Consider the following 227,298-nt stretch of genomic DNA (forward strand, 5'->3'; position numbering starts at 1 on the left):
TCCGGAGGCTCCTGTTCTCGTGTCCGGTTTCCATGTCCGGTTGCCTGTCCGCGGTCACCCGGCCGGTCACTCGGCCGGCCGGCCGGTCAGCCAGGCGCGGATCGCCGCGGCCGTGCCGTCGGCGTCGCGGTGCAGCGCGGAGTAGTGGTCGCCGGGGAGGTCCGCGCTGTCGTGGGGGAGCGGCCAGTGCGGCCGCCAGTCCGCGTCGGGATCGATCCGCCGCATCTGCGCGGTGGGGCGGCCGCGGAGCAGCAGGGCCGGGACCGGTGACGGCTCGGGCCGCCAGTTCTCCAGGACGCGGGCGTAGCCGCCCCCGGTGATCAGCACCGAGTCGTCCAGCAGGTCCACCAGTTCGTCCGGCAGATCGGCACCGGCCGACACCAGCGCCAGCCCGCGCGGGTCGTCGCGGCGCAGCAGTCCCGCGTGGGAGTCGATCAGGATCACACCGGCCGGCGGATGTCCCGCCCGCGCGAGCTCCCTGGCCACGGCATGGGCGACGGCGCCGCCCGCGCAGTAGCCGACGAGGACGGGGGCCGTGCCGAGGGGCAGGGACCGTACGGTGTCGGCGTGCGTGCGCGCCAGCGTGGCCATGCCGTCCGGGACGGCCCGGTGGGGCGCGCCGAAGCCGGGATGCTCCAGCAGGAACAGGTCGCGTTCGCCGTCGAACCGGTCGGCCAGCGCGGTGGGCACGCGGTGCGACGGGGTGAGGTAGTCGGGGATGTACACCAGCGGGGTGCCGCTGCCCCGCGCGAGCCGGACCGGCGGGACCGTGTGCCGGGCCCGTTCGGCCTCGGCGAACGCGGGCAGGGCGTACGACGCGAGGTAGCGCAGCCCCATCGCCTCCAACGGTCCCTTCTCGCACAGCACTTGGTGATACAGACGGCTGAAGCGGTACGACGTCCCGGCACCGGCGGAGGGGCCGACACCAGTCGCGGGGGATCCGGTGTCCGCCCGCGGCAGCCCGCCCGCCTCGGCCAGCGCGGCATGGACGTGCGCCGCCAGCTCGGCCGGGGTGGGATGCTCCAGCACGGCGGTCGGGGACAGCCGTACGCGGGTGAACGCACTGATCCGGTTGCGTAGTTGGACGGCGGTGAGGGAGTCGAAGCCCAGCTCGGTGAAGGCCCGGTCGGAGGGGAGCGCGGCCGGGTCCGGGAAGCCCAGGACCGCGGCGACCTCGACCCGGATCAACTGGGCCAACGCCGCCTCCCGTTCGCCCGCGGCGACGGCCGCGAGCCGCTCGCGCCACGCGCCCGGCGCCTGCGTCACGGCTCCGACGGCGGCCGGTACGCCGGTGGCCGCCTCCCCACTGCGGCTCGCCGGATGCGGCAGCAGGTCCGCGAGGACGGCCGGTGTGCCCGGGGCGCCGCCCGCCGCCGTGAGGTCCAGCGGGACCGGCACCAGCACCGGTTCCGCACGGCGCAGCGCACTGTCGAGAAGAGCGGTGCCCTCCTGCTCGGTGACGGGCAGGACGACGCCGTCGTCGAGGCGTTCGGGCGCGACACGGCCCGCCATGCCCGCGCCGCCCGCGACGGACCAGGGGCCCCAGGCGAGCGCCTGTGCGGGCAGTCCCCGGGCCACCCGGTGCCGGGCGAGGGCGTCGAGGAACCCGTTCGCCGCCGCGTAGTTGGACTGGCCCGGCCGGCCGAGCACACCGGCGGCCGACGAGTACAGCACGAACGCGGACAGGGCGAGGTCCCGCGTCGCCTCGTGCAGGTGCCAGGCACCGTCCGCCTTCGGCCCGAGCACGGCCGCGAGCCGCTCACCGGTCATGGCGTCGAGCACGCCGTCGTCCACCACCCCGGCCAGATGGAAGACCGCGGTCGGCGCCGGGCGGCAGGAGGCGACCAGTGCGGCGACGGCGGCACGGTCGCTCACGTCGCAGGCCGCCCCGCGCACCGTGGCCGCCAGGCCGTCCGCCCAGTCCGGGACCCGGCCGCCGCGGCTGACCAGCAGCAACTGACGGACACCACGTTCGGCGACCAGATACCGGGCCAGGCTCGCACCGAGCGCACCGGTGCCGCCGGTGACGAGCACGGTGCCCGCGGGATCCAGCGCGGGTGGCTCGGCGGCGGGCGGGTCCGCGAGGGCGAGCCGGGGCGCGCGCAGGACACCGTCGCGCAGGGCCACCTGGGGTTCACCGCACCGCAGCACCGCCTCGACCGTCGCCGGGGCGGGCGCAGTTCCCAGTCCGTCGGCCAGCACGATCCGGCCCGGGTGCTCGGACTGGGCGCTGCGCACGAGCCCGGCGACGGCGGCCTCGGCGAGGTCGGGATCGTCACCGGTCGCGTTGCGCGTGAGGACCAGCAGACAGCCCGGCCGGACGTCGCAGGCCCAGTCGCGCAGCCGTTCCAGTACGGCGGTGAGCAGGCCGCGCACCCGGTCCGGGACCGGCAGGTCGGCCGGCAGCGTCGCGGCCAGGGCCGGCACGTCCAGCACCTCGTGCCCGGGAACGGCGTCGTGGACCGGGGTCGTGGGCCGCCAGGCGAGTCGGTAGGTCCCGGCGGCGGCCCGGGGCGGCGCCGGGAGCGAGCGGGTGACCACGGACTCCACGGCGGCGACGGGGCGGCCGGCCGGGTCGGTCAGGGTGAGCCGGAACTCGTCCGGGCCCAGCCTCCGTACCGCGGCACGAGCGGTGTGGGCGCCGGGCACGTACACCGTCAGGCCGGTGCAGGCCATCGGCACCCGCGGCGCGCTCGGCCGCCCGCCCGGCTCCGCGGCCAGCAGCGCGGAGTGCAGCGCCGCGTCGAGGAGGGCGGGGTGCAGCGTGTACGCGCCGGCGGTCGCCGCTTCCCCGGGCGACAGGGACAGTTCGGCGAAGACCTCCTCGTCCCGGCGCCACAGCGCGGTCACCGCGCGGAACGCGGGTCCGTAGCGCAGGCCGTGCGAGGCGAGCCGCGGGTAGCCGACCGGGACCGGCACGGCGCCCGGGGGCGGCCAGGCCTCCGGCGCCGCACCGATGGGCGCCGCACCGATGGGAGTCGGACCGGTGGGCGCCGTACCCGCGGGCGTCGGATCCGCGGTGGTGAGCGTCGCGGTCGCGTGCCGGGTCCACGGCCCGGGCGTCTCGGCCGTACGGGCCCAGACGGTGACCGGGCGCCCGCCCGTCCCGTCCGCCGCCCCGGCCACCACCTGCACCTGCGTCGGCTCCGCCGGGGACAGCACGAGCGGCTCGTGGAGGGCCAGTTCGGCGAGCCGGACGGCGCCGGACGCACCGGCCGCCCGCGCGGCCAGCTCGGCGAAGAGCGTCGCAGGCGCCAGCACCCGGCCGCCGATCACGTGGTCGGCGAGCCAGGGGTGGCGGCTGGTGGACAGCGCGGCGGTGTGCCGGATGCCGGGTCCGTCGGCGTCGGGCTGCGGCCGCCCGAGCAGCGGATGCCCGGCCGGGGCCGGCTGCCGGACGGCGTTCAGCCAGTAACGCTGCCGCTGGAAGGGATAGGTGGGCAGCGGACGGCGCCGGGCACCGCTGTCCGCGTACACCGACGGCCAGTCGACCGCGACCCCGTGCACATGCAGGGCGGCCAGCGCCTCAAGTACCGTGCGCGGATCAGCACATGACGCGAACACCGCACCCGTGCCCGGTTCCACGCACTCCTCGGCCGCCGCGCTGAGCGCCGGGGAGGGTCCGGCCTCGACGAACGCGGTGACGCCGTCGTCCGCCAGCCGGCCGACCGCGTCGGCGAACCGGACCGTCTCACGCGCCTGCCGTACCCAGTACTCGGGGGTGGTGAGCGCGTCCGGCTCGGGACGGCCGGTGAGCGTGGACACCACCGGGACGGACGGGCGGTGGTACGTCACGGACTCGGCGACCGCGCGGAACGCGGCCAGCATCGGGTCCAGCAGCGGCGAGTGGAAGGCGTGGCTCACCGGCAGCCGTCGCGCCGGCCGGCCGAGGGCGGCGGCGAGCTCCGTCACCGCGTCCTCGTCGCCGGAGAGCACGACCGACGTCGGTCCGTTGACCGCCGAGACCGCGACCCGGCCGCCTGTCCGGCCGAGGAGGTGCGTCACCTCGGCGAGCGGCGCTCGCACCGCGACCATCGCGCCGCCGGGCGGCAGGGCGGCCATCAGCCGGCCGCGGGCGGCGACGAGGCGTACCGCGTCGGCGCGCGAGAACACACCGGCGAGGTGCGCGGCGGCCAGCTCGCCGACGGAGTGGCCGGCCAACCGGTCCGGTCGTACGCCGAAGTCGGCCAGCAGCGTGTGCAGGGCGACCTCGAAGGCGAACAGGGCGGGTTGCGCGTAGTCGGTGCGGTGCAGCAGGCCGTCGTCGGGTGCGTCGATCACCGCCGGCAGCGGCCGGTCGAGCAACGGCGTGAAGGCGTCGCAGAGTTCGCCGAACGCCGCGTCGAAGACGGGGAACGCGGCACACAATGCACGGCCCATTCCAGGGCGTTGAGCGCCCTGGCCCGCGCAGAGCAGCGCCACCTTCGGCCGGGTCCGCGCGGTGCCCCGCAGCAGCGGGGCACCGTCGGCGCCGTCCGCGAGATCCCGCAGCCCGGCGAGCAGGCCCTCGGGGCTGTCGGCGAGGACGGCCGCGCGGTGGGAGAGCGGGGCCCTGGTGGTCGCGAGCGAGTACGCCACGTCCAGCGCGGCGGACTCGCTCGTCACGTCGGCCGACGCGGCCGCCAGCCGGGCGGCATGGGCCCGCAGCCCGGCCTCGTCACCGCCGCCGACCAGCCAGGGCGTCACCGGCAGCCGCCCCCCGGGCGTCGGCGCGGAGGTCTGCGAACTCCCCTCCGCCGCCTCCTCGATGATGACGTGGGCGTTGGTCCCGCCGATGCCGAACGACGACACGGCCGCCCGGCGCGGCCGCTCACGGCGCGGCCAGGGGCGCGCCCGGTCGAGCAGCCGCACCGCCCCGGCCGACCAGTCGACGTGCGGGGACGGCCGCTCCGCGTACAGCGAGGCGGGCAGCACACCGTGGCGCATCGCCTCGATCATCTTGATCAGGCCCGCGATGCCCGCCGCGGCCTGGGTGTGTCCGAGGTTCGACTTGACCGAGCCCAGCCACAGCGGGTCGGCCGGATCACGGCCTTGGCCGTAGGTGGCCAGGAGCGCGCCGGCCTCGATCGGGTCGCCGAGGGCGGTCCCCGTGCCGTGCCCCTCGACGGCGTCGACGTCGGCGGCCCGCAGTCCCGCGTCGGCCAGGGCCAGCCGGATCAGCTCCCGCTGTGCCGCACCGCTCGGGGCGGTCAGGCCGTTGGACGCGCCGTCCGAGTTCACGGCCGATCCGCGCAGCACCGCCAGCACTGGATGACCGTTGCGCCGGGCGTCCGACAGCTTCTCCAGCAGCACCAGGCCGACGCCCTCGCCCCACGCCGTACCGTCGGCGCCCGCGGCGAACGACCGGCACCGCCCGTCCGGCGACAGCCCGCGCTGACGGCTGAACGCGATGAACGGCTGCGGGCTCGACAGCACTGTCACCCCGCCCGCCAGCGCGAGCGTGCACTCCCCGGCCCGCAGCGACGCGGCGGCCAGGTCCAGCGCGACCAGCGAGGACGAACAGGCGGTGTCCAGGGTGAGCACCGGCCCGTGCAGCCCGAGGGCATACGCGATCCGGCCGGAGGCCACACTGCCCGACGAACCGATGCCGATGTGCGACTCCAGCTCGTGCGGCGAGACGCCGGTGCCGTAGCCGACGTGCATCAGTCCGACGAAGACCCCGGTGCTGCTCCCGCGCAGCGCCGGCGCCGGAATGCCTGCCCGCTCCAGCGTCTCCCAGGCGACCTCCAGCAGCAGGCGCTGCTGTGGATCGGTGGCCAGGGCCTCGCGGGGCGACATGCCGAAGAAGAGCGGGTCGAAGTCCGCCACGTCGTCGAGGAACCCGCCCCGGCGGACGTACGTCGTCCCCAGCCGGTCGGGGTCGGGATGGTACAGCGAGGCGAGGTCCCAGCCCCGGTCGGCGGGGAAGTCGCCGGTGGCGTCGACGCCTTCGGCCGCCAGACGCCACAGGTCCTCGGGGGAGGACACCCCGCCCGGGAAGCGGCAGCCGACGGCCACGATCGCGACCGGCTCGGCCTGCGGACCGCGCCGCGCGACCGGGCCGGCGGACTCGGGCTCCGGCGCGCTGTGCAGCCGGGCGTCCAGGTGGGCCGCCACGGCGGCCGGGTTCGGATGGTCCCAGACCAGCGTCGCCGCCAGCCGCAGGCCGGTGCGCACGCTGAGGCGGTGCCACAGGGTCATCGCGTCCATCGAGGTCAGGCCGAGGTCGGCGAACGCGGTGCCGGGCGCGGCGGCCGCCCCCCGCATCGCCGCGATCTCCGCGCACACCAGGTCAATCAGGACGGCCCGCCGTTCGCCGGGCGTGCGACCGGCCAGCCGCGCGAGCGTCGGCTCGGCCGGCCGCCCGGCCAGCGCCTCACGCAGCAGGGCCCGGCGCGGCTTGCCCGCGGCGGTGCGCGGCACGGCCGGTGTGAACAGGACCTCCTCGGGCACCTTGTGCGCCGACAGCACCGCGGCGCAGGCCCGCAGGAGCGCCGCCGTGTCGAGGTCGGGCCGCGCGGGCACCACGAACGCCACCGGCACCTCGCCGAGCAGCGTATGGGCCCGCGCCACCACGGCCGCGTCCCGCACCCCGGGCAGAGCGCGCAGCACCTGCTCGACCTCGGCCGGGTCCACGTTCTCACCGCCGCGCACGATACGGTCGTTCACCCGGCCGGTGACGGTCAGCGCGCCGTGCTCGCCGAACCGGCCCAGATCGCCGGTGCGGTACCAGCCGTCGCGCAGGGCACGGGCGCTCTCCTCGGGCCGGCGGTGATAGCCGAGCATGACGCCGGGCCCGCGCACCCAGATCTCCCCCTCGCCGGTGTCCCGCCCGGTCCGCGGATCGACGATGCGGACGTCCGTCCCGGGCAGCGGCGCCCCGCTGCCGCCGGGCACCCTCGGCCCGTCCGGCGCCTCCATCGCGATCTTGCCGCAGGTCTCGGTGCTGCCGTAGCCGTCCAGGAGCGGCGCACCGAGGCCCGCCGCGACCTGCTCGCGCAGCTCCGGATCGCTCGGCGCACCGGCGGTGACGCACCACCGCAGCGAGGGCACCGTGCCCAGGCCCGCGTCCAGCAACTGCCGGTACGTGAGGGGCACACCGCCGAGGACGGTGGGCGCGAACTCACCCACCAGCCCGACCAGCGCGGCCGGTTCGGACACCGAGGTGATCCGCGCGCTCGCCCCGGCAGCGATGGTGCCGAGGACACAGAACGAGTGCGCGTAGGTGTGCGCGAGCGGCAGCGGCCACAGCACCCGGTCCGTCGCGGACAGGCCGAGCCGCGGCAGATAGCAGGCGACCGACGACCACAGCGCGGACCGCTGGCTGGACACCGCGGCCCTGGCGGAGCCGGAGGTGCCGGACGTGTAGAGCAGCCAGGCCGGCTCGTCGAGGCCGAGGTCGTCGCGCGGCGCGGGCGACCCCACGGCGGCCGGGTCCGCGCCGGGTGCCGTGGCCGGTACGCCGGCGGCCAGGCCCTCGAAGCCCACGGCCCCTTCCGGCAGCGGGCCCTCGCCGGTCACCACCAGCCGGATGGGGCGCCCGGCCGTCAGCGGGGCCAGCCGGGGCAGGTTCCGCCGGTCGGTGACCAGCACGGCCGGATCGCAGTCGGCCAGCAGCTCGGCGAGTTCGGCATCGGTGCCGCGCGGACCCAGCGGCACCCCCACCGCGGCGGCACGCACCGTCGCGAGCAGCCCCTCGACCAGCTCCACGCTGTTGTCGAGGCAGAACGCCACCCTCGCACCGCGGTCCACCCCAAGCCGGGCCGCCAACCCGGCGGTCCTGCACTCCAGTTCGGCCCAGCCCACCCGGCGCCGGTCGTCGGCGAACGCCAGCCTGCCGCCATGGCGCCGCGCGTTCTGCGCGAGCAACTCGGGGACGGGCCGCACCTCGAACGCCTCCGCCGTATCCACCTGGCTTCTCCCTCGCTCCAACACCCGCTCCGTGTCGGCCTGTTGATGAGCCTACGGCGCTCACCGGCAGGTCAGCGGCAGCGGCTCGCTGGGGCGCCGGCGGGAGAGATGAAAAGATGGCCGCTCAGGGACACCGGGGCGGATCTCCCCGGGAGGGGAGCGGACGGCATGCCGGAGCGGCGGACGGAAGAAGGACCCGGGAGCGGGCGGGCGACGGCACCGTGCCGGGTCGTCGTGTGCCGGGACTGCTGCTGCGGCACCCGCAAGGTGCCCGGCGTCGACCATGCCGCCCAGACCGCGAGGCTGCGCGCCGCGGTGCCCGTGCGTGTCTCCGACTGCCTCGACGCGTGCGACCAGGCCAACGTCATCGTCGTACAGCCCTCCGCCGCCGCCCGGGCCGGCGGCGCGCGGCCGGTCTGGCTGGGGCTGGTCAACGATCCGGACGCGACCGAGGACATCATCGACTGGGTCCGCGCGGGCGGCCCGGGCGTGGCCGCCCCGCCGGACATCCTCGACCTGTACGCCTTCACGCCCCCGGGGCGCCGCGCGGTGTGACCGGCCCGGCGCCGCTCGTGCCGTCGCCCGCTGCACGGGGGGTGCGGGAACCCCGGCGCGCACGGCCTTGAGAAGATCGTCCGAGACCAGCGGGTGCACCGGATTCGGGAAGGAACCAACGAGATCATGCGCGTCACCGTGGCCCATGACCTGACGGAGGTGTCCGGATGACCGGCGCCGCGGGAGCAGCCGTGCCGCACGGCGGCGAACCCGTCCTGTTCCACACCGCCGGCCGGGCCGCCCACATCACCCTGAACCGGCCGAAGGCCCTGAACGCCCTCGACCACGAGATGGTTCGCCGTATCGACGCCGCGCTGACCGCCTGGGAGCGCGACCCGGCGGTGCGGACCGTGGTCCTCACCGGCGCGGGGGAGCGCGGTCTGTGCGCGGGCGGCGACATCCGGGCCATCCACGACGACGCCCGGGACGGCGACGGCACCGCCTCGGCCGCGTTCTGGCGCGACGAGTACCGGCTCAACGCCCGCATCGCCCACTACCCCAAGCCGTACGTCGCCCTCATGGACGGCATCGTGATGGGCGGCGGGGTCGGCCTCTCCGCACACGGCGGCGTCCGGGTCGTCACCGAGCGGTCGCAGGTCGCCATGCCGGAGACCGGCATCGGCTTCGTCCCCGACGTCGGCGGCACCTACCTGCTCGGCCTGGCCCCCGGCGAGCTCGGCACCCACCTCGCCCTGACCGGGGACCGGATCGGCGCCGGTGACGCCCTGCTGTGCGGACTCGCCGACCACTACGTACCCTCCGCGGCACTCGGGGAGCTCGTGGCCGACCTCGCCACCGTGTCCGTGCACGACGCCCTCGCCCGTCACGCACGGCCCGCGCCCCAGGGGGAGTTGGCCGAGCGGCGGGAGTGGATCGACGCCTGCTACCGCGCCGGCACGGTCGAGGAGATCGTGGACCGGCTGCTCGCCCACGGCGACCCGGCGGCCAAGGAGGCGGCCGGAACCCTGCTCGCCAAGTCGCCCACCGCCCTGAAGGTCACCCTGGCCGCGGTGCGCCGCGCCCGGCGGCTCGGCCCGCTGGAGCGGGTGCTCGACCAGGAGTACCGCGTCTCCTGCGCCTGCCTGAGCACCCACGATCTGGTGGAGGGCGTGCGCGCCCAGGTGATCGACAAGGACCGCGACCCCCGCTGGTCCCCGGCGACCCTCGCGGAGGTCACCGACGCCGACGTGGACCGCTTCTTCGCCCCGCTCGGCCCGCGCGAGCTGGGCCTCGCCGGGCCCGGTGAGGCCCTGGAGACCTCGTAGGCGTCCGTTTCCAACGCCCGCTGTTCCGGCGCCGTTCCGTCACGGCCGCCGCCCCCGTCGGCGCGGTCCCGGGAGCGGACGCGGCGCGTCCGGGAACAATCCCGCTGTGTCGCGTGCTGCACCTGGTGACGATGGCCGGGGCCGGAACCGACCGGCGGAGGGAGTGTGGGACCGATGACGACGGCAGCGGACGAACGGCACGAGGGCATCGAGCGGAGCCCCGTGGCCGAGTCCCGTCTCGTGACCATGTGCGGCCGCCGGATCGAGGTACGGCGCCTCAGGCTCGGCCTCGCGGACCGGCCCGTCAGCCGGATCGCCCTGGACGTGGGGGAGGACCGCGGCGGAGTGCCCGGAGTGTGGGCGTCGCTCACCCCGGACGAGGCACGCGGTCTGGCCCGGCTGCTGCTGCGCCAGGCCGGCGCGACGGAACACCCCGCCGACGACCCGTTCAGCCACTGACGCCGGCCGCCGTCGTCGACAGGTCGACGGCCCGGTCGACGTCCTTCGGCTGGAGCACGCGCAGGATGCCCTCCAGCAGGTAGTAGTCGGCGTAGGGCAGCGAGATCTCGATCCCGTCCTCGGCCGGGCGGTTGCGGGTGCAGCGGGCGACCACGGCCTGCGCGCGCGTGGACCTCGTCGTCAGGCAGGTCTCGCAGAGGGCGGTGAGGATCCGCAGCGCGACGTCGCGGTACTCCGGCCTGCCGGTCGCCGTGGACAGGTCGAGCAGACCACAGGCCATGACGGCCCCGGCCGACGCGTCCTTGACGTCATGGGGCTGCTGCGGCGCGCGGTAGTCCCACACCGGCACGTGGTCGGGCGTCAGCGCTCGTGTCGCGAAGTCGGCCAGGCTGCGCGCCGTCGACAGGAACGGCCGGTGGCCGGTGCGGCGGTACATCGTGGTGAAGCCGTAGATCCCCCAGGCCTGCCCGCGCGACCAGCAGGACGAAGGGCTGTAGCCCTGGACCGTGTCCGGTCCGATCGGCGTGCCCGTGTCGGGGTCGAAGTCGAAGACGTGGGGCGTCGAGCCGTCCGGCCGGGGGAAGTACCGCTGCGTCGTTCCGGCGTGCTCCACGGCGACGTTCAGGTACTTCTCGTCCCCCGTCCGCCGGCTGGCGAAGGCCAGCAGGTCGAGGTTCATCAGGGTGTCCATGATCACCCGGCCCGCGTTCTGCGGGGTGTCGAGCGCTCCCCAGGCCCGGATGAAGCGGCCGCGCGGGTTGTAGCGCCGGATCAGCGAGTCGGCCGCCTGTACGGCGCCCGCACTCCAGCTCTCGTCGCCCGTCAGCCGCCACGCGGTGACCCAGGACGGGTAGAAGAGGAAGCCGAGATCGTGGGTCGTGGTGTCGTACCGGCGGGGAGCGAGTCTGCGGGCCCAGTCGAGCGCCAGCGTGCGGAACATGTCGTCCTGGGTGCGCAGGTACGCCATCCACAGCGTCCCCGGCCAGAAACCGCCGACCCAGTCGCCGTTCTGCGAGAAGACCCACTTCTCGAACTTCGTGCCGACCGGGAAGCCGCTCACCCCCGGCGCGACGGCCCGCAGCTTGTGCACCGCGTAGTCGGCGGCCTCGGCGAGCGTGCGGGCGACGGAGGCCGGGGCCGGTTCGGCGGACCTGGCCGCGGCAGCGGACGCGGATGTGGAGGCGGGCGTGGCCTGCGCCGCCGGAGCGACGGCGGCCACGGCGAGCACGGTACGCCGGGAAACGCTCATGACTGTCCTCCAACTCGGCCGACTGGCGGGGACGTTGGGCGAGTCTGGCACGGCGGCCTCGTCGACGTACACCCATGTATGTTCAGTTCATGTGTGTGAACACCCGGATGGGCTGTCACCGGCCTCCCGTAGACTCCCCGATGATCATGCGGGCGGCGACTCGGGGGAGTGCGCGATGGCGGGTGCGTGGCGGAACCGCACGGGAGACGGGCCGAGGCGGCGAAACTATCTGAAGGCCCATCACGCCGCCTGGGCGGTGTTCCATCCCGACTGGATACCCGAACCGCTCGACCCGTCCGTCGAGTGGCTCAAGCGGGTCCGGGTCGCCGCCGGAACCGTCGCCGCCGCCGGTGTCTACACCTTCGTCGAGGGCGGCTTCGCCTTCGAGGAGATGGCGCAGAACCTGCTGATCGCCTCGGGTGTCCTGCTGTTCATCACCCCGCTCACGGTCGGGGTCATGCTCTGGAGATGGCGGCGCGACGGCAGCCTGCGCCCCCTGCGTCCCGCGCTGCTGAGGGCGCTGGGCCTGCTGCTCACCTTCGTCGCGTCCGTCGTCGTGACCGCCCTGCTGCTCCAGAACGGCACCGCGCTGGGCGGCGGCCTGCTGATCATCCCGCTGGGCTTCGTGACGCTGTGGCTGGTCTGGTTCGTGGGCGCCGGTGCCCTGCGGATCACGGGGAACTTCTTCGGTACGGCCGCGGTGCACCGCTGTCTGCCGCCCCTGCTCGCCATCGTCACGACCTGGCTGATGGCCCTGCCCGACCTGTTCACCGGCGACCTGCACGGGCTCGGACTCAGGCTCGGGATCCTGTTCATCCTCGGCGCCCCGGTGACGGTCACCGCCATCGCGCTGTTCGAGATGGCCCGCCTCAAGCGGGACCACGGCATCCGGCTCACCGACCACCCGTCCCGGAGCCGCTACAACAACCCTTACACGTAGGACAGTTGGCACACAGGCCCACCCACGCGGCGCCACCCGGAGCGAGCGTGCCGGTTGGCTTCCGTTCCTCTAGCGTTCAACTGGCGTCCCCTGCCACCGTTGTGTGCCCTCCCTAGCCTCCTTGAGGCTTGTGAAGGAAGGGGCTCATGGACACACTCCTCGCGATCCGGGCGCGTGGCATCACGAAGTGTTTCGGTGAGGTCGTCGCACTCGACGGCGTCGACCTGGACGTGGCGCAAGGTCAGATCCACGGTCTGGTCGGGCCGAACGGGGCCGGCAAGACGACGTTGCTCGGGCTGCTGCTCGGCCTCGCCGTCGCCGACAGCGGCGGCCTCGACATCCTCGGCACACCGGTCGGACGGACCTTCGCGGCACCCGACGGTGTCGCCGGCTTCGTGGACGGGCCGGGCCTGTACCCCTCGCTCACCGCACGCCAGAACCTCGCCGCGCTGGCCGCACTGCGCGGCCAGGACCCGCGGGCGGCCGGCATCGACGACGTACTCGCCCAGGTCGGGCTCACCGATGTCGCCGACGACAAGGCCCGTGGCTTCTCCCTGGGCATGCGCCAGCGACTCGGACTCGCCGCCGCCCTCCTCACCAGGCCCCGGCTGCTCGTGCTGGACGAGCCGTCCAACGGCCTGGACCCGGCCGGAAAGAAGCACGTGCACGGCGTCCTCGACCGGCTCGCGGCGCAGGGGACCAGCGTCGTGCTCTCCAGCCACCGGATGGACGACCTGGAAGCGCTGTGCTCAGAGGTCACCATCCTCGCCACCGGACGGGTCGTCTTCTCCGGCCCGCTGAGCAAGCTGGCCGCCGAGAACCGCGCACTCGACTACCGGCTCGTCACCTCCGACCCGCAGGCCGCGCGCCGGCTCGCGGCGGACGCGCCCGGGATCCGCACCGTCGACGGCGTCGGCGCGCGCCAGGGCACCGAGACACTCGTCGTCCGCGCGCTCGTGCCCGACCTGGACGAGCTCGTGACACGGCTCGTACGGGCGGGCGTCGCGCTGCGCGAACTCGCCCCCGTGGTGTCCCCGCTGGAGGCCGCGTTCCTCGCCCTCACCGAGCAGCAGGAACCGGCCACGGGGCGGCGGGACACCGACACCGCACGGAACACCGCCGACGCCGACCGGCAGGAGGCCGACAGATGACCGCAACTGCCGTCGGCCGTACGCCCGTTGCCGCCGCCCGCGTCACCGTGGCCCGGGGCTACCGCTTCGAACTGGTCAAACTCGTCTCGCAGTGGCGCATCCGGCTGCTGGTCCTCGCCTGCTGGATCGCGCCCGGGCTCTTCGTCGCCGGAGTCGGCCAGCAGAGCACACTGCCCGCCGACACCCTCTTCGGCCGCTGGATGCTCGCCACCGGCTGGGCCGGACCCCTGGTGATCCTGGGCTTCTCGGGCACCTGGGCGCTGCCGCTGCTGACCTCCGTGGTCGCCGGTGACGTGTTCGCCTCCGAGGACCGGCTCGGCACCTGGCGGCATCTGCTGGTCGCCGTCCGCTCGCCCCGCCGGATCTTCGTGGCCAAGGCACTGGCGAGTCTGACCGTCATCGTGCTGCTCGTGGCCGGGCTGGCCGTTTCGAGCACGGTGGGCGGGCTTCTCGCCGTCGGCAACCATCCGCTGGTCGGGCTCGACGACCATCTGCTCGCCCCGGGGGACGCGGCCGGCAAGGTGCTGCTCGCCTGGCTGAGCGTGCTGGCCCCGACCCTGGCGCTGGCCGGCATCGGACTGCTCGGGTCGGTCGTGCTGGGCCGCTCCCCGATGGGACTGCTGCTGCCCGCGGTCGTCGCCCTCGTGATGCAGCTCGCCCAGATGCTGCCGCTGCCCGTCGCCGTCCGGCTCGCCTTGCCCAGCTGGGCGTTCATCTCCTGGAACGGCCTGTTCGCCGACCCGGGCCAGCTCGGCCCGCTGGCCATCGGCATCGCCGTCAGCCTGGTGTGGGCGGTGACGGCGACGGCGATCGCCTATCTGCTGTTCCTGCGGCGCGACTTCACCAACTCCGCCGACGACCGATCGGCGCGCCGCGCGGTCACCGCCGGGCTCCTGCCGATCGCCGGGCTCATCGCCGTCACCGTCGCGGTCGTCGCCGCGCTGACCGGCGCGACCACCGGCTCCGGGATCCGGCAGGACAAGGTGCAGCGCTCACTGGCCACGGCCTTCGCGCACCTCTACCGGATGCAGACCGCGCAGCTCAACCGGCCCGCCGTCACCGAGGCACAACTGGAGTCCTCGGCCGCCTGCACCAAGGGCGACGTCGCGGACGACGCACAAGGGGCCGGCAACGACTGGCGCTGCGTCGTCTCCTGGCACCTGCCCGGCACCCGGACCGTGGGGCAGGCCGTCTACCAGCTCGACATCACCGCCGACGGGCGGTTCGTGGCCGACGGCGACGGACCGAAGGAAGTGAACGGCTACTTCCTGGTGCGCACCTCGACCGGAGACGCGCCCAACCCGCTCTGGCAGTTCGACGGCAATGTCGACCTGCTCTCCACCTCCCCGAAGGGATGACGTCATGCAGATAACGCGCCGACGCCGGCAAGCCGAGAAGGAGTACTTCGTCCTGCTCGGCAGACAAGTCGGCCGCCGGGCGACGCTGCTCACGGCATGCATCACCACGGCGGCCCTGGCCACCGGCACCGCCGTGGCCTCGACACAGCAGTTCGGCAAGGAGCAGGTCGGCCAGGTCACCGACAAGGGCCAGGTCATCTCCAGCGACCAGTACCTCAACCCGTACGGCAGCCGCCTCGTCATCAACGACGGCAAGATCATGTCCTCGACGGTCAGCCCGGACGGCAGCCACCTCGCCGCCGCGGTCACCGACGGAGACGCGGCACTGGTCCTCGTGGACCTCAAGACCGGACAGGTGAAGCAGAAGGTCGGCACCAACGCGGCCGACGACCTGCGCATCAAGAGCGCCGCCGTCGGCCAGGAGGGCCCGGCGTACTCGCCCGACGGCAAGCAGCTGTGGCTGGGCCAGACGGACGGCTACACCAAGTTCACCGTGAACGCCGACGGCACCCTCGCCAACCCGGTGACCGTCTCGATCCCGGCCGACGGCGACAAGCACGCCCTGGCGAGCGCGGCGGTGTTCTCCGCCGACGGCTCCACCGTGTACTCCGCGGTCAACGGGCAGAACCGGGTGGTCGCCATCGACGCGGCGACCGGCGCCGTCAAGCAGAGCTGGTCCGTGGGCAACGCCCCGCGCGGCATGGTCCAGGTCGGCGACAAGCTCTACGTCAGCAACGAGGGCGGCCGCCCGGCGAAGGCCGGCGACACCACGATCAACTCCTACGGCACCCAGGTGCCCGCCAACCCCAGGACCGGTGCCACCACCACCGGCACGGTCAGCGTCATCGACCTGAAGAACGCCTCCGCCGCCGTCGGCACCATCGACGTCGGCCTGCACCCGACGGCCGTGTACGCCAAGAACGGCGCGGTGTTCGTCACCAACACCGCCGACAACAACGTGTCGGTCATCAGCACCAGGAACGACAAGGTCGTCCAGACCATCTCCACCCAGCCCTGGCCGGAGGCCTCGGTCGGCTACGAGCCCAACGCGGTCACCCTCACCGACGACGGGCACCTGCTCGTGACGCTCGGCCGCGCCAACGCGGTCGCCGTCTACCGCTACAACTCCGCGCAGGAGCCGGTTTCCTACGTCGGCCTGCTCCCGACGGACTACTTCCCCTCCGAGATCACCACCGTGGGCAAGACGGTGGTCGTCTCCAACACCCGTGGCATCGACGCCCGCCGCCCCGACAGCGCCGGCCACGCCACCCACGACACCACGTCCAGCCTGACGCGGTTCGCGCTGCCCAGCGACCGGACCATCCGCTCCGAGACCCGCAAGGTCTTCCAGCAGAACGGCTGGACCGCGGGCGCGGTGCGGACGGCGAACAAGCACAGCAAGGCCAGGGCGGTGCCGGTCCCGGCGCGCCTCGGCGACCCCTCGACGATCAAGCACGTCTTCCTCATCGTCAAGGAGAACCGGACCTACGACCAGGTCTACGGCGACATCGCGAAGGGCAACGGCGACCCGTCGCTGACCCAGTTCGGCGAGAACGTGACGCCCAACCAGCACGCGCTGGCCGAGCAGTTCGGGCTCTACGACAACACGTACGACATCGGCACGAACTCGGCCGAGGGCCACAACTGGCTGATGCAGGCCGACAACCCCGAGTACACCGAGTCCTCGGCCGGTGAGTACCAGCGCAGCTACGACACCGAGGACGACGCGCTCGGCCACCAGAAGTCGGGCTTCCTGTGGTCCGGTGCGCAGGCGGCCGGCAAGTCCGTGCGGGACTTCGGCGAGTTCCAGCAGTTCCTGACCAAGCCGTCGGGCGCGAGCTGGCAGAACCTGTACTGCGACGCCAAGAACATGGCCGCGACCGGGCAGGGCACCGCCTACCCGCTGAACTCGTCCTCGCCGATCCCCTCGCTCAACAGCGTCTCGGTGCCCGGCTTCCCGAAGTTCGACACCAGCGTCCCGGACGTGTACCGGCAGCAGATCTGGAAGCAGGACTTCGAGAAGAACGGTCCGGCGAACCTGAACATGTTCTGGCTCTCCAGCGACCACACCGGCGGTCCGGCGAGCCCCGCGGCCCAGGTCGCGGACAACGACCTCGCGACCGGCAAGATCGTCGACGAGATCTCGCACAGCAAGTACTGGAAGGACTCGGCGATCTTCGTCGTCGAGGACGACTCCCAGGCCGGCCTCGACCACGTCGACGGCCACCGCGCGCCCATCCAGATCATCAGCCCCTGGGCCCAGCACGACACGGTCGACAGCCGCTACTACTCGCAGATCACCGTGATCCGCACCATCGAGCAGATCCTCGGGATCCACCCGATGAACCAGAAGGACAGCGCGGCCACCCCGATGCGCGGTGCCTTCACCAGCCACCCGGACGACACGCCGTTCACGGCGCTGCCCAACCGGACCTCGCTGACCGACGGTCTGAGCACCCCGCCGTCCTGCGGCGTGGACACCCCGGCGAAGCAGAACACCAAGGCGGCGCTCGTCCCGGCGACGAAGGTCCCGGCTGACAAGAAGTCGCTCGTGTCCGAGTGGAACACCTGGACGTCGAAGCAGCGGCTGACCGGCCCGAACGCCGTGCCCGACTACGCCAACCCCGAGCAGATGAACCACCTCACCTGGTACGAGACCCACAACTGGAGCACGCCGTACCCCGGCGAGAAGAAGATCTTCGCTCCGAACGACGTACCGGGCGCGTACATCCCGTCCGCGGAGAACGACGGCTGACCCAGCCCCGGACCACGAAAACGTGCGGCGCATCTCTTGTGGGGGGAGAGGTGCGCCGCACGCGTGCAGGGGTGGTGGTCAGCTCAGGGTGAAGTCGTCGGCGTAGACGTCGGACTGGCCGTACCAGCCGTGGACGTAGACGGTGACGGTCGCGCTGCTGCCGGTGGTGAAGGTGACCGACTGCTGGTTCCACGTCGAGCTGTTCGACCACGTGCTGGCGGTGGCGCCGCCGCTGACGCCGATGTAGGCGTACGGGCCCTGGGTCCAACCGCTCAGCGTGTAGCTGTGGTCGGGGGACAGGGTGACGGTCTGGTCGCACTCGCCCGTGCTGCTCGCGCTCGGTGTGACCTGGAGCCCGTGGCTGCCGGAGTGGACCGGGGTCGAGACCACCGAACTGCCGCCCGTGCAGGTCCAGGGGCCGAGACCGCCGGACTCGAAGCCGGCGTTGGCCAGCGAGCCGCCACCGCCACCGCCCCCGCCGGAGGTGACGGTGAGCGTGTACGTCGCGCTGTGGCTGCCACTGGCGGCCGTACCGGTCACGGTGATGGCATAACTGCCCGCCGCCACAGATGAGTTGACCGCCGCCGTCAGGGTCGACGTGCTGCCGGAGCTGACCGACGCCGGGCTGAAGGAGACGCTGACGCCGGAGGGCGCGCCGGTGGCGGAGAGGCCGACGGACTCGGCGCTGCCGGAGGTGACGGCCGTGTTCACGGTGGCGGTGGCCGAACCGCCCTGGGCGGCCGAGGCGGAGCCGGGTGACAGGGAGAGCGAGAAGTCGCTGCCCGTGGTGCCGCCTCCACCGCCCGAAGTGCCCTCGTACGGTACGAAAGCGTCCGTGAAGGCGAGGCTGTTCTGGCTGATCTCGCTGCACGTGGGCAGGGAGTTGGCGCTTCCGCCGCACGGCTGGTCGCGGGTCACCGCCCAGAACGCGAGGCGTCCGACGCCGTTCTGCGCGGCGAAGTTCTCCACCGTCTGCGCGTCCGCCGGGGTGAACGTGGAGCCGTCGTCGTTCTTGCCGATCATCGGGGTGATGCCGAGGTTGGCGTACGTGTAGCCGGAGTCGACGGACTGCATCTGCGCCAGCGTGGCCTTGGCGGCGTCGACGGCGCCCTGGCCCATCTCGGTGCCGGTGCCCGCGTAGTAGTCCATGGCCATGATGTTGACCACGTCGATCTTGATGCCCGCGTTCTTGGCGGCCTTGAGGATGTTGACGCCGTCGCCCGTGAGCCCGCTGGTCAGCACCGGCAGGGTCATGGAGAACCGGAGGTTCGGGTTGGCCGCCTTGAGGTCCTTCATCGCCTGCATCTGCCGGGCCGCCGCCGCGGTGTCCGCGACCGCGGCGCCCTCGACGTCGAAGTCCAGCTGGGTGACGCCGTAGTCGTCGATGATGGCCTGGTATCCGGCGTCGATGCTGCTCTGTGTGGAGCAGGTCCAGGCGAGCGGCTCACCGCTCGCCCCGCCGGAGGAGATGATGACCGACGCGCCCTCGGACTTGGCCTTGGCGATCTCGGGGTCGGTGTAGGAGTCGTTGCCGATGGGGAGCGTGTCGCCCCAGATCTGGTTGCAGCCCGTGCCGAGCACGAAGGCCGCGGTGTAGGCCTTGAGGCCGTGTCCGGTGACGGCCGTGTCGAGCAGGCCCTCCTGACCGTTCGACATGTCGACATAGGGAGCCACGGAGTAGACGCTGCCCGCCGCGGACGCGGCACTGCCGGCGGGCGCCAGGGCCGTGGCCGCGCCGGTGGCCGCCAGTGCGAGCGCGCAGGCGGAAGCCGCGAATCTTGCCAGGTGCATGACATTGCCCCTTTCGGGGATGACCCTCGGGCGTTCGAGTGATGGGGAGTTGGTACATACCAAACCGCCCGAGAGTGCACCCGTCAAGAGGACTAGACCAAATCAAAACCATCCAGGGTTCTGATGCCCGTTCAGGCGGTGCTCCCCGATCGGCCTACGCGCCGGCCGGCAGCACGTGGTCGCCCGCCTTGTCCGTGCTCAGGCACAGCGAGCACACGACCGCGCCGTGCGCGGTGCACGCCGTCAGGTCCGGGCGCTCGTACGGCTGGTGGCACACGTGGCAGTCGAGGGTGACCGCACTCGGATTGCCGTCCGCGTCGAGCAGCGGCTCGGTGATGCCGTCGTCGGTGCGGCGCAGGTAGTACCTCCCCTTGGTGACGACGGCCGTCACGGGGGTGAGCACGAAGGCGAGCACGGCCGCGGCGACCGGGGAGTACGGCTGGAGGGTGTCGCCCAGCAGATGGAAGTACATCGCGATCGACAGGCCGGAGGCCGCGACGAAGGCCACGACCCCCACGGGGTTGACGGCGTACAGCATGCCGCGACGGAACTCGGGGGTCAGCGGGGACAGCTTCAGCACGTACTTGTTGACGCCGATGTCGGTGGCGACGGTGACCACCCAGGCGATCGCGCAGTTCGAGTAGAAGCCCAGGATGCTGTTGAGGAAGCTGAACATGTCCGCCTCCATCAGCGCCAGCGCGAAGCCCAGGTTGACCAGTACGAAGATCATCCGGCCGGGGTAGTGCCGGGTGACCCGGGTGAAGGAGTTCGTCCACGCCAGCGAACCGGAGTACGCGTTCGTCACGTTGATCTTGATCTGGCTGATCACCACCAGCGCCACGGCCAGCGGGACGACCATCCAGGACGGCATCATCGCGTCGAAGGCGCCGCGGAACTGCTGGATCGGCTCGGTCGCGGCGGCCGGGCCGACCTTCGCGAGGATGTAGACGGCGAGGAAGACGCCGATGGCCTGCTTCAGCGCACCCAGCACCACCCAGCCCGGGCCCGCCATGACGACGGCGGTCCACCACGTGCGCTTGTTCGCCTCGGTCCTCGGCGGCATGAAGCGCAGGTAGTCGATCTGCTCGCCGATCTGCGCGATCAGGGACAGACACACACCGGCGCCGAGCAGCACGGACGCGGTGTCGACCCCGCCGCCGCCGTCGGTGCCGGCGTAGGAGAGGAAGCGGTCGACCGTGCCGGGGTCGGTGGCGATCAGGTAGACCAGCGGGCCGACCATCAGCAGCAGCCAGATCGGGGTCGTCCACACCTGGAGCTTGCTGAGCGCCTTCATGCCGTAGATCACCAGCGGGATGACCATCAGCGTCGCGGCCAAGTAGCCCAGCCACAGCGGCAGTCCGAGGCCCAGCTTCAGGCCCTGGGCCATGATCGAGCCTTCGAGGGCGAAGAAGATGAAGGTGAAGCTGGCGAAGATGACGCTGGTGAGGACCGAGCCGTAGTAGCCGAAGCCGGAGCCGCGGGTGATCAGGTCGAGGTCGATGTTGTAGCGGGCGCCGTAGTAGGCGAGCGGGAGCCCGGTGACGAAGATGACGACGGCGGCCACCGCGATGGCCACGAGCGCGTTGCCGGTGCCGTGGGCCAGGCCGATGCCGGCGCCGATGGAGAAGTCGGCCATGTAGGCGATGCCGCCGAGCGCGGTCGTCGCCACGACCATGGGGGTCCAGCGCCGGTAACTGCGCGGTGCGAAACGGAGGGTGTAGTCCTCCAGTGTCTCCTGGGCGGCCTGCCCGGCGGCATCCTGCGGCGTGGCCGGCTCCGCCGTGGCCGCTGCCGGCGGCCGTGACTCCGTGGTGCTCATGTCGCGCCTCCCGGTGCTGCGTGCGTACGGTCGTGTATACGACCCTGGTCCCACGGCCGGTCACGCTAGAAAGCCGTTGTTACCCCCGCTCCCCGCCCTCGTGAACGCGGCGTTTCCGAGAACTCACCCGCCGCCCGGGGGACTTGCCGCCTGCCGCGCCGCCAGCAGCGGGTTCCGGTACGGGTGCGTCGCGTCGAGCCGGGACGTCAGGTACTCGCCGGCCACCTGGGGGGCGTAGCGGGGCTCGGCACCCGGGACGAGGCAGCTGGGAAGACACGCGATGCGGGCCCGGTAGGGCGGGGTGACGAACAGCGGGATCGAGTACCGGTCCGTGTCCGGCGGGTTGACCACCCGGTGCGGATTCGAGACCCAGCGGTCGTTGGTCCAGATGGCCATCAGATCACCGAGGTTCACCACCAACAGGCCTTCCGGCACCGCCACTTGGATCCAGGTGCCGTCGCGCCGCATGACCTCCAGTCCGCCCACCCCGTCGTCGGCCAGCAGGGTCACCGTGCCGTAGTCGGTGTGCTCCCCGCAGCCGAGCCGGCCGGGGGCGGGCCGCGTGTGCCGCCGCGGCGGATAGTGCAGCAGCCTGAGGTGGTACATCACCTCGCCGCCCTCCATCGTGAGCAGGTGCTCCGCCGGCAGCCCCAGGGCGCGGGCGAGGGTGCGCTGGACCCGTTCGGCGGCCTCGACCGCCTCGGCCCAGTAGGCGCTCCAGGCCTGTCGGAAGCCGGGCAGATCCGGCAGCTGGTTCGGGCCGAAGGTCGGGGTGCCCGCCAGGACTTCGGGGTGGTCGGGGCCGTGCTCGCCGCCGGTGTCCAACCCTTCTTTCAGATCGCCGGTGGTCCCTTCGTCCAGGGTCTCGGCGCCGATGCCGAAGTACCCGCGATGGCAGCTCGACCGGCTGATCGCGAGCGCGTTCTTCGCGGCGTCGGGCAGCGCGAAGAACTCCCGGGCGACCGCGAACATCGCCGCGCGGGTCTCGGGCCGCACCCCGTGACCGGCGGCGAGGAAGAACCCGGTCTCCCGGCAGATGCGGTCCACCTCGGCCGCCACCGCGTCCCGCCCGGGACCCGGCGCCGCCCCGGTGGCGAAACCGCTGATGTCGACAACTGGCAGGCCGGCCATGGGATCTCCAGGAAGTTGGGGGTGGGACGGAGTCACGGTCCGCGTGTCACTCGGGCAGGTGCGGGCGCCGCAGCACCCGGCGCAGGACCTTGCCCGTCGGGCCGCGCGGAAGGCTGCTGACGATCCACGCCTCATGGATCCGTTTGGGCGCGGACACCCGGGCCGCCACGAACGAGACGAGCTCCTGCGGGCTCACCGGCGCGCGCAGGGTGACGAAGGCGACCGGCACCTCACCGGCGCGGGCGTCCGGCCGTCCGACGACGGCGGCCTCGGCCACGGCGGGATGCCTGCCGAGCACCGCCTCCACCTCCGCCGGCGACACCTGGTGCCCCTTGCACTTGATGAGGTCCTTGAGCCGGTCGGTGATCCAGAGATAGCCCTCGTCGTCCACATGGCCGACGTCGCCGGTGCGCAGCCAGCCGTCCGCGCCGAGGACCCGCCGCGTGGCCTCCGGATCGCCGAGGTAGCCGGCCATCAGCCCCGGCCCGGCGATGTGCACCTCGCCCGACGAGCCGGCGGCCGCCTCCCGGCCGTCCCGCACGATCCGGATCCGCACACCGGGCAGGGGCAGTCCGGCCGAGCCGGGCCGGGCACGGCCGTCCACCGGGTTGACCGTGATCATCGGCCCGCCCTCCGTCATGCCGTACCCCTGCGCGACCACGCAGCCGAGCCGCTGCGCACAGGCGCGTTCGAGCTCGGTACCGGCGGCGGCACCGCCCACGTACACGACACGCAGCGCGCTCAGGTCGTACCGGTCCACCAGCGCACTGGTGGCGAGCAGGTCGACGAGCGGAGGCGGGACGATCGTCTGCGTCACCCGGTGGCGGCTGAGCGCGCCGAGGAACGCGGCGGGGGTGAAACGGTCCAGCGTGACCACGGTGGCCCCGGCCGCGAGACCTCGCAGCAGCACTCCGCAGACTCCCATCACATGCGCGAACGGGGCCAGCGCCAGCAGGACGTCGTCGGTGCCGAGCGGCAGTGGACCCGCCGCCTGACGCAGGTTGGCGACCAGGCCGCCATGGGTGAGCACGGCGCACTTCGGCAGGCCCGTCGTGCCGCTGGACAGGACGAGCAGCGCCGGATCACCGGCGCGGACCGTGACGGGTGCCGTGGCGGATTCCGTGGCCCGGCGGTCCGGCAGGTGGTCGAGCACCGGTCCGGCGCCCGCCCGTGCGGCCGCGGCGCGGGCCGACGCCCGCAGCGCGGGCGTCGTGACGACCACAGCGGCACGGCTGAGGGCGAGCTGGCCGGCGAGTTCGTCCTCGGTCGCCCGCGTGCCGCACAGCACCGCGGCGGCGCCCGCCCGCAGCACGGCGAACAGCGCGGGCGCGAAGTCCGGGACATTGGGCAGGTGCAGTGCGACCACGTCACCGCGCCCGACCCCCAGGGCGGAAAGCCCGGCCGCCCCGCGCCGAGCGCGGTCCGCGAGCGCGCGGCCGGTGAGCGGTCCGGTTCCGTCGGCGGCGACGATCGCGGTCCGCCCGTGCGGCGCGGCGCCGAGCACGTGCTGCGCCAGCCCGCCGTCGCCGCTCACGAGGGATCGGTGAAGTGCCTGGTGAGGAAGCGCCGCACCGCCGCCAGGAACGGCTCCCTCTCCTCGACGAAGGCGAAGTGACCGCTGTGTTCGCACACGACCAGTTCCGCCTGCGGCACACCGGCGGCGATCGCCTCCGCCGCCGCGACCGAGCAGACCCGGTCGTCCCGGCCGGCGAACAGCAGCATCGGGCCTTTGACCCGGTCGAGACGGTCCCGCACGTCGATGCCGCCGTAGCCGTTCGCCACGAAGTGCCGCAGTACGGCAGGTGCGTACCGGGTGTCCTTCGTGCGCTCCAGGTACTCCGCGATGCGCGGGTCGGCGGGGTCGGCGAACAGGAAGGGCAGCTGTGCGTCCAGGGCGTCCCGCGCCTCCGCGGGGGTGCGCACCTGGGTGGAGCGTTCCATCGCCGCGCCCACCCGGTCGCGCAGCTCGGCCGGCCGGAACCTCTCCAGCGCCGCGTCGGCGTGCGCGAAGTACGTGACGGACGGCACGGCGGCGCACAGGATGCTCGCGACGTCCGCGGTCGGCTCGTCGACGGCGTGCTGGAGCGCGACGAACGCCCCCAACGAGTGGCCGAGCACGGCGTACTCACCCAGGTCCAGGGCGCGCGCGACCGCGCCCACGTCCGCCGCCAGGCGTTCGAGCGTCCAGCTGTCCTCGGCGGACGAGACCGAACGGCCGTGGCCGCGCTGGTCGATGAACAGCAGGCGGTGGCTGTCGGCGAGCGGGTCCAGGTAGTCACCGAAGGACCCGTGGTCGAGGCCCGCCCCGTGCAGCACGAGTACCGCCGGTCCGCTGCCCCGTTCCACGACATGGAGTGCGGTGTCCCCGATGTCGACCATCGCACCGTCAACGGTCATGGTGTGCCTCCTGGTTCAGATGCGCTCGACGGTGAGCCACATGTGCTCCTTGGTACGGAAGGTGCTGTCCCAGGCGGCCCGGCCGACCTTCCGCAGCGCGTCGATGTCGGCGGCGACGACCCGGCCGAGCACCGGAGCGCGCAGCGTCTCGGTGGTGGACCCGTACTGGACGACGAGCTTGTTGCCGGTGGCCTGGGAGAAGCGCAGCCTGCCCACGGGGGCGTCGCGGATGCGTTCCGTCACCGGTGTCGGGGCCACACTCACCAGCGGTGTCCAGGCGTACATGGACTCACCGGTCACGACCGCGTGGTCCTGCAGCACCGTGAACGGCAGAGCGCCGAGGAAGTCGTCGCACAGGCGGTCGTTGAGGTCGCGGCAGACCTCCGCGACGACCTCGACGCCCAGGGGCTCCCAGCGGAGCCGGACCGGCGCGCGCACCGAGGAGCCCTCGTCGCACGCGGGCGGCGGCGCCTGCGGCACGGCGGCGGGCGAGGCGGCGTCGTAGCGGTACGCCTCGCCGACGTGCCACGGGAAGTAGTGATGGGACCAGGCCGTGAGGCGGTTGACGTACGCGACGAACGCGGACAGCGCCGCGACGAGCCGACGGTGGTCGCGGACACCGGACTCGACCATCAGCCGGGCGTGATCGGCCAGCCGCTCGAAACCGTTGTACCGCAGGAACTCGCCGTACATGGGAACCCAGCTGCGCAGTACCGCCAGCGCGCTGTCCACGCCGATCTCCCGGTGGGTCACCATGCGCAGCGCCTGGTACAGGTTCATGGAGTAGTCGCGCAGGATCCCGTTCGCCAGATCCCAGGTGGTGAAGTACTGGCCGTACGAACCCGGTCGGTGGGGGAGTGCGCCGGTGCGCAGGGTGTGGATCTCCTCGGGTTCCCGAGCCAGCAGGTGTGCGGTCAGGGACCGCAGTTCGGACCAGGCCCGGGCCTCGGTCGTCTCGGTCGGCGTGGTGGTCATGGAGCCCTTCCTGTGTCGTGCGTGACCGGTCGGCCCGCGCGGGTCCGTGGGGGCGGGGTGTAGCGGCCGGCGATGACGTCGTCCGGATCCAGAGCTCGCTTGAGCGCGGAGACGGTGCGCCAGAAGCCGTCGTCGGTGCGCTCGATGAACGGGCCCGCCGAGTCCACGTCCAGACGCATCGGGTAGATGCCGCGGGCTTCCAGCCGTCGGTGCAGTTCGTCTCGCAGGGCATGGGCGCGGGACACCGCGCCGGGGCTGCGCCGGTCGAAGTAGAAGGGGAAGAAGCCGGACAGGGCCGTGGGGCCGATCATGCCGAACAGACACGCGGCCGTGATGCCGGCCTCGTCGGCGGCGGCCCGGACCTCCGCGACGCAGGCGGCCACGTGGGCTCCGGAGAACGGCAGCGTCACGTTGGCGCACAGGAAGCCGGGCAGCTCGCGGTCGTGGTCCAGGCCGGCCGTCCCGGGCGGGAAGGACTTTCCGGCGGACCGGGCGATGTTCTCCAGCGAACGGTCCGAGGGGGCGCCGTGGGCGAGGCGCAGCCGGGCTTCCAGCAGGGTGCGGTCCTCGCCGTCACGGGCCCGGAGATCGTCGTGCTCGGTGTCGAAGCAGTCCGTGCGGTGCACCAGGGCGCTCGTGCGGCGTCGCATCTCCCGGCCGGCCTCGGCCCTCAGCGCGCTGGTGCCGTAGAGAGTGATCTGTGCCTTCCAGGTGGCCCCTGTGCCGCGTCGGAAGAACCGGATGTGGGGGTCCATGCCGTCGGTGAGGCGGACGTAGCCGTTGATGACACTGTCCTCGCGAGCCTGGCGCAGCGCGTCGACGACGGCGGGCAGCCTGGCCTCGGCGGCTTCGAGCGTCAGCTCCCGGAAGGGCCGGGCCGGGTGCAGACGCAGCACCATCTTCGTGACGATGCCGAAGCTGGACTGCACGAACAGGCCGCGCAGATCAGGTCCCAGCCCCGGCGGATAGTGCTGGATCATGTCGCCGGACTCCCGCAGGTGCCACAGTCCGGTGCGCACCACCTCGCCGTTTCCCAGGGCCACCTCGACGCCGAGCAGGTCGTCGAAGCGCGCGCCGAGATGGCCGCCGCCGTGGTCGAGGACGTTGCCCACGATGCTGGTCTCCCGGCCGGCTCCGGTCACATTGAGTTTCAGGGCGCAGCCCAGACCCGTGAGGTGGTCGGCGAGCTGTCCTTGGGTCGTGCCGGGTTCGAAGACGGCGTAGCGGTACTGCGTGTTGACCTCGATGACGCGATTCATCCGCCCGAGGTCGACCAGCGCCACCGGCCCGCGGGGCGGCAGCGCCGATCCGAATCCCCAGTTGCGGCCGGTGCTGAGGGGATAGAGCGGCACTCCGGTCGAGCGGGCCACGTCGATGATGTGCCGTACGTCATCCGGTGCCGAAGGACGCAGCAGAGCAATGAGCTCACGGGGACGGTACTCCGACGTATTCATCTGATAGGCGGCGAGGACCTGCGCATCGGTCGAGACCGCCGTGGTGCCGAGTACGGCCCGCCAGTCGGCCACCGCACGGTCGATTTGTTGCATGCTTTTCGTAATCGGCCCTGCCCCCCTTTATATGACGGATTCCATGATCCGGGACGGGGTGGCGACTTGTCAAAGAGGCGAAATGGGCCGCACATGATAACGAGAGATTTTTATATGATGAGAGGTGGTCGAAGGTGTGCGTCATGGCCGGTGTTCGGTGCTGCTATATTCGGCGCGTGATGCGCGCGCGACGGCTTCAATATTATTTACGGGCCGGTCGGTGATGTGTCCGACGCGGTGCCAGGAATTGCTTTCTCAATCTATTTCCATGGGCGCGACCGGATTTAATGTTCCGGGAAATCCGAGAGAATTCGGCAGGAGGCGACATGCCAATGAACCCGGTTTCGGCAACGCGTTTGAGGACAGTTCCGTTCCTCGACGTCACTGATCCCGAATTCGACTTCCGCGGCCCGGAGGTGGCCGCGGCGCAGGCGAGCGACTGGTGGGCCGAAAGCCCGATCGGGCTCGTGGTCCTGCGCTACGCCGCGGCGCAGGAACTGCTGCGCGACCCTCGCTTAACGCAGTCCGGTGAGGCCTATCTGGCGATGAACGGAGTGCTCGACGGGCCGCTGTACGACTGGTACCTGCCGATGATCATCAATCAGGACGGCGAGAACCACCGTCGCCTGCGCGGCCTGGTGGGCAAGGCCTTCACCCTTCGGATGATCAACAACCTGCGGCCCGGCGTACGGGCGGCCGCGGAGCGGCTGGCGGACCGGCTCGCGGCCGCCGGCGCCTGCGACTTCGTCGCGGAGTACGCCGACCGCCTCGCGCTCGCGGTGCTGTCCGAGCTGCTCGGGGTCCCCGCGCAGGACCACGAGATCTTCCGCCGCTGGAGCACCGACATCGGCCTGGTGTTCAGCCTCGCGCACGGCGGGGACATCCGCGCCAGGGTCGAGACCGCGGTGAGCGAACTGAACGCCTATGTCGACGGCCTGATGGCCGACAAGCGCGCGAATCCGGGCAGCGATCTCGTGTCCGCCCTGGTCGCGACGGAGCCGGACGACGAGCACCTGAGCGTGGCGGAGCTGCGCAACTTCATCGTCGCCCTGGTGTTCGCGGCCCACGACGCCACGCTCCGGCAACTCGCCCACGCCATGGTCGCCTTCGCCGGGCACCCCGAGCAGTGGACCGTGCTCGCGCAGCGGCCCCGGCTGACGGACAAGGCGATCGAGGAGGTGATGCGCTGGTCTCCGACGACCACGACGGTGCACCGGTTCGCCACGACGGACTTCGACTTCCGCTCCGTGCGCCTGACCGCCGGCACGGTCGTCACCGTCGCGGTCGTACCGGCCCAGCGCGATCCCGCCGTCTTCCGCGACGGGCATCTCTTCGACATCACCGCTCCGCGCGAGGCACCGCTGCTCCAGTTCGGCGCCGGACCGCACCACTGCCTCGGCGCGGTGCTGGCCCGCGCCGAACTCGGCGAAGCCCTGCGCGCGCTCACCGCCCGCTTCGGCCCGCCCGTCGTCACCGACCGCATCACCTGGCGGCCCCCCATGGGCATCACCGGCCCGGCCGTCCTGCCCCTCCGCTTCGACCCGCGCCGGTGACCCACGGCCGGCGACCCCGTCCGGCCGGGCGGGCAGCAACACGTGGACCTCACGCCCTCGCCCCCGGGAACACCACCCGCAGGCTGCGCACCCGTCGGCCACAACTCGGAGAATCTCCGGCGGCAGCGAGCCCCGTGCCCGCTCTCCTCGGCGAGGGCGTGCGGGTCGCCGTGGGTCTGCTCGGCGGTCGCCATGAGCACCTGGGCCGTCTTCGCCGGGGTATGGCTGAGCCGACCGCGCACGGTAGCACCAACCGCTGCTGCGGCGGCAGTTCCTCCACCGCGCCCCAGATCCGTCCTGCATCGCGTGCCGGTCGATCAGACGCCCGGGGAACGACCGCTCCTGCTCGCGCAGGCGCCGTTCGTCGAGTCCGTCCCGGCCGGGGGTCTCCCGGGCGCCGCGCAGGCGCATGCGCGCGGCGTCCTGGGCCGCGTCCTCTGCAGTGGACCCCGCGCGGCGCGCCGATGGACCGGACGCGGTCGTGCGCCGGCCCGGATGCCCTTCCTCTCCTCAGGCCATGAACGTGAACCCGGTGCCCCAGGCGCTGGTGTTGCGGTTGTCGACCCGGACGGACTCCGGCATGTCCCAGCGGCCGCGGAGTCGTCGCCCGTCAGGAGACCGCCTTCTCCCGCTGGTACGCGGCCAGCAGGAACAGCCAGATCTCGCTGACGGTCGGGAAGGGGGCGATCGCGTGCCGGAGCCGCTTGAGCGGGACCTCGCCCGCCACCGCGATCGTCGCGGAGTGCAGCAGCTCGCTGACGCCGGAGCCGACGAAGGTCACGCCCAGCAGCACCTCCCGGTCCCGGTCGACGACGAGCCGGGCATGGCCCTGGTAGCCGTCGGCGTACAGGTTGGCGCCCTGGGCGGCGTTGAAGTCCAGGTCGACGGTCTGGACGCGGTGGCCCGCGGCGGCGGCCTGCTCGGCGGTCAGGCCCACCGCGCCCGCTTCGGGGTCGGTGAAGAACACCTGGGCCACGGCGTGCTGGTCGGCGGTGGTCGCGTGGTCCCCCCACGCCCCGTCGTCCAGCGGCCGGCCGGCCGCGCGCGTACCGATCGCGTCCCCGGCGGTACGGCCCTGGTACTTGCCCTGGTGGGTGAGCAGAGCACGGTGGTTGACGTCACCGAGGGCGTACAGCCACTCGCCCTCGACGCCCTGGACCAGACAGGTCGTGTCCACGTCCAGCCAGGAGCCGGGGGTGAGGCCGACCGTGTCCAGCCCGATGTCGTGCGTGGCGGGGGTGCGCCCGGTGGCGAACAGCACCTCGTCCGCCTCCAGTTCGCCGCCGTCGTCCAAGGTGAGCGTGACGGGACCGGCGGGGTCCGGGCGGCGCAGGGCCGTCACCTGTGCTCCGATCCGCACGTCCACACCCGCCTTCCGCAGGCCGTCCGCGACCAGCTCTCCGGCGAACGGCTCCATCCTCGGCAGCAGCCGGCGCCGGACCAGCAGGGTGACCCGAGAGCCGAGGCCCTGCCACAGCGTGGCCATCTCCACACCGACGCCACCACCACCGACGACCACGAGCCGGGCCGGCACCGTGCTGGAGTCGGTGCCCTGCCGGTTCGTCCAGGGCCGGGACTCCTCGATGCCCGGCAGGTCCGGCACCACCGGCAGGCTGCCGGTGGCGACGGCCACCGCGTGCCGGGCCGTGAGGGTCTGCCGCGCGCCGTCGTCCCCGGTGACGGTGACACGGCGGGGCCCGTCGAGCCGGCCGTGCCCGCGGAACAGGTCGGCGCCGATGGACTTGACCCACCGGGCCTGTCCCGAGTCGTCCCAGTCGGCGACATAGCGGTCGCGGCGGGCGAAGATGCCGCCGGTGTCGAGTCGGCCGGTGACGGCCTGGCGTGCGCCGTCCACCCGGCGGGCGTCGGCGACCACGAGGACCGGCCGCAGCAGCGCCTTGCTGGGGACGCAGGCCCAGTACGAGCATTCACCGCCGACGAGCTCCCGCTCCACGACGGCCACGGAGAGACCGGCGGCGCGGGCGTGGTCGGCGACGTTCTGGCCGACCGGCCCGGCGCCCAGCACGATCACGTCGTGGACGGAGGCTTCCCGGGGTGCCTGCGGTTCGCTCATGGTCTTCCTCGCCTCGTGGCCGGTGCTGCGGGTGAGCCGTGGACGGGAACGCGTCCCCGCCCCGCACGGGTCATGTAACCCCGGGGCTCGCGTCGTTCATCGCCGCTCGGCCAGACGGCTCACGAAGAACGGCCATAAGGAGTGCCTCCAGCCGGGCCGGAATCGCCGGACGGCACCGGCGCTTGAGGATGCACGCCACGACGCACACCACGACACGAAGGACGTTGGCATGGGTTCTGTTGATCTGGCCGGGCGCGTGGCTCTGGTGACCGGAGCGACCAGCGGCATCGGCGCGGCGACGGCCGAACTGCTCGCCGAGCGCGGTGCGCATGTCCTGGTCGCCGGGCGCGACGCGGCCCGCGGCGAGGCCGTCGTCTCCGGTATCCGGGAGCGCGGCGGCAAGGCGGACTTCGTCGCCGCCGAGCTGGCGGACGCCGAGTCCGCCCGGCGGCTGGCGCGGAAGGCCACCGACCTGGGCGGAGGGCGCGTGGACATCCTGGTGAACAACGCCGGCATCTTCCCGTTCGGGCCGACGGCACAGACGTCGCCCGCCGACGTGGACGCCGTCTACGACGTGAACGTGAAGGTGCCGTTCCACCTGGTCGCGCGGATCGCCCCGGCGATGGCCGAGCGCGGGTCCGGCGCGATCGTGAACGTCAGCACCATGGTTGCCGAGTACGGCGTCGCGGGGGTGGCGCTGTACGGCTCCAGCAAGGCGGCGCTGAACCTGCTGACCAAGGCGTGGGCCGCCGAGTTCGGTCCGCACGGGGTGCGGGTCAACGCCGTGGCGCCCGGCCCCACCCGCACGGGCGGCACGGCAGCCATGGGTGAGGACCTCGACGCCCTGGCCGCCCAGGCGCCGGCCGGGCGGCCCGCCGAGGCCCGGGAGATCGCCGAGGCGATCGCCTACCTGGCGGGCGACGCGGCGAGCTTCGTGCAGGGCGCCGTCCTGCCGGTGGACGGCGGCCGTACGGCCGTCTGACCCGCGCTCACCCTCGCGGCCCGCCCCCTCCACCGTGCGCTCTTGTGTTCGGGACCCGTTCCGGCGGTGTGCCCCCGCGACGGCCGTGGAACGGAAACAGCGTGACGGGCCCGTGCGGTACCGGCGCGGGGAGTGCGGCGAGGGGCGGGACGATGGGCGCGCGGCGGAGTGCGAGGGCGGCCCTGGTGGGGCTGGGCCTGACGGTGGCTCTCGCGGGCTGCGGATCGGGGACCGGGGCGCGAGGCGACGGCTCGGGGGAGGGGAGCAAGTCGTCGCCCGCGCAGATGGTTTCCCCGCCCGCCGATGTCGCCGCCTGCTTCGAGGGGCACTGCCGGATCCGTCTGACGGAGCAGCCGACGCGCATTCCGGTCGACGCCCGGTTCGGGATCGGCTCGCTGGAGGAGCGCCCGCAGTCCGGCGGTGTCGATGACACGGGACGGGACGGGATCGCGTTGTCGGCGAGCACTTGGTCCAGGTGTGCGGCGTGGCCCTGGCCGGGGTCGCATCCCCGGGCGTACGCATCCTCGCTGTGCGCGGCGGTCCCCGGAACAGCGGCGCCTGCTGCTCGCCCGGCTTCCGCATCCGCCGTCGGACCCGGTCGGCAGGGTGGCTACGGCGCTGCGCGCGGCGGCACTGGACAGCGATACGCCCGGCACGGAGTCTCCGTGCCGGGCGCATCGGCAGGCCGCCGGGCCGGTCAGGGCCGGGCGTGACCGCTGTGCGTCAGGAACCGTTCGCCGACTTGGTCGCCGTCTTCGTGTAGGCGTCGTGCCAGGCGGCCTTCGCGCCGGAGTCGCCGATCCGGTAGACGTCGACGACCGCGCCCACCGCCACGGCCAGCGAGAGCACGCCCACCACGATCCGCACGGGCAGGGCCGACCAGCGCAGGGCGCCCCCGCCCCGGCCGGACTCCGCCGCGGTGCGCCGCCCGGCCCACCACACGAGCGTCGCCAGCACGAACAGGCCCAGAGCCCATGGCAGCAGCCCGTCGCCCAGCTCGGTGTGCCGGCGCACGAGGGGGTCGGAGTCCACGTGCCGTTCGAGCCACTCACCGGCATGCGTCGTCAGCGGCACGCTCACCAGGGCGACGAAGGCCGCCAGCGGCAGCACCAGCCCCAGCCGGCGGGCGGCGCGCGGCCACACCGCGGCCGTGACCAGGGCCAGCGCGGTGAGGGGGATCAGCACGACGACCACGTGCACGAACAGGACATGTGCGGGCAGACCGTTGATCAGAGTCATCCAGGGGCTCCTGAGGGGGGGATGAGCGCGTCAGCCTGCCACAGCAGACTCTCAGTCACCTCTGAGCCCGCTCAGCCGCACGCACGACGGTGCGCGCGGGTGTCATGCCCGCGCGCGCCGGTACGGATCGCCCTCGGGCAGCCAGGCGCCCGGGCCGTGGATGCCGAGGTCGCCCACGCCGTCGCGGAGGGCGTCGACCACGGCGAGCACCGCGGACCGGGCCTCGTCGGCGCGCCACACCACCGACCAGGTCCAGTGGACCTCCGGTCCCACCACGGGGCGCCGGACCAGGTCCGGCGGGAGCGGATTCATCTGGCCCTTGGGGCAGTTGACGACCGGACGGTCACTGCGGCGCACGTGGTCGAAGAAGGCGGGGCCGGTGACGCCGCCGTCGCCGATGCGCACAGCACGCGCGCCCGTGTCCCTGGCCAGCTGCTCGGCGTAGACGTTCCAGGACGACCAGGACGTCACGTCGGCGTCGATGAGGACGGCGGTGTCCCCGGCCGCGACATCACCGGTGTCGGCACCGGCGGCGACGGCGTAGAGCCGGTCGGCGCCGATGAGCGCGGCCCGCAGACCGCGCCTCTCCAGGTCCTCGGTGCGCACCCAGCACACGGCCACGTCCAGGCCCCCCTCGGCGACCCGGGCCGCCTGGGTGTGGGAAGGGGCGACCCAGGCGTCCACATGGACCTGGGCCACCGCCGACGTGCGGGCGGTCAGGTCCGCCGGCAGCCAGTTGACGTATCCGAGCCGTACCGGTTCCGAGCCGGCCAGGGCACCCGCGTGGCGCTCCAGGTCCGCGGCCCGGGCCAGTAGGTCGCGCACCTGGGGGAGCAGCGCGGAGCCCGCCGGAGTGAGGGAGACCGAGCGGCGGTCGCGGTCGAAGAGGCGTACGCCGAGGTCGCGTTCGAGAACCTTGATCTGCTGGGAGAGGGAAGGGCCGGCGATCAGGAGCCGTGCGGCGGCCCGGCCGAAGTTCAGCTCTTCGGCGACCGCCACGAAGTACCGCAGTTGGCGCAGCTCCACGACGCTCATGCTACGGCCGGTAGGAGGCTCTGCCTATCAGAAGGGAGGAACCCGGTCGTGGCGCCCGGCCGGCGGCGGACGGACGATGAGGGAACGACGGTCCGGTGCCGGAGACCCGCGCACCTGGGCGCCGCAGCACCCGTGGCGCACCGGTCCGTGCCGGACGCCCCAGTGAACGGAGGAGCCGGACCATGCGAGAGTTCCTGGTCGAGATCACCACGACCGTCCCCGAGGGCACGAGCCAGGACGAGGTCGACCGCCGGCGCGCGGCCGAGGCGGTCCGCGCCCGGGAACTGGCCGCCGCCGGCCGTCTGGCACGGCTGTGGCGCCCGGTCGGCGAGCTGCGCAGCATCGGCATCTGGCGCGCGGCCGACGAGGACGAGCTGCACGAGAAGGTGCTCGGCACCCTGCCGCTGCGTCCGTGGATGACCCTCGCCGTCACCGCGCTGGAGCCGCATCCCAACGACCCCGGCCGCGGAGTCGGCAGCGAGTGACGCGTACGACACCTACGACACGCACGCCTTCCGATTCCCGTGTGGCCCTCGCGGCCCCGTATCGCCGGACGAGGACCCCTTCATGACCGTACGTCCCCTGCGCGCGGCCTCGCACCGAGGAAGCGGCTCCCTCCCCTCGCCCTGGGGTCATGTCGCCCGGGTCGCGACGGCGCTCGCCGCGGGGATGGGGGTCGGCCGGTTCGTCTACACGCCGATCCTTCCCCTGATGCAGGCCCGGGCGGGGCTCTCCGCGGGCGCGGGAGCCGACCTGGCCACCGCCAACTACGCCGGCTATCTCGTGGGCGCGGTCGCGGGCATCCTGTGTCCCGCGCTGGTGCGCTCACCCGCCGTCCTGCGCGTCTGCCTGACCGCCTTGGCCGGCAGCCTGGCCGCCATGCCCGCCACCCACAGCACCGCGATGTGGACGGTGCTGCGGCTGTCGGCCGGGGTGGCGAGCGCGCTGATCTTCGTCATCGCGGTCAGCTCCCTCCTGGGCCACCTGCGCGAGTACCCGGCCCACCTGCCCGGCTGGGGCTTCGGCGGTGTCGGAGCCGGCATCGCGCTGTCCGGCCTGCTCGTCCTCGCGGTGCGCTCCGTCGCCGACTGGCGGGCCGCCTGGTACGCGGCGGCCGCGCTCGCCGCGCTGCTGGGCGCGGCGTCGTGGAACCTGCGCCCCGAGGCCCCCGCGCCGGCGGCCGCGCACCCGGGCGGGGACCCGGCCGGTGCGGCACGGATGCGCACCCACCGCTGGTTCACGGCGCTGTTCGTCTCGTACACCCTGGAAGGCGTCGGCTACATCGTGGCCGGCACCTTCCTGGTGTCCGCGATCGAGCAGAGCACGCCGGGCCGGGTCGGCAGCGGAGCCTGGGTCCTGGTCGGGCTGGCGGCCGTACCGTCCTCGGCGCTGTGGGCCTGGCTCGGCCGCCGCCGGTCCCGGCCCGGCCTGTTGCTGGCCGCGCTCGTCGTCCAGGCGGTCGGCATCGCCCTGCCCGCCCTGACGACCTCGGCGGCGGCCGCACTGGTCTGCGCCGCCCTGTTCGGCGGGACCTTCATCGGCATCAGCACCCTGGCCCTCGCCATCGGGTCCCACCTGCGCTTCCCGCGTTCCGTCGCCCTGCTGACCGCCGGATACTCCGTCGGCCAGATCCTCGGTCCACTGGCCGTGGCACCCCTGCTCCGGCACGGCTACCACCAGGCACTGATGCTGGCCGCGGCCGTGGTCCTGGCCGCGGCCGCGGCAGCCGCCGTCCTGCGCATCGGCTTCCCGCAGCAGGTGACGCCGGCCCGGCCCACCCCCGCGGTCCGGGCGGGTGACCCGGCGCGGTGACCCCGGTCGCCCGGCCGTTCCCCGTCGGTAGACGTCCCGCAGCAACTGCGGGGGCTGCCGCCGTCCTAGGGTGGAGGTATGGGCGGCGGCACGGTGACGCTGTTCCTGTGCGGTGACGTGATGCTCGGGCGCGGCGTCGACCAGATCCTCCCGCACCCCGGAGACCCGGAGCTGCGCGAGGACTACGTCACGGACGCCCGGTCGTACGTCGAGCTGGCCGAGGCCGTCGGCGGACCCATCCCCGCGCCGGTCGATCCCGCCTGGCCGTGGGGCGAGGCGCTGCCGCTGCTGGAGCGGGCCGCCCCGCACGTCCGGATCGTGAACCTGGAGACGGCCGTCACCCGCAGCGACGCGTTCGCCCCCGGCAAGGCGATCCACTACCGGATGCACCCGGACAACCTCCCCGCGCTGACCGTGGCCCGGCCCGACGTGTGCGTCCTGGCCAACAACCATGTGCTGGACTTCGGCCGGCCGGGGCTGGAGGAGACGCTGGACTCGCTGACCGGTGCGGGCCTGCGCGCCGCGGGCGCCGGGCGCGACGCCGAGGAGGCCCGCGCGCCCGCCGCGGTCCCCGCCGGGCCCGGCCGCCGCGTACTGGTCTTCGCCCTCGGCGCGCAGTCCAGCGGCATCCCGTCCGACTGGGCCGCGACCACCGACCGGCCGGGCGTCGCCCATGTCCGCGAGCTGTCGGCCGCGGCCGCCGGGACCCTCGTACAGCGGGTGCGGGCCGCGCGGCGACCGGGCGACATCGTCGTCGTGTCGGTGCACTGGGGCGCCAACTGGGGCTACCACGTCCCCCCTGAGCAGGAACGCTTCGCGCACGCCCTGATCGACGGCGGTGTCGACCTCGTCCACGGGCACTCCTCGCACCACCCCCGCCCGGTCGAGGTGTACCGGGACCGGCTGATCCTCTACGGCTGCGGCGACTTCATCGACGACTACGAGGGCATCTCCGGCTACGAGCGGTACCGCGACGACCTCCGACTCGGGCACCTCGTCTCGGTGGACGCGGACACCGGGGCCCTCGCCGGGGCGCGGATGATCCCCCTGCGGGCGCGGCGGATGCGGCTGGAGCACGCCGGACCCGAGGACCGCGCGTGGCTGCGCGCGACCCTCGCCCGGATCAGCCACGGCGTACAGGTCGACGAGCGGCGCGACGGCACGCTCGGCCTCGTACCCCGGCCGGCCGCCCGGTGACCCTCACTCCGGCGGCGCCGCGCGCAGGCGCTCCGCGCACCACTCCCGGACCGTGTCGGCGACCTGCTCCAGCGCGCCGGGTTCCTCGAACAGGTGGGTCGCGCCCGGGATGACGCGCACGGCGTACGGGACCCGGAGGCGGCGCGCGGCCTCCTCGTTGAGCCGCAGCACCTCGTGGTCCTGGCCGCCGACGACGAGCAGGACGGGCGCGCGTACGGCGGGCAGCGCGGCGCCCGCCAGATCGGGGCGCCCGCCCCGCGAGACGACGGTCAGGACGCCCGCGGGGCGCTCGGCCGCGGCCTGGAGGGCGGCGGCCGCGCCCGTGCTGGCGCCGAAGAGGACGACGGGCAGGTCACGGGTGCCGGGCCGGGCGCCGAGCCACTCCATCGCGGCCACCAGGCGACGCCCCAGCAGCGCGATGTCGAAGCGGTGCTCGCCGGTCACGACGTCCCGCTGTTCCTCCTCGGCGGTGAGCAGATCGATCAGCAAGGTGCCCAGCCCGGACTCGCGCAGCGCGGCGGCCACGGCCTGGTTGCGCGGACTGTGCCGCGAACTGCCGCTGCCGTGCGCGAACAGCACCACGGCCGGCGCGGCGTCCGGCACCACCAGATCACCAGGGAGCGCGGCGCCGTCGGCGGGCACCACGACCGTCTCGGACATCATGGTCATTGGTCATCGACTTCCCCAGGGGACTACGACGGTTCTCGGCCGTCTCCTGCGACTTCCTGCACCTCTCAGGTACCCCGGCGCACGTCCGGCTACCGATTGAAAGCCCAACAGGACATCGCGACGTACGCGGGTGCACGCTGGCTGGGGATGGAGGGAACAGCGATGACTACTGCGAAGGACATCATGCACCCGGGTGCCCAGTGGGTGCCCCGGTACGAGACGCTGGACCGCGCGGCACAGCTGATGCGGGACCACGGAGTGGGCGCGCTTCCGGTCAGCGACCCCGAGAACGGTGACCGCATGTGCGGCATCATCACCGACCGTGACATCGTGGTGAAGTGCGTGGCCGCGGGTCACGACCCCGCGAAGGTGACGTGCGCGGAGATCTGCGAGGGCACACCCCGCTGGATCGACGCCGCCGCCGACATCAAGGATGCCCTGCGGGAGATGGAAGGCCGCCAGATCAAGCGTCTGCCGGTGGTCGAGAACAAGCGTGTGGTCGGCATGATCAGCGAGGCCGACATCGCCCGGAACCTGAGCGAGGGACAGCGCGCGGAGTTCGTGCAGCGGGTGTACGCCTAGAGCGACCACGTGGTCGTCGATGGTGTCCGTGCCCGGCACCGACGGGTCGGTCCCGTCGTTGGGCCTGGTGACCGTGGTGTCACCGAGGAGGCCTGATGAGGGATCGTACGGAAGCCATCGAATCCATGGAGCAACTCGCGCTGGTCTGGCGCGCGATGGTGCTCGACCGGGACCCGCACGCCGATGTGCGGGACCTTCCGGGCATCGCCGTGCGCTGGGCCGACTCCCGGTTCGCGTTCTGGAACTGCGTCACGCTCACCGAGGTCGACGCGGACCCGGCGCTGCTCGGCCGACGCCTGGTCCAGGCGGCGGACATCATGCGCGCCAAGAAGCAGCCCGGGTTCCTGTGGCTGTTCGACGACCTCCTTGGCGACGAGGCGCGCGCGGGAGTGCGGTCGGCGGCCGAGAAGGCGGGCCTCGCCTACGGCTTCCCCGGTACGGGCATGGCCGGAGACCTCCTGCCCGTCCCCGAGCCGTCCCACCCCGACCTGACCTTCGCCCGCGTCACCACGGAGGAACAGCTCCGGGCGTACGCGGACCTGAACTCACGCGCCTACGGCTTCCCGCTGGAGCACGGCCGTGACGGGCTCCTCGGCTCCACGCTGTGGAAGAGCCGGGTGCACGCCTACCTCGGTCTGCGCGACGGCGTCCCGGTGACCTGCGCCGGCACCGTGGAGGCCGACGGCCGGCTCTTCGTCGCACTCGTCGCCACCGCCCCGGAATGGGAGCGGCGCGGCTACGGCGAGGCGGTGACGCGCAAGGCCCTGTACGAGGGCGCCAGGGCGACCGGGCTGACCCGGGCCACCTTGCACGCTACGGCGGCCGGTGCGCCCGTCTACCCCCGCATCGGCTTCCGGCCGAACTCGCCGATGGGCTTCTACGGCCTGAAGGTGTGACGACACCCCCTAACCCCCCTTGCCGGTGAGCACGGCCTCGGCCCGGTCGCCGCGCACCGTGTCGACGAACGCCCCGGGGTCGTCGGGAAGTTCGTCGCCGCGCCAGGCCACGTGGCCGTCCGGGCGGACCAGCACGAAGGACCGTTCGTAGAGCGTGGCGGCCGCTCCGCCCGCCCCGGCGTGGATCGTCAGCGGAACGCCCCGGCCGGCGAACGCACGCTCCACGTCCGGGAGCCGGCCCGCCCCGGCGAAGCACAGCAGGGCGAAGCCGCGCCCGAACAGGTCGAGCGTGGAGGTGGTGGCGTCCCACCAGGTGTGCGCGGCGCGGTAGCCGGGCTCGCTGCCGGGGCGCCAGTCCGGGCCCGGCTTTCCGTGGCGTACCGGCACCCGGGGGTCCTCGATGATGGCGGGCGAGCGGTAGCGCAGTCCGAAGTGGATCTCCGGGGCGTCGAACTCCCGCTGCGCGCCGCTGTCTTCCAGCACCCTGGCCGTACGGCTGCGGGCCAGCTCGCCCTCCGGCCCGTCCAGGTGGATCTCGGGCGGCACCTGCCTGCGCATGGTGCGCTGCAGATTGACGTTGGCCTCCTTGAGGCTCGCCACGGCGATCGGCCGGCGCTCGGCGTCGTAGGTGTCGAGGAGCGACTGTCCGGCCCAGCCGTTCAGGGCGGCGGCGAGTTTCCAGCCGAGGTCGGCGGCGTCGCCGATGCCGGTGTTGAGCCCGAAGCCGCCGGAGGGCGACAGCGTGTGCGCGGCGTCGCCGGCGAGGAAGACGCGCCCGGCCCGGTACCGGTCGGCGACGCGGTGGGTGAGGTGCCACTCGCCGTCGCTCAGCAGCTCCACCGGGGTGTCGAAGGCGAGGGCGTCGCGGATCAGCGTCACCGGGTCGCAGCGGTCGGCGGTGTCGCCCGCGGCCACCACCAGGTTGTACAGGTCACTGCCGTTGAGCGAGCGCATGGGGAAGCGCAGCGTGGACGACAGCATGAGGAAGTAGACGAGCGCAGCCCGGTCGCCGAGCCGCTTGTTGAGTTCGGGGGCGCGGAAGAGGATGTTGCGGAACACCTGGGTGCGGTGGCGCGCCGGCGCGTCGATGCCGCAGGCCTGGCGGATCGGGGAGGAGGCGCCGTCGCAGGCGACCAGATAGCGCGCCCGGACCGTGCCGGTCGTGCCGGTGGCGTGGTCGGTGACGTCGGCCGCGACGTGGTCCTCGGTCTGCCGGACCCGGTCGACCGTCGTCCGCAGCCGCAGGGGACCGTCCGGATGGACGCCCACGGCCCTGGTCAGCACCGGGTTCAGCCAGTGGGCCGGGCACATCTGGTCCGGCTCGGGGGTGTGCGTGAAGGCGGGCCGGTTCCCGGCGGTGCCCCGGCGGTAACGGTAGACCTCGTGGCCGCCGACCCGGGTGACCCAGGCGATGTCCAGGGGGTGGTCGGCCGGCCAGCCGGCGCCGCGGACGGCGTCCGCGACACCCCAGCGGCGGAACAGCTCCATCGAGCGCGGGCCGATCGTGCTCACCTTGGGGTGCCGGACCTGTCCGTCACCGGCGTCGATGACCAGGCAGTCGATCCCGCGGTACGCCAGGTCCAGCGCGAGCGCCATTCCGACGGGGCCGCCGCCCACGATCAGCACGTCGGTCCGCTCGTCGGAACGCGTCATGTCCTGCCTGCCTTTCGTGCGTGGGTCCGTTCCCGGTGGGGCGGGCGTGTCGGGCGGCCCGGGGCCGGCCGCCCGACACGCCGGATCAGGGTCGTTCCGCGCTGGCCAGCAGGCAGCCGAAGGTGTCGACGCCGGCCAGGTCGGCGGGGTGGAACGCGTCCTCGGAGAAGGCGAAGTTGCTCTCGACCATGGCCTCGGGACGCTCGTCGGGACGCGCCGTCTTCAGCAGTTCGTGGCCGGTGCGCAGGGTGGTCTGCTCCGTGACGTCGAGCACGGCGCGCGGCCGCAGGCCGGAACGGCGCAGCAGCCCGATGTAGTCGTCGAGGTCCGCCATGGTCGCCATGAGGTCGCGGCAGAACTTCTCGACGCCCGGGTGCCTGGCCTGCCCGCGCGGGCCGCGGTCGAACACGTCGGTCAGGACGAGCCGGCCGCCGGGGACCAGCACACGGCCGATCTCGGTGAGAACGCGCTGCCGGTCGGGCATGTGGCAGAGCGACTCCAGCGCCATCACGGCGTCGAACGACCGGTCCGGGAAGGGCAGTCGCATCGCGTCTCCGTGCCGGAACACGGCCCGGTCGGCCACCCCGGCCTCGGCCGCCAGCCGGTTGGCGGTCTTGATCTGCTCCTCGCTGATGCTGATGCCGGTCACCCGCGCACCCGTGCGGTCCACCACCCGCAGACCGGGACCGCCCACCCCGCAGCCCAGGTCGAGCACATGGGAGGTGGCGTCCACCTTCAGGTGCTCGATGAACACGTCGGTGAGCCGGTCCATCGCCTCCTCGATCGTGGCGTCGGAGTCCGGGGTGTCCCAGTAGCCGATGTGCACGTTGGTGTTGAAGGTGCCGTCCTTCATCGCGTTCAGCGTCAGCTGGTCGTACAGCTTGCCGACGGCTCCCGGCACCGGCAGGGTCTGGGCGGAATCGGTCATGGCTGTGGCCTTTCTGATCGGGGCTGGTCGGGATCCACGAGATCGGCGCTCCGCCAGCATCGGGCCGCGCGGGCGGCCGGGCGGCACGGCGGAGGAAAACCCGCTCATTCACGCGGGGGGCGCGGGCCGGCTCCACCACGACCGGGTGAGCCGGACCTCGCTCACCCCATGCGTGCCCGGGACGGTTGGGGGATGTGATCCGTGCGCGGGTGGGACCACGCGGCCTCGATCTGCGCGCACCGGGCGTGGTCCGGCAGCAGGCCCCGCTCGTGCGCCTCGGCGAGCGTGGGCGCCGCCCGGTCCCGGTCGGACAGGACCGGTTCGGCCACCCCGGTCAGGGGCAGCCCGAGGGCCGGGTCCAGCACGGACAGGGCGAGTTCGTGCTCCGGTACGTAGCTCTCGGAGAGCAGGTACGACATGACGGTGTCGTCCTCCAGCGCCACGAACGCGTGCCCCACCCCCACGGGCAGATACGAGGCGCGGTGGTCCCGCTGGTCCATCAGCACCGCGTCCCAGCGGCCGAACGTGGGCGAACCCACCCTGATGTCGACCACGATGTCCAGGGCCCGGCCGCGGGCGCAGTACACGTACTTCGCGGTGCCGGGCGGGGTCACGGTGTAGTGGATCCCGCGCACCACACCACGCCGGGACACACTGTGGTTGGACTGCGCGACGCGGAACAGCGGACCCCCGCGCGCCTCGGTGAACGCCTGCTGCTGGAACGGCGAGAGGAACAGGCCCCGGTCGTCGGGAAAGACCCGCGGGGTGAACTCGATGGCTCCCTGGACGGCGAGTACGCGTGCTTTCATGTGCGCTCTCTCGTGGCTCGGTGTACGTCTCGGTGTACGGCTCGGTGAACAGCTGGGCGGAGTACGGGAGTTCGGCGGGGCGTCACAGCGTGCTCAGCACCTCGCGCAGCGCGTGCACGACCTTGTCCTGGAGGTCCTGGGGGAGCGCCGGGTACATCGGCAGCGAGAAGATCTCGCCGGCCAGCGCCTCGGTGACCGGGAGCGAGCCGGTGGCGTAGCCGAGGTGGGCGAACCCGGTCATGGTGTGCACCGGCCACGGATAGCTGATGTTGAGGTGGATGTCGTACGCCTTGAGGCGTTCGACGATGTCGTCGCGCCGGGGGTGGCGCACGACGTACACGTAGTACACGTGGTCGTTGCCCGGGGTGGTGCGCGGCAGCCGCAGTCCGGTGCCGGCGAGGCCCTCGGCGTAGCGCCGGGCGACGGCCCGGCGGCCCGCGATGTAGGCGTCGAGCCGCCTCAGTTTGCGGCGCAGGATCTCCGCCTGGACCTCGTCCAGACGGCTGTTGTGGGCGGGCGTCTCCAGCGTGTAGTAGCGGTCCTCCATGCCGTAGTGGCGCAGCCGCCGCAGCCGGGCCGCCACGTCCTCGTCCGAGGTGAGCACCGCGCCGCCGTCGCCGTACGCGCCGAGGACCTTGGTCGGATAGAAGGAGAAGGCCGCCACGGCGCCCGTCGTGCCCGCCAGGGTGCCGCGCTGCCGGGCGCCGTGGGCCTGGGCGCAGTCCTCCAGCACGGCCAGCCCGTGCCGGTCGGCCAGCTCCGTCAGCGGTGCCAGGTCGGCGCACTGGCCGTACAGGTGCACCGGCAGCAGGCAGCGGGTGCGTTCGGTGATCGCGTCCGCCACCTGGGCGGTGTCCATGAGGAAGTCGTCCTCGCGGACGTCGACGAAGACGGGAGTGGCGCCCGTGGCGTCGATGGCGACGACGGTCGGTGCCGCCGTGTTCGAGACCGTGATCACCTCGTCGCCCGGTCCGACGCCCAGGGCCTGGAGCCCGAGCTTGATCGCGTTCGTGCCGTTGTCGACTCCGACGCAGTGACCCACCCCGTGGTAGGCGGCGTACTCCTCCTCGAAGCCGCGCACGCTCGCGCCGAGCACGAGCTGCCCGGAGGCGAAGACGGTCCGTACGGCGTCGAGGATGTCCGGATGCTCGCTCTCGTACTCCGTCAGGTAGTCCCAAACACGTGTGGTCATGTCCTGCCAGCCTTTCCGGAAACGGATGTCAGTGCTGCTCGTCCTGCTGCCGGGCCAGGGCGTCGACCGTGCGCCGCACCCCTTCGGGCAGGGAGATGCGCGGGTGCCAGCCGGTGGCCGCGCGGAACGGGGCGGAGTCGATCGTCACGCTGCGGAAGTCCGTCACGGGCGCGTGCGCGGGCGGCTCCACGCACTCCACCGCGACCGCGCGACGCCCGGTGCGCTCGGCCACGGTCCGCGCGATGAGCCGGAAGGCGTCGCCGAGCGCGTCGCCCCGGCCCGCGCCGATCAGATGGCGGCCGCCCACCAGCGCCTCCGGGCGGTCGAGCGCGGCCGTGAACGCGTCGGCGACATCCTCGACATGGACCAGATCGCGCCGGACCGTGCCGTCGTGCCACATGGTCAGCGGCCGGCCGGCGAGCGCCTGCCGCACCATGGCCGACACCACGCCGCGGTCCCCGGCACCGCCCGCTGCGCCCTCCCCGAACACCGTGGGCAGCCGCAGCCCGACACCGCGCACCCGGCCCTCGGCCGTCGCCTTCAGCAGGATCTGTTCCGCCGCCAGCTTCTGCCGGTCGTAGGCGGTCTGCGGACGGTCGGGCTCGCTGCCGTCGAGCGGCTCCCGCGGCGGCACGCCGACCTGCGATGCGGCACCGCCGTACAGCACCAGCGCGGGCGGCCCGCCGGCGTGCCCCGGGCCCCGTGCGCCGAGCACGTCGACGAGGTCCCGCATCACGCCCACGTTGACGCGTTCGGCCGCCGGATCCGACTCCGCCGCCCGCCAGCCGCCGTCCCCCAGCAGCAGATGCACCACCACGTCCGCACCCGCGACCGCCCGGGCGAGCTCCGCGCGGTCGGTGACGTCGGCGGTGACGACGGTGGTCTCGGCCGGGCCGGGGACGACGGGACTCGGCCTGCGCGCCACGGCCCGCAGCCGGACCGGGCGCGACGCCAGCGCGCGCAGGACGGCCGAACCCACGAAGCCCGAGGCACCGAGCACGCTGATCAGCGGGGCGGGGGCCGGTGCGGTGCCCGTCATGTCACGTCCCTTCCCGGCGGCCGCGCCGCGACCGCGTTGAGGCAGGCCAGCAGGGTGCGGGCCTGCACGTTGAGGTAGTGCCCGTGCCGGGTCAGCGCCCGGAGCTGGGCGGGGGTGGCCCAGAAGAAGCCGGGGGGAGGGTCGAGCGGGGCCTCGGCCGCGCCCGCGTCCACGGCGAGATAGCGGCTGCGGGCATGCAGGAAACGCCCGCCCTCCTCCGACTGGATCGCCTGGTAGCGGATGCGCGACGGGTCGGCGCCCAGGACCGTGTCGAGGAACGGCGGCCGGTCCGCCACCGGCAGATGGGCGTAGTTGCCCGGCGTGCACTGCACGGTCGGGGCCAGCTCGACCGTGTCCAGGAACCCGCCCTCCGCACGGGCGTTGACCAGCACGTGCGCCACCCCGCCGAACTCACGGACGAGGAACGCCGCGACCCCCGGACCCACGGGTTCGAGCAACGGCTGGGTCCAGTTGACGTTCTCGCGGTTGCTGCCCCGCACGGAGACGGCGACCACCCTGAAGTAGCGGCCGTGTTCGTGCTCGATCGCCTCCACCCCGTGCTTCCAGCCGCGCACGGCGGCGAGCGGAATGCGCTGCGCGCGCACGTCGTGCCGGGAGCGCTCCCCGGTGAACCAGGACAGCAACCGCCCGTCGGAGTGCAGCGCACCGGGCGCCGTGTCCGGGTACGGGACACAGGACAGCACGCTCCGCGCGTTCATGTTGATCAGGTCGTCCTCGTGCAGCAGAGCGGCGATCTGACCGAGGGTGAGCCAGCGGAAGTCGGCCGACGCGGCGACCTCGCCGGTGGTCTCCACGACCATGTTGCGGTTGCACTTGTGGAAGAACCACGAGCCCTGCTCCGACTGGAGGACGTCGACGACGACCCGGTCGGGATCGGGCCGCACGAAGTGGTCGAGGAGCCGGACGTCCGTACCCCGGTGCGCCCGGGTGTAGTTGCTGCGGGTGGCCTGCACGGTGGGGGACAGCTGGAGCAGATTGCGGTTGCCCGGCTCCATCTTGGCCTGCATCAGGAAGTGCAGCACCCCGTCGAACTCCTTGGCCAGGATGCCCAGGATGCCCACCTCGGGCTGTCTGATGACCGGCTGCTGCCACTCCCGGTGGGGCCCGTCGCCGTGCGGCCCGTCGTGCTCCACCACGTGCAGGCCCTCGACCGTGAAGAAGCGTCCGCTGCGATGCACGAGATTGCCCGTGCCCCGCTCGAACCGCCACTCGCCCAGCTCGCCGAACGGGATCCGCTCCACCCGGAACTCGCCCGCCGCCCGGCGCTCGGCGAGCCAGGCGTGCACCTCCTCGGTCCGCAGCTGCGCCCCGCGGTGGGTCGCCGCCGACACGGCGATACGGTCGATCAGCCCCGGGTCCTCGCGGGGACGTACGGCGGCCGGAGAGGCGGCAGGGGGGCCGAGACACGACGACATCGAAGAACTCCCTGTCTGCGGACGACGGAGGCGGGCAACAGAGGTGGGTAAAGGGGTGGGCAGCGGGTCAGCGCCGCTGCGCGGTGATCAGGAGGTAACCGGCGTGCGGGTGCTTCCCGAACGCCTCCAGCAGGTCCGCCGCGGCGCCGATCCGTGCGGCGGCGGGCTCGGCGAGCATCGCGGCGATGTCCCGGAAAGCGGCCGCACCGTGTCCGTAACTCGCCCGGACCTGTTCGCCGATGTCCGTCAGCTCCAGCAACTGCCATCCGGATTCGGCCAGTTGTGCCCGCTGCTCGTCGGGCGTGCTGATCCTGGCGATCTCGTACACGTCCAGCATGCCGTCCAGTACGGCCTGGTCGTCGCCGGTGAACGGCAGCCGCCGGCACAGGTCGGCGACCACGAGCCGGCCGCCGGGGCGGACGACCCGGTGGAGCTCCGTCAGGGCGGCCGTCTGGTCGGGCATGTGCAGCAGCGACTCGATCGCGAAGGCGCCGTCGAAGAAGGCGTCCTCGAACGGGAGCTTCATGGCGTCCGCGAGCTGGAAGGAGACCCGGCCGCAGGCCTCGGAACCCGCCGCCGACTCCGTCGCCTGGACGACCTGTTGGCTGCTGACGGTGACACCGGTCACCCGCACCTCGTGCGCCGACGCGATGCGCAGGGCCGGGACGCCGTTGCCGCAGCCCACGTCGAGAAGCCGCTGCCCCGGCCGCAGGGCGAGACGGCCTGCCACGAGGTCGGTGAGCTGGTGGGTGGCCTCGACGACGGAGATGTCCTGGCCGTCCTTCCAGTAGCCCACATGGATGTTGCCGCCCAGGGCGTTCGTGGTGCCCGCGTCGGCGAACGCGTCGTACGTCTCGCCCACGGACTCGGGGGTGGTGTCGGTCTGCTCGGGCACGGTTGCCTTCCTTTCGTCGGGTGTCGGTTCGGCGCCGCGGGTCACGCCAGGCTCAGGACCAGCCGCCTCGGGCCGTGGAAGACCATGTCGTCGGCGTAGTCGACCTGCTGACCGCCGCGGCTCAGCCCGGGCACGCCGTCCAGCAGCGTCCGCAGGCCGATCTCGGCCTCGGCGCGGGCCAGCGTCGCGCCGAGGCAGTAGTGGATGCCGAGCCCGAAGCCCACATGCCGGTCGGCGCTCCGGTGCACGTCCAGCACGTCGGGGTGCGCGAAGCGCGCCGGGTCCCGGTTCGCCGAGCCCAGCAGGGCCACCACCCGGCTGCCGCGCGGCACCTCGTGCTCCCCGAGCCGGGTGTCCTCGTACGCCCACCGGGTCACGGCCTGCACCGGCGAGTCGTAGCGCATCAGCTCCTCGACCGCCCCCGGCGTCAACTCGGGCCGGGCGCGCAGCTCGTCGAGCACCCGCGGATGCGCCCGGAGCGACAGCACCGCCTTCGCGAGGAAGTTGGTGGTGGTCTCGTGTCCGGCGGTGAGCAGGTGGACACACGTACCCACGATCCCGCCCACGCTCAGCGGGGCGCCGGACTCCCGGGCCCGCACGAGGAGCGTGAGCAGATCCCCGCGGTCCTCCCCGCTCCGCCGCTCCACCTCCCGCCGGAAGTAGCGGGCGAACTCCCGGGCGGCCGCCTGGGCCCGGACATAACCGTCCGCCCCGCCTCCCGCTCTGCTGCTGCTCGCCTCCTGGAGCGCCACGGCGTTGGCCCGCAGCCAGCTCTGGTGCTCCGGCGGGATGCCGAGCAGTTCGGAGATGACGAGGATGGGGAACGGCGCCGCGAAGGCCTCGACCAGATCGGTCGGCTGCCGCGACCCCAGCCGTTCCAGCAGATCCTGCGCGATCCGTGTGACGCGGGGCCGCAGACCGGCGACGACCGAGGGCGAGAACTCCGCGGTGAGCAGGGAGCGCAACCGGGTGTGGCGCGGCGGGTCGAGGAACACCAGCCAGTTCTCGACGAGCGTCCGCAGCACCCGGTACTCGGCGGGAATCGGGACGGACGCCGCGGACGCGTCGCCGGACGCCACCCGCGCGCTCCGGCCGAAGAGCCGGCTCGTCAGCACCCGGACGCAGTCGTCGTAGGAGAAGACGTAGAAGGTGTCCGGCCGGTCCGTGCCCGAGGGGCGCCGATGGACGGGCGCGCTCTCCCGGTAGCGCCGGTACACCGGGTACGGGTGGGCTATGTCCTTGCTGTCCCAGCCCTGGAGGTCGAACCGCGGCAGCGTGGGGGAGGGCATGCGGTCTCCTTCGGTCGGCGGTGCGGTCGCGTGTGGCGGCTAGGGGCGTGGCCGGAAGCGATCAGCCCAGAACGTGCTCAACTCGCCTATTTGTGAGGGAACTTGGGGGCACTTGCCGCATGCCACGGTGAGGTGGTCCAGGCGCAGCGCGATGCCGCGCCGTGCCACGTCCGGGCGGGACACCGGGGTCGGCTGCCCGTCCAGTTCGAACGACGGACCGGCGGTCCTGCCCCGGCGCCCCGACGGCAGCGTCACCAGCAGCTCCGCCAAGGGGCGCATCATGCCGGCCATCACGTCGATCGCCGCGTTCATCAGGTCGGACCGCCGCAGGCTCCCGTCCGGGCGCTCGCCGAAGTGCTGGGCCATGAGCTGCAAGGCCATGAAGTACGAGCGGTTGAACAGCCGCATGACCGACCGGGCGTCGGGGTCCGTGACGGTCTCCATGGCCGGGTTTCCCTCCGCGAGCGTCGGGTTCCGCACGACGGGATGGGCCGGGTCCCAGCGTCCGCCGCCCGGGTGGGCCGTGCCCGGAGCTGCGGACAGCAGATCGGCGATCCGCAGGAACGAGGCGTGGTGCGACTCCTCGCCCGCGTCGGTCCCGAGGCCGAGGACACCTCCCTCGCCCTGCTCGGTGATGATGTCGATCGCGAACAACGCGCTGGAGAGGTCGTCGACCTCCAACTGGTAGTCCGGGTGGTGCCGGTTGACGGATTCGCGCAGGAACAGGTGGTGCTCCCCGCCTCCCCTGCCCTTCGCCACGAGGAAGAGATCCGGAACGCGTTCCAGGCCCTCCCGGATGTCGGCGTACAGCTCGCTCAGCGAGGCGTAGGGGGTGGGGCGGTCGGCGTCGTACGGCGCGGGAGCCGGCGCCGTGTCGCCGCGCCGCACCTCGCCGACGAGGCCGTCGGGGCGCTCGATCAGCGCGAACCGCTCGACGCTGCCCGGGGTCAGGCGTTCGAGACAGAGGTCGAGCGGGACCGGGAGTTCGTGGTTGAGGGTGGCGAAGTCGATCCGGGGCACGTGGAACGGCTCGCCCAGCGCGGTGATGATGTTGTTGACGAGGAGGAAGTGGATCATCTCCTCGCGGGCGACGGTCACGAGCATGCCCCGGACGCCCTCGTCGGTGGTCCGGCCGCCGTCGCCGCAGGCGAGCCGGAGCTGCTCGTCCGTCCACCGGCCCCGCCGCACGTACTCCAGACCGGTGCCGTGCGTGGGTACCGAGTAGGCGGCGTACAAGTACTGGAGCATGACGGCCAGTTCGAGCGTGGCGGCCTCGCGGAGCAGGTGGAGGAGCCGGCCCCGGGTGGTGACGCCCGCCCTGGCGCGGCGGACCACGGGCACGGTGAGAGGGACCGCGTCCGGCACCTGCCGGGCCCGCAGGTACGTCAGCAGAAGCCGTGCCTTGGGCTCGGACAGGTCCCGGGTCGGCGGCATGTAGTAGGTCTTCGCCTTGTTGCGCGGGTCGCACATCTGCCAGATCAGCTTCGCGTACGTCTCCACCCGGCACCGGTCCGCGAGGCTGAAGACCTCCGCCTTCATGAACGAGTAGAGGTGTTCGTAGAACGCGAAGACCTCCTGGTACACCAGCTCGAAGGTCGCCTCGTCCTCGCTGGTGCCGGCCAGCCGCCAGTCGTCGGGGAGCACGCGTACGGACATATGGCCTGCGCCGGACCAGTAGCCGAGCGCGTCGTCCGCGTCGTGACCGAGGGCCGCCGATCCGGGCAGGTCCGGGTCGCACGGCAGGTCCTCGGCGCCGGCCGACAGCAGGACCCGGGCGGTGCCGGCCGCCGCGCCCCGCAGGGTGAACCAGCCGTGGCCCGTGTGGTCGGTGTCCAGGACGCACATGCTCGACCAGGGGCCGGACTCGTCCCGCCGGCCCGCGCGCAGCCGGACGATGTCGAGGTCGCGGCAGCGTGCCTCGGGGGAGCGGGCGACCGGATGGCGGGGCAGGGCCCGGGGGTTGAAGAACTGCCGTACCCCGATCCCGCCGACCGCGTGCGGCCGGCCGCGCACGAAGGACCGCACGAGCACCTCGACGTCGTGCTCCGCGTCGTCCGGATTCCGGGGGTGCTCCAGGAAGAGGCAGGCGTCGTCGACCTGGATGTTGACCTCCTTCTCGCGCAGGTGCACCACCGGAGCGCCGGCGCCGGTGCCGACCAGGCACAGCGCCTCGTCGGCCGCGGCGTGTGCCGGTATCTCGCCGGGCACCGTCACCAGGCCGCCGGCCAGCGCGTACCGCGCACCGAGGTAGGCCCGCCGGGGCACCCGCGCCACCAGCCGGTCGCTGTCCGCCGTGCGCAGCTCCAGGTCGCCGACGTCGAGCGGCGCGGGTGCGGCGGAGGGCGCCGCGGCGCGGGCGGGCAGCGCGGTGATCATGTTGAGGGTGACCTGCCGGTCCGTCAGCTCGACCGTCAGGTTGTGCAGGGGACTCGGGGCCCGGCCGGGTGCGCGGCGGGCCGGGACGAGCAGGCGGCCGGCCGGATAGGTGCGCGGCTCGTACGGGCGCCAGGGCGCCACCGTCCCCCGCAGCAGCCACCGGCTCGGCTGGTCGGGAGCCTCGGGCGGGGACAGATGGCTGAGCGCGAACTGCACCACCAGCCCGCCGGCCTCCTCGGCGGTCACGACCGCGCGCAGCCGCCGTACGGCCGGGGACACGGTCGCCTCGTCGAGCCAGATCAGCTCCTCGTCCTCGGGCACCACGAACTGGTGGACCACGGACCGGCGCAGCCGGCCGGCCAGGACGTGCTCGCCGACGCCGCTGACATGCCCGGCGTTGTGCCATCTCGGGGGTTGGAAACCGCGGACGGCGCCGGTGACCATGGAGCCGACGTCGTGGGAGCGGCCGTCGCGCCCGAAGCAGAACCGGCCGACCATGAGCGTCGTCGTCCGGTCGGACGCCGGATCGACGTCGAAGACACGGGCTCGGTTGACCGTGGTGGCGAGGTACTCGTTGTAGTGGCCCCACATGTCGACCGTGCGCCCGACCACCGGGTCGGTGGTGTCGAGGTCGCCCGCGACGGTCTCGACAGCGGCGACGCGGGCGTCGATCGAGAAGTGCCCGTTGCCCGCGAAGTCCACGCCCTTCGCCGCGCTGAACGGCCCGGCCGGGTTCGGGCGGCCCGTGGCGTCGAACCGCGGCCCCAGCCGGTCCAGATGGGCGTGGTACTCGGCGGGCGGATGGTGCGCCGGGAAGGGCCGCCCGTCGCCGGTGAGAGCGGTGTTCGTCGCCAGATCGACGAGACCGCTCCCGGCGCCGGTGGGCAGGCGGGTCGTCGCCACTCCGCGGAAGTGCAGCCGTGGCAGGTCGAAGACGCTCATGCGCGCACCCTCCCTTCCGCATCGTGAACGGGCCTGTGAGCAAGGCGGCTTGGGACGTTCACGCCGACTCCTCCGAGCGGCTCGGCCGAGAGGCGGCGAACACACGGCTGGCCCGCGGCTCGTACCACTCGATCTCGTGGGCGGCGTCGATCGCCGACTCGATGGCGCCCTCGATCCAGGCGGGCTTGGACGAGCAGTGCTCGCCGGCGAAGAAGAGCCCCTTCTGCGGCCGGGCGGCCTCACGGCGCTCCGCCTCGCGGACGGCGGCCGCCTGGCCCCAGCGGACCGTCGCCGCTCCCCTGGACCAGTGGTGTGTGCCCCAGGCCCGGGCGGCCACGCCCAGCACCATGCCCGGTTCGCGCAACTCGGGGTGCATCACGCCCAGTTCGCGGGCGACGACCGCGTTGCGCTCCGCCTCGCCCAGCCGGGCGAGCGCCGCGGCGTCCGGGCCGATGGTGTAGCTCGCGAGCAGCACCGCGCCGAGCGCCGGATCGCCGTCGACGGGTGGGTAGTAGGTCTGCCGCACATGCCCGCCGGTGAAGGAGGCTCCCCCGCTGATCCCGTCCTTCTCCCAGAAGGCCTCCCGGCAGTGGAAGGCTATCTTCGTCCCCGCCCAGTACTTGGTCTGCCGGATGATGTCGAGCTTCTCCCGGTCGAAGCCGCTCAGTTGCATCCCCCGCAGCACCGTGAACGGAATGGTGCACACCACGTAGTCGCAGATCCTGGTGAGGGTGCCGGTGCCCTGGCGGATGCGCAGAATCACCGCGTCGTCGCGGACGTCGATGCCGGTGACCTCCAGGCCGGTCGAGATCCGGCCCCGGACGCGCGCGGCGAGCCGGCGGGGGAGTACGTCCATGCCACTCCGCAGCCGCACGATGGTGGAGCTCGTCTCGTCCAGCACGTCGTCGAGAAAACGCTCCAGGTGCGGCGGGCAGAACGTACGCACCTCGGGATGGTCGGCGAAGAAGGCGTGCAGGTCGACGCGGTTCCTCGTGCTGCCGCACCGATAGGGCGTGAGGTCGATGTGGTCGACGCGGTTCAGCAGTTCCACACCCATTTCGGTGCCCAGCGCACGGTAGAACGCGCGCGGGGCCACGGCCCGCAGACTCGCGTCCAGCCAGGCGCCGAACAGCAGGGTGTTCTCCCGGTAATCACGGCTCGGCAGCCCGGCGGCGAACTCGTCGACCAGCGACTCACGCGCGTCCCGCACCCGAAGATATCCGGCAGAGACAGGCAGATATGCGGCCTCGTCGGAGAACAGTGTCTGGAACTCGGAAACCTGCTTCTGCAAACCCAGTTCGGCGATGTAGTGCATGGTCAGCCGGTGCCCGGCCGGGATCCGCATCGCACCCAGCTCGGCGAACGGCCCGCCCGGACCGCCGGCGGAAATCCGGCCGCCGCCCGGGACCTGGGCGTCGCCGGAAAAGCGATGGGTGTGAATACGGCCGCCGATCTCCTCACTGCCCTCGATGATCTGGACGCGATGTCCGAGTCGCTCCAATTCATAGGCCGCCACCAGACCGGAGATGCCGGCGCCGATGACAGTGATGTTCTTCGGCCCGCCGATGGCACCGTCCGGTCCGGCAACCTCCTGCAAGGGTCTCGTCACAGGTTTCCTCTCCAGTGCGCGATGTCCTGGCCCGGAAGCATGTCCTGGATGAATCCGGTGCCTTTCCCTGTTCCGGAACGGCCATGCCGGGAATTTCTCAACGGCCATTGTTTGCGGGGTGGTAGCGCTCCCATATCCCCCAACGGGCCCCGCACCCGGATGGTTTGACAGGGCCGCGCCCACCCACTCGGGGCGGCGGGGCACCCGTCACCCCGCGCGATCGCGCGGGGTTTGCCCCGCACCGCAGTAGAGCGCGCGAGGCGGGGGAAAACTGGCGGGCGTCGCCGGACGGCCGGACCCACGGGAGGCCCGGCCGTCCGGCGGGCACGGTGACACACCCCCCACGGAGGCGACGTCGATGCGCGTGTTGATCGCTACCACCCCGGCACCAGGACACGTCGTCGGCATTCTTGAGGTCGCCCGCGAACTGGCCCGGCGCGGCCACGAGGTGCGCTGGTACACCGGGCGGACCTTCCAAGGACAGGTCGAGCAGGCCGGGGCCCGCTTCGAACCCATGAGAGCGGAGCTGGACTTCAGCGGAAAGAGCCGGGAGGAGGCCTACCCCGGGCACGCCGGACTGACCGGCACGGCCAGCTTCAAGACCGGCGTCCGGGACATCTTCTACCGGACCGCGCCGGCCCAGATGGACGACCTGCTGGCGGTCCTCGAACGGTTCCCGGCCGACTGCCTGCTCTCCGACGACATGTGCTACGGCGCCTGCTTCGCCAGTGAGCACACCGGGATCCCGCTGGCCTGGCTGAGCAACTCCGTCTACATCCTGGGCAGTCGGGACACCGCCCCGCTCGGCCGCGGACTGCTGCCGAGCGCGTCACCGGTCGGCCGGGCGCGCAACGCACTGCTCAGGTTCGTCGGCGACCACGTGGTGATGCGGGACATGCGCAAGGAGGCCGACCGGACCCGGGACCGGGTGAAGCTGCCCCGGCTGCGCACCGGTGCCATGGAGAACATCGCCCGCCCGCCGGCCCTCTATCTCCTCGGCACCGTACGGTCCTTCGAGTTCCCCCGCAGCGACCTGCACCCCGGCACCCATTTCGTGGGCGGCCTGCTCGGACTGCCCCCGGAGCACTTCGACCCGCCCGGCTGGTGGGCGGAACTGCACGACAAGCGGCCGGTGGTGCTGGTCACCCAGGGCACCACGGCCAACGACGTCGACCGGCTGCTCGTGCCCACCCTGCGCGCACTGGCCGGCCAGGACCTCCTGGTCGTGGTCACCACCGGCAGCACCGTGGACCGCGGCCGGCTCGGTCCGCTGCCGGACAACGTCCGCCTGGAACGCTTCGTGCCCTACCACCACCTGCTCCCGCACGTGGACGTGATGGTCAGCAACGGCGGCTACAACGGCATCAACGCGGCCCTCGCCGACGGCGTCCCGCTCGTCGTCGTGCCGGGCTCGGAGGAGAAGCCCGACGTCGCGGCGCGGGTCAAGTGGGCCGGGGCCGGGGTGGTGCTCGGCCGGCGGGCCGTTTCCGAAGCCGGCCTGCGCGAGGCCGTGACCACCGTACTGAACGACGACCGCTACCGGCGCCGGGCCCGTGAACTGGCCGAGGAGTACCGCGGCTGCGACGCCCCGCGCGGGGCCGCCGACCTTGTCGAGTCCCTGGCCGGTTCCGCGGGCCAGGTTCCCACCGGAGGAGTCACACGTTGAACACCACGACGAAAGCGGGCCTGAAAGAGGCCCCCGAGACCAACATGCCCGTGGACCCGGGCCCCTTCGACTGCATGCCGGAGCTGCTGGCCGCCGCGAAGGTGGCACCGGTCGTCCGCATCCCCTACCTCGGCAGGCACGCCTGGGTGGTGTGCGACCCGGAACTGGTGAAGGTCGCGCTGACCCACCCCCAGATGGGCAAGGACGTCACCCTGGTCCCCGACTTCATGCGCCGGCCCGGCCTGATGGTGGGATCCCAGCCGGACCCGGACTACGCCCGCGCCATGATCATGAGCGACGGCGAGAACCACGCCCGGATCCGGCGGATGCACGCACCGGTGCTGAGCCCGCGCAACACCGAGAGGTGGGGCGAGCGGGTCGCCGTCAAGGTCGACGGCTTCCTCGACGAACTGGAGCGGTCCGCCCCCGGGACCGACGCCGAGATCAACGTCGTCACGGACTACACGCACCGGATCCCGCTGGCCTTCATCTCCGAGATGCTCGGCCTGCCGCCACAGGCCCAGCGTCAGCTGCGCGGCATCACCGACATCATGCTCTACTCCTCGGACTACCCGGCACGCAAAGAGGCGGTCGGGGCGCTGTACGGGGCGGTCGAGGGCTGGGTGCGCGACCCGGAGCCGCTGGACGAGGGCGTCATCACCGGCCTGCTGGCCTCCTCCGGCGGCACGGACGCGGCGGTCACCGAGGGCGAGGTCATCGTCTGGACGCTGGGAATGATCATCACCGGCTACGAGACGACCGGGAGCCTCATCTCGGCCTCGCTGTACGAGGCGCTGCGCCGGCCTCCCGAGGAGCGGCCCCGTACCGAGGACGAGATCAGGGCGTGGGTCGAGGAGACCCTCCGGGTGCACCCGCCGTTCCCGCACCCCACCTGGCGCTTCCCCCTCACCGACATCGACCTCGGCGGCTATCTGATCCCCAAGGGCGCGCCCGTGCAGGTCAGCATCGCGGCGGCCAACCGCGAACCGGACGAGGGGGCCGACTGCTTCGAGCGGGACCGGCAGGGCAAGGGGCACCTCAGCTTCGGCCTCGGCATGCACTACTGCATCGGCGCTCCGCTGGTCCGCCTGGAGGCGAAGATCGCGGTGGGCGGCTTCCTGCGGCGCTTCCCGCGGGCGCGGCTGAGCACCACCACGGCCGTCGAGTGGGAGTCGGAGTGGATGATCCGCCGGCTGAGCGTCCTGCCCGCGACGCTGTTGTGAGGAAGCTGCTCCGAAGACGACGGGATGCCCACAGGTGACGGGATGTCGATGAAAGCGCTCGTGCTCGCCGGCGGGTCCGGCCGCCGGCTCCGGCCGATCACACACACCTCGGCCAAACAGCTCGTACCGGTCGCGAACAAACCGGTCCTCTTCTACGGTCTCGAATCGATCGCCGCGACGGGGATCCGGGACGTCGGCATCGTCGTCGGCGACACGGCCGCCGAGATCGAGTCCGCGGTCGGCGACGGCTCGCGCTTCGGCCTCGACGTCACCTACCTGCCGCAGGAGGCACCGCTGGGCCTGGCCCACGCGGTGCGCACCGCCCGGGACTATCTCGGCGACGACGACTTCGTGATGTACCTCGGCGACAACTTCATCGTCGGCGGCATCAGCGCGATCGTGGACCGCTTCCGGGCGAGCCGCCCGGACGCCCAGATCATGCTGACCCGGGTGTCGGACCCACGCGCCTTCGGCGTGGTCGAACTGGACGGGCACGGCCGGGCCGTCCGGCTGGAGGAGAAGCCGGAGCAGCCGAGGAGCGACCTCGCGCTGGTCGGCGTCTACCTGTTCACACCCCGCGTGCACGACGCGGTGTCCGTGCTCAAGCCGTCGTGGCGGGGCGAGCTGGAGATCACCGACGCCCTCCAGGAGCTGATCGACTCGGGCTGCCGGGTGGACTCCACCGTCGTCTCCGGATACTGGAAGGACACCGGCAACGTCGACGACATGCTGGAGGTCAACCGCCTCGTCCTCGACGGCGTCACGGCCGACTGCGCCGGTGAGGTCCACTCCAGCGAACTGATCGGCCGGGTGGTGATCGAGCGGGGCGCGACCGTCACCGGGTCACGGATCGTCGGCCCGGCGGTCGTCGGGGCCGGAGCGCGGATACGTGACTCCTACGTCGGGCCGTTCACCTCCATCGACCGGGACTGCGCGGTGGTCGACAGCGAGGTCGAGTACTCCATCGTGCTGCGCGGGGCGTCCATCGTCGGGGTGCGGCGCGTCGAACGCTCGCTGATCGGACGCGAGGTCGAGGTCACCTCGACACCCCGGATCCTCAGGGCCCACCGCCTCGTCCTCGGTGACCACAGCACGGTGCGGGTCGCGTCATGAGGATCCTCGTGACCGGCGGCGCCGGCTTCATCGGCTCGCACTTCGTGCGCAGCCACGCCGACGAGGCCGAGCTGACCGTGCTCGACAAGCTGACGTACGCCGGGAACCCGGCGAACCTGGCGCCGGTCCGCGGCCGTTGCACCTTCGTCCACGGCGACATCTGCGACCCCGAACTGCTCTCCGAGGTGGTGCCCGGCCACGACCTCGTCGTCAACTTCGCCGCCGAGTCGCACGTCGACCGCTCCATCGCCGACGCCGACGCCTTCGTCCGCAGCAACGTCCTGGGCGTCCAGACCCTCATGCGGGCCTGCCTCGACGCGGGCACCCCGAGGATCGTCCAGGTCTCCACCGACGAGGTGTACGGCAGCATCGAGACCGGCTCCTGGGACGAGACGGCCCCGCTCGGCCCCAACTCCCCGTACGCCGCCGCCAAAGCGGGCGGTGACCTGATAGCGCTCGCCTACGCACGCACCCACGGACTGCCGGTCAGCATCACCCGCTGCGGCAACAACTACGGCCCCTACCAGTACCCCGAGAAGGTCGTCCCGCTGTTCGTCACCCGCCTGCTCGACGGCCTGGACGTCCCGCTGTACGGCGACGGCGGCAACGTCCGTGACTGGCTCCACGTCGACGACCACTGCCGGGCCGTACGGCTGGTCGCCGAGCGCGGCGAGCCCGGCGAGGTCTACCACATCGCCGGGACCGCCGAGCTGACCAACCTCGAACTGACCGCCCGGCTGCTCGACGCGCTCGACGCCGACTGGCCGCGCGTCGCGCGGGTGCCGGACCGCAAGGGCCATGACCGCCGCTACTCCCTGGCCGACGGCAAGCTGCGGGCCCTCGGCTACGCACCCCGGATCGAGTTCGAGCGGGGCCTGGCCGAGACCGTCGACTGGTACGCCACGCACCGCGCGTGGTGGGAACCGCTCAGGGAGCCCTGACCGGGCGCGCTACTCCTTGAACTGGACCAGGGCCGTACGGGAGCGGATCCCCAACTTGCGGTAGATCTGCCGGAGATGGAAGCCCACCGTGTGCGGGGAGACGAACAGGTGGCGCGCGGCCTGCCGGTTGGTGAGGCCGCCGGCCACCAGTTCCGCCACCTTCCGTTCCGTGTCGGTGAGGCTCTCCCAGCCGGACACCGGGCGCTTCGCCTGGGTCCAGTGGCGGCGCCGGACCCCGAGCCGGCGCAGCCCGGCCCGCACCCGCGCGGCGTCCCGCTCGCCGCCGAGGCCGCCGTACGCGCCCATCGCCCGGTTCAGCTCGCCGATCGCACGCTCGTGGTCACCGCGATCGAGCAGCACGCCCGCGTGGTCCTCGGCCGCCGCGGCGCGCGCCCACGGATTGCGGTGCAGCCGAGCCGCCCGGGCCAGGGCCTCCGCGTCACCTTCGGCGAGAGCGCGCGCATGGGTGGCCGCGGCGACCACCGAGGGCACCCGCGGATTGTGGGCGCGCAGGTACTCCGTCGTCTCGACCACCGTCCGCGCCAGCTCCGGCAGGTCCGCCGCCAGCGCACAGCGCACGCACCACGCCGCGGCACCCGAGTCCTCCAGCACGAGTTCGCGGAACGCGCCGGGATGCGTCCCGATCTCGGCCAGGACGTCCGCGGCCACCGTGGAGTCCGCCTGCGCCTCGGCCACCTGCGCGTTCAACAGCAGGCGTGCGGCCCACCAGGGGCTGTGCGGATGCTGCGGGAAGTCCTTCTCCAGCGTCGCGATGTGCCCCTGGGCCTGGGCGAGTTCCCCGCGGCGCAGCGCGGCGTCCGCCAGCACCAGCCAGGCCTGCGGGGCGAGCATCGGCACACTCGGGCCGTCCAGGCTCACACCGGCCTTCGCCGCCGCCTCGGCCTCGTCCAGCCGGCCCTGGGCGAGGTGCAACGGCGCCCGGAGCACCGCCGGGAGGGTGGCGGCCAGCGTCCGCGCGCCCGGGACGACCGTCCGGGCGAAGGACTCGACGACGGCCGTGGCCTCCTCGTACTCGTCGATCCTGGTGAGGGTGAAGGCGAGGAACCAGCGCGGATCGAGGAACGGTACGTCCTCGCCTCCCTGGTCGAGCGCGGCGGCCTGGCGCAGTATCGCCACCGCGTCGGCCACATGGCCCTCACGCCACTGTGTGAAGGCCTGGAAGGTCATCGCACCGATCTGCACGGCCCACGCGTGCCGGTCGGGCGCGCTGAGGATGTTCCGGGCCCGTTGGGCCGCGCTGCTGTCGCCGTTCAGATAGGAGGCGGCGAGATGGGTGAGCACGGCGTCCCGGAGCTGGAGGCCGCCCCGCTGCACCGCGAGCGCGTCGCGGGCGGCCTGGTACGCCAGCGGTGCGTTGCCCAGCAGAAGCAGCGCGGCGGACATGGACGCCCGCAACGAGGCGATGTCGGCGGCGAGTTCGGCCGGCAGCGGAACGGCGAGGCGGGCCGCCTCGTCGATCGTGTCCTTGGCCAGGGCGATGGCCCGGTCCAGGCTGCCCGCCCTGGTGAACGCGTCGACCGCGGTCTTCGCGAGGCGGACGCGCCCGGCCTGGCCGGGAGGCAGCAGCTCCATGCCGCGGGTCGCGAGCGAGGCGGCGAGCGAGGGATCGGTGGCCAGCAGCCGCTGGGATCCCTCGGCGATGATGCGCAGCGCCTCCGCGTTGCCGGGCTGGGCGACGTGCACCAACTGGAGCGCGGCGCGCTCGATGCCGCCCGGTCGCGACAGCAGCATCTCCGCCGCCTGCCGGCGCAGCAGCGCGCACAGGGGCGGCGGCACGGAGTCGAGCAGGACCCGCCAGACGGGCTCGCTGCGGAACGCCAGATCGCGCTCGCCGCAGACGAGGAGCCCCCGGTCGACCGCTTCGTCCACCGCCGCCAGCAGGCCCACCGGCGCCTCGCCGAGCAGGGCCGACAGATCCTCCGGAGCGAACGGCGAACCGAGCACGGCCGCCAGTCTGAGCGCTCTCGTCGTGACCTCGGAGAGCGACCTGAGATCCTTCTGGACCAGGGCGGAGAAGCGCTTGGGCACCGGTGCCGGCAGACACACGTCGGACCCGCCGCGGGCGCCGCCCGTCGCCGCGGGTTGCAATCGTGAAGTGCCGTCGACCACACATAAGTCACCGTCCTCCACGAGGCCGCGCACCAGCTCGATCACCGCCCGGGGAGTGTCGTTGACACTCTCCGCCAGGGCGAGGAGCCCCGCGTCGGGGGCGGCTCCTGCGCAGTCGGCGACCAGCAGGCTCAGCGCGTCGCCCGAGAGCGGGCCCAGCTGCCGCAGGTGCTCCATCGGGAGCCTGCCGCGCAGCCTGCCGAGGCAGCCCGGCGCCGACTCGTAGGGCGTGGCGCGGCTGTCCGGGGTGAAGGCGAGCAGCCAGAGGATCGGCCGGCCGCCGAGGCCCGCGACGAGGTCGCACAGCACCGCCAGGTCGGGGAGGTTCGCCAGATGCAGATCGTCGAGCGTGACGACGGTGCGGACCGGCTCCGTCCTGTTGCGCAGCAGCGCCTGTGCGGCCTCGATGGCGATGGAGGCCCGCTGGGTGTGGAACCCGTCCTCGACCGTGCGGGACAGGGGCGGCGGGTGCGGAGCCGCCCTGGAGACGGTGTCGGAAGCGCGGGGGACGCCGTCGACGACCGAGAAGCCCATCGCACCGGCGAGCGCGGCGGCCTCGACGAGCAGCCGGGTCTTGCCCGCGCCCGGTGCCCCTTCCACCAGCAGGATCCTGCTCCGCCGGGTGTCCGTCACGGTGTGCAGACGGGCACCGATCTGTGCCAGCTGTGCTTCCCGCCCGCGCACCTGCGGCAGTGGTTGTGCAGTGGGCCCCATGACGCTCCATGTCCGATTTTGAAGGGACGCAGACTAGTACGTACCCGGCTGCCCGCGCGGTGCACACGGGCGCGAGGACCGGAGGGGAGGTGCGGAGGGCTCACTGGTACACAGGTGGTGAACGCGTGGCGCGCGGTCGCTCCGTCAGCGCCGCCCCGGGAGGACGTCCCGCGCGGCCGAGTGCCCACAAGGTGACGAATCATCAGATAGGGCGCGGCGCCCGGATAGCATGGCCGCCTGCCGGACACCTCACAACGCCGAAGGAGCGAGCGGCATGGAGTTCGCGTCGTCGCAGAAGATCACCACGTTCTTGATGTTCGAGGGTGACGCCGAGGAGGCGATGACCTTCTACGTCTCGCTCTTCGACGACGCCGAGGTCGTGCACCTCACCCGCTACGGTTCCGGCGGTCCCGGCAAGGAGGGGAGCGTGCGGCACGCGACGTTCTCGCTCGCCGGTCAGCAGTTCATGTGCATCGACAGCCCCGCACGGCACGACTTCACCTTCACCCCCTCGGTGTCGCTCTTCGTGCAGTGCGACAACGACGCCGAGATCGACCGTCTCTTCACGGCCCTCGCTGAGAACGGCACCGAGCTGATGCCGCTGGGTGAGTACGGCTTCAGCCCCAAGTTCGGCTGGGTGAACGACCGGTTCGGCGTCTCCTGGCAGCTCAACCTGCCCGCCTGAACCGGGGGGCAGTCCTGTTCCAGGCAGGCGGACGTCGAACGCCCCGCGGATTCCCGCCCCTTGACGACCGTCTGGTCCGTACCTATGGTCGTCGGTCAGCGCAAAGTTCAAGCTGCCGCCTGCTGTTCACATATGAGGACGGGTCTCGTGCAGGACACCCCCATACCCGCTCGACGTCGCCGCGCGTCCAGGCGCCCCACCCTCGCACTCGCCGCAGCCGCCGCCCTGCTGACCGCCGGACTGCTCTCCTGGCCCGGCGCCCAGCGGGCACAGGCCGCCCCCACCGCCTTCGCGCACCCCGGCGTCACCGTCTCGCGCGCCCAACTCGACTTCGCGCGCGCCAAGGTGCTCGCCGGCGCCCAGCCCTGGAAGGGCGCGTACGACCAGATGACGGCGAGCCCGTACGCGAGCCTCAGCCGCACGGCCAAGCCCCGCGCCGTCGTCGAGTGCGGTCCCTACTCCAACCCCGACTACGGCTGCACGGACGAGCGCGAGGACGCCATCGCCGCGTACACCGACGCGCTCGCCTGGTACGTCACCCGGGACGACCGGTACGCGAAGAAGGCGATCGAGCTGATGGACGCCTGGTCCGCCACGCTCACGGACCACACCAACAGCAACGCGCCCCTGCAGACGGCCTGGGCCGGCGCCTCCTGGGCCAAGGCCGCCGAGCTGATCAAGTACACGTACACCGGGACCTGGGCCGACTCCGGCCGCTTCGCCGCCCTGCTGCGCACCGTCTACCTACCCAAGATCATCAACGGCTCCAATTCCAACGGCAATTGGGAGCTGACGATGATGGAGGCCGCCGTCGGCATCTCGGTCTTCCTGGAGGACAAGGCGTCCTACGACTCGGCCATGGCCCGGTTCCGCACCCGCACCGCGGCCTATGTGTACCTCTCCTCCGACGGTGCCCTGCCGAAGACCGTGCCGAGCCAGAACCTGAACACCCGTGACAAGATCGTCTCGTACTGGCAGGGCCAGTCCACCTTCGTGACCGGACTGACCCAGGAGACCTGCCGCGACTTCACCCACACCGGATACGGCATCTCGGCCATCTCGCACGTCGCCGAGACCAGCCGCATCCAGGGGCAGGACCTCTACGGCACCGACGTCGGCGAACGGCTGCGGCAGGCGCTCGGCTTCCAGTCCAGGTACGAGCTCGGCGCCGCCGTCCCGAGCTGGCTGTGCGGCGGATCCCTCAAGCTCGGCCTCGGTCCCGTCACCGAGGTCGGCTACAACGCCCTGCACAACCGCCTGGGCATCGCCATGACCAACACCCGGACGCTGACCGAGCGGAACCGCCCCGCCGGCACCGACAACCTCTTCGTGGCCTGGGAGACCCTCACCGACGGCGACAACCCCAACTGATGTGACAGGACGGCCGGTTCGGAAACACGCGGCGTCGACGCATCACGCCACGGCGGCCAGCTCGACCAGATGGCGGGCCGTGCCGGCGGGATCGACGATCTGGTGCAGGTGCGCGCCGGGCAGGCGGGCCACGCGCCAGCCACGGGCGCCCGCCTCGGCGGCGAGATCGTCGTACGGAGGGCCGAACAGCAGATAGGAACAGGGGTGGTCGTCCCAGCCGGCAGGGACCGGGATCCGCTGTTCGTAGTAGGACAGCGGCAGGGTGGGCTGCTCCTCGACGACGGTCCGCCGCACCGCCGGATCGGCGAACATGGGCGCGACGTCCGCCTCCTCCCACCAGTCGGTCCAGCGCGGCAGCCTGCCGTCCACGGCCAGGGGACGCAGGAAGTCCAGCAGTTCCGGTGCGGCGACCGGGGTCGCTCCGGTGCGGGCCGGCAGCGCCGCGTCCACGAAGACCGACGCGGCCACCGGACGGTCGAGCGCCGCGCGGATCGCCGGGAGGAACAGGCCCGCGTTGCTGTGCGCCACCAGCACGAGCGGGCTGGCGGCCGGCACGTGCCGTACGTCGTCCAGGACCGCCTCGGCGACGCGTGGCCAGAACGGCGGCTCACCGGTGCCGATGTGCAGCAGGGACGGTACGTGTACCCGGTGTCCCGCGGCCAGCAGGTGCTCGGCCACGGGACGCCAGGTCGACGGGCCCACGGACGGGCTGTGCACGAGAACGAAGGTCGTCTGCATGGGACGATCCTGCCGCCGGTGGAGGTGAGGAGGCGAGCGTCTCGGCCCACGGCAGAACACGGCGCCGTACCTGCGCGCCCCGCACGCCTGCGCGCCGGCCCGAAGTCATCGGCCGACGGTGCTGGTCAGCGGTCCGCCGTGACGAGCCAGGCGGTGCTGCGCAGGCGGACCGTGCCGTCGGCGGCCTCGTGGGTGCGCAGCTGGGCGACGAGCGTGTCGCGGGCGCGGGCCCGGGTCGGCGTGTCGGCCTGGGACGTCAGGTGACGGCCGGGGCCGGTGCCGAGGAGGAAGTCCGCCGCGTCCTCGGCTCCTTGTCCCCAGTCGCCGTACGCCTGGGCCTGGTTGACGGTGACGGCGGTGAACCCGGCGGCGGTGAGCACGGCGCGGATGTGGTCGGGGTCGGCCAGGGAGAACATGCCGGGCAGCCCCGGCCGGCCGAAGTCACCGACCGGCAGGATGCCCCGGAGCGCGGCCACGGCCACCACCCAGTCGTTGCGTGCGGCGTCGGCCGGGCAGACGAACGCCAGCCTGCCACCGGGGGCCAGGGCCCGGGCGATGTTGGTGAACGCGGCCACCGGGTCGGCGAAGAACATCACCCCGTAGCGGCTGATCGCCACGTCGAAAGAGCCCGCCTCGAAGGCCTGGACCTGCGCGTCGCCCTGGACGAAGGAGACGTTGGCGACGCCCTCCCGCTCAGCGCGGGCCCGCGCCTCGGCCAGCATGGGGCCGGACAGGTCGACGCCCGTCGCATGCCCCTGCGGTGCCCTGAGCGCGGCGAGGCGTGTGGTCCGCCCGGCGCCGCAGCCGATGTCCAGGACGCGGTGGGACGCGGTGGGGGCCGCGGCGTCGAGGAGGGGGTCGTCGAAGCCGCCGTTCACGGCGTTCCAACGGTCCTGGTTGCGGGCCCAGTGGGTGCCTTCCGGGCCGTTCCATGCCTGTGCCTGCTCCGTGTTGACGATGTCGGACACGGGTCCCTCCTACGGTGGACGGCGGAGAATGGGCGTACGCCCAAACAGTATGGGCATACGCCCAAACCCGCAATGTCCGTTACCATCAAGGCGGTTGCGTGTCGCGTGAGCGGCGGATTCCGGACGGAAGAGAGGCCCATGGCACCGCGGGGAGTGGCGACGCCGGACGTGCGCGAGCAGTTGTTCGCCGCCGCCGAGCGCGTCGTGGAGAGGGACGGCCCCGGGGCCCTCACCAGCCGGGCCGTCACCACCGAGGCCGGCTGTGCCAAGGGGCTGCTGCACACGCATTTCGCGGGCATGGACGAGTTCGTCGCCGAGCTGTGCGTCGACCGCTTCGCCCGTACGGCCGCCAAGGCGCGGTCGCTGTCGGACCGGGTGGGGCAGGGCGCCGTGGCCCAAAACCTCGAAGCCGTCGCCCTCGCCCTGTTCGACTCCGGAGGCCCGGCGATCTCCGGCCTCGCCATGACCCGGTCCGGGGCAGCGCTGCGCATCCGTGAGGCGCTGGAGGGCGGGGCGCCCGGCTTCGACGCGATCCAGAAGGCGGTCACCGGCTATCTGGAGGCCGAACGGCGGCTCGGCCGCGTGGCACGGACCGTCGACCCCGACTCGGCCGCCCTCGCCCTCGTCGGCGCCGCCCACCACCTGCTGATGACCAGCCGGCCGGGCGCGCCCGACCCCCGTCCGGCCATGACGCGCCTGGTCGGCGCGCTGGTGGGCGGCTAGGCGGTGTCCTTCCCCTAGAGGGTGTCGTCGCCCCGTGGCGCGATGTGGAAGTCGAATGCCAGCGTGCCCGGATCCAGGGCCGTCGTGCCGCCGTCCACCGTGAGCACCGAGCCGTTGACGTACGACGCCGCCGGGGACAGCAGCCAGTCGATCGCCTCCGCGACTTCCCGCGGCTCACCCGGTCGCCCGAGCGGCATCAGCCGGGTCGCCTCCGTGTAGGCGGCCTCCGCTCCCGCGTCCCCCAGGCCCGCCTCCTGCGCGAACCGGGCCATGCGGCGGTCGGCCATCTCGGTACGGACCCAGCTGGGGCACACGATGTTGGCGCGCACCCCCGCACGCCCGTAGTCCACGGCCACGGAGCGGCACAGCTGGAGCAGGGCCGCCTTGGACGTGGCGTAGGCGGCGTTGCGGGTGCCGTTGCGCAGGGCGGACACCGAAGCGACGGCGACCACCGCCCCCTTGGACTCCAGCAGGTGCGGAATCGCGGCGCGCAGCAGGAGCATGGGCCCGGTGACGTTGGTGCGCATCACCTCGTCCCAGTCGCCGAGGTCCAGGTCGCCCACGGCTCCGCCGCGCCCGATCCCCGCGTTCAGGACCACCCCGTCGAGCCGTCCATGTGCCTCCAGGGCCGCCCGGACGAGACCGTCGGCCGTGTCGGGCGCCCCGATGTCGGACGGGTACGCCAGCGCGCCGGTCTCCCGCGCCAGGCGGTGCAGGGGCTCGGCGCGGCGGCCCGAGACGACCACCTGGTGCCCGCTCTCGCACAGCAGCCGGGCCGTGGCCTCCCCGATGCCCGAGCCCCCGCCGGTCACGATGACAACTTGCTTGTCCGCCACTGTAGTCAGGCCCTTCCGACGAGATCACCCGGACACCGTCCGACTCTAGGCCCGACGGCGGCACGGCTGATGACTTCCGGCCAGAGCGCGGCTGTCGGGCGCTGCTCAGGCGCCGACGGGCCGCGTGCGCAGGCCCGCCATGACCAGGTCGAGGAGGCGGGCAGCCCGGGGCGCCCAGTCGTCGTGCGGGTCGAGTTGCCACAGGCCCGCGATGGCGAGGAGGAAGTCGTCCGCGGTGATGCCGGGGCGGACGGTGCCGGCGTCCTGCCCGGCGCGGAGCAGGAGGCCCGCCGCCCTCGCCACCGGGGTGGGCGGCGGCTTCACCGGTCCTCCCGGGGTGCTGGTCGCCTGGCGGATCGCGTCGGCCAGCCCGGCCTTGGTCATGGCGAACTCGGCGAGCCGGTCCATCCACGCGCGCAGGGCCTCGTCGGGCGGCCGGGTCTCCAGCAGCTGGATCGCGCTGTCGGCGACCTGCTGCATCTCGTGGCGGTAGATCTCCAGCACGAGCGACTCGCGGTTGGGGAAGTTGCGGTAGAACGTGCCCTGCCCGACGCCGGCCTTCTTGGCGATCACGCTCAGCGGTGCGTCCGCGCACCGCGACAGTTCGACGAGTGCGACTTCGAGTATGCGCTCGCGGTTGCGCTGCGCGTCCGAGCGCCGGGGTGAGCCCTGCTGCTGCGGCACTCGTCCTCCTCATGGGTTCGTGGCGCGAACCCACCCTTGCTAAGCGGACAACTGTCCGGTACGTTCTCAGGTAACGGACAGTTGTCCGGTTGTGTCCACCATAGCGGCGGACGCGCCCCAGCGGCAGTCGACGGCTGCCCCTGTCCGGCCCCAGCACTCTGCACCTTCGTTTCGCCCCGCGGCACAGGCCCGCACGGCGCGCTCCCCGCGCCGCACGTATCCCGGCTGCCGGACCCTTCGTACGCACTGTCCATGCGAAAGAAGCAGCTCATGACCTCATCGACGTCCAGTGTCATCACCCTGAGGATCAACGGCGAGAAACACACACTGCCCGTCGACCACCGCACCACCCTGCTCGACGCACTCCGCGAGCGCCTCGACCTCACCGGCACCAAGAAGGGCTGCGACCAGGGGCAGTGCGGGGCCTGTACCGTCCTGCTGGACGGGCGCCGGGCGGTCGCCTGTCTGCAACTGGCCGTGGCGGCCGAGAACCGCGAGATCACCACCATCGAGGGCGTGGCCGACGGCGACCGCCTGCACCCCGTGCAGCAGGCCTTCCTCGACCTGGACGGATTCCAGTGCGGCTACTGCACCCCGGGCCAGATCTGCTCGGCGATCGGGGTGATCGAGGAACACGCGGCGGGCTGGCCGAGCGCCGCCACCGCCGACGTACGGCCCGAGGCGGGGCCGCCGTCCCTGAGCGCCGAGGAGATCCGGGAGCGGATGAGCGGCAACCTGTGCCGCTGCGGCGCGTACGTGTCGATCGTCGAGGCGGTGGCCCGCGCGGCCCAGGTCCGGGTGGACGAGCGCCGTGACGAGGACGTCCCGGCGGGCAAGGGGGCGGCGGCATGAGGGAGTTCGACTACCAGCGGGCGTCCGACGTCGCCGGCGCCGTCGCGCTGCTCGGCGCCGATCCGGACACCCGCTTCCTCGGCGGCGGCACCAACCTCGTCGACCTGATGAAGTCCGGGGTCGAGCGCCCCGCCCGGCTCGTCGACATCCGTGAACTCCCGCTCGACGAGATCGAGTCGACGCCCGACGGCGGACTGCGCATCGGTGCCACGGTCACCAACGGCGACCTCGCCGCCCATCCCGAGATCCGGCGCCGCTACCCGGCCCTCGCGCAGGCGGTGCTGGCGGGCGCGTCCGGGCAGCTGCGCAACATGGCCACGGTCGGCGGGAACCTGCTCCAGCGCACCCGCTGCGGATACTTCACCGACGTCACCAAACCCTGCAACAAGCGGGTGCCCGGCAGCGGTTGCCCCGCGGTCGAGGGCGAACACCACAACCACGCGATCCTCGCCGCCTCCGGTCACTGCGTAGCCGTGCACCCCTCGGACATGGCCGTGGCCCTCGCCGCCTTCGACGCCGTCGTCCACCTCCACACGGCGGACGGGCCGGGGGAGTTGCCGCTCGCCGACTTCTACCTGCCCGTCGGCGACACCCCGCACCGTGAGACGGCCCTGCCGCCGGGCGCGCTGATCACCCACGTCACGCTCCCGCCCGCCCCGGTCGCCGCCCGCTCCCGCTACCGCAAGGTGCGCGAGCGTGCCTCGTACGCCTTCGCCATCGGCTCGCTCGCCGCCGCGCTCGACGTCCGCGACGGCGTCGTACGGGACGCCCGCCTGGCCTTCGGCGCCGTCGCCTCCCGGCCGTGGCGGGCCCGCGCGGCCGAGCGGATCCTCATCGGCGCGCCGGCCGACCCCGGGACCTACGCCGCCGCGGCGGACGCCGAGCTGGCGGCGGCCCGGCCGCTGCCGCACAACAGCTACAAGGTGGAGCTGATCCGCAACCTCGTGGTGGCCGTCCTGTCCGAACTCGCCGAGGAGGCCGCCCGATGACCACCCTCACCACCGCGACCACCCTGCACACACCCGCCGTCGGCACCGCGCACACCCGGGTCGAGGGCCGGGACAAGGTCACCGGAGCCGCCCGCTACGCCGGGGAGGTGCCCTTCGCGGACCTCGCGTACGGCTGGCTGGTGCTGTCCACGGTCGCCCGCGGCCGCATCCGTGACCTCGACACCGAGTCCGTCCTCGCCATGCCCGGTGTCCTCGCCGTCCTGGAGCACCGCAACGCCCCGCGCCTCACCACCGACTACACCGGCCTGATGGGCATGCGGCCGGACCCGACCTGTGCCGTCTTCCAGCACGACCGGGTGCCCCATCTGGGCTGGCCGGTGGCGCTGGTCGTGGCCGAGACGTCGGAGCAGGCCAGAGAGGCCGCCGAGGCGCTCGTGGTGCACTACGAACAGGAGCCGCACGACGTCGCGTTCAGCGCCGGGCACCCCGACGCCCACCCGGTGGAAGGCCACATGCCGGCGGTGACGGAGAAGGGCGACCTCGACGCCGAACTGGCCGCGGCCCTCGTCGTCGTGGACGCCGAGTACACCACTCCCGAAGAGCATCACCACCCGATGGAACCCCATGCCGCGACCGCCCGCTGGGACGGTGCCCGGCTGGAGGTGACCGACTCCAACCAGGGCGCCACCTGGGTCGTCGGCGAGCTGGCGAACCTCTTCTCGCTCGACCCGGCCGCGGTGCGCGTACGCTCCGAGCACGTCGGCGGCGGCTTCGGCAGCAAGGGCGTGCGCGCCCACCAGGTGGCCGCCGTGATGGCCGCTACCGTCCTCCAGCGCCCGGTGCGCGTCGTCCTGACCCGACGTCAGATGTTCTCGCTGGCCGGCTACCGCAGCCCCACCGTGCAGCACGTCCGGCTCGGCGCCGACGCCGACGGACGTCTGCGTGCCCTGGCGCACCGCTCCCTCAGCCAGACCGCCACCGGGTACGAGTTCGTGGAACCGAGCGCCGGGGTGGCCCGGGTGATGTACGACGCCGACGCCCACCACACCGCCAACCGCGTCGTACGGCTCGACGTGCCGTCCCCGACGTTCATGCGTGCCCCGGGCGAGGCGCCGGGCTCGTTCGCGCTGGAGGCCGCCCTCGACGAACTCGCCGAGAAGTGCGGGATCGACCCGGTCGAACTGCGCCTGCGCAACGAACCCGACAGGGGGCCGGTGTCCGGCCTGCCGTTCGCCGGCCGCAATCTGGCCGTCTGCCTCCGGGAAGGCGCCCGCAGGTTCGGCTGGGCCGAGCGGGACCCGCGCCCCGGGCTGCGCCGGGAGGGCCGCCTGCTGCTCGGCACGGGTATGGCGGCCGCCTCCTTCCCGGCGGGCGCGATGCCGTCCACCGCGAGCGCGACGGCGCACCCGGACGGCACCTTCACCGTCCGGATCTCGGCGGCCGACATCGGCACCGGGGCCCGTACCGCACTCACCCTGGTCGCCGCCGACGCGCTGCGGACGTCTCCCGAGCGCGTCCACGTGCGCATCGGCGACAGCGACTTCGGCCCGGCGATGATCGCCGGCGGCTCCATGGGCACCCGCTCCTGGTCCTGGGCGATCCGGGTGGCGGCCGGGGAACTGCGCGAGCGGCTGGCCCTCGGCACCGGCATCCCGCCCGAGGGGATCACCGTACGGTCGGACACCACCGCGGCCGTCGGCGCCCTCGCCGCCGCCGAACGGCACTCCTACGGCGCGCAGTTCGCGGAGGTCGCCGTGGACGCCGGCACCGGCGAGGTGCGGGTGCGGCGCATGCTCGGCATCTTCGCGGCGGGCCGGATCATCAACCCGCTCACCGCACGCAACCAGTTGCGGGGCGGCATGATCTGGGGCATCTCCATGGCCCTGCACGAAGAGGCCGTCCGCGACCGCGTCTCGGGCGGGCACGTCGGCGCCGACCTCGCGGGTTACCACGTCGCGACCCACGCCGACGTGCCCCGCATCGAGGCCGACTGGATCGAGGACACCGATCCCGACGACCCGGTCGGCATCAAGGGCATCGGTGAGATCGGCATCGTCGGCGCCGCGGCCGCCGTCGCCAACGCGGTCTGGCACGCGACCGGCGTACGCCACCGCAGCCTGCCCATCCGCCCGGACCGGATCCTCGCCGCCGCCGCGGAGGCGCCGGATGCTTGACCTGGCCGGGGAACTGCACCAATGGGCCGAGGAGGGGAGGGAGTTCGCCGTCGCGACCGTGGTCGCGGTCGGCGGCAGCGCGCCGCGCGGCCCCGGCGCCGCCCTCGCCGTCGACAGCGCGGGCACCGTCATCGGCTCGGTCTCCGGCGGCTGCGTGGAGGGCGCGGTGTACGACCTGTGCCGCGAGGCGCTGCGGACCGGCGAGAGCGTGCTCGAACGGTTCGGCTACAGCGACGAGGACGCCTTCGCCGTGGGGCTGACCTGCGGCGGGACGATCGAGGTGCTGGTCACCCCGGTGACCGGCCGGGCCGGGACGCTGCCGGCCGCGGCCCTGTCGGCCGCCGTCCGCCGCGAACCCGTGGCCCTCGTCCGGGTCGCCCGCGGCCCGGACGGACTGCGCGGACGCGCCCTGCTGGTCCGGCCCGACGGCACCGGTGAGGGCGGCCTCGGCGGTCACCCGGACCTGGACCGGGTGGCGGCGGCCGAGGCCCGGGCCCTGCTGGAGGCGGGCCGCACCGGCACGGTGGAACTGTCCGCGGAAGGGTCCCACTGCCCCGGCGGTCTCACGCTGCTGGTCGAGTCGAACGTGCCGCCCCCGCGCATGATCGTGTTCGGTGCGATCGACTTCGCGGCGGCGCTGGCGAGGGCCGGAAAGTTCCTCGGGTACCACGTGACCGTCTGCGACGCCCGCCCGGTCTTCGCCACCCGGGCCCGCTTCCCGGAGGCCGACGAGGTCGTCGTGGACTGGCCCCACCGGTATCTGCGGCGCACCGGCACCGACGCCCGCACGGTGCTGTGCGTGCTCACCCACGACGCCAAGTTCGACGTGCCCCTGCTGACGGCCGCCCTGCGGATGCCGGCGGCGTTCATCGGCGCGCTGGGCTCACGCCGTACCCACGAGGACCGCGACCGGCGGCTGCGCGCGGAGGGCGTGAGCGCGGCGGAACTGGCCCGGCTGCGCTCGCCGATCGGCCTCGACCTGGGCGCCCGGACGCCCGAGGAGACCGCGCTGTCGATCGCGGCGGAGATCGTCGCCGTCCGGCGGGGCGGGACGGGTGCCCCGCTGACCGGTTCGACGACGCCGATCCACCACGACGACGAAGAACACGGTAGGCGGGCGGCCGCCTGAAGGAGTAGAATATTCATCGTCCGATGAATTAATGCTGCTGAATCAGCGCTGCCCGATCTGCTGCTGAATCACTGGTCTCCCGAAGGGCAGGACTGCCATGGAACAGACCACGTGCTGCGTCGTGGGCGGCGGCCCCGCGGGCATGGTGCTCGCCCTGCTGCTGGCCCGCTCCGGCGTCGACGTGACGGTGCTGGAGAAGCACGGCGACTTCCTGCGCGACTTCCGCGGCGACACCGTCCACCCCTCCACCCTGGCGCTGCTGGACGACCTCGGCCTGGCCGAGCGCTTCGCCCGGCTGCCGCAGCGCCGGGTGCGCACCGTCCAGCTGCCGGTCGGCCCCGGCCGCGCGAACGTCACGGTCGGCGACCTCTCCGTACTGCCCGGCCCGTACAACTACGTCGCGATGGTGCCGCAGTGGGACCTGCTGGACCTGCTCGCGGACGAGGCCGGCCGCGAGCCGTCCTTCCACCTGCGGATGAACACGGAGGTGACCTCCTTCCTGGTCGAGTCCGGCCGCGTGCGGGGCGTGCGCTACCGCACCGCCGACGGCCGCACCGGCGAACTGCGCGCCCACCTCACCGTCGCCTGCGACGGCCGCGGCTCTCTGGCCCGCATCCGGCCGGAGCTGGGACTGCGCGAGTTCACCTGCCCGATGGACGCGTGGTGGTTCCGGCTGCCGCGCCGCGAAGGCGACCCGCAGGGACTCGTCGGCGCCGCCGGTGACCGCTTCCTGGCCGCGTTGATCGACCGCGGCGACTACTGGCAGTGCGCCGGACTCATCCCCAAGGGCACGGACGCACAGCGCCGGGCCGCCGGACTCGACCGCTTCCGGGCCCAGTTCGCGGCCGCCGCCCCCTGGATGGCCGACCGGGTGCACGCCCTGCGCTCGTGGGACGAGGTCAAACTGCTCGACGTACGCATGGACCGGCTGCGCCGCTGGCACCGCCCCGGGCTGCTGTGCATCGGCGACGCCGCGCACGCGATGTCCCCGGTCTTCGGCATCGGGATCAACCTCGCCGTGCAGGACGCGGTGGCCGCGGCCCGGTATCTCACCGAGCCGCTGCGCCGAGGGACCGTGGGCCTGCCCGACGTACGCCGCGTGCAGCGCCGCCGCCGGCCCACCACGGTCGTCACACAGGCCCTCCAGCGGACCGCGCACGCCCGCTTCGTCGCCCCCGTCCTCCAGGGCCGGCCCCCGCTCGGCAGCGCGGACCGGGCCAAGGCCGTGGCGCATGTGCTCGCCGGATCGCGCTGGGTCCGCCGGCTCCCCGCGTACTTCGTCGCGTACGGCGCCCTGCGGGAACGGCCACCGGCCTCGGCGGTCCGCAGGCCGCCCGCGGACACCCTCCCTCCGCCCGGCGCGACGAACCGTACGGCCAAGGCATCTCCCTGAAACCGTCCGGGCGCTGACGCCTGCGGCGGCGGGCGGACGTACACCGGAGGCGGGGCCGGTGCCGGGCCCCGTCGGGGGGCACGCTATTGTGATCCGCGGCTGTGACCTCCGGTCATGGCGCGGCGGTGGGGCTCGCCGTACCCGAACCGCGGCATCGGTGCCGCCAACAGTCCCTACTTGCGGTGGAGTGTGCCCGCGTGCGTGCGATGTGTGCGGGTCCCGGCGAGTAGGAGACGTACGTTCATGACAGCCCCGAACCCCCAGGTGGACGAGTCCACGGACCCCGGCGTCGATCTGCGTGCGCCCGCCCGGCCGCGCGAGCCGGACTGGCGGGGGCAGGCGCCGGTGGTGGCGGTGGTGGCATTCGGCGGGGCGATCGGTGCCTCGGCGCGCTACGGTGCGGGGCTGCTGTGGCCGGCGGCGGGTGTCTTCCCGTGGACGACCCTGTGGGTCAACACGGTCGGCTGTGCGGTCATCGGCGTGTTCATGGTGCTGATCACCGAGGTGTGGGAGGTGCACCGACTGGTGCGGCCGTTCTTCGGGACCGGTGTCCTGGGCGGTTTCACGACGTTCTCGACCTATGCGGTGGACATCCGGAAGCTGGTCGACGGCGGGCATCCCCGCACGGCGCTGGCGTATCTGGCCGTGACGCTGTGCGCGGCGCTGGCGGCGGTGTGGCTCGCGGCGACGGCGACGCGCCGCGTGGTGACGAGGGCCGGCCGGGAGGAGAAGGCGTGAACTGGCTGTTGGTGGTGGCCGGGGCGGTGGTCGGGGCGCCCTTGCGGTATCTGACGGACCGCGCGGTGCAGAAGCGGCACGACACCGTGTTCCCGTGGGGGACGTTCACCGTGAACGTGATCGGCTGTCTGATCCTGGGCCTGCTCTCCGGCGCGGCGGCGGCCGGTGCCGCCTCGCCCCACGTCCAGTTGCTGGTCGGCACCGGGCTGTGCGGGGCGCTGACGACGTACTCGACCTTCTCGTACGAGACGCTGCGGCTGGCGGAGAGCGGGGCCCGGTTCCACGCCGTCGCCAACGTCGTCGCCAGTGTGGTGGCCGGCCTCGGGGCGGTGTTCGTCGGGGTGTCGTTCGCGGACGCGCTGTGGGCGTGATGCCGCCGGCCGGCGGCATCACGGCCTTCGGCCAATGAGGCGTGGCACTCAGGCAGTTGCTCCCACGCGCGCATGAGCGAGAGCCGCGCCGGCGCCTTCAGGTTCCGGTCTGCGGGAAGGTCGGCCGGCGGCGGAAGAGCTCGGCGACGGCCGTGTTCGCGGTCACGACCACGGCCATGGCGACGGCGCCGACGGGATGCCCGACGCCGTACAGGGCCGCCGCTCCGCCGCCCAGCACGAGAGCCTTCACCGCGAGCACGAGAGGGAGCCCCGGCCGCAGCCGGGCCCTCGGTGCGGCGAACAGCGCCCACAGCGCCACCGCCGCCACAGGTGTGCCCAGGCCGAGCAGGACATGAAGGAGCGCGTCGTCGCCGACGGTGAACCCCCACCAGCTCAGGCAGGCGAGCGCGGCGAGTTCGAGCAGGAACGCCAGGAGTTCGTTGGCGGCGTACCAGTGCCGTTCGTCCGGAACGGCCGTGGCGCCAGGGCCTGTTGGCATGGAGTCCTCTCGGTGCACCGCGGGAGCCCAGCATGACAGGGCGGCGCCGTGCGGAGAATCCCCCTGACGGACGCCGTGGACACCGGGCTGCGGCGCTCGGACTCAGCGCCGGGTCTGGCCGAAGCGCGCCGCGATCCACGCGGCGCCGCGCTCGGCCATGGCCCGCCTGCGCCCCCACCGGGACCGACGCCGGGCGACGGGCAGGGACGGGCGCTCCGGCGGGGTGGCCGCCAGTGCGGCGAGCCGGCCGGCGGCGCGTGCGAGGTCCGCCTGTAAGCCCCGGCGCCGCTCCGAGGTCCCGGCACGCAGGAGCGCCGAATAGAGCCCCTCGACCTCGGCCACAGCAGCGCCCAGCCGCAGATTCGCGTCGCGTACTCGTCGCATGTCCCCGCGTGGCATGAACGCCCTGCCTTCCCCCGATGCCGGTACGGACCTCCGTTGACTTCAATTATTGCGCAAGGCGGCAAGTTCTTGTTGCTCTGCTGCCCCACCCCGCCGCAACCGTGCCCTCCCTCAGCCCTGTTACAAGACAGGGACATAGCGTCAGTGAACGCCCGCCTTCCCCGTGTCGTCACTTCTAATGACCGCGCCAATCGCCATGTAACCGGCCTTTGGCGCGAAAAACTCTTCTATCCACGGAAAAGGACATATCAGTGATGGTCTCGAAGCGTCGCTCCCTGCGCATAGCCGTCGTCGGTACCCTCGGCGCGGCCTCCCTCGCTCTCGCCGGCACCGCGATGGCGGCCACCCCCGCCACGCACACCGCCTCGGCCGTCGCCTCCGCGCAGAAGGCGCAGCCCGCCAAGGCGAGCATCACCGCCAAGCCGTCGGTGTCCTCGGTCCGCGCCTGGCAGCTGTTCCGGGTCACGGGCAAGACCACCGGCATCAAGGCGGGCGGAAAGGTGACCCTGCAGCAGAAGCAGCACGGCAAGTGGGTCAGCCTGCCCGCCTCTGCGCCGGTCCTGCGCAACGGCTCCTACTCGCTCGGCGTCAAGCTCGGCCTGAAGGGCAAGAACGACCTGCGCATCGTCAACGGCACCACGGCCTCGCCGGTCTTCGACGTGACCGTCCGCTGAGCCCGTCCGACCCGGCCGCAGGGTCCCGTTCACCGTCTGCGACCGCCGCCCCCGGCCGCGCCGCCCTGCAACTGGGCCGCATGGTCGGGGACGTAGGTCCGCAGATCGCGCGGGGGGCGTTCGTAGCCGGTGGACGGGGGCCGCTTCGGCAGGTTCAGCACCGGCGGCGGGACCTCGTGGTACGGGACGGACGCCAGCAGGTGGGCCATCATGTTCAGCCGGGCGCGCCGCTTGTCGTCGCTCTCGACGATGTACCAGGGCGCTTCGGTGATGTCGGTGTGCACCATCATCTCGTCCTTCGCCCGGGAGAACGCCTCCCAGTGGGTGATCGACTCCAGATCCATCGGTGACAGCTTCCAGCGCCGCAGCGGATCCTCCAGCCGGCGCCGGAACCGCTCCTGCTGGGCCGTGTCGCTCACCGAGAACCAGTACTTGCGCAGCAGGATCCCGTCCTCGACCAGCATCCGCTCGAAGGTCGGGCACTGGCGCAGGAACCGTTCGTGTTCCTCCGGGGTGCAGAACCCCATGACGTGCTCGACCCCGGCCCGGTTGTACCAGGACCGGTCGAAGAGCACGATCTCTCCGGCGGCCGGCAGATGCTCGACGTACCGCTGGAAGTACCACTGGGTGCGCTCGCGCTCCGTCGGCCTGGGCAACGCGGCGATCCGGGCCCCGCGAGGGTTGAGGTACTCGGTGACCCGCCGGATGGCGCCGCCCTTGCCGGCCGCGTCCCGCCCCTCGAACACGACCACCAGCCGCGCGCCCTCGGCTCGCACCCACTCCTGGAGCTTGACCAACTCGGTCTGGAGGCGCAGCAGTTCGGCTTCGTAGACCTTGCGGGAGAGCGTCGGCGCTCTGTTGCCCTTCATGTGTGTATTTTCCCCTCGTTCCCGCTGTCCGGCCCGGAGGGTGAGCCGATGCCCGAGGGGCGCTCCTCCGGCTCCCTTCGATGGCGGTCGTACCATGGCCTGACCGTACCGAAGCCGCCCCGAGGAGTCACCGTGGCCCGCCCTCGCACCGCCCGGACAGTGGAGCACCCCGAACTGTCGGAGGTCTCCCTTCAGCAGGTGCTGGAGGCGCTGGTGGATCCTGTGCGGCGGCTCGTGGTGACCCAGCTGGCCGCGGCGGACGAGGACATGAGCTGCGGCACGTTCGAGGCGCCGGTGTCGGTGTCGACGCTGACCCACCACTTCAACGTGCTGCGCGAGGCAGGCGTGATCCGGCAGTACTACGTGGGAACGGCGAAGCTGAACGCGCTCCGCGCGGACGAGATGGAGCAGCGCTTTCCCGGTCTGCTCACCGCCGTGCTGGCGGCCGCAGCGGCGGAGGGCGCGGCGGAGCCGGCCTGAGGCGGACGGGCGGGGGCGAGACGCTTATTTCGATGGTACTCAAAATTTGACGACCATCGAACCTTGGTGCAGGGTGGATGTCGGCACCGCCGCTGCGGTGCGTTCCCCCATCCCTGCTCCCAGGACGGATGTGTCATGGCACGTCACGTACAGTTCGACCGGATCGGCGGCCCCGAGGTTCTCACTCTGCGCGAGGTGGAGGTGGGTGCTCCGGGAGTCGGAGAGGTGCGGCTCCGCGTCGAAGCGATCGGCCTGAACCGGGCCGAGATCATGTACCGCGAGGGCGCCTACTTCTACCAGCCGGCCTTCCCGTCCACGCTCGGTTACGAGGCCGCGGGTGTGGTCGAGGCCGTCGGCGAGGGCGTGACCGGCCTCGCCGAGGGCGACCCGGTGGCGGTGGTGCCGTCGTTCCACCAGACCGAGTACGGCACCTACGGCGACCATGTCCTCCTCCCGGCCTCGGCGGTCGTGCCGCGCCCCGCGAACGTCGACCCGGTCCGGGCGGCGGCGGTGTGGATGGCCTACGTCACCGCCTACGGCCCCCTCGCCGAGAGCGGCCGTGTCCGGCCCGGCGACCATGTGCTGATCACCGCGGCCTCCAGCAGCGTGGGGCTGGCCGCCATCCAGATCGCCCGCCACATCGGTGCGATCCCGATCGCCACGACGCGCGGCGCGAGCAAGAAGCAGCGCCTCCTGGACGCCGGCGCGGCCCACGTCATCGTCACCGGCGAGGAGGACCTGCCCGCCCGGATCAAGGAGATCACCGGCGGCGAAGGCGTCCGCCTGGCCTTCGATCCGGTAGCCGGTCCCGGAGTCGAGACCCTCGCCCGGGGCATCGCACCCGGTGGCTTCCTGGTGGTCTACGGCGCCCTCGACCCGCGCCCCACCCCGCTGCCCAACGCGGGTTCCTACCCGGCGCTGAACAGCAGCACCTACACCCTCTTCGAGATCACGTCGGACCCCGAACGGCTGCGCCGCGCCGTGGCGTTCGTCAACGCCGGCCTCGCGTCGGGGGCCTTCGCGCCGGTCGTCGACCGCACCTTCGCCCTGGAGGACATCGCCGAGGCGCACCGCTACATGGCGGCCAACGGCCAGGTCGGCAAGATCGTCGTCACCGTCGAACCGCAGGCCTCGCGGGACCCGCAGACCCGGCAGGACTGACGCGGTCGTCACGCCCCGGACGAGGGCACCTGTGCGGCGGTGTGTTCCAGCAGCATCTCCAGCGCGGCCGGATAGGCGCTGTGCGGCATGCGCCGGGCGAGCAGTCCGGCCGTGGCGGCGATGTGGGGATGCGAGTCGGCGGGCAGCCGCGCATAGGCGGTGTGCCACATCTCCTCGTCCCGGGCGCGCGTCTCGTCCGCCAGGGCGAGGGAACCGGCGTCGAGCGCGGCGAAGGCGAGGCTCTGGTCGATGAACGCGTGATACACGCGCACCGCCACCGGGTCGGGCAGCCCGGCACCGCGCAGGATGCCGAGGATGGCCTCGTCCACCGCGATCTCGCGGGGCCGTCCGGTGACGCGGCTGGCGGTGAGCAGGGCGGCCTGCGGGTGGGCGAGGTAGGCGCCGTAGATCGACCGGCCGAGAGCGCGCAGATCGGCGCGCCAGTCACCGGTCGCCGTCCAGCTGTCGAGGGCCCGCCCCATCAGCTCGTCCCCGATGGCCCGGGTCAGCTCGTCCATCCCGGCGAAGTAGCGGTACAGGGTGCTGGGATCGGCGCCCAGCGCCGCGCCCAGACGCCGGGCCGTCAGCCCAGTGCTGCCGTGCTCGCGCAGCACGCGCAGGGCGGTGTCGACGATGATCTCCTCGGACAGCACCGTGCCCGTGCGCGTGGGCCGTCGTCGCCGCCGCGCCGCCTCCGGCACCACTTGTTTCGCCACGCCGCCCGCCTCCGCCATCCATCCTTATGCCAACAGGGTTGACCTTATCTTCCTCCGTCCCGTTCCATCGGTCCCCTCCGGAAGAAAGGTGTGTGTCATGCGCGTACTCCTCGTGGGCGCGGGTGGAGTCGGAACGGCCGTCACCCGGATCGCGGCCCGTCGTGACTTCCTCACCCGCATGGTCGTCGCCGACTACGACCTCTCCCGTGCCGAGGCCGCCGTCGCGGCGCTGGGGGAGCGGGGCGCGCGGTTCGCCGCGCGGCGGCTGGACGCCTCGGACCAGGACGCGGTGCGCCGGCTGCTCATCGAGGAGCGCTGCGACGTCCTGCTCAACGCCACCGACCCCAGGTTCGTGATGCCGCTCTTCCGAGCCGCCCTGGAGGCCGGTGCGCACTACCTGGACATGGCGATGTCTCTGTCCGCGCCGCACGGCTCGCGCCCGTACGAGGAGTGCGGCGTGAAGCTCGGCGACGAGCAGTTCGCGCTGGCCGCGCGCTGGGCGGAGGCGGGACGGCTGGCGCTGGTGGGCATGGGCGTCGAGCCCGGTCTGTCGGACGTCTTCGCCCGCTACGCGGCCGACGAACTCTTCGACGACGTCGAGGAGATCGGCGTCCGGGACGGAGCGAACCTGACCGTCGAGGGCTACGACTTCGCACCGTCCTTCAGCATCTGGACGACCATCGAGGAGTGCCTGAACCCGCCGGTGGTCTACGAGAAGGACCGCGGCTGGTTCACCACCGTCCCGTTCAGCGAGCCCGAGGTCTTCGACTTCCCCGCGGGCATCGGTCCCGTCGAGTGCGTCAACGTCGAGCACGAAGAGGTGCTGCTGATCCCGCGATGGGTGGACGCGCGCCGGGTCACCTTCAAGTACGGGCTCGGCGCCGACTTCATCGCCAAGCTGAAGACCCTGCACGAGCTGAGCCTGGACGCCACGGCCAAGGTGACCGTGCGCGGGGACGACGGACCGGTGCGGGTGTCCCCGCGGGACGTCGCCGCCGCCTGCCTGCCCGACCCGGCCGGCCTGGGCGACCGTATGACGGGCAAGACCTGCGCCGGCACCTGGGTGAAGGGCACCAGGGGCGGGGCGCCGCGTGAGGTGTACCTGTACCACGTGGTCGACAACGAGTGGTCGATGCGCGAGTACGGCTCCCAGGCCGTCGTCTGGCAGACGGCGGTCAACCCGGTCGTCGCCCTGGAGCTGCTGGCCACCGGTGCCTGGTCCGGCAAGGGCGTCCTCGGCCCGGAAGCCCTGCCCCCACGCCCGTTCCTGGACCTGCTCACCGAGTACGGCTCCCCCTGGGGCCTGCGCGAGGAGAACTGACCGGCCCAGCCGGCGGACAGCTGATGCGGAGCCCTGCCGCCGCGTCCGAGGGGTGATCCCGGGGGCCGAACGCGTCGGGTGCGTGCTCGCCGCGTTCGCGGGCGCGATCGAGCATGGACTGCAGTTGCCGGGTGCGTTCGGCGAGGAGGTCGTCACGCGCCTGTAGGCCCTGTCGACCGTTGCTCGACAGGGCGACGGCCAGGCGCACCAACGCCAGACCGTCGGGTCCGGTGATCTCGCGGGCCACGTTGGCCGCGTAAGTGCGCAGGTCGCCGGCCAGGCTCCCGGTGTCGGGCATCGGCGACCGCGCGTTGAGGCGGGTGAGCGCCACGTCGGTGAGCAGGGTTTCCGGGCCGCCCCGACGCGACGTTCCACCGATCCAGGTGCGGTCACCACCTCGAACGAGGCATCCGCGCACAGCCGTTGACGGCGACTCCGACGCGGGAACAACTGCAGGCAGAGGCGGTTCCGGGCGAGACTGTCGGCCCGGGCTCAGCGGCCGAGGGCGTTCTTCAGCTCCTGCTTGGTCATCGAGGAGCGTCCGTGCACGTCGCGCTTCCTGGCCTCCTCGTACAGCTGGTCCTTGGTCGGGCCCGCCGCTCCGCTGTGTGAGCGCTGCCCGCCCCGCTCGTACGCCGACTTCGGATCGCGGGTGGACGTCCTGCTCGCCCTCTCGGACTCGCCCGACCTGGCCCGTTCCTTGTTCACGGTGCGCGCCGCGATCTCCTTGGCGCGCTTCGTGGACTCGCCGCGCTGTTCGGCGCTCTTCTTGATGTGCTCGTACTGGCGCTCACGCCTGGCGCTCGATCCGGCAGGCATGACGGCTCCTTCCTCTTCGGATTCGGACCACTTCGGATTCGGACGCACGGGTACCCCTGAAGCGGACGCGTCACGCCGGCGTCAGGCCCGCGTACCACCGATCGAGGGGCCGGCCGTGGTCCTGCCGTGCCTGCGGTGCGTACCCGTGCCGCGCCGGTGGTGTGCCGCGCCGCCGAAGGTCATGGCCATGCCCAGGCAGAAGATCAGGGCCAGGGCCAGGCCCGAGCAGAAGAGGGCGAGCGGGCCGAGGCTGGCGATGTCGTGACCGAGCACCGACACCGTGTGGTCCGGACCGCCGGACAAGTTGTCGCTGATCGCCAGTGCCGTGAAGGCGCCGGCTCCCACGATGAGGAGCAGTCCGAGGAACAGCATCCGATTCATCTCCTCTCGTCTCCTTGCGGAGTCGTCGTCGCGAAATTCTCGTCGCGGACTCGTAGTTGCGGAGTCGTGGTTGCGGAGTCGTCGCTCCCTTCCTAGGCGACCCGGTACTTCTCCGCCGTGTCCCTGCGCAGGGTCAGACCGAGCCCGTGGCCCTGCTCCGGCCGGACCGTCCCGCCGGTGGGGTCGAGCGCGCCGTCGAAGAACATCGACTCGATCCGCACATGGTCGTGGAACCACTCAAGGTGGCGGAAGTTGGGGATCGAGGCGGCCGCCGCGGCATGGACGTGCGGGGCACGGTGCGCGGAGACCTCCAGTCCGTGGGCCTGGGCGAGCGCGGCGGCCCGGAGGAACTCGGTGATGCCGCCGCAGCGGGTCGCGTCGACCTGGAGGCAGTCCACCGCGTTCGCCGCGATCAGCCGGGCGAAGTAGGGCAGGTCGTAGCCGTACTCACCGGCCGTCACCTCGCACGGCAGGGTGTCGCGCAGCAGCCGCAGACCGGTCAGGTCGTCCGCGGACACGGGCTCCTCGAACCAGGTCACGCCGTACTCGGCGAGCCCGTCTCCGACACGCAGCGCCTGCTTGCGGGTGTAGGCGCCGCCGGCGTCGACGTACAGGTCGGCCTCGGGGCCGACGGCCCGGCGGGCCGTACGGACACGGGCGAGGTCCCACCGGGGCGCGCGGCCCCAGTCCTCACCGATCCTGATCTTGACGCGCGGGATGTGCTGCGCGTGCACCCAGTCCCCGAGCTGCTCGGCGAGACGCCGGTCGTCATACGTCGTGAACCCGCCGCTGCCGTACACCGGGACGTGTGTGCGGGCCGCGCCGAGGAGGCTGACCAGAGGGAGGCCCAGCAGGCGCGCCTTGAGGTCCCACAGGGCGATGTCGAGGGCCGAGATGGCGCACGCGGTCACCCCGGGCCGGCCGGCGTTCCGGACCGATCGGCACATCGCGTCGTGCAGGGCCGGTATGTCGAGCGGGTCGTGCCCCTCGACCAGGGGAGCGAGGTGCTCGCCGAGCATCAGCCCGACCGCCGCCGGACCGTACGTCCAGCCCGTGCCGGTCACGTCCCCGGCCGAGGCCTCGGCGATCACCATGGTCGTGGAGGCCCAGGCCAGCGTGCCGTCGGCTTCGGGGGCGTCGGTCGGCACCGTGTAGACGGACACCTCGGGTCGGCGGAGTTTCATCGTTTTCCTGCCGGGGTCGACATCTTGAAGCCTCCCGATCGGCCGGTGTCACCACCGGTACCAGCGAGCCCTGCCGCCGCCCGCCGCGCCCCGGACGAGGAAGCCCAGCAGCCATACGACAAGAACCGCCAAGGCGATCCACCAGAGAACCTTCACGGCGAAACCGAGGCCGAAGAGAACGACTGCCAGAAGCAGTACGAGAAGGATGGGAATCATGACGTGAACCTCCTGACCGCCTGCGAGTTCCCCGGGATGCGGAGATCACGCGCCGGCCGGCACAACGGGTGCCTCGCGCGGGACGGCGAGGGGCGTGCCGTGTCGCCGCCGTGGATCGGGTTTGGCCACCCGCTTCGGGGGAAGGGGGCAAACAGAGTGTTTCGGACAGGAGGCACATCCGTGGGAGCGACGTCCCCGTCGCCCGGATGCGGCCGTTCCGGAACGCGGTCGCTCGTCCACGGTGATCGTTCATCCCTCGCGCACGAGAGGTGCGATGCACCATGCGAACCCGAACGAGCGCGCAACACCATCCGCACGACGACGCCCCGGACACCGACCGGGCGTTCCGGCGGCTCGCCGCACTGCCCCCGGGGCACGAACGCGACACACTCCGTGAGCAACTGGTCGAGGCCTGGCTGCCGATGGCCGAGAGAATCGCGAGCCGGTACCGCAGCCGTGGCGAGAACTACGAGGACCTGTGCCAGGTCGCGGCCCTCGGGCTGGTCAAGGCGGTCGACCGTTACGACCCGGGGCGCGGCCACGCCTTCGAGAGCTACGCCGTTCCGACGGTGACGGGAGAGATCAAGCGGCACTTCCGCGACCACATGTGGACGCTGCACGTGCCACGCCGGGTCCAGGACCTGCGCAACCGGGTGCGGACCGCCTGCCAGGACCTGTCGCAGAACGTCTCGGACCGCTGGCCCAGCGTCAGCGAGATCGCCGAGTACACCGAGCTCAGCGAGCACGAGGTCCAGGTCGGGCTGGAGGCGCTGGAGAGCTTCAGCACGCTGTCCCTCGACGCCGAGACCCCGGGCAGTGACGACGGCTACTCGCTCGGCGACGCGCTGGGCGCGTGCGACCCGGCCCTCGACGTCGTCGTGGACCGCGAGGCCGTCAAGCCACGCCTGGAGGCCCTGCCCGAGCGCGAACGCACCATCCTGTACATGAGGTTCTTCAAGGACATGACCCAGAGCCGGATCGCCGAACAGCTCGGCATCTCGCAGATGCACGTCTCACGCCTGATCAACCGCTGCTGTCACCAACTGCGCGACGAGGTGCTGCACGACGTCGCGTAGCGACGTGCTCGGAAGCCCTCAGCGGGTTGGTGGCGTCCGGGAGGGATCGTCCACCTGGGCGAACGCCGACGCCACGCGGCGGGGCGGTGTCCGACGCCGCGCAAGGGTGGCACAGCTCTTCCGGGAAGCGCAGGATGGATGGGCCGGGAGAGTACGTGAGAGGCGCACTGCGCGTCGGACTCCGGAGGGGTTGATGACCACGGACGGCGGCCCGGCCGGGGCCGACGGTGAGCGCATCCATGAGCTGGAGGAAGAGGTCGACCAGCTGAGGCAGGCCGTCAGCTCGCACGCGGTCGTCGACCAGGCGATCGGGATGATGGTCGCGCTGGGCCGGGTCGGACCGGACCAGGGGTGGGCCGTGCTGAAGGACGTGTCCCAGCACACGAACATCAAACTGCGCCACGTCGCCGAGATGATCCTCATCTGGGGACGGCAGGGGGACATCTCCCCGGAGATCCGGGTCGAACTCGAAGAGGCCCTCGACCGGCACGGCCCCGCGCAGATTCCGGGCGCTCCGCTGACGGACTGAGCCGGCGCGGACCGCCTCGGCGACGCGTCTCGCGCGGTTTCCGGCGTATCTCCATCCTCGGTCTGACTCCGTGCCGCCGCGTTCTCTGCCACGCTGTCGCTGCGACGACATGACCGGGCCGGTTCGTGTCGACGGGGGAGTGCACCACGACGGGGGAAGTGCGGAGGGGGAGCATGGCCATGGCACGGCGCATCCCGAGGTTCTCGCTCGACGGCGTGCCGGACGCTGAGTCGGCGCATCATCCGTTCACCACCGAGGACGGCCTGGGCCTGGGCCTGACGCGGTTCCGCCGGGGCGAGGGCGCCGATCCGGTGCTGCTGGTGCACGGACTGACCTCCGGCAGCGACCTCTTCACCATGCCCGAGCACCGCAATCTCACGAGTTACCTGCTCGACCACGGCTTCACCGACGTCTGGGTGCTGGACTCCCGGATGAGCAACCGCTTCCCGTACAACACCGAGCCGAGCCGCCGTACGCTCGACGACCTCGCCCGGTTCGACTACCCGGCGGCGCTCGCCGAACTCCGCCGGCACACGGGCCAGCGGCCCGTGCACGTCGTCGCGCACTGTCTCGGCTCGGTGGCCTTCGCCATGAGCCTGTCCGCGGGCACCGTGGACGGCATCGCCGCACTCGTGGCGAACAGCGTGGCCCTGACCCCACGGCTGACGTCCTGGTCCCGCTGGAAACTGGAGTACGGGCCCGAGCTGCTGCAACACGCTCTGGGAGTCTCCGTCCTGGATCCCCGCGCGCGCAGCGCACACCCGTTCACTCCCGGCTGGGCGCTGTCCCGGCTGGTCTCGCTGGCGCACCGGGAATGCGACAACCCCGCCTGCCACATGATCAGCTTCATGTGGGGGAGCGGCTGGCCCGCCCTCTACAGCCACGAGAACCTCCACCCGGTCACCCACGACCGCATCGCCGACCTGCTGGGCCCCAGCGGACTGGACTACCTGCGGCACGTGCGGAAGATGGTCCGGGCCGGGCACGCGGTGAAGTACGACCCCCGCGATCCGCGCCACGCCACGCTGCCCGACGACTACCTGACGGACGCCGCCGGGATCGACACACCGATCCTCTTCCTGGCCGGTGACCGCAACCATGTCTTCGGCGACTCCAACGTGATCTGCCACCGTGAGCTGTCCCGGCACGCCCCCGACCGGCACGAACTGGCCGTTCTGCCCGGCTACGGACACCTCGACCCGATCATCGGCAAGGACGCCGACCGCGACGTCTTCCCGCAGATCCTCGACTTCCTGCGGCGCCGGGCGGCGGCATGAGCGCCGGCACGCGGCCCGGCCGGCCGGTGCGAGGGGCGGGTCCGGGCACCGAGCATGTGGACGTCGTGGTGGTCGGTTCCGGATTCGGCGGCTCGGTGGCGGCCTGCCGGCTGGCCGAGGCCGGGCTGTCGGTGGTCGTGCTGGAGCGCGGCCGCGCCTGGCCGCCGGGCAGCTTCGCCCGGACGCCCGCCGAGTTCGGCCGCGCCTTCTGGGACCCGGACGCGGGCCTGCACGGGCTGTTCGACGTCTGGTCGTTCCGCGGCTGTGACGCGGTGGTGGCCAGCGGCCTCGGCGGTGGCTCGCTGATCTTCGCCAACGTGCTGCTGCGCAAGGACGAGCGCTGGTTCGTCCAGGAACAGCCGCTGCCCGGCGGCGGCCACGAGTCCTGGCCGGTCGGCCGCGCCGATCTGGACCCGCACTACGACGCCGTGGAACGGATGATGGGCGCCGTACCGTACCCACTGCACCGCCCCGGCTACGCGGACACCCCCAAGACCCGGGCGATGCGGGACGCCGCGGCCGCGCTGGGGCTGGAGTTCCAACTCCCGCCGCTCGCCGTCCGGTTCGCCCCCGCACCCGGTGCCGTACCGCAGCCGGGACTGCCGCTCGCCGACCGGGCGCACGCCAATCTGCACGGCGCCGCCCGCCGTACCTGCCGGCTGTGCGGCGAGTGCAACATCGGCTGCAACGACGGCGCGAAGAACAGCCTCGACTTCACGTATCTCTCGGCCGCCCGGATCCATGGCGCCGACCTGCGCACCGGGCACGACGTCCAGGCCGTCCGCCCCGGCCCGCGCGGCGGATACCAGGTCGACTACGTCCGGTACGACGGGCACGACGACACCGCGCCGCAGGCCGGCGAGCCGGGTCGCCCGCCGACGACGGGGACGCTCGCCTGCGACCGGCTGGTCCTGGCCGCCGGGACACTGGGCACCACACAACTCCTGCTGCGCTCGCGCAACCGGCTGCCCGGACTCGGCCCGGCGCTCGGCACCCGCTTCTCCAGCAACGGCGACATGCTGTCCTTCCTGATCAGGGCCAAGGACGGACACCCGGGCAGGGGCAGGCTGCTGAACCCGAGCAAGGGACCGGTGATCACCGCGGCCGTCCGCCTGCCCGACGAACTGGACGGCACACCCGGTGCCGGGCGCGGCGGCTACATCGAGGACGGCGGCTACCCCCAGTTCGTCCAGTGGCTGGCCGAGGGCGCCCGGGGTCCCCAGCACCTCTCCCGCACGGCCCGGTTCCTCACCCGCCAACTGGCCCGTCGGATCGGCCTCTTCCAGGAGCGCCGCCTCTCCCGGGACCTCGCGGAACTGCTGGGCGACGGCCTGCTCACCAGCACCTCCCTGCCTCTCCTCGGCATGGGCCGGGACATCCCCGACGGCGAGCTGAGGCTGCGCGGCGGCCGGCTCCACGTCACCTGGGCGACGGGCCACAGCGCGGCCACGCTCCGGCGGATCCGCTCGACGATGCGGCAGCTGGCGGACGCGCTCGACGCCGGTTACGCCGACAACCCGCTGTGGCACCTCGGGCGGACCGTCACCGTCCATCCGCTGGGCGGCGCCCCGATGGGCCGGCGGCCGGAGACGGGGGTGTGCGACGCGTTCGGCGAGGTGTACGGGCACCGGGGCCTGTACATCGCGGACGGCTCGGCGCTCCCCGGCCCGGTGGGCACCAATCCGGCCCTCACGATCGCCGCGCTCTCCGACCGCATGTGCACCCGGCTGCTGGAGAACCCCGCCGGCGGGGGAGCGGCGGCCGCGCCCCGGCCGGCCTACACCCGGCGCACCTCGCTGCTCTTCACCGAGACGATGCGCGGTCACTACGTCCCCGGGGCGCCCGGTGCGAAGGCCACCGGGCGGAACGGCGACGGGCGTGAACCCTTCGCCTTCCGGCTCACCATCACGGCCGACGACCTGGACGCCTTCCTGGACGACCCCGGCCATGAGGCCCGCGCCGACGGCTGGGTGGAGTCCCCCGCCTGCGGAGGCCGACGGCCGGTCCTGCACGGCAGGTTCAACCTCTTCGCACCGGCCGAGGGCAGCGGCGACGCACAGGCCCGGGACGGGGACATCCGCCGCGTGCTGCGCTACCGCCTCCACTTCACCGACGCACAGGAACGCCCCCGCACCTTCGCCGGACACAAGCAGATCACGCACGGCACCCCGTTGCGCCTGTGGCCGGACACCACCGCGCTGCCCTTCCATCTCCTCGCGGGACACCTCACCGACGAGGCAGCGGACACCGGGGCCCTGCTCCTCGGCACCGGCCGCCTCCACCTGGGGCTGCGCGACCTGGCCCAGCAGCTCACCACCTTCCGCACCACGGGCCCGGGCGGACCGGCCGCGCTGGCCCGCTTCGGGGAGTTCTTCCTCGGCCGACTGTGGGAGAGCTACGGTCCGTGAGGACACTGATACGTGACCGGTGTGCCGTGCTGCGCCGATACGGACGGCACTCACGGCGTCGAAGATAGGACGCTGGCAAAATATTTCGGTGGCCGATGTAATCTGGATGCATGGCCACCGACATGAAGCCCCCCGCGTCCAGGCGACGCTGGCCTGCCCTGCTCACCGTCGAGCGCGCCCGGCCGGAGGGGATAAGGGCGCGGCCGGGCGGCTGGTGGCTGGCTGTGGGCGCGGTGTGCTTCGGCGCGTTCATGGGCCAGCTGGACGCCAGCATCGTGACGCTGACCTACGGCAGCCTGCGCGACGAGTTCCGCACGTCGCTGGCGGCGGTGGAGTGGGTGTCGCTGGCCTATCTGCTGACCCTGGTGGCGCTCCTGGTGCCGGCCGGGCGGCTGGCGGACGCGCACGGCCGCAAGCTCCTGTACCTGTACGGGTTCGCCGTCTTCACCCTGGCCTCCGCCGCCTGCGGCTTCGCCCCCTGCCTGCTCGCGCTCGTCGCGTTCCGGGTGGTCCAGGCGGCCGGAGCGGCCATGATGCAGGCCAACAGCGTGGCCCTGGTGACGACCAGCGCACCGCGCGAGCGGATGCGCAGCGCCCTCGGCGTCCAGGCCGCTGCCCAGGCGCTGGGGCTGGCGCTGGGCCCCACGGTGGGCGGGGCACTGGTGTCGACGCTGGGCTGGCGCTGGGTGTTCTGGGTCAACGTCCCCGTCGGCGTGATCGCGCTGGTCGGGGGCCACTATCTGCTGCCCCGCACACGGGCGCGTACCCGTGTCGCACGCTTCGACTGGCGGGGGCTCGTCCTGCTGGCCTCGGCGACCACCGGCGCGCTGATGGGTGTCTCGGCGGCCTCCGGGCTGCCGGTGCCCGGCTGGGGCGTGGCCGCGCTGTTCGCGGTGGCGGCCGTGACGGGCCGGGGATTCGTCCGCCGCCAGCGAGGGACGGCCGCGCCCTTGCTCGACCTGGCCCTGCTCCGGGTGCGGGCGGTGACGTTCGGGCTGCTGGGCGCGTTCAGCGGCTATCTCGTGCTGTTCGGCCCGCTGGTGCTGGTGCCCGTGGTGCTCACCGCGCGGGGCACCTCGGAGCTGACCGCCGGGCTGGTGCTGACGGCCCTGCCGACCGGGTTCGCGCTGGCCGCGACCGGCGGTGACCGGCTGCTGCCGCACGGCCTTCCGGACCGCGGTCGCTGCCTGGCCGGGGCCGCGCTGTTCCTGGCCGCGACGGCCGCCCTGCTGGTCGTCCCCGTGACGGCTGCCTGGCTGGTGCCCGTGCTGGCGCTGACGGGTCTGGGCCTCGGGACGTTCACCCCGGCCAACAACGCCATGGTCATGGGCGCGATACCGGCCGGTTCCTCCGGCACGGGCGGCGGTCTCGTCAACATGACCCGTGGCCTGGGCACGGCACTCGGCGTCGCCCTGGTGACCCTCGCCCTGCACCTGGCGGGCGGCGCGGGCACGCAGACCGGAGCGCGCTGGGCGGCCGTCGTCCTCGTCGCGGCCTCGGCGACCGCGGTCGCCTCGGCGTGGCTGAGCCCTCGTACGGGACGGAAGGCGTGATCAGGGGAGCGGGAACCCCGCGCGGCTGCCCCCGGGGCCGGCGCCCCGGGCGGGAGTGACGGTCCGGGCCGCTCGCTGTCGCCGCGCGGTCCCGCGCTTCGCCGTCAGGCCTGCTTCCGGCCCGGCGTACCGGTCTCGGTCGTCCGCGTGCTGTCCGCGTCGTCGCCGGGCGGGTACGGGGCGTCGTCGTCGCCGTGCGGGCGGCGGCTCACGATCAGGTAGACCAGCGCGCCGGTGAACAGGACGATCGAGACGTAGTCGTTCAGGCGCAGGCCGAGGAAGTGGTTGGCGTGGTCGATGCGCAGGGCCTCGATCCAGGCCCGGCCGGTGGTGTAGGCGAGCACGTAGCAGGCGAACAGCCGCCCCCGGCGCAGCCGCCCGTGGTGCCGGCGGTCCAGCCACAGCAGCAGCGCCATGACGCCGAGGTCCCACAGCGACTCGTAGAGGAACGTCGGGTGGTACAGGGCCACGTTCGGGCTGTCGACGGGCCGGTGCGCCGGGTCGATGTACAGCGCCCACGGCAGGTGGGTGGGGCGGCCGTACAGCTCCTGGTTGAAGTAGTTGCCCCAGCGGCCGATCGCCTGGGCCAGCACCAGCCCGGGCGCGACCGCGTCGGCGAAGTCGGACAGCTTGATGCCGCGGCGCCGGCAGCCGAGCCACGCGCCGACCGCGCCGAGGGCCACCGCGCCCGGGATGCCCAGGCCGCCGTCCCAGATGTAGAGGGCGCGGACGGGCTGCTGCCCGGCGGTGAAGTACAGCTCCGGGTCGGTGATCACGTGGTAGAGCCGGCCGCCGAGGACGCCGAACGGCACGGCCCAGATGGCGATGTCGGCGATGTCCTCGCGGCGCCCGCCCCTGGCCTCCCAGCGGCGGCCGGTGAGCCATACGGCGGTGAAGATACCGGCCAGGATGCACAGTGCGTACGCGCGGATCGGCAGCGGTCCGAGGTGCCAGACCCCCTGCGAGGGGCTGGGGAGGTACGCCAGGTTCAAGAGATCGACCGTTTCTCGCACGTACGGAACCCGGCTCACGTGCCGGGGGCGGATCCCATCGACGATACATCGGACACCGAAGCTTTCGGTAAGGACAAATGGGGACAGCGGCGGCGGACCGGGTGTCCGGCCGGGCGTCCGGCCGCCGGACGGCTGAACCGCACCTGTGTGCCGCCCCGTTACCCTTGCCCCATGCCCGCGCAGCCCCGTACCGAGGTCTCCTCACCTCCCACCGGCCCCCTCGGCCGGGAGCCGGAGGCCCGCCAGCTCACCGAGGCCGTCACCCGGCTCCGGCGCGCGCTGCGCTCCTCGATCCGCACCGACTACCCGTGGGAGACGCTTCCCATGGCGCAGGTCGAGCTGTTGCAGGTGCTCGGCGAGCACTCGCCCGCGCGGATCAGCGACCTCGCCGCCCGCCGCAGGCTGGCGCCGAGCACGGTCAGCGGACTGATCGGGCAGATGATCACCGCCGGGCTGGTCACCCGCGACGTCGACGCCGCCGACCGCCGCGCCTCCGTCGTCGCCCTCACCGACGCCGGCCGCGAGAAGCTCGCCGCCTGGACCACCGCCCACGAACGCCGCATCGACGCCGCCCTCGCCGCCCTCGACGACAGCGCCCGGGCGGCCATCAAGGACGCGCTGCCCGCCCTGTTCCAGCTGGCCGAGCACCTCGGCGAACCGGCCGACGGCGCGGCGGAGGACTGACGGAAGCCGGGAGACACGCGTCCGCCCCCTCGCCGCGTACGGGCGAGGGGGCGGACGGGCTCAGACCTGCACGTCGTCCGCGCGCGGACGCGGCAGGTGCGGGAGCCGCTTGTCGTAGAGCCAGGCGCGCAGCAGGGGCTCCAGCTCCGCGGGCCGGGACCGTCCGGCGTGGGCGATGAAGGCGGCGGTCCCGGCGCTCCTGCCGCGGTGCGTCTCGTGCCAGCCGCGCAGCATCGCGAAGAACCGCTCGTCACCCAGCGTCAGGCGCAGCGCGTGCAGTGCGCACGCGCCCCGGTTGTAGACGCGTTCGTCGAAGATGCGGTGCGGTCCCGGATCGGCCGTCCGCAGGTTCTGCACGCCCTTCGCCATCGTGTGCCAGGCCTGCCGGGCGATGTCGTCCGCGGAGTCCTCGCCGATGTGCTCCGACCACAGCCACTCGCCGTACGTGGCGAAGCCCTCGTTGAGCCAGATGTCGCGCCAGTCCCGCAGGCTCACGCTGTTGCCGTACCACTGGTGGACGAGTTCGTGGGCCACGAGGGTCTCCCAGGTCCGGTGGCCGTCGACGTGGTTGCGCCCGAAGACGGAGACCGTCTGGTTCTCCACGGGCTCGTCCAGCTCCGCGTCCACGACGACCGCGCCGTACGTCTCGAACGGATACGGCCCGAACCAGTCGGTGAACGCGCTGAGCATGGCGGGCTGGCGGCCCAGATCGTGCCGGGCAGCGGCTGCCAGCCGGGCGGGGAAGGCGTTGCGTCCGGCGATCCGGCGGCCGGTCGAGGAGTCGCGCGCCTCCCAGGTGTCGTAGGCGAAGCGGCCCGTGTACAGCGAGGCGAGATAGGGGGCCATCGGACCCGGGTGGTGGTAGGTCCAGCACGCGGTCGACTCCGACTCGCTCCGCTCCAGCAGCGTCCCGTTGGCGACCACCTGGTGACCGCGCGGCACGGTCACCCGGAAGGTGAACTCGGCCTTGTCGTCCGGGCGGTCGTTGCACGGGAACCACGACGGGGCGCCGAGCGGCTGCGAGGCGACCAGCGTCCCGTCGTGCGCGTCGCCGGTGCGGTCCCAGCCGATCTGCCCGAACGGCGTGCGCAGCGGACCCGGCCGGCCGCCGTAGCCGATCTCCACGCTGAAGGGGGTACCGGCGCGGAGCGTGCGCGGGGCCGGCAGGACCAGCTTGTCCCGCCGCCTGCCGGGGCGTACGGCGGTCCCGTCGATCCGCGCGTCGTACACGGCCAGCCGGGCGAGGTCGAGCTCGACCTGCGGCAGTGTACGGTCCGCCACCGCCCGGATGTGCGCCCGTCCGTCGAGCCTGCCGGCGGCCGGGTCGTACGCCAGGTGCAGGTCGTAGGAGAGGGTGCGGTGACCGTACGAGCCATGGCTCGCGAAGTAGCGTTCGGCCTGGCGCGGCAGCTGGTCCGCGGCCGTCGCCGCGAGCGGGGCGAGCGCCGCGCCGCGCAGCAGCGCCCGCCGGGTGCACCACCTCATGCCGCCTCCCCACCGGCGAGCGGGGCGGCGGGCGCGGTCGCGTCGGCGCCCGCGATGGGGTTGCCCGCCCAGCGGGTGCCCTCCGGCACGGTCTCGCCGCGCATCACGAGCGAGGCGGCGGCGATGGAGGCACCGGCGCCGATCGTGGTGCCGGGCAGGGCGATGCTGTGCGGGCCCAGGGAGGCGCCGGCCGCCAGCTCCACGGTGTCCATCCGCATGATGCGGTCGTGGAAGAGATGGGTCTGGAGCACACATCCGCGGTTGACGCTGGCGCCGTCGCCGAGGGTGACCAGATCGGTCTCCGGCAGCCAGTAGGTGTCGCACCACACACCGCGTCCGATGCGTGCGCCGAGGCTGCGCAGCCACCAGTTCAGCACCGGGGTGCCCACGTGTGCGCCCGCCGCCCATGGCACGGCCAGTACCTCGACGAACGTGTCGAACAGCTCGTTGCGCCACACGAACGGTGACCACAGCGGGCGCTCGCCGACCCGGAACCGGCCCACCAGCAGCCACTTGGCGCCGGTCGTGACGAGACAGGCCGCCAGGCCCGCGGCCATGAGCAGCGGGGCGGCGGTGAGCGCGGCCAGGGGCAGCCCGCCGAGGTCGAAGAACCGCTGCTCGCCGAGGAACAGGGTCTCCGCCAGCACCGTGCCGAGGACCATCGGCAGCAGGCGGCACAGCTCCACGGCCGCGCGGGCCGCCACCAGCCGCCGGGGCGGGGCGAACGTGCGCGCCGGGTCGCCGGTCTCCGGCAGCCGGGGCAGCGGCATCGCGGGCCGGCCGATCCAGGACATGCCGGGCTCGCCCTGCTGCGGCGCGTCGGACAGCACGCCGACCAGCGCGTGGTCGGCGACCTCGCGGCCCGGTCCGACGATGCCGGAGTTGCCGACGAACGCGCGCTCGCCGACCCGTACCTCCCCCAACTTCAGCCAGCCGCCGCGCAGTTCGTACGGCGCGACCAGCGTGTCGTCGGCGAGGAACGCCCCGTCCTCCACCGTGAGCAGCGACGGCAGCGGCAGCACCGTGGAGATCTCGGTGCCGCGGCCGACGCGGGCGCCGAGCAGCCGCAGCCAGGACGGCGTCGCCAGGCTCGCGTACAGCGGGAAGTAGCCGGCCCGGGCACCGTCGAGGATCCGTGTCACGAGCCAGGCGCGCCAGGCCACGCCGCCGTCCGCACGGTGCATGCCGGGCCTGATCGACCGGTTCAGCAGCCGCACGGTCGCCGCGGTGAGCAGCAGCCCGAACACCATCGTCATGACGGCGAACAGCGGGGCCGCGGCGAGCAGGTGCCCCGCCGCGCCGGACAGCGTCGGCGTGGAGCGGACCAGCAGCCAGGTGAGGAACAGGGCGGGGGCCGCCGCCAGCAGCGAGGTCAGGGGCAGTACGGTCAGGGAGAGCGCGTAGGCCACGTGCCAGCGGCGCCGACGGTCCGCCGGGGGTGCCGGCCACCCGACACCCGCGAGACGCTCGGCGGGCTCGGCCGGCCGGGCCGGCGAGCCGGTCCACACCATGCCGTCCGGGATCCGCTCGCTCAGACAGCTGCCGGCGGTCAGTTCCGCGCCACGGCCCACCACGGCACCAGGCAGCAGCGTGCTGCGGTGACCGACCCGCGCGCCCGCCCCGACCGAGATCCGGCCGACGTGCAGCGTGTCACCGTCCAGCCACCAGCCCGCGATGTCCGCCTCGGGTTCGATGCTGCACCCGTCGCCCAGCTCGGCGAGGCCCGTCACCGGGGGCATCGTGTGCAGCTGGACGTCGCGCCCGGTGCGGCAGCCCAGGATGCGGGCGTACAGGACCGCCCACGGGGTGCCGAGCAGGGACGGCACGCCGAACGTGGCGACCGCCCGTTCCGCGGTCCACAGCCGCAGATGCGTGCTGCCCCCGCGCGGGTGGGCGCCCGGAGTGATCGAGCCGGCCAGGGTGCGGGCGAGGACCGCGCCGGTCAGACAGCGCACCGGCGAGCTGAACAGCACCACCCAGCCGGCCAGGACCAGCCACCACGACGTGTGCGGCGCCCACTGGTGCGGCGCGACCCAGCCGAGCACGTTGTCGGCCGCCGCCAGCCCGACCAGTCCGCGCAGGCCCGTGACGGCGTAACCGGCCAGCTGCACGAAGAACTGCACGACGGCGGTCGTCCGGGGGATCGGCCGGACCTCGCGCACCTCCCGCGTGGTCCCGGCGAGGGAGTCGAGGTGGTCGGCCATGCGGTGCAGCACCGAGTGCCGGTAGAGGTCGGCGACGGACAGGCCCGGATACTCCTCGCGGAGCATCGAGGCCATCCGGGCGGCCGTCAGGCTGGTGCCGCCGAGCGCGACGAAGTCGCTGTCCGGGCCGGGCCGCAGCCCGAGCAACTGCTCCCAGACGTCCGCCAGCCGCACCGCCGTACCCTCCAGCGGCTGGTCCCCGCCACCGCCGTCGCTCTCGCCGCCCGCCAGGGGAACCGGCCAGGGCAGGGCCGTGCGGTCGACCTTCCCGGAGGCGCGCGTGGGCAGCGTCGGCACCTCGGCCAGCACCGGCACGAGCGCCGCGGGCAGTTGCTCGGCGAGCAGTGCTCTGGCCTTGCCCGCCTCGAACGCGGACCGCCCCTCCACGTCCTGTTCCGGTACGACGTACCCGACCAGGATCGAGGCACCGGCGGCCGTCGGCTGCACGGCAGCGGCCGCGCCGCGCACCCCCGGCAGGGCGAGCAGGGCCGCGTCGATCTCGCCCAGCTCCACGCGCCGTCCGCCGAGCTTGACCTGGTCGTCGACGCGGCCGAGGAACACCAGCCCCGCGGCGTCGGCGCGCACGAGGTCGCCCGAGCGGTAGGCGCGGAGAGAGTCCAGCGCGGGGCACGGCCGGAAGCGCTCCGCGTCCTTGACGGGGTCGAGGTAGCGCGCGGTACCGGCACCGGCGATGACCAGCTCGCCCTGCTCCCCGTACGCCACCGGTTCCCCGGCCTCGTCGACCACGGCAAGGTCCCAGCCCGCCAGCGGCAGGCCGATGCGCACGGTGCGGCCGCGCCGCAGCGGGGCGGCGCAGGCCACGACGGTGGTCTCCGTGGGGCCGTAGGTGTTCCACATCTCCCGCTCGGGACCGGCGAACCGCTCGACCAGGCCGGGCGGGCAGGCCTCGCCGCCCAGGATCAGCAACCGCACGCGGCGCAGGGCCTGTTCGGGCCACATGGCCAGCAGGGTCGGCACGGTGGAGACGACGGTGATGCCCCGTTCGTCGAGCCACGGCCCGAGTTCGTGGCCCGCCCGGACCAGGGCGCGTTCGGCCGGTACCAGGCAGGCACCGGAACCCCAGGCCAGCCACATCTCCTCGCAGGAGGCGTCGAAGGCGACGGACAGCCCCGCGAGGACCCGGTCACCGGGGCCGAGCGGCCGCTCGCGCAGGAACAGCCGCGCCTCGGCGTCCACGAACGCGGCCGCGGACCGGTGGGTGACGGCCACGCCCTTGGGGGCGCCGGTCGAGCCGGAGGTGAAGATGATCCACGCGTCGTCCACCGGAGCGGGCGCGCGGCGGCCGCGCACCGCCCCCGACGCGACGGCCGCCCCGGCGGGCTGCGGGTGGGGGCCGAGGACGAGGCACACCCCGGCCTCGCGGAAGACGGTGGCCGCCCGCTCCTCGGGGTCGTCCGCGTCGACCGGTACGTAGGCCGCTCCGCAGTGCAGTACGGCGAGGATCGACAGATACAGCTCGGCGGTGCCCGAGGGGATCCGGATCCCCACCCGGTCGCCGGGACCGACACCCTGGCCGGTGAGCCGCTGGGCACGACGCACGACCTCGGCCGACAGCTCGCGGTAGGTCAGTGTTTCCGTGCCGGTGTCCAGGGCCGGGGCGTCCGGATTCCGGGCGACGGTGGATTGCAGGACATCGACGAGGGTACGCGGCGACGAGGCGGCCGCGGAGCGGAAGAGAGCCTGATTCCCAGGCGAGCCGAGTGGGGGGTGTGACGCATCGAATGCGGGCGAAGACAAAGTGGTGCCTCTGGTGTGCGGTGCCAACGGATGCGAAATCCATTACGTCTAGTCAGACGTACTTGTACCGCGAGGCGTTCACCAACTCATTGCAATTAATACACGGTCGGCCCATGGGGGGAAATTGATGAAGTCCAAACCGTGATTCGGCCACTCGATTTGGCGTACGTACATTCTCTTCAATTACGGAAAGAATTCGGCGTGAGAACGGTTTGATTTCTGCGCCCTCATTGTATGATGATCGCATGGTCGGCGCGTCCATCGGGCGCCGGGCGCGAGCGTCAGGAGTGATCGATGACTGTGGGAACCGAGCGGGCCGTGCTGGCGGGCGGTTGTTTCTGGGGTATGCAGGATCTGGTCCGCAAGCAGCCGGGTGTGGTCGCCACGCGTGTCGGCTACAGCGGCGGGGACACGCCGAACGCCACGTACCGCGACCACGGCGACCACGCCGAGGCCATCGAGATCCTCTTCGACCCGGCGGTCACGAGCTACCGCGACCTGCTGGAGTTCTTCTTCCAGGTCCACGACCCGACCACGAAGGACCGCCAGGGCAACGACATCGGGCGCAGCTACCGGTCCGCCATCTTCTACGGCGACGAGGGGCAGCACCGCGTCGCCCTGGACACGATCGCCGACGTCGAGGCGAGCGGGCTCTGGCCGGGCAAGGTCGTCACGGAAGTGGAGCCCCTGGGCGACTTCTGGGAGGCCGAACCCGAGCACCAGGACTACCTGGAGCGCTACCCCGACGGCTACACCTGCCACTTCCCCCGCCCGAACTGGAAGCTGCCGCGCCGGGCGTGAACGCCCCCGACGGACCGGGCGCCAGGGTGACGTGTCCCCGCGGCGCCCGGTCCGTTGCGTAGAGCGGCTGCCGCGGCGGGCGGGGCGTTCGCCGCTGCTCGATCTCGCGCTGCCGCAGGTCCGTTCCTCGGGCGCCGAGCCCGCCGCCGCCCGCAACTCCGCGCCGTCGCCCCGTACTTGGGGCAGGTCCGCGACGGACGCCTCCGGCCGGTCGGCACGGACCGAAGCCCCGATTCTTGACCGCCGCCCCGGCCTCCGCGATGCTGTGTTGCGAAGCGCGAGATGCGTGCCGTAATGGGCAACATAGGCAACATCCCAACTGTCAGCCGAGGAGTGGCCATGTCTCAGCAGGTCCGTGCTGTCGTCGCGATGCGCAGGGGCGCCCCCGTCAGTCTGGAAACGATCGTCGTGCCCGATCCCGGACCGGGCGAGGCGCTGGTCAAGATCGAGGCCTGCGGTGTCTGCCACACCGATCTGCACTATCGCGAGGGCGGGATCAGTGACGACTTCCCGTTCCTGCTGGGGCATGAGGCGGCGGGAGTCGTGGAAGCGGTGGGGGAGGGTGTCACCGACGTCGCTCCCGGTGACTTCGTCATCCTCAACTGGCGTGCGGTGTGCGGTCAGTGCCGGGCCTGTCTGCGCGGGCGGCCGTGGTACTGCTTCGACACGCACAACGCGAAGCAGAAGATGACGCTGACCGACGGCACGGAGCTGTCGCCGGCGCTGGGGATCGGTGCGTTCGCGGAGAAGACGCTGGTGGCGGCGGGACAGTGCACGAAGGTGGACCCGGCCGCGTCCGCGGCTGCCGCCGGGCTGCTGGGATGCGGCGTGATGGCGGGTCTGGGTGCGGCGATCAACACCGGGAACGTCGGCCGCGGTGACAGCGTCGCCGTGATCGGCTGCGGTGGGGTCGGGGCCGCGGCCGTCGCCGGGTCGAAGCTGGCCGGCGCGGCGAGGATCATCGCCGTCGACATCGACGACCGCAAGCTCGCCACGGCGACGAAGCTGGGCGCGACCCACACCGTCAACTCCAGGCAGGCGGACGCGGTTGACGCCGTGCGCGAGCTGACCGGCGGCTTCGGCGCGGACGTGGTGATCGACGCGGTGGGGCGTCCGGAGACGTACCGGCAGGCCTTCTACGCCCGTGACCTCGCCGGCACCGTCGTCCTGGTCGGCGTGCCGACGCCGGAGATGAAGCTGGAGCTGCCCCTGCTCGATGTGTTCGGGCGGGGCGGGGCGTTGAAGTCGTCCTGGTACGGCGACTGCCTGCCCTCCCGGGACTTCCCGATGCTGATCGACCTGCATCTCCAGGGCCGGCTCGACCTGGACGCCTTCGTCACCGAGACCATCGCCCTCGACGACGTGGAGAAGGCGTTCGAGCGGATGCACCACGGCGACGTCCTGCGCTCGGTGGTCGTCCTCTGATGCCGGGCACCCGCATCGAACGCCTCGTCACCTCGGGGACGTTCTCGCTCGACGGCGGCACCTGGGACGTCGACAACAACGTGTGGATCGTGGGCGACGACACCGAGGTGATCGTCGTCGACGCCGCCCACGACGCCGAGGCCGTCGTCCGGGCCGTCGGCGGACGCGCCCTGCGGGCGATCGTGTGCACCCACGCGCACAACGACCACATCGACGCCGCGCCCGAACTCGCCGCCCGGACCGGGGCGCCCGTCCTGCTGCACTCCGGCGATCTGGAACTGTGGAAACAGACCCATCCCGACCGGGCGCCCGACGCCGAGCTGACCGACGGGCAGCCCCTCCTGGTCGCGGGGACGGAGCTGACCGTGCTGCACACCCCGGGCCACGCCCCCGGGGCCGTGTGCCTGTACGCCCCACGGCTCTCCGCGCTCTTCAGCGGCGACACGCTCTTCGCCGGCGGGCCGGGCGCGACCGGACGGTCGTACAGCGACTTCCCGACCCTCATCGGCTCGATCAGCGAGCGCCTCCTCACCCTGCCGGACGACACCGTCGTACACACCGGTCACGGTGACACCACCACCATCGGCGCCGAGGCGCCGCATCTCCAGGAGTGGATCGACCGCGGTTTCTGACCGCCCGGTCGGTGAGCGGCCCTGCCCCCGGTGCCTCCCCCGTGCGGACGGCATCGGCGGCAGGGCCGTCGGCGCGCCTCACGGACGCCCGTTTCCCCCCGTCTGACCTGCGCTTTCGAGGGCGCTTCGGCATGCCCGGAACGGCGTCGGCGCAGCCCGCGCAACCTGGCCTTCCGACGCCTTGACAAGCCTTCAGCGCCGCCAGCAGACTGACGTTGCGCTCATCGCAATCCGTTTCGCTATACGCACCGAGGTGTCATGATGATTCCCGCGTGCCGTCTCGCGGATCTGCCGCGAGGCGAGGCCCATCGGCTCGACGTCGACCCGCCCGTGGCGGTGTTCCACACCGACGACGGTGAACTCTTCGCCGTCGACGACACCTGCACCCACCAGGACGCGTCGCTCGCCGACGGCTGGCTGGAGGGCTGTGAGGTGGAATGTCCCCTGCACGCCTCGAAGTTCGACCTGCGGACGGGTGCCGTGGACGCACCCCCGGCCAAGCTGCCGGTCCGCACCCACGAGGTCGTCGTCGAGGACGGCATGATCCACGTCCGGCTCTCCACGGCGGCACCCAACCTGCCGCCGTGCGTCTCCGCCCGCCTGGCCGGAGGCGCCGCGTGAGGACCGTGGCCGTCGTAGGCGCCTCGCTGGCCGGTCTGTCGGCCGCGCGCTCGCTGCGCAAGCGGGGTTACGACGGCCGGCTGGTCCTCGTCGGCGAGGAACTGCACCGGCCGTACGACAGGCCGCCGCTGTCCAAGGAGTTCCTGGCCGGCGCCCTCGGCGAGGCCGAACTGGCGCTGGAGCGGGACGACGAGGACCTCCAGGCGGAGTGGGTGCTCGGCACTCGCGCCACCGGACTCGACCGCACCGAGCGGGCGATCCGGCTCGCCGACGGCCGGGAGATCCGCGCCGACGGCGTGGTCGTCGCCACCGGCGCGGCCGCCCGCACCCTGCCCGGCACCGAGGGCCTCGCCGGTGTCCACGTGCTGCGCACGCTGGACGACGCCCGCGCCCTGCGCGACGAACTGGCCCTGGGCGGACGGCTGGTGGTGATCGGCGGCGGGTTCGTCGGCGCCGAGGTCGCCTCCACCGCGTACGCACTCGGTCTCGACGTCACCGTGGTCGAGGCGGCCCCGACGCCGCTGGCCGGCCCGCTGGGCGCGGCCATGGGCGCCGTCGTCTCCGCCCTGCACGCCGATCACGGCGTCCGCCTGCTGTGCGGTGCGGGAGTCAAGGGGCTCGGCGGGGAGCGCCGGGTGGACGCCGTGCTCCTGGAGGACGGCCGCAGCGTTCCCGCCGACACCGTCGTCGTCGGCGTGGGGGCCCGCCCCTGTGTCGACTGGCTCGACGGATCCGGTGTCGCCCTCGACAACGGCGTGAAGTGCGGCGCCGACGGCCGCACGGCCCTGGCCGGGGTGGTCGCCGTGGGCGACTGCGCCAACTGGTACGACCCGCACACCGGCGCCCACCGCCGGGTCGAGCACTGGACCGGCGCACTGGAACGGCCGGACACCGCCGTCGCCACGCTCCTCGCGGGCGGCGCCAGGGAACCGGGCGTGCCCCGGCCCGCGTACTTCTGGTCGGACCAGTACGGCGTGAGGATCCAGTTCGTCGGCCACGCGGCCGGGGCCGACGAGGTGACGGTCGAGGAGGGCTCGACCGGCGACCGCAGCTTCCTCGCCGTGTACCGGCGGGCGGGCCGGCCGGTCGCCGTGCTCGGGATGAACCAGCCGCGGCTGTTCACCCGCTGGCGCAAACAGCTCACCTCCGCGGCGACCGGGTCCTGACGCCACCGCGGATCGACGTGCCGATGTGCCGACGTATCGATGTACCGACGTATTGACGACACCACGACGTTTCCCGAGGAGTGCACCGTGACCTCGACCAGCCTGCCGGACAGCCTGATCGCCACCCTCCCCGGCTCCGCCTACACGGACCCCGGTGTCTTCGCCCAGGAACAGGAGCACATCTTCGAGACGATGTGGTTCTGTGTCGCGCGCTCGTCCGAACTGGCGAAACCCGGCGCGTTCCGCACCGTCGACGTGGGCCGCGAGAGCATCCTCGTCACCCGCGCCCGGGACATGTCCGTCCGGGCCTACTTCAACGTCTGCCGGCACCGTGGGGCCAGGCTCCGCACCGAGGAGACGGGCGAGGTCAAGCGCGCCTTCCAGTGCCCGTACCACGCCTGGACGTACGACCTGGAGGGCAAGCTCGTCGCGGCGCCCAACCTCACCAGGATGCCCGACGTCGGCCGCACCGAGTACGGCCTGGTGAGCGTGGCCGTGCGGGAATGGCTCGGCTATGTCTGGGTGTGCCTCGCGGAGCACCCGCCCTCCTTCGAGGAGGACGTCATCGGCGAGGTGATCACCCGCCTCGGCGACGTCGAGTCGATCGACCGCTACGACATCGCGAACCTCTCGGTGGGCAGGCGGATCGTCTACGACGTGCGGGCGAACTGGAAGCTCATCATCGAGAACTTCATGGAGTGCTACCACTGCGCCACCATCCACCCCGAACTCACCGAAGTGCTGCCGGAGTTCGCCGACGGCTACGCCGCCCAGTACTACGTCGGCCACGGCGCCGAGTTCGGCACGGACGTCCGGGGCTTCACCGTGGACGGCTCCGAGGGCCTGGACCGCATTCCCGGGGTTTCCGAGGAACAGGACCGCCGGTACTACGCGATCACCGTCAAACCGCAGGTCTTCATCAACCTCGTGCCCGACCACGTGATCTTCCACCGGATGTACCCGGTGGCCGCCGACCGCACGATCGTCGAGTGCGACTGGCTCTACCTGCCGCACGTCGTGGAGAGCGGCAAGGACGTCAGCCGGTCCGTGGAGCTCTTCGACCGGGTCAACCGCCAGGACTTCGACGCCTGCGAGCGCACCCAGCTCGGCATGGGTTCACGGCTCTACGGCAAGGGCGGCGTGCTGGTCCCCAGCGAGCACCACATCGGCGCCTTCCACGACTGGGTGAGCGAGCGTCTCGGCGCACGCACGCCGCAGTAGCAGGGGTCGCCCGTGGCCCGCGCAGGGGGCGAACGCGGGCCGAACGGCGGTCGTACCGGGTGCGATCAGCCCAGGTATCCCATCCGGTGACTGATCTCCTCCGCGCCCTTGACGAGCAAGGGAGCCAGCTCGTGCATGCGCTCCTCGGTGAACCGGTACCCGGGCCCGGACGCGCTGACCGAGGCGATGACCCGGCCGTCCCGGTCCCGGATCGGGGCGGCCATGGCGTGCAGCCCGATCTCCAGCTCCTCCAGCGTCCAGGCGTAACCGCGCTCCCGGGCCTCGGTGAGGTTCTTCTCCAGCTTCGCCTTCGAGGAGATCGTGTGCGGGGTCAGCTTCTTCTGGCCCGTCTCCGTCAGCAGCGCGGCGCGCTCCTCGGCGGGCAGGTGGGCCAGCATGATCTTGCCGCTGGAGGTGGCGTGCAGCGGGGTCAGCTGGCCGACCCAGTTGTGCGCGGTGACGGCGGCCTGCCCGCGCACCTGGTAGAGGTTGATCGCGTAGTGCTCCTGCAGCACGGCGATGTTGACCGTCTCGCCGATCTCCTCGGCCAGCCGCTCGCACACCGGCCGGCTCTGCTGGGTGATGTCGATACGCGCCGTGACGGCGCCGGCCAGGCGTACGATGCCGAAGCCGAGGGAGTACTTGCCCCGCTCGCCCGACTGCTCCACCAGGCCGCGCGCCTCCAGGGCGCCGAGCAGACGGAACGCGGTCGACTTGTGCACGTCGATCTCGGCGGCCACCTCGCTCACTCCCGCCTCGCCACGCTGCGCGAGGATTTCGAGGACGCTGATGGCCCGGTCGACGGACTGCACCCCGCCGGACTGTGGTCCGCTTGTTCCGGTATCCGGACTGTAGTTGCTCATGACGGAACTATACGCGCAGTAAACAACACCTTTCACGTAACGCGGTGTGAACAAGGATCTTACAAGTTGCGTTGTTCGCAACCTGGTGCGCATTGCGACACCCGTACTAGCATGCCGCGCATCACGACGGCGCGAGCGAGACGAGGCGGACACATGGCTCCTCTGCACTACGACTTCGTCATCGTCGGCGGCGGATCGGCCGGCAGCGCACTGGCGAACCGGCTGTCGGCCGACCCCGGAAACCGTGTGCTCGTCCTGGAGGCGGGCCGCTCCGACTACCCCTGGGACGTCTTCATCCACATGCCCGCGGCCCTCACCTACCCCATAGGCAGCCGCTTCTACGACTGGAAGTACGAGTCCGAGCCCGAGCCGCACATGGGCGGCCGGCGCATCTACCACGCCCGCGGCAAGGTGCTCGGCGGCTCCAGCAGCATCAACGGCATGATCTTCCAGCGCGGCAACCCCATGGACTACGAGCGCTGGGCCGCCGACCCCGGCATGGAGACCTGGGACTACGCCCACTGCCTGCCGTACTTCCGGCGGATGGAGAACTGTCTGGCGGCCGACCCGGACGACGAGTTCCGCGGCCACGACGGACCCCTCGTCCTGGAGCGCGGCCCGGCGACGAACCCGCTCTTCGGTGCCTTCCTCCAGGCCACCCAGGAGGCGGGCTACGCCCCCACCGACGACGTCAACGGCTACCGGCAGGAGGGCTTCGCCAAGTTCGACCGCAACGTCCACCGCGGACGTCGGCTGTCGGCCGCGAAGGCCTACCTCAAGCCCGCGATGAAGCGGCCGAACCTCACCGTGCGCACCCGCACGCTCGTCACCCGGGTGCTCTTCGAGGGCGAACGGGCCGTCGGCGTCGAGTACCGGCGCGGCAAGGGCGCGCCCCAGCAGGTGCGGGCCGGCGAGGTCATCCTGTGCGGCGGCGCGATCAACTCGCCCCAGTTGCTCCAGCTTTCCGGCGTCGGCAACGCCGCCGAACTGTCCGCCCTCGGCATCGACGTCGTCCACGACCTGCCGGGCGTCGGCGAGAACATGCAGGACCACCTGGAGGTGTACGTCCAGTACGCCTGCAAGCGGCCCGTGTCCATGCAGCCGTACATGGCGAAGTGGCGTGCCCCCTTCATCGGGCTGCAATGGCTGTTCCGCAAGGGGCCCGCGGCCACCAACCACTTCGAGGCGGGCGGATTCGCCCGCAGCAACGAGGACGTGGAGTATCCCAACCTGATGTTCCACTTCCTGCCGGTCGCGGTCCGCTACGACGGCTCCTCGCCGGCCGGCGGCCACGGCTATCAGGTGCACGTCGGACCCATGTACTCCGACGCGCTCGGCTCGGTGAAGATCAGGAGCAGGGACCCGCGGGTCAAGCCCGCGCTGCGCTTCAACTACCTCTCCACCGAGCAGGACCGGCGCGAGTGGGTCGAGGCGATCCGCGTCGCCCGCAGGATCCTCAACCAGCCCGCGCTCGCCTCCTACAACGGCGGCGAGGTCTCGCCCGGACCCTCCGTCGACACCGACGAGGAGATCCTCGCCTGGGTCGCCAAGGAGGGCGAGACGGCCCTGCACCCCTCCTGCACCTGCAAGATGGGCACCGACGAGATGGCCGTCGTCGACCCGCTGACCCTGCGGGTGCACGGCGTGGACGGGCTGCGCGTGGTGGACGCCTCGGTGATGCCCTACGTCACCAACGGCAACATCTATGCGCCGGTGATGATGGTCGCCGAGAAGGCCGCCGACATCATTCTCGGCAGGCAGCCGCTGGAGCCCTCCAAGGCCGTGTACTACCGGCACGGCGACGCCCGGACACAGGCCGGGTAGCCGGTGGCACCCGAGGCCCTGCGGGCGCTGCTCGGCCGTGTCCGCTACGAGGTGCTCCCCGCGCGGGCGACGGAGGAGAAGGTGCTCGCCCATGTGCCCCGCGACGTCGTGGTCACGGTCACGGCGTCGCCGGTCAAGGGGCTGGAACCGACCCTCGCCCTCACCGAGCGGCTCGCGGCGCACGGTTACCGCGTCGTCCCGCACCTGCCCGCACGGCTGTTGCGGGACGACGCACACCTGAAGGACGTCGCCGAGCGGCTGCGTGCGACGGGGATCGAGGACCTCTTCGTGCCGGCGGGCGACGCCGACCCGCCGGCCGGGCCGTACGAGGGCGCGCTCCCGGTGCTCCGCAGGCTGACCGAACTGGGCAGTCCCTTCCGGGAGTTGGGCATCACCGGGTACCCGGAGAGCCATCCCCTCATCCACGACGACATCACCGTCCAGTCGATGTGGGACAAGCGCACGCACGCGACGTACATCGTCAGCAACCTGTGCTTCGACCCGCGGGTGCTCGGCGACTGGATCACCCGGATCCGGCGCCGTGACATCACCCTGCCCGTGTACGTCGGGGTCGCGGGGCCGGTGCAGCGGGCGAAGCTGCTGGCCATGGCGACGAAGATCGGGGTGGGGGAGTCGACGCGCTTCCTGGCCCGGCACCCCGCCTGGTTCCTGCGGTTCGCGGCACCCGGCGGCTACGCCCCCGAGCGGCTGCTGAGCCGGGGCGGGCAGGCGCTGACCGGGCCGTCTGCCGCAGTGGCGGGGCTGCATCTGTTCACCTTCAACCAGCTTGCCGAGACGGAGTCCTGGCGGCGTGCCCTGCTGGACCGGCTGGGCGGCTGAGAATCGTGGTCGACCGACCCCTTGACGGGTGCCGGGCATTCGGCCAGGGTGTTCCACCACAAGCAATGCAATGCACAATGCGCAACGGATTCGGTTCGAAGGGCGCGTCGCATGGCAGATCTGTATGTGGCCGGAGAATGGCGTGATCCGGTGGCCGGCGGTCACCGCGAGATCCGCTGTCCGGCGGACGGCACGCTCGTCGCGACGGTCTCGGAAGGCACCCGCCCCGACACCGGGGCGGCGATCGCCGCGGCCCGGCGGGCCTTCGACGACGGCACCTGGCCCGGCACCCCCGAGCGGGAGCGCGGCGCGCTGCTGCTGCGCACCGCGGACGTCATCGAGCGCGACGCCAAGGAGTTCGCCCGCGCCGAGTCCCTCGACACCGGCAAGCGCCTGGTCGAGAGCGAGTACGACATCGCCGACGTCGTCTCGTGCCTGCGCTACTACGGCGGCATCGCCGGCACCGGCGCCGGCCGGGTGGTCGACACCGGCCGCGACGACGCCCTCAGCCGGGTCGTGTACGAGCCCGTCGGCGTCTGCGGGCTGATCACTCCCTGGAACTACCCACTGCTGCAAGCCTCGTGGAAGGTCGCCCCGGCCCTGCTCGCGGGCAACACGATCGTCCTCAAACCGAGCGAGCTGACGCCGTCCACCTCGATCCTGCTGATGAAGGCGCTGGAGGAGGCCGGGCTGCCCGCGGGCGTGGCCAACCTCGTCCTGGGCGCCGGAGCCGAGGCGGGCGCACCGCTGGCCGAGGACCCGGCCGTCGACATGGTGTCGTTCACCGGAGGCCTGGACACCGGACGGCACATCATGGCGACCGCCGCCGCGACGGTGAAGAAGGTCGCGCTGGAACTCGGCGGCAAGAACCCCAACGTGGTCTTCGCCGACGCCGACGTCGAGACGGCCGTCGACTTCGCGCTCACCGCCGTCTTCCTGCACTCCGGGCAGGTCTGCTCGGCCGGTGCCCGGCTGATCGTCGAGGACTCGCTGCACGACGCCTTCGTGGACGAGGTCGTACGCCGCGCCCGGCTCATCCGGCTCGGCGGGCCCTTCGACCCCGAGGCGGAGACCGGGCCGCTGATCTCCGCGCGGCACCGGGAGAAGGTCGAGGCGTATGTCGCGGCGGGCCTCGCCGAGGGCGCCGTACTGCGCTGCGGCGGGGCACGCCCCGACGACCCGGCGCTGGCGGGCGGCTTCTACTACCCGCCGACGGTCCTCGACGCGTGCCGGCAGGACATGCGCGTGGTGCACGAGGAGTCCTTCGGACCCGTGCTCACCGTCGAGAGCTTCCATGACGAGGACGACGCCGTGCGCATCGCCAACGACACGGAGTACGGCCTCGCGGGAGCCGTGTGGACACAGGACGCGGGCAAGGCGCAGCGCGTCGCCCGCCGACTGCGCCACGGCACCGTGTGGATCAACGACTACCACCCCTATGTGCCGCAGGCCGAGTGGGGTGGGTTCGGGCACTCCGGCGTGGGCCGTGAGCTGGGGCCGACCGGCCTCGACGAATACCGGGAGCCCAAGCACGTCTGGCAGAACATCCAACCCCGGCCGCAGCACTGGTTCCGCGGCTGAACGCCGAAGAGAGGTCGACCATGGCCCCAGCACAGACCGAGGTGTCGCAGCGGCGCGACACGTCCGAGGATCCCCAGGACCGCACCCCCGTCATCTCCGTGCGCGGGCTGTGGAAGGTGTTCGGGCCGAAGGCCGACGAGGTGCCGGACTCCGCGGAGCTGTGCGGACTCACCCGCCGCGAGCTGATGGACCGCACCGGCTGCACCGCCGCCGTACGGGACGTGAGCTTCGAGGTGTCGCCCGGCGAGGTGTTCGTCGTCATGGGCCTGTCCGGTTCGGGCAAGTCCACCCTGGTGCGATGTCTCACCCGGCTGATCGAACCCACCGCGGGCGAGGTCGTCTTCGAGGGCGAGGACATCCGCGGCGCCGACCCACGGCGGCTGCGCGAGATGCGGCGCAGCAAGTTCTCCATGGTCTTCCAGCACTTCGGCCTGCTGCCGCACCGCAAGGTCGTGGACAACGTGGCCTTCGGGCTGGAGATCCGTGGCATGAGCAAGGCCGAGCGTGTCCGACGGGCCCTGGAGACGGTGGAGTTGGTGGGCCTCGCCGGGTACGAGAACTCCTACCCCGACCAGCTCTCCGGCGGTATGCAGCAGCGCGTCGGCCTCGCCCGCGCCCTCGCCGGCGATCCCGACGTCCTCTTCTTCGACGAGCCGTTCTCGGCGCTCGACCCGCTGATCCGCCGTGACATGCAGAGCGAGGTCATCCGGCTGCACCACGAGGTCGGCAAGACCATGGTGTTCATCACCCACGACCTCTCCGAGGCGCTCAAACTGGGCGACCGCATCCTGATCATGCGGGACGGCAAGACGGTCCAGTGCGGCACCGGGGACGAACTGGTCGGTGCCCCCGCCGACGACTACGTACGGGACTTCGTGCGGGACGTGCCGCGCGGCGATGTCCTCACGCTGCGCTGGATCATGCGCCCCGCCCAGCCCGAAGACGCCCTCGACGGGCCCGAGTTGGGGCCGGACGTCGTCGTGCGCGAGGCCACCCGGGCGGTGCTGGCCGCCGAGAAGCCGGTCAAGGTCGTCGAGGGCGGCAAGCTGCTGGGCATCGTCGGCGACGAGGAGATCCTCTCTGTCGTCGCCGGTGACGAAGGCGGTGTGTGATGGCCGTCGCCGCCGACGCGACCGCGTCGGTCACCCCCCTGCGCGAGAAGGCCAGCCGCCCGAGGGTGGTGGCCGCCGTCCTGGTCGGCTGGCTGGTGCTGTTCGCCGTGCTGCGCGGCCGGCAGACGCTCACTCTCGCTGCGGCCGACCTCACCGGACTGCACCGCTGGCTGAACGACGTCAACGACACCATCGGCGCCAACCGCAACTCCAACCCGCTCTTCCTGTACTTCTTCAACGAGATCCGGCTGGCCATCGACCAGCTGGTGACCTTCGTCCAGCAGCTGATCTCGCAGCCGGTCGGCGCCCGCCCGGTCCCGCAGATCGGCTGGCTCGGCGTCGTCGGCATCACCGGCTACGCCTCCTGGGCCGTGGGCAACTGGCGGGTCGCCCTGCTGGCTGTGGCCGGCTTCACCTTCTTCGGGCTGCAGGGGCTGTGGCAGGAGAGCATGGACACCCTGGCGCTGACCCTGTCGGCGGTCCTCGTGGCGCTGCTCATCGGCATCCCGCTCGGTGTGTGGGCAGGCCTGTCCGACCGGTTCAACCGGATCATGACGCCCTTCCTGGACTTCATGCAGACGATGCCGACCTTCGTCTATCTCGCCCCGCTGACCCTGATCTTCCTCATCGGCGGCGCCTCCGCCGTGATCACCACGGTGATCTACGCGGCACCGCCCGCCATCCGCATCACCGCGCACGCCATCCGCTCCGTGCCCGAGACCACCGTCGAGGCGGCGGACTCGCTCGGCACGACACGCGGGCAGCAACTGGTGAAGGTGCTGCTGCCGATGTCCCGGCGCACGGTCGTCATGGGCGTGAACCAGACCATCATGGCCGCCCTCGCCATGGTGACCATCGCCGCCCTGATCGACGCGCCCGGCCTCGGCAAGACCGTCGTCCAGGCCCTCCAGTCCCTCGACGTCGGCACCGCCTTCAACGCCGGGCTCGCCATCGTCGTCATGGCGATCGTGCTCGACCGGGTCACCACGGCCGCCGCCGCGCGCACCGAGACGGCCCGCCGCACCGACGCCCGGCTGCTCAGGTGGCGCCGTCCGCTGCTGGCGGCGGGCGCGATCGGACTCGGCTTCGTGATCTACGTGTCCCACACCTACCTGTGGGCGGCACAGTTCCCGGGCAGTGGTGCCGTCGGCAGCCACATCGCGAGCGCGGCCGACACCACGACCGGCTGGCTGCAGAACCATGTGTCGGGACTGACCAACGGCCTGCGCAACGTGCTCACCAACGGACTGCTCAACCCCTTCCAGACGCTGCTCACCGACTCCCCGTGGTGGCTCGTCGGCATCGTCCTGGTCGCGCTGGCCCTGGTGCTCGGCGGACGGTGGGCCGCGGTGACGGCCGCCGGCTGCGTCGGGCTGCTGGTCGGCACGGGCGTGTGGTCGGACAGCATGACCACCCTCGCCTCGACGGCCGTGGCCACGGTGCTGGTGATGCTGCTCGGTGTCGTCTTCGGCGTGTGGATGGGGCGCAGTGCGCTCGTGGACCGTGTGGTACGGCCCACCCTGGACGCGGCACAGGTCATGCCGCCCTTCGTCTACCTCGTGCCGTTCCTGGCCCTCTTCGGCGCCACCCGGTTCACCGCGATCGTCGCGGCCGTGGTCTACGCGGCACCCGTCGCCGTCAAGATCATCGCGGACGGGGTGCGGAACGTCCCCGCGACGACCGTGGAGGCGGCCACCTCGGCCGGGTGCAACACGTGGCAGATCATCACCAAGGTCCAGCTGCCGATGGCCCGCAGCGCCCTGACGCTCGCGACCAACCAGGGGCTGATCTATGTGCTGTCGATGGTTGTGGTGGGCGGCCTGGTGGGGGCCGGCGCCCTCGGCTACGACGTCGTGGCCGGATTCTCGCAGGGACAGCTGTACGGCAAGGGGCTCGCGGCGGGACTGGCCATCGTCCTGCTCGGAGTCATGTTCGACCGGATCACTCAGGCCGCGGCGCGCCGCACCCGGGCATAAGGAGCACGACACCATGGCAAGACACTGGCGAGCCGGCGCGGCCGGCCTGGCCGTCCTCGGCCTCACCCTCACGGCCTGCTCGGGGGCGAAGGTCGGCGACAGCACCTCCGCGGGCGCGAAGTCCTCGGGCGGCAAGTGCGGCACCTTCAACCTGGCCGTCAACCCGTGGATCGGCTACGAGGCGGACGCGGCGGTCGTGGCGTACGTCGCGCAGCACGACCTGGGCTGCACCGTCACCAAGAAGGACCTGAAGGAGGAGATCGCCTGGCAGGGCTTCGGGACCGGCGAGGTGGACGCGGTCCTGGAGAACTGGGGCCACGACGATCTGAAGAAGAAGTACATCACGAGCCAGAAGACCGCCGTCGAGGCCGGCTCGACCGGCAACAAAGGCGTCATCGGCTGGTTCGTGCCGCCGTGGCTGGCCAAGGCGCACCCGGACATCCTCGACTGGAAGAACCTCGACAAGTACGCCGACGAGTTCAAGACGTCCGAGTCCGGCGGCAAGGGCCAACTGCTGGACGGCGACCCGTCGTACGTCACCAACGACGCGGCCCTGGTCAAGAACCTGAAGCTGAACTTCAAGGTGGTGTACGCGGGCAGCGAGACCGCGCTCATCCAGGCGTTCCGGACGGCCGAGAAGAACAAGCAGTGGATGATCGGCTACTTCTACGAGCCGCAGTGGTTCATGTCCGAGGTGCCCCTGGTCAAGGTCAACCTCCCGAAGTACACGACGGGCTGCGACACCGACGCGGCGAAGGTGGCCTGCGACTATCCCCTCTACGACCTGGACAAGATCGTCAGTGCGCAGTTCGCCAAGTCGGGCAGCCCGGCGTACGGCCTGGTGAAGAACTTCCACTGGACCAACGACGACCAGAACACCGTCGCCCGGTACATCGCGCAGGACAAGATGTCGGACGACGCGGCGGCCAAGAAGTGGGTCGACGCGAACCGCGACAAGGTCGATGCCTGGCTCAAGTAGCACGGGCGGGGAAGGGCCGAACGGACCAGCCCGGCAGGCGGTGCGCAGCCATGCGCGCCGCCTGCCGGGCGCTGTCGTGTTCCCGCCCGTGATCAGGCCGTTTTCCGACGTCACCGGCCCCTTGACACCTCTCCTCGACGCCGGGCACATTGAGTTGCGCAGCCTGAATCGCGTTGCGCAGAAAGCAACTGAATCGGTCTCAAGTTCGGAGGTTGGGCGATGGCGGGACCCCGAGTGGTGATCATCGGAGCGGGCGTCGTGGGAGCGGCTCTGGCGGACGAGGTCTCCGCACGCGGCTGGACCGAAGTGACCGTGGTCGACCAGGGCCCCCTCCCGGCCACCGGGGGCTCCTCCTCGCACGCCCCCGGCCTGGTCTTCCAGACGAACCCCTCGAAGACGATGACGGAGCTGGCCCGCTACACCGTCGAGAAGTTCTGCTCCCTCGACGTCGACGGAAAGCCCTGCTTCCTCCAGGTCGGCGGCCTCGAAGTGGCGACCTGCCCCGAGCGCCTCGCCGAGCTGCACCGCCGGCACGGCTGGATCACCGCGTGGGGCATCGAGTCCCGCCTGCTGAGCCCGGACGAGTGCGTCGAGCAGCACCCGCTGGTCAACCGGGACCGGGTGCTCGGCGGCCTGCTCGTCCCCACCGACGGACTCGCCAAGGCCGTCCTCGCCGTCGAGGCGCAGATCCGCCGGGCCACCGAACGCGGCGTGCGCTTCCTCGCCCGCCACGAGGTCCTCGACATCCGGCAGGGCGCGGGCCGCGTCACCGGCGTCGTGACCGACCAGGGCGAGATCCCCGCCGACATCGTCGTGTGCTGCGCCGGCATCTGGGGCCCGAAGATCGCCCGCATGGCGGGGATGAACCTGCCGCTCACCCCGCTCGCCCACCAGCTCGCCTGGACCGGCCCGATACCGGCGCTGAAGGGCCAGACCGAGGAGGCGGTCCGCCCGATCCTGCGCCACCAGGACGCCGACCTCTACTACCGCGACCGCTTCGACGGCCTCGGCATCGGCTCCTATGGACACCGCCCCATGCCGGTCTGCGCCGACGACATCCTCTCCGTGGACGAGGCCGAACAGATGCCCTCGGTCCTGAAGTTCACCGAGGACGACTTCGCGGACGCCTGGACCGAGACGCAGTCCCTCCTCCCGGCGACCCGCGAGGCCAAGGTCGAGGAGGGCATCAACGGCCTGTTCTCCTTCACCACCGACGGCTACCCGCTGCTCGGCGAGTCCCCGGACGTCAAGGGCTTCTGGGTCGCCGAGGCGGTCTGGGTCACCCACTCCGCGGGCGTCGGCCGCGCCGTCGCCGAATGGCTGGTCGACGGCCACTGCTCCTCCTTCGACCTGCACGAGTGCGACGTCAACCGCTTCGAGCCGCACCAGCTCTCCCCGGAGTACGTCCTGGCCCGCGACTGCCAGAACTTCGTCGAGGTCTACGACATCCTCCACCCCCTCCAGCCGTCCGGGAAACCGCGCCCGATCCGCACCAGCCCCTTCCACGCCCGCCAGCAGGAGCACGGCGCCTTCTTCCTGGAGGCGAACGGCTGGGAGCGCCCGCAGTGGTACGAGGCCAACGCGGGCCTGGTGACGGGCCGTTCGATCCCCACCCCGGGCGACTGGGCCGCCCGCTACTGGTCGCCGATCGTCGGCGCCGAGGCCCAGGTCACCCGTGAGAGCGTCGCGATGTACGACATGACCGCCCTCAAGCGCCTGGAGGTCGGCGGCCCCGGCGCCGCCGACTTCCTGGAGGGCCTGGTCACCGGCAAGGTCGCCAAGTCCGTCGGCTCGGTGACGTACACGCTGCTGCTCGACCACGACGGCGGCATCCGCAGCGACATCACCGTCGCCCGCCTCGCCCCGGACCGTTTCCAGGTCGGCGCCAACGGCAACCTCGACCTCGACTGGTTCACCCGACACCTGCCCGCCGACGGCAGGGTCCAGGTCCGCGACATCACCGCCGGCACCTGCTGCATCGGCCTGTGGGGCCCGCTCGCCCGAGACGTCCTCCAGCCCCTCACCGACGCGGACTTCAGCAACGACGGCCTGAAGTACTTCCGCGCCAAGCACGCCTACATCGGCAGCGTCCCGGTGACCGCGATGCGCCTGTCGTACGTCGGCGAGCTGGGCTGGGAGCTGTACACCACCGCCGACCAGGGCCAGAAGCTGTGGGACACCCTGTGGGCGGCGGCCGAGCCGCTCGGCGGCGTCATCGCCGGCCGCGGCGCCTTCAACAGCCTCCGCCTGGAGAAGGGCTACCGCTCCTTCGGCACCGACATGACCTACGAGCACGACCCCTACGAGGCCGGCGTCGGCTTCGCCGTCAAGCTCGACAAGGGCGACTTCATCGGCAGGTCCGCGCTGCAACGCCGCAAGGCGGACGTACGACGCAGGCTGACCTGCCTCACCATCGACGACCCGCGCTCGGTCGTCATGGGCAAGGAACCGGTGTACGACGGCGAGCGCGCCGTCGGCTACGTCACCAGCGCCGCCTACGGCTACACCATCGGCAAGGGCATCGCCTACGCCTGGCTCCCGGCCGACCTCGCCGTCCCCGGCACCACGGTGCACATCGGCTACTTCGACCAGCGCGTCGAGGCGGTCGTGGCCGAGGAGCCGCTGTTCGATCCGACCATGTCCCGCCTTCGTGGCTGAGCGCTGGAAGGAGCACCGCGCGTGACCGCACAACTCCTCGACGGCAGGGCGACCGCCGCCGCCATACGTCACGAACTCACCGATCGCGTAGGCAAGTTGACTGCCCTCACGGGACGCGCCCCGGGCCTCGGCACCGTCCTCGTCGGCGACGACCCCGGCAGCCACGCCTACGTCGCAGGAAAGCACCGCGACTGCGCACAGGTGGGCATCGCCTCGCTGCGCCGCGACCTGCCCGCCGACGCCACCCAACGCCAGGTCGAGGACGTCGTCGACGAACTCAACGCCGATCCGGCCTGCACCGGCTACATCGTCCAGCTCCCGCTCCCGCGCCACCTGGACGCGAACGCCGTCCTCGCGCGCATGGACCCCGCCAAGGACGCCGACGGACTCCACCCGGTCAACCTCGGACGACTCGTCCTCGGCGTCGACGCCCCCCTGCCCTGCACCCCGCGCGGCATCGTGGAACTGCTGCGCCGCTACGAAGTCCCGCTGGCCGGAGCACGGGTCTGCGTGGTCGGACGCGGCATCACCGTCGGCCGGCCGATCGGGCTGCTGCTCACCCGCCGCTCCGAGAACGCCACCGTCACCCTCTGCCACACCGGAACCAAGGGCCTGGCCCGGCACGTACGCGAGGCGGACATCGTCGTCGCGGCGGCCGGCTCGCCGGGACTGATCACCAAGGACATGCTGCGCCCCGGCGCGGCCGTCCTGGACGTCGGCATCACCCGCACCGACCAGGGCCTGGTCGGTGACATCCACCCGGAGGCCGCCGAGGTCGCCGGACGGCTCGCGCCGATGCCCGGGGGAGTGGGACCCATGACCCGGGCGATGCTGCTCGCCAACGTCGTCGAGGCCGCCGAGAGGAACGCGAACCCCGCATGAACGCGCTGAACACCCCCCTGGCCGAGTTGGACCCCGAGGTCCACGACGCGCTCCGGGCCGAACTGCACCGCCAGCAGTCCACCCTGGAGATGATCGCCTCCGAGAACTTCGCGCCCACCGCCGTGATGGAGGCCCAGGGCTCCGTCGCGACCAACAAGTACGCCGAGGGCTACCCCGGCCGCCGCTACTACGGGGGCTGCGAACACGTCGACGTCACCGAGAAGTTGGCCATCGAACGCGTCAAGTCCCTCTTCGGCGCGGGCTTCGCCAACGTCCAGCCGCACTCCGGCGCCCAGGCCAACACCGCCGTGTTCTTCGCCCTGCTGAAGCCCGGCGACACGATCCTCGGCCTCGACCTCGCGCACGGCGGCCACCTCACCCACGGCATGCGCATCAACTACAGCGGCAAGATGCTCAACGTCGTGCCGTACCACGTCTCCGGGACGGACCACCTCGTGGACATGGACGAGGTGGAGCGGCTCGCCAAGGAACACCGGCCCAAGATGATCATCGCGGGCTGGTCGGCGTACCCGAGGCAGCTGGACTTCGCGGCGTTCCGCCGGATCGCCGACGAGGTCGGCGCCCTCCTCATGGTCGACATGGCGCACTTCGCCGGCCTGGTCGCCGCCGGACTGCACCCGAGCCCCGTCCCGCACGCCCACGTCGTCACCACCACCACGCACAAGACGCTCGGCGGACCCCGCGGCGGCGTCATCCTCACCAACGACGCCGACCTCGCCAAGAAGCTCAACTCGGCCGTGTTCCCCGGGATGCAGGGCGGCCCGCTGGAGCACGTCATCGCCGCGAAAGCGGTCTCGTTCAAGGTCGCCGCGTCGCCGGAGTTCGCCGAGCGCCAGGCCCGCACGCTCGCCGGCGCCCGCATCCTCGCCGAACGCCTGACCCGGTCCGACGCGGCGGCGGCCGGAGTGCGCGTGCTGACGGGCGGCACGGACGTCCACCTCGTCCTCGTGGACCTGCGCGACTCCGCACTCGACGGCAAGCGCGCCGAGGACCTCCTCCACGAGATCGGCATCACCGTCAACCGCAACGCCGTCCCCTTCGACCCGCGCCCGCCGATGGTCACCTCCGGGCTGCGCATCGGCACCCCGGCGCTCGCCACCCGGGGCTTCACCGAGGCGGACTTCACCGAGGTCGCCGACGTGATCGCCCTGGCCCTCCAGTCCGCGCCGGACGTGTCCGCACTGCGCGCCCGCACCGAGGCACTGGCCGCCAAGCACCCGCTCTACCCGCACCTCTCGCACGACGGAGACGCCCGATGAGCCCCCGCACCCCCGGCGCCGGCCTGCCCGACCACCCGGACTTCCTCTGGCGCACCCCCGAGCCCAAGCGGTCGTACGACGTGGTGATCGTGGGCGGCGGTGGACACGGCCTCGCCACCGCCCACTACCTGGCGAAGAACCACGGCATCACCGACGTCGCGGTCCTGGAGAAGGGCTGGCTCGCGGGCGGCAACATGGCCCGCAACACCACGATCATCCGCTCCAACTACCTGTGGGACGAGAGCGCGGGCATCTACGAACACGCGTTGAAGCTGTGGGAAGGGCTGGAGGAGGAGCTCGACTACCCGATCCTCTTCTCCCAGCGCGGTGTGCTGAACCTCGCCCACAGCCTCCAGGACGTCCGCGACAGCGTGCGCCGGGTCGAGGCCAACCGGCTGAACGGCGTCGACGCCGAATGGCTCGACGCCGAGCAGGTCAAAGAGGTCTGCCCGATCGTCAACACCTCGCCCGACGTGCGCTATCCGGTCCTCGGCGGCACGTACCAGCCCCGCGCCGGCATCGCCAAGCACGACTACGTGGCCTGGGGCTTCGCCCGCTCCGCAGACGCCGCCGGTATCGACATCATCCAGAACTGCGAGGTCACCGGCCTGGACGTGGTCGGCGGCCGGGTGGTCGGGGTGCGGACCACGCGGGGCCCGATCGCGGCGGGCAAGGTGGCCCTGTGCTCGGCCGGCCACACCTCGGTCCTCGCCGCCATGGCGGGCATCGAACTCCCCCTCCAGAGCCACCCGTTGCAGGCCCTCGTCTCCGAACTGCTGGAGCCCGTGCACCCGACCGTGGTGATGTCCAACGCGGTCCACGTGTACGTCAGCCAGGCGCACAAGGGCGAGCTGGTGATGGGCGCGGGCATCGACGCGTACAACTCCTACACCCAGCGCGGCGCGTTCCACGTCATCGAGGAGCAGATGTCCGCCGCCCTGGAGCTCTTCCCGGTGTTCGCCCGCGCCCATGTGCTGCGCACCTGGGGCGGCATCGTCGACGTCAGCCCCGACGCCTCGCCCGTCGTCGGCCTCAGCCCGGTCGGCAACCTCTACCTCAACTGCGGCTGGGGAACGGGCGGTTTCAAGGCCACCCCCGGCGTCGGCTGGGTGTACGCCCACACCATCGCCCACGACGCACCGCACACGCTGAACGCCCCGTTCTCGCTCGACCGATTCACCACCGGCGCGCTCGTCGACGAGCACGGCGCCGCCGCCGTGGCCCACTAGGGAGGCCGACCATGCTGCTGATCTCCTGCCCGTGGTGCGGGCCCCGCGACGAGGCCGAGTTCCACTACGGCGGCCAGGCCCACGTCCCCTACCCCGAGGACCCGGCCGCCCTCGGCGACGAGGAGTGGGCGCGCTACCTCTTCTTCCGCGACAACCCCAAGGGCCCCTTCGCCGAACGCTGGAACCACGCGGCGGGCTGCCGCAAGTGGTTCAACGCGGTGCGGGACACGTCGACCAACGAGATCCTGGCGGTGTACCGGCCGGGGGAGGAGCGCCCGGAGCGGCTGGAGCCGCGCCCGGTGACCTCTCAGCCGGCCCCGGCCGTGCCAGCCCGTCCGGTCACCGAGGCCGTGGCCCCTGCTGAGCCGAGCCGGGCTGTCGGGGCGGCGCCCCCGGCACGGCTCGCGGGTCAACCCCGCCGCCTCGCCACCGGCGGCCGCATCGACCGCGCCACCGCCCTCACCTTCACCTTCGACGGCACCGAGTACCAGGGCTACCGCGGCGACACCCTCGCCTCCGCCCTCCTCGCCAACGGCGTCATCACGGCGGCGACCAGCATCCGGCTCGGCCGCCCCCGCGGCATCTTCTCGGCCGGTGTCGAGGAACCCAACGCCGTCGTCCAGATCGAGGCCCCCTTCCCCGAGCCCATGCTCGCCGCCCCGGCCGTCGAGCTGTACGACGGCCTGGTCGCGAGCAGCCTGCCCGGCCAGGGACGCCTCGCCACCGAACCCGACCCCGCCCGCTACGACGCCGTGCACGCACACTGCGACCTGCTGGTCGTCGGCGCCGGCCCGGCCGGTCTCGCGGCGGCCGCCGCGGCAGCCGACAGTGGCGCCCGCGTCATCCTCGCCGACGACCAGCCGGAACCCGGCGGCAGTCTGCTCGGCACCGGGGAGCACCTCGACTGGGTCGAGGCCACGCGGGCGCGGCTCGACTCCGCCCCCGAGGTGCGCGTCCTCGCCCGCACCACCGTCTTCGGCCACTACGACGACAACCACGTCCTCGCGGTCGAGCGCCGCACCAACCACCTGGGCGCCGACGCCCCGGCGAACGTCTCCCGCGAACGCGTCTGGCGGATCCGCGCCCGGCGCGTCGTCCTCGCCACCGGCGCCCACGAACGCTCCCTGGCCTTCGGCGACAACGACCGGCCCGGCGTGATGCTGGCCGCCTCGGCCCGGACGTATCTGCACCGGTACGCCGTCGTGCCGGGCCGGCACGCCGTCGTGTTCACCACCAACGACAGCGCCTACGCCGCCGCGCTCGACCTGGCGGCGGCCGGAGTGGACATCGCGGCGATCGTCGACACCCGGCCCGAGCCGGGCCAGTGGGCCGAGCGCGCCCGGTCCGCCGGGATCGAGGTGCTCGCCGGACACGCGGTCACCGGTACCGAGGGCGCGGACCGCCTCACCGCCGTCACCGTCGCCCCGTACGCCCAGGAGACCACCGGCCAGCGGGAGTTCGCCGTCGACCTCCTCCTGGTCTCGGCCGGCTGGAACCCGGTCGCGCACCTGTACAGCCAGGCGGGCGGCAAGCTCCGGTACGACGACGTGCTCGGCGCGTTCGTCCCCGACCACTGCCGTCAGGCGGTCGAGGTCACGGGCAGCGCGAACGGGACCTTCGACCTCGCGGCGGTCCTCGCGCAGGGCGCGGCGGCCGGCGCCCGCGCGGTCGGGGCGGAGGGCCACCGCGCCGGGGCGCCCGCCCTCCCGGCCGTCGCCACCGCGCCGTACACCCCGCCCATGCAGGTCTTCACCGTCCCCACCGCCACCGGCGCCCCCCGCTTCGTCGACCTCCAACGTGACGTCACGGTGGACGACCTGGCGCGGGCCACCGGGGCGGGCCTGCACTCGGTCGAGCACACCAAGCGCTACACCACGGCGGGTACGGCAAGCGACCAGGGCAGGACGGGCGGCGTCCTGGCGAGCGGGGTCGTCGCCGAACTCCTCGGCGTCGACATCTCGGCGCTCGGCCTGCCGACCTTCCGGCCGCCGTACACCCCGGTCTCCTTCGCCGCCCTCGCCGGCCGCGACCGCGGCGCGCTGCACGACCCGATCCGTACGACCGCCCTGCACGCCTGGCACGTCGAGCACGGCGCGCTGTTCGAGAACGTCGGCCAGTGGAAGCGGCCCTGGTACTACCCGCGAGACGGCGAGGAAATGGAGAGCGCCGTGCTGCGCGAGTGCCGCGCCGCCCGCGAGGGCGTGGCCTTCATGGACGCCTCCACGCTCGGCAAGATCGACGTACAGGGCCCGGACGCCGCCCGCTTCCTCGACCTGCTCTACACCAACATGATGAGCACCCTGAAGACCGGCATGATCCGCTACGGCGTGATGTGCCGCCCGGACGGCATGGTCTTCGACGACGGCACCGTCATCCGGCTGGCCCAGGACCGCTTCCTCGTCACCACCACGACCGGCAACGCGGCGGCCGTCCTGGACTGGATGGAGGAGTGGCTCCAGACCGAGTGGCCCGACCTGAGGGTGCACTGCACGTCGGTGACCGAGCAGTGGGCCACCGTCGCCCTGGTCGGCCCCAGGTCCCGCGCGGTCCTCGGCTCACTCGCACCCCGACTGGCCGTATCCAACGACGACTTCCCCTTCATGGCCTGGCGCGACACGACCGTCGCCGGCATCGGGGCCCGGGTCTGCCGGATCAGCTTCTCCGGCGAACTCGCCTACGAGATCAACGTGTCGCCGTGGCACGCCCTCGCGCTGTGGGAGGCGCTGTACGAGGCGGGCGCCCCGTACGGGATCACCCCGTACGGCACCGAGACCATGCACGTCCTGCGCGCCGAGAAGGGCTACCCGATCGTCGGCCAGGACACGGACGGCACGGTCACCCCGCAGGACCTCGGCATGGGCTGGGCGGTGTCCAAGAAGAAGCGCGACTTCATCGGCAAGCGCTCCTACGCCCGCGCCGACACCGTCCGCCCCGACCGCAAACACCTGGTCGCCCTGCTCCCCGACGACGGCGGTGTCCTCCTCCCCGAAGGCACCCAACTGGTCGCCGAGAGCGAACTGCCCGCCCCGCCCGTGCCGATGCTCGGCCACGTCACCTCCAGCTACCGCAGCGCGGCGCTCGACCGGACCTTCGCGCTCGCCCTGCTCAAGGGCGGCCGGGACCGTATCGGCGAACGCCTCTACGCACCCGTCGGCGACCGGCTGTTCCCGGTGACCGTCGCCAGTCCCGTCCTCTACGACCCCGAGGGAGCCCGCCGCGATGGCTGACACCGCCCCGACCACCCGGCCGCGCAGCCCCCTTGCGCATGCCGCCGACCGCCTGGCGGACGTGACGCGCACGTCCGGAGGCGCGATCCGGCTGGCCGAACTGCCCTTCCTGGCCCAGGTGAACGTCCGTCTCGACGCCAAGGGCCCGGCGGCGGACGCCGTGGGGCTCGCGCTCGGGCTCCCACTGCCACTGGAACCCAACACGGCTGTCCGCGCAGGCGAGTTGACCGAGGTGTGGCTCGGCCCGGACGAATGGCTGGTCGTGGGACAGCCCGGGGCCCAGAAGGAGTTGGAGGGCAGGATCCGTGCGGCGGCCGGGGACGAACACGTGTCGGTGACCGACGTCTCCGCCCAGCGCACCACCCTCCTGGTCACCGGCCCCCGCGCCCGCGACCTGCTCTCCCACGGCTGTGCGCTCGACCTGCACCCGAGCGCCTTCGGCCCCGGCCGCTGCGCCCAGACCACCCTGGCCCGCGCCCAGGTCCTCCTCGTCGCCCGCGACGAGACCAGGGCGGGCTTCTGGGTCCTGGTGCGCTCCTCCTTCGCCGGCTATCTGACGGAGTGGCTGTTGGACGCGGCCGTCGAATACGGGTGAACGACTCCGCGCCGGCACCTCTGCGGGGCTCAGCCCAGGTACCCCATCCGGTGGCTGATCTCCTGCGCGCCCTTGAGCAGTGCCGGCGCGAGTTCGTGGAGTCGTTCCTCGGTGAAGCGGTACGCCGGCCCCGATGCGCTGAGGGCGGCGATGACCTCGCCGTCGCGGGAGCGGATCGGGGCCGCAATGGCGTGCAGGCCGATCTCCAGCTCCTCCAGCGTCACCGCGTAGCCGCGCTCGCGCGCCTCGGTGAGGTTCTTCTCCAGCGTCGTCCTCGCGGTCAGGGTGTGCGGCGTCAGCTTCCGCAGGCCGGCCGCCGCGAGCACCCGGGCGCGCGCCTCCGCCGGCAGATGGGCCAGCAGGATCTTGCCGCTCGACGTGGCGTGCACCGGGGTGAGCTGCCCGACCCAGTTGTGTGTGCCGACCGCGCCGGGGCCGCGCACCTGGTAGAGGTTGACCGCGTAGTGCTCCTGGAGGACGGCGATGTTGACGGTCTCGCCGATCTCCTCTATCAGCCGCTCGCACACGGCCCGGCCCTGCTGGGTGACGTCGAGACGGCCCGTGACCGCGCCCGCGAGGCGCACGATCCCGAAGCCCAGCCGGTACTTGCCCCGTTCGGCCGTCTGCTCGACCAGGCCGCGTGCCTCAAGTGCGCCGAGCAGGCGGAACGCGGTCGACTTGTGGACGTCGATCTCGGCGGCGACCTCGCTGACGCCCGCCTCGCCGCGCTGGGCGAGGATCTCCAGGACGCTCACGGCACGGTCGACGGACTGCACCCCGTTCACAGCGGGGCCTGTTGTTTCGCCATCTGCTGTGTAGTTGCTCATGACGCAACTATACGCATCGACGTCCCGGTGTCCCGCCCTTGAGACGAAGGCATACCACGGCACAGTGCTGTCCGCACTGCCCGCAGCGACCTCGGTCCGTGGTTGCGGTGTGCGCCGCCGCCCTTCCCGTCAGCGGAAGACGACCGTGCAGTGGCCGTTGACCAGTACGCGGCTCTCGCTGTGCCACTCGACGGCGCGGGCGAGCACCTGGGCCTCGACGTCACGGCCGAGGGCGACCAGTTCGTCCGGGGCGTGCCTGTGGTGCACACGGACGACGTCCTGCTCGATGATCGGGCCCTCGTCGAGGTCGGACGTGACGTAGTGCGCCGTGGCCCCGACGAGCTTGACGCCACGCTGGTGCGCCTGGACGTAGGGCTTGGCCCCCTTGAAGCTCGGCAGGAAGGAGTGGTGGATGTTGATGGCCCGGCCGTCGAGCTTCTTGCACAGGTCGTCGGAGAGGATCTGCATGTACCGGGCGAGGACCACGAGGTCGATGTCCAGTTCGTCGACGAGCCGGAGCAGCCGGGCCTCCGCCTCCGCCTTGGTCTGTGGCGTCACCGGGATGTGGTGGAAGGGGATGCCGTAGTTCCGGGCCAGCGGCTCGAAGTCGCGGTGGTTGGAGACGATCGCCGGGATCTCGATGTTGAGCGCGCCCGTGGAGGTGCGGAAGAGCAGGTCGTTCAGGCAGTGACCGAACTTCGAGACCATGACGAGCGTGCGGGTCGGGGTCGAGGCGTCGTGCAACTGCCATGTGATCCGGTACGCCTCGGCGACCGGCCCGAAACCGGTGCGCAGATCCTCCAGCGAGACGCCCGGATCCGAGACGTCGAAGTGCACCCGCATGTAGAAGCGGTCCTGGAGCCGGTCGTCGAACTGCTGGCTCTCCAGGATGTTGCCGGAGCGGGTGACGAGGAAGGAACTCACGGCGTGGACGAGACCGGCCCGGTCGGGGCACGAAAGAGTGAGGACGAACTCGCGGCCGGGCTGCGGTCGAGGGGACATGGCATCCTCCCTGGGTGCGCTATGCGCAACGAAGCGGGTGATACGCAACATGGTCCGGCGCGAGGGGTCGACTGGTCAAGAGTGCCGTTCTTATTGCGCATCAGGTTTCGTCATGTGCAACGGATGGATCTCGCGGTGTTCGACAGGGAGGTCCTCCTCCTGCGGTGCGGCCTCCTGCGCCGTACGCCCGCGCAGGGCCGCCACCACCAGTACGGCCGAGCACAGAGCCGCCGCACCGCACACCACGAACCCGATCGAGTAGCCGTGCCCCAGGGCGTCGAGGGCGTATGAACGGGCGGCACCCGGTGGGGTGTTGGCGGGGACGGAGTTCAGGGCGAGAGGGCCGCCCGCTGCGAGCACCTCGTGTGCCGCCGCCTTCGACTCCGGGTTCAGCGACGACGAGGCGCCCAGCGAGGACGTCACCCGGGACGCCGCCTGGCTCAGCGCGACCGCGCCGATGACCGCCGGGCCGAGGGTGAAGCCGAAGTCGCGCAGCAGGTTGGTCGCCGCGCTCGCCATGCCCGCGAGCGGGAGCGGCACCGTGTTGACGGCGGTCGCGGTGATCGACGACACCGTGAACGCGAAGCCGATGCCGACGAGCCCGAGCGGCAGGATCAGTGACGTCAGGGCCCGGTCGCCGACGTCGAGCCCCGCGGCCAGGAAGTCGCCCGCCGCGATCAGTGCCAGACCGGCGGTGAGCAGCGCCCGCGCGGGCAGCCGGTGCAGCAGTCGCGAGGTCAGCGGGGTGAGCAGCGGCGTGATGCCGTTGAGCAGCAGGAACGCGAAGGAGGCGCGCATCGGGCTCTGGTGCTGGACGGGGCCGAGCCGGATGCTGGTCGCGTACGCCGTGCCGAGGAAGCTGAACATGCCCACGACCGCGACCGCCGACGCGATGGCGAAGGAGCGGTTGCGGAACAGGTCCAGGCGCAGCAGCGGGGAGCGGGCCCGGCTCTCGGCGACCACGAACAGGCCCACGAACACCGCTGCGATCACGAACGCCACGACCACCGGAGCCGAGCCCCAGCCGTCGGCCGGCCCCTGGATGACGGCGTACAGCAGGGCGAACAGACCGACGCCGATGGCGATCTGGCCGCCGACGTCCAGCGAACGTCCCTCCGGCGAGCGGGAGTTGGCCGCGAGCCACAGGCTCACCAGCGCGCTGACCGCGGCCAGCACGGCGACCACCACGAACGCCGAGCGCCATGAGCCGTAGGTGCCGGTGATCCCGCCGAGCAGCGGGGCGAGGAAGCCGCCCGCGGACAGGCTGGAGGCCCAGAGTGCGATGGAGCGGGCGCGCTCGGCGCCGGTGTGCGTACCGGCCGCGATCATGGCGAGCGAGGTGGGGAAGAGCGCGGCCGCACCGAGACCGGCCAGTGCCTGGCCCACCCACAGCTGATGGACGCCGGCGGCGCTCGCGGCGACGACCTCACCCGCGCACACCAGCGCGGCGCCGCCGACGAGGAGGCGTTTACGGCCGAAGAGGTCGCCGAGTACACCGAAGGTGAGTTCCAGGACGGCGACGGGGAGCAGGAACGCATCGGATATCCAGGTCAGTTGGGAGCCGACCGGGTGGAGGTGCTCCTGGAAGAGCCCGTTGAGGGTGGCGGGTATCGCGAGGCCGATCTGGGCGAGGCAGACCGCGAGACAGCCGGCGACGAGCGTGCCGACGGGCAGGGGCGCACGGGGGAGGGACGTACGGGGGAGGGGCGTGTGCGGGGCGGCGGATGCGTCGGACATGAGCGGGGTCCCAACGTCAGTGGCGGGCGGGGTGCACGGGCCGGTCGCGGCCGACCGTGAGCGGTGCGGGGCGGAACGGGAGGTACGCCGCCCCGTCCAGACCGAGTGCGGTGGCGGACCGCTGGAGCGCGGCCGGGCTCGCGGCGTCGTCCCAACGGCCGGTGGTGACGCGGTGTTCGAGGGCGTGCAGGGCGGCCACGGTCTCGGCGGTCGTGAACGTGCAGTGGCCCTGGCGCTCGACGTACGCCTGCCGCAGCAGCGCGTCGTCCCCGGCCGCGCGCACCCGGTCACCGAACCGCCGCTCCTGCTCGACCGGGACCAGGTTGTCGGCGATCGTGTGCACGTCCAGCAGCGGCACGCCGAGCCCCTGCCCGGCGGAGGAGCTGCGCTGTGCGGCACGGACCGCGGCGGGGTCCGCGGTGACCGAGGCGTCCCGGGTCAGGGCGGCGAGGTCGGCGCGCAGGTCGAGCCCGGCCGCCCGGTACAGCGCGCGGACCTGCGGCGCGTGCACGGATCCGGCGAGCAGGTTCGCGTAACTGACGCCCTGGTTCCAGGAGTTGTCGCCGCCGACGGACCGCTCGACGGCATACCGGCCGCCCTCGACGAACGCCAGGATGCCCTGTGCGAACCACGCGTACTGCTGCCGCTCCTGGCCCGCCCAGTCGGTCGGCGCGGGCCGGTCCTGTCCGGGCGCCCAGGCGGGCAGGTTGAGGAAGGCCGCGGCCAGCGCGATCCGGGCCCGGCCCCGCGGGGTGGCCTGGGCGGCGGTAACGGCGTCGGTGAGCCTCTGGGCGGTGGCGGCCGCGGCGTCGGCGGACCCGAACCGGACGAGGCCGACGTCCTGCCCCGGCAGGAGCAGCCGGGCGATGGTGTACTCGGCGTCGAGCTGGTAGTTGTCGAGGTCCGTGCCGCCCGCGACCAGACCGCACAGCCCGAGCGCGCCGTCGACGCGGCCGGCGCCGTCGCGGGCGATCTGCGCGTTGACGAGCCCGCCCATGGACTGGCCGACGGCGAGGGTGCGGCGCGGGGTGCCGATCTTCGCGCTGACGGCGTCGAGCGTGCCGAACTGATCGCGTTCGGCGCTGTTCAGGGCCCACATCGAGCCGTGGGGGTCGTACGACGACCCGGCCAGCGCGTACCCCTCGGTGAGCAGTTCGGCGCGTACGGCGTCGGAGGGCGCGTCGTTGGCGACGACGGGGCCGAAGCCGTGGCTGAACAGCAGCAGCGTGCCGTTCCAGCGGGCGGGGACGTCCGCGACCCAGGCTGCGCCGTCGGAGAGCGTGCCGGTGAGGTGACCGGCGGTCCCCGTGTCCGCCCGGGCGGCGTGCGCGGGCGAGGTGGCGAGGGCCGCGGACGCGAGCGTGGCCAGCGCGGCGAGGGCCACCCGCAGGCGGGTCCGGGAGGCACGGGAACGGGGACGGGACGTGCGGGGAGGGGTGCTGGCGCGCATGGGTGGGCTCCTTCTGGGCGGCGGCGGAGCGGGTCCCGGACGGATGTCCAGATGCTCAGTGCACTGAACGAAGCGGGGTGTCAGGAATGTAGGGCGGATTTCTTGCGGCCGTCAATGCAATGCACAACATCACTTGAGGAAGGAGCGCACGACGGTGCGCGGCAAGTGCGCCCGACGGGAACGCCGCTACGCCACGGGAAGGGTCTCGATGAGCCGGCGCGCAGCGTCCCGGGCGGGCGCCTCCAGACGGGCGTGCACCGCACGGAACGTCTTCTCGGCCCGGGCCGCGGGCCAGTCGGCGGGCAGGTGCTGCACGGGCAGCCGGGGGTCGGCGCGGATGACCTGAAGCCATTCGGCGGTCAGCCGGAGGCGCAGCACGAGAGCCTCCTCGGCGGTCAGGTGCGCTCCGCCCGAGGCGTACCCTCGCCAGGCTTCGTCGAACTCCCGGTAGCAGGCGGCCAGTCGGGCCAGGTCCCAGGTCTCGTCGATCATCCCGGCGATGTCCGTGCCGGCGTCCGCGTTGGCACGGAAGACCTTGACGTGCGCGGCCAGGCCCAGCTCGCCGACGATCTCGGAGACGTCGACCTCGCCCGGCGCGATCCACAGCCCGCTGAACAGTGCGCCGAAGCCCGCCCAGGTCAACTGCGCGCGCAGATCGTGCCGTTGACGCTGCCACGACTCCGGCAGCGAGAACCCGAGCAGCGTCCAGGTCCCGTCCCAGTCCCGGTTCACCGCCCCCGTGTGCCAGATGCGCCGCTCCCCGTCACGCAGGACCGCCTCGGAACGGTCGGTGAGCCCGATGTACGTCCGCCGGCCCTGCCGCCGCCGGCTCAGCAGCCCGCGCCCGGCCATCCGGCTGAGCATGGACCGGGTGGCCTGCTCCCCGACACCGGCCCGGCGGAACACCTCGATGACACTCCCTGTGTACACGCACACCCCACGCCCCAGCACCTCGTCACCGAGGAAGCTGAGCAGCAGGGACTGGGGGCGGGGGACGGGACCGGTCACGTGGACACAGTACGAGACGGCCGCCGACCGGAGCAGCCGCTGGAGACTCCGGTACGTTCGGGCCATGACACACGAGACGGAAGTCCCGGTGGAACGGTGAGCGGATGGTGGACCTGTCCGGACGAGCGGACCCGCCGGGAGGTCGACGCGCGGGTGCCGGACGACCGCCGGTTCGCGGCGGTCACGGCCGTCTGGGCAGCGCTGCGTCCGCTCGGACCGGGCGTGCACGAGGCGGAACAGGTGGTCCACGCGCGCTACGCGGCGCTCGGCGACCGTGTGCGGTCCGCCCCGCCCGATCCGCTCGACGTACCCTCACTCGCCGCTCGCGCCGCCGCCCATCGGGGCCGGGCCGCCGCGATCGAGGCGATCTGGGACGGCGACACCGTCCACGACTGGTTCGGACGGTCGCCGCGGACGCGGGCCGGGCCCTGGCGGACCACCTCGGCGTTCCGTTCCACTTCGCCTCCCCGGACGTCCCTGACGACGAGGCCCCTCGCCGGCGCGCGACCCCTCGCCCGTCCGAAGAGCCGTGAGCGCGACGCCGGTCAGCCGATGAGTGAGCGGAACCGCTCGATCGTACGGCGCCGCATCGTGAGGAAGGCGAGCCACGAGCCGTCGGCGTAGTGCAGCCGGAAGCGGGCCATGAGCTGGGTCCGGGGGCGGCGTTCGACCCGGACCACCCAGGCGCGGGGCACCTCCCAGACCGGGGTGCCGTCCAGGGGCCTGACGAGTCCGACTCGCTGGTCCGTGACGCGCAGCAGCAGCGCGCCTGAGGTGTCGGGCATCCCCGTGGCGATGCTGCCGGCCGCGCCGGACTGCGCACCGACGCTGTTGACGAACTGGTTCGCGATGACCCCGCCGACGTTCAGGCCGATGCCCTTGGCGCTCTTGGCGGGTACGACGCTGCCGTACCCCAAGAGCCGCTCACCGGGAGCCAGTTGATGGAGGGCGGAACGCTCTTGGAGGGCAGACATGCCCATGATCATAGGTGATCGGCGTCGAGGCCGGCGGAGAGCGCGGAAGACCGCCGGTCGGAGGTGTCGGTAGCGCGCTCCCATGTCAGAGCGCTCTCCTCCTGGGCGCTGAGAGACAACGCCCAGGACGAGAGCGGCCACCCGGTCCGCGGCCTACGCGGCGATGACGGCGACTCCGGTCCTGCCCCCGTCGACGTCCACCACCGTTCCGTGCACGAACGCCGCCTCGTCGCTCGCCAGCCAGACCGCGGCGTGCGCGATGGCGTCCGGCGTGCCGACCCCGCCGGCCGGGGTGCCCTTCATCATGATCTCGCCCGGATGGGGCTCGCCGCCCTCCGGCGCCGGAGGCTGGATCACACCCGGCGAGATCGCGTTGACCCGCACGCCGAGCGGGCCGAACTCCGCGGCCCACGCGCGCGTGAGCGTCTCCATGGCCCCCTTGGTGGAGCTGTAGAGCGCGCCCAGGGGAACGCCCAGGCGCGCGATCCAGGAGCCGAGGTTGATGATCACCCCGCCTCCGGACTCCGTCATGGCCGGGACCACCGCCGCGGTGAGGAAGAACGGCGCCTTGACGTTGATCGCGTAGACCCTGTCGAACGTCTTCTCGTCGGTGGCGGTCGTGCCGGGGGCCGGATAGACGCCGGCGTTGTTCACCAGGATGCCGATCCGCCCGCCCAAGGCCGCGCGGGCCCGTCCGGCCAGGTCCTGGGAGGCCTCCGCGCTGCCGTCGAGGTCCGCCGCCACGAAGTCGGCCCGGCCACCGGATGCGCGGATCCCCTCGACGACCTGTGCCCCGCGCTCCCGATTCCGCCCGGACACGACGACGTGGGCCCCCTCGGCGGCGAGCGCTTCGGCGATCGCCTGCCCGATGTTGCTGGTCGACCCCGTCACCAGCGCCGTCCTGTTCCGCAGCCGTTCACCCATGACGCTCTCCCTTGTCTCGTACGGTCGTGTCCCGCACGGTCACCGGTCCTGTCCGGCGGGGCACTGCCCCGCGCTGTGCGGACCACTGTGCGTCGCGGAAAATGGACCGGCAAGTCCAGACTGGGCGGGTCCGGCGGCAGTAAAGTGGACCCGATGGTCCAGTGAGGCGGAGAGGGAGGCCGTATGCCGGACGCGCTGACCGCGAAGGGGCGTGCCACGCGGGCCCGCATCGTCGAAGGGGCCGCCGAGGTGCTGCGCGAGCAGGGGGTCGCCGACGCGACGCTCGACGACATCCGCGGCCGGACCGGTACGAGCAAGAGCCAGCTCTTCCACTACTTCCCCGAGGGCAAGGACCAACTGCTGCTGGCGGTGGCCCAGTTCGAGGCGGATCGCGTGCTGGCCGACCAGCAGCCGCACCTGGGGTGTCTGGACTCGTGGGAGTCCTGGCAGCAGTGGCGGGACGTGGTGGTGGAACGGTACGAGCTCCAGGGCGACCACTGCCCGTTGGGGTCGCTGTTCATGCAGGTCGGGCGGTCCCGCCCCGGTGCGCGGGCGATCGTGACGGAGCTGATGCGCCAGTGGCAGCAGCAACTCGCCGACGGCATGCGCGCCCTCCGGGCGAACGGCCTGGTGTCGTCCGACCTCGACGTCGACCGGACGGCGGCCGCGCTGCTGGCCGGCGTCCAGGGAGGCGTGGCCATCATGATGTCCACGGGCGACTCGACCCACCTCAAGGCGGCCCTCGACACAGGCATCGCCCACCTGCGCGCGACGGCGGGGGAGCCGGAACGGACCTGACGGCGGCCGGCCACCGACTGCGTACCGGCGCGACATGAACCCCCACGGGCGGTGATCGCATCGAGGCGGTCGGGACCGTCCCGCAGTCCGGACGCGCCCCGACCGTGCCAACGGGCAGCAGACCCTGATCCGGGTGAACAGGCCCGAGCGGTGAGCCCGTTGTCGGCGCCGTCGTCGTAGGTGACCTGGCGGTCCAGGCCGTTCGGGCACACGAACGCGGACATGCATACGCAGGACGGGGCCGACCTCGGCCCGGATGTGATCCTCCCCACCCGCGCCCCACTCTCGGACCTGGCCGCCAGGGTATCCGCCCCCGACTCATTCCTGACGGTATGTCAGATGTGACCTACCGAACCCCGCCGTGGATCTCTGTTCAGCGGTGTGCGCCGAGTCACGTATTTCGGGTACCACCTAAGTTGTCTGCATCACAGCGGAAATGTCCCTTTGGCGTCCATGCTCGATGCGGACATCGGCGCCCCAAGTGGAGCCCCTCGGCAACCTCTTGGGCGTGACGCCCAAAGTGACCCATGACACAGCACTCGTGACATTCCTCCTCCCCCGGGAAGGTGCCCCCTTATGGCCGCTTACCTCTGTCCTCCTGCCGTGATACACGGCGAACACCCCGTGGAGACCAGTCAGATCGTGGCGGAAGTGCGCGAGCGGCACCCGCACGCCGCGTGGGCGCCGCGGATCGACGGCATCGCGGCCGGCACGGGCATCGAAACCCGCGGGTGGATGCTGCCGCTGGAGGCCGCCGTCGCGCCCGGCGACGGCGGTGGCCTGCGGGCTGTCGGCACCGGGGCGGCCCAAGAGGCGCTGGCACGCGACGGGTTCACCCAGCAGGACGTGGACCGCGCGATCGCCGCACTGGAGGCGATACCCGCGCCGCAGACCGTCCAGGAACGCACCGCGCCGGCCTGGGAGGCCGTGCAGTCCTACGGGGAGCGTGCGGCGCGCGGGGCCCTGCAGAGCGCCGGGCTGGACGCCGCGGACATCGACTGCCTGATCACCAGTCACTCCACCACCCCGGCGCTGCCGGGCCTGGACGTCGCCCTGGCCAACAAGCTCCCCCTCCGCAACGACGTGATGCTGCTGCCGGCCACGCAGTGGGCCTGTGTCGCGGGGACCCGCTCCCTGGCGCTGGCGGCGGACCTCGTGGCCGCCGACCCCGACCGGGTGGTCCTGGTCGTGATCGCGGAGGCGCTGAGCACGACCTACCAGCCCGCGGACGACACGCTCGAATCCCTGATCGTCCGGTTGCTGTTCGCGGACACCGCGGTCGCCGCGGTGGTCACGGGCCGTGCGAGGCGCGAGTCGACGCTGCGGCTGGACGCCGCCTGGCACCACACCCTGCCCGGCACCCACGACCTGCACCGACTGGAGACGCGGGCGGACGGCACCCACTTCGTGATGGACCGGCGCGGGCCGCGCGCCGTCCAGGAGACAGTCACCGCGATGTGGGAGTGGCTGCGCCTGCGTTACCGCGACGACCCCGACTCATGGCACCCCGACGTGCTCCTGGCGCACCCCGGCGGGACCCGGGTGCTGGAGTACATGGAGCAGACGATGCCCGACGCGTGGCCGTCGGGGCTGCTGGACTACAGCCGGGACAGCTACACCAGCGGCAACCGCGGAGGCGCCGCCGTGTTCGACATCATGCGGCGGGCGTACGACGCCGGGCAGAAGCCGGGCAGTCGCGCCGTCCTGTACGCGGCGGCACCGGGCCTGACCGCCACCGCCCTGGAAGGCGAGTGGCTGTAGCGCGACCCCGCAGCACCCGCACCGGCAGACAAGTGGTGCGCATCACATGCCGTACGCCGGTCACGCCACCCCACTCCCCGCCCCGCAGCCGCGTCACCTCGCGACTTCCGCCCAGACCACCTTGCCGGTGTCCGTCCACCGCACTCCCCACCGGCTGGTCAGCCTGTGCACGGTCTGCAGGCCGCGACCGCCGTCGTCGAGGAGGCCGCCCCGGCCCAGACGCGGCCTGCCGTTCCCGGTGTCGCCCACCTCGCACAGCAGGCCGTGACCGGCCCTGATCAGCCGTACCGTGATGGGACCGGTGGCGAAGCGCACCGCGTTCGTGACCAGCTCGCTGACCAGCAGCAGCACGTCGTCCCGGGTGTCGGCCCTGGTGCCCCATCGCCGCAGCAGCGCGGAGACCTGCGCGCGGGCACGGGCGGGCGCGTCGTCGCGGGCGGGCAGCCGCCAGGTCGCGGTGTCCCCCTTGCGGTAGCCGATCATCCGCGCGAGCAGCAGGGTCACGTCGTCGCGCTGGTGCGCGGGTGCCAGCGCGGAGACGACGTGCCGTGCGGCCTGCTGCAGGGCGTCCCAGGGGTGCACCGCGGACACGGCGTCCGCCAGCCTGGCGATGCCCTCGTCGATCGACACCGCCGGATCCTCCACCAGGCCGTCGGTGTAGAGCGCGAGCAGCGAGCCCGGGGGTGCGTCGAAGGCGTGCACGTCGAACGGCTCCCGCAGCGCGAACTCGGCGCCCAGGCCGGGGTGCGGGCGGACCACCAGCGGGACCGCGTGCCCGTCGGGGGAGACCAGGACCGGGGGCAGGTGGCCGGCGCTGGACAGCGCCAGGTCGTAGCTGACCGGGTCGTAGAGGGCGATGCAGCAGGTCGACCCGAGGGCGCTGTAGCCGGCCGCCAGCCCGGACTCCGTGTCGTCCAGCAGCGTCACGGTCTCGTCCAGGTGCTCCAGCACCTCGTCGGGCGCCAGCCCCGCGGACAGCAGCGCGCGGGCCTCCATGCTCAGCTGGCCCATGGTGGCCGCGGCGCCCAGGCCGTGCCCGACGACGTCACCGACCACCAGCGCGGTACGGCCGTCCGGCAGCGGAAAGCTGTTCACCCAGTCGCCGCCGACGCCCGCGCTGTCGGGCGTGGCGGGCTGGTAGACGCTGGCGACCTCGATGGTGTCGCCACCGGTCCGCGGCAGCAGCCGGCGCTGCAACGCCAGCACCTGCGTATGCTCGCGCTGGTGCTGACGGGCCAGGTCGACGTGGTGGACGGTCCTGGCCACGAGTTCCTGCAGGTCGAACAGCTCGCTGTCGCGGAAGGGGCGGTCCGACCGCCGCCAGACCTCCGCCACGCCCAGCACGACGGGCGGCGCGCCGTCCAGGACCAGCGGTATGCACGCCACACCGGCCGACCGGTCACCGGGCACCAGGGCACGCATCACGCGCGAACTGCCGAGCACCCGCTCGACCGCCGCCCCGTCGGGGATGACGATGGCCTGCGGGGCGTCGGCCCGCCGTATGGCCTGCGCCAGCAGGCGACTCGCGTCGCCGGGAAGATCGTCGCCCGGAGTCACGTAGCCCTCGGGCCACGCCCGGTCCGGCACCAGGGCCGCCCGCCGTAGCCGGATGCGACCCTGCGCCCGCTCGGTGACGCCCTCGCCCGTCCACACGGCGAAGTCGAGGTCGACGGCGGCGACGTCTCCCCAGGCCAGCAGGGACTCCGCCAGCGACTGCGCGGTCTCGCCGATGTCCAGCGAGGTGCCGATCGCGGTCTCGGCGGCGTACAGGTGCAGCCTCCTGGCCATGGCGATCACGGAGACGGTCAGGCCTTCCTGGGGCGCCGCTGCGGGCAGGATGCTCAGCGAGACCACCAGCTCCGACCCGTCGCCGCGCCGCAGGCGCTGGATCCGGGCGACGTGCGCCTCTCCGGTCTCCAGGACCTGCCGCAACCGCCGTGTGACCGTCGGTACGTCCCCGGGAGGCAGGAGACCGACGAAAGGGCTCCCGGGCACGGCGTCCAGACCCGCGAACACGGGGGCGTCCAGATTGCAGCGGGTGATCCTCAGATCCTGGTCCAGGTTGACCGCGCCGAGAATCCGCTCCTGACCGCCGTCTGCCGTGTCGTCGGGTACGCGCCGCCTTGCGGTGCCGTCGCCCTGCGCGTCGGCAGGCCCTGCGGCCGCTGCCGCTCCGCCGCTCGGGATGTAGCGCCCCAGAGCGCTGCTGACCAGGTCGAACGGCGAAGAGGACGAGGCGGAGGGTGTGGAGTCCATGCGGCTCTCTCGGCAATCCCCGGCGCGGCGCCGGGGCCGTACTCGGACCCGTCCGACGGGGCCCGAGATCCCTGACGGCACACCTCATTGAATAACACCGGGGGTCTCTTCGCCCACATCAGCGGATCACGCCGTGACGGCGGACGGCGCGGAATGCCGCGGCCGGTGGGGCGTCAGCCGGTCGCGCTGCCCGCGACCCACTTGCTCCAGGGCATGTTCCAGTCGCTGAGCCCGTTGTCCGGGGCCAACGTGGTCTTGTCCGCGGAGTTCTTGACGATCACGACGTCACCGATCATCGAGTTGTCGAAGAACCACGCGGCCGGCTGCCTGCCGTCGCCGCCGCCCTTGACGTCCTTCAGGCCGACACAGCCGTGGCTGGTGTTGACCTTGCCGAAGATCGAGTCGGCACCCCAGTAGTTGCCGTGGATGAACGTGCCCGAGTCGGTCAGGCGCATGGCGTGCGGTACGTCCTTGATGTCGTACGCGGCCGTGCCGTCCTTCTTCGTGAGGCCGACGCTCGCACCGTTCATGTGGATCTGCCGGAACTTCTCGGAGATGACCATCTGACCGTTGTACGTCGGGTGCTCGGGGCTGCCGGACGAGATCGGGATGGTCTTGATCGTCTTGCCGTCCCGTACGACGGTCAGCTGCTTCGTCCTGGCGTCGACGGTGCTGATCTGGCTCCGGCCGATCGTGAACGTGACCGTCTTCCGGATGCCGTGGCTGGTGAGCTTGACGGTGACGGTGGAGCCGGGCTTCCAGTAGCTCTCGGGGCGGAAGTCCAGGCGGTTGTCGTTGAACCAGTGACCGACGACCCGCTGGCCGCTGCTGGAGCTGACCTGGATCTTCGACTCCACGGCGGCCTTGTCGCCGACGGCCTTGTCGAAGTCGACCGTCACCGGCATGCCCACGCCGACGGTCGAGCCGTTCTCGGGGGAGAGGTGCCCGATGAAGTCGTTGGCCGGGGAGACCGTGGTGATCGTGGCGTTCCCGGTGACGGGGCGGCCCTTGGCGTCCGCAGCCTCCGCCTCGACCTGATAGGTGGTGGCTCGCGCCAGCCGCCCGTTCGGCTTCCAGGACGTGCCGTCCGCGGACAGCGTGCCCGGGATCTCGGTGCCGGTCGCGACGGCGGTCATGGTCACCTTGGTGAGCTTGCCGTTGCTGACGGTGACGTTGACGGGACTGTCGATCCCGACGTTGTGGGCACCTTGACCGGGCGTGATCCTTATTCGGGCGGCGGAAACGTCCTGGGCGCCCGTCCGGTCTCCCTGGGCCTGCGTTTTCGGGGGCTGCCCGGTGCCGTTGCCGCTGGTGGCAGCGTTGCTGGTGCCGCCGAGAGCCGTGAGCGCGAGTACGCCGCCGAGCACGCCGGCCGTTCCTATCAGTCCGGTGCGTCGCTTACGTGCCGTGATCAAACGCTTCTCCCATGTCGCTGGTCGGTGCATCCCTGGAGCCGGTTGACCGGAGGGGTGCAACCGGCATTAAGGATCCACTCTTACGCGGTTATCCGCCCCAAAGGGAGTGAATTGTGGCGAATTCCACGTACGCGTGGGCGCCGTCGAGGGCGGCGGCCACGCCGGCGGCATGCGGCCTGCGGGCGTCTTCCGGGAGCGGAGCTCCGGACGGTTCGTCCGTCCTGCGGCGCAGAACCAGGCCTGTTCGGGAGGGAGTTGACGGGGTGGTCGACCGAACGAGGGGCCGGCGTCCCCGGGCGGGGGAGCCGGCCCCCGTGGCGTAGACCGGGGCTCAGCCGAGGCCGAGCTTCGCCAGTGCCGTCGTCCAGTCGGTCATGATGGCGTCCTGCGCGTCGTTGAGGCTGACGGTGCCCGCGCAGACGGCCTTCTTGAGCTTGTTCTCGACCACGTCCTTGTCGGCCGAGGTCTTGTTGCCGTAGTGCGGCTCGGGCCACAGGTTCTGCTCGCTCTTCGGCGCGCCGCCGAGTTCGAGCGGGACGAAGTGGTCCTCTTCGTAGTCCGAGGTGCTGGTGTCCGCGTAGCCGTACTCCACGATTTGCTTCTTCTTCAGCGCGGTGGTGTACGAACTCGGGGGACGCACCGTCGAGGTCCAGCCCGAGACGCAGATCGTGGAGTTGATGGTGCTCTGGGTGACGTCGGGGTTGAGGGCGCCGGGCTGGCACGTGGGGTCGGGGAGGGGGAGGTAGGCCTGGCTGCACGACTGCGCGTGCGCGCTTCCGGTGGTGACGATGAGCCCCGCCGCCGCGAGGGCGAGGGCTGACAGGGCGGTCACGAGGGGGCGTGCTGTTCGGGACATGTGGGGGGATCTCCCGGTGTGGTGCCCGGCATTTGTCCGGGCGGTCATGATCATGACAACACGGGGATCATCTATGCGGGTAGATGCTTTGCCGTCCGGGGAAATCCTTTGGTTGAAGATTTGTCTACGGCAGGGGGTGTCAAGGCCAAGTCCTGGCCGGAACTTGGTTGTTGACAAGGATGCCGCGCGTCACTCCGGGCCGTAGTAGAGCCGGAGGAACTCCTCCATCGCCGCGTCGACCCCCGCCCGGTCACCGGTGGCGAGCAGGTCGAGCAGCAGGCCGCGGACGGTGGCGAGGCCGAGCCGGGCGCGGTTGCGGGCCGAGGCGGGGTCGGCCCCGGCCGCCGTCTCGGCGGCCACCAGTGGCTCCAGCCAGTCGGACACGAGCCCGTCGAGGACCGGGACGGCCTCGGGGCGGCCGCGCAGCGCCTGCCCGCAGAGCTCGAAGAACAGCCGCTCCTGGCCGGCCAGCCCGGGGTCCGTCAACCGGTGCCACAGCCGGCGGGCGGCGTCGGCGGGCGACAGGCCCGGCTCCAGGCGGAGTTGGGACAGCAGTTCGCGCTGGCGCCGCTCCGACGTCCGGACGATCTCGACGAGGAGCTGTTCCTTGGAGCCGAAGTAGTGGATCAGCATACGGTGGCTGACGCCGATCGCGGCGCCCAGGCGGCGCAGGCTCAGGTCCGCGATGCCGTGGGCCGCGACGTGGTCGACGGCCGCGTCCACCAGCCGGGCGCGCCGGTCCCCGTCCGTGCCGTGCGCTGCCCCGCCGTCCGGGACGGGGTCATCGGTCTTCGCCACGTCGCGAGTGTACCGAGTGGTACATGCCGGATGTACCGTGTGGTACATGAAGTCTGTCACCGTGTCGACCGACGTACCGCAGACGCCCGAGCAGGTCTACGACTTCCTCGATGTCATTGCTCACCACGAGCGCTTCACCGACCACTACCTGAGCGACTGGCGCTACAGCGGCCCGGCCCGCGGCATCGGATCGTGCGCCACGGTCACCGCCGCGCTGGGCGGCGCCAGGACCGACGTCACCATCGAGGTCGTCGAGGCCGACGCGCCCCGCCGCATCGTCGAACACAACGTCAGCGCGGGCGGGCGGCGCCTGGCCCACGGCACCTACACCCTCGCACCGCTGCGCACCGGCGGGAGCCGTGTCGCGTTCACGTACGCCTGGGTCCGCGCCCCGCTCGCCGACCGCATGCTCGCACCCGTCGTCCGGGCCGTGATGCGGCGCGCCAACCGCACGGTCATGCGACGCCTCGCCGCCGAGCTGGCCCACCACACCTCCGCGTCCGGCTCCTGACACCGGGCCGTACGCGCCCGCCCGGCACCGTGCGCGGCCGAGCCCTCGCGGACGCGGGCATCGATCCGCGGACGACGCCGCACGGGCACCCGGAGCGGTGCCGTCCGCCCCTCACTCGCTCTGGGTGCGCCGTACGCACTCCGTGACCACGCCCCGCAGGCTGCCCGTGCGTTCCAGGAGCAGCCGCTGTTCGCAGGCGCCGTTGCCCCGGCCGAGCAGCCGGGCCACCGTGTGCTCGACGCGGGCCGCATCGCCGTTCTCGGTGAGGACGTCGCCGATGTGGTCCAGCAGCGAGCGCACCACCTCCGCGGCGGGCCGGGGCCGCATGGTCGCCGGGTCGAGCAGGTCCTCGTCCAGGCCGGCGTGGGCGGCCTGCCAGGCGGCCAGCCGCAGCACGCTGACACTGTGGTCGAGCGGCGGTTCGCCCGCCCGCCAGTCGCGAGCCGCCGTCTCCACCAGGGCACGGCCCAGCGCGGCGACGAGCACGGCGGTCTCCGCGTGCAGACACACGTCCGGCACCCGGATCTCCACGGTGGGGTAGCGCGCGGACGGGCGCGCGTCGAAGTAGGCCATCGCCTCGTCGAGGATCACCCCGGTGGCCAGCATGTCCGACACCCGCCGGTGATAGCCCTCGGCGGACCCGAACAGCTCGGTCGGTCCCGCCGACGGCCAGCGGTTCCACAGACGGCTGCGGTAGGCCGCGTAGCCGGTGTCCCGGCCCTGGCAGTACGGCGAGTTGGCGCTGAGCGCGCACAGCACGGCGAGCCAGGGGCGCAGCCGGTCGACCACGGCCACGGCTTCCTCGTCGGACTGCACCGACACATGCACATGGCAGCCGCACACCAGCTGTTCCCGGGCGGTGACCCCGTACCGCTCGGCCATCCATCGGTAGCGCTCGTTCACACTGATCGTCGGGCTCACGGGCAACGGGGAGGTGGCCAGCGCGGCCACCGCGCAGCCGATCTCGCCCGCGTGCCGCGCCGCCTCCCGGCGGCAGTGCGTGATCTCGGCGCCGAGGGGCTCCATCTCCGCGTGCGGGTGCGTGGCGAACTCCAGCATCTGCCCGAACAGCTCTTTCTCGAACACCTCCTGTCCGGGGTCGTCCTCGGCCGCGTGGGCGAGGACGGCGGCCGACATGGCCTGCGGCTCCCCGCTGCGGGGGTCGACCAGAAGGAGCTCCTCCTCCACGCCTACCGTGCGCACCAGCATGCCGCCTTCCTGCTCGGTACGGCCCGGGGGTATCCGGCGCCCGGGGGCGACCGGCGCCCAGGGGCCGTCGCCACGCCGAAACCCGGATCTGCCCTCCGCATCCCGCCGCGGTCGTGCTGCGCCGCGAGAGCGGACGGCGACCGGGCCGACGGCCGGCGGGGCATGGCCGCCCCGGAGGTCGTCGGGCCCTTTGTACGCGAAATCCATCGTAATCACGTCCGGGAGCCGCTTCCTGGGCTACCGCGGGGGCGGCCTTCAGACGTGCGGTCCCGTCGTGTGCTCCAGAGCCTTGCGGGCGGCCAGACAGCCCGCGATCTTGAAGGCGAGTTCATGGGAGCCGAGCGTGTGGGTGCGGACCTGCCGCAGCACCACCCTGGCCGCGGTCAGGACCCCGTGCTCGGGCAGGCTCAACTGCTCTCGAATCCCCGCGGCGATCGCGGCGAAGAAGCGCGGCAGATCCTCGGCGGTCGCGTGGTCCACCGTCAGCCCCTTGGCCACCTGGAAGGCCAAGCCCTCCGCCGCGGGCTCGAAGTCCACCGTGATGTCCGCGAACTGCGGCGCACAGTTCTGCCGTTGGTGCAACACCCGCACGCCGCGGATCGGATACGGCGGGAACCGGAACGGCGCTGACGTCATGCGACGACGCTACCCCCGCACGCCCCGATCGACGCGGTCCCGGAGGAGGCGGCGGTGGCCGTGGCGATGGCGGTGGCGTCCCGCCAGTCGGTCCTGGTGGCGATCGCCGTTCGCCACTGGCGCGGTTCGCGTGGGGCATGTCCACAACTCCCGTGACCCGCCCGGACGTTGACTCGACCGAGGCGACCTGTGCCCCCGTCCGCACGTCGACGCCGTTGGCGCGGTGTACGCCTGCCAGATACGCGCGCACCACGACCGGCCGGGTGCCGGTGTCCGGCCTCTCCCGCAGGGCCAGGGCGTCCGGGATCTGTGTGGACAGCGGCGGCCGGTCGCAGGGCAGGTGCCGCTCCTGTCCGACGAGGGCGGGGAGCCGTCGAGCCCCCCCGTCCCGATGCGCCGCGTCCGGGTGCGGGCTCAGTACTTCATCGACACCGTCGGCGTTCCCTTCCGTACTCCGGCTCGGCTGGGCAGGTCGGCCGGGGCCTGTCGGTTCAGGCGTGCCGGCCCCAGTCCAGCCGGTCGGCGAGGCCTGCGGCGGCGAAGGCGGCCGCCAACTCCTCGCGGCCCTCGGTGAAGTGGGCCCAGCTGTCGTAGTGCGCGGGAACGACCCGGCGGGCGCCGAGGATCTGCGCGGCCTCGGCGGCCTGGGCGCTGTCGAGGACGATCAGCGCGCCGTCGAAGAGGACGGGGAAGCGCGGGGCTCCGGCGAAGAGGACGGCGGTGTCCACCGGGGCGAAGCGCCCGGCGATCTCCTTGACCGCGTCGAGGGAGGCGTTGTCGCCGCTGACGTAGACGGTGGGCAGGCCGGCTCCGGTGAGGACGAAGCCGACGACCTGGCCGGTGATCGGCTCGATCTCCTCGTGCGTCCCCGGTCCGTGGATCGCGGGTACGCCGGTCACGGTGATCGTGCCGCCGTCCGGGCGGTCCAACTCCACGGACTCCCAGTCGGCCAGGCCCTTGGCCGTGCCGCCGAGGCGCCGGCCGCCGTCCGGTGTCGTGAGGGTGAGCGGGATGTCGGCGAGCAGGGCGCGGCCGGAGTTGTCGAGGTTGTCGGCGTGCTCGTCGTGCGAGAGCAGGACCACGTCGATGGGGCCGAGGTCGGCGGGGGCGGCGGTGGAGGGGGTGGTCTTGGTCAGGACCGGGCGGCCGGGCCGGCCGTAGTCGCCGGGGCCGTCGAAGGTCGGGTCGGTCAGGAAGCGCAGGCCGCCGTACTCGAAGAGGACGGTCGGGCCGCCGAGGACGTGGACCGGGAAGGGGTGGGGGGCCGCGGGGAGCGTGGACGAGGACATGATGGAGTCACCTCACGGATGGATTCCTGTGAACCGTGAGGTGACCGTAGCTGCTTCTCACGGTTGGATGCAAGCCGTACCATGAGGACCGTGAAGGAGTGCGTCATGGAAGAACCGTCCCTGCCACCCGCACAAGGCGAGGAGGAGCACATCTCCCTGGCCCTCGCCAACAGCTCGATCACCCTGCCCGGCGGGCACACGGTCGATCTCCTGGCGACTCCGGCACAGGCGAATCACTGGCTGACGGCACGTGGTCTCGCACCGGTCGACGCCGGCATGCTGGAGATGTGTACGACCCAACTGCGGTCGCTGCGCGAACAGATCAGGTCGCTGCTCGCCTCCCGCACCGCGGGGCTGCCCGCCCTCCCCGCCGCCGTCACGGCCGTCAACGACGCGATGACCCGCGTCCCCACCGCCCCGCTGCTGCGCTGGGACGACCAGAGGGGCCCCTACCGCGCCACACCGCATCCCACGACCGCGATCGTCGAGCACGCGCTGGCCGCCCTCGCCGCCGACGCCGCTGAACTGCTCACCGGCCCCGACGCCGATCGCCTCACCGCCTGCGGCTCGACCCCCTGCAATCGCTACCTGCTCCGCCACGGCCGACGCCACTGGTGCTCCACCCGCTGCGGCGACCGCGCCCGCGCCGCCCGCGCCTACGCCCGCCGCGCCCGGCCCGGGGTGGAATGAGGAGCCTGCGGGGCCGATGACGTCGGCTCTCCGTGTCGGTGTGGACGGCCGTCCCGGCCGCCGCGGGGATCGGCGCCGGCGGAGTGGCGGTCCGGAAGGCAGGCGGTCCCATGCGTGCCGTCGCGCCGCCGCACGGCAGGACGGCTTCGCCTGTGGTGGCGGCCTGGGGGAGGGCCTGGCCGAGGCCGGCGACGTTGCCGTGTCCGAAGATGCCCCGCACGACGGGGATCAGGCGCTGTTCCTGGCCGTCACGCTCGCTGTACTGGTTGGCCAGGAAACGGACCAGGGCCTGGGCGGTGGTGAGCCTGATGGCTTCCATTACGCGTTCTCCTCGGCGCCGAAAGGGAGCCGGTCGTCGCAGTTGCCGCCCGGGGTGAGGACCTCGCACACCGGGAGCTGCGCGGCGTCGAAGGTGCCGGGCAGCCGAAGTGCTCGGCGGCCGGGGCGGGGTGGGGCGGGGCGGCCCGTGACCGTCGTGACGGCCGACACCAGGTTGTCCGTCAACGTCCACGGCGAACGCGGACTCGTGCGTGCCGAGTGCCCCTGGCTGGAGCTGGTTCTCTACGGCTTGCTGCCCACCGATCCCGAGGTGGGCCGCGACGAGTTCGCTCGCCGCGGCACCGGAGGTTTGCCACTGGTGCGTGGCTAGCGGGGCGCGATCTCCGTTCCGTTCGCGTCCCGGATGGTGATGGCCAGCATCGGGCAGATGTCGGCGGCTTCCAGAGCGCGCTCGTCGTGCTCGGTGAGGTGCTCGTGCACGGGATGTGCGTGGTCGTCGTCGAGGACGAACAGGTCCGGTGCGGTTCCGGCGCACATACCGGAGCCGATACAGCGGTCGGCGTCGATGCGCAACTCCCAGCTCATGGGCCGTCTCACCATCCCACCGGCATCACGCGGGGGCCGCGCACCAGCATCTCGGTCTTCCAGGTGATGTCGCCGGCGATGTGCAGCCGGGGGAAGCGGGCCACCAACGCGCCGATGGCTTCCTGGAGTTCGAGGCGGGCCAGGGGAGCCCCGAGGCAGTGGTGGACGCCGTGGCCGAAGCCCAGGTGGGCGTTGCCGCTCCGGGTGATGTCGAGCGTGCCCGCCGAGGTGAAGCGCAGCGCGTCGCGGTTGGCCGCGCCGACGGCGACCAGCACCGGCTCCCCGGCCCGCACCAGGGTGCCCCCCACCTCGACGTCCTCTTTGGCGTACCGAGGCTGACCGGCCCCGCTGCCCAGGGGCACGAAACGCAGCAGTTCCTCGACCGCGCCGGTGATCAGCTCCGGCTCGGCGCGGAGGAGGGACAGCGCCTCCGGATGGTCGAGCAACGTGACCACGAAGTTGGGGATCTGGGTGGCGGTGGTCTCATGGCCGGCGACGAGGATTCCGACGCACAGGTCGACGAGCTCCAGCTCGGACAGCCGGTCGTCGTGGTCGCGCGCCTCGATCAGCGCCGTCATCAGGTCGTCCCGGGGCTCCTTCCGGTGCGCGCCGATCAGCTGGGACATGTACGCGCGCAGCTCTTCGCGGTTGCGGTCGAATTCCTCGGCGGTCAGTGAACTGGTGGACAGCGCCGCGTCGCTCCACGCACGAAAGCGCGGCCGGTCCTCCTCCGGCACCCCGAGAAGCCGGCAGATCACCGCGACCGGAATGGGCAGGGCGTAGCGGTCGACCAGGTCGGCCGGCGGGCCCGCCGACTCCATCTCGTCCAGCAGAGTGGACGTCAACTCCTTGATCTGCGGCCGGAGTTTCTCCACCTGGCGGACGGTGAAGGCCTTGGCGACCAGCGACCGCAACCGGGTGTGGTCGGGCGGATCCATGCTGAGGATCCCGCTGTCCCGCTTGCCCTCGGAGGCGCGTGGCTCGTCGTGAACGAGTGCCAGAGCACGGCTGAAGCGCTGGTCGCCGAGGACGAGCCGGGCGTCCGCGTAGCGGGTGGCGAGCCAGGCCGGCTCGCCGTAGGGCAGCTGGACGCGTAACAGTCCCGGGGTGTCACGGGCCCGCTCGTACGCCTCCGACAGGGCCAGATCCTCGCTGGAGTTGAAGGGATAGGCGAGGGGTGCGTGGTCCGTTGCCGTCACTGCTGCCTCCCTGGTGTAATCACGTGCTTACAAAGCTAGGAGGTGCGCACCGGACGGTCAACGACGCTAATCGGCCGTTACCCTGACGGCTCTTCGGCAGGCGCGAGCGGGCCCACGGCGGCAGAAGGAGCAGAGGGTGGACACCAGCGAGCAGACCCTTCACCAGGACCGGACCGGCGGTGGCCCGCCGCAACAGGTCTCCCCGCGACAGGACTCTCCGCAACAGGACTCTCTGCGAGAGGACAACCCGCACCGTCCGCGTGACGCCCGAGGGACCCGCACGCGCATCCTGCACGCGGCGGGCGCGGTCTTCGCGGAGCGTGGATACGAGGCGGCCACCGTCCGTGACATCGCCGGCCGCGCCGGCGTGAACCAGGCGCTCATATTCCGCTACTTCGGATCCAAGAAGGCGCTGCTCACCGAGGTGATGGCCCAGGGAGGCAAGGAGCAGGTGAGCGGCACGCCCCCGGACCGGCTGTTCGAGACCGCGCTGCGCGGTGTCCTCGCGGACGGCGGCAAACCCGGGTCGGACCGCCTGCTCGCCGTCTACCTTCGCTCCATCGGCAGCGCGGACGCCGCTCCTGACACCGTCCGCGCGCTGGGCGAGGAGTACGCCGCCGCGCTCGCCGCCCTCTCCACGGCCGACGACAGCAAGCTGCGCGCCCAGCTCGCCATGGCGTGGCTGCTCGGTATCGGTCTGATGCGGGTCGTGGTCGGCCAGGAACCGCTGGCCAGCGCCGAACCGGACAAGATCTGCGGGCATGTCCTCACGGCGCTCGACGGGCTCCTGCGCGACGGGACGGCGCCCGGGGGAGCGGGAGCGGAGCAACGATCCGACGAGCGGCCGTAGCGGGTGGCGGCCGTAGCCCGGTGGCCGATGCGCCGGTGTCGCGCCGCCGTCCGTCGTCCCGTTGCCGGCGCCGGTCCCCCGTCGCTGTTGCTGTCGTCGTCGCCGTCGGTGAGGGGCGAGGCGTGGTAGACCGTGAGGTGTCCGGGCCCCGCCGCGGCATCCGGCGGTGGCCCGTGACCGGCGGGACCGGTGGTGCGCGTCCCGGCGTCCGCCCGGGTGAAGTGAGGTGAGGCGCGCGTGCGCTGTGCGACTCTGAACGTCCTGCACGGCCGGCGGCTCCGGAGCGACGGCCGCCCGGCACCGGCAGCGGACGACGTCCCCTGGTGGCCGCTCGCTGACGCCGTCGCCGCCCTCGACGCCGATGTGCTGGCCCTTCAGGAGGTCGACCGCTTTCAGGACAGGTCGGGCCGTGTCGACCAGGCCGCCGTTGCCGCCGATGCCATGGGCGCGCCCGACTGGCGCTACGCCTCCGCCCTCCACGGACGGCAAGTGCCCGGCCGGGGATGGGTGTTGGACCCCTCCCGGCCCGGGCCGAACCTGTACGGACCGCGCGACACGGACCAGGCGGACGCGGTTCCCTCGCACGGGGTCGCGCTGCTGTCCCGGCTCCCGGTACGGGAGTGGCGGGTCCTGAGACTGTCCCCGGCGCCGTTGCGACTGCCGCTACGGGTCGCCGGGAACCCAGGATTCGCCCTGAGCCGGGATCAGCCGCGCGCCGCGGTGGCGGCCGTGCTCGACGGAGGGCAGGGCCCCTTCACGGCCGTGGCCCTGCACCTCTCCTTCGTCCCCGGCTGGAACATCGGCCAGTTGCTCCGCGTGCGCCGCTGGATCGCCGCACTGCCCCGGCCGCAGCTGCTGCTCGGCGACTTCAACCTGACGGGCGCGCTGCCCAGGGCCGTGCTCAACGGGGCGACGCCGGGCCCGCGCCCGGGTCGTGAGCCGGCCGACCGCTGGCGGGATCTGGCCCGGGCCCCGACCTATCCCGCGCACCGTCCGATCGTGCAGCTCGACCATGTCCTCGCGAGGGGCGTCGTGGCGGACGCGGTGCGCTCGGAGAGTGCGCCGGTGCTCGGCATCTCGGACCACCGACCCCTCGTGGTCGAGCTGTCGCCGTGAGGCCTCCGTCCGGCGGCGGCCCCGACCGGGGCGGCTAGCGCGGCAGTGACGGCCGTACCTCAGGTCGTCGTGGCGGACTGCGTGCCGGGCCCGGTGAGCGCGCTTCCCACTCTGCGTCGGCAGGCCCGGTCCGTGGCGAAGCCGCTCGGATCCCCGACGCCCACGACGAGACCGTGGGCGCGGTGAACCGGAGGGCGCGGCAGAGTACGGCCGGGGCTGCCGGGGACCCGCGTCGCGCGGCCGAGATCACCGTGTGAACCGTACGGCGGGACCGGGGTCCAGGGCCACCTCCTGCTGGGCGTGGAGCCCTACCCCACAGAACTCCGCCGGAAGAACGTCCGTGACCGCGGCCCCGCCCGTGTGTCCCCGGCGGCCCCTGGTCGTGCGCGCAGTGGCTGACCGGACAGAGTGGTGGGGCACTCGGTGAAGATGATCCGGCACCCCGCCGGGCCCGGAGACCGGTGACGGCGCCGACGCGGCGCCCGGTGCCGGGATCGTTCATGCGGAAGTTGCTCACCCACACGCCCGTACGCCCGTCCGGCGTCGGTGGACCGGAGCGGTTCCGTGTCGCTCCGTGTGCGTGGTCCGGCCTGGGGGAGGTGGTCACCTCGGCGCGGGGGCGGCCCGCGACCTCGTGTTCCGGGACGTCGACTGCGGGTGCATGATCCCGACCGAGCCCATACCGTCGGAGGCACGGACCCGCAGGCCCCCCGAGGCCGCAGGGCGGTCGACGCAGGCCCGTTCGAGGCGGGAGGGCACTGCGAGGCTGCCGCGCCAGTCAGGGAGACAGGCATGAGTCGAGCCGAGCGCAGGCCTCGCGGCATCGCCCGCGGGCAGGCGGGTCCGGAGCAGGACGGCGGAGCCCGGGGCGTGCGGATCAACGGGTCCGTCGGCGAACTGCCGTGCACCGTGCACCCCGATGGCGCCGAAAAGGGGCCGGCTCGCGGGGCCCGCCCCGACGAGCGGCCGGCGCCGACGGGCCGGCCCGCAGCCCCCGACCACACCGGATCCACGCCGCCGCCCTCAACACCCCCTGCCCCGTACGGACCGGCAACAGCGCCACCAGCACCCCCTCTCCCGGCCGAATCCGCCCGGCTGCCCTCGGCACCGTCTCTCCCGGACGGACCCGCACCGGTGCCCCCAGCACCACCTCCCTCGGTCGGAGCCGCCACACGACCCGCGCACCGGTCCCGGCCCAACGCGTTCGGCCGGCCCGATCCGGCACCCGGTGCCGCCTGTCACCCGGCACCGCCCGACGGGGTCCCCGGACCCGGAGCGTGGACCCTACGGATGCGCATATCGGAGGGGGACCCGTGTTCGGTGATGGTGACGAGCTTCCTGCTCCTGGCCGGCCTCGGTGTGGTCGCGGTCGTCACCGCGGTCATCGTGTGGTTCCTGGTGGAAGCGATGGCCCCGGACGTCCTGCCGGAGCTCGGCACCGTCTTCGCCGTCTCGATCGGCGTCGTCGGCCTGGAAGTCGTCATGGGGACGTTCCTGGCGACCCTGGGCACCTTCATCTACAACCTGTCGGCGCAGTACAACGGCGGTGTCGAGGTGGCCGTGACCAACGACCTGGGGCCGACCCCGGCCGCCGCCCGGGCCCTGCTGGTGGTGGCCAGGGCCCGGGTCCACGCTCGCCGTTGTCTGCTCGATCACGCCCCGGCCTGGGCCTCTCACGTCGTACGACGCCTGCCGGTCAAGGAAGACTGAGCGGAGGACAACGGCTACTCGGGCAGGCCCTCGGCGAAGAGGAGCCGTCGTTCGAGCGCGACCTGACGCAGCTTCAGCGCCTGCGCGTACTCGGGCGAGGCGTACCACTCCCTGGCCCGGTCCATATCGGGGAACTCGATGATCACGAGCCGCTGTTCGGAAGGCCAGGCCCCTTCGACGGCGTCCGGCAGCGCGCCGCGGACGACGTAGCGGCCCCCGTGACGAAGGATCGACGCCTCGGCCAACCGCCTGTACTCGTCCGCGAGTGCGGGGTTCAGGAACTTCACCTCGGAGATCACATAGGCAGCCATGCCGGTCATGCTGCCACGCGTGTCCTGTCCAGGAGGCGTGGCGGAGCGCCAGGACGCGTGGCGGAGCGTGGGTGCCGGAGTGCCGTCGACATCCGGTGGCCGACTCCTGGGGTGGTCACAGCAGGCCAGACCGGCCCAGTGGGCGCGATCGGCCGCCCGGACGCGTCAGCCCCCGCTCGCCGTCCGCCTGACTCGTGGGCGTGGAAACTCCTTTGGCGGGATGCGCCGAGTGGCCGACACTGAAGTCATGCTCGGATTCGTCAGGACCGACAATGCATCACTCGTCTCGTGCCTGGGCGATCCTCAGCGCACCGTCGCCGCGTATCACGCGTTGCTCCGACGTGGGGAGAGCGTACTGGGCGCCGTCCGTGCCGGCCTGCGGGACCGCAACCCGGCCGTGCGTGAGGGCTGCTGCCGCCTGCTCGACCACCTGGTGGACACCGAATCGATGGGCGAACTCGTCGCCATGGCGGACGACCCCGACGCCCGTGTCAGGATCGCCGCGCTCCACGCTCTGGCCTGTGACCGGTGCAAGGGCGACACCTGCGCACCGGGTGCGGACCGAGTCCTCGAACCCGCACTGCACCACCTGGCCTCGGACCCCGACCCGCACGTCCGGGCGATGGCCGCCGAACTCGTCGGAAAGTTCGCCCACTTCGACGCGCGCGCCCTCGCCGCCCTGCGTGCGTCCCAGGCCGGTGACCCGAGCCCCGCGGTGCGTAAGAAGGCGGGTTGGTTCACACCCGGCGGGACCATCTACGAACGGACCCTGCCGTCCGCCGCCGGATGACGGGGACGGGGTCTTCTCGGCACATGACGGCCCCTGTCAGATGCCCGGCGAAAGGCGATGGAGCCCGTGTTCGCCGGTGAGGCGGTCGCGCGCACCTCCGCGCGGTCGGCCAGGTTCCCGGGTTTTCCGAGCCTGCGACATACGATGTCCGAATGACCAAAGTATTGCTGAACACCTCGGCCGGAGACATCACGCTGGAACTCGACGAAGCGAAGGCACCGAAGACGGTGGCCAACTTCGTCGAGTACGTCCGGTCCGGCCATTACGACGGAACGATTTTCCACCGGGTGATCCCCGGATTCATGATCCAGGGTGGCGGCTTCACCCCGGAGATGGAGCAGCGGCCGGCGCCGCAGCGCGTGGAGAACGAGGCCAAGAACGGCCTGCGCAACGACAAGTACACGGTGGCGATGGCCCGGACCTCGGATCCGCACTCGGCGAGCGCCCAGTTCTTCATCAACACCAACGGCAACGACTTCCTGAACTACCCGGGCCAGGACGGCTGGGGTTACGCGGTCTTCGGGAAGGTCGTGGCCGGCAACGAGGCCGTGGACGCGATCGAGGGAGTGTCCACCACGACCCGGGCCGGGCACCGCGATGTGCCGGCGGAGCCGGTCACCATCGTGTCCGCGCGGCTGGCCTGAACCCTGTGACGTGTGTCTGTGCGGCCCCGCACCGGGGCCGCACAGACACGGTCCGGCGGGGTGCCCACCGCTGCGACGGCTGAACGCGGCGCACGCTCCGGGCGACAGCGGGCCTCGCCGGCTCCCGCTTCGCGCCGAATTTCGCGCGACAGGGCGCGAAAGCTCTGCAACGCTACGGGCCTGGGGCTGCGGATGCGGCTGTGGCCCGGACACCGACCATCCGTACGGGCACGTGATTGGTGAGCGATGGGTTTCACGCTTGAGGGACCGGCTCTGGACGGCACGCTCGTGCGTCTGGAGCCGCTGGAGCACCGCCACGCGGCGGACCTGGCCGTGGCGGTGGAGGACGACCGCAGCTCCTACCGGTTCACGTGGGTGCCCACGGCCGACGAGGTCGAGGGGTACATCGACGCCCAACTCGCCCGCGCCGCCGCCGGAAAGCTGGCCCCGTACGCACAGGTGGACCGGGCGTCGGGGCGGGCGATCGGGACCACGGCCTACTGGGACCCGCGGTTGTGGCCGACGAGCGGTGAACTGTACGCGATCGAGGTCGGGTTCACCTGGCTCGCGGGGTCGGCCCAGGGGACGGGCGTGAACACCGAGGCGAAGTACCTGTTGTTCCGGCACGCGTTCGAGAACTGGGGAGTGGCGCGGGTCGACCTGAAGACGGACGCGCGCAACGCGCGGTCGAGGGCCGCGATCGAGAGGGTGGGTGCCCAGTTCGAGGGTGTGCTGCGCAACTGGTCCCCGTCCTGGGTGGCGGGTGAGCAGGGTCGGCTCCGTGACTCCGCGATCTTCTCGATCACCGCGGAGGAGTGGCCGGACTGCCGCGCGCGGCTCGAACAGCGCGTGACGCGCGGCTCCCGGCGCGGGCGACCGGGGGTCGATCTGCCTTCCCCCGCCTGACCCGGCAGACGACCTCGGCGGCCGCGCCCAGAAGTATCAGAAGCAGGCGGGCACGCGGGGCACGTACGGAGCCCACGACCGGGGCGTCGACGACCGGGCTCCTCAGCCTCCGGGTTGCCCCCCGAGCGGCGTGTCGAGCACTCGCCCCCCGGGGTTCGGCGAGGCGTCCGGCGGCGAGCGGGCTCCACGGGACGCCGTCCACCCCCTGGTCGGCGAGCAGTCCGAACTTCGGCGAACTGCCAGGCTCACATGGACGAGGCGCCCAGGTGCGGGCCTTGCTGGTCAGCCGACCTGCGCATGGGCCATGCTGGCCCCTGCCAGCCCCCCGCTCATGCGCAGGAGTCGCCCCCATGCCCAAGCCCCGCTTCGCCGTCCTCGGTGCCGGCAGCATCGGCTGTCACCTCGGCGGTCACCTCGTCGCCGCCGGGCACGACGTGGCACTCGTCGGCCGGCCCGGCGCCATGGATGTGCTGCGCGAGCGGGGCCTCACCCTGAGCACCTCCGTACGGCCGCCCGTCCACCTCCCGCCGGACCGGCTGGTGTTGGCCACCGGCCCCGAGGCCGCAGCCGACGCCGACTACGTGCTGGTCACGGTGAAGACCGCCGGTACCGAGGCCGCCGCCGAGGACCTCGCCCCCCATCTCGCCCCGGGCGCCGTCGTGGTCAGCTTCCAGAACGGGCTGCACAACCCCGCCACCCTGCGCGCCGCGCTCCCCGGCCACACCGTGCTGGCCGGGATGGTGCCGTACAACGTGGTGCAGTCCGAGCCGGGCACCGTGCACCAGGGCATGCCGGGCCGCCTCATGACCGAGCCCGACGACACGCTCTTCGGCGCCTTCCGCGAGGCCGGCCTCGCGATCGAGGCCCGCACCGACATGTCCGAAGTGCAGCACGCCAAGCTGCTGTTGAACCTCAACAACGCGATCAACGCCCTGTCCGGGCTGCCGCTGCGCGACCAGCTCGGCCAACGCGCGTACCGCCGCTGCCTCGCCCTGTGCCAGCGCGAGGCCCTTGCCGCGTACCGCGCCGCCGAGGTCGCTCCGGCCCGCCTCGGCCCCACCGCGCCCGCCGTCACCCCGTACGTGCTGGGACTGCCCGACGCCCTCTTCCGCAGGGTCGCGGCGGCGTCCCTCCGGATCGACGCCCATGCCCGTTCCTCGATGTGGGAGGACCTCCAGCGCGGCCGGCGCACGGAGATCGACTCCTTGCAGGGCGAGATCGTCGCCCTCGCCGCCGCCCACGGACTGAGCGCCCCCGCGAACGCGCGGCTGAGGGCCCTGGTGCACGAGGCGGAGTCCGCACCGCGCACCTGGACGGGGCCGCAGCTGTACGCCGAGCTGCGTGCGGCGCGCTGATCCGCGCGGATACCGGCGAGCGGCGTCGGAGGCCAGGAACGCGACCGCGTCGGCGATGTCCGGGATCCGGCCGGTCCGGCCCGGGGCGGTCAGGCCGATGGTGCGCTCCAGGTTCGCCGGGTCGGTCGACGTCACGACGGCCTGCAACCGGGCGTTTCGTACCACGGTGGCCACGCACCAGGGGCCCCTCGCCGTGTACGTGGCCCACCTGGGGTCCGTGCGTGTGTTTCCCAGGAACGGCTTCTGGACGGCCGGCCGGGGTGGCAGCACGGACCAGCGGGTGAACACCGCGGGGGCCGGCCACGCGCAACGGGCCTGACCGGTACGGCTGCTGAAGGCCGCGGACGCCTCGCCGGTACGGCGTCCGCCGGGCACGGTCCGCGGGGTCACACGCCGAGGGTGTCCAGGATCGACTCCATGGCCAGGACCCCGCCGAGGCCGAGCACCGAGAGCACGGTCGTGTAGGTGGTGCGGGCCTTGATCGCGTCGATGACGGACAGATTGAAGTACTCCTTGAACATCCAGAAGCCGGGGTCGTTGACGTGCGAGAAGGCGATCGAGCCGCAGGAGATGGCGAGCACCATGATCTCGGGGCGGACTCCGCTGCCGGCGAGCAGCGGCAGCGCCACGCCCGAGGCGGTGACGACGGCGACAGTGGCCGAGCCGAGGGCCACGCGGAGGATGGCCGCGATGAGCCAGGCGAGGATGATCGGCGACAGGGACCAGCTGCCGGTGGCGTCCTTGATGTAGTCCGAGGTCCCGCCTTCCACGAGAACCTGCTTGAACGCGCCGCCCGCGCCGATCACGAGCAGGATCATCGCCATCGCCTGGGCGGCCGACCGGCACGACGCGCTGACCTCGTCCAGGCTGCGGCCGATCCGCGGGCCGAACGCCCACATCGCGACCGCCAGGGTGAGCAGCAGGGCGATGGGCGCCGATCCGATGAACGCGACGAAGTGCAGCACCGGCCCCGAACCGGAGCCGGCCAGTCCGGTCACGGCGGCTCCGGCGATGAGGACCACGGGCAGCAGGGCCACCGACAGCGACCAGCCCATGCCCGGCATCTCCTCCTCGGTGAAGACGCGGTCACTGACCAGGCCGGTGGGTATGGAGGGGTTCATCCTCCGGACGAACGGCAGGCGCGGCCACACCAGGGCGACCAGCGCACCGGCCGGCACGGCGATGAACAGGCCGTAGAACAGCGTCAGTCCGACCGAGGCGTGGAACGTCGCGGCCACCGAGGTCGGGCCGGGGTGCGGCGGCAGGAAGCTGTGCATGGTGGACAGGGCGATCGACATCGGCAGCCCGACCCACAGCAGGTTCGCCCGCGTGACCCGTACGAGAGTGAAGGCGACCGGCACGATGATGACGAAGGCGACCTCGTAGAACATGGTGATGCCGATCAGCATGGCCGACAGGATCATGGCGACCTGGACCCAGCGCGGTCCGCACAGGTCGAGCAGTCTGCCGGCGATCCGCTGGGCGGCGCCGGAGTCGCCCAGCACCCGCCCGACCATGGCGCCGAGCCCGATGGTGAGCATGGTGTCGCCGATCTGCCCGCCGATGCCCTCGGAGAGCACATCGGGGATCTTCTCCAGCGGGATGCCCCGGACCATACCCACGCCCACCGCCACGAGCAGCAGGGCGGCGAAGCCGTTGAGTCTGAGCTTCGTCATCAGGAAGAGCAGGATCAGGACGCCGACGGCAACGACAACAAGTGGCATGGGCCAGTTCCCCTTTGAACCGCGGTCGCCTGCATGAACCATGTCCTCGTACCGCCGAGGAAGCCGTCCATGTATGAGGATGGAGGCTATGGATGTGGACGACCAGGGTCAATGGGCTTGCAGAAACGGGATCTGACGCACTGTCCGTGCGCCCGATGTGTGCCCACCGGTAGGTTGGGGAGCGGTCGGGCCACGGCCAGTGGATCACCGAGGGCGGAACTCCAAGAGAAGGAGCGGGTGTTGAGCGTCGTACTGCTGGCACTCGGGGGCACGATCTCGGTGCCGGGCCAGGCTCGGGGGACACGGCTGAGCGGCGCCGAGATCACCGCCGCCGTACCGGGCCTGGCGGAGCTGGGAGTCCCGCTGGAGGTTCGGGACGTACACGCCGTACCCAGCGGAAACCTCACCTTCGCGCAGGTCCTCGACGTCGTCGCCGTCGCCTCACGGGCCGTGGCCGAGGGCGCGGACGGCGTGGTCGTCACCCAGGGCACGGACACCCTGGAGGAGACGGCCTTCCTGGCCGACCTGGTGTGGCCGCACGACGCGCCGTTCGTACTGACCGGCGCGATGCGGCAGCCGGTCATGGCCGGAGCGGACGGCCCCGCCAACGTACTTGCCGCCGTACGCGTCGCCGCGGCCCGCGAGGCGCGCGGCGCGGGTGCGCTGGTCGTCCTCAACGACGAGGTGCACGCGGCGCGTTGGGTGCGCAAGACACACAGTACGAACCCCGCGAGCTTCGCCTCACCGAGCGCCGGCCCGCTCGGCCATGTCGTCGAGGGCCGGGTGCGGATGCTCCTCGCCCAGCCCCGGCACCCGCCGCTTCCGGTCGACGTCGACCGGAAGCGGCTGGAGACCGCCCGCGTCGCCCTGCACGTGGTCACCCTGGACGACGACGGCGCGTGGCTCGACGGGCTCCAAGCGACACATCGGGGCCTGGTGGTCGCCGGTTTCGGCGTCGGTCACGTGCCGGACGTGCTGGCACCACGGCTCGGCGCGCTCGCCGCACACCTGCCGGTCGTTCTGACCTCGCGCACCGGGAGCGGTTCAGTGCTGCGGCACACCTACGAGGCTCCCGGCTCGGAGACCGACCTGCGCCGGCGCGGGCTGATCGACGGCGGCTTCCTCGACCCGTACAAGGCCCGGGTGCTGCTCCGGCTGCTGCTGGCGGCCGGGGCCGGGCGCGACGAGATCGCCGAGGCCTTCGACCTGCGGGGCTGAGTCACCGTCCCGTTTCCGGCACACCCGGGCCGCGCAGGCTCTCGGCCGTCTGCACGACGGTGGTCTCGACGGGGCGGGGGCGCCAGCCGAGCTCCTCGCGGGCGCGGTCGTTGTGGATGACCGGCCGTGGCGGCTCGTCGCCCGGTGCCTCCTGCGTGGGTACGCGCGCGGCGAGCGGACCGAGCCGTCGGCGCAGGATCTCGGCGATCTCCAGGAAGCTCAGCGCCGGGCCGTCCGCGACGGCCAGGAACCGCTTGCCCGCGGCCTCGGGAGCGGCCATCGCGCGGATGTGCAGGTCGGCCAGGTCGCGGACGTCCACGATGCCGAACCGCTGGCGGGGTGCGATGCTCATCGTGCCGTCGAGCATCGCCTTGACCAACTGCGTCGACGAGCGCGGCTCCGTGGTGAGGGCGGGACCGAGGATGAACGTCGGGTTGACGACGACGAGTTCGGTGTCGCCGCCCTCCCGTTCCATCAGGTCCCACGCGGCCCGCTCGGCGATCGCCTTGGACCGGGGGTACGGCGCGAGCCCGGGGGTGTCGGGATCGGTCCAGTCCGCCTCGGTGAACTCGGCGCCGGCCTTCGGCGTGTAGCCCACCGCGGCGAACGACGAGGTCAGCACGGTGCGCCGGGCGCCCGCGTCGCGTGCGGCCCGCAACACCCGCAGCGTGCCGTCGCGGGCGGGGACGATCAGCTCGTCCGGATCCTCCGGCTGGACGGCCGGGATGGGGGAAGCGACGTGATGGACCTCCTCGCAGCCGGACACCGCGGCGTGCCAGCCGTCGTCGGACATCAGGTCCGCGGCGACGACCTCCAGACCGCCGTCGTCGGCGCCACCGCGACGCACCGCCGCGCGCAGCTCGGACTCCCGGGCCGTCGAACGCACCGTGGCCCGCACCGGGCGCCCGGCCCGCAGCAGCGCGGTGATCAGCTGCGTCCCCACGTAGCCGGCTCCGCCGGTGACCAGGACCCGGCTCATCGCAGCACCCCCAGGCTCTCGACCGCGGCCACGACACGGCGTGTCGACTCGGCCTCCGCGGCGGCGTCGCCGCGGTCGCGGGCGTCCCACATCGCCGCCTTCTCCCGCAGGTACCGCAGCCGCGCCCGCTGGGCCGCGATCTCCGCCTCGATCCGTTCGGCGTGCCGCAGCAGCAGGTCACGCTGCTCGGCCGCCGCCTCCCGGCCACGCGCCCGGTTGCCCAGGTAGGTGCGCATGTCCTCGATGCTCACGCCGACCGCGCGCAGGCAGGACAGTGCCTCCAGCGTGTCGAGGTCCCGGCTGCTGTACCGGCGGTGCCCACTGCTCTCGTCGCGGTCGATCGGTCCGATGAGCCCGACATCTTCGTAATAGCGCAGTGTGGGCTCACTGAGCCCGCTATGGGTTGATACCTCATGAATCGTGAAGGTCGTCATGGCGTCAGCAGACCACACCTCAAGCGCTTGAGGTCAAGCGCCCGCGGACGGCGATCACCGGCGGACGTGCTCGGCGGTCAGCTCCCGCTGCATGAGGAAGGTGTCGATCCAGCGGCCGTGCTTGTGGCCGACCCGCACCAGGCGACCGGCGTCGGTGAAGCCGAAGCGGCGGTGCAGGGCGCGCGAGGCGTCGTTGCCGGTGTCGGCGATGACGGCGATCATCTGCCGCATCCCCGCCCGGGCGGACTCGGTGACGACCGCGTCGAGCAGGGCCGTGCCCAACCCTCGGCCGATGGCGTGGGGTGCGAGGTAGACGGTGTCCTCGACCGTGCTCCGGTACGCCGGTTTCGGGCGCCACGGAGCGGCGAGGGCGAAGCCCGCGACGGTGTCGTCCGACGCGGCGACGAGGAAGGGCAGCTTCCGGCCGGTCAGGTCGTCGAGCCGTTCCTCCCAGTGGGCGACGGTCGGCGGGGTCTCCTCGAAGGTGGCCACGGTGTGGCGGACGTAGTGCGTGTAGATGTCGGCAACGGCCTGGAGGTCGGCGGAGGTCGCCGGACGGACGACCACCTGGGGCGCTGTCATCTCGGGTACTCATCTCTCCATGGAGGAACGGCGGCGGACGCGGGCCGAGATTAGCGTGAGCATGCTGGCGTCGGTCGAGCGCGGGCAGAGGGCGGCCGCTCTCCATCCTGGGGTGGAGGTCGGCGGATCGTCTCCATCGACCCGTGGGTGGTGGTGATCGACAGCCCGTGCGGAGCACCCTTGAGCCATGGGATCGCTTCACTCGGCGCTCGCGCTGGTCATCGTCATCTGCTTCCTGATCTTCTACGCGGCCTGGATCGTGGGCGCCGTCTACTTCGGCGTGAAGAGCCACTCCGGTGTACGCGGCTGGTGGCGGGGACAGCGGCGCACGCTGCCCCGCCGGCTCCTCCTCATAGCAGGTGTCTACGTGTTCTCGGTCCTGGTCGGCCGCACCGGCGGCCTCTGGAGACAACTGCGGTACTGGCAGCCCGGGCTGGCCCTGCTGGGTGCCGCGCTCGCCGTCGCGTCCACAGCCCTGTTGCTGTGGGCACGCTGGGTGCTGGGCACGATGTGGGCCAGCGTCCCGACGGTGCGGGAGCATCACGAGCTCCGTACGGACGGCCCCTACGGGCTGGTCCGCCACCCCATCTACACCGGCCTGCTCGGCCTCGTCTTCGGCGGGATGCTGGCCCGTGGCTTCGGCGTCTGGGTCGCCTTCCTCATCGTCGCGGTGCCCTGGATGCTGCTGCGGGTCCGGGCCGAGGACCGGCTGATGGCCGGCCGGTTCGGTCCGGCCTACGAGGCCTACCGCGCCCGCGTCCCGGCGCTGATCCCCTGGACACGTCGTGCGCGGACGGATGTCGAGCACCGGGACGGCGTGAAGCCGTAGGCATGCGACGGCCGTGGGGATGCGGACAGGCGAGGGTGTGGTCGCGTCAGGTCATCAGTGGGCCAAGAGTGGTCTAAATAAAGGACGACTGGTTCGAATTCCGAACGGGATCATGGCGTACCGGCCAGCCGTTGATGAACCGAGCGTGGACGGCGGGGGCGGTGGCGGCGACCGTGCGTGACTTCGGACGCCCGCGCCGGGGCTTGGAGTGCGGGGATGGTGACGGCGCCTGCGTGTCCGTGGTGCCGGAGGTCAGGCCGGAATCCCTCCTTGTTGTGACGGGAGAGCCTCGCCATACTCGTCGGCGTTTGGCATGGGCACGACCGACGCTTGGGTTCGGGGCGTGCCCGTGGCTGTCGTTCCTCCGGCCCCGGCTCGTCGATCGGGCGGGGCAACCCCCACTGGAGGCCTCACATGGCGCAACGCCGAAACACCCGCACCGCCCGCGCGTTCACCGCAGCCGGCGTCCTCGTCCTCACGGCCGGCGCGGCCCTGCTCCCCGGCGCCGGCTCGGCCACGGCCGCTCCCGCCGCCGCGGCCACCCCGGCCGCGGCCCGCGCCGCGTCCGCCGCATCACTCGTCGCACGACTGGGCGACCGTGCGGCGGGTTCCTACTACGACGCCGCGGCCCACCAGTTCGTCGTCGGCATCACCGACCCGTCCGCGGCCGCCCAGGTCCGCGCGACCGGCGCCGTCCCCAGAACCGTCCGCTACTCCACCACCCAACTCCGTGGAGCACAGCGCACGCTGGCCCAGCGCGCCCGGATCGCGGGCACCGCCTGGGCGATCGACCCCCGCAAGGACAAGGTGGTCGTGACCGTCGACCCGACCGTCACCGGTGCCCAGCGTGCCCGGCTGAACTCCGTGGTGGACTCGCTCGGCGAGAAGGTCGTCGTACGCCGGACCGCCTCCGCCTTCAAGCCGTTCATCGCGGGCGGCGACGCCATCTGGGGCAGCGGTGTCCGCTGCTCCCTCGGATTCAACGTGACCGTGAACGGCGCGCCCTACTTCCTCACCGCCGGGCACTGCGGCAACGCATCCCAGACGTGGTCCGACTCCCAGGGCGGCGGGGAGGTCGGCCAGACCGTCGACTCGCAGTTCCCCGGTACCGACTACGCCCTGGTGCAGTACGACGACGCGAGCAGCGACCACGCGAGCGCCGTCGACCTCTACGACGGCAGCAGCCAGCAGATCACCTACGCCGCCGATGCGTACGTGGGTGAATCGGTCACGCGCAGCGGCAGCACCTCGGGGGTCCACAGCGGGTCCGTCACCGGGCTCGACGCGACCGTGAACTACCAGGAGGGCTCGGTCTCCGGGCTCATCGACACCAGCGTGTGCGCCGAGCCCGGCGACAGCGGCGGCGCGCTCTTCGACTCCGACGCGGCCGTCGGGCTGACCTCGGGCGGCAGCGGTGACTGCACGTCCGGCGGTGAGACCTTCTTCCAGCCGGTGCCGGCGGCGCTGAACGCGGAGGGAGCCACTCTTCCGTAACCGTCAACGGTCCGCGACGCCATGAGCGTCGCGCGAACGGAACGCCTCAACCGGCCCTCGTGCGGGGCCGGTTGAGGCATTTTCCCGATCAGGGCGCCGTCGCCGGCGTGGCTCCTCAGCGTTCGCGCCTCCCCCGGAAGACCCGGCGGACGAGGTGGACCAGCAGCCAGATGACCAGGACGACGAAGAGGATCACGAGGATCACGACGACCAGGAGGAAGATGCCGAGCTTCTTGAGGAAGCTCTTCTTCTTGGTCTTCGTCCTGCGGAGGGTCGCCGCCGCGTGATGTGTGGAAGTGGTGTGCCTTAGGCGGATGGTGGAGACGGTGCCCGCAAGCGCGGTTCCGGTGCGTACAGTGCCCGTGGCCGCCGCAGCTGTCGTAGCCGTTGCGGCCGTCGCGGCCTGCCGAGCGGTGGCCGGAGCGGCGGCGGCCGGTGTCGCCGCCAGGCCGAGGCCGAGCAGCAGCGTCAGAAGTACGGTTGCGACGGGGCCCTTTCGGCCCGGTCGGTGCGTGATGGTCATTCATGCCCTCCCCGTGAGCGGTGCGGATGGAGTTGCTGTCTTGCGCAACGCCGCAACTATTATCGCGGCGGACAGTGATTCTTCCTCTCTCGGGATCTGGACGGGGTACTCATGCGCTACCTGGTACGCGACCGCATGCTGGCTTTCCACGAGGAGGCCTGGGTCGAGACGGAACACCGGGAGAAGCTCTTCAAGGTCAACCGCAAACTGCTGCGGTTGCGCACCACGTTCGACTTCGTCGACACCGAGGGCGAGCAGGTGGCCCGCATCGTCAAGAAGGCACTCACCTTCCACCACACGATCCTCATCAAGCAGAACGGCGAGACCGTGGGCCGCATCAGCAAGCGGACCCTGCGGATCTTCAGGGACCGCTACAAGGTGACCCTGCGCGGCGGGCGCCGGCTGCGGATCGCGGGCAACCTCTGGGACCGCGAGTTCGACATCGCGGACGACAGCGGGACCCTGGCACACATCTCGCGCCGCTGGTTCACCGTCCGCGACGCCTACGCGGTCGACGTGATGAGCGAACCGGACTGGCTGCTGCTGATCATCCTCGCGGTGTGCGTGGACCACATCATCGAGGACCGCGAGGGGGAGCAGCTCACCAACCTCTGAGCCACACACATCACCGATCGCACACACATCACCGATCGCACACACATCGCTGACCGCGCGCACCTCTTTGACGCTCGGACATCGACGCGCCGTTGTCACGGCGCCCGACCGGGGGAGAACAACCTCACCATGATGGGCCATTCGCACGCCGTGAGCGGCGCCCTGCTGTTCGCCGGCACTGCTCCCTACCTGCCGCCCGTGCTGCTGCACACGCATCTGTCGCCCCAGGAGATCCTCATGGGCACGGTGCTGTGCGCGGGCGCCGCGCTGCTGCCGGACCTGGACCACCACGACGGCACGATCGCGAACTTCCTCGGCCCGGTTTCCAAGATGCTGTGCCGGTTCGTCGCCTTCGTCTCCGGCGGCCATCGGCATGCCACCCACTCCCTGTTCTTCATCGCCTTCATGACCGCGGGCACCTGGGCCGGAATCGCCTTTCTGGGACGGCCGTTCACGCTCGTCATGTGCTTCTTCCTGTTGGCGCTGGCGGTGCGTGCACTCAATCTCTGCCCGCCCGGACACGGCTTCCATGCCTGGGGCACCAACGTGGCCCTGGCCGCGCTGGGCACCGCCGCCATCGACAAGTTCATCCCCTCCGCGCCGCTCTGGCTGCCCTACGCCATCGGCCTCGGCTGCCTGGCCCATCTCCTCGGCGACTCCATCACCAAGCAGGGCGCGCCATGGCTGTGGCCGCTCAGGACGCGCTACGAGATCGTGCTGATCAAGAGCAGCGGCAACAAGCTGGAGACCGAGATACTGACACCGCTGATGGGCGCCGGGACCATCGCCCTCCTCTGGTTCACCGTGCTGTCCCCGCACCCCCTGCACTGAGCCCGGCCGCCGGTGCCGACCGCCGGTGTCACGGCACTCACCGGCCGGTCGCCGAGCAGACCTGCCTTCGTTCGGTTCCCCGTCTGAAAGGCACACGATGTCCGATCGGAGTTTCGACACGGTGGTGATCGGCGCCGGCGTCATGGGCTGCTCGATCGCCCATGCCCTGGCCGCGGGTGGACGGCGTGTCCGTGTCGTGGAGCGGGGGCCGGCGGCCGGGAGCGGTTCCACCAGCGTCCTCGGCTGTCATCCGCTTCAACTACCCCACCTGGACGGGCGTCGCCGGCGCCTGGGAGTCCCGGCATGCCTGGGCGGACTGGAGCGGACACCTCGGCGGCCACGACGAGGCGGGCCAGGCCCGGTTCAGCAGGACCGGCGGTCCGCTCCTGGACTCGCCCGGCCAGGACCGCGCCACGGTGCAGGAACTGTGCGACCGGGCCGGGGTGCCGTACGAGGACTGGGACGCCGCGACCATCCGCGAGCGTCTGCCCGTGCTGGACACCGGCCGCCACTGCCCGCCCAAGGCGATCACCGACGAGGCCTTCTTCGACGAGCCGACCGGTGACCTGAGCGGCTGCTGGACCCCCGACTGCGGCTTCGTGGACGACCCGCAACTCGCCGCCCACAACCTGATGGCCGCCGCCGTACGCCACGGAGCCGCCTTCCGGTTCCGTACGACGGTCACCGGCATCACGGCGCACGACCGGGTCACCGGCGTCGGCCTGGCCGACGGCACCCGGCTGTCGGCCCCCGTCGTGGTCAACGCGGCCGGACCGCACTCCGGCGCCGTCAACCAACTCGCCGGAGTCGGCGACGACTTCGCCGTCACCACCCGGCCGCTGCGCCAGGAGGTCCACGAGGTACGGGCCCCCGACGGCTACGGCCGCGGCGGCAGACGGCTCCTCGTCGCCGATCCGGACCTCGGCACCTACGTCCGGACCACCCCGAGCGGCGGCCTCGTCGTCGGCGGGACCGAACCGCGGTGCGACCGCCGCACTGGCTCGACGATCCCGACGACTGTCCCCCGCAGCCGACCAGAGCGGTCTACGACGCCCAGTTCCACCGCGCCGCCCGCCGTATCCCCACCCTCACGGTGCCCCACACCCCACGGGGAGTCGCCGGTGTGTACGACGTCTCCGACGACTGGATCCCGATCTACGACAAGACCGCCCTGCCGGGCTACTACGTCGCGATCGGCACCAGCGGGAACCAGTTCAAGAACGCCCCCGTGGTCGGACTGTTCCTGACGGCGATCATCGACGCCTGCGAGAGCGGCCGGGACCACGACACCGAGCCCGTCCAGCTCACCCTGCCGCGCACCGGCCTCGCGGTGGACCTCGCGCACTACAGCCGCAGGCGCCGGATCAACCGGGACAGCAGCTTCAGCGTCATGGGGTGATGACTCCGCCCGCCTCCACGTGCAGGGCGTGGTGGGACGCATGGTGCTCAGACGAGGTCCACCCACGCTCGCCGCTGGGCCGAGCGCCCGATCGCGTCCAGCGTCACCGCGCTGGCCACGGCGTCGTTCAGGGTGGCGCCCACGGGGGTGCCCCCGGCGATGGAGCGCAGGAAGCGGTGGGCCTCGATCACCTTCAGATCGTCGTAGCCCATGCTGGTGGCCGCCCCCGGCTGGAACGCGCCGTACTCACCGTGGCCGGGGCCGACGTACACGGTGCTCACCGGCTGGTCCTGGTAGCTCGTGCCGCGGCTGACGCCGAGCTCGCCCATGCGGCGGAAGTCCCAGAAGATGGCGCCCTTGCTGCCGTGCACCTCGAAGCCGTAGTTGTTCTGCTCGCCGACGGAGACCCGGCAGGCTTCGAGGACGCCCCGGGCGCCGGAGGCGAAGCGGAGCAGGCAGTTGACGTAGTCCTCGTTCTCGACCGGGCCGAGTTCGCCGCCGGTGGCGAGGCTGTGCCCGGCCGTGGCGCCGGTCGGGCGGGCCCGCTCCGGGACGAAGACCGCGGTGTCGGCGGTGAGCGAGGTGATCTCGCCCAGCAGATGGCGGGCCAGGTCGACGCCGTGCGAGGCGAGGTCGCCGAGCACCCCGCTGCCGCCACGCGCGCGCTCGTAGCGCCAGGTCAGAGCGCCCTGAGGGTGGGCGGCGTAGTCACTGAAGAGACGGATGCGGATGTGGGTGACCGTGCCGATCTCTCCGGCGGCGATCAGCTCGCGGGCGGCCTCGACGGCAGGCGCGTTGCGGTAGTTGAAGCCGACCGTGCCCTGCACCCCGGCCTTGGCCGCCGCGTCGGCCACGGCCCGGGCGTCCTCGGCGGTCAGTCCGACCGGCTTCTCGATCCAGATGTGCTTGCCGGCCTCGGCCATCGCGACACCGATCTCGCGGTGCAGGAAGTTGGGGGCGGTGATGCTGACCGCCCGGACCCGGGGGTCGGCGGCCACCGTGCGCCAGTCCCGGGTGGCGGAGGCGAAGCCGTAGAGCCCGGCCGCCTCCTGCGCCCGGCCCGGTACCTCGTCGGCGACGGCGACCAGTTCCGGCCGTAGGGACAGCTGGGGGAAGTGGTGGTGCACACGGGCGTACGCCTGTGTGTGCACCCGTCCCATCCAGCCGAATCCGACGACCGCGACGCCGAGCGTGTTCACCATGAGCGCCCTTCTTTGGACCGTTCCAGAACCTGCGCCACACCCTGAGTCCTGGGTCTCTCCCGTGTCAAGGGGTCTTTACAGGGCCTGCCGGGATATGGAACGGTCCAGACATGAGCACTCCGACCATCCGTGACGTCGCCGAGCGGGCCGGCGTGTCGAAGTCCCTGGTCTCGCTGGTGCTGCGCGGCTCGGCGGGGGTACGGCCGGAGAAGCGCGAGGCCGTCCTGGCCGCCGTCGAAGCGCTCGGGTACCGGCCCAACGCGGCCGCGCGCAGCCTGAGCGAGCGGCGCACCCGCACGGTGGGAGTGCTGCTCAACGACCTGCGCAACCCCTGGTTCGTGGAACTGCTCGACGGCCTGAACGGGCGGTTGTACGACAGCGGGATGCACGTCCTGCTGGCCGACGGCCACCTCAACCGGCGGCTCGGCGAGGACCTCACCCGGACCTTCACCGAACTGCGCGTCGACGGCCTGATCGCCGTCGGCACGCTCCAGGACCCCGAGGCCCTGCGCACCGCCGCCGGCCGGATCCCCACGGTCGTCGCCGGCGCCCGGGAACCGGTGCTCCCCGGCGTGGACATCGTCGCCAACGACGACGAACAGGGCGCCCGGCTGGCCACCGAGCACCTCATAGGCCTCGGGCACCGGCACATCGCCCACATCGCCGGGCAGGGCGCGGTCGGCGAACTGCGCCGGCGCAGCTTCGAGGCGACCATGCGCGAGCACGGACTCGCCGGCACGGCGGTCGTGGAACAGGGCGACCTCACCGAGGAGGGCGGCTACCGGGCCGCCGTCCGGCTCCTGAGCCGCCCGCAGCGCCCGACCGCCGTCTTCGCGGTCAACGACATGACCTGTGTCGGCGCGCTCTCGGCCGCCGAGGAGAGCGGCCTGCGGGTCCCGCGGGACCTCTCCCTCGTCGGCTACGACAACACCTACCTGTCGCGCCTGCGCCATCTGTGGCTGACCACCGTGGACAACGCCAGCCACGACGTGGGCCGCCGCGCCGCGCAGCGGCTGCTCGACCGGATCGACGAGCCGGACCGCCCGGCCGAGGTCGACCTCGCGCCCCCGTCCCTCGAAGCGAGGGGCACGACCGCCCCACTACGCACCGCCACGTGACAGCCATCGCTGGTGTGGGTGGCCCGCAGATCCCGCGGGCACCGGCGCCGTCACGTCATGCGGCGGGCCTGGGGCAGGTGACGTCGTCGGCCGGTGGGCGGCCGGTCCCCAGATAGGCGTTCACCGTGGCATCCACGCACGGGCTGCCGAAGACGCCGTACACCGCGTGCTGGTCCGCCCCGCGCAGGGTGACCAGGCGGGAGCTGGGCCAGCCGCGGCGGACCGCTTCGGCACCCTGGTAGACGGTGCGCGGGTCACCGGTGGCGTTCACGAGCAGGGCCCGCAGGTCGCCGCGGATCGTCGTGGGGCGCTCGCGGGGAGGCGCCCAGAACGCGCACGGGTTGATGTCGTTCGCGACGGGAGCGAAGATCCGGTCGCGCGACCCGGCACGCGTCAGATCGCGCCAGTACGTCTCCGGGTCGTGCGGAGCGGCCACGTCGCCGCAGAGGATCGACGTCTGGGCGCTGCCGTACGTGGAGTCGTGCCCGGTCAGCAGGAAGTCCAGCGAATCCGCCAGCCAGGGGGACGGGGTGACGGTCCGGCCGTCGGCGGCCCGCCGCAGGTCCCGCACGGCCCGGGCGAGATCCCCGTAGGCCGTGGGGTTGTCCTGGGAGAGGCCGTTGAAGACGAGGACGGGGAGGACGTGTTCGTCCACCCGGTGGGCGCCGAGCCGCAGGGGCGTGCGGGCGGCGGCCGACCGGACCGCGTTCACGGTCGCCAGCACCGCCCTGCGGGTACGTCCCAGGCCGTAGGCCGCGTCGTGCGCGGCGGCCCAGGCGGCCCAGTCACCCAGGGCGTCGCGGTTGGCCTGCTCCGCGCTCAGCAACAGCCGCGGACCGTAGCGGGCGGGATCTATCACACCGTCCAGGACCACCCGGTCGGTCCGGTCCGGGAACATCGTCGCGTACACCTGGCCGAGGTAACTGCCGTACGAGTAGCCGAGATAGGAGATCCGCCGCTCGCCCAGGGCGGCACGGATCACGTCCATGTCCCGGGCGGTGTTCCGGGTGGTGGCATACGGGATCAGGCCGCCCGCGTGGGTACGGCAACGGCGGGCGAGGCCGGCCGAGAAGGCGACCATCCGGTCGAAGCCGGCGCGGCCGGTGCCCGCCCCGCGGAACATGCTGCCGGTGGGCCAGCGGCAGTCCAGCGGGGTGCTCCGGCCGACGAAGCGCGGGTCCACCCCCACCACGTCGTAGCGCTTGCCGACGTCCTTCATCGCCGCGCGCACCCACGGCGGATCACCGATGGTCTGTCCCCCCGGGCCGCCGCTGTTGAGCAGCAGCGCGCCGATGCGGTGGGCGGTGTCGGTGGCCCGGATCCGGGAGATCGCGACGGTGAGCGTACGGCCGTCGGGGCGGGTGTGGTCCAACGGCACGGTGACGTCGGCGCATTGGGCGCCGGCCTGCTCCAGTTCCTCGCCGGTGGTGTCGCCGGGGCCGAGCCGGCAGCTCTTCCAGTCGAGGCGCTGGTGGTCGTAGCGGGCGAGGGGATCGCCGGCGGACGCGGCGGTGGCGGACGGGGCGCTGCCCAGGGTGAGCGCGCCCGCGAGGCACAGGGCGGCGGCCGCGGCGCACCGCGCGGTGCGGCGGCGTGAGCGGCGGCCGGCGCCGCGCGCGGTGGGGGCGGTCATGCGGGTGTCCTTTCGGAGGGGTCCGGCTCGCAGAAGGCCTTGTCGACGACGTCGTGGAAGTCCTGTTCGGCCTGGAGCGTCGCCGGGATCCCGTTCAGGGCCACGGCGACGCTCCGGCCGCCGGGGCCGGCGGCGACCAGGGCACGGTGGCCGCCGGGCACGGTTCCCGCGTGACCCCACCAGGTACCGCCGCAGGACAGGGGCGAGGTGATCAGCCCGAGCCCGTAACGGGCGCCGGGCCAGAGCCGGTCGGGATCGGCGGCCACCGTCCGCCGCATGTCGGCGAGTTGGGCCGCCGGCAGCAGGCGCCCGCCGAGCAGGGCGGTGAGGAACCGGATCATGTCGGCGGGTGTGGACACCAGGGCCCCGCCGACCCCGCCGAAGGTCATGTTCCAGCTCGTGCCGTCGGTGCGGCGGCCGTCGTCCGCGGTGAAGTAGCTGTGGGAGTGCGGCCCGTGGAGGCGGGGGTCGTCGCCGGGCCAGTACGTGTCGTGCAGCCCGAGCGGCGCGATGACGCGGCGGGTGATCTCCGACTCGGGGGAGTGGCCGGTGACCGCGCGCACGATCAGCCCGGCGACGAGGTAGTTGGTGGTCGCGTAGTGCCAGCTCTGCCGTGGCCGGGGCAACCGCAGCGCGTCGGCGACGAGTTCGCGCGGGGCGAAATGGCGGTGTCGCAGCCGCTCGGGGTGGTCCCAGACGGGCGCGTCGAGGTAGTCGGGCAGCCCGCTGGTGTGCTGGAGGAGTTGGCGGACGGTGATCCGGCGGCCGTCGTACCCGTGTCCCCGGATCAGTCCGGGCAGGTACCGCTCGACAGGCGCCTCCAGGGACAGGCGCCGTTCGGCGGCGAGTCGGAGGACGACCGTCGCGGTGAAGGTCTTGGTGACGCTGCCGATGCGCAGTCGGTCGGTGGTGTTCATCGGTCGGCCGGAGCGCAGATCGGCCACTCCGTCCGTCACGGTCCAGCGGGCGCAGGGTGCGTCCGGGCCCGTGCTCTCGGCGAGGACCGCGGCACCGGCGATCCGGTCGTGCACGACCAGGCGGTGCAGGGACCGGCGCAGGGCGTCGTGCGTGCCGCACGGGCGGGACGCGCGGGCCGGCGGTGGCGCTTGGGCGGCTGCCGCGGGGGTGGCGACCAGCACGACGGCCGTCGCCGCGGCGGTGGCCGCGAGGCCGGTACGCCTGCGGAGTAATCGGCTCAGGAAGGGGATGGTCATGGGACAGCACGCTAGGCACCGGCCGGGACCCGATCACTCCGGCAGGCAGGAGGCTTCGGGGTGGGGACAGCACCAGAGCGTGCCGGGCATCACCCCCCACCCCGTCAGGAAGGGCTGGATCCGGTCACGTGCACCGGATCACCGCAACCCGGGGCCGCGGGTCGTCGTCGTAGGAGGAGAAGGTGCGGGAGAGGCTGGAGCCGGAATGAGGCGGTGCCCGAGCGATCGGGCCGGGCTGGGGGACACACGTGAAAAGAGCGTTCGTGGACGGGCGGGGAGCGGGACCGGTGGTGCGGAGCCGGCGCCGGGGGCGGGCCGCCGCTGCCGTGGCAGGCTGTACGGCCGTGCTGGCCGCCGGAGCGCTGCTGGGGGTGCCCTGCACCGCACAGGCGGCGGCCACCACGACGGTGCCGGGGACGGCGTCCCCCGCCGTGCACACCATGGCCCTCGCCGGTGCCGTGCCGTCCGCCCAGGACATGACCGTCCAGGTGTGGCTGAAGCCGGATCTGGCCGGTGCCGCCGCGTTCGCCGACGCGGTCGCCACACCGGGCAGCGCCGCGTTCCACCACTATCTCGGCCCTGACGCCTACACCGCCCGCTTCGGGCCGTCCGCCGCGCACGCCCGGGCGGTCGCGGCATGGCTGAGCACCAAGGGTCTGACGCGGGTGCACATCAGCGACGGCCGCGACTACGTCTCGGCGACCGGGACGGCGTCGGCGGTGCAGTCGGCGTTCCAGGTGCGGATCAACCGGTACCGGGCCGAGGACGCGCTCGGCGGGACCACGGTGATCCAGTCCAACGACCGCGACGTGTCGATACCGGCCCCGCTCGCGCCCGACGTCCTCGGGGTGACCGGGATGAGCGGAGCCCGGCCGAACACCACCCGGACCGCTGCCGCGAGACATACGCAGACGCAGACGGGGGCGCAGACGGGGGCGCCCGAGGCACCGACGTGCTCCCGGTACTGGGCGCAGCACACGCACCTCGTCCACCCGGCCTACCAGGGACTGAGCACGGCATCGCTGCCCGTGTGCGGGTACTCCGCCCGTCAGATCCGCGCCGCCTACGGCGCGACCTGGACGGACACCGGCAAGGGCCAGACCGTGGCCCTGACCGAGGACGAGGCGCCGACCGCGATGTTCCGGACGCTGACGGAGTACGCGCGCACCAATCACCTGCCCGCGCCGAAACCCTCCCAGTTCCGGGAAGTCCGGTCCGGAAAGTCCTGCGGCACCTCCGCGCGGGGCGCGGCGCAGGCGACCGCGGTGAACGACGAGGCGGAGATGGACTCCGAGGCCGTGTACGCCATGGCGCCCGGAGCCGCCCAGCTGATGGTGGTCGGCGGCGGCTGCGACGAGGACCAGGCACTGCTCGACGCGGCCCTCTCCGTGCTGACCGGCGACGGCAAGCACCCCAGCGCCTCCATCGTGTCCAACTCGTGGCAGATCCCCCTGGGCATGGTGCCGGAGAAGACCGTGCACGCGATCGACGTGCGGGCCGCGGCCGAGGGGGTCGGCATGTACTTCTCGTCCGGTGACACACCCGGGCTGACGGTGACCGACTCCGACCCGTACGCGGTGGCGGTCGGCGGCACCAGCCTCGGCATCGGGGCGGCGGACAACCGGGTCTTCGAGACCGGGTGGTCCAGCGACTACGGCTCCCTGGAGCACGGCAGGTGGAGCGACCTGGGCATCAGCGGGGGCGGCGGAGGCACCAGCCTCGTCTACGGCCTGCCCGCCTACCAGAAGGGTGTCGTTCCCGCGTCGATGTCGCGTGTCCGCGTCGGCAATCGGGTCGCCACCGACCGGGCCGTCCCCGACATCGCGGCCGACGCCGATCTCGACACCGGGCTCCTGACCGGGTACACGGAGTCGGGGAGCGACGCGAAGCCGGGGCCGTACCGGACCATGGTGAACGCCGGCACCAGCCTGGCCTGTCCGCTGATCGCCGGCCTGATCGCCGACGCCCAGCAGGGCCGGAAGACGGCGTTCGGCTTCAGCAACCCGCTGATCTACCGGCTCGCCGGCACCCGCGCCTACCACGACGTCCTGCCGGTCGACTCCCGGACGCCGCAGCAGAACAGGGCTGCCTACCTCGCGGCGGACGGGTCCGGCGGCGCCCCGGGCGTCGACGTCTTCGGCTCCCAGGAACGCGCCTACACCCAGCAGGTCACCGCCAAGGGGTACGACACGATGACGGGCGTCGGCACACCGAACGGCGCCGCCTTCATCGCCGGGCTGCGCCGCGCCGCCCCCTGACCGGCCCGGACGACCGGTGACCTCGCCGACGTCCCAACTCCCGCGCCACGGCGCCGACATCGGGCAGTGGCCGGCCGGTTCCCCCGGCCGACCGCGCCGTATCCGCCATCGCGTCGCCTTCCGTGATCGCGCGATCACGGATGTGTGACAGTGGTGCTCCACGGCCCGGCAGTGGCGGGCGGCGAGGAGACGAGGAGTCGGAGTGGACACACGGCACCGTGGCCGGCCGGAGCATCCCGTACCGGCCGATGTGTGGATGCTGGTGCGGGAGCGGCCCATCGCGCTGCGGCGGTCCACGGCCGAACTGGCAGGGGCGTTCACCGCCGCCTTCGGACCCCGCTTCGTCCTCTGGCACACCGACGAACTGCTCTTCGGCGTCCGGGACGGCAGGCTCGTCCTGCACACCCTGGGCGGCGTGGACCTGCCGGCTCCGGACGTGGTGTGCGTACGCCAGATGCCCGGCTCCATGCGGAGCGACCGGGAGACCACCCTGCTGCGCCATCTGGAGCGCATGGGCAGCACCCTCGTGAATCCGGCCGACGCCCAGCTGACGGCCCGTAACAAGGTGTGGCAGGTGCAGGAACTCGCCCTGGCCGGGGTGCCGGTGCCCGACACGCTCTCGTACGCCACCGCCCCCCTGGACGGCGTCGTACACAGCCGGAACCTGCGCACGCCGTGCGTGGTGAAGGCCGTCAGCGGTACCAAGGGCCGGCAGGTCTTCCTCGCCCGCGAGCAGGGCCTGCTGCGTGAGCTGTCCGGCAGCCTGGCGGACGGGACGCCGTTTCTGTTCCAGGAGTACGTGGCCGGCTCGCACGGCCGCGCCCTGCGTGTCGTCGTGGTCGACGGCGAGCCGGTGAGCGCCGTCCTGCACACCTCCCGGCACGGCGCCCTCGCCGCGAACATCGCCAAGGGCGGCTCCGCCACGCTGTGCGCCGGCCGCCACCCGCAGGCGGAGGAGCTGGCGGTGCGCGCGGTCGGCGCCCTGGGCCTGGACATCGCCGGGGTGGACCTGCTGTTCGCGGCCGACGGCACCTTCACGGTCTGCGAGGTGAACGCCGTCCCGGGCTGGCGCCCGGAGATGACCACGGTCACCCCGGCGATCGTGGCCTGCATCGCCCGCCGCCTGGCCATCCGCGGCTACGAGGCATCGCCCGCACCTCGTCCGGGCGAGCCCGGCCCGCCCACGAGGCCGGCCGAGCCGCGGGAGAAGCCTGCCGCGGCTCGGCCGAGCACCGGGGACTGACGCGGCAGCGCGGTGCCGGCCGGCCACCGGGAGCGAGACCTGGTTCGCCGCGGATGACTTCCCGCGGCGCGGCCGGGCCTCAGTCGGTCGGCACCAGCGCCTGAGCGACGGCCGTGATCGCCGGCGTGGGCGGGCCCGGCAGCCGCGCCAGGAGGATCCGGCGCACTTCGCGGGGCGCGCCCTCGACGCGCAGCAGGGTCACCCCGGGCGGCAGCACCTCCGACATCCGGGACGGCACCGTCGTCACCCCGAAGCCGCCGGCGACCAGGTGAAGCTTGGCCAGCCAGTCACGCACGGCATGGCTGACACGCGGGCGGCCCGGCAGGCCCGGCCAGACGCCCAGCAGCGGTTCGGAGTTCGACGACGGGGTGGCGATCCAAGCGACGTCGACGAGTTCGTCGACGTGCACCGAGGTGCGGCCCGCGAACATCCCCGTCGTCCGGGCGGCCACGAGGAGTTCGGTGTCCTCCACCGTCTCGACGTGCAGGCGCGGCGACTCGCCGTCCGGGGGCCGGTGGGGCGGCCGGGACGTCAGCAGGGCGAGGTCGATCGAGCCGGCGCGCAGCGCGCGGACCAGGCGGGGTGTCGTGCCCTCGCGCGTCGTGACCGTGACCTGCGGATGGCCGGCCGCGAGCCGTGCGAGTGCGGCGGGCAGGAGCGCCGCGCCCGCGCTCAGGAACACGCCGAGCCGTACCCGTTCCCGCTGCGGTGCGGTCCCGGTCAGGTCGCGCTCGGCCGCGTCGAGGGAGTCCAGGATGGTGCGGGCGTGCCGCAGCAGGGTCAGCCCCGCGGAGGTGAGCCGTACCCCGTCGGTGCGGCGCTCGAACAGGACGGCACCCGCGCCGCGTTCGAGGGACGCGGCCTGACGGGAGACCGCCGACTGGGTGTAGCCGAGGCGCGCGGCCGCCGCCGTGAAGCTGCCGGACTCCGCGATCTGCCGCAGAACGCGCAGGCCCGAACTGGAGAGGTCCATGCGTCCTACGCATACCACGGATGCCGGATCCTCGCTTCCCGAATGCCCCCCTGCCTTCCTAGCCTCGATGACGTCGCCCGAGGAACGACCGGACAGGCGACGAGACAGACGACGAAGAGAAACACGGAGGTCCACCCGTGCGCGCAGCAGTTCTGACGCAGTTCGGCGCCCCGCTCACGGTGCGGGAGCTGCCCGACCCCGAGGTGAGGGGCGGCGAGGTGGTGGTCGAGGTGGTCGCCGCCTGCGTGCTGCCGTACGCCGCCGAGGTGTTCAGCGGCGCCCGGAACTACCCCCTCGTCCCGCCGGTCGTACCCGGTACGGGCGGCGTGGGACGCATCGTCCACGTCGGCCCGGACGCCACCCGGCTCCGCGTCGGCGACCTGGTGTGGTGCGACCCGACGGTGCGCTCCCGGGACGACGCGCTGACGCCCGACATCACGCTCCAGGGCTGGAGCTCCCGGGGCGACGGCGGCGCACGCCTGGCGCGCCATCTGCACCACGGGTCGTTCGCCGAGCGCATGCGGGTACCGACGGAGAACGTCTTCCCCCTGCCGGAGCCGGCGCGCGACGACCCCGCACGCTGGGCCTCGCTCGGCGTGTACGTCATTCCGTACGGCGGGCTGCTGGCGGGCGGGCTCGAAGCCGGCGAGACGCTGCTCGTCAGCGGCGCGACCGGGAACCTCGGCAGCAGCGCGGTGGCGGTCGCGCTCGCGATGGGCGCGGGCCGCGTGATCGCCGCGGGCCGCAACCGGGCCGCCCTCGCCCTCCTCGCCGAGCGGTTCGGCACGCGCGTACGCCCGGTGGAGCTGACCGGACAGGAGGACCCGGACCGGGCGGCGATGGCGGCGGCGGCCGGCGGCCCGATCGACATGGTGCTCGATCTGCTGCCCCCGAGCGCGCCCGGCACGGCGGTGCGCACGGCGGCCATGAGCGTGCGCGAGTACGGCCGCGTCGTCCTGATGGGCGGCGTCGGCATGCTCGGCGGTGCCGACCTCGCGCTCCCGTACCCGTGGCTCATGCGCAACTCGGTGACCGTGCGCGGCCAGTGGCTGGGCCCGCGTACGGCGAACGCCGGCATCATCCGGCTCCTCGCCTGCGGCACCCTGGACCTCGCCGGTGAACAGGTCCGGGCCTTCCCGCTCGATGCCGTCAACGACGCCATCGCCCACGCCGCCGCGCACGCGGGCCCGTTCGACCGCACCGTCCTCACTCCGTCCGCCGAGGGTGACGGCCGACCACTCGCGCGCTCGTGACCTGGTCACGGGTATGGTCAACTCGCTGCGGAATTAGCCGAGTTGTCGCCGCTTCACCGGGCGCCCGCAAGGGAGCGGCAGGCGTGGGCCGGCCGCAGACGACGTTCCGCGCCATCGAGGTCGGAGGGATGAACGACGCCGGGCTCGCGGTGTGGTTCACCTGCTGGAGACGTGTGGCACCGTCGGAGAGGTGATCGGCAGCCTGCGGTCCGTCCCGATCTCCATCCCGCAGACCGTCACCGTCGTCGCCCCCTAACGTGCGGCGACGGTGTTCGTCGGGCCGGACATCCCACTGACCGAGGCGCCGGACGCCTGCGCCGCCCACCACCAGCCCTCCGAGGGCCGGGTGACCGACTACCGGCCCGGCGAGTCCCGGGCACACTCCCGCGCCGACTTCGCTCCCGGCTCGCGGACCGTGACGATCGGCCGGGCGGGCTGAGTACCGGGCGCAACCGCGCTCCGTGACACGGGGAGGAGCCGGGCGGCCGGACCGGGGGAGGGAGCGGAGCCTTCAGTAACCGCCCAGCAGGCCCCGTACCTTGCGCAGCGCCTCCGGACCGGCGGAGCTGTGCCAGCGTGCCGGGTCGGCGGGGCGGCGGCCCCACAGCAGCAGTACCCGGGCGGCCGCGTCGCTCTCGATCGTGGCGGGGCCCTCGGGGGCGGCGAGCCGGATGCTGCAGGAGCCCGCGTCGGCGCTCACCACGACGTCGTCCATGCCCGGCGTGCGAAGGCGTCCCTCGACCCGCCCCTCGGGCCCCGGTGCCAGCCCGGCCCGGCCACGCTCCAGCAGGGGACGGCCGACCGAGGTCACGCTGTGCTCCGTCATCCACGGCTCGTCGAGCGCCCGCACCGCCGCAGGGTCGTCACCGGTCAGGTCCCAGCGGTGCAGGATCAGTTCCTCACGCATGTGCTCGGCGAAGGAGGGGGCCTTCACGGTCCGCCCGGTCCACCGCACCTCGGTGTCCGGGGACAGCTCCTGCGCGGCGGCCGCCGTGACCTCGGTGAGTCGCTCGCAGCGGTTCAGGAACGTCGCCCAGAGGTCGGCGTCGGACAGCCGTCGATGGGGATCCTCGCGATCAAAACCCCGGGTCTCCACCGGGGTGCCGTCGAGGAAGGCCTGGAGGACCCGGGCCAGTTCCTCGGCATTCCCCGTCTGGTGGACCAGGACGTCCCGTACGGTCCACGCCTCGCACCACGTGCCGTCGTCGGGCCGCCTGGCCTGGACGGCCCGCACGAAGGGGACCAGCTCCGGCAGGGTCTCCTCGACCCGGGAGGGAATCACGCGCCATGGGTAGCCCGGCCGGGCGCCGCTCAAACCAACGCGTCCGCCCGCCCCGTCCGCGAGGTCGGTGTCGCGCGCCCGGGCCCGTCGCAGTCTCCAGCACCAGGGTGGCTTTCCGCCCCGTCGCGGTCTCTCGTGCCACGGCGGTTCTCCGCTCCCGTCGCGGGCTCCCGCGCCACGGCAGCTTTCCGTTCCCCTCCCGGCCTCCCACGGCACGGCGGTTCTCCGCTCCTGTGCGGCCCTCCTCCGCCCGGCCCATCCGACCCCGCACCAGCGAATTTCCCCGCACTAGGGGTTGTCCTGACAATCCCGTCGCCCTAGGGTCGCCTCGTACGGGGCAAGCGCTTTCTCCCTGGCGCTCGATGCGGCGCTCGAAGTGGTGCTCGACTCCGTCTGCCGAGCCCTCAGGAGCATTGCATGTCCCTCGCCGCACCCCGCCGCCGCGCCGCCGTCATCGGCACCGGCGCCATCGTCGCCGGCAGCCACCTTCCCGCACTCAGAGCCCATGCCGAGCGCGTCGAACTCGTCGCCGCCGTCGATGTGGACGAGGGCAGACTGAACGCCTTCCGGAAGGAGGCGGGGGCGCGGGTCGCCGGGTTCACCTCGACGCAGGCCATGCTCGACGCCGTACGCCCGGATCTGGTCCTCATCGGCACGCCGCCCGCGCTGCACCGCGAGCAGACCGTGGCCGCGCTCAAGTCGGGCGCCTGGGTGCTGTGCGAGAAGCCGCTGTGCCTGTCGCTCGCCGAGTACGACGACATCGCCGCCGCCGAGGAGGCCTCCGGCGCGTACGCCTCGGTGGTCTTCCAGCACCGCTACGGCTCCGGCGCCGTGCACGCCAGGGACCTGATCGCGCGGGGCGAGCTGGGCACCCCGCTGGTGGCGCACTGCCAGACCACCTGGCACCGGGACGCCGACTACTACGCCGTTCCGTGGCGCGGCCGGTGGGCGACCGAGGGCGGTGGGCCGACCATGGGGCACGGCATCCACCAGTACGACCTGCTGCTGCACCTGCTGGGGGAGTGGGAGGAGGTGCGGGCCATGGCGGGCCGGCTGGTCCACGACGTCGAGAGCGAGGACGTCTCCACCGCCCTCGTCCGGTTCCGCGGCGGCGCGCTCGCCACCGTCGTCAACAGCGTCCTGTCCCCGCACGAGGTCAGCCGCATCCGTATCGACTGCTCCGACGCCACCCTGCAACTGACCCACCTCTACGGGCACGGCAACACCGACTGGGTCTACACGCCCGCGCCGCACGTCGACCCCGGGCGCGTCGCGACCTGGCGGACCCCCGCGCAGGACGTGCCCAGCTCGCACCTCGCCCAACTCGGCGTGGTCCTCGACGCGTTCGACCGGGGCGAGCGGCCTCCGGGCAGCGGCCCCGACGCCCGCGCCACCCTGGAGTTCGCCGCTGCCCTGTACAAGGCGGCGTTCACCGGGCAGCCGGTACGGGCGGGCGAGATCGGTCCCGGTGACCCCTACTACGCGGCCATGCACGGCGACCACCCCGACTGGGCCCCCAAGGAGCGCGCATGACCATCCGAGTCAGCCACGTCCACGGCGAACACCTGGCGGTCCAAGCGGCGAACGGCACCGAGATCCTCCGCTACGTCTACCGCCCCGATCCGGACGCCTTCGAGGCCCGCAAGCCCTACGCCCACCCCGTGCGCACCCTCGCCGGGCACACCGTGACCGGCTACCGGCCGAACGACCACCGCTGGCACAAGGGCCTCCAGATGACGGCCAGTCATCTGTCCGGGCAGAATTTCTGGGGCGGCAACTGCTATGTCCACGGCGAGGGTTATCTGCGCCTGCCCGACCGGGTCGGGTCGATGCGCCACGACGGCTTCACCGGCCTCGGCGTCACCGACGAACGCCTTGACGTCACCGAGGAGTTGACCTGGATCGAGAACGGCGGCCGGGAGTGGGCGCGTGAGGTGCGCGGCCTCTCCGTGCACACGGTGGACGTGGAGGCCGGCGCCTGGACCCTGGACTGGTCCATCCGCCTCACCAACACCCGTGACGAACCCCTGCTGTTCGGCTCGCCCACCACCGCCGGCCGTGAGATGGCCGGCTACACCGGCCTCCAGTGGCGCGGTCCGCGCGACTTCACCGGCGGCGGCGTGTTCACGCCCGATTCCGAACCGGGCGTCGGCGCCGAGAAGGTGATGGGCAGTCAGGGACCGTGGCTGGCCTTCAGTGCCGCGCATGACGGGTCCGCCGCGCACTCCACGCTCGTCTTCGCCCACGCCCCCGAGAACCTGGACGAGTCGTCCGCGATCCATGCCTCGCACTGGTTCGTACGCTCCGAACCGATCCCGACCGTCGCGTTCTCCTGGGCGTTCTTCGAGGAGTTCGCACTCCCGCCGGGGGAGAGCTTCGGCTACCGCTACCGGGTCGTCGTCGCCGACGGCGCCTGGGACCGCGACCGGGTGAGCCGCCACCTGGAAGGCCTGCCATGGTGAACGAGGCCGAGCCGGGGCCGTCCCGTCCGCTGCCCGGCGCCGTGGGCCTGTCCCACCTGAGCGCCTACGCGTGGCAGGCCGCCGACGGTGTCTGTGGCGGCAGCCCGCATCTGCACCTGGTGTGCACCGAGGCGTACGTCGTCACCGGGGGCCGGGGCGCGGTGCAGACCCTGAGCCCCGACGGCTACCGGGACATCCCGTTGGCGCCCGCCTCTCTCGCCTGGTTCACCCCCGGCACCGTGCACCGGATGGTGCAGGGCGGCGACCTGCGGATCACCGTGCTCATGCAGAACAGCGGCCTGCCCGAGGCCGGGGACGCCGTGTTCACCTTCCCGCCCGAGGTGCTCGCCGACCCCGAGCGGTACGCGGCCGCCGCCACCCTGCCGCCGGGCACCGGCCCGGAGACCGAGGCGGCCGCCCGGCGCCGCCGGGACCTCGCGGTCGAGGGCTACCTCGGTCTGCGTGAGGCACTGCTCGCCGGGGACAGCGGCCCGTACCGTGCCTTCCAGCAGGCCGCCGCCCGCCTGGTCCGGGCCCGGGTGCCCGCCTGGCGCGAGCTGTGGCGGGCCGGCGCCCTCGCCGCCGCCGAACGCACCGGCGCCCAGCTCGACGCCCTGGAGTCCGGCGAGCCGGCCTACCTCGCCGACGCGACCGCGTACCGGAGCGAGCCGAGCAGGCTGGGCGGCTTCGGGATGTGCGGGCGCCGCGACGAGTACGCGCTGCCGGGCACGACGCTGCCGTACGACGGCACGCCGACGGCCTAGAGGCCGAGCGGAACATCGGAGGGAGAGGCGACCTCGGCATGTCCGGACGCAGGGCACCGGCGCCGCCTGGGCGCCGCCACCGCTCGCGTTCCTCGCCCCGGGGCCGCCGGCCCTGGCGCTCACCGCCGTGGACGTACGGCTCGCGGGGCGCCGGGCATGAGCTGACGGGGGCGTCGCCATGTGCCGGTCGCACGCGTGCAGGGTACAGAGATGGATTTGGCCCCCGCTGGTCCGCCTGCCCGGGATCGGCGGACCAGCGCCTTTGCGGGCGCCGTCGCGGGGTAACCGGAACCTACGCTTCCAGCGGGCGTGACGGAAGACCTGTCCGTGTGTGGTCCAGGTCACATCGTCCGGTCGGCATGTCACACACGGGTCGGCCGGCCGGTCTGCCCTGGTGACGACGGAATTCCCGACACCGGAGGCGATCCCCATGGCCCGCATCTCGCTCGACCCGCCGCGCACCCTGCTGTACCGGATCAGCGAGTGGTACTCCAGGCGCACCTACGGCGCGGTCCTCGACCCCGTCCGCGCGATGGCCCACAACCGCAAGGTCATGCTGACCGACGCGCGGATGGAGATGTCGCTCGCCAAGTGGAACACGCTGGACCCCCGGCTGAAGCTGCTCGCCGTGATGGCCAGTTCGCACCTGATCGGCTGCTCCTGGTGCACCGACTTCGGCTACTGGGAGGCCCACAACGAGGGCATGCCGAGCGCGAAGCTGCACGCGGTACCCGTCTGGCGCGAACACCGTACGGCGTTCACCGAACTGGAGCTGGACGTCCTGGAGTACGCCGAGGCGATGACCGAGACGCAGCCGACCGTCACCGACGAACTGACGGCCCGACTGATCGAGCGGCTCGGCGAGCCCGCGTTCGTCGAGCTCACCGCGATCGTCGCCGTGGAGAACCTGCGCTCCCGGATGAACAGCGCCTTCGGCCTGACCGGCCAGGGCTTCTCGGATCGCTGCGCGGTACCGTCGCGTGGGTGAGCGCACTTGAACTCTTCGAGGAGCACCGGCCGGAGCTGTTCGGCATCGCCTACCGCATGCTGGGCAGCGCCGCCGACGCCGAGGACATCGTCCAGGACGCCTGGCTCAGATGGAGCACCGTCGATGCCGACACGATCGACCGTCCTCGTGCGTACCTGTGCCGGATCGTCACCAACCTCGCGATCAACCGGGCCCAGTCGGCCGCCGTCCGGCGCGAGTCGTACGTGGGCCCGTGGCTGCCGGAGCCGCTGGTGACCGCGCCGGACGCCAGCGGCGGCATCGAGCAGGCGGAGGCGATCTCGCTGGCGATGCTGGTGGTCCTGGAGACACTGTCGCCGCTGGAGCGCGCGGTGTTCGTCCTCAAGGAGGTCTTCGGCTTCGGCTATCCCGAGATCGCCGGGATGCTGGAGCGCACCGAGGCGTCCGTACGCCAGGTCGGCAGCCGGGCCCGCAGCCATGTGCAGGCCCGCCGGCCCCGCTACGACGCGCCCGCCGAGGTACGGCGCAAGGCCACCGACGAGTTCCTGGCCGCCTGCCTCGGCGGGGACCTCAACCGGATGATGACGATGCTCGCCCCCGACGTGACCGCCTGGACCGACGGCGGCGGAAAGATCCGCGCCGCGCTGCGCCCGATCTACGGCGCCGACAAGGTCGCCCGCTGGATCCTCGGCGTCCTCGCGAACCACATCCCGGACGTCGCCGTGCACGACGTGCTGGTCAACGGCCGTCCGGGCCGCCTCGTCACCTCCGGCGACCGTCCGGACTCGGTGGCCTGCCTCGACCTCGCCGAGGACGGCACCATCAGCGCCATCCGGCTGATCCGCAACCCCGACAAGCTCACCCGCGTCCGTCCGGCCGACTGACGCACCGGTACCGACGGCACCGCCCACCGGCGGTTCCGCCGTACTACAACAGGCCGATGTTGGTGAGCGGCACGTTCCAGTCTTCGCTCTCGGCCTGGCCATGACCGTCCCGCGCCGCGGCCGGACCCGCGCACAGCATCAGTCCGGCGGCGACAACGGCCAGGACGGCGACGACACGACGCTTCACGGTTCCTCCTCGACGACGACTCCGTCCACCCTGCTCCGAGCCGGCCGCCCCACCCGCCCAGCCACGCCGCCGGGCCGGTGGATTCAGCCGCTCGGATTTATCATTCGTCCTCATGGCAAGCGTGTTGGACCTGAGCATCCTGGGCTTCCTCTACGAAGAGCCCCTGCACGGCTACGAGTTGCGGACCCGGATCGCGCGGCTCACCGGGCACGTGCGGGCGGTCAGCCACGGCACGCTGTACCCGGCGATCAAACGCATGGAGAAGGCGGGCCTGCTGCGGCGCGAGGCACAGCCGGGCGCGGCCGCCGCCCCGCGCCACGTACTGAGCCTGACCGACGACGGCAGGCAGGAACTGTTCCGCTGCCTGAGCAGCCCCGAGCAGCCCTTCATCACCGACGAGAACCGCTGGTTCGCCCTGCTCGGGTTCCTCAGGCACCTGCCCGACCGTCGGCAGCAGGCCGAGATCCTGCGCCGGCGGCAGGCGTTCCTCGGCGAACCCAGCAGCTTCTTCTACCGGGGCGACAAACCCCTCTCGGCGGCCGAGGTCGACGACCCCTTCCGCCGGGGCGTCCTGCTCATCGCGCGCGCCACGTCCGAGGCCGAGACGGAGTGGCTGGAGCGGACGATCGCGGAACTGGAGCGCGCCGCCTGACCGGGAGTTCCCGCGCGTCGCACCGGCCGGGCCACTTCGGTGTCGCCCGCTCGGCGGTCGTGGTTCAGGAGTGGGCCTTGAGGAATTCGAGGAGGGCGGTGTTGACCTCGTTCGGGCGTTCCTGCTGTGTCCAGTGCCCGCAGCCGGGGAGCTTGATCGGGTCACGCCAGAGGTTGGGCATGAGGTGGGGGAGCTTCGCGATGAGTTCGGGCGTGCCGGGGAAGGCCGGGACGAGGTCGCGGTCGCCGTACATGTACAGCGCCGGCGGGGTGACCACGGCGTTCTGCCAGGCGGCGGTGAGCTCCCAGTTGCGGTCCAGGTTGCGGTACCAGTTGAGGGCTCCGGTGAAGCCTCCGGAGAAGCTCTCCGTGAGCGCGTCGAGGTCCTCCTCGGTGAACCACTCCGGCAGTACCTCCGGGTCGGGCAGCTTTTCGAGCCAGCCCTGGCCGTGCTCGATCAGCGGCTGCATGACCCTGCCGTCGGAGCGGGCGGAGCCGGAGGCGGAGTAGAAGAACTTGCGCAGCGTGGTGCGCACGTCCCGGGCGAACTCGGCGTCGGCGACCCCGGGCCGGTTGAAGTAGTTCCAGTAGAAGCGGCCGTCGAACCGCTTCTCCATGGCGGCCAGCGGCGGCTGCGCGCCCCGGAAGGGCGGCGGCACGCTGAGTCCGGCCACGCCCCGGACCATGTCGGGGCGCAGCAGCGCGGTGTGCCAGGCGACGGGGGCGCCCCAGTCGTGCCCGACGACGAACGCCTTGTCCTCGCCCAGGGCCTGGATCAGCGCGACGACGTCGCCGACCAGGTGGAGGATGGTGTAGGCGTCGACCTCGTCGGGGTGGTCGCTGCGTCCGTAACCACGCTGGTCGGGGGCGACCACGTGGTAGCCGGCGTCGGCCAGGGGGCCGAACTGGTGGTGCCAGGAGTGCCATGACTCCGGGAAGCCGTGCAGCAGGACGACCAGGGGGCCGCTGCCCTGCTCGGCGATGTGGAGGCGGATGCCGTTCACGTCGATCATGCGGTGCTCAACCATGGCACGAGCCTACGCTCGTCGTGATCTTCGGTCACCGCCGCCGGGCACGGAGGTCATCCGAGTTCTCAGCAGATACGGGGCAGCTGTTCCCCCAGGGGCATGTCCACCACGCGGGTGCCGCCCAGGCCCGTGGCCGAGACGACCATGCCCGGATGGTCGGGCACGCAGCGGCCGATGGCCACCGCCTCCCTGCCCAGCGGATGGGCCCTGAGCGCGGCCAGGCAGGAGTCCGCCCGGTCCGGGGGCACGAAGGCGACCAACTTGCCCTCGTTGGCGACGTACAGGGGGTCGAGGCCGAGCAGGGCGCAGGCGTTGGCGACCGTGTCCGGCACGGGGAGGGCGTCCTCCTCCAGGGCCACTCCGACGCCCGACGCGGCGGCGATCTCGTTGAGCGTCGTGGCGACGCCGCCGCGGGTGGGGTCGCGCAGCACATGGATGTCCGGACAGGCGGCGAGCAGGTTCGCGACCAGGTCGCCCAGCGCAGCGGTGTCGCTCTCGATCTCCACGCCGAACTCCAGGCCCTCACGGACGCTCATGACGGCCACCCCGTGCACCCCGATGGCGCCGCTGACCAGGACCACATCGCCCGGCCGGGCCCGGCGCGGGTGGATGTCGACGCCGTCGGGGATACGGCCGATGCCGGCGGTGTTGATGAACACGCCGTCCCCGTGACCGGCTTCGACCACCTTGGTGTCACCGGTGGCCACGGTCACCCCGGCCGCGCGCGCCGCCGCGCCGAACGCCTCGGCCACCCGTGCCACCACGGCCAGTTCGACGCCCTCCTCCAGGATGAACCCGCAGGACAGGAAGAGCGGCCGGGCCCCGGCCATGGCGAGGTCGTTGACCGTGCCGTTGACCGCCAGATCGCCGATGCTCCCGCCGGGGAAGAACAACGGCCGCACCACGAAGGAGTCGGTGGAGAAGGCGAGCCGTTCGCCGCAGGCGGGCAGCCGCGCGGAGTCGCCCAGTTCGGACAGCACGTCGTTGCCGAAGGCGGGCACGAAGAGGTGCTCGACCAACTCGGCCGACAGGGCGCCGCCGCCACCGTGGCCCATGACGATGCGGTCGTGGTCGCGCAGCGGAGCGGGGCAGGTCCAGCCGGAGAAGTCGGCCGGCGCGTACGTCGGACCGGTCGCGTCGAGTGCGTCAGCCAACGGAACTCGCCTCCTCCGTGGTCGGCACCTGGAGCCTGCGGTAGAGGTAGTAGGCCGCGCACGCGCCCTCGCTGGAGACCATGGTGGCGCCGAGCGGGTTGCGCGGGGTGCACTGCTTGCCGAAGGCGGCGCACTCGTGCGGCTTGATCAGCCCCTGGAGGACCTCGCCGCTGCGGCAGACCGTGGACTCCCGGGTGTCGATGTCGGCCACCGAGAAGCGGTGTTCGGCGTCGTAGTCCCGGTACCGGGAGGACAGCCGCCAGCCGCTCTGCGGGATCACACCGATGCCGCGCCAGGGCCGGTCGGTCACCTCGAAGACATCGGCGAGCATGGCCCTCGCGGCCGGGCTGCCCTCGGGCTGTACGGCGCGCGGGTAGGCGTTCTCGACGACGTGCCGGCCCGTCTCCAGCTGCCGTACCGCACGGCGGATCCCCTCCAGGATGTCGAGCGGTTCGAAGCCGGTCACCACGATGGGGACCTTGTGGCGTTCGGCGAGCTCGGGGTACTCGCCGGTGCCCATCACCGTGCAGACGTGACCGGCCGCGAGGAACGCCTGCACCCGGCAGTCGGGGGAGTTCATGATGGCGTCGATCGCGGGCGGCACCCGCACGTGCGAGACGAGCAGGCTGAAGTTGGTGATGCCGAGCTTCTTCGCCTGGTACACGGTCATGGCGTTGGGCGGTGCGGTGGTCTCGAACCCGATCCCGAAGAACACCACTTGGCGGTCCGGGTTGTCCTGGGCGAGGCGCAGCGCGTCCAGCGGGGAGTAGACGACCCGGACGTCGCCGCCCTCGCTCCGCACCTTGAAGAGGTCCCGTCCGCTGCCCGGCACGCGCAGCATGTCACCGAAGGAGCAGAAGATCACTTCGGGGCGGGAGGCGATCTCCAGCGCCTTGTCGATGATCTCCAGCGGGGTGACGCAGACGGGGCAGCCGGGGCCGTGGATGAGCTGGATCTCGTCCGGCAGCAACTGGTCGATGCCGTGCCGGATGATCGAGTGCGTCTGTCCGCCGCACACCTCCATCATCGACCAGGGCCGCGTGGTGAGCGCCCTGATGTCGTCGAAGAGGTGCCGGGCGAGCACCGGGTCGTTGAATTCGTCGAGGTACTTCATGGCCGGCCCTCCTCGTCGGCATCCTGTGCGGGTCCCGGTGGGGGCGTGGTGCCCGCGGGGCGCTCCGCACCGGCGTCGCGGGCAGCCTTCGCCCAGGCGTCGCCGAACTCCTCCTCCAGGACCCCGAGGTTCTCGAAGAGTTCCAGGGTCTGTTTCGCGGACTCCTCGTCCAGTCGTTGCAGCGCGAACCCCACGTGCACGATCGCGTAGTCGCCGACCTGCATCTCGGGCACGTACTCCAGGCACACGTCCTTGATCACGCCGCCGAAGTCGACCTTCGCCATGCGCGTCGCGTCCCGTTCCTCGATCTCCAGCACACGGCCGGGAACGGCCAGGCACATGATGAGCTCCTCACGTTCCGGTCCGGGCGGCGACGATCAACTGCCCCAGGGCAAGGCCGCCGTCGTTGGGGGGCACCTTGTGGTGTGCGAGGACGGCGAACCCGTCCCGTTCCAGTGCGCCGCGGCAGCCCGAGGCGAGCAGGGTGTTGCAGAACACCCCGCCGGACAGGGCCACCGTGCCGACTCCCGTACGCTGCCGGACCGCGCGGCACATGTCGAGGACGAGTGCGACGACGGCCTCGTGGAACCGGCGGGCTATCCGCCCCGCCGGGATCCCGGCGAGCACCTCCGCGGCCACGGCGGCCAGCACCGGTCCGGCATCGGCCACCAACGGGGCGCCGGGGGCGTCGGATTCGGGCCGCAGCGCGAACCGGTACGCCGGGCCGTCGCCCGCCGCGTCGCCGGGTTCTGCCAGCGCCGCGCACTCCAGCTCCATCGCGGCCTGCGCCTCGTAGGCGACCCGGTGGCAGACACCCGTCAGCGAGGACACCGCGTCGAACAGGCGGCCCATGCTGGACGTGGGAACGCAGTTGAAGCCGCGCGCCAACTGCCGCTCCAGCAGCGCTCGTTCACCGGGCGTGGTGACGCGGACGCTCGGCAGCTCCGGGCTCCACGGCAGCCCCGCGGCCCACAGGTGGGACAGGGCCATCCGGTAGGGGTTGCGTACGGCCGCGTCGCCGCCGGGCAGTGGCACACGGCGCAGGTGGGCGAGGCGCCGGTACCCGTCGTAGTCGGCGAGCAGCACCTCGCCGCCCCAGACGGTGCCGTCGTCGCCGTAGCCGGTTCCGTCGAAGGCCACCCCGATCACCGGCGCGGAGCCGTCGAGGCCGTGCTCGGCCATGGCCGAGGCGATGTGCGCGTGGTGGTGCTGCACGCGGGCGACCGGCAGCCCGCGCTCGTGTCCCGCGCGCACGGCCCACTGGGCGGACCGGTAGCCGGGGTGCAGGTCGGCCACCAGCAGCCGGGGCGCGACGGAGGTCAGGTCCGCCAGGTGGGCCGTGGCGCGCTCGAACGCGGTCAGGGTGGCCAGGTCGTCCATGTCGCCGACGTGCGCGGACAGCCAGGCGTACCGGTCGTCGCCCACGCAGAAGGTGTTCTTCAGGTCGCCGCCGACGGCGAGCGCCGGCACGACCGGCGCGGGCAGGGCGACGGGGAAGGGGGCGTAGCCGCGGGAGCGGCGCACGGGGAGTTCCGCGCCGTCGCAGATACGGACCACGGAGTCGTCGCACGGCACGTGGATGGGCCGGTCGTGCAACAGCCAGGCGTCCGCCAGCCCCTCCAGCCGGCGCAGTGCGTCCGCGTCGTCGGTGACGATCGGCTCACCGGCCCGGTTGCCGCTGGTCAGCACGAGCACGCGGGGTCCGGGCGGGTCGCCGGGCAGGCCCAGCAGCAGCCGGTGCAGCGGCGAGTACGGCAGCATCACCCCGAGGTCGGGGCTGCCGGGGGCGACGTCCGCGGTCACGTCGCCCGGTGCCGGTGCGCGGCGGCGCAGCAGGACGATCGGTTTGCGCGGGCCGAGCAGCAGGGCGCGTTCGGCGTTGCCGACGTGGGCGACGCGCTCGACCGTCGCCATGCCGTCGGCCAGGACGGCGAACGGCTTCGAGCCGCGGTTCTTGCGCTTGCGCAGGGTGCGTACGGCCAGCCGGTCCGACGCGTCGCAGGCCAGGTGGTAGCCGCCGATTCCCTTCACGGCGACGACGGCCCCGGCCGCCAGCATCCGGCGGGCCTCAGCGAGCGCCTCGCCGTCCCGGGCGACCCCGGGTGCGTCCGGCGCGCCGGGCAGGGTGTGGGCGGTGCCCGGCGCGTGCAGCAGGGCGAGCCGGGGACCGCAGCGCGGGCAGGCGATCGGCTGGGCGTGGAAGCGCCGGTCGGCGGGGTCGCCGTACTCGCGGGCGCAGTCCGGGCAGAGCGGGAAGCCGGCCATGGTCGTGGTGACCCGGTCGTACGGCAGCCCGGTGATGATCGTGAAGCGGGGACCGCAGTGGGTGCACGTGATGAACGGGTGCCGGTGCCGGCGGTCGCCGGGATCGGCGAGTTCGGACAGGCAGGCGTCGCAGGTCGAGGTGTCCGGCGAGACGAGGGTGCGCCCGGGGCCGCCGCCGGAGGGGCGGATGGTGAAGCCGGTGTCGTGGTCGAGGGGGACGGCGTGGTGCTCGACGGACTCGACCACGGCGAGTGGCGGTGCCCGGGTGCCGATCTCCTCGCAGAACGCCTCGACGGCGGCCACCGGCCCTTCGACCTCGGTGTCCACGCCGCCGGCGTCGTTGGCGACCCAGCCGGTGAGCCCGTGCTCGGCCGCGAGCGCGTGGACGAACGGACGGAAGCCGACGCCCTGGACGACACCGCGCACGGTGACGTGCCGACGCGCGCGTGCCGTGGTCATGGCGCCGTTCCCGGTACGGGCGCCGTGCTCGGCGCGTGTCGGTGCGGCAGGCCCTCGTGCTGCTGCGCGAGCACCGGCGTGTGCGGCGCCCGGCCGTCGGCGCAGGCCATGACATGGGCGAGCAGGTCGTCGACGCCGGCCCCGGTGCGGGCCGAGGTCTCGAAGACGGGGACGTGCGGGTTGACCTGCCGGAGCCCGGCGAGGAAACCGGCCCGGTCGAAGCCGACGGCGTCCGAGAGGTCGCCCTTGGTGACGACGACGACCTGCGCCAGCCCGAACGCGGCCGGATACTTCAGCGGCTTGTCCTCGCCCTCGGTGACCGACACCAGCACGATCCGCAGGCTCTCCCCGAGGTCGTAGCAGGCGGGGCAGACGAGGTTGCCGACGTTCTCCACGAACAGCAGCCGGGTGCCCTCGGGCAGCCAGGGCTCCAGCCGGGCCTGGAGCATCCCGGCCTCCAGATGGCACAGGCCGTCGGTGAGGATCTGCCGGACGGGGGCACGGGAGCGGGCCAGCCGCCGGGCGTCGTTCTCGGTGGCGAGGTCGGCGGTGACGGCCGCGACCCGTGTGCCCCGCGCGAGGGCACGGGTGAGCAGGAGCTCCAGCAGCTCGGTCTTGCCGCTGCCGGGACTGGACATCAGGTTGACGGCGATCGTGCCGTGCCGGTCGAGATAGCGGCGGAGCGCGGCGGCGTTCTCGTCGTTCCTCGCGAGCACGGCCCGGTGCAGCTCGACCGAGCGGCACATGGGCTACCTCCGGGTGGGGGAGCGCTCCTTGTCCGGGGCGGCAGGGGCGGCGGGGGCCGGTTCGGGACCGGGGTCCGTGACCAGCCGGACGATCTCCAGCTCACGGCCGGAGAGCAGGACGAGCGGTCGGGCGCACGCCTCGCACCAGAGCACCGGGGGCATCCCGGTGGGCCCCTCACGGCCACAGCCGTCACAGCGGGCTCGTCCTTCAACAGTGTCGATCAGCAGCTCGGCGCCCGCCAGCGCGGTGCCCTCGGCGGCCACCGCGAAGGAGAACTCCAGCGCCTCGGGGACGACCGCGGCCAGCTCACCGATCCGCAGCGTCACCGACCGCACGACGTCCCCGCCCGCCAGCGGACGCACCTCGTCGACGACGGCCGTGGCGATCGACAGCTCGTGCATGTCCGTTCCCTCCTGACCTCCTGTTTCTCCCGCGCCCTGGCTCTCGGATGGGGCGCGTGAGGCGGATTGGCTAGGCTGAGAGAGCGATGAACCCGTACGAGGCCGAACGCCGCACGCTGCTCACGCCCGTTCTGCTGCTGTTGCTGGCCGAGCGCCGGGGACACGGCTACGAACTGGTGCGCAGACTGGTCGACATGGGCTGGCCGGACGCGGAGTCGGCACATGTCTACCGCGTGCTGCGGGGGCTGGAGACCGGCGGCGCGGTGACCTCGCACTGGGACGCCTCGGACCACGGACCGGCCCGGCGCGTGTACGCGCTGACCCATCAGGGCGCGATGGAACTGGCCCTGTGGTTCGTGCGACTGGGCGAGCTGCACGGCATCCTCCATGTCTTCCTGGAGCGCTACGTCCAGCTGGCGGATGCCACCGCCACCGCCTCCGGTGACGACCGGCCGTCGGCACCCCTGCCCACCGCTCACATGCGTCGCATACGCAAATAGCGGGTGATGTCCGCCAGGTTCCGCACCATCTCGTAGGCGAGCACCAGACCGACCGCGAGGCCCGTCCAGGCCAGACCCGGGTGTTCGTTCATGGGTCAACTCCTCGTCGCTGTGTGTGCCGCCCGTCGCGCCAGATCCGCGACAAGATCGGCGGCGCGGTCCACCGCTGCCGCCACCGGCGGGGTGAGCCCGATGCCGTCGCCCGCGTCGCCGGGCTCGCAGCCGACGACGTAGAGGTGGTCCGGCAGGGTGCCGCCCATGGCGGCGTGCAGGTTCCGTGTCAGCCGCAGTACGGCGGCCGGATCCATCGCGTGGCCGTCCAGCGGGCCGGGACCGCCGCCGGTCTCCGTGCCGTCGTCGTACTCCGCCGGCCGGCCCGCGTCGATCGTGTAGAGCGTGCCGGGAGGGCCGTCCCGGTGCACGGCGTCCACCAGGACGAGCGTGCCCCAGCCGTCCAGCAGCCGGTAGGCCAGGTGCAGCCCGCGGATGCCCACGTCCATCAGCTCCGTTCCCGGCGGCAGCGCCCCCGGGCCGCGGCGGGCCAGGTGCTGGACGGTCTCCACCCCGAACCCGTCGTCCCGCCGGAAGACATTGCCGATGCCGGCCACGAGCACGGCCGGGCGGCCCGGCGCGGGTGCCCCGGTCATGGCTCCTCCCCGGTGGCGGTGAGCGGCCTGACCTCGTCGGGCCGGAAGTACAGGAACCGGCCCTGGGCGCGGCGCAGATCGGTTCCGGGGTCGTCGGCCAGGACCACCGCGAGGTGCGTCTCGCCGTCCAGATCGGTCACCACGGCCTCGACGGTGGCGTGCCGCCCGCGCAGGAAGGCGTCCTGTGCGTCCGTCCGGCGGGCGCCCGGGGCGAGCACGACGAGGCTGCCGGCGCCGACGAGGACGCCGTCGACGACCACCGACGCGACCGCCTCCGCGGCCTCCGGGTCCGCCTGCGGGTCCCACCAGGGGTGCCCGGTCCCGCCGGGCAGCTCCGGCCCGGGCCCGGGGGCGGGTTGCGCCGTGCCGTCGCGCAGCTCACGGATCGTGCCGTGCAGCCGGTCGCGTACGGCCGGGGGCATGCTGTCGACGAGGTCGATGACCTCGGCGGCGCGCGGATCGGTCCCCCGCGCCTCGCGTTTCTCCCGGTCGGTGAGGGCCGCCGTGCGCAGGGAGAGGATCTCGTCGATCTCCGTGCCGTCGTAGAGCGGCCCCGCGCTCTCCTCGGCGAGCGAGGGATGGTCCTCCAGGATGATCGGCGCCGACAGGACGACGTCGTCCGTGTCGTCGGCGCCCGCCAGGACGGGCCAGGTGTGGTCGTTGTGGCACGCGGCGACGTCGGCGCGGGCCCACTCCGGCGGGTCGGTCATCGACAGGAAGTGACCGCCCGGCGCGGAGAGCAGCAGATGGGTGCCGATCATGGCGTGCGCGAGGGCGGCGGAGCGTCCGGTCTCGGCCGGGGGAACGGCCGTGGTGTTGCGCACCGCGAGGGTGAGCCGCAGGACCCGGTAGGGGCCGGGCAGTTCCTCCAGGACCGGGGCCAGGGTGCCGGTGACGCGCGCGGTCCGGCGCACGAGCCGGCCCACGGTCCGTCCGGCGGCGTCCGTCACCGGTTCCCGGCTCGTGGCGGCGGGCAGGTCGAACTCCACGTCCAGGTCCTCGCCCTCCGGGGGCGGCACGCGGACGGGCAGATGGATACGGATGCGTTCCTCCTCGCCCTCGTCCCACGGCACGACGATGCGGTCCGGCAGCTCCAGTTCGGACACCTCGACGGCGCTGCCGTCGGCGGCGAGGCGCTGGACGGTGCGCCGCCGGACCCGCAGGAAGCGCAGCTCGACATCCACCTTCGGCGCGCCGCGCGGCTCCAGCAGGCACTCGGTCCGCAGCGCGCAGGTCTCGCCCGGCGCGGTCAGGGCGGGCGGGTACAGGACCCCGAACTGCCAGCGCAGCCGGTTCTTCGCCGCCGACGCGCGGTACGGGTAGAGCACATAGCCCTCGTAGAGCACCGCGTCGGCCACCGCGCGCGCGTGGGCGAGCGTGTCCTCGGTGTGCCGGGCACCGGTCATGGCGCTCGCCCCCCGTGCGCCTCGGCGGCCGTGAGAAGCTCGGTGAAGACCTGCTCCCAGGACGGCAGGGCATGCCGGGACCGGTAGCGGCGCAGCTCCTCCAGACAGTCGTTGCGTACGCGAATCCAGCCGGTGCCGGGAAAATACGCTTCGATCATGTCCCGCCAGACCTGCACCGGCATCCGGAACGTGGACTCCTTGTGCCAGGGGATGGGCTCGGCGCGGAATCCCTGGCGCCCGGTGAACACGGTGCCGGAATACAGCAGCAGGAGCGGTATCTCGCCCTTGGTGAGCGCCCGGAAGTACGACGCGGAGGCCACCTCCGTGTCGTAGGTGCAGGGCACGGGCATGTCGACCTCGGTCACCCCGGTGAAGGCCGGCACGGTGAGGGACACGTGCGCGAACTGGAGGGGTTTGAGTGTGGTGCTCCAGCGTCCCGGTTCGCCGAACAGGTCGGCGAGCATGTCGACCTCCTCCGGTTCGTAGGTGCGGTGGCCGGGCTCGATACGGATCTGGCAGCGCAGGGCGACGGCGTGCACCGGCTGATGGTCGCTCTCCTCGATCCGCAGTCCGAACAGCAGCGTGGGACCCGTGCCGTACGCCTCCGGCCGTACGCCCGTGCAGCTGAACTCAAGGTCGGTCATGGCGTGTCCCCGGGGCCGAGGGGGCGGGCGGCGGCCCGGACGCGCTCGAAGAACGCCGCGAGGTCGGCGCGTGCCTCGGAGCCGCCGTCGAACCCCTTCCAGTGCAGGCGCATCCGGCCGACCAGTTCGTAGCAGACGTCCACCGGGACCAGCGCGCACAGGCCGGGCCCGGGGCCGTCCGCCCGCTGGACGAGGAGGGCCTCGACGTCGGGTTCGAGCAGTGCGGTCAGCCGGGTGCGGCCGAGGACCTCGTCCCAGGTCCGCGGGTCGAGCTCGCTCTCGGTGGCACCCGCCGGGCTGGGGTAGAAGGCGCACAGCCGGTCCAGCGCGGAGTTGCGGAAGAAGAAGGCGAGCCCGACGGGGATCTGGAGCCGGGCGCGGTCCTGTTCGTCCAACTGGAAGGCGGGGTCGACCAGATAGCGGGCCGGTACGGCCCGGAACCGGCCGCCGCCCGCCCCGGGCCGGTCCAGCAGCAGATGGCAGGAGGGGCAGACGCACTTGAGGGAGCGCAGCCGGGTGTCGACCAGGTGCCGGTGCTCGGCGGGCAGCGGCTCGCCGCACAGCTCGCACCGTTCGCCCGGCGGCGGGGGCCGGCGGGCGAACTGCCGCAGGACGTCGGTGGTCATGGCACCGTCTCCGGACGCTCGGGCAGCGCGACGCGCACCGCGCCGTCCTCCTGCAACAGGGGGAGCGGGTCGAGGTGCCCGTCGGCTCCGACGCCCGCGTGCCGTACGTCGTAGTCGGTGCCGCAGCCGGCGCAGCGCAGCAGGTCTCCGGCGAGCACGGCATCACCGAGCCGGGCACCGCACACCGGACAGCGGTCGCGGTAGGCGTACAGCCCGCCCGGCAGCCGCACGAGCAGCAGGCGGGCGTCGTCCACCTGCGCCGTGACCAGGGTCTCCTCCCTGCGCGGGAGCCGGTCGGCGACGACGGTGTGCCAGTGCGCGGGGCCGGGCGCCGCACCGTCGGCGGCGCGTGGGCCGGGCGCGTCGTCGGGCGGACGGGGCAGGATCTGCAGCAGCGGCGGTCCGGAGTCGGCGGTGGCGCCGGCGCTCTCGACGTCGATGCGGACGATCTCGGGGGCGAGCCGGGCGACGGCCTCCTCGATCGTCCAGCGCACGGTCTGGGCCGACGACGGACAGCCGTCGCAGCTGCCGCGCAGCCGCAGCCGGAGGACCGGCCCGTCGTCGGCCGCGACGTCGAGCCCGGTGACCTCGACGTCGCCCGCGTGCGAGCCGAGGTAGGGGCGGACCCGGTTCAGGGCCCGCTCGACCCGGGTCAGGGTGTCGTCCGGATGCAGGTCGTGGAGGATCAGCAGATCGGCGACGAGTTCGTCGGCGACGAGGACGGCGACCGGGTCCGCGCCGGGCGGGGCGTTGCGCAGCAGCCGCACCGCGCGGGTGAGCCCTTCTCCGTAGAACTCGACCAGTGTGCGCACCAGTTCATCGGCCCTGGCGCGGACCTCGGGGTCGGCCGTGCGTCCGAGTTCGTCGAGGAGGGCGGCGATCCTCCCGCCCACGTCCGGTCCGGCCATCGACGGGCCCTCCTCTCACGCGGGGTCAGGCCGGATCAGGCGGACAGCCCGCTCAGGCCGGTGGGCAGGTGCGTGTGCTCGACGGTCCGCCCGCCGCCGACGTACATGTGCACACCGCACGGCAGACAGGGGTCGAAGCTGCGCACGGCGCGCATGATGTCGATGCCCTTGAAGGTCTCCGGCGGGTTCTCCTCGAAGATCGGCGTGTTCTGCACCGCGTCCTCGTACGGACCCGGGGTGCCGTAGGTGTCGCGGACACTGGCGTTCCACGGGGTGGGCGGGTACGGGTGGTAGTTGGCGATCTTGCCGTCGCGGATGACCATGTGGTGGCTCAGCACTCCGCGGACGGCCTCGGTGAAGCCGCAGCCGATCGACTCGTCCGGCACGTCGAACTTCTCCCAGGTCTGGGTGTGCCCGGCCCGGACCTCGGCCATCGCCTGCTCGGCGAAGTGCAGTGCCGCGGCGGCCGCGTACGCCTGGAAGTAGGTGCGTGCGCGGTTGCGTTCGATGGCGTTGCTCCACTTCGGGATGTGCCACTCCAGGGTGGTCTCCGGCTTGGTCATGGTGCGCGGCAGACGGATCTGGACGCTGTCTCCGGTGGCCTTCACATATCCGATGTCGACCAGCCCGGACAGGGCCGTGGACCACAGCCGGGCGATGGGACCGCCACCGGTGTCCAGGGCGAGGTGGTGCGTGCCGTCGAACCAGCGCGGGGACATCACCCAGCTGTACTTGTCCTCGAAGTCGCGTTTCTGCGGGGCGGGGATGGTGTGCTGGTTCCAGGGGTGGCGTTCGTCGACCTCGTTGCCGAGCGGGTCGTACTCGACGAACTTCTCCATCCCGGCCCAGTCCTCGTAGTACGAGGAGCCCAGCAGGATGCGGATGCCGAGGTTGATGTCGACGAGGTCGTTGGTGATCAGCTTGCCGTCGACGATGACGCCCGGGGTGACGAACATGTGCCGGCCCCAGTCGGACATCCGGGCGTAGCTGAAGTCGCAGTGCTCCGGATCGTTCAGCGCGCCCCAGCAGCCCAGCAGCACCCGTCGCCGGCCGACGTCCTCGTACCCGGGCAGCGCCTCGTAGAAGAAGTCGAAGAGGTCGTCGTGCAGCGGGACGACGCGCTTCATGAACTCCACGTAGCGGGTGAGCCGGGTGAGGTAGTCCGTGAAGAGCTGCACCGTGGCGACGGTGCCGACGCCGCCCGGGTAGAGCGTGGAGGGATGCACATGGCGGCCCTCCATCAGACAGAACATCTCCCGTGTGTAGCGGCTGACTTGGAGCGCCTCGCGGTAGAACTCGCCCTCCAGCGGGTTCAGCGAGCGCATGATGTCGGCGATGGTGCGGTAGCCGTGCTCGGCGGCGTGCGGGGCCTCGGTGCGCTCGGCCAGTTCCAGCACGCCCGGGTTGGTCTCCCGGACCATCTTCTCGCAGTAGTCGACCCCGACCAGGTTCTCCTGGAAGATGTTGTGGTCGAACATGTACTCCGCGGCCTCGCCGAGGTTGATGATCCACTCGCCCAGGTGCGGGGGTACGACGCCGTACGCCATGTTCTGCGTGTACACCGAGCACGTGGCGTGGTTGTCGCCGCAGATGCCGCAGATGCGGCTGGTGATGAAGTGTGCGTCCCGCGGGTCCTTGCCGCGCATGAAGACGCTGTAGCCGCGGAAGACCGAGGAGGTGCTGTAGCACTCGGCGACCCGCTTGGCCTTGAAGTCGATCTTCGTGTGGATGCCCAGGCTGCCCACGATGCGGGTGATGGGGTCCCAGGACATCTCCACCAGGCTGCCACCGGCCGACTTGTCCTTCACCGTCGCCATGATGCCGCTCCGATTCCCGTCACCACGGCGCTCGGTAGCCCGTGGTGAGCTTCTCGCCCTTGGTCCGCCACTTCGGTTCCCGGTCCACGGTGTGCTCCGTGAAGTGCCGCAGCCGCCGTACGACCGAGCCGTAGACCGTGCTGGCCGTCGACGAGATGTGCGCCCCGGGCGGCTCGTCCATGAACGGCATGAACTTGTCCGGGAAGCCGGGCATCGTGCAGGCGATGCAGATGCCGCCGACGTTCGGGCAGCCGCCCACGCCGTTGATCCAGCCGCGCTTGGGCACGTTGCACTTCACCACCGGGCCCCAGCACCCCAGCTTCACGAGGCACTGCGGCGAGCCGTACTCCTCGGCGAACTGCCCCTGCTCGTAGTAGCCGGCCCGGTCGCAGCCCTCGTGCACGGTGGCGCTGAACAGCCAGGTCGGCCGCAGCTCCGCGTCCAGCGGGATCATGGGCGCGGCCCCGGCGGCCTGGTACAGCAGGTAGAGCAGTGTCTCGGAGGCGTTGTCCGGATGCACCGGGCAGCCCGGGACGCACACGATCGGGATGCCCGCCTGGGACTTCCAGTCCCAGCCGAGATAGTCGGGCACCCCCATGGCGCCGGTGGGGTTGCCCGCCATCGCGTGGATGCCGCCGTACGTCGCGCAGGTGCCCATGGCCACCACGGCGAGTGCCCTCGGGGTGAGCCGGTCGAGCCACTCGCTGGTGGTGATCGGCTGGCCGGTCTCCGGATCGTCGCCGAAGCCGCACCAGTAACCCTCGGGTTTGACCCGCTCGTTCGGGATGGACCCCTCCACGACCAGCACGAACGGGTCGATCTCGCCCCGCTCGCCCTTGAAGAACCAGTCGACGAAATTGTCCGCCCCCTGTGCCGGACCGCACTCGAAGTCGATCAACGGCCAGTGCACCGCCACCTTCGGCAGGCCGGGCAGTGCTCCGAGCGCGAGTTCCTCGATGCTCGGCTGGCTCGCGGCGGTCAGGGAGACCGAGTCCCCGTCGCAGCTCAGACCGGCGTTGATCCAGAGTATGTGTACGGTCGGTTCGTCCCGCTGATCAACAGAGGCGGCCGGATCGGCCACGGTGTCGGTCGAGGCATTCATGAACCCTCCTCGAATCCGCGCAGGGCAACGGGGTGGTCCGAAACAACCCCTTTTCGGTGTAGCACCGTCGGCAGCCCGCGGGTAAGTGCGATCCGGCCCTACCGGTACGGCCGCCCGATCCGGAGGGTCAGGGGACGAGGACGCGTGCGAGGAAGTCGCGGATGTGTCCGGTGATGGAGTCCAGGTGGCTCTCCAGGGCGAAGTGCCCGGAGTCGGGCAGATGGATCTCGGCATCGGGCAGGTCCTGGCGGAACGCCTCCGCGCCCGCGGGGCCGACGATCTCGTCGCCTGCTCCCCAGACCGCCGGCAGTGGCACTCCGGAGTCGCGGAAGTACTGGTGGACCTGCGGGTAGAGGTCCAGGTTGGTGGGATAGTCGCGGAACAGCCCGAGCTGGATCTCGTCGTTGCCGGGGCGGTCCAGCAGTGCCTGGTCGTGGACCCGGTTGTCGGGGCTGACGAGGCTGGGGTCGGGGACGCCGTTGACGTACTGCCAGCGGTCGGCGAGCGCCGGGATCGGCCCGTGGAACATGTGCGAGCTGGTCGGGAAGCCGTGGAGGAGCACGACCACGGCGCAATGTAACCTGTCAAGGCTTCTTTTAGGGGTTAGGGTGGCCGGTGGGTGCGGCAGGTCTCAGGGTCGGCCGGGTGTCCGGTCGCGTCGCCAGTCGTACGCGGCGAGGGCCAGGGAGGCCGCCATGCCGACGAGAGCGGCGCCGATCGCGGTGAAGAGGGCGGTGGGGTAGTGGCCGCTCCTGCCGAGCGTGACGTAGAAGAGACCGGGCAGGGCGGCGGTGCCGACCGCGGCGCCGAGTCGCTGTCCGGTCTGCAGGGCGCCGCCGGCGGCACCGGCCATGTGCACGGGGACGTCCCGCAGGGTCATGGTGATGTTGGGGGAGACCACGAAACCGCTGCCGACGCCGCCGAGGAACAGCAGGGGAGCGGCGGCCCAGGGCGCGGTGCCGAGGGGCGCGTAGCGCAGCAGGAGCGCGGTGCCGCCCAGGCCGACGAGCACGCCCGTGAGGCCGCAGACGGTGAGCGTGCGGCCGAACCGCTCCACGAGCCGGCCGGCGATCACGGCGGCGCTCGCCGACCCGACGGCGAAGGGGGTGACGGCAAGGCCGGAGCGGAGCGGGGAGTAGCCCAGGCCGTGCTGGTAGAAGAGCGCGAAGACCAGCCAGACACCGCTGAATCCGATGAAGTACAGCGTGCCGACGCAGGCACCGATGGCGTAGCCGCGCACGGTGCTGAACAGGCGCGGGTCGAGCAGCGGCTGCGCGCCCCGGGCGACGAGCCGGCGCTGCCACTGCGTGAAGACCGCGAGGAGGACGACGCCGACGGGGAAGAGCCACCACAGCCGGCTGAGACCGCCCGAGTCGGCCTGGACCAGGGGATACATGAGCGCCAGGACACCGAGGCCGAGGAGCACGACCCCGGGCAGGTCCACACGGCCCCGCCGCCGGCCGCCCCCTCGGCCCGAGCGGAGGGCGCGGGGCAGCAGACGGCGGCCCAGGAGGACGGCGACGACGCCGATGGGGACATTGACGTAGAAGATCCAGCGCCAGCCCTGCCCACCGGAGGCCAGGGCGAGGATGGCGCCGCCGGTCAGCGGGCCGACGGCGGAGGAGATGCCGACGGTCGCGCCGAAGAAGCCGAAGGCGCGGCCGCGTTCGGCGCCGCGGAACAGCTGCTGGATCAGCGCCGAGTTCTGCGGCGCCATGAACCCGGCCGCCAGCCCCTGCGCGAGCCGGGCCACGACCAGCAGCGTGATGTCGGGGGCCGCTCCACAGGCCGCGCTGAAGACCACGAAGCCGCTGAGGGCCAGCAGGAAGATACGACGGCGGTCCAGCGCGTCGCCGAGCCGCCCGGCGGTGACGAGGGCGAGGGCGAAGCTGAGGGCGTAGCCGGAGACGACCCACTGCACCTGGGCGGCGGAGGCGTGCAGGTCACGCTGGATGGTGGGCAGCGCGACCGCCACGATGGTCACGTCCAGCAGGCTCATGAAGCCGGCGACCAGGGTGACCCACAGGGCCCGCCACCGCTGCGGGTCCGGCTGGTATCCGGGCTCCTGAGGTCCCGCCCGGCGGCCGCCCGCCGCCGGCATCGACGCCGTCACAAGGGCTCCTCTCCCCGGGTGCGCACCCGGACGGAGCACGTTCCCCACCAGCGCACAGGCACACACCACAGCCTGCAACCGGAACCCTCCCCGGAGCAGGTCCGGAGGCCATGGAGGGGCCCTGCCGGGTGCCCCGCCGGAGAGCCGTCACACCAGGGTCACGCCGGGTCGCCGGCCGGGCGCGGTGCGAAGAGGAACGTTTGAGTACGCCCGTGGCGGCCATCACCTCCCACGCGACACCACATCTCTGGTCCGCCCGGCCGACGTTCTGCTGAGATGTGGGGCATGAGCTTCTCCGCTGACGGCGGTACGCCGGTCACGCCCGGCCCTGCGGGCCCGGTCCGGCAGAACCCGCACCAACTGCCGCACCGCCCCGGTCACTGGTACGAGCTGCATGAGGTGGACCAGGGCGTCGTACGGATCACCGAACCGCATGCCGACAAGCTGCTGAGGGCCAACCTGTGGTGGCTGCGCGGAACCGACCGTGACATCGTCGTGGACGCCGGTCTCGGCGTTGCGGCCCTGCGCCGGGAGATTCCGGGGCTGTTCGAGCGGGACCCGCTGGTGATCCTCACCCACGCCCACCTGGACCACGTCGGCGGAGCCCACGAGTTCCGGGAGCGGGCCGCGCACGTCGCCGCCGCCGAGGTGCTGGCGAAAGGGGTCCCGGCGAGCCTGTACGGGGCCGAACTCTACGAGAAACTCGGCCTCGACACGGACGGCCAAGCCGTACCGGACCTCCTGATCGACGCGCTGCCGTACGCCGCGTACGACCCGAGGAGCTACGACCCCGGTCCGACGACGGTCACCCACCTGCTCCGGGGCGGAGACACCGTCGACGTGGGCGGCCGGACGCTGACCGTCCTCCACCTGCCCGGTCACACGCCCGGATGCATCGCGCTTCTCGAAGAACGCACCGGCGCGCTGTACTCCGGCGACGTGATCTACAACGGCGACCTCATCGACGACCTCCCCGAGTCGGACCGCTCGTGCTACCGGCGCAGCCTGCAACACCTCACCGACCTCGACGTCTCCGTCGTCCACCCGGGCCACGGCCGCAGCTTCGGGCCCGACCGGCTGCGCGAGCTGACGAAGGGATACCTGCGCGGAACGGAGGCGATCGGATGACCGACCGCTGTACGCCGCCCCGCGCGATGACGACGGTGCGGCCGTCCTGGCGCGCGCCCTGACCTCCGCCGACGTGGGGAATACGGCCGCAGGCCGGCTGGTTGCACCCCGGCATGCGACGCGATCACGAACCGCCCGCCGGCATCCATCCTCTGCTGGCCGGACGGTTCAGCCCCTACCGGTTCGATCCGTCGGCCGCCGTGGACGACGACTGTCTGGGTCTGCTGCTGGAAGCCGCGCGGTGGGCGCCGTCCGCCGGCAACTCCCAGCCCTGGGGCTTCTTCACGAGCCGGCCCGGTGAGCCGGAGCACGAGCGGGTGGTGCGTCACCTCGCGCCCAGCTCGGCCCGGTGGGCGACGGACGCGGGCCTGCTCGTCGTCACCCTGACGCACCGCCACGTCGACGAGACACAGCTGCTCTACTCCGAGTTCGCGGACTACGACCTCGGCCAGGCCATCGCCCACATGACCGTCCAGGCCCAGGCGATGGGGCTGGCGGCCCATCAGTTCCGCGCGTTCGACCTGGAAGGCCTCACCAAGGAACTGAGCCCGAACCCGGGATGGGCGATCGTCTCCATGATCGCGCTGGGGAAGGCGGCCGAAGCGCCGCCGGAGCTCCGCGTCCGGCGCAGCGTCGCAGATCTGCTGTCCGCTCCCTGGACTCCGTCGGAGTAAGCCCTGCCTGAGCAGCCCTGCTTGAGCAGCCGTGCCGGAGCAGTGCGGAGGAGCGCCGTCTCGCGCCACACCCGTAACGGTTCCGGGATGTTGGGAAAGCGGTTACCGAGGCGTAGCGAATGGACGTCCGGCACCCCTAGGCTCTGCGCGACCACCACCGAGCACTGCAGAGGGGATTGGCATGCACATGATTGGCCGAAGAGTGCGGGCCCTGTTGTTGGCCGTCTCGGCTCTGCTGCTCGCCGCGACGACGATGCCGGCCGCGCACGCCGCCGACCTTGGCGGGGCGACGCTGGCCGAGGTGTCCGGCACCGGCATCCACAACACGTACAACGACAAGTCGGCGTACACCTACCTCGCCGACGCCCTGGACACCGGCACCTCCCTGGTGGAACTGGACACCTGGGCCAACGTGTTCACCGGCAAGTGGAACGTGAGCCACAGCAACCCGCTGGGCAGCGACAACAACTGTGTCAAGGCGAATACGGCGGCCGACCTCCACACGGGGGACCGCAACCAGAACCTGGACAGCTGCCTCGACGACATCCGGATCTGGCTGCAGGCCCACCCCGCAGGCCACCCGCTCATGGTCAAGATCGAGATGAAGAACGGGTTCGACAACACCCTCGGAATGAACCCGACCTCGTTCGACGCCTACGTCAAGGCACACCTCGGCAGTACCCTCTACACCCCCGCCGACCTGCTGACCAAGAGCGACGGCAGCCGCTACCCCGACCTCGACACGGCCGCCCGCGCGAACAACTGGGCCGCGAACGCCGCCCTGAGCGGCAAGGCGGTCGTCGAGATCATCCCGGGCACCTTCGAGCAGGCCGTCGACCCCGCCTCCACCTGGGTGGACGTCGTCTACGCCCAGCACCTCAAGGACCTGGCCGCCGCCGGGACCATCGACCGGGCCGCCGTCTTCCCCAGCGTGCTCGGCGCACAGGCGGTGGACCCGCGCACCCGCTACAGCGACAGCACCCTGCACCCCTGGTTCGTGGTCTTCGACGCGGACGCGGCCGCCTGGGTCGGCGACGGCGACACCCAGTGGTACGACGCCAACCACTATCTGACGGTCGTCACCGACGCCTACGACGTGTCGCCCGCTCTCAGCTCGTCCGACCCCTCCCTGACCGACGCCCAGGCCCGGGTGGCCGAACTCGCCGCCGACGGTGCCTCGTACATCTCCACCGACTGGATCACCGCCCCGGCGAACGGCGTGCTCGGCGAGGTGCTCACCCGTGGCTGACGCCCCGAACTCCCGCACGCTGCTGCGGGTCCTGGCGGCCGGTGCGACGGCACTCGCCTTCGCCCTGCCCGGCCAGCTCGCCCCGTCGGCAGGGGCCGCGACGGCCGTCTCCGACCCCGTGCCGCTGGTCAATCCCTACATCGGCACCGGCTCCAACAGCGACTTCAGCGCCGGGAACACCTTTCCCGGCGCCGACGTCCCGCACGGCATGATCCAGTGGTCCCCGGACACCACCTCGCGGCCCAAGGGCGGCGGTTACAACTACGCCGACTCCGCCGTCTCCGGCTTCAGCCTCACCCATGTCTCCGGCGTCGGCTGCGACGCGGCCGGGGATCTGCCCATCCTCCCCGTGGCCGGCTCGATCGGCTCCGACCCCGGCTCCACGACGGAGTCGTTCTCCCACGCGAACGAGACGGCGTCACCCGGCTCCTACTCCGTCTCCCTCGGCAACGGCACCGGCGTGGCCCTCACCACGACCACGCACGCGGGGATCGGCCGGTTCACCTTCCCCGCCTCCGCCCAGGCCGGCCTGCTCCTCAAACTGAACGGCACGCAGACCCCGTACGCCTCCTCGACGCTGAACGTGACCGGCGACGACACGGTGACCGGCTCGGTGACCAGCACCGGCTTCTGCGAGGCCGCCAATCCCTTCACGGTCTACTTCGCCCTCACCTTCGACCACCCCTTCACCGCCGGCGGCTACAGCGGCGGCGAGTACCTCACCTTCGACACCACGAGCAGCCGGACGGTCGAGGCCCGGGTCGGCGTCTCCTACACGTCGACGGCCGAGGCGGCCGCCAACCGGGACGCGGAGGTCACCGGCAAGAGCTTCGCCGACGTGAAGTCCGCCGCGACGACGGCGTGGCGCGACGAACTGTCGAAGATCACGGTGAGCGGCGGCACCGGCGACCAGCAGCACGTCTTCTACACCGCCCTCTACCACGCCTCCCTCTTCCCCAGCGTGGTCAGCGACGCCGACGGCTCCTACCGTGGCTACGACGGCGCCGTGCACACCGTGACCAGCGGCCACGGCGCCCAGTACACCGACTTCTCCAACTGGGACACCTACCGCTCGGGTGCCCAACTCACCGCGCTGCTCGACCCCAAGGCCGCCTCCGACATGGCGCAGTCGATCGTCAACGACTACCAGCAGGGCGGCACGCTCACCAAGTGGGGCATGAACACCGGTGAGACCCACATCATGGTCGGCGATCCGGCCGTGCCCGTGCTGGCCGACTACTACGCCTTCGGCGCACGCGACTTCGACACCGCCACGGCCCTGTCCGCCATGATCAAGGAACAGACCGCCGACACCGACGTCACCCCCGGTGTGACCTACCTGGACTCGTTCGGCTATCTGCCCACCAACTCGCTGTACGGCTGCTGCCACGAGTACGCCACCACCTCCACCCAACTGGAGTACGACACGGACGACTTCGCCCTGTCGGCGTTCGCGGGCGCACTCGGCGACAGCGCGAACCGGAAGAAGTTCCAGGACCGGGCACAGGACTGGCAGAACATCTTCAACACGTCGTCCGGCTACATCCAGCCACGGCACTCCAACGGCCGCTGGATGGACGGGTTCAACGCCAAGCTGATCACCGGTACGTCGAGCAACGACTTCGCCGAGGGCGACGCCTTCACCTACACCCCGATGATCCCCTTCAACATCGCCAAGCTGGCGTCCCTGGAGGGCGGCACCTCGTCCCTGGTGTCGTACCTGGACAGCGTGCTCAGCGGCTACCAGGGCCTGGGCAGTGTGATCGGCATCCAGTCCAACATGGGCAACGAGCCCAGCATCGGGCTGCCGTGGGAGTACGACTGGGTCGGCGAGCCGTACAAGACGCAGTCCACCGTGCGCGCCGTCCAGGACCAGCTGTGGACCGACGCCGCCGGCGGTGAGCCCGGCAACGACGACCTCGGCGAGATGAGCGCCTGGTACGTCTGGTCAGCGCTCGGTCTCTACCCGGAGACTCCGGGCACCGCCGACCTGGCCCTCGGCAGCCCTCTGTTCACCTCGGCCGTGGTCACGGCGGGCGGGCACACGCTGACCGTCAACGCCCCGGCGGCGTCGGACAGTTCGCCGTACGTCCAGGCCCTGACGCTCAACGGCAGTGCGTGGAAAAAGGCCTACGTGCCGGCCTCCTCGCTCGGCTCGTCCGCCGAGCTGGACTTCACCCTCTCCTCGACCGCCGACACCGGGTGGGCGTCGGACCCCTCGGCCGCACCGCCCTCCTACGACGGCACCCCGGGCACCGGCGTGGCCCAGCCCGCCGGCCCGCTCACCGAGACGGCCACCGGCAAGTGCGTCGACGACGCCGGGGCCGGGACGTCGAACGGCACGGCCGTCCAGATCTACACCTGCAACGGCAGCGACGCCCAGACCTGGAAGGTCGTCCCCGACGGCACCCTCCAGGTGCTGAACGACTGCATGGACGTCACCGACGGCGCGACGACCTCCGGCGCGATGATCCAACTCCACACCTGCAACGGCACCGAGGCCCAGCGATGGCAGTCCGACAGCACGGGCGAACTCGTCAACCCGGTCTCGGGGCTCTGTCTCACCGATGCGAGCAACGGAGCCACGAACAAGACCCGGTTGACCCTCGCCGCATGCACGGGGAGTACCGGCCAGCGCTGGACCCTGCCGTCCTCGTGAGGCGGGTTCTTCAGCGGTGTGCGGCGGACGTGGTGGTGTACGGCGACGCGGCGTGCTGGGCGGCGTACAGGAGCGCCGGTTCCATCTTCGGCCAGAAGTAGCTGTCCTGGCAGGAGAAGGGCGGTGTGAAGCCGTCGCAGCCGACACCGTCGCTGTCGCCGATCTCGATGGTGAAGCTGGCGAGGCCGAGCTTGTCGTACGTCCAGTCGTCGGTCCCGCCCGAGGCGTTGTAGAGGATCTCGCCCGCCTGTCCGTACTGGTAGCCGGTCAGCGAGGCCATGTGCGCGGCCAGCGCGCGCAGGGCGGTGTCGTTGCCGGTGTGCACGGTGGAGTCGTACTCCCAGGGGAACAGCACCATGCTCGCGTCGCTGTGCAGGGTGATCATCATGCCCTTGGCGTCCGACGGCGCCGGGGCGGTGTCGCCCGTGCCGGTGCGGACGGCGGGGAACAGTTCGCGGAAGAGGTTCTCCAGAGCGCCGTTCTCCACCTCGGAGTCGGCCGAGGGGCCGTCGTAGGTCTGGTCGCAGGGGGCGCTGGAGGTGCCGGAGGTGTTCCAGTGAGTGTCGGCGTTGCGGTTGAGGTCGACGCCGATCTGGCTGTAGGCGCTCACTCCGCACCGGGAGCCGTGCGCGTCGTCGGCGTTCTTGCGCTGGAGGACGGGGTTGTCGCCGCCCGCCGCGACCATGTCGACGCCGTCGGGGTTGGCGTCGGGCACCACCCACATCTCGGTGGTGTCCATCAACTTGGTGATCGCCGAGTCCTTGCCGTAGCCGCTGGTCAGTGCGTCGATCCAGCGCCACGACATCTCACCGGTCGTCAGTTCGCGGGCGTGGATCTGGCTCATCAGGAAGAAGCGCGGCTTGGCCGAGTTCGGGCTGAGCGCGCAGTCGCCCGCCTGGAGTTTGGTGATGCATATCGCCTTGAGATCGCGGCCGCCGCGTCCGTGCTGTTTGAGCCATGACTGACCGTACGTCACCACCTTGGCGAGATCGGGGTGTTGGGACGCGGTGCTGTCCAGGTGGGAGTACTGCGCGGTGACCGTGTGGTAGCCGCCGTCGAAGGTGTCGCCCGCGGCGGCACGCGTCATCGCGGTGCGGGAGGGGATCGCCTCGGTCAGCGTCGTGGCGATCGCGGGGGTGAAGCCGAGCCGCCGCAGTCCGGCCGCGGTGGAGGCGTCGCCGGAGACGAACAGGGTGCTGGCCTGCCGCTTCTCCAGAAGGTCGTATCCGGAGTCGACGAGCCGCTCGGCGTCGGCGAGCGGATGGCGCGTGGGCACACGGTAGATGACGACCGTACGGTGCCCGCCGTGGGCACGGCCGGTGCTGGTGGCGCGGCCCGCTGTGGCGTGCGCGCCGGTGCCGGCCTGCGCCACCTGCGGCAGCAGGGCCGCGGCGACGACGACGGCACCGGCGGTCAGGCCCGCCAGGCGTTTGTATGCCATGGAGGTGACCTTTCGTGGGGGATGGTCATCCTCAATATGGCATGTCCATGGTGAGAGTGGTACGGGGTGCGCGGCACTGCCCCGGGTTGGCCTGATCGACCCCCCCGAACCGAGCGGCGGCGCCGACAGCCTCCCGGCAGGCTTCGGCTGGAGCGGCGCTGCTGCCGGAGACCGAGCCGACCAGCCTGCGGCAGAACACCCCGGCCGCACCAAACCGCTTCGCCCGCCAGCCCGTCGACCACCAGCTGATCGCCGCGCTCATCGAGGACGGGCGGGCCCGGCAGCTCGGCCGCCATCCGCACGTCCCGGAGGTCACCCCCCTCCTGACGGGGGAGTCGGCGGCAACCAATCCGCCGCGGCCGGCGACTTCACGGCATCAACGAGTCGGAGGCGGACGTGACTTCACGCAGACGCCGCACCGCACGCCGTACCGTCGTCGCCGCGGGCGCCGCCCCGGTCGCGGCGGCCGTCACCGTGCTCGCTCCCGGATCCTGCGCCGGTCGGACTCCGGCCGCCCGCGCGGCGGTGGCGTTCGACGGCGCGGTGGGCCACGGCGCGTCCGCCACCGGGGGAACGGGCGGGACCAACCTGCCACGTGACCAACCTGAACGACTCCGACAGCGGTTCGTTCCGGGACGCGGTGAGCGCACCGCACCGCATCGTCGTCTTCGACGCGGGCGGACACATCACCCCGAACTCCGCGGTCTCCGTGGCCGACGACATCACCGTCGAGGGCGACACCGCGCCCGGCCAGGGCATAGGCCCGCGCGGCAGGGAGGTGTCCTTCTCCAACTCCTCGAACGACATCGTGCGTTACGTCCGCTTCAGGGAGGGCACACTCGACCCGGCGAACGGCAAGGCGAGCGACATCATCTTCGACCATGTGTCGGTCGAGTTCGCCAAGTGGGACGCCGTCGGCGCCAAGAACATCACCGTGCAGAACCCGATCATCGCCGACCCGATCGGACAGCGGTTCGCCGCGCACACCGAGGGCGGACCGTTCACCTGGTACCACGACGTCTTCGCCGACGCGCACAACCGCAACCCGCTGGCCGAGGCCGACACACAGTTCGTGGGCAACGTCGTCTACGACTACCAGGGCGGGTGCACGGCCTGGAACTCCGGCGGCACCTTCCAGCACGACGTGGCCGACAACGCCTTCATCGCGGGACCGGTCACCGGGACGCCTTGGAACGCCTACTACCAGATGGCCCACCCGCAGGTCTGGAACAGCGGCAACGTCCTGGACGGCGACGCCGACGGCAGGCTCGGCGGCACGGCGCTCGGCGTCGGCGGGGGCGCCACCGCCCGCTCGGCCCCCTGGTGATCGGCGACGTGACCTCGCACGGCACCCCCGGACGGCTGTGGTCGTCCCAGACCCGGACCGGCCTGGACAACGACGGGTACGGAACCATCACGGGGTAGGCCGCCTCCCTGTCACCGCGTACCGCTCCAGATGGCGGACCGCCTACCACCCTCCCGACGAGGTCGGTTAATGTGCACGATCAGTGACATAAGGGGGGACGGACCAGGCGGAGGACAGGGCTGTGTCGGACGAAGGGAGACTCGTCGCCGGACGTTACCGGCTGGTCGAGCGCATCGGCCGCGGTGGCATGGGCACGGTCTGGCGGGCCGAGGACGAGGTGCTCGCCCGGCAGGTCGCACTCAAGCAGCTCCACACACAGCCCCACCTCTCCGACGCCGAGGTCGCCACGCTGTACGAGCGGACCCGCCGGGAGGCGCGCAGCGCCGCCCGGATCGTGCATCCCAACGTGATCGTCGTCCATGACGTCGCCGAGGACGACGGGCGGCCCTGCATCGTCATGGAGTACGTCCCCGCGCCCACGCTCGGCGACGCCCTCAAGGACGGCCGGACCCTGCCCCCCGACGAGGCCGCCCGGATCGGCCTCGGCATGATCGCCGCCGTACGGGCCGCGCACACCGCGGGTGTCCTGCACCGCGACATCAAACCCGCGAACGTCCTGCTGGGCGCCGGGGGCCGCGTCGTCCTGACCGACTTCGGCATCGCCCGGACCGACGGGGCCTCGACGCTCACGCAGACCGGGGAGATGATCGGCTCCATCGACTTCATGGCCCCGGAGCGGATCCGCGGCCAGGATCCCGGCCCCGCCTCCGATCTGTGGTCGTTGGGCGCCACGCTGTACCAGGCGGTCGAGGGGCGCCCGCCGTACCGCCGCGACACCGCCATGGAGACCGCGTACGCCATCGCCACCGACCCGCTGGAGCCGATGCGGCAGGCCGGGCCGCTGACGACGCTCGTCGAGACCCTGCTGGCCAAGGACCCCGCGGACCGCCCCACCGCGGAGCAGACGGAACAGGCCCTGCGAGCCGTCGGGTCCGGCGCCCCGCCCACCGGCACCGCGCCGTCGGCCGGCCCGGCGGGCCTCCGGCCCGACGACACCCGGTCCGCGGTACGGACCTCCCCGGCGCGCCATGCGCCGCCCGAGCCGTCGGACGGGGACCGGCAGGACGCGGGGGACCCGCACGAACGCCGCCGGGGCCGCAGGCGCCCGCGGCGGCCACTGGTGCCGGCGGTCACCGCCCTGGTGGTCGCGTCCGCCGCCGCGGCGGCCTTCTACGTCCTCTCGCACGAGGGCGCGGACCAGGCGCACGCCCACCGCACCGGCGGCACCGCGGCCGGCACCCCGTCGGCCACGCCCCCGCCCGTCCCCGCCGGCTACCACCTGGTCCGCGACCAGCGGCTCGGCGTCTCCTTCCCCGTGCCGGACGGCTGGAAGCCGAAGAAGGGGCCGAGCGACGAGGTCACCTACGCCGACCCGAGCGGCCTGGCCGGCATCACGATCGGCATGGTGGACCCGGCCGGCTCGCACCCCGTCGAGCACTTCGCGGACATCGAGGCGAACACCAAGGTCAACTACGACACGTACCGCAGGCTGCGCATGCAGAAGACCACCTTCAAGGGCAAGCCGGCCGCGGTGTGGGAGTTCACCTTCCGCGGCCGTGCCCGCGTCTTCCGCGCCATCGACCTGGGATACGGCACGGTCGGCGGCCGGGAGTACGACATCTACGTGTCGGCCCCGGACGCCCGGTGGGACACGTACCGTCCCGTCTTCGACCACCTGCGGGACGGGTTCACCGACTGACCGGCGGCCCGGCGCGGACGGCTGCCGCGCCGCAGGAGTCGAAGGACGTCAGCCCAGTTGGCGGGCGACCGCGTCGCGTGCGGCGGGCGGCAGCAGGGGACCCACCCGGGTGAGCAGGCCGTACAGTCCGGAGCCGTGCTGCCTGGCCAGGTCCGCGTTGTGCGCCAGTACGTCGAGTTCGTTGGCGGCCGTGATGGTGAGAAACGCCCGGAGGGTTTCGGCCGGAGGCTGGTGCTCACGGCCTGTGAAGCGGTCCCGGAAGACGACCGCGTCGGTGCCGTCGAGGCGGGGGTACGTGGCGGCGCGGTCGCAGCTCGCGTAGAAGTAGACCAGCTCTTCGGCCTGTTGACCGATCAGCCCGAGAAGTGTGGCCCGGTCCGTGACGGGCAGCAGCTTCGGGCCGAAACCGTCCGTTCCGTACGTCGCATGGCACAGCCCCGCGGTCTGGACGACGCCGTCCGCTCCCCAGTCGGCCAGCATCCGGCGCACACGCGACAGGTGCTCCAGCAGCGTTCCTCCGGGATGCGGGACCAGCGCGGCTCCCCGGTCGCGCAGGAAGGCCTCGACCGCTTGCTGCTCACGTTCCGTCAGGTGGTGCCGCCGGGCTGATGCCATGGGGCCGAGCGTAACGCCGACGCACAGCGCCGAGCCCCGGCCGCGGGAAAGTTGCGGCCGGGGCACGCGTCGACCGTCGGAGGACGGTGCCGGCGTCAGACGACGGTGTCGAGCAGCAGGATGACGCCCAGTGAGGTCAGCGACAGCAGCGTGTGAGAGACGGTCCAGGTGCGGAGCGTGCCGCCCACGGACAGGCCGAAGTACTCCTTGAACATCCAGAACGAGGCGTCGTTGACGTGCCCGAGGAACGCGGCTCCGGAGCCGAGAGCCAGGGCGACCAGGGCCGCGTGCGGGGAGTCGAGGCCCTGCGCCAGCGGGCCGACGATGCCGGCCGCCGCCACGGTGGCCACCGTGCCGGAACCGGTCGCCGTGCGCATGAGGGCGGCCACCAGCCAGGCCAGCAGGAGCAGGGGGAGGTGCAGATGCTGGGCGGCCTGGCCGATCGCGGCGTTGATGCCGGAGTCCTGGAGCGCCGCGGAGTAGCCGCCGCCCGCCCCGACGATCACCAGGACACCGGCGACGGGCGGGAAGGAACGGGACAGCGTCTCCTGGACCTCGCGGCGCGAGGAGCCGACGGCCCAGCCGAAGGTGAACAGCGCCACCAGGATCGCCGCGAGCAGGGAGATCATCGGCGTGCCGAGGAACTCGACGGCGGTCAGGACAGCGCCGTGCGCCCAGTGGAAGGTGTCGCAACTCGCCTTGAGCATCATCAGCGCGATCGGCAGCAGGATGGTGCCGACCGTCACGGAGAACCGCGGCATGTGCCGCCGGCTCCGCGGCTCGCCCTCCTCGCGGGCGGCGTCCGTCGGTGCCTCGGGGCGGTCCGTCACGGCGACGCCCGTCGAGGCCGCCGATGCCGATGCCGACGCGGAGCCGCGGGCACCGGCCCGCACGTGCGAGCGGGCGTGATCGAGCGCGGCGGTGACGGCGGCGCTCGGCGGCGCGGCGGTGGTGAACGCCGCCAGCGCGGAGTCGGGGACACGGGCACTGACCCGCGGCCAGACGTACGCGGTGAACAGCGGCCCGACCACGATCGCGCAGGGGATCGCGACGATCAGGCCGTAGACGAGGGTGAGGCCGATGTCGGCGTGCACCGCGTTGACCGCCACGAGCACCCCGGGATGCGGAGGCACCAGCGCGTGCACGGTGGCCAGACCGGCCATGGCGGGGATGCCGACCCGCAGCACCGGATAGTCCGCGCGCCGGGCGATCTGGAGGACCAGCGGCACCAGCATGACGAAGCCGACCTCGAAGAACATCGGCAGGCCGACGATGCAGGCGATCGCCGTGACGGCCCAGGGCAGTCGTTTCGGCCCGGCGACCCGGGTGAGCGTCGCCACGATCTGGTCGATGCCGCCGGAATCGGCCATCAGCCGGCCGAGCACGGCTCCCAGGACGATGAGGATGCCGACCTTGCCCATGATGTTGCCGAGGCCGGTGGTGAAGGAATCCGCCGCCCTTTCGACGCCTGCCCCGGACAGTACCGAGACGGTGAGCGCACCCACCATCAGAGCCAGAAAGGCGTGCAGCTTCGCCCAGCTGATGAGGAGGACGACCACCGCGATGGAGATGCCGACCAGTGCGAGCAGCCAGGTGTCGTGGCCGGTCCAGGCCACGGCCGCCGGGGCCGTTTTCGCGGATTGTGATGCCAACGCTGCCATCATGCGCATTCAGCTTTCCCTAATTCCCGGGAACTCCCGTAATCGAATTTCCGGGCACCGTATGCGCAGGCGGCGCTGCGTCACCAGAGGCGTAACCGTTGCGTTAATTGAGGGCGACGTAAATCTTTCCGTGCTTTCTGCTCGTATTGTGCACGCGGGTCCGCGGGGTGTTCTCCCGGATAACCTGGCGTCATGTTCCGCGGTCCCCGTATTGCCACGCAGGCGCTGCTCGCCCAGGTCCTGGCGCTCGTCGTCGTCCTCGGTGCCGGCTTCGCCCTGACGGTGGCCCTCCTGCGGGACTCCGCCGAGCAGCAGTACGAGCAGCGCGCCCTCGCGGTCGCCCGCAGCGTCGCCGAGAACCCGGTCGTGGCCCAGCGGATCGGCGCCCGCTCGGATCCCGGCGGCGAGGTGGAACACCTCGCGGAGGCGGTACGACGACGCACCGGCATGCTGTTCGTCGTCGTGACCGACCGGCGCGGCATCCGCTGGTCGCACCCGGACCCGTCCGAGGTCGGCAAGGTGGTCAGCACGCCGCCCACCGCGTTGAACGGCCGCGAGGCGGTGTCCGTCCAGCGCGGCACCCTCGGCACCTCCGCCCGCGCCAAGGTCCCGCTGCGCTCCGCCGACGGAGCCGTGGTCGGTGAGGTCAGCACCGGCGTCCGGGTCACGACGGCACTGGAGGCCGCCGTACCGCTGATCCGTGAGCAGGCCGCGTTCTCGGCCGGAGCCCTGCTCGTCGGCATCGGCGCGGCGGCCCTGCTGACCCGCCGCCTCAAGCGGCAGACCCTCGGCCTGGAACCGGCCGAACTCGCCGAGCTGCTGCGCGAACAGCAGGCCGTGCTGCACGGTGTGGGCGACGGCGTCCTCGCCGTGGACCCCGCGAACCGGATCACGGTGTGCAACGAGGAGGCGGCCCGGCTGCTCGACGGCCCGGTACGGCCGGGCACCCCGCTCGGCGACGCCGTCCTTCCCGTGCCGGTGCACCGGGCGCTGGCGGAGCGGCAGGAGCTGCGGCAGAGCGTGGCCGTGGTGGGCCGACGGCTGCTCGTGCTGAGCGCGCAGGCGGTCCGGCGCGGCGAGCAGGACCTCGGCCATGTGGTCACGCTGCGGGACCGGACCGAGGTGGACGAGCTGGAGCGTGAGCGGTCCGCGCTGCGCGCGCTCTCCGACGCCCTGCGCGCCCAGGCCCACGAGTACGCGAACCGGCTGCACACCCTCTCCGGCATGCTCGCCACCGGCGGCGTCGAGGAGGCACAGGACTACCTGCGCGAACTGGCCGCCGCGCCGCTCGCCACCGAGGGCCGCGACGGCGCCCGGCTGGCCGACCCCTACCTGCGCGGACTGCTGGCGGCCAAGACGGCGACCGCCTCCGAACACGGTGTGGAACTGCGCCTGGACGCGGACTCCTATCTGCCCGGACGGCTCACCGAGCCGCTCGACGTGGTCAGTGTGGTCGGCAATCTGCTGGACAACGCCGTACGTGCGGCCGAGAGCGGACAGCGGCGTCCGGCCTGGGCGGAGCTGAGCGTGCTGGCCGAGGGCGATACCCTGCACGTGGCCGTGGCCGACAGCGGCGACGGGATCCGGCCCGAGGACGTCGACCGGCTGTTCAGCCGGGGGTTCACGACCCGGGACCCGCAGGAGCGGGCGGGGCACGGCATCGGGCTCACCCTGGCCCGCCAGCTCGCGACCAAGCACGGCGGCGAACTGCGCCTGGGACAGCCCGGCGGGGACGCACACGGCGCGGTCTTCCTGGCCCGCTTCCCCGCCGTGCTGGAGCGGCGGGCCGCGGCGGGCACGGAGGCCGAACACGCGCGAACACAAGGAGGCGAGCAGTGATCCGGGTCCTGGTCGTGGACGACGACTATCGCGTCGCCGAACTGCACGCCCGCTACGTGAACGCGGTCGACGGCTTCACGGTCGCCGGTACGGCCCATTCCGCGGCGAAGGCGGTGGAGTTGAGCCGCGCACTGCGGCCCGACCTCATTCTGCTCGACCTGTATCTGCCCGACCGGCTGGGCACCGAGGTGCTGCCCGCGCTGTCGGGCGACGTGATGATGGTGACGGCGGCCGCCGACGCCGCGCAGGTACGGGCGGCGCTGGGGCGCGGGGCCATGGGCTACCTGATCAAACCCTTCGACGAGCGCGAGCTGAGGAACCGTCTGGCCGCGTACGCCCGCTTCCACGCCCAACTCGCCACCGACCGCTCCCTCGCCCAGGACCAGGTGGACCGCGCGCTGCGCGCCCTGCACGGCACGGACCGCACCGTCCGTGCCCGGCCGCCGCGGGCCACCCCCACCGGAAAGCTCGTCGCGGACACCGTGGCCTCTCTCGACGGCCCGATCACCGCCAGCGCGCTCGCCGAACGCCTGGGCATCTCCCGCCCGACCGCCCAGCGCTACCTGGCCGATCTCGCCGCGGCCGGCACGATCCGCATCGAACTGCGGTACGGCGCCGCCGGCCGACCGGAGCACCTCTACTCGTGGAACGGCGACGGCTCGGAACCGGACCAGGACTGATCCCTGCGCAGCGCGGGGCTGTTCCGCCTGCGGGTTACTCGGGAGGGGTGGGTGTGTCGTGCGTCCGGTACATCGCCTGTACGTCCAGTTCCAGCTGGACCGTCGGGCCCACCACCGCGATCCCGCGGGCCAGCATGGTGCGCCAGTTCAGGGTGTAGTCCTCGCGGTGCAGCTCCGCCTTGGCCAGCGCGGCGCAGCGCAGTTCCTCGCCGTAACCGCCGTTCACCGTGCCGAGGTAGGTCGAGTCCAGCGACACCGAGCGGCTCACGCCGTGCATGGTCAGGGAGCCGTGCAGGGTCCACCTGCTGCCGCCCCGGTAGGCGAAGCGCGTGCTGGCGAAGTCGATGTGCGGGAAACGCGCGACGTCGAGGAAGTCGGCCGAGCGCAGGTGGTTGTCGCGGGTGTTGTTGCCCGTGGTGATGCTGGACGCGTCGATGCGGACGTGCACTCGGGAGCGGGTCATGTCCTGATCGATCTGGATGCCGCCGTCGAAGCGCTCGAAGCGGCCGTGGACGTGTGCCATGCCGACGTGCTTGGCGATGAAGCGGATGGCCGTGTGCGGTGGGTCGAAGAGCCAGGTGCCGGGCGACGGCAGCTCCAGGGCCTGTGCGGGCTGGAGCCACACGCGCTCGGTGGGCGCGGCCGCACCCGCCGCGATCGCCACCGTCTCGCGGTGCGGCCGCAGCCCTTCCGCGGCGATCAGCAGGCTGTACTGGCCCGGCGGCAGCGCCGCGAGGAAGAAGCCGTACGGGTCGGTGGTGCCGCGGGCCACGACGCGGTGTGTGTCCAGCGCGGTGACCGTGACGTCCGCGGCCGCCATGGGCGAACCCATGGGGTCGACGACCTCGCGGCCCACACCGCCCGCGCCGCTGGGGAGGGAGAGCGAAAGGCCCGCCGCCTCGGCCGGGGCGCCCTTGGGTCGCCGACGCCGGAGCAGTGCGAAGGCCATGATGTTCACCTTTCTCGACGCATGGCGCAGCCGCGCCCGCATACGGTCACACCCCCCGTTCGATCGTGAGACACACTGCGTCGGCACGGGTGTCTCAATACGAGACAGTCACGTCCCGTCCCTCGAACGCCGCGCGCAGCACCCCGAGGACGCCTTCCGCCGTGACCGTGCGTGGATTGGCGTACGGCAGGCCCGCCACCTGCTCGGCCGCCACCGCCAAGTCGCCTTCCTTCAAGCCGAGTTCGGCGAGGGAACGCGGCGCCCCCAGTCCCACCGACAGGTCGCGCAGGGCACGCGGCGAGTCATGTGTGTCCAGCGCCCGGTCGAGGGCGGCCATCGCCTGCGGCACCGCGGGCGCGTTGTGGGCGAGGGCGTACGGGAGCACCACCGTGTGCGTCTGTGCGTGCGGGAGTCCGAACGTGCCGCCCAGCACATGGCACAGCTTGTGGTGCAGGCCCATGGTGGTGGCGCCGAGGCACGCTCCGCAGAGCCACGCCGCGTACAGGGCCCGGCCGCGCGCGTCGAGCCCGGTGGGTTCGGCGGCCAGCTGCGGCAGCGCCTCGGCCATCGCGCGGACACCCTCCTGCGCCATGAGCGAGACCAGTGGCGAGGTGTCCGGGGCGTACAGCGCCTCGACGGCGTGGGCCAGGGCGTTGACACCGCTGGTCACGCTGAGCGGCACCGGCAGTGAGAGGGTGAGCTCGGGGTCGTAGACGACGCTGCGGGGCTGGACCACTGGGTCGCGGCCGGTGCGCTTGACGCCGTGTTCCGTCAGGCCCCAGACCGGGGTCATCTCCGAGCCCGCGTACGTGGACGGCACGGCGATCAGCGGCAGGCCCGTGCGCAGCGCGATCGCCTTGCCGAGGCCGATGGCCGAACCGCCGCCGACCGCGACGCACCCGTCGGCCCCGGCCGCCCGCGCCACCGCGACGGCCCGGTCGGCGACGTCGACGGGAACATGCATCCGCGCCTCGGCGTGCAGCCCCGCGCAGGTGTCGCCGAGCGCGTCCGCCACCGCCCTGGCGACGGTCTCGCCCCGGCTTCCGCAGACCACCAACAGCCGCCGCAGACCGAGGCGCTGGGCCTCGTCCGGGACCGCGGTCACGGATGCGCCGGGCCGGAAGACGACCCGCACGGGCCGGGTCTCGTACACGAAGTCGGCGGAGAACGTCATGACGCCCGCTCCAGGACGAGGTCGAAGCGCGCCTGCCGGAAGGGGTTCGGGACACCGAACTCCCGGGCCAGAGCCGGGTCGTCGATCCGCGCGAACTCCTGCACCAGGCTCTTCTTCACCGCGAACACGGCGTCGGAGTCCAGGTAGTCGCTGCCGGCCACGAAGATGTGCGTGGTGACGGGGGAGTGGCCGTCGGCCGTGGCGATGAAGTGGATGTGCGCGGGGCGGTAGGGGTGCCGGCCGGTGGCGTGCAACAGGGTGCCGACCGGGCCGTCCGTGGGGATCGGGTAGGGGGCCGGGACACAGGTGCGGAACCAGAACCGGCCCTCGGCGTCGGCCGTGAACAGTCCGCGGCCGTTGCCCGCGGGCTGGACGTCCGGCTGCTGCACGTCGTAGTAGCCCTCGGCGTCGGCCTGCCAGACGTCCAGGACGGCGCCGGGCAGCGGGGAGCCGTCCTGCGAGCGCACCCGGCCGCTGACGACGCACGGCTCGCCGCCGCCCACCAGGTCGATGTCGTCGCCGAGCCGACGGGCGGGCGACTCGGTCAGGTGGAAGGGGCCGAGCACGGTCGACTCGGTGGCGCCGGGGCCACGGCCGTCGTTGACGGTCTCGACGAGCATGGACAGGCCGAGCACGTCCGACAGCAGGATGAACTCCTGCCGTGTGTCCGTGCAGGTCTGCCCGGTTGCCGTCAGGAATCCGACGGCCTTCTCCCACTCCTCCTGCGTGAGCCGGGTCTCGCGCACGAAGTCGTGCAGATGGCGGATGAGCCCGCCGAGCAACTCCCGCAGCCGGGGATCGGCAGTCGCGCGCAGACTGGCGAGGGCCTCCTCGGTGACGGCCTCCTCGGTGACGGTCTCTTCGATGACGGTCTTTTCCGCGCCGCTGGTCATCCGAGCTCCTTGTCGTCTGCGGCATTGCGCGTTCCGCTGCCCACGGTGACCTGCCTTCCCGCCGTCGCGTGTGTTCAGCCGTGCCCAAGGATGCGCCGCAGCGCGTTCGTCAGCAGCGGCTCGGCGTCGGGTGCCGCCGACGGGTGCCGGAAGGCCACGAAACCGTCGGGACGTACCAGCAGGGCACCCGCGTCGGACACCTCGCTCAGCCGCGCCCAGTCGCCGTACGGGTCCTCGTACTCCTGGCCGGGGCCGATGACCACGGTGGCGATGTCGATCTCCTGCGCCTGCGCGGCCCGCACCCAGCCGTCGCCGCCGATGCCGGTCAGCAGGGTGAAACGGCCCCGGCCGACGGCGTCGAGCGTGGAGAGCCTGCGGGTGCCGGAGGTGATCCAGGCGTGCGGCAGCTTCGCGCCGGGGCGGGAGGAGGGCTGGTGGTGGAGCTCCGGGTCGCGGGCGAAGCCGGGGTCGGGGGTGCCGTCGGGCACGATGGCGTCGGAGTCGTACCGCTGGTTGAGGTCGACGCCGTGCGCGTTGAACTCGTAGACCTTGAGGGCGATCGCCTCGCGCAGCCGGGCGCGCTGCTTCTCGGCGGCCTCGGTGGCGTCCTTGCGGGCGGCGATGTTGGCCCGCAGTTGTTCGGGGGTCTGCGGGGAGAGTCCGTCGAGCGCCTCGAAGATGGGGGCGGTCTCGCCGATGGACTTGTTGGCGCGGGTGACGATCTGCCGGCCGATCGGGGCGCGTTCGGCGGTGTACGTGTCGAGGAGCCGGGCGTCGGCGGTCCCGTCGAGGACCATCTTCAGCTTCCAGGCCAGGTTGTACGAGTCCTGGATGGAGGTGTTGGAGCCGAGGCCGTTGGACGGCGGATGGCGGTGCGTGGCGTCACCGGCGCAGAAGACGCGGCCGCTCGCGTACGTCTGCGCGTACATCTCGTTGACCGTCCACGCGGAGGACGACCTGATCGTCACGGGGATGTCGTCGTCGCCGATCAGCCTGCGGACGACGGACTCGGCGTACTCGGTGGTCAGATCGGGGGCGCCCGCGGTGACGTCGTACCCCCACACGATCAGCCACTCGTTCCACGGCCGGACGCAGCGCACCAGCCCGGCGCCGATGCCGCCGACCGTCGCGCCCGGAGCGAGCACCCAGTAGAGGGTGGACGGACGGTGTGCGGTGTACCGGGCCAGGTCCGCGTCGAAGACGATGTTGATGCTGCCCGCGACGCCCATCCGGCCGCCCATCGGCAGGCCGGCGTCCGCGGCGACCTTCGAGCGGCCACCGTCCGCGCCGATCAGGTATTTCGCGCGGATCTCGTACGTGTCCCCGCGCAGCCGGTCGTGGACGGTGGCGGTGACGCCGCCCGTGTCCTGGGTGTGGGAGAGGTACTCGGTCTGGAAGCGCAGCCGGGTGCCGCGGGCGACGGCGGCGTCGACGAGCACCGGCTCCATGAGGTGCTGGGGCATGTCGCACATGCGGGTCGGGCTCGCGAGGTCGTGCGCGGCCTGGACGAGCGGGTCGTTGCCCCAGGAGCGCACCCGGCCGAGTTCCTCGCCGGCCAGGCTGGTGCAGAAGGTCGTGTCGCCCATCAGGTGCTGCGGGGTGGCCCGTGCGATGACGTCCTGTTCGACTCCGAGGTCGCGCAGCACCTCCATCGTGCGCTGGTTGGTGATGTGGGCGCGGGGCGTGTCGGCGAGGCTCGCGCAGCGGGTCACGACGAGGTTGGGCACGCCGTAGGTGCTCAGCGCGAGCGCGGCCGACGCGCCGGCGGGGCCACTGCCTACGATCAGGACGTCGGTCTCGACGACGGTGGGCACGGGTGCTCCTGAGGGGGAGAGCGGACTTCAGGCAGTCATGATCATGGTGCGGTGCGCCGGGGCACGGCTGTCTCATTTCGAGACAGCCCGGTCAACTCGCCTTCCCTGTACGGGTGGGGCCGACGGGGCGGACCGTAGTTGTTGTCGATTCAACTGACTCCGGTAGGGTGGAAGGCGTCGTGACCAGCACCCAACACACCCCTGCCGACCTCACGCTCACCCCGCTGCGCCAGGCCCGCGAGCGGTTCCTGACCGGGCGTCCCCTGCCGGACGGCGTGCCGGACGAGGTCGTCGCCGCTTGGCGGCGCGCCCGGTTCTTCGGGGTGCCGCACGACCTCCGGCAGCCGGCCGCCGGCCCCGTCCCGCCGCTGGAGTCGGCCCTGCTCGGCGTCGCCCGCCCCGTGCTGGAGCGGCTCGCACCCGCCCTGGGGACCGGCCGGGCGGTCCTGCTCCTCACCGACCACCGGTTGCGTGTGCTGTGGACGGGAGGCAGCGTCCCTGGGCTCGAACCCTGCTCCGACCTCTCGGAACAGGAGGTCGGCCACAACAGCGCGGCCCTCGCGGCGCGCACCCGGCGCCGGGCCGAGGTGCACGGTCCCGAGCACTTCCTGGACCGCTGGCAGGACCTGTCGGCGGTGAGCGTGCCGGTGCTCGCGCCGGACGGCGGGCATCTGGTCGGCACGGTGAGCGTCGTGACAGGGCTGTGCGGCGGGTGCCCGCCGCATCCGGGCGCCGCGCTCGCCGAGGCCGCCGCGAACGCCGTGGAAGCCGTGCTGCTCACCCGGTCGCGGACGGCCGAACGGGCCCTGCTCGACGCCTACCGCCGGGCGGCTCAGGGCCCGGACCTCGCGGTGGCGGTCCTCGACGGCCGCAACCGGCTGCTCAGTCCGGCCGCGGAGCGGTTGCTCTCGCCGCAGGCACTGGCCGCGCTGGAGCGCCGGGCCGTGTCCGTACGCGGGCACGACACGCCGGTCGACGTCGTCCGGCTGCCCGAGGGCGCGGGCTGTACCGCGCGGGTGACCCCCGTACGTCATGAGGGTGCCGTGATCGGGCTCGTGGCTCTGCTGCACCCGCTCGCCGACCCCGGCCGCCCCGCGCCACGCCGGTCCACGGCCCTGGCCGGTTCGTCGGTCGCCTGGCGGCACGCGGTGGCGCGTGCGCTCACCCTGGCGGGTTCCGCGGGGCCGTTGCTGTTGACGGGCGAGCGGGGCACGGGCAAGACGGTGCTGGCCCGTCAGCTGCCGGGAGGAAGCGCCGCGCGGGTCGTCGACGCAGCCGAGGACGAAGAACTCGGTTGCATACAGGTCGAGTTGGAGCGGGATCGGCCGGTATTGCTGCGGCACGCGGAGCGGCTCACACAGCCCGGTGTGGCCGCGCTCAACTCCCTGCTCGGCACACACCCGCACGCCCCGCTGCTGGTGACCTACACGCCTGGCGCGCCGCCCGGCCCCTGTCTCCAGCGGCTCCTGGACACGCTGGCCGCCCGCTCCGTGTCCCTGCCCGCGCTGCGTGAACGCCCCGAGGACATAGGGGAGTTGCTGTCGGCGCTGGCGCCGCGGCCGCTGCCGGGACGGGCACCGCTGGCCTGGACGCTCGACGCGCTGCGCGCCCTGGAGCAGCACCCGTGGCCGGGGAACATCACCGAACTCGCCCATGTCGTACGGACGCTGGCGGAGCACCGACGCGTGTCCGGGCCGGTCCGGCGGGCCGAACTGCCGGACCCGGTGCGGGAAGGCCCCGCGGAGCGGCACCTCAGCGCGATCGAGCACGCCGAACGCACCGCGATCCTGGACGCGTTGCGCCGGCACGGCGGCAACAAGGCGCGCACGGCGGCCGCTCTGGGCATCGGCCGGGCGACGCTGTACCGCAAGCTGCGGGGCTATCAGGGCTGAACGGCCGGCGGCGATAAAGGAGATGCGGGTGTTCCAGCCTGCGGGGTACGTTCCTGCCTGTTCGAAGGGGGACCCGAAGTGGCGAAACTGAACCAGATCATCGCCGTCGAGAAGGGTGTCAAGAGCAAGTCGCTCCAGGACATCACCGCGGCACACCACAAGGTGCAGAAGCCGGCCCTGCTGGCCGGTATCTCGCGCACGTACCAGCCGAAGGACGAGGAAGGCGAGCAACTGCCGCCCGAGTCCACGCGCGTACAGGTGCAGGCCGAGGACGTGCTGCGGGAGATGTCCGCGTCGCTCACCCGGCTCTTCGACGTGACCGCCACCAAGGACTGGGCGAACTGCGCGGCCCGCGCGGACGTCGCGGTCGACGGCCGGACCATTCTCAGCGACGTCCCCGTCAGCTACCTCCTCTTCCTGGAGAAGCAGCTCACCGACCTGCACACGTTCGTCAGGAAGCTCCCCACCCTCGACGCCGCCGAGTCCTGGTCGCACGACCCCTCCACGGACTGGTGGAAGACGGACCCGGTGCGCACGATCCGCACCAAGAAGGTCCCGCGCAACCACGTCAAGGCAGAGGCCACCGAGAAGCACCCGGCGCAGGTCGAGGTGTACCACGAGGACGTGCCCATCGGGTACTGGACGACCGTGAAGTTCTCCGGAGCGCTCCCGGCTCGGCGGGTCAACGAACTGGTGGAGCGCGTGGAGAAGCTTCAGCAGGCGGTGAAGTTCGCCCGCGAGGAGGCCAACGGCGCCGAGGTCACCGACCAGCGGATCGGCGACGCGGTGTTCGGCTACCTGCTCGGCTGACGCCGGCCGACCACGGTGGCAATCCATGATCGCCCCCGCGTGCGAGCGCAGGGGTGCGCGACAGGCGCGGGCCGGATTGAGGACCGGTCCGCGCGATGAGCGCAAGCTGACACTGAAGTTCAGCCTGAAGAAGCGGTGCCGCAAAGGTCCCGCGGTCAATCTCAGACTCTCGCTCCAGTCTCAGCATCGCCGCCGATCGCCGGATCGACCGAGGCCGGACGAACGCCGTCGGATGCGAGTTCGACTCTCGCCTGCACCTCTCACGCGGTGCGGTAGTTCAAAGGAAGAACACGACGGCATGATGACTGATCCGTCCTCTTAAACGCCGCCGGCGTGCGCAATTGGGTGGCATCCCCAGGGGCCCGGGAGCTGGATACGACTCCCGGGCTCCGCCACGTTCATCGCCGCTGGAGGCGGGCCCGTCACGAGGCGCGGTGGCCGCGCACGTACACCCCGGCGCGCGCGGCGGCCTCGACCGCCGCGGCGGCCCGGTCGGCGGCGGCTTCGTCGAGCGGGCGGTCGGTGGTCAGCAGGCGGTAGTAGAGGGGCGCGGAGACGGCGCGGACCACCTCGTGGGGGTCGGTGCCCTCGGGTGCCTCACCCCGGTCGACGGCCTGCTGGACACAGGGAGCCCACTCGGCGACGCGGACGTCGTAGAAGCGGTGCAGGGCCTCGGCCGTTCTGGCCTCGCAGGTGGCGGCCGCGATGACGGCTTTGAACAGGGCTCCTTGGCGCGGGTCGGCCAAAGTGCGCTGCACGAGGCGGGCGTTGGCCGTGAGGTCGCCCAGCAGCGAGCCGGTCTCGGCGCGCGGCGACGACTGCTCGGCCATGTCGGTCAGCAGGTCGGCCACCAGGCCGGTGACGGTTCCCCAGCGGCGGTAGACGGTGGTCTTGCCCACGTCGGCACGCCGGGCGATCTCCGCGAGGTCCAGGTGGGCGAAGCCCTGCTCGGCCAGGGTGTCCCCGGCCGCCCGGAGCACCGCCGCCCGCACCCGCGCCGTACGTCCGCCGGGCCGGACCGTACCCGGCTCGGAGGACGTCGGATCGCCATCCATCGAATCCATAACGGGACTCCGGTTTCGTTAGTCGTCTTCGCGTGCTACGTTGGGGGCACATCCTAATGGAACTCGTGACCCATTAGTTGGACGGGCCGAGGAGAGTGGGGGAGCAGCCATGGAATACAGGCGATTGGGCGCGTCCGGGCTGAAGGTCCCCGCGCTGAGCTTCGGCGCCGGCACCTTCGGCGGCAAGGGACCGGTGTTCGGCGCCTGGGGCACCACCGATGCCCGCGAGGCACGCCGGCTCGTGGACATCTGCCTGGATGCCGGGATCACGATGTTCGACACCGCCGACGTCTACTCCGGCGGCGCGTCCGAGGAAGTCCTGGGCGAGGCGATCAAGGGCCGCCGGGACCAGGTGCTCGTGTCCACCAAGACCAGCCTCCCGATGGGCGACGGGCCGGGCGACGCGGGCTCGTCCCGGTCGCGGCTGATCACCGCGTGCGAGGACGCGCTGCGCAGGCTCGGTACCGACCACATCGACCTGTTCCAGCTGCACGCCTTCGACGCCGGCACCCCGATCGAGGAGGTCCTGTCCACGCTCGACGACCTCGTCCGCGCGGGGAAGGTCCGCTACCTGGGAGTCTCCAACTTCTCCGGCTGGCAGACGATGAAGTCCCTCGCGGTCGCGGAGCGGTACGGCCGACCGCGCTACGTCGCGCAGCAGGTCTACTACTCCCTCGTCGGCCGCGACTACGAGTGGGAACTGATGCCCCTCGGACTCGACCAGGGCCTCGGAGCACTCGTGTGGAGCCCGCTCGGCTGGGGACGGCTGACCGGCAGGATCCGCCGCGGCCGACCGCTGCCCGCCGACAGCCGCCTGCACGACACCGCCGCCTACGGTCCGCCGGTCGACGACGAGCATCTCTACCGCGTGATCGACGCGCTCGACGAGATCGCGCAGGAGACCGGCAGGGCCGTCCCGCAGATCGCCATCAACTGGCTGCTGCGACGGCCGACCGTGTCCTCCGTCATCATCGGCGCCCGCAACGAGGAACAGCTCCGCCAGAACCTCGGCGCCGTCGGCTGGTCCCTGACGGCCGACCAGGTGGCACGACTCGACGCGGCGAGCGGCAAGCCGGCGCCGTATCCGTACTTCCCCTACGAACGCCAGGAGGGCTTCGCCAGGCTGAACCCGCCGCTGGACTTCACGCCTCCGGCCGACGCCTGACGCTCGGTGCTGCTGCCTGCGCGTTCAGATGTCTGCTGAGCGTGACACCAGCCAGCGCCCGTCGCGCATCAGCTCGCGTTCGCGGAGTTCGTTCGCCTCGCGCCATGCCTGGCCGGAGACCCCTTCGGCGCCGCAGCTGCCGCCCGGCGTCGCATCGACATCCTGGCTCCGGTACCGCGCACCCCGGCCCGTACGCACGAGTTGGCGGACGCCCTCGCGATGGCCGCCGGGAACGTCCTCGGCGTGGGGGAGCTCCGCCAGGCCCGCGGGTGGAGCAGGCAGCTCGCCGAGCATCCGCTGCTGGCCGAGGCCGGTCACCACGCCACGTCCTGGCTCCTGGTCACGGAGGCGCTCGCAGGCCAGGGCGACCAGGTGCTCACGGACAGCGCGACGTTCCTCGACGCGTGGGAACACAGCGGTCGGCAGCGGTCGTTCGTGCTCGGCCCCGCCGCCGCGTCGGTCGCCATGATCCACGGCCTGCGCGGCGACCACGACGCACGGGCGACCTGGCTCGCGATCGCGGACCGGGCGGGCCCCGTGCTGCACCACCGTCATGGCCACGGCGCGGTCTTCGACGCCCTGGTCCTGCTCCACCACGAGGACGCCGACGCGGCCCTGGGGAGGCTGGCACCGGAGCCGGAACAGGTGTGGAAGTGGGCCTGCTGGGTCTGGCTGCACTGGTACGTCGCGCTCCGGGCGGAGGCGTCGGTACTCGCCGGGCACCCCGACGCCCGGGCCCGGGTCGACGCCGCCCGGAGCGTGGTCGCCGGCAACCCCGTCGCCACCGCCCCACTGGACCGGGCGCAGGCACTGCTGGACGACGACCTGACACGACAGCTCGCCGCCGCAAGGGCGTTCGACGCGGCGGGCTGCCGCTACCAATCGGCCCGCACCCTGCTGCTCGCCGGGAGCGGCCATGCCGCCGCCGGTACGGCGGCACTCGCCGACCTCGGCCTCGCACCCGTGGCCGTCGGATGACGCAGCTGCAGACACCCGGCACGTCGAGCGGCTCGGGCCGGGGCGCAGGCGGAGCCGACCCGGGCGATCTTGATGGCATAGTCCTCGTTGAGGACCGGGTAGAAGATCGGCTGCTCCGGCAGCCGGGGAGGCCAGGCACGCCAGCCCAGTTCGCACACCAGCGCCAGTTCCTTCGGGCCGGTGGGACGCCACAGGGTCGTCGTAGCTCGCTGGAAGGTCGCGGGTATCGCTCTTTGGATGTGACCGGCACCGGTGCGGCCGGCCGGGAAGCCGACGGTACCGGCAGACTCACCGCACCAGCCACACGGTTTCGGTGGCGTCGGTGGTGCGACAGGCTGCGGTGGGGGTGGCGGCACAATGACGCCGTGGATGCGACCCGCCAGATCATCGTCGCCTTGGATTGCGACAATCGCGCAACCGCCGACGCCGTCGTTGAGCGGCTGGGCGACGAATGCCGTTTCTACAAAGTCGGCCTGGAACTGCTCACCGCTGCCGGGCCGGACGTCATCAAGAGCCTTGTCGACCAGGGCAAGGAGGTCTTCCTGGACCTCAAGCTCTTCGAGATCCCGAACTCGGTTGCCGGCGCGGTTCGCGCCGCGGGGGCACTGGGCGTGTCCATGGTCACCGTGCACGGCATGGGCGGCAGAGGCATCGTGTCAGCCGCGGTCGAGGCCGCCCGAGACTTCCCTCAACTGCGCGTCCTCGCCCTGACCGTGGTCACGAGTATGACTGACACGGATCTTGTCGACATCGGCGTCAGAGACGGGGTGGACCAGCAGGTGCTCCGGCTGGCCCGTCTGGCGCAGAAGGCCGGCTGCCATGGCGTGATTGCCTCGCCGAGGGACGTCGCGGCCTTGCGCAGCACCCTGGGTCCCGATGCCCTGATCGTCACTCCGGGAGTCGCGCTGCCCGGCGAATCCCCGGCCGAGCACGCCCGCCCCGGGACACCGCATGCGGCGATTACCGCTGGGGCCTCGCATGTCGTCGTTGGCAGGACGGTCACCCGCGCTGCGGAACCGGCGGTCGCCTTCCGTCTCGTCCGGGCCAGTCTCACTCCGTGACGGCTGCGAGCGCACCGATCCGTCCTACCCGCAGGTCGTCGAACGCGACCTCGGCTCGCTCTTCGACCTCGCCGACGTCAGCTGCGGCAACGCCACCATCGAGAACTACGCCTTCGCCAGGAGCGCTCGTACCTCGGCTGCCGAAGCCGGGCCTGCTTTGAGCGAGAGGAACCCGGCTGGGGCGGCGCCGGCCGCCAGGGAGCCGAACGACTCGCTGGGCAGCTCCGTGTACGGGGCGCCGTATGCGGGCGTGCCCGGCGCGAACAGCCTGCCCTGCGGGAGTGATCCCGCATCGACGGCGTCGTATCCGAGGGTGTCGAGCAGTGCGGTCGCGTGTCGTTTCGCCTCGGTGTTGTCTCCGGCGATGGGGAGCGCGGTGCGGTCCTCGGCCCCTGCCGGCCTGTTCAGGACGGCGAGGTGTGTGTGGTGGATGTTGTTGAACGCCTTGACGACATACGCCGATTCACCGAGGTACTGCTGGAGCAGCTCGCTGCTCGTGGTCGAGCCGTTGTCCAGGGCCTCGACCCTGCCGTCGCGCTGCGGAGAGTAGTTGCTGGTGTCGATGACCGTCTTGCTCGCCAGAGGCCGGCGCGGCAAGGAGCCGTACGCTGTGAACGGCACGCTCACGACCACCCAGTCGCCCGCCGCCGCGGCCTCCGCCGCGGTCGCCGCCCGAGCCCGGGGACCAAGTTCCGCGACCAGACCGGCCAGCGTCTCGGGGCCGCGCGAGTTGCTGAGCACGATGTCGAGTCCGCTGTGCACGGCCAGTCGCGCGAGCGTGGTGCCGACCCGTCCGCTGCCGATGAGTCCTAAAGTAGCCACGCCGAGCCAACCAGCAGGGATCCGCACGTATTCCGTCCGAGCCCTGCCGCCGGCGAACGCTCGAAGCGCATCCTTCGAGAGCCGAAGGGCAGCGGCTTCCAAGGTCATCGTGTGGCACGCCGACACGGAGTCTTCGGCTGGGGCCGGATGTCCGGCGACCAGCGGGCCGCGCTGTCGGCGGACCCGGACGAGGGGGCCGGAGGCGGCGCGGTCGTGTGCGCGCTACGACGATCCGGCCTGGGCGGAGGATCGCGGGCCGCGCCGACCTCCGCCCCGCCGGGCGCCAGGCCCTGGTCGTCGACCCTCATCGGCGGGTGCACCCCGCTTCACCGAGCCGGATCGGGCTCGTCCGGACTGTGCGGTATCGACCGGGGCCGGTGCAGGCAGCGGTGTTCGAGATGGCGAAGAGGCGCCGGGTCAGTCCGAGTCGCGTCCGGCGACAGTGACCAGTGCGAGAACCCCGTCGACGTCGATGGCGTCGGCGTCCCCCGGGGCGAACAGTGCGGCATCCAGGCGGTCGAGGCGTACGGGCTTGCGTCCGAGGGTGGCCGCACCTTGGAGGACCACTGCGAGCACGCACGTTCCGGCTGCCGGGCGCACCGCGACGCGGTCGCGCACGATCCGGACCCGCGCCGACGCATCGGCGCGCCGCACCATGACGTTGAAGTCGACGATCGGGCCGCCGAGCAGCTCGCAGCGCGTGTCGGAGTCACCGGCGAAGGCGAACGGCTCGTACGGGACGGCCACTACATGCCGGGCGCCGTCGACCGTCAGGGCCATACCGGGTCCGTCGACGACGGTGATGATCCTGTCCACGCCGTCGAAGACCGAGAACGGTCCGCTCTGCGCGACATCGGCAATGCTGACCCGCCAGACGAAATCGTCGGTCCGCGCTCCCTCCGGGCGGGCGGCGACCTCGGAGGTGACACCTCCGCCGTTCTTCCACGGCGCGGGAGTTCTGTCCTGCGCCCGCAGAACCTGCAGTGCCATGCGCTTTCCTTCCGGAGGGACGGCCGCGGAGCCCGTTCCTTCCGGCCCGGCGGCGGGCAAGACGAGAGGACCGCGCGGGTCGGGCTGCGAACCCGGACCGTCAGGCCCTCGACACCGCACTGTACGCGACTCCCCCCGACGCCTCACAGGAGCTGGGACACAGGGGGGCGACCGGCGCGATCAGGTCGTCCGCCTCGCGGTGAAAGTCCTCCCTCCGCTCGTGCCGGAGCAGTGGCCCTTCCGGATCATCCCAGGTCGAAGGTGTTGGGCAGACCCAGCCTGTAGCGCACCTCGTCGATCCGCTTGAGGGGCTCCATCTCCGGCGGTCGGTACAGCTCCCACACACGGCACCGCTCGGCGTCCGAACGGTCCGCGTCGAGCAGGGCGTTGACGGCTCGCCGTGCGGACTCGTTGGCCCCTTCCATGGTCGCGAGGTCGACATCGGTGCGGACGTAGTCGCCCGCGAGGAAGAAGTTCGGGATCGCCGTTCGCGCCGAGGGACGATGGTAGAGCGTGCCCGTCGGGTGGATGAGGAGCTGTTCGCGGTTGTGCGGGTCGGGGCCGCCCAGG

The 227,298-nt window shown here is 72.4% G+C and carries 197 protein-coding genes and 5 pseudogenes (2 of these 202 running past the window's edge); 101 read left to right on the forward strand and 101 right to left on the reverse strand.

Annotated features, from left to right (window positions below):
• Position 1, reverse strand: partial view of a tryptophan 7-halogenase gene (locus tag ACFC8N_RS13270; RefSeq protein WP_376288160.1) — a 1-nt sliver only. The gene continues 1,451 nt to the left of window position 1, outside the view; only 1 of the gene's 1,452 nt is visible here; its start codon straddles the left edge of the window (only 1 of its three bases is visible, at position 1); its stop codon lies beyond the left edge, outside the window.
• A gap of 65 nt (positions 2-66) precedes the next feature.
• Positions 67-7,890: a beta-ketoacyl synthase N-terminal-like domain-containing protein gene (locus tag ACFC8N_RS13275; protein ID WP_376288161.1), complete on the reverse strand. Its 7,824-nt coding sequence runs from the start codon at positions 7,888-7,890 to the stop codon at positions 67-69.
• A gap of 168 nt (positions 7,891-8,058) precedes the next feature.
• On the opposite strand from ACFC8N_RS13275, the gene ACFC8N_RS13280 reads away from it, so the two are divergent.
• The 4 genes and pseudogenes from ACFC8N_RS13280 (at position 8,059) to ACFC8N_RS13295 (ending at position 10,169) form a co-directional block, all read left to right on the forward strand.
• The gene (locus tag ACFC8N_RS13280; protein WP_376288162.1) at positions 8,059-8,445 is read left to right on the forward strand and encodes a (2Fe-2S) ferredoxin domain-containing protein; all 387 of its coding nucleotides are present in this window, start codon (positions 8,059-8,061) and stop codon (positions 8,443-8,445) included.
• A gap of 30 nt (positions 8,446-8,475) precedes the next feature.
• Positions 8,476-8,616, forward strand: a pseudogene (locus tag ACFC8N_RS13285) (acyl-CoA dehydrogenase family protein); the annotation flags it as partial.
• Positions 8,613-9,710, forward strand: coding sequence for an enoyl-CoA hydratase/isomerase family protein (locus ACFC8N_RS13290; protein ID WP_376288163.1), 1,098 nt, complete (start codon positions 8,613-8,615; stop codon positions 9,708-9,710). The pseudogene ACFC8N_RS13285 and the gene ACFC8N_RS13290, both read left to right, overlap by 4 nt.
• A 174-nt stretch (positions 9,711-9,884) precedes the next feature.
• Positions 9,885-10,169, forward strand: a complete 285-nt coding sequence (locus ACFC8N_RS13295) for a hypothetical protein (protein WP_362820081.1) — start codon at positions 9,885-9,887, stop codon at positions 10,167-10,169.
• On the opposite strand, the gene ACFC8N_RS13300 is transcribed toward ACFC8N_RS13295, so the two are convergent.
• The gene (locus ACFC8N_RS13300) at positions 10,159-11,418 is read right to left on the reverse strand and encodes a glycoside hydrolase family 88 protein (RefSeq protein WP_376288164.1); all 1,260 of its coding nucleotides are present in this window, start codon (positions 11,416-11,418) and stop codon (positions 10,159-10,161) included. The genes ACFC8N_RS13295 and ACFC8N_RS13300 overlap by 11 nt on opposite strands.
• Before the next feature lie 175 nt (positions 11,419-11,593).
• On the opposite strand from ACFC8N_RS13300, the gene ACFC8N_RS13305 reads away from it, so the two are divergent.
• The 4 genes from ACFC8N_RS13305 to ACFC8N_RS13320 all read left to right on the forward strand — a co-directional run bounded on the left by ACFC8N_RS13305 (position 11,594) and on the right by ACFC8N_RS13320 (position 17,622).
• Positions 11,594-12,358, forward strand: coding sequence for a hypothetical protein (locus ACFC8N_RS13305; protein ID WP_376288165.1), 765 nt, complete (start codon positions 11,594-11,596; stop codon positions 12,356-12,358).
• A 146-nt stretch (positions 12,359-12,504) separates the two neighbouring features.
• Positions 12,505-13,509 carry an ABC transporter ATP-binding protein gene (locus ACFC8N_RS13310; protein WP_376288166.1) on the forward strand — a complete coding sequence of 335 codons (1,005 nt, stop codon included), beginning with the start codon at positions 12,505-12,507 and terminating at the stop codon, positions 13,507-13,509.
• Complete coding sequence (locus tag ACFC8N_RS13315; RefSeq protein WP_356024217.1) at positions 13,506-14,867, forward strand: ABC transporter permease; 1,362 nt, start codon at positions 13,506-13,508, stop codon at positions 14,865-14,867. The genes ACFC8N_RS13310 and ACFC8N_RS13315 overlap by 4 nt, the downstream gene beginning before the upstream one ends.
• Positions 14,868-14,871: 4 nt before the next feature.
• On the forward strand, positions 14,872-17,622 hold the full coding sequence (locus ACFC8N_RS13320; protein ID WP_376288167.1) for an alkaline phosphatase family protein: 2,751 nt from the start codon (positions 14,872-14,874) through the stop codon (positions 17,620-17,622).
• Positions 17,623-17,700: 78 nt separating this feature from the next.
• Here the strand turns inward: ACFC8N_RS13320 and ACFC8N_RS13325 are convergent, their stop codons facing one another.
• From ACFC8N_RS13325 to ACFC8N_RS13355, 7 genes are all read right to left on the reverse strand, one after another.
• Complete coding sequence (locus tag ACFC8N_RS13325; protein WP_376288168.1) at positions 17,701-19,413, reverse strand: carbohydrate binding domain-containing protein; 1,713 nt, start codon at positions 19,411-19,413, stop codon at positions 17,701-17,703.
• A 154-nt stretch (positions 19,414-19,567) separates the two neighbouring features.
• Positions 19,568-21,232 (reverse strand): allantoin permease, encoded by a 1,665-nt coding sequence (locus ACFC8N_RS13330; RefSeq protein ID WP_356024224.1) that lies wholly within the window; start codon positions 21,230-21,232, stop codon positions 19,568-19,570.
• 123 nt (positions 21,233-21,355) lie between these two features.
• A complete protein-coding gene (locus tag ACFC8N_RS13335; RefSeq protein ID WP_376288169.1) occupies positions 21,356-22,363 on the reverse strand; it encodes an isopenicillin N synthase family dioxygenase in 1,008 nt (335 codons plus the stop codon).
• Positions 22,364-22,409: 46 nt separating this feature from the next.
• Positions 22,410-23,897 (reverse strand): AMP-binding protein, encoded by a 1,488-nt coding sequence (locus ACFC8N_RS13340; protein ID WP_362820072.1) that lies wholly within the window; start codon positions 23,895-23,897, stop codon positions 22,410-22,412.
• The gene (locus ACFC8N_RS13345) at positions 23,894-24,760 is read right to left on the reverse strand and encodes an alpha/beta fold hydrolase (protein WP_376288170.1); all 867 of its coding nucleotides are present in this window, start codon (positions 24,758-24,760) and stop codon (positions 23,894-23,896) included. Before ACFC8N_RS13345 ends, ACFC8N_RS13340 begins: the two co-directional genes overlap by 4 nt.
• A gap of 15 nt (positions 24,761-24,775) precedes the next feature.
• Positions 24,776-25,735 (reverse strand): hypothetical protein, encoded by a 960-nt coding sequence (locus tag ACFC8N_RS13350; protein WP_356024232.1) that lies wholly within the window; start codon positions 25,733-25,735, stop codon positions 24,776-24,778.
• Positions 25,732-27,282, reverse strand: a complete 1,551-nt coding sequence (locus tag ACFC8N_RS13355; protein ID WP_376288171.1) for an FAD-binding oxidoreductase — start codon at positions 27,280-27,282, stop codon at positions 25,732-25,734. The genes ACFC8N_RS13350 and ACFC8N_RS13355 overlap by 4 nt, the downstream gene beginning before the upstream one ends.
• A gap of 356 nt (positions 27,283-27,638) precedes the next feature.
• Between ACFC8N_RS13355 and ACFC8N_RS13360 the strand changes: the two genes are divergently transcribed.
• On the forward strand, positions 27,639-28,835 hold the full coding sequence (locus tag ACFC8N_RS13360) for a cytochrome P450 (protein WP_376288172.1): 1,197 nt from the start codon (positions 27,639-27,641) through the stop codon (positions 28,833-28,835).
• A 610-nt stretch (positions 28,836-29,445) separates the two neighbouring features.
• On the opposite strand, the gene ACFC8N_RS13365 is transcribed toward ACFC8N_RS13360, so the two are convergent.
• On the reverse strand, positions 29,446-30,909 hold the full coding sequence (locus ACFC8N_RS13365) for a dihydrolipoyl dehydrogenase family protein (RefSeq protein WP_376288173.1): 1,464 nt from the start codon (positions 30,907-30,909) through the stop codon (positions 29,446-29,448).
• 229 nt (positions 30,910-31,138) lie between these two features.
• Here ACFC8N_RS13365 and ACFC8N_RS13370 point away from each other — a divergent pair, with 229 nt between their 5' ends.
• Positions 31,139-31,891 (forward strand): SDR family NAD(P)-dependent oxidoreductase, encoded by a 753-nt coding sequence (locus ACFC8N_RS13370; protein ID WP_356024241.1) that lies wholly within the window; start codon positions 31,139-31,141, stop codon positions 31,889-31,891.
• Positions 31,892-32,614: 723 nt separating this feature from the next.
• On the opposite strand, the gene ACFC8N_RS13375 is transcribed toward ACFC8N_RS13370, so the two are convergent.
• Positions 32,615-33,130: a DUF2231 domain-containing protein gene (locus tag ACFC8N_RS13375; protein ID WP_356024243.1), complete on the reverse strand. Its 516-nt coding sequence runs from the start codon at positions 33,128-33,130 to the stop codon at positions 32,615-32,617.
• A gap of 102 nt (positions 33,131-33,232) precedes the next feature.
• Positions 33,233-34,165, reverse strand: coding sequence for a LysR family transcriptional regulator (locus tag ACFC8N_RS13380; protein ID WP_362820066.1), 933 nt, complete (start codon positions 34,163-34,165; stop codon positions 33,233-33,235).
• A gap of 182 nt (positions 34,166-34,347) precedes the next feature.
• Here ACFC8N_RS13380 and ACFC8N_RS13385 point away from each other — a divergent pair, with 182 nt between their 5' ends.
• The 3 genes from ACFC8N_RS13385 to ACFC8N_RS13395 all read left to right on the forward strand — a co-directional run bounded on the left by ACFC8N_RS13385 (position 34,348) and on the right by ACFC8N_RS13395 (position 37,174).
• Positions 34,348-34,650, forward strand: a complete 303-nt coding sequence (locus ACFC8N_RS13385; protein WP_376288174.1) for a muconolactone Delta-isomerase family protein — start codon at positions 34,348-34,350, stop codon at positions 34,648-34,650.
• Between the two features lie 82 nt (positions 34,651-34,732).
• Positions 34,733-35,977: a YbfB/YjiJ family MFS transporter gene (locus ACFC8N_RS13390; RefSeq protein ID WP_376288175.1), complete on the forward strand. Its 1,245-nt coding sequence runs from the start codon at positions 34,733-34,735 to the stop codon at positions 35,975-35,977.
• Between the two features lie 78 nt (positions 35,978-36,055).
• Positions 36,056-37,174, forward strand: coding sequence for a CapA family protein (locus ACFC8N_RS13395; protein ID WP_376288176.1), 1,119 nt, complete (start codon positions 36,056-36,058; stop codon positions 37,172-37,174).
• A gap of 3 nt (positions 37,175-37,177) precedes the next feature.
• On the opposite strand, the gene ACFC8N_RS13400 is transcribed toward ACFC8N_RS13395, so the two are convergent.
• Positions 37,178-37,837: an alpha/beta family hydrolase gene (locus tag ACFC8N_RS13400; protein WP_356024288.1), complete on the reverse strand. Its 660-nt coding sequence runs from the start codon at positions 37,835-37,837 to the stop codon at positions 37,178-37,180.
• A 168-nt stretch (positions 37,838-38,005) separates the two neighbouring features.
• Here ACFC8N_RS13400 and ACFC8N_RS13405 point away from each other — a divergent pair, with 168 nt between their 5' ends.
• On the forward strand, positions 38,006-38,425 hold the full coding sequence (locus ACFC8N_RS13405; protein ID WP_356024252.1) for a CBS domain-containing protein: 420 nt from the start codon (positions 38,006-38,008) through the stop codon (positions 38,423-38,425).
• Positions 38,426-38,520: 95 nt separating this feature from the next.
• Complete coding sequence (locus ACFC8N_RS13410) at positions 38,521-39,321, forward strand: GNAT family N-acetyltransferase (RefSeq protein ID WP_376288177.1); 801 nt, start codon at positions 38,521-38,523, stop codon at positions 39,319-39,321.
• A gap of 9 nt (positions 39,322-39,330) precedes the next feature.
• Here the strand turns inward: ACFC8N_RS13410 and ACFC8N_RS13415 are convergent, their stop codons facing one another.
• From ACFC8N_RS13415 to ACFC8N_RS13460, 10 genes are all read right to left on the reverse strand, one after another.
• Positions 39,331-40,974: an FAD-dependent monooxygenase gene (locus ACFC8N_RS13415; RefSeq protein ID WP_376288178.1), complete on the reverse strand. Its 1,644-nt coding sequence runs from the start codon at positions 40,972-40,974 to the stop codon at positions 39,331-39,333.
• 85 nt (positions 40,975-41,059) lie between these two features.
• Entirely contained in the window at positions 41,060-41,902 is an 843-nt protein-coding gene (locus tag ACFC8N_RS13420; RefSeq protein ID WP_356031765.1) for a methyltransferase domain-containing protein, read from the reverse strand.
• Between the two features lie 161 nt (positions 41,903-42,063).
• On the reverse strand, positions 42,064-42,711 hold the full coding sequence (locus tag ACFC8N_RS13425) for a dTDP-4-dehydrorhamnose 3,5-epimerase family protein (RefSeq protein ID WP_376288179.1): 648 nt from the start codon (positions 42,709-42,711) through the stop codon (positions 42,064-42,066).
• A gap of 82 nt (positions 42,712-42,793) precedes the next feature.
• Positions 42,794-43,903 carry a DegT/DnrJ/EryC1/StrS family aminotransferase gene (locus ACFC8N_RS13430; RefSeq protein WP_362820061.1) on the reverse strand — a complete coding sequence of 370 codons (1,110 nt, stop codon included), beginning with the start codon at positions 43,901-43,903 and terminating at the stop codon, positions 42,794-42,796.
• A 28-nt stretch (positions 43,904-43,931) separates the two neighbouring features.
• Positions 43,932-44,942, reverse strand: coding sequence for an NAD-dependent epimerase/dehydratase family protein (locus ACFC8N_RS13435; RefSeq protein WP_376288180.1), 1,011 nt, complete (start codon positions 44,940-44,942; stop codon positions 43,932-43,934).
• On the reverse strand, positions 44,939-46,378 hold the full coding sequence (locus ACFC8N_RS13440; RefSeq protein ID WP_362820059.1) for an NDP-hexose 2,3-dehydratase family protein: 1,440 nt from the start codon (positions 46,376-46,378) through the stop codon (positions 44,939-44,941). Before ACFC8N_RS13440 ends, ACFC8N_RS13435 begins: the two co-directional genes overlap by 4 nt.
• 67 nt (positions 46,379-46,445) lie before the next feature.
• Positions 46,446-47,273, reverse strand: coding sequence for a class I SAM-dependent methyltransferase (locus ACFC8N_RS13445; RefSeq protein ID WP_376288181.1), 828 nt, complete (start codon positions 47,271-47,273; stop codon positions 46,446-46,448).
• Positions 47,274-47,314: 41 nt separating this feature from the next.
• Positions 47,315-48,562, reverse strand: coding sequence for a cytochrome P450 (locus ACFC8N_RS13450; protein WP_376288182.1), 1,248 nt, complete (start codon positions 48,560-48,562; stop codon positions 47,315-47,317).
• A 39-nt stretch (positions 48,563-48,601) separates the two neighbouring features.
• On the reverse strand, positions 48,602-51,880 hold the full coding sequence (locus ACFC8N_RS13455) for a ferritin-like domain-containing protein (protein ID WP_376288183.1): 3,279 nt from the start codon (positions 51,878-51,880) through the stop codon (positions 48,602-48,604).
• A 58-nt stretch (positions 51,881-51,938) separates the two neighbouring features.
• The gene (locus ACFC8N_RS13460) at positions 51,939-53,489 is read right to left on the reverse strand and encodes a flavin monoamine oxidase family protein (RefSeq protein WP_376288184.1); all 1,551 of its coding nucleotides are present in this window, start codon (positions 53,487-53,489) and stop codon (positions 51,939-51,941) included.
• A 358-nt stretch (positions 53,490-53,847) separates the two neighbouring features.
• Between ACFC8N_RS13460 and ACFC8N_RS13465 the strand changes: the two genes are divergently transcribed.
• From ACFC8N_RS13465 to rfbB, 4 genes are read left to right on the forward strand one after another with little or no spacing between them, the layout of a single operon-like run.
• The gene (locus tag ACFC8N_RS13465) at positions 53,848-55,155 is read left to right on the forward strand and encodes a glycosyltransferase (RefSeq protein ID WP_376288185.1); all 1,308 of its coding nucleotides are present in this window, start codon (positions 53,848-53,850) and stop codon (positions 55,153-55,155) included.
• Positions 55,152-56,378 (forward strand): cytochrome P450, encoded by a 1,227-nt coding sequence (locus ACFC8N_RS13470; protein WP_362820052.1) that lies wholly within the window; start codon positions 55,152-55,154, stop codon positions 56,376-56,378. Before ACFC8N_RS13465 ends, ACFC8N_RS13470 begins: the two co-directional genes overlap by 4 nt.
• Positions 56,379-56,426: 48 nt before the next feature.
• A complete protein-coding gene (locus ACFC8N_RS13475) occupies positions 56,427-57,491 on the forward strand; it encodes a glucose-1-phosphate thymidylyltransferase (RefSeq protein ID WP_362820114.1) in 1,065 nt (354 codons plus the stop codon).
• On the forward strand, positions 57,488-58,432 hold the full coding sequence (rfbB, locus tag ACFC8N_RS13480; RefSeq protein WP_356031794.1) for a dTDP-glucose 4,6-dehydratase: 945 nt from the start codon (positions 57,488-57,490) through the stop codon (positions 58,430-58,432). The genes ACFC8N_RS13475 and rfbB overlap by 4 nt, the downstream gene beginning before the upstream one ends.
• 9 nt (positions 58,433-58,441) lie before the next feature.
• Here rfbB and ACFC8N_RS13485 read toward each other — a convergent pair whose 3' ends face one another.
• Positions 58,442-61,276: a LuxR C-terminal-related transcriptional regulator gene (locus ACFC8N_RS13485; protein ID WP_376288186.1), complete on the reverse strand. Its 2,835-nt coding sequence runs from the start codon at positions 61,274-61,276 to the stop codon at positions 58,442-58,444.
• 274 nt (positions 61,277-61,550) lie between these two features.
• Between ACFC8N_RS13485 and ACFC8N_RS13490 the strand changes: the two genes are divergently transcribed.
• Both ACFC8N_RS13490 and ACFC8N_RS13495 read left to right on the forward strand, forming a co-directional pair.
• Complete coding sequence (locus ACFC8N_RS13490; RefSeq protein ID WP_356031800.1) at positions 61,551-61,961, forward strand: VOC family protein; 411 nt, start codon at positions 61,551-61,553, stop codon at positions 61,959-61,961.
• A gap of 132 nt (positions 61,962-62,093) precedes the next feature.
• Positions 62,094-63,332: an alginate lyase family protein gene (locus tag ACFC8N_RS13495; protein ID WP_376288187.1), complete on the forward strand. Its 1,239-nt coding sequence runs from the start codon at positions 62,094-62,096 to the stop codon at positions 63,330-63,332.
• Between the two features lie 42 nt (positions 63,333-63,374).
• On the opposite strand, the gene ACFC8N_RS13500 is transcribed toward ACFC8N_RS13495, so the two are convergent.
• Both ACFC8N_RS13500 and ACFC8N_RS13505 read right to left on the reverse strand, forming a co-directional pair.
• A complete protein-coding gene (locus tag ACFC8N_RS13500; RefSeq protein ID WP_362820049.1) occupies positions 63,375-64,070 on the reverse strand; it encodes an alpha/beta hydrolase in 696 nt (231 codons plus the stop codon).
• A 125-nt stretch (positions 64,071-64,195) separates the two neighbouring features.
• Positions 64,196-65,038 carry a class I SAM-dependent methyltransferase gene (locus tag ACFC8N_RS13505; protein WP_376288188.1) on the reverse strand — a complete coding sequence of 281 codons (843 nt, stop codon included), beginning with the start codon at positions 65,036-65,038 and terminating at the stop codon, positions 64,196-64,198.
• 138 nt (positions 65,039-65,176) lie between these two features.
• Between ACFC8N_RS13505 and ACFC8N_RS13510 the strand changes: the two genes are divergently transcribed.
• Positions 65,177-65,761, forward strand: coding sequence for a TetR/AcrR family transcriptional regulator (locus tag ACFC8N_RS13510; RefSeq protein ID WP_356031810.1), 585 nt, complete (start codon positions 65,177-65,179; stop codon positions 65,759-65,761).
• A gap of 14 nt (positions 65,762-65,775) precedes the next feature.
• On the opposite strand, the gene ACFC8N_RS13515 is transcribed toward ACFC8N_RS13510, so the two are convergent.
• Both ACFC8N_RS13515 and ACFC8N_RS13520 read right to left on the reverse strand, forming a co-directional pair.
• The gene (locus ACFC8N_RS13515) at positions 65,776-66,597 is read right to left on the reverse strand and encodes an SDR family oxidoreductase (protein WP_362820046.1); all 822 of its coding nucleotides are present in this window, start codon (positions 66,595-66,597) and stop codon (positions 65,776-65,778) included.
• A gap of 105 nt (positions 66,598-66,702) precedes the next feature.
• Positions 66,703-67,281: a TetR/AcrR family transcriptional regulator gene (locus ACFC8N_RS13520; protein WP_362820044.1), complete on the reverse strand. Its 579-nt coding sequence runs from the start codon at positions 67,279-67,281 to the stop codon at positions 66,703-66,705.
• 270 nt (positions 67,282-67,551) lie between these two features.
• Here ACFC8N_RS13520 and ACFC8N_RS13525 point away from each other — a divergent pair, with 270 nt between their 5' ends.
• The 7 genes from ACFC8N_RS13525 to crcB (ACFC8N_RS13555) all read left to right on the forward strand — a co-directional run bounded on the left by ACFC8N_RS13525 (position 67,552) and on the right by crcB (ACFC8N_RS13555) (position 74,888).
• On the forward strand, positions 67,552-68,133 hold the full coding sequence (locus tag ACFC8N_RS13525; protein WP_362820043.1) for a 2Fe-2S iron-sulfur cluster-binding protein: 582 nt from the start codon (positions 67,552-67,554) through the stop codon (positions 68,131-68,133).
• Positions 68,130-69,122 (forward strand): FAD binding domain-containing protein, encoded by a 993-nt coding sequence (locus ACFC8N_RS13530; protein WP_376288189.1) that lies wholly within the window; start codon positions 68,130-68,132, stop codon positions 69,120-69,122. Before ACFC8N_RS13525 ends, ACFC8N_RS13530 begins: the two co-directional genes overlap by 4 nt.
• Positions 69,119-71,257 carry a xanthine dehydrogenase family protein molybdopterin-binding subunit gene (locus tag ACFC8N_RS13535; protein ID WP_376288190.1) on the forward strand — a complete coding sequence of 713 codons (2,139 nt, stop codon included), beginning with the start codon at positions 69,119-69,121 and terminating at the stop codon, positions 71,255-71,257. Before ACFC8N_RS13530 ends, ACFC8N_RS13535 begins: the two co-directional genes overlap by 4 nt.
• Positions 71,250-72,386: an XdhC family protein gene (locus tag ACFC8N_RS13540; RefSeq protein ID WP_376288191.1), complete on the forward strand. Its 1,137-nt coding sequence runs from the start codon at positions 71,250-71,252 to the stop codon at positions 72,384-72,386. The genes ACFC8N_RS13535 and ACFC8N_RS13540 overlap by 8 nt, the downstream gene beginning before the upstream one ends.
• 97 nt (positions 72,387-72,483) lie before the next feature.
• Complete coding sequence (locus ACFC8N_RS13545) at positions 72,484-73,779, forward strand: FAD-dependent oxidoreductase (protein ID WP_376288192.1); 1,296 nt, start codon at positions 72,484-72,486, stop codon at positions 73,777-73,779.
• A 243-nt stretch (positions 73,780-74,022) separates the two neighbouring features.
• Complete coding sequence (gene crcB / locus ACFC8N_RS13550) at positions 74,023-74,517, forward strand: fluoride efflux transporter CrcB (protein WP_376288193.1); 495 nt, start codon at positions 74,023-74,025, stop codon at positions 74,515-74,517.
• The gene (crcB, locus tag ACFC8N_RS13555; protein WP_376288194.1) at positions 74,514-74,888 is read left to right on the forward strand and encodes a fluoride efflux transporter CrcB; all 375 of its coding nucleotides are present in this window, start codon (positions 74,514-74,516) and stop codon (positions 74,886-74,888) included. Before crcB (ACFC8N_RS13550) ends, crcB (ACFC8N_RS13555) begins: the two co-directional genes overlap by 4 nt.
• Positions 74,889-74,985: 97 nt before the next feature.
• On the opposite strand, the gene ACFC8N_RS13560 is transcribed toward crcB (ACFC8N_RS13555), so the two are convergent.
• The gene (locus ACFC8N_RS13560) at positions 74,986-75,387 is read right to left on the reverse strand and encodes a YrdB family protein (protein ID WP_356031836.1); all 402 of its coding nucleotides are present in this window, start codon (positions 75,385-75,387) and stop codon (positions 74,986-74,988) included.
• 102 nt (positions 75,388-75,489) lie between these two features.
• The gene (locus tag ACFC8N_RS13565; protein ID WP_356031839.1) at positions 75,490-75,771 is read right to left on the reverse strand and encodes a hypothetical protein; all 282 of its coding nucleotides are present in this window, start codon (positions 75,769-75,771) and stop codon (positions 75,490-75,492) included.
• Between the two features lie 272 nt (positions 75,772-76,043).
• Here ACFC8N_RS13565 and ACFC8N_RS13570 point away from each other — a divergent pair, with 272 nt between their 5' ends.
• Entirely contained in the window at positions 76,044-76,463 is a 420-nt protein-coding gene (locus tag ACFC8N_RS13570; protein ID WP_356031841.1) for a hypothetical protein, read from the forward strand.
• Positions 76,464-76,492: 29 nt separating this feature from the next.
• Here ACFC8N_RS13570 and ppk2 read toward each other — a convergent pair whose 3' ends face one another.
• Positions 76,493-77,332, reverse strand: coding sequence for a polyphosphate kinase 2 (gene ppk2 / locus ACFC8N_RS13575; RefSeq protein ID WP_356031844.1), 840 nt, complete (start codon positions 77,330-77,332; stop codon positions 76,493-76,495).
• Positions 77,333-77,464: 132 nt separating this feature from the next.
• Here ppk2 and ACFC8N_RS13580 point away from each other — a divergent pair, with 132 nt between their 5' ends.
• Positions 77,465-77,812: an ArsR/SmtB family transcription factor gene (locus ACFC8N_RS13580; protein ID WP_376288195.1), complete on the forward strand. Its 348-nt coding sequence runs from the start codon at positions 77,465-77,467 to the stop codon at positions 77,810-77,812.
• 135 nt (positions 77,813-77,947) lie between these two features.
• Positions 77,948-78,973, forward strand: a complete 1,026-nt coding sequence (locus tag ACFC8N_RS13585) for a zinc-dependent alcohol dehydrogenase family protein (RefSeq protein WP_376288196.1) — start codon at positions 77,948-77,950, stop codon at positions 78,971-78,973.
• 8 nt (positions 78,974-78,981) lie between these two features.
• Here ACFC8N_RS13585 and ACFC8N_RS13590 read toward each other — a convergent pair whose 3' ends face one another.
• The gene (locus ACFC8N_RS13590) at positions 78,982-79,689 is read right to left on the reverse strand and encodes a TetR/AcrR family transcriptional regulator (protein WP_356031852.1); all 708 of its coding nucleotides are present in this window, start codon (positions 79,687-79,689) and stop codon (positions 78,982-78,984) included.
• 97 nt (positions 79,690-79,786) lie between these two features.
• Here ACFC8N_RS13590 and ACFC8N_RS13595 point away from each other — a divergent pair, with 97 nt between their 5' ends.
• On the forward strand, positions 79,787-81,010 hold the full coding sequence (locus ACFC8N_RS13595; protein ID WP_376288197.1) for a saccharopine dehydrogenase family protein: 1,224 nt from the start codon (positions 79,787-79,789) through the stop codon (positions 81,008-81,010).
• A gap of 52 nt (positions 81,011-81,062) precedes the next feature.
• On the opposite strand, the pseudogene ACFC8N_RS13600 reads toward ACFC8N_RS13595, so the two are convergent.
• From ACFC8N_RS13600 to ACFC8N_RS13620, 5 genes and pseudogenes are all read right to left on the reverse strand, one after another.
• Positions 81,063-81,374: pseudogene (locus tag ACFC8N_RS13600) on the reverse strand (TetR-like C-terminal domain-containing protein); the annotation flags it as partial.
• A 128-nt stretch (positions 81,375-81,502) separates the two neighbouring features.
• Positions 81,503-81,829 carry a plasmid stabilization protein gene (locus tag ACFC8N_RS13605; protein WP_356031858.1) on the reverse strand — a complete coding sequence of 109 codons (327 nt, stop codon included), beginning with the start codon at positions 81,827-81,829 and terminating at the stop codon, positions 81,503-81,505.
• A gap of 81 nt (positions 81,830-81,910) precedes the next feature.
• Positions 81,911-82,210, reverse strand: a complete 300-nt coding sequence (locus ACFC8N_RS13610; protein ID WP_356031860.1) for a hypothetical protein — start codon at positions 82,208-82,210, stop codon at positions 81,911-81,913.
• A 92-nt stretch (positions 82,211-82,302) separates the two neighbouring features.
• The gene (locus tag ACFC8N_RS13615; protein WP_356031863.1) at positions 82,303-83,394 is read right to left on the reverse strand and encodes an enolase C-terminal domain-like protein; all 1,092 of its coding nucleotides are present in this window, start codon (positions 83,392-83,394) and stop codon (positions 82,303-82,305) included.
• Between the two features lie 48 nt (positions 83,395-83,442).
• Positions 83,443-83,610, reverse strand: a complete 168-nt coding sequence (locus ACFC8N_RS13620; protein ID WP_356031865.1) for a hydrophobic protein — start codon at positions 83,608-83,610, stop codon at positions 83,443-83,445.
• Between the two features lie 281 nt (positions 83,611-83,891).
• Between ACFC8N_RS13620 and ACFC8N_RS13625 the strand changes: the two genes are divergently transcribed.
• The 5 genes from ACFC8N_RS13625 (at position 83,892) to ACFC8N_RS13645 (ending at position 90,453) form a co-directional block, all read left to right on the forward strand.
• Positions 83,892-84,686 (forward strand): RNA polymerase sigma factor SigF, encoded by a 795-nt coding sequence (locus ACFC8N_RS13625; protein ID WP_376288198.1) that lies wholly within the window; start codon positions 83,892-83,894, stop codon positions 84,684-84,686.
• Positions 84,687-84,879: 193 nt separating this feature from the next.
• A complete protein-coding gene (locus ACFC8N_RS13630; protein ID WP_356031870.1) occupies positions 84,880-85,215 on the forward strand; it encodes an ANTAR domain-containing protein in 336 nt (111 codons plus the stop codon).
• A gap of 179 nt (positions 85,216-85,394) precedes the next feature.
• The gene (locus tag ACFC8N_RS13635; protein ID WP_376288199.1) at positions 85,395-86,492 is read left to right on the forward strand and encodes an alpha/beta hydrolase; all 1,098 of its coding nucleotides are present in this window, start codon (positions 85,395-85,397) and stop codon (positions 86,490-86,492) included.
• Positions 86,489-88,900, forward strand: a complete 2,412-nt coding sequence (locus ACFC8N_RS13640; RefSeq protein WP_376288200.1) for a GMC oxidoreductase — start codon at positions 86,489-86,491, stop codon at positions 88,898-88,900. Before ACFC8N_RS13635 ends, ACFC8N_RS13640 begins: the two co-directional genes overlap by 4 nt.
• Positions 88,901-89,010: 110 nt before the next feature.
• Positions 89,011-90,453, forward strand: a complete 1,443-nt coding sequence (locus ACFC8N_RS13645) for an MFS transporter (RefSeq protein ID WP_376288201.1) — start codon at positions 89,011-89,013, stop codon at positions 90,451-90,453.
• Between the two features lie 104 nt (positions 90,454-90,557).
• Here ACFC8N_RS13645 and lgt read toward each other — a convergent pair whose 3' ends face one another.
• Positions 90,558-91,445, reverse strand: a complete 888-nt coding sequence (lgt, locus tag ACFC8N_RS13650; protein WP_356031880.1) for a prolipoprotein diacylglyceryl transferase — start codon at positions 91,443-91,445, stop codon at positions 90,558-90,560.
• Positions 91,446-91,637: 192 nt separating this feature from the next.
• Between lgt and ACFC8N_RS13655 the strand changes: the two genes are divergently transcribed.
• Positions 91,638-92,150: a MarR family winged helix-turn-helix transcriptional regulator gene (locus ACFC8N_RS13655; protein ID WP_356031882.1), complete on the forward strand. Its 513-nt coding sequence runs from the start codon at positions 91,638-91,640 to the stop codon at positions 92,148-92,150.
• A 60-nt stretch (positions 92,151-92,210) separates the two neighbouring features.
• Here the strand turns inward: ACFC8N_RS13655 and ACFC8N_RS13660 are convergent, their stop codons facing one another.
• Both ACFC8N_RS13660 and ACFC8N_RS13665 read right to left on the reverse strand, forming a co-directional pair.
• Positions 92,211-93,635 (reverse strand): M1 family metallopeptidase, encoded by a 1,425-nt coding sequence (locus tag ACFC8N_RS13660; protein ID WP_376288202.1) that lies wholly within the window; start codon positions 93,633-93,635, stop codon positions 92,211-92,213.
• On the reverse strand, positions 93,632-97,597 hold the full coding sequence (locus ACFC8N_RS13665) for a Pls/PosA family non-ribosomal peptide synthetase (protein WP_376288203.1): 3,966 nt from the start codon (positions 97,595-97,597) through the stop codon (positions 93,632-93,634). The genes ACFC8N_RS13660 and ACFC8N_RS13665 overlap by 4 nt, the downstream gene beginning before the upstream one ends.
• Positions 97,598-97,891: 294 nt before the next feature.
• Between ACFC8N_RS13665 and msrA the strand changes: the two genes are divergently transcribed.
• The 6 genes from msrA (at position 97,892) to ACFC8N_RS13695 (ending at position 103,463) form a co-directional block, all read left to right on the forward strand.
• A complete protein-coding gene (msrA, locus tag ACFC8N_RS13670) occupies positions 97,892-98,398 on the forward strand; it encodes a peptide-methionine (S)-S-oxide reductase MsrA (protein ID WP_362820022.1) in 507 nt (168 codons plus the stop codon).
• 339 nt (positions 98,399-98,737) lie between these two features.
• Positions 98,738-99,823, forward strand: coding sequence for an S-(hydroxymethyl)mycothiol dehydrogenase (locus ACFC8N_RS13675; protein ID WP_356031891.1), 1,086 nt, complete (start codon positions 98,738-98,740; stop codon positions 99,821-99,823).
• The gene (locus ACFC8N_RS13680) at positions 99,823-100,455 is read left to right on the forward strand and encodes an MBL fold metallo-hydrolase (RefSeq protein WP_376288204.1); all 633 of its coding nucleotides are present in this window, start codon (positions 99,823-99,825) and stop codon (positions 100,453-100,455) included. Before ACFC8N_RS13675 ends, ACFC8N_RS13680 begins: the two co-directional genes overlap by 1 nt.
• Positions 100,456-100,713: 258 nt before the next feature.
• Positions 100,714-101,076, forward strand: a complete 363-nt coding sequence (locus tag ACFC8N_RS13685) for a bifunctional 3-phenylpropionate/cinnamic acid dioxygenase ferredoxin subunit (protein ID WP_356031896.1) — start codon at positions 100,714-100,716, stop codon at positions 101,074-101,076.
• Positions 101,073-102,242 carry an NAD(P)/FAD-dependent oxidoreductase gene (locus ACFC8N_RS13690; protein ID WP_376288205.1) on the forward strand — a complete coding sequence of 390 codons (1,170 nt, stop codon included), beginning with the start codon at positions 101,073-101,075 and terminating at the stop codon, positions 102,240-102,242. Before ACFC8N_RS13685 ends, ACFC8N_RS13690 begins: the two co-directional genes overlap by 4 nt.
• A gap of 87 nt (positions 102,243-102,329) precedes the next feature.
• Positions 102,330-103,463 carry an aromatic ring-hydroxylating dioxygenase subunit alpha gene (locus tag ACFC8N_RS13695; protein WP_376288206.1) on the forward strand — a complete coding sequence of 378 codons (1,134 nt, stop codon included), beginning with the start codon at positions 102,330-102,332 and terminating at the stop codon, positions 103,461-103,463.
• Positions 103,464-103,528: 65 nt separating this feature from the next.
• On the opposite strand, the gene ACFC8N_RS13700 is transcribed toward ACFC8N_RS13695, so the two are convergent.
• On the reverse strand, positions 103,529-104,326 hold the full coding sequence (locus tag ACFC8N_RS13700; RefSeq protein ID WP_356031903.1) for an IclR family transcriptional regulator: 798 nt from the start codon (positions 104,324-104,326) through the stop codon (positions 103,529-103,531).
• A gap of 153 nt (positions 104,327-104,479) precedes the next feature.
• Between ACFC8N_RS13700 and betA the strand changes: the two genes are divergently transcribed.
• The 12 genes from betA (at position 104,480) to ACFC8N_RS13760 (ending at position 122,509) form a co-directional block, all read left to right on the forward strand.
• Positions 104,480-106,150, forward strand: a complete 1,671-nt coding sequence (gene betA, locus ACFC8N_RS13705) for a choline dehydrogenase (RefSeq protein ID WP_356031905.1) — start codon at positions 104,480-104,482, stop codon at positions 106,148-106,150.
• Positions 106,151-106,153: 3 nt separating this feature from the next.
• A complete protein-coding gene (locus tag ACFC8N_RS13710) occupies positions 106,154-106,990 on the forward strand; it encodes a 5,10-methylenetetrahydrofolate reductase (protein ID WP_376288207.1) in 837 nt (278 codons plus the stop codon).
• A 111-nt stretch (positions 106,991-107,101) separates the two neighbouring features.
• Entirely contained in the window at positions 107,102-108,571 is a 1,470-nt protein-coding gene (locus ACFC8N_RS13715; RefSeq protein WP_356031910.1) for an aldehyde dehydrogenase family protein, read from the forward strand.
• A gap of 20 nt (positions 108,572-108,591) precedes the next feature.
• Positions 108,592-109,683 (forward strand): glycine betaine/L-proline ABC transporter ATP-binding protein, encoded by a 1,092-nt coding sequence (locus ACFC8N_RS13720; protein WP_376288208.1) that lies wholly within the window; start codon positions 108,592-108,594, stop codon positions 109,681-109,683.
• On the forward strand, positions 109,683-111,659 hold the full coding sequence (locus ACFC8N_RS13725) for an ABC transporter permease (protein ID WP_376288209.1): 1,977 nt from the start codon (positions 109,683-109,685) through the stop codon (positions 111,657-111,659). Before ACFC8N_RS13720 ends, ACFC8N_RS13725 begins: the two co-directional genes overlap by 1 nt.
• Positions 111,660-111,672: 13 nt before the next feature.
• Positions 111,673-112,638, forward strand: coding sequence for an ABC transporter substrate-binding protein (locus ACFC8N_RS13730; protein ID WP_376288210.1), 966 nt, complete (start codon positions 111,673-111,675; stop codon positions 112,636-112,638).
• Between the two features lie 219 nt (positions 112,639-112,857).
• Positions 112,858-115,296 (forward strand): FAD-dependent oxidoreductase, encoded by a 2,439-nt coding sequence (locus tag ACFC8N_RS13735; RefSeq protein ID WP_376288211.1) that lies wholly within the window; start codon positions 112,858-112,860, stop codon positions 115,294-115,296.
• A 21-nt stretch (positions 115,297-115,317) separates the two neighbouring features.
• Positions 115,318-116,178 carry a bifunctional methylenetetrahydrofolate dehydrogenase/methenyltetrahydrofolate cyclohydrolase gene (locus tag ACFC8N_RS13740; RefSeq protein ID WP_356031921.1) on the forward strand — a complete coding sequence of 287 codons (861 nt, stop codon included), beginning with the start codon at positions 115,318-115,320 and terminating at the stop codon, positions 116,176-116,178.
• Positions 116,175-117,458 carry a serine hydroxymethyltransferase gene (gene glyA / locus ACFC8N_RS13745; protein WP_376288212.1) on the forward strand — a complete coding sequence of 428 codons (1,284 nt, stop codon included), beginning with the start codon at positions 116,175-116,177 and terminating at the stop codon, positions 117,456-117,458. Before ACFC8N_RS13740 ends, glyA begins: the two co-directional genes overlap by 4 nt.
• Entirely contained in the window at positions 117,455-118,687 is a 1,233-nt protein-coding gene (locus ACFC8N_RS13750; RefSeq protein ID WP_356031925.1) for a sarcosine oxidase subunit beta family protein, read from the forward strand. Before glyA ends, ACFC8N_RS13750 begins: the two co-directional genes overlap by 4 nt.
• Before the next feature lie 11 nt (positions 118,688-118,698).
• Positions 118,699-121,914: a sarcosine oxidase subunit delta family protein gene (locus tag ACFC8N_RS13755; RefSeq protein WP_376288213.1), complete on the forward strand. Its 3,216-nt coding sequence runs from the start codon at positions 118,699-118,701 to the stop codon at positions 121,912-121,914.
• Positions 121,907-122,509: a sarcosine oxidase subunit gamma gene (locus tag ACFC8N_RS13760; RefSeq protein ID WP_376288214.1), complete on the forward strand. Its 603-nt coding sequence runs from the start codon at positions 121,907-121,909 to the stop codon at positions 122,507-122,509. Before ACFC8N_RS13755 ends, ACFC8N_RS13760 begins: the two co-directional genes overlap by 8 nt.
• Before the next feature lie 29 nt (positions 122,510-122,538).
• Here ACFC8N_RS13760 and ACFC8N_RS13765 read toward each other — a convergent pair whose 3' ends face one another.
• The 5 genes from ACFC8N_RS13765 to ACFC8N_RS13785 all read right to left on the reverse strand — a co-directional run bounded on the left by ACFC8N_RS13765 (position 122,539) and on the right by ACFC8N_RS13785 (position 128,533).
• Positions 122,539-123,336 carry an IclR family transcriptional regulator gene (locus ACFC8N_RS13765; RefSeq protein WP_356031933.1) on the reverse strand — a complete coding sequence of 266 codons (798 nt, stop codon included), beginning with the start codon at positions 123,334-123,336 and terminating at the stop codon, positions 122,539-122,541.
• 129 nt (positions 123,337-123,465) lie between these two features.
• Entirely contained in the window at positions 123,466-124,338 is an 873-nt protein-coding gene (gene purU / locus ACFC8N_RS13770; RefSeq protein ID WP_376288215.1) for a formyltetrahydrofolate deformylase, read from the reverse strand.
• Positions 124,339-124,428: 90 nt separating this feature from the next.
• On the reverse strand, positions 124,429-126,075 hold the full coding sequence (locus ACFC8N_RS13775) for an MFS transporter (RefSeq protein ID WP_362820008.1): 1,647 nt from the start codon (positions 126,073-126,075) through the stop codon (positions 124,429-124,431).
• A 16-nt stretch (positions 126,076-126,091) separates the two neighbouring features.
• Positions 126,092-127,525: an alpha/beta hydrolase gene (locus tag ACFC8N_RS13780; RefSeq protein WP_376288216.1), complete on the reverse strand. Its 1,434-nt coding sequence runs from the start codon at positions 127,523-127,525 to the stop codon at positions 126,092-126,094.
• A 186-nt stretch (positions 127,526-127,711) separates the two neighbouring features.
• The gene (locus ACFC8N_RS13785; protein WP_376288217.1) at positions 127,712-128,533 is read right to left on the reverse strand and encodes a PaaX family transcriptional regulator C-terminal domain-containing protein; all 822 of its coding nucleotides are present in this window, start codon (positions 128,531-128,533) and stop codon (positions 127,712-127,714) included.
• 96 nt (positions 128,534-128,629) lie between these two features.
• Here ACFC8N_RS13785 and ACFC8N_RS13790 point away from each other — a divergent pair, with 96 nt between their 5' ends.
• On the forward strand, positions 128,630-129,157 hold the full coding sequence (locus ACFC8N_RS13790) for a hypothetical protein (RefSeq protein WP_376288218.1): 528 nt from the start codon (positions 128,630-128,632) through the stop codon (positions 129,155-129,157).
• Here ACFC8N_RS13790 and ACFC8N_RS13795 read toward each other — a convergent pair.
• Entirely contained in the window at positions 129,079-129,507 is a 429-nt protein-coding gene (locus tag ACFC8N_RS13795; RefSeq protein WP_376288219.1) for a hypothetical protein, read from the reverse strand. The genes ACFC8N_RS13790 and ACFC8N_RS13795 overlap by 79 nt on opposite strands.
• 153 nt (positions 129,508-129,660) lie before the next feature.
• Positions 129,661-130,431 carry an SDR family oxidoreductase gene (locus ACFC8N_RS13800; RefSeq protein WP_356037915.1) on the reverse strand — a complete coding sequence of 257 codons (771 nt, stop codon included), beginning with the start codon at positions 130,429-130,431 and terminating at the stop codon, positions 129,661-129,663.
• Between the two features lie 183 nt (positions 130,432-130,614).
• Here ACFC8N_RS13800 and ACFC8N_RS13805 point away from each other — a divergent pair, with 183 nt between their 5' ends.
• Both ACFC8N_RS13805 and ACFC8N_RS13810 read left to right on the forward strand, forming a co-directional pair.
• Positions 130,615-131,229: a TetR/AcrR family transcriptional regulator gene (locus tag ACFC8N_RS13805; RefSeq protein ID WP_376288220.1), complete on the forward strand. Its 615-nt coding sequence runs from the start codon at positions 130,615-130,617 to the stop codon at positions 131,227-131,229.
• Positions 131,230-131,805: 576 nt separating this feature from the next.
• Positions 131,806-132,990 carry a type III polyketide synthase gene (locus ACFC8N_RS13810; RefSeq protein WP_376288221.1) on the forward strand — a complete coding sequence of 395 codons (1,185 nt, stop codon included), beginning with the start codon at positions 131,806-131,808 and terminating at the stop codon, positions 132,988-132,990.
• Between the two features lie 93 nt (positions 132,991-133,083).
• Here ACFC8N_RS13810 and ACFC8N_RS13815 read toward each other — a convergent pair whose 3' ends face one another.
• The 4 genes from ACFC8N_RS13815 to ACFC8N_RS13830 all read right to left on the reverse strand — a co-directional run bounded on the left by ACFC8N_RS13815 (position 133,084) and on the right by ACFC8N_RS13830 (position 138,315).
• Positions 133,084-135,246: a SpoIIE family protein phosphatase gene (locus ACFC8N_RS13815; RefSeq protein WP_376288222.1), complete on the reverse strand. Its 2,163-nt coding sequence runs from the start codon at positions 135,244-135,246 to the stop codon at positions 133,084-133,086.
• Between the two features lie 173 nt (positions 135,247-135,419).
• Positions 135,420-136,691, reverse strand: a complete 1,272-nt coding sequence (locus ACFC8N_RS13820) for an Ig-like domain-containing protein (RefSeq protein ID WP_362820001.1) — start codon at positions 136,689-136,691, stop codon at positions 135,420-135,422.
• Positions 136,692-136,992: 301 nt separating this feature from the next.
• On the reverse strand, positions 136,993-137,517 hold the full coding sequence (locus tag ACFC8N_RS13825; RefSeq protein ID WP_356037930.1) for a hypothetical protein: 525 nt from the start codon (positions 137,515-137,517) through the stop codon (positions 136,993-136,995).
• 189 nt (positions 137,518-137,706) lie between these two features.
• Positions 137,707-138,315, reverse strand: a complete 609-nt coding sequence (locus ACFC8N_RS13830) for a TetR/AcrR family transcriptional regulator (protein WP_376288223.1) — start codon at positions 138,313-138,315, stop codon at positions 137,707-137,709.
• Positions 138,316-138,361: 46 nt separating this feature from the next.
• On the opposite strand from ACFC8N_RS13830, the gene ACFC8N_RS13835 reads away from it, so the two are divergent.
• Positions 138,362-138,826: an SRPBCC family protein gene (locus ACFC8N_RS13835; RefSeq protein ID WP_376288224.1), complete on the forward strand. Its 465-nt coding sequence runs from the start codon at positions 138,362-138,364 to the stop codon at positions 138,824-138,826.
• Positions 138,827-138,937: 111 nt separating this feature from the next.
• On the opposite strand, the gene ACFC8N_RS13840 is transcribed toward ACFC8N_RS13835, so the two are convergent.
• From ACFC8N_RS13840 to ACFC8N_RS13850, 3 genes are all read right to left on the reverse strand, one after another.
• Entirely contained in the window at positions 138,938-140,029 is a 1,092-nt protein-coding gene (locus ACFC8N_RS13840) for a glutamate--cysteine ligase (protein WP_362820112.1), read from the reverse strand.
• 261 nt (positions 140,030-140,290) lie between these two features.
• A complete protein-coding gene (locus ACFC8N_RS13845; protein WP_356037936.1) occupies positions 140,291-140,671 on the reverse strand; it encodes a hypothetical protein in 381 nt (126 codons plus the stop codon).
• Positions 140,672-141,162: 491 nt separating this feature from the next.
• Positions 141,163-141,960, reverse strand: coding sequence for an MBL fold metallo-hydrolase (locus tag ACFC8N_RS13850; RefSeq protein ID WP_376288225.1), 798 nt, complete (start codon positions 141,958-141,960; stop codon positions 141,163-141,165).
• Positions 141,961-142,041: 81 nt separating this feature from the next.
• On the opposite strand from ACFC8N_RS13850, the gene ACFC8N_RS13855 reads away from it, so the two are divergent.
• A complete protein-coding gene (locus ACFC8N_RS13855) occupies positions 142,042-142,650 on the forward strand; it encodes a CGNR zinc finger domain-containing protein (RefSeq protein WP_376288226.1) in 609 nt (202 codons plus the stop codon).
• Between the two features lie 133 nt (positions 142,651-142,783).
• Here ACFC8N_RS13855 and ACFC8N_RS13860 read toward each other — a convergent pair.
• From ACFC8N_RS13860 to ACFC8N_RS13875, 4 genes and pseudogenes are all read right to left on the reverse strand, one after another.
• Positions 142,784-142,969 (reverse strand): annotated as a pseudogene (locus ACFC8N_RS13860) (hypothetical protein); the annotation flags it as partial.
• Entirely contained in the window at positions 142,969-143,154 is a 186-nt protein-coding gene (locus ACFC8N_RS13865) for a hypothetical protein (protein WP_376288227.1), read from the reverse strand. The pseudogene ACFC8N_RS13860 and the gene ACFC8N_RS13865, both read right to left, overlap by 1 nt.
• Before the next feature lie 141 nt (positions 143,155-143,295).
• Entirely contained in the window at positions 143,296-143,514 is a 219-nt protein-coding gene (locus ACFC8N_RS13870; protein WP_356037944.1) for a ferredoxin, read from the reverse strand.
• Positions 143,515-143,522: 8 nt separating this feature from the next.
• A complete protein-coding gene (locus tag ACFC8N_RS13875) occupies positions 143,523-144,713 on the reverse strand; it encodes a cytochrome P450 (RefSeq protein WP_362819996.1) in 1,191 nt (396 codons plus the stop codon).
• A 136-nt stretch (positions 144,714-144,849) separates the two neighbouring features.
• Here ACFC8N_RS13875 and ACFC8N_RS13880 point away from each other — a divergent pair, with 136 nt between their 5' ends.
• From ACFC8N_RS13880 to ACFC8N_RS13890, 3 genes are all read left to right on the forward strand, one after another.
• Positions 144,850-145,563 carry a TetR/AcrR family transcriptional regulator gene (locus tag ACFC8N_RS13880; RefSeq protein WP_376288228.1) on the forward strand — a complete coding sequence of 238 codons (714 nt, stop codon included), beginning with the start codon at positions 144,850-144,852 and terminating at the stop codon, positions 145,561-145,563.
• 237 nt (positions 145,564-145,800) lie between these two features.
• Positions 145,801-146,679 (forward strand): endonuclease/exonuclease/phosphatase family protein, encoded by an 879-nt coding sequence (locus ACFC8N_RS13885; protein ID WP_376288229.1) that lies wholly within the window; start codon positions 145,801-145,803, stop codon positions 146,677-146,679.
• A 1,290-nt stretch (positions 146,680-147,969) separates the two neighbouring features.
• Entirely contained in the window at positions 147,970-148,389 is a 420-nt protein-coding gene (locus ACFC8N_RS13890) for a DUF3566 domain-containing protein (RefSeq protein WP_376288230.1), read from the forward strand.
• 14 nt (positions 148,390-148,403) lie between these two features.
• Here ACFC8N_RS13890 and ACFC8N_RS13895 read toward each other — a convergent pair whose 3' ends face one another.
• Complete coding sequence (locus ACFC8N_RS13895; RefSeq protein WP_376288231.1) at positions 148,404-148,700, reverse strand: DUF1330 domain-containing protein; 297 nt, start codon at positions 148,698-148,700, stop codon at positions 148,404-148,406.
• A gap of 247 nt (positions 148,701-148,947) precedes the next feature.
• On the opposite strand from ACFC8N_RS13895, the gene ACFC8N_RS13900 reads away from it, so the two are divergent.
• The 4 genes from ACFC8N_RS13900 (at position 148,948) to ACFC8N_RS13915 (ending at position 152,395) form a co-directional block, all read left to right on the forward strand.
• Positions 148,948-149,490 (forward strand): HEAT repeat domain-containing protein, encoded by a 543-nt coding sequence (locus tag ACFC8N_RS13900; protein WP_376288232.1) that lies wholly within the window; start codon positions 148,948-148,950, stop codon positions 149,488-149,490.
• Between the two features lie 152 nt (positions 149,491-149,642).
• Entirely contained in the window at positions 149,643-150,134 is a 492-nt protein-coding gene (locus ACFC8N_RS13905; RefSeq protein WP_356037956.1) for a peptidylprolyl isomerase, read from the forward strand.
• A gap of 246 nt (positions 150,135-150,380) precedes the next feature.
• Positions 150,381-151,040 (forward strand): GNAT family protein, encoded by a 660-nt coding sequence (locus ACFC8N_RS13910; RefSeq protein ID WP_356037958.1) that lies wholly within the window; start codon positions 150,381-150,383, stop codon positions 151,038-151,040.
• Between the two features lie 350 nt (positions 151,041-151,390).
• Complete coding sequence (locus ACFC8N_RS13915) at positions 151,391-152,395, forward strand: 2-dehydropantoate 2-reductase (protein ID WP_376288233.1); 1,005 nt, start codon at positions 151,391-151,393, stop codon at positions 152,393-152,395.
• 386 nt (positions 152,396-152,781) lie between these two features.
• On the opposite strand, the gene ACFC8N_RS13920 is transcribed toward ACFC8N_RS13915, so the two are convergent.
• Positions 152,782-154,161 carry a gluconate:H+ symporter gene (locus ACFC8N_RS13920; protein WP_376288234.1) on the reverse strand — a complete coding sequence of 460 codons (1,380 nt, stop codon included), beginning with the start codon at positions 154,159-154,161 and terminating at the stop codon, positions 152,782-152,784.
• Between the two features lie 198 nt (positions 154,162-154,359).
• On the opposite strand from ACFC8N_RS13920, the gene ACFC8N_RS13925 reads away from it, so the two are divergent.
• Positions 154,360-155,337: an asparaginase gene (locus ACFC8N_RS13925; protein WP_376288235.1), complete on the forward strand. Its 978-nt coding sequence runs from the start codon at positions 154,360-154,362 to the stop codon at positions 155,335-155,337.
• A 1-nt stretch (position 155,338) separates the two neighbouring features.
• On the opposite strand, the gene ACFC8N_RS13930 is transcribed toward ACFC8N_RS13925, so the two are convergent.
• Genes ACFC8N_RS13930 through ACFC8N_RS13940 form a run of 3 tightly spaced genes read right to left on the reverse strand, consistent with a single transcriptional unit; the run spans position 155,339 to position 157,332 of the window.
• The gene (locus tag ACFC8N_RS13930; protein ID WP_376288236.1) at positions 155,339-156,316 is read right to left on the reverse strand and encodes an NAD-dependent epimerase/dehydratase family protein; all 978 of its coding nucleotides are present in this window, start codon (positions 156,314-156,316) and stop codon (positions 155,339-155,341) included.
• Positions 156,313-156,750, reverse strand: a complete 438-nt coding sequence (locus tag ACFC8N_RS13935) for a MerR family transcriptional regulator (RefSeq protein WP_356033213.1) — start codon at positions 156,748-156,750, stop codon at positions 156,313-156,315. The genes ACFC8N_RS13930 and ACFC8N_RS13935 overlap by 4 nt, the downstream gene beginning before the upstream one ends.
• 54 nt (positions 156,751-156,804) lie before the next feature.
• A complete protein-coding gene (locus tag ACFC8N_RS13940; RefSeq protein ID WP_376288237.1) occupies positions 156,805-157,332 on the reverse strand; it encodes a GNAT family N-acetyltransferase in 528 nt (175 codons plus the stop codon).
• 187 nt (positions 157,333-157,519) lie between these two features.
• Here ACFC8N_RS13940 and ACFC8N_RS13945 point away from each other — a divergent pair, with 187 nt between their 5' ends.
• On the forward strand, positions 157,520-158,161 hold the full coding sequence (locus ACFC8N_RS13945; RefSeq protein ID WP_376288238.1) for a methyltransferase family protein: 642 nt from the start codon (positions 157,520-157,522) through the stop codon (positions 158,159-158,161).
• Between the two features lie 414 nt (positions 158,162-158,575).
• Positions 158,576-159,655, forward strand: a complete 1,080-nt coding sequence (locus tag ACFC8N_RS13950) for a S1 family peptidase (protein ID WP_376288239.1) — start codon at positions 158,576-158,578, stop codon at positions 159,653-159,655.
• A gap of 115 nt (positions 159,656-159,770) precedes the next feature.
• Here ACFC8N_RS13950 and ACFC8N_RS13955 read toward each other — a convergent pair whose 3' ends face one another.
• Positions 159,771-160,178, reverse strand: a complete 408-nt coding sequence (locus ACFC8N_RS13955; RefSeq protein WP_362819987.1) for a hypothetical protein — start codon at positions 160,176-160,178, stop codon at positions 159,771-159,773.
• Positions 160,179-160,289: 111 nt separating this feature from the next.
• Between ACFC8N_RS13955 and ACFC8N_RS13960 the strand changes: the two genes are divergently transcribed.
• The 4 genes from ACFC8N_RS13960 (at position 160,290) to ACFC8N_RS13975 (ending at position 163,023) form a co-directional block, all read left to right on the forward strand.
• Positions 160,290-160,793, forward strand: a complete 504-nt coding sequence (locus ACFC8N_RS13960) for an LURP-one-related family protein (protein WP_356033201.1) — start codon at positions 160,290-160,292, stop codon at positions 160,791-160,793.
• Positions 160,794-160,922: 129 nt separating this feature from the next.
• On the forward strand, positions 160,923-161,624 hold the full coding sequence (locus ACFC8N_RS13965; RefSeq protein WP_356033199.1) for a metal-dependent hydrolase: 702 nt from the start codon (positions 160,923-160,925) through the stop codon (positions 161,622-161,624).
• Between the two features lie 185 nt (positions 161,625-161,809).
• A complete protein-coding gene (locus ACFC8N_RS13970) occupies positions 161,810-162,871 on the forward strand; it encodes an FAD-dependent oxidoreductase (protein WP_376288240.1) in 1,062 nt (353 codons plus the stop codon).
• Positions 162,853-163,023, forward strand: a complete 171-nt coding sequence (locus tag ACFC8N_RS13975) for a hypothetical protein (RefSeq protein ID WP_376288241.1) — start codon at positions 162,853-162,855, stop codon at positions 163,021-163,023. The genes ACFC8N_RS13970 and ACFC8N_RS13975 overlap by 19 nt, the downstream gene beginning before the upstream one ends.
• 47 nt (positions 163,024-163,070) lie before the next feature.
• On the opposite strand, the gene ACFC8N_RS13980 is transcribed toward ACFC8N_RS13975, so the two are convergent.
• Positions 163,071-164,225, reverse strand: coding sequence for a Gfo/Idh/MocA family protein (locus ACFC8N_RS13980; RefSeq protein ID WP_376288242.1), 1,155 nt, complete (start codon positions 164,223-164,225; stop codon positions 163,071-163,073).
• Positions 164,226-164,335: 110 nt separating this feature from the next.
• On the opposite strand from ACFC8N_RS13980, the gene ACFC8N_RS13985 reads away from it, so the two are divergent.
• Positions 164,336-165,343 carry a LacI family DNA-binding transcriptional regulator gene (locus tag ACFC8N_RS13985; protein WP_376288243.1) on the forward strand — a complete coding sequence of 336 codons (1,008 nt, stop codon included), beginning with the start codon at positions 164,336-164,338 and terminating at the stop codon, positions 165,341-165,343.
• Between the two features lie 55 nt (positions 165,344-165,398).
• On the opposite strand, the gene ACFC8N_RS13990 is transcribed toward ACFC8N_RS13985, so the two are convergent.
• Together ACFC8N_RS13990 and ACFC8N_RS13995 are read right to left on the reverse strand one after the other, a co-directional pair.
• Positions 165,399-166,976, reverse strand: a complete 1,578-nt coding sequence (locus ACFC8N_RS13990; protein ID WP_376288244.1) for an alpha/beta hydrolase — start codon at positions 166,974-166,976, stop codon at positions 165,399-165,401.
• Positions 166,973-168,190, reverse strand: coding sequence for a serine hydrolase domain-containing protein (locus tag ACFC8N_RS13995; RefSeq protein WP_376288245.1), 1,218 nt, complete (start codon positions 168,188-168,190; stop codon positions 166,973-166,975). Before ACFC8N_RS13995 ends, ACFC8N_RS13990 begins: the two co-directional genes overlap by 4 nt.
• 287 nt (positions 168,191-168,477) lie before the next feature.
• Here ACFC8N_RS13995 and ACFC8N_RS14000 point away from each other — a divergent pair, with 287 nt between their 5' ends.
• Positions 168,478-170,448, forward strand: a complete 1,971-nt coding sequence (locus ACFC8N_RS14000) for a protease pro-enzyme activation domain-containing protein (protein WP_376288246.1) — start codon at positions 168,478-168,480, stop codon at positions 170,446-170,448.
• 202 nt (positions 170,449-170,650) lie between these two features.
• Entirely contained in the window at positions 170,651-171,691 is a 1,041-nt protein-coding gene (locus ACFC8N_RS14005) for a RimK family alpha-L-glutamate ligase (protein ID WP_376288247.1), read from the forward strand.
• A 79-nt stretch (positions 171,692-171,770) separates the two neighbouring features.
• On the opposite strand, the gene ACFC8N_RS14010 is transcribed toward ACFC8N_RS14005, so the two are convergent.
• A complete protein-coding gene (locus ACFC8N_RS14010) occupies positions 171,771-172,664 on the reverse strand; it encodes a LysR family transcriptional regulator (protein ID WP_356033182.1) in 894 nt (297 codons plus the stop codon).
• Between the two features lie 137 nt (positions 172,665-172,801).
• Between ACFC8N_RS14010 and ACFC8N_RS14015 the strand changes: the two genes are divergently transcribed.
• Both ACFC8N_RS14015 and ACFC8N_RS14020 read left to right on the forward strand, forming a co-directional pair.
• Positions 172,802-173,917, forward strand: a complete 1,116-nt coding sequence (locus ACFC8N_RS14015; RefSeq protein WP_376288248.1) for an alcohol dehydrogenase catalytic domain-containing protein — start codon at positions 172,802-172,804, stop codon at positions 173,915-173,917.
• Positions 173,918-174,185: 268 nt separating this feature from the next.
• Positions 174,186-174,356: a hypothetical protein gene (locus tag ACFC8N_RS14020; protein ID WP_376288249.1), complete on the forward strand. Its 171-nt coding sequence runs from the start codon at positions 174,186-174,188 to the stop codon at positions 174,354-174,356.
• A 72-nt stretch (positions 174,357-174,428) separates the two neighbouring features.
• On the opposite strand, the gene ACFC8N_RS14025 is transcribed toward ACFC8N_RS14020, so the two are convergent.
• The gene (locus tag ACFC8N_RS14025; RefSeq protein ID WP_376288250.1) at positions 174,429-175,199 is read right to left on the reverse strand and encodes a maleylpyruvate isomerase N-terminal domain-containing protein; all 771 of its coding nucleotides are present in this window, start codon (positions 175,197-175,199) and stop codon (positions 174,429-174,431) included.
• A 417-nt stretch (positions 175,200-175,616) separates the two neighbouring features.
• On the opposite strand from ACFC8N_RS14025, the gene ACFC8N_RS14030 reads away from it, so the two are divergent.
• From ACFC8N_RS14030 to ACFC8N_RS14050, 5 genes are all read left to right on the forward strand, one after another.
• Positions 175,617-176,732 carry a Gfo/Idh/MocA family protein gene (locus ACFC8N_RS14030; protein WP_376288251.1) on the forward strand — a complete coding sequence of 372 codons (1,116 nt, stop codon included), beginning with the start codon at positions 175,617-175,619 and terminating at the stop codon, positions 176,730-176,732.
• Entirely contained in the window at positions 176,729-177,661 is a 933-nt protein-coding gene (locus tag ACFC8N_RS14035) for a PmoA family protein (RefSeq protein ID WP_376288252.1), read from the forward strand. The genes ACFC8N_RS14030 and ACFC8N_RS14035 overlap by 4 nt, the downstream gene beginning before the upstream one ends.
• Complete coding sequence (locus tag ACFC8N_RS14040; protein WP_376288253.1) at positions 177,655-178,425, forward strand: cupin; 771 nt, start codon at positions 177,655-177,657, stop codon at positions 178,423-178,425. The genes ACFC8N_RS14035 and ACFC8N_RS14040 overlap by 7 nt, the downstream gene beginning before the upstream one ends.
• A gap of 394 nt (positions 178,426-178,819) precedes the next feature.
• Entirely contained in the window at positions 178,820-179,413 is a 594-nt protein-coding gene (locus tag ACFC8N_RS14045; RefSeq protein WP_376288254.1) for a carboxymuconolactone decarboxylase family protein, read from the forward strand.
• A complete protein-coding gene (locus tag ACFC8N_RS14050; RefSeq protein ID WP_362819971.1) occupies positions 179,410-180,276 on the forward strand; it encodes an RNA polymerase sigma-70 factor in 867 nt (288 codons plus the stop codon). Before ACFC8N_RS14045 ends, ACFC8N_RS14050 begins: the two co-directional genes overlap by 4 nt.
• Before the next feature lie 43 nt (positions 180,277-180,319).
• On the opposite strand, the gene ACFC8N_RS14055 is transcribed toward ACFC8N_RS14050, so the two are convergent.
• Positions 180,320-180,463 carry a hypothetical protein gene (locus tag ACFC8N_RS14055; protein ID WP_356033160.1) on the reverse strand — a complete coding sequence of 48 codons (144 nt, stop codon included), beginning with the start codon at positions 180,461-180,463 and terminating at the stop codon, positions 180,320-180,322.
• Positions 180,464-180,575: 112 nt separating this feature from the next.
• On the opposite strand from ACFC8N_RS14055, the gene ACFC8N_RS14060 reads away from it, so the two are divergent.
• Positions 180,576-181,115, forward strand: a complete 540-nt coding sequence (locus ACFC8N_RS14060; RefSeq protein WP_356033158.1) for a PadR family transcriptional regulator — start codon at positions 180,576-180,578, stop codon at positions 181,113-181,115.
• Positions 181,116-181,179: 64 nt separating this feature from the next.
• Here ACFC8N_RS14060 and ACFC8N_RS14065 read toward each other — a convergent pair whose 3' ends face one another.
• From ACFC8N_RS14065 to ACFC8N_RS14095, 7 genes are all read right to left on the reverse strand, one after another.
• Complete coding sequence (locus ACFC8N_RS14065; RefSeq protein ID WP_356033155.1) at positions 181,180-182,142, reverse strand: alpha/beta hydrolase; 963 nt, start codon at positions 182,140-182,142, stop codon at positions 181,180-181,182.
• Positions 182,143-182,207: 65 nt separating this feature from the next.
• A complete protein-coding gene (hypE, locus tag ACFC8N_RS14070) occupies positions 182,208-183,197 on the reverse strand; it encodes a hydrogenase expression/formation protein HypE (protein ID WP_356033224.1) in 990 nt (329 codons plus the stop codon).
• A 91-nt stretch (positions 183,198-183,288) separates the two neighbouring features.
• Positions 183,289-184,410, reverse strand: a complete 1,122-nt coding sequence (gene hypD / locus ACFC8N_RS14075) for a hydrogenase formation protein HypD (protein WP_362819969.1) — start codon at positions 184,408-184,410, stop codon at positions 183,289-183,291.
• Positions 184,407-184,751, reverse strand: a complete 345-nt coding sequence (locus ACFC8N_RS14080) for a HypC/HybG/HupF family hydrogenase formation chaperone (protein WP_356033151.1) — start codon at positions 184,749-184,751, stop codon at positions 184,407-184,409. The genes hypD and ACFC8N_RS14080 overlap by 4 nt, the downstream gene beginning before the upstream one ends.
• Before the next feature lie 10 nt (positions 184,752-184,761).
• Positions 184,762-187,134 (reverse strand): carbamoyltransferase HypF, encoded by a 2,373-nt coding sequence (gene hypF, locus ACFC8N_RS14085; protein WP_376288255.1) that lies wholly within the window; start codon positions 187,132-187,134, stop codon positions 184,762-184,764.
• Positions 187,131-187,880, reverse strand: a complete 750-nt coding sequence (gene hypB, locus ACFC8N_RS14090; RefSeq protein WP_376288256.1) for a hydrogenase nickel incorporation protein HypB — start codon at positions 187,878-187,880, stop codon at positions 187,131-187,133. Before hypB ends, hypF begins: the two co-directional genes overlap by 4 nt.
• 3 nt (positions 187,881-187,883) lie before the next feature.
• Positions 187,884-188,282: a hydrogenase maturation nickel metallochaperone HypA gene (locus ACFC8N_RS14095; protein WP_356033143.1), complete on the reverse strand. Its 399-nt coding sequence runs from the start codon at positions 188,280-188,282 to the stop codon at positions 187,884-187,886.
• Positions 188,283-188,368: 86 nt separating this feature from the next.
• Here ACFC8N_RS14095 and ACFC8N_RS14100 point away from each other — a divergent pair, with 86 nt between their 5' ends.
• The gene (locus ACFC8N_RS14100; RefSeq protein ID WP_356033141.1) at positions 188,369-188,782 is read left to right on the forward strand and encodes a helix-turn-helix transcriptional regulator; all 414 of its coding nucleotides are present in this window, start codon (positions 188,369-188,371) and stop codon (positions 188,780-188,782) included.
• Here ACFC8N_RS14100 and ACFC8N_RS14105 read toward each other — a convergent pair.
• The 10 genes and pseudogenes from ACFC8N_RS14105 to ACFC8N_RS14150 form a co-directional block, all read right to left on the reverse strand.
• On the reverse strand, positions 188,758-188,874 hold the full coding sequence (locus ACFC8N_RS14105) for a DUF6893 family small protein (protein ID WP_376288257.1): 117 nt from the start codon (positions 188,872-188,874) through the stop codon (positions 188,758-188,760). The genes ACFC8N_RS14100 and ACFC8N_RS14105 overlap by 25 nt on opposite strands.
• 3 nt (positions 188,875-188,877) lie before the next feature.
• Complete coding sequence (locus tag ACFC8N_RS14110; protein WP_356033138.1) at positions 188,878-189,429, reverse strand: hydrogenase maturation protease; 552 nt, start codon at positions 189,427-189,429, stop codon at positions 188,878-188,880.
• On the reverse strand, positions 189,426-190,835 hold the full coding sequence (locus tag ACFC8N_RS14115) for a hypothetical protein (RefSeq protein ID WP_376288258.1): 1,410 nt from the start codon (positions 190,833-190,835) through the stop codon (positions 189,426-189,428). The genes ACFC8N_RS14110 and ACFC8N_RS14115 overlap by 4 nt, the downstream gene beginning before the upstream one ends.
• Positions 190,832-191,479 carry a DUF6084 family protein gene (locus tag ACFC8N_RS14120; protein WP_356033133.1) on the reverse strand — a complete coding sequence of 216 codons (648 nt, stop codon included), beginning with the start codon at positions 191,477-191,479 and terminating at the stop codon, positions 190,832-190,834. The genes ACFC8N_RS14115 and ACFC8N_RS14120 overlap by 4 nt, the downstream gene beginning before the upstream one ends.
• Entirely contained in the window at positions 191,476-192,105 is a 630-nt protein-coding gene (locus ACFC8N_RS14125) for a DUF5947 family protein (RefSeq protein WP_376288259.1), read from the reverse strand. The genes ACFC8N_RS14120 and ACFC8N_RS14125 overlap by 4 nt, the downstream gene beginning before the upstream one ends.
• Positions 192,102-193,013, reverse strand: a complete 912-nt coding sequence (locus tag ACFC8N_RS14130; protein ID WP_376288260.1) for a NifU family protein — start codon at positions 193,011-193,013, stop codon at positions 192,102-192,104. The genes ACFC8N_RS14125 and ACFC8N_RS14130 overlap by 4 nt, the downstream gene beginning before the upstream one ends.
• A 35-nt stretch (positions 193,014-193,048) precedes the next feature.
• Complete coding sequence (locus ACFC8N_RS14135) at positions 193,049-194,830, reverse strand: nickel-dependent hydrogenase large subunit (protein WP_376288261.1); 1,782 nt, start codon at positions 194,828-194,830, stop codon at positions 193,049-193,051.
• 19 nt (positions 194,831-194,849) lie between these two features.
• Complete coding sequence (locus tag ACFC8N_RS14140) at positions 194,850-195,932, reverse strand: hydrogenase expression protein HypE (RefSeq protein ID WP_376288262.1); 1,083 nt, start codon at positions 195,930-195,932, stop codon at positions 194,850-194,852.
• A gap of 127 nt (positions 195,933-196,059) precedes the next feature.
• Positions 196,060-196,434 (reverse strand): annotated as a pseudogene (locus ACFC8N_RS14145) (alpha/beta fold hydrolase); the annotation flags it as partial.
• Between the two features lie 129 nt (positions 196,435-196,563).
• Complete coding sequence (locus tag ACFC8N_RS14150; RefSeq protein ID WP_376288296.1) at positions 196,564-198,033, reverse strand: MFS transporter; 1,470 nt, start codon at positions 198,031-198,033, stop codon at positions 196,564-196,566.
• A gap of 297 nt (positions 198,034-198,330) precedes the next feature.
• On the opposite strand from ACFC8N_RS14150, the gene ACFC8N_RS14155 reads away from it, so the two are divergent.
• The 4 genes from ACFC8N_RS14155 to ACFC8N_RS14170 all read left to right on the forward strand — a co-directional run bounded on the left by ACFC8N_RS14155 (position 198,331) and on the right by ACFC8N_RS14170 (position 203,755).
• On the forward strand, positions 198,331-199,173 hold the full coding sequence (locus ACFC8N_RS14155; protein WP_356033119.1) for an MBL fold metallo-hydrolase: 843 nt from the start codon (positions 198,331-198,333) through the stop codon (positions 199,171-199,173).
• A gap of 113 nt (positions 199,174-199,286) precedes the next feature.
• Complete coding sequence (locus ACFC8N_RS14160) at positions 199,287-199,847, forward strand: nitroreductase family protein (RefSeq protein WP_376288263.1); 561 nt, start codon at positions 199,287-199,289, stop codon at positions 199,845-199,847.
• 187 nt (positions 199,848-200,034) lie between these two features.
• Positions 200,035-201,096 carry a hypothetical protein gene (locus ACFC8N_RS14165; protein WP_376288264.1) on the forward strand — a complete coding sequence of 354 codons (1,062 nt, stop codon included), beginning with the start codon at positions 200,035-200,037 and terminating at the stop codon, positions 201,094-201,096.
• Positions 201,089-203,755 (forward strand): lectin, encoded by a 2,667-nt coding sequence (locus ACFC8N_RS14170; RefSeq protein WP_376288265.1) that lies wholly within the window; start codon positions 201,089-201,091, stop codon positions 203,753-203,755. The genes ACFC8N_RS14165 and ACFC8N_RS14170 overlap by 8 nt, the downstream gene beginning before the upstream one ends.
• Before the next feature lie 10 nt (positions 203,756-203,765).
• Here the strand turns inward: ACFC8N_RS14170 and ACFC8N_RS14175 are convergent, their stop codons facing one another.
• On the reverse strand, positions 203,766-205,196 hold the full coding sequence (locus tag ACFC8N_RS14175; RefSeq protein ID WP_376288266.1) for a M14 family zinc carboxypeptidase: 1,431 nt from the start codon (positions 205,194-205,196) through the stop codon (positions 203,766-203,768).
• A gap of 595 nt (positions 205,197-205,791) precedes the next feature.
• Here ACFC8N_RS14175 and ACFC8N_RS14180 point away from each other — a divergent pair.
• Together ACFC8N_RS14180 and ACFC8N_RS14185 are read left to right on the forward strand one after the other, a co-directional pair.
• Positions 205,792-206,523, forward strand: a complete 732-nt coding sequence (locus ACFC8N_RS14180) for a hypothetical protein (protein WP_376288267.1) — start codon at positions 205,792-205,794, stop codon at positions 206,521-206,523.
• A gap of 220 nt (positions 206,524-206,743) precedes the next feature.
• Complete coding sequence (locus ACFC8N_RS14185; RefSeq protein WP_376288268.1) at positions 206,744-208,321, forward strand: serine/threonine-protein kinase; 1,578 nt, start codon at positions 206,744-206,746, stop codon at positions 208,319-208,321.
• A gap of 48 nt (positions 208,322-208,369) precedes the next feature.
• Here the strand turns inward: ACFC8N_RS14185 and ACFC8N_RS14190 are convergent, their stop codons facing one another.
• Both ACFC8N_RS14190 and ACFC8N_RS14195 read right to left on the reverse strand, forming a co-directional pair.
• Positions 208,370-208,936, reverse strand: coding sequence for a DUF6817 domain-containing protein (locus ACFC8N_RS14190; RefSeq protein ID WP_376288269.1), 567 nt, complete (start codon positions 208,934-208,936; stop codon positions 208,370-208,372).
• A gap of 95 nt (positions 208,937-209,031) precedes the next feature.
• On the reverse strand, positions 209,032-210,588 hold the full coding sequence (locus ACFC8N_RS14195) for an SLC13 family permease (protein ID WP_376288270.1): 1,557 nt from the start codon (positions 210,586-210,588) through the stop codon (positions 209,032-209,034).
• Positions 210,589-210,789: 201 nt separating this feature from the next.
• Between ACFC8N_RS14195 and ACFC8N_RS14200 the strand changes: the two genes are divergently transcribed.
• Together ACFC8N_RS14200 and ACFC8N_RS14205 are read left to right on the forward strand one after the other, a co-directional pair.
• The gene (locus ACFC8N_RS14200) at positions 210,790-212,436 is read left to right on the forward strand and encodes an ATP-binding protein (protein WP_376288271.1); all 1,647 of its coding nucleotides are present in this window, start codon (positions 210,790-210,792) and stop codon (positions 212,434-212,436) included.
• Positions 212,433-213,116, forward strand: coding sequence for a response regulator (locus ACFC8N_RS14205; RefSeq protein ID WP_362819951.1), 684 nt, complete (start codon positions 212,433-212,435; stop codon positions 213,114-213,116). The genes ACFC8N_RS14200 and ACFC8N_RS14205 overlap by 4 nt, the downstream gene beginning before the upstream one ends.
• 34 nt (positions 213,117-213,150) lie before the next feature.
• Here the strand turns inward: ACFC8N_RS14205 and ACFC8N_RS14210 are convergent, their stop codons facing one another.
• The 4 genes from ACFC8N_RS14210 to ACFC8N_RS14225 all read right to left on the reverse strand — a co-directional run bounded on the left by ACFC8N_RS14210 (position 213,151) and on the right by ACFC8N_RS14225 (position 217,946).
• Positions 213,151-214,065: a YceI family protein gene (locus tag ACFC8N_RS14210; protein ID WP_356033094.1), complete on the reverse strand. Its 915-nt coding sequence runs from the start codon at positions 214,063-214,065 to the stop codon at positions 213,151-213,153.
• A 94-nt stretch (positions 214,066-214,159) separates the two neighbouring features.
• Positions 214,160-215,239: a maleylacetate reductase gene (locus ACFC8N_RS14215; protein WP_376288272.1), complete on the reverse strand. Its 1,080-nt coding sequence runs from the start codon at positions 215,237-215,239 to the stop codon at positions 214,160-214,162.
• Positions 215,236-216,132: an intradiol ring-cleavage dioxygenase gene (locus tag ACFC8N_RS14220; protein WP_376288273.1), complete on the reverse strand. Its 897-nt coding sequence runs from the start codon at positions 216,130-216,132 to the stop codon at positions 215,236-215,238. Before ACFC8N_RS14220 ends, ACFC8N_RS14215 begins: the two co-directional genes overlap by 4 nt.
• A 74-nt stretch (positions 216,133-216,206) precedes the next feature.
• Complete coding sequence (locus ACFC8N_RS14225; RefSeq protein WP_376288274.1) at positions 216,207-217,946, reverse strand: FAD-dependent oxidoreductase; 1,740 nt, start codon at positions 217,944-217,946, stop codon at positions 216,207-216,209.
• 179 nt (positions 217,947-218,125) lie between these two features.
• On the opposite strand from ACFC8N_RS14225, the gene ACFC8N_RS14230 reads away from it, so the two are divergent.
• Together ACFC8N_RS14230 and ACFC8N_RS14235 are read left to right on the forward strand one after the other, a co-directional pair.
• Complete coding sequence (locus tag ACFC8N_RS14230) at positions 218,126-219,838, forward strand: helix-turn-helix domain-containing protein (protein WP_376288275.1); 1,713 nt, start codon at positions 218,126-218,128, stop codon at positions 219,836-219,838.
• A 78-nt stretch (positions 219,839-219,916) separates the two neighbouring features.
• Positions 219,917-220,648, forward strand: a complete 732-nt coding sequence (locus ACFC8N_RS14235) for a hypothetical protein (protein WP_376288276.1) — start codon at positions 219,917-219,919, stop codon at positions 220,646-220,648.
• Positions 220,649-221,070: 422 nt separating this feature from the next.
• Here the strand turns inward: ACFC8N_RS14235 and ACFC8N_RS14240 are convergent, their stop codons facing one another.
• Positions 221,071-221,712: a TetR/AcrR family transcriptional regulator gene (locus tag ACFC8N_RS14240; RefSeq protein ID WP_376288277.1), complete on the reverse strand. Its 642-nt coding sequence runs from the start codon at positions 221,710-221,712 to the stop codon at positions 221,071-221,073.
• Between the two features lie 109 nt (positions 221,713-221,821).
• Here ACFC8N_RS14240 and ACFC8N_RS14245 point away from each other — a divergent pair, with 109 nt between their 5' ends.
• The gene (locus ACFC8N_RS14245) at positions 221,822-222,877 is read left to right on the forward strand and encodes an aldo/keto reductase (protein ID WP_356033075.1); all 1,056 of its coding nucleotides are present in this window, start codon (positions 221,822-221,824) and stop codon (positions 222,875-222,877) included.
• A 201-nt stretch (positions 222,878-223,078) separates the two neighbouring features.
• Complete coding sequence (locus tag ACFC8N_RS14250) at positions 223,079-223,855, forward strand: hypothetical protein (RefSeq protein WP_376288278.1); 777 nt, start codon at positions 223,079-223,081, stop codon at positions 223,853-223,855.
• Between the two features lie 59 nt (positions 223,856-223,914).
• Here ACFC8N_RS14250 and ACFC8N_RS14255 read toward each other — a convergent pair.
• A pseudogene (locus tag ACFC8N_RS14255) lies at positions 223,915-224,082 on the reverse strand (ADP-ribosylation/crystallin J1); the annotation flags it as partial.
• A 138-nt stretch (positions 224,083-224,220) separates the two neighbouring features.
• Between ACFC8N_RS14255 and pyrF the strand changes: the two are divergent.
• Entirely contained in the window at positions 224,221-224,916 is a 696-nt protein-coding gene (gene pyrF, locus ACFC8N_RS14260) for an orotidine-5'-phosphate decarboxylase (RefSeq protein ID WP_376288279.1), read from the forward strand.
• A 105-nt stretch (positions 224,917-225,021) separates the two neighbouring features.
• Here pyrF and ACFC8N_RS14265 read toward each other — a convergent pair whose 3' ends face one another.
• The 3 genes from ACFC8N_RS14265 to ACFC8N_RS14275 form a co-directional block, all read right to left on the reverse strand.
• Entirely contained in the window at positions 225,022-225,738 is a 717-nt protein-coding gene (locus ACFC8N_RS14265; protein ID WP_356033067.1) for an NAD(P)-binding domain-containing protein, read from the reverse strand.
• Between the two features lie 417 nt (positions 225,739-226,155).
• Entirely contained in the window at positions 226,156-226,728 is a 573-nt protein-coding gene (locus ACFC8N_RS14270) for a HutD family protein (RefSeq protein ID WP_376288280.1), read from the reverse strand.
• Between the two features lie 245 nt (positions 226,729-226,973).
• Positions 226,974-227,298, reverse strand: partial view of an FAD-dependent oxidoreductase gene (locus ACFC8N_RS14275; RefSeq protein WP_376288281.1) — the final stretch only. Its footprint extends 1,502 nt past the window's final position; 325 of the gene's 1,827 nt are visible here — the last part of the coding sequence; its start codon lies beyond the right edge, outside the window; the stop codon is at positions 226,974-226,976.

Source organism: Streptomyces sp. NPDC055966, assembly GCF_042269865.1.
Lineage (GTDB): Bacteria > Actinomycetota > Actinomycetes > Streptomycetales > Streptomycetaceae > Streptomyces.

Excerpts from the sequence above, each read along its gene's own strand:
- ACFC8N_RS13280 (WP_376288162.1), top strand. The coding sequence starts at position 8,059 with ATGCCGGAGCGGCGGACGGAAGAAGGACCCGGGAGCGGGCGGGCGACG.
- ACFC8N_RS13290 (WP_376288163.1), top strand. The coding sequence starts at position 8,613 with ATGACCGGCGCCGCGGGAGCAGCCGTGCCGCACGGCGGCGAACCCGTC.
- ACFC8N_RS13295 (WP_362820081.1), top strand. The coding sequence starts at position 9,885 with ATGACGACGGCAGCGGACGAACGGCACGAGGGCATCGAGCGGAGCCCC.
- ACFC8N_RS13300 (WP_376288164.1), bottom strand. The coding sequence starts at position 11,418 with ATGAGCGTTTCCCGGCGTACCGTGCTCGCCGTGGCCGCCGTCGCTCCG.
- ACFC8N_RS13305 (WP_376288165.1), top strand. The coding sequence starts at position 11,594 with ATGGCGGGTGCGTGGCGGAACCGCACGGGAGACGGGCCGAGGCGGCGA.
- ACFC8N_RS13310 (WP_376288166.1), top strand. The coding sequence starts at position 12,505 with ATGGACACACTCCTCGCGATCCGGGCGCGTGGCATCACGAAGTGTTTC.
- ACFC8N_RS13315 (WP_356024217.1), top strand. The coding sequence starts at position 13,506 with ATGACCGCAACTGCCGTCGGCCGTACGCCCGTTGCCGCCGCCCGCGTC.
- ACFC8N_RS13320 (WP_376288167.1), top strand. The coding sequence starts at position 14,872 with ATGCAGATAACGCGCCGACGCCGGCAAGCCGAGAAGGAGTACTTCGTC.
- ACFC8N_RS13325 (WP_376288168.1), bottom strand. The coding sequence starts at position 19,413 with ATGCACCTGGCAAGATTCGCGGCTTCCGCCTGCGCGCTCGCACTGGCG.
- ACFC8N_RS13330 (WP_356024224.1), bottom strand. The coding sequence starts at position 21,232 with ATGAGCACCACGGAGTCACGGCCGCCGGCAGCGGCCACGGCGGAGCCG.
- ACFC8N_RS13335 (WP_376288169.1), bottom strand. The coding sequence starts at position 22,363 with ATGGCCGGCCTGCCAGTTGTCGACATCAGCGGTTTCGCCACCGGGGCG.
- ACFC8N_RS13345 (WP_376288170.1), bottom strand. The coding sequence starts at position 24,760 with ATGACCGTTGACGGTGCGATGGTCGACATCGGGGACACCGCACTCCAT.
- ACFC8N_RS13350 (WP_356024232.1), bottom strand. The coding sequence starts at position 25,735 with ATGACCACCACGCCGACCGAGACGACCGAGGCCCGGGCCTGGTCCGAA.
- ACFC8N_RS13355 (WP_376288171.1), bottom strand. The coding sequence starts at position 27,282 with ATGCAACAAATCGACCGTGCGGTGGCCGACTGGCGGGCCGTACTCGGC.
- ACFC8N_RS13365 (WP_376288173.1), bottom strand. The coding sequence starts at position 30,909 with ATGAGCGAACCGCAGGCACCCCGGGAAGCCTCCGTCCACGACGTGATC.
- ACFC8N_RS13370 (WP_356024241.1), top strand. The coding sequence starts at position 31,139 with ATGGGTTCTGTTGATCTGGCCGGGCGCGTGGCTCTGGTGACCGGAGCG.
- ACFC8N_RS13375 (WP_356024243.1), bottom strand. The coding sequence starts at position 33,130 with ATGACTCTGATCAACGGTCTGCCCGCACATGTCCTGTTCGTGCACGTG.
- ACFC8N_RS13380 (WP_362820066.1), bottom strand. The coding sequence starts at position 34,165 with ATGAGCGTCGTGGAGCTGCGCCAACTGCGGTACTTCGTGGCGGTCGCC.
- ACFC8N_RS13385 (WP_376288174.1), top strand. The coding sequence starts at position 34,348 with ATGCGAGAGTTCCTGGTCGAGATCACCACGACCGTCCCCGAGGGCACG.
- ACFC8N_RS13390 (WP_376288175.1), top strand. The coding sequence starts at position 34,733 with ATGACCGTACGTCCCCTGCGCGCGGCCTCGCACCGAGGAAGCGGCTCC.
- ACFC8N_RS13395 (WP_376288176.1), top strand. The coding sequence starts at position 36,056 with ATGGGCGGCGGCACGGTGACGCTGTTCCTGTGCGGTGACGTGATGCTC.
- ACFC8N_RS13400 (WP_356024288.1), bottom strand. The coding sequence starts at position 37,837 with ATGATGTCCGAGACGGTCGTGGTGCCCGCCGACGGCGCCGCGCTCCCT.
- ACFC8N_RS13405 (WP_356024252.1), top strand. The coding sequence starts at position 38,006 with ATGACTACTGCGAAGGACATCATGCACCCGGGTGCCCAGTGGGTGCCC.
- ACFC8N_RS13410 (WP_376288177.1), top strand. The coding sequence starts at position 38,521 with ATGAGGGATCGTACGGAAGCCATCGAATCCATGGAGCAACTCGCGCTG.
- ACFC8N_RS13415 (WP_376288178.1), bottom strand. The coding sequence starts at position 40,974 with ATGACGCGTTCCGACGAGCGGACCGACGTGCTGATCGTGGGCGGCGGC.
- ACFC8N_RS13420 (WP_356031765.1), bottom strand. The coding sequence starts at position 41,902 with ATGACCGATTCCGCCCAGACCCTGCCGGTGCCGGGAGCCGTCGGCAAG.
- ACFC8N_RS13425 (WP_376288179.1), bottom strand. The coding sequence starts at position 42,711 with ATGAAAGCACGCGTACTCGCCGTCCAGGGAGCCATCGAGTTCACCCCG.
- ACFC8N_RS13430 (WP_362820061.1), bottom strand. The coding sequence starts at position 43,903 with ATGACCACACGTGTTTGGGACTACCTGACGGAGTACGAGAGCGAGCAT.
- ACFC8N_RS13435 (WP_376288180.1), bottom strand. The coding sequence starts at position 44,942 with ATGACGGGCACCGCACCGGCCCCCGCCCCGCTGATCAGCGTGCTCGGT.
- ACFC8N_RS13440 (WP_362820059.1), bottom strand. The coding sequence starts at position 46,378 with ATGTCGTCGTGTCTCGGCCCCCCTGCCGCCTCTCCGGCCGCCGTACGT.
- ACFC8N_RS13450 (WP_376288182.1), bottom strand. The coding sequence starts at position 48,562 with ATGCCCTCCCCCACGCTGCCGCGGTTCGACCTCCAGGGCTGGGACAGC.
- ACFC8N_RS13455 (WP_376288183.1), bottom strand. The coding sequence starts at position 51,880 with ATGAGCGTCTTCGACCTGCCACGGCTGCACTTCCGCGGAGTGGCGACG.
- ACFC8N_RS13465 (WP_376288185.1), top strand. The coding sequence starts at position 53,848 with ATGCGCGTGTTGATCGCTACCACCCCGGCACCAGGACACGTCGTCGGC.
- ACFC8N_RS13475 (WP_362820114.1), top strand. The coding sequence starts at position 56,427 with ATGAAAGCGCTCGTGCTCGCCGGCGGGTCCGGCCGCCGGCTCCGGCCG.
- rfbB (WP_356031794.1), top strand. The coding sequence starts at position 57,488 with ATGAGGATCCTCGTGACCGGCGGCGCCGGCTTCATCGGCTCGCACTTC.
- ACFC8N_RS13485 (WP_376288186.1), bottom strand. The coding sequence starts at position 61,276 with ATGGGGCCCACTGCACAACCACTGCCGCAGGTGCGCGGGCGGGAAGCA.
- ACFC8N_RS13490 (WP_356031800.1), top strand. The coding sequence starts at position 61,551 with ATGGAGTTCGCGTCGTCGCAGAAGATCACCACGTTCTTGATGTTCGAG.
- ACFC8N_RS13495 (WP_376288187.1), top strand. The coding sequence starts at position 62,094 with ATGAGGACGGGTCTCGTGCAGGACACCCCCATACCCGCTCGACGTCGC.
- ACFC8N_RS13500 (WP_362820049.1), bottom strand. The coding sequence starts at position 64,070 with ATGCAGACGACCTTCGTTCTCGTGCACAGCCCGTCCGTGGGCCCGTCG.
- ACFC8N_RS13510 (WP_356031810.1), top strand. The coding sequence starts at position 65,177 with ATGGCACCGCGGGGAGTGGCGACGCCGGACGTGCGCGAGCAGTTGTTC.
- ACFC8N_RS13525 (WP_362820043.1), top strand. The coding sequence starts at position 67,552 with ATGACCTCATCGACGTCCAGTGTCATCACCCTGAGGATCAACGGCGAG.
- ACFC8N_RS13530 (WP_376288189.1), top strand. The coding sequence starts at position 68,130 with ATGAGGGAGTTCGACTACCAGCGGGCGTCCGACGTCGCCGGCGCCGTC.
- ACFC8N_RS13535 (WP_376288190.1), top strand. The coding sequence starts at position 69,119 with ATGACCACCCTCACCACCGCGACCACCCTGCACACACCCGCCGTCGGC.
- ACFC8N_RS13540 (WP_376288191.1), top strand. The coding sequence starts at position 71,250 with ATGCTTGACCTGGCCGGGGAACTGCACCAATGGGCCGAGGAGGGGAGG.
- ACFC8N_RS13545 (WP_376288192.1), top strand. The coding sequence starts at position 72,484 with ATGGAACAGACCACGTGCTGCGTCGTGGGCGGCGGCCCCGCGGGCATG.
- crcB (WP_376288193.1), top strand. The coding sequence starts at position 74,023 with ATGACAGCCCCGAACCCCCAGGTGGACGAGTCCACGGACCCCGGCGTC.
- ACFC8N_RS13560 (WP_356031836.1), bottom strand. The coding sequence starts at position 75,387 with ATGCCAACAGGCCCTGGCGCCACGGCCGTTCCGGACGAACGGCACTGG.
- ACFC8N_RS13565 (WP_356031839.1), bottom strand. The coding sequence starts at position 75,771 with ATGCGACGAGTACGCGACGCGAATCTGCGGCTGGGCGCTGCTGTGGCC.
- ACFC8N_RS13570 (WP_356031841.1), top strand. The coding sequence starts at position 76,044 with ATGGTCTCGAAGCGTCGCTCCCTGCGCATAGCCGTCGTCGGTACCCTC.
- ppk2 (WP_356031844.1), bottom strand. The coding sequence starts at position 77,332 with ATGAAGGGCAACAGAGCGCCGACGCTCTCCCGCAAGGTCTACGAAGCC.
- ACFC8N_RS13585 (WP_376288196.1), top strand. The coding sequence starts at position 77,948 with ATGGCACGTCACGTACAGTTCGACCGGATCGGCGGCCCCGAGGTTCTC.
- ACFC8N_RS13595 (WP_376288197.1), top strand. The coding sequence starts at position 79,787 with ATGCGCGTACTCCTCGTGGGCGCGGGTGGAGTCGGAACGGCCGTCACC.
- ACFC8N_RS13605 (WP_356031858.1), bottom strand. The coding sequence starts at position 81,829 with ATGCCTGCCGGATCGAGCGCCAGGCGTGAGCGCCAGTACGAGCACATC.
- ACFC8N_RS13610 (WP_356031860.1), bottom strand. The coding sequence starts at position 82,210 with ATGAATCGGATGCTGTTCCTCGGACTGCTCCTCATCGTGGGAGCCGGC.
- ACFC8N_RS13615 (WP_356031863.1), bottom strand. The coding sequence starts at position 83,394 with ATGAAACTCCGCCGACCCGAGGTGTCCGTCTACACGGTGCCGACCGAC.
- ACFC8N_RS13620 (WP_356031865.1), bottom strand. The coding sequence starts at position 83,610 with ATGATTCCCATCCTTCTCGTACTGCTTCTGGCAGTCGTTCTCTTCGGC.
- ACFC8N_RS13625 (WP_376288198.1), top strand. The coding sequence starts at position 83,892 with ATGCGAACCCGAACGAGCGCGCAACACCATCCGCACGACGACGCCCCG.
- ACFC8N_RS13630 (WP_356031870.1), top strand. The coding sequence starts at position 84,880 with ATGACCACGGACGGCGGCCCGGCCGGGGCCGACGGTGAGCGCATCCAT.
- ACFC8N_RS13635 (WP_376288199.1), top strand. The coding sequence starts at position 85,395 with ATGGCACGGCGCATCCCGAGGTTCTCGCTCGACGGCGTGCCGGACGCT.
- ACFC8N_RS13640 (WP_376288200.1), top strand. The coding sequence starts at position 86,489 with ATGAGCGCCGGCACGCGGCCCGGCCGGCCGGTGCGAGGGGCGGGTCCG.
- ACFC8N_RS13645 (WP_376288201.1), top strand. The coding sequence starts at position 89,011 with ATGGCCACCGACATGAAGCCCCCCGCGTCCAGGCGACGCTGGCCTGCC.
- ACFC8N_RS13655 (WP_356031882.1), top strand. The coding sequence starts at position 91,638 with ATGCCCGCGCAGCCCCGTACCGAGGTCTCCTCACCTCCCACCGGCCCC.
- ACFC8N_RS13660 (WP_376288202.1), bottom strand. The coding sequence starts at position 93,635 with ATGAGGTGGTGCACCCGGCGGGCGCTGCTGCGCGGCGCGGCGCTCGCC.
- msrA (WP_362820022.1), top strand. The coding sequence starts at position 97,892 with ATGACTGTGGGAACCGAGCGGGCCGTGCTGGCGGGCGGTTGTTTCTGG.
- ACFC8N_RS13675 (WP_356031891.1), top strand. The coding sequence starts at position 98,738 with ATGTCTCAGCAGGTCCGTGCTGTCGTCGCGATGCGCAGGGGCGCCCCC.
- ACFC8N_RS13680 (WP_376288204.1), top strand. The coding sequence starts at position 99,823 with ATGCCGGGCACCCGCATCGAACGCCTCGTCACCTCGGGGACGTTCTCG.
- ACFC8N_RS13685 (WP_356031896.1), top strand. The coding sequence starts at position 100,714 with ATGATGATTCCCGCGTGCCGTCTCGCGGATCTGCCGCGAGGCGAGGCC.
- ACFC8N_RS13700 (WP_356031903.1), bottom strand. The coding sequence starts at position 104,326 with ATGAGCAACTACAGTCCGGATACCGGAACAAGCGGACCACAGTCCGGC.
- betA (WP_356031905.1), top strand. The coding sequence starts at position 104,480 with ATGGCTCCTCTGCACTACGACTTCGTCATCGTCGGCGGCGGATCGGCC.
- ACFC8N_RS13715 (WP_356031910.1), top strand. The coding sequence starts at position 107,102 with ATGGCAGATCTGTATGTGGCCGGAGAATGGCGTGATCCGGTGGCCGGC.
- ACFC8N_RS13720 (WP_376288208.1), top strand. The coding sequence starts at position 108,592 with ATGGCCCCAGCACAGACCGAGGTGTCGCAGCGGCGCGACACGTCCGAG.
- ACFC8N_RS13725 (WP_376288209.1), top strand. The coding sequence starts at position 109,683 with ATGGCCGTCGCCGCCGACGCGACCGCGTCGGTCACCCCCCTGCGCGAG.
- ACFC8N_RS13730 (WP_376288210.1), top strand. The coding sequence starts at position 111,673 with ATGGCAAGACACTGGCGAGCCGGCGCGGCCGGCCTGGCCGTCCTCGGC.
- ACFC8N_RS13735 (WP_376288211.1), top strand. The coding sequence starts at position 112,858 with ATGGCGGGACCCCGAGTGGTGATCATCGGAGCGGGCGTCGTGGGAGCG.
- glyA (WP_376288212.1), top strand. The coding sequence starts at position 116,175 with ATGAACGCGCTGAACACCCCCCTGGCCGAGTTGGACCCCGAGGTCCAC.
- ACFC8N_RS13750 (WP_356031925.1), top strand. The coding sequence starts at position 117,455 with ATGAGCCCCCGCACCCCCGGCGCCGGCCTGCCCGACCACCCGGACTTC.
- ACFC8N_RS13755 (WP_376288213.1), top strand. The coding sequence starts at position 118,699 with ATGCTGCTGATCTCCTGCCCGTGGTGCGGGCCCCGCGACGAGGCCGAG.
- ACFC8N_RS13760 (WP_376288214.1), top strand. The coding sequence starts at position 121,907 with ATGGCTGACACCGCCCCGACCACCCGGCCGCGCAGCCCCCTTGCGCAT.
- ACFC8N_RS13765 (WP_356031933.1), bottom strand. The coding sequence starts at position 123,336 with ATGAGCAACTACACAGCAGATGGCGAAACAACAGGCCCCGCTGTGAAC.
- purU (WP_376288215.1), bottom strand. The coding sequence starts at position 124,338 with ATGTCCCCTCGACCGCAGCCCGGCCGCGAGTTCGTCCTCACTCTTTCG.
- ACFC8N_RS13775 (WP_362820008.1), bottom strand. The coding sequence starts at position 126,075 with ATGTCCGACGCATCCGCCGCCCCGCACACGCCCCTCCCCCGTACGTCC.
- ACFC8N_RS13780 (WP_376288216.1), bottom strand. The coding sequence starts at position 127,525 with ATGCGCGCCAGCACCCCTCCCCGCACGTCCCGTCCCCGTTCCCGTGCC.
- ACFC8N_RS13795 (WP_376288219.1), bottom strand. The coding sequence starts at position 129,507 with ATGTCTGCCCTCCAAGAGCGTTCCGCCCTCCATCAACTGGCTCCCGGT.
- ACFC8N_RS13800 (WP_356037915.1), bottom strand. The coding sequence starts at position 130,431 with ATGGGTGAACGGCTGCGGAACAGGACGGCGCTGGTGACGGGGTCGACC.
- ACFC8N_RS13805 (WP_376288220.1), top strand. The coding sequence starts at position 130,615 with ATGCCGGACGCGCTGACCGCGAAGGGGCGTGCCACGCGGGCCCGCATC.
- ACFC8N_RS13810 (WP_376288221.1), top strand. The coding sequence starts at position 131,806 with ATGGCCGCTTACCTCTGTCCTCCTGCCGTGATACACGGCGAACACCCC.
- ACFC8N_RS13815 (WP_376288222.1), bottom strand. The coding sequence starts at position 135,246 with ATGGACTCCACACCCTCCGCCTCGTCCTCTTCGCCGTTCGACCTGGTC.
- ACFC8N_RS13820 (WP_362820001.1), bottom strand. The coding sequence starts at position 136,691 with ATGCACCGACCAGCGACATGGGAGAAGCGTTTGATCACGGCACGTAAG.
- ACFC8N_RS13825 (WP_356037930.1), bottom strand. The coding sequence starts at position 137,517 with ATGTCCCGAACAGCACGCCCCCTCGTGACCGCCCTGTCAGCCCTCGCC.
- ACFC8N_RS13835 (WP_376288224.1), top strand. The coding sequence starts at position 138,362 with ATGAAGTCTGTCACCGTGTCGACCGACGTACCGCAGACGCCCGAGCAG.
- ACFC8N_RS13845 (WP_356037936.1), bottom strand. The coding sequence starts at position 140,671 with ATGACGTCAGCGCCGTTCCGGTTCCCGCCGTATCCGATCCGCGGCGTG.
- ACFC8N_RS13850 (WP_376288225.1), bottom strand. The coding sequence starts at position 141,960 with ATGTCCTCGTCCACGCTCCCCGCGGCCCCCCACCCCTTCCCGGTCCAC.
- ACFC8N_RS13855 (WP_376288226.1), top strand. The coding sequence starts at position 142,042 with ATGAGGACCGTGAAGGAGTGCGTCATGGAAGAACCGTCCCTGCCACCC.
- ACFC8N_RS13870 (WP_356037944.1), bottom strand. The coding sequence starts at position 143,514 with ATGAGCTGGGAGTTGCGCATCGACGCCGACCGCTGTATCGGCTCCGGT.
- ACFC8N_RS13890 (WP_376288230.1), top strand. The coding sequence starts at position 147,970 with ATGCGCATATCGGAGGGGGACCCGTGTTCGGTGATGGTGACGAGCTTC.
- ACFC8N_RS13895 (WP_376288231.1), bottom strand. The coding sequence starts at position 148,700 with ATGGCTGCCTATGTGATCTCCGAGGTGAAGTTCCTGAACCCCGCACTC.
- ACFC8N_RS13900 (WP_376288232.1), top strand. The coding sequence starts at position 148,948 with ATGCTCGGATTCGTCAGGACCGACAATGCATCACTCGTCTCGTGCCTG.
- ACFC8N_RS13905 (WP_356037956.1), top strand. The coding sequence starts at position 149,643 with ATGACCAAAGTATTGCTGAACACCTCGGCCGGAGACATCACGCTGGAA.
- ACFC8N_RS13910 (WP_356037958.1), top strand. The coding sequence starts at position 150,381 with ATGGGTTTCACGCTTGAGGGACCGGCTCTGGACGGCACGCTCGTGCGT.
- ACFC8N_RS13915 (WP_376288233.1), top strand. The coding sequence starts at position 151,391 with ATGCCCAAGCCCCGCTTCGCCGTCCTCGGTGCCGGCAGCATCGGCTGT.
- ACFC8N_RS13920 (WP_376288234.1), bottom strand. The coding sequence starts at position 154,161 with ATGGTTCATGCAGGCGACCGCGGTTCAAAGGGGAACTGGCCCATGCCA.
- ACFC8N_RS13930 (WP_376288236.1), bottom strand. The coding sequence starts at position 156,316 with ATGAGCCGGGTCCTGGTCACCGGCGGAGCCGGCTACGTGGGGACGCAG.
- ACFC8N_RS13935 (WP_356033213.1), bottom strand. The coding sequence starts at position 156,750 with ATGACGACCTTCACGATTCATGAGGTATCAACCCATAGCGGGCTCAGT.
- ACFC8N_RS13940 (WP_376288237.1), bottom strand. The coding sequence starts at position 157,332 with ATGACAGCGCCCCAGGTGGTCGTCCGTCCGGCGACCTCCGCCGACCTC.
- ACFC8N_RS13945 (WP_376288238.1), top strand. The coding sequence starts at position 157,520 with ATGGGATCGCTTCACTCGGCGCTCGCGCTGGTCATCGTCATCTGCTTC.
- ACFC8N_RS13950 (WP_376288239.1), top strand. The coding sequence starts at position 158,576 with ATGGCGCAACGCCGAAACACCCGCACCGCCCGCGCGTTCACCGCAGCC.
- ACFC8N_RS13955 (WP_362819987.1), bottom strand. The coding sequence starts at position 160,178 with ATGACCATCACGCACCGACCGGGCCGAAAGGGCCCCGTCGCAACCGTA.
- ACFC8N_RS13960 (WP_356033201.1), top strand. The coding sequence starts at position 160,290 with ATGCGCTACCTGGTACGCGACCGCATGCTGGCTTTCCACGAGGAGGCC.
- ACFC8N_RS13965 (WP_356033199.1), top strand. The coding sequence starts at position 160,923 with ATGATGGGCCATTCGCACGCCGTGAGCGGCGCCCTGCTGTTCGCCGGC.
- ACFC8N_RS13980 (WP_376288242.1), bottom strand. The coding sequence starts at position 164,225 with ATGGTGAACACGCTCGGCGTCGCGGTCGTCGGATTCGGCTGGATGGGA.
- ACFC8N_RS13985 (WP_376288243.1), top strand. The coding sequence starts at position 164,336 with ATGAGCACTCCGACCATCCGTGACGTCGCCGAGCGGGCCGGCGTGTCG.
- ACFC8N_RS13990 (WP_376288244.1), bottom strand. The coding sequence starts at position 166,976 with ATGACCGCCCCCACCGCGCGCGGCGCCGGCCGCCGCTCACGCCGCCGC.
- ACFC8N_RS13995 (WP_376288245.1), bottom strand. The coding sequence starts at position 168,190 with ATGACCATCCCCTTCCTGAGCCGATTACTCCGCAGGCGTACCGGCCTC.
- ACFC8N_RS14010 (WP_356033182.1), bottom strand. The coding sequence starts at position 172,664 with ATGGACCTCTCCAGTTCGGGCCTGCGCGTTCTGCGGCAGATCGCGGAG.
- ACFC8N_RS14030 (WP_376288251.1), top strand. The coding sequence starts at position 175,617 with ATGTCCCTCGCCGCACCCCGCCGCCGCGCCGCCGTCATCGGCACCGGC.
- ACFC8N_RS14035 (WP_376288252.1), top strand. The coding sequence starts at position 176,729 with ATGACCATCCGAGTCAGCCACGTCCACGGCGAACACCTGGCGGTCCAA.
- ACFC8N_RS14040 (WP_376288253.1), top strand. The coding sequence starts at position 177,655 with ATGGTGAACGAGGCCGAGCCGGGGCCGTCCCGTCCGCTGCCCGGCGCC.
- ACFC8N_RS14060 (WP_356033158.1), top strand. The coding sequence starts at position 180,576 with ATGGCAAGCGTGTTGGACCTGAGCATCCTGGGCTTCCTCTACGAAGAG.
- ACFC8N_RS14065 (WP_356033155.1), bottom strand. The coding sequence starts at position 182,142 with ATGGTTGAGCACCGCATGATCGACGTGAACGGCATCCGCCTCCACATC.
- hypE (WP_356033224.1), bottom strand. The coding sequence starts at position 183,197 with ATGGGCCACGGTGGCGGCGGCGCCCTGTCGGCCGAGTTGGTCGAGCAC.
- hypD (WP_362819969.1), bottom strand. The coding sequence starts at position 184,410 with ATGAAGTACCTCGACGAATTCAACGACCCGGTGCTCGCCCGGCACCTC.
- ACFC8N_RS14080 (WP_356033151.1), bottom strand. The coding sequence starts at position 184,751 with ATGTGCCTGGCCGTTCCCGGCCGTGTGCTGGAGATCGAGGAACGGGAC.
- hypF (WP_376288255.1), bottom strand. The coding sequence starts at position 187,134 with ATGACCACGGCACGCGCGCGTCGGCACGTCACCGTGCGCGGTGTCGTC.
- hypB (WP_376288256.1), bottom strand. The coding sequence starts at position 187,880 with ATGTGCCGCTCGGTCGAGCTGCACCGGGCCGTGCTCGCGAGGAACGAC.
- ACFC8N_RS14095 (WP_356033143.1), bottom strand. The coding sequence starts at position 188,282 with ATGCACGAGCTGTCGATCGCCACGGCCGTCGTCGACGAGGTGCGTCCG.
- ACFC8N_RS14100 (WP_356033141.1), top strand. The coding sequence starts at position 188,369 with ATGAACCCGTACGAGGCCGAACGCCGCACGCTGCTCACGCCCGTTCTG.
- ACFC8N_RS14105 (WP_376288257.1), bottom strand. The coding sequence starts at position 188,874 with ATGAACGAACACCCGGGTCTGGCCTGGACGGGCCTCGCGGTCGGTCTG.
- ACFC8N_RS14110 (WP_356033138.1), bottom strand. The coding sequence starts at position 189,429 with ATGACCGGGGCACCCGCGCCGGGCCGCCCGGCCGTGCTCGTGGCCGGC.
- ACFC8N_RS14115 (WP_376288258.1), bottom strand. The coding sequence starts at position 190,835 with ATGACCGGTGCCCGGCACACCGAGGACACGCTCGCCCACGCGCGCGCG.
- ACFC8N_RS14120 (WP_356033133.1), bottom strand. The coding sequence starts at position 191,479 with ATGACCGACCTTGAGTTCAGCTGCACGGGCGTACGGCCGGAGGCGTAC.
- ACFC8N_RS14125 (WP_376288259.1), bottom strand. The coding sequence starts at position 192,105 with ATGACCACCGACGTCCTGCGGCAGTTCGCCCGCCGGCCCCCGCCGCCG.
- ACFC8N_RS14130 (WP_376288260.1), bottom strand. The coding sequence starts at position 193,013 with ATGGCCGGACCGGACGTGGGCGGGAGGATCGCCGCCCTCCTCGACGAA.
- ACFC8N_RS14135 (WP_376288261.1), bottom strand. The coding sequence starts at position 194,830 with ATGGCGACGGTGAAGGACAAGTCGGCCGGTGGCAGCCTGGTGGAGATG.
- ACFC8N_RS14140 (WP_376288262.1), bottom strand. The coding sequence starts at position 195,932 with ATGAATGCCTCGACCGACACCGTGGCCGATCCGGCCGCCTCTGTTGAT.
- ACFC8N_RS14150 (WP_376288296.1), bottom strand. The coding sequence starts at position 198,033 with ATGCCGGCGGCGGGCGGCCGCCGGGCGGGACCTCAGGAGCCCGGATAC.
- ACFC8N_RS14155 (WP_356033119.1), top strand. The coding sequence starts at position 198,331 with ATGAGCTTCTCCGCTGACGGCGGTACGCCGGTCACGCCCGGCCCTGCG.
- ACFC8N_RS14160 (WP_376288263.1), top strand. The coding sequence starts at position 199,287 with ATGCGACGCGATCACGAACCGCCCGCCGGCATCCATCCTCTGCTGGCC.
- ACFC8N_RS14165 (WP_376288264.1), top strand. The coding sequence starts at position 200,035 with ATGATTGGCCGAAGAGTGCGGGCCCTGTTGTTGGCCGTCTCGGCTCTG.
- ACFC8N_RS14175 (WP_376288266.1), bottom strand. The coding sequence starts at position 205,196 with ATGGCATACAAACGCCTGGCGGGCCTGACCGCCGGTGCCGTCGTCGTC.
- ACFC8N_RS14190 (WP_376288269.1), bottom strand. The coding sequence starts at position 208,936 with ATGGCATCAGCCCGGCGGCACCACCTGACGGAACGTGAGCAGCAAGCG.
- ACFC8N_RS14200 (WP_376288271.1), top strand. The coding sequence starts at position 210,790 with ATGTTCCGCGGTCCCCGTATTGCCACGCAGGCGCTGCTCGCCCAGGTC.
- ACFC8N_RS14210 (WP_356033094.1), bottom strand. The coding sequence starts at position 214,065 with ATGGCCTTCGCACTGCTCCGGCGTCGGCGACCCAAGGGCGCCCCGGCC.
- ACFC8N_RS14215 (WP_376288272.1), bottom strand. The coding sequence starts at position 215,239 with ATGACGTTCTCCGCCGACTTCGTGTACGAGACCCGGCCCGTGCGGGTC.
- ACFC8N_RS14220 (WP_376288273.1), bottom strand. The coding sequence starts at position 216,132 with ATGACCAGCGGCGCGGAAAAGACCGTCATCGAAGAGACCGTCACCGAG.
- ACFC8N_RS14240 (WP_376288277.1), bottom strand. The coding sequence starts at position 221,712 with ATGGATTCGATGGATGGCGATCCGACGTCCTCCGAGCCGGGTACGGTC.
- ACFC8N_RS14245 (WP_356033075.1), top strand. The coding sequence starts at position 221,822 with ATGGAATACAGGCGATTGGGCGCGTCCGGGCTGAAGGTCCCCGCGCTG.
- ACFC8N_RS14270 (WP_376288280.1), bottom strand. The coding sequence starts at position 226,728 with ATGGCACTGCAGGTTCTGCGGGCGCAGGACAGAACTCCCGCGCCGTGG.